The 225,900-nt window shown below is 60.0% G+C and carries 222 protein-coding genes, 11 tRNA genes, 1 pseudogene and 1 riboswitch (2 of these 235 only partly in view); of the genes and pseudogenes, 75 read left to right on the forward strand and 159 right to left on the reverse strand.

Annotated elements, in window-relative coordinates:
• Positions 1–108, forward strand: the final stretch of a protein-coding gene (locus tag NH234_RS21775) for a YheU family protein (protein ID WP_003192759.1). 120 nt of this gene lie to the left of the window's left edge; only the last 108 of its 228 coding nucleotides appear in the window; the start codon falls outside the window, past its left edge; it ends in the stop codon at positions 106–108.
• Between the two features lie 5 nt (positions 109–113).
• On the opposite strand, the gene csrA (NH234_RS21780) is transcribed toward NH234_RS21775, so the two are convergent.
• The 3 genes from csrA (NH234_RS21780) to NH234_RS21790 form a co-directional block, all read right to left on the reverse strand.
• A complete protein-coding gene (gene csrA / locus NH234_RS21780; protein ID WP_085710894.1) occupies positions 114–299 on the reverse strand; it encodes a carbon storage regulator CsrA in 186 nt (61 codons plus the stop codon).
• Between the two features lie 135 nt (positions 300–434).
• Entirely contained in the window at positions 435–767 is a 333-nt protein-coding gene (locus tag NH234_RS21785) for a YnfA family protein (RefSeq protein ID WP_085710895.1), read from the reverse strand.
• 63 nt (positions 768–830) lie between these two features.
• Entirely contained in the window at positions 831–1,646 is an 816-nt protein-coding gene (locus NH234_RS21790) for an SDR family oxidoreductase (protein ID WP_367254296.1), read from the reverse strand.
• A 256-nt stretch (positions 1,647–1,902) separates the two neighbouring features.
• Between NH234_RS21790 and NH234_RS21795 the strand changes: the two genes are divergently transcribed.
• Positions 1,903–2,061, forward strand: coding sequence for a DUF3309 family protein (locus NH234_RS21795; protein ID WP_169432680.1), 159 nt, complete (start codon positions 1,903–1,905; stop codon positions 2,059–2,061).
• Between the two features lie 60 nt (positions 2,062–2,121).
• On the opposite strand, the gene NH234_RS21800 is transcribed toward NH234_RS21795, so the two are convergent.
• From NH234_RS21800 to NH234_RS21845, 10 genes are all read right to left on the reverse strand, one after another.
• Positions 2,122–4,215 (reverse strand): LTA synthase family protein, encoded by a 2,094-nt coding sequence (locus tag NH234_RS21800; RefSeq protein ID WP_367254297.1) that lies wholly within the window; start codon positions 4,213–4,215, stop codon positions 2,122–2,124.
• A 313-nt stretch (positions 4,216–4,528) separates the two neighbouring features.
• Entirely contained in the window at positions 4,529–5,134 is a 606-nt protein-coding gene (locus NH234_RS21805; protein ID WP_367254298.1) for an START domain-containing protein, read from the reverse strand.
• 41 nt (positions 5,135–5,175) lie between these two features.
• Positions 5,176–5,430, reverse strand: coding sequence for a YkgJ family cysteine cluster protein (locus NH234_RS21810; RefSeq protein WP_085710899.1), 255 nt, complete (start codon positions 5,428–5,430; stop codon positions 5,176–5,178).
• 166 nt (positions 5,431–5,596) lie between these two features.
• Positions 5,597–6,076, reverse strand: coding sequence for a translation initiation factor 2 (locus NH234_RS21815; RefSeq protein ID WP_085730495.1), 480 nt, complete (start codon positions 6,074–6,076; stop codon positions 5,597–5,599).
• Between the two features lie 78 nt (positions 6,077–6,154).
• Positions 6,155–7,594, reverse strand: a complete 1,440-nt coding sequence (locus tag NH234_RS21820; RefSeq protein ID WP_003226969.1) for a PLP-dependent aminotransferase family protein — start codon at positions 7,592–7,594, stop codon at positions 6,155–6,157.
• Between the two features lie 200 nt (positions 7,595–7,794).
• On the reverse strand, positions 7,795–8,607 hold the full coding sequence (locus NH234_RS21825) for an OmpA family protein (RefSeq protein WP_085730494.1): 813 nt from the start codon (positions 8,605–8,607) through the stop codon (positions 7,795–7,797).
• On the reverse strand, positions 8,604–8,960 hold the full coding sequence (locus NH234_RS21830) for a DUF4398 domain-containing protein (protein WP_085730493.1): 357 nt from the start codon (positions 8,958–8,960) through the stop codon (positions 8,604–8,606). The genes NH234_RS21825 and NH234_RS21830 overlap by 4 nt, the downstream gene beginning before the upstream one ends.
• A 9-nt stretch (positions 8,961–8,969) precedes the next feature.
• Positions 8,970–9,806, reverse strand: a complete 837-nt coding sequence (locus NH234_RS21835) for an ABC transporter substrate-binding protein (protein ID WP_085730492.1) — start codon at positions 9,804–9,806, stop codon at positions 8,970–8,972.
• A gap of 79 nt (positions 9,807–9,885) precedes the next feature.
• Positions 9,886–10,815, reverse strand: coding sequence for an electron transfer flavoprotein subunit alpha/FixB family protein (locus NH234_RS21840; protein WP_367254299.1), 930 nt, complete (start codon positions 10,813–10,815; stop codon positions 9,886–9,888).
• Positions 10,816–11,565 carry an electron transfer flavoprotein subunit beta/FixA family protein gene (locus NH234_RS21845; RefSeq protein WP_007950859.1) on the reverse strand — a complete coding sequence of 250 codons (750 nt, stop codon included), beginning with the start codon at positions 11,563–11,565 and terminating at the stop codon, positions 10,816–10,818.
• A 525-nt stretch (positions 11,566–12,090) separates the two neighbouring features.
• Here NH234_RS21845 and NH234_RS21850 point away from each other — a divergent pair.
• The gene (locus NH234_RS21850) at positions 12,091–13,755 is read left to right on the forward strand and encodes an electron transfer flavoprotein-ubiquinone oxidoreductase (protein ID WP_085696964.1); all 1,665 of its coding nucleotides are present in this window, start codon (positions 12,091–12,093) and stop codon (positions 13,753–13,755) included.
• A gap of 66 nt (positions 13,756–13,821) precedes the next feature.
• Here the strand turns inward: NH234_RS21850 and NH234_RS21855 are convergent, their stop codons facing one another.
• Entirely contained in the window at positions 13,822–14,712 is an 891-nt protein-coding gene (locus tag NH234_RS21855; RefSeq protein WP_367254300.1) for an AraC family transcriptional regulator N-terminal domain-containing protein, read from the reverse strand.
• Positions 14,713–14,903: 191 nt separating this feature from the next.
• Here NH234_RS21855 and NH234_RS21860 point away from each other — a divergent pair, with 191 nt between their 5' ends.
• Positions 14,904–15,956 carry an NAD(P)-dependent alcohol dehydrogenase gene (locus NH234_RS21860; protein ID WP_085696966.1) on the forward strand — a complete coding sequence of 351 codons (1,053 nt, stop codon included), beginning with the start codon at positions 14,904–14,906 and terminating at the stop codon, positions 15,954–15,956.
• Between the two features lies 1 nt (position 15,957).
• Here the strand turns inward: NH234_RS21860 and NH234_RS21865 are convergent, their stop codons facing one another.
• The 6 genes from NH234_RS21865 to NH234_RS21890 form a co-directional block, all read right to left on the reverse strand.
• Positions 15,958–16,761 carry an IclR family transcriptional regulator gene (locus NH234_RS21865; protein ID WP_085696967.1) on the reverse strand — a complete coding sequence of 268 codons (804 nt, stop codon included), beginning with the start codon at positions 16,759–16,761 and terminating at the stop codon, positions 15,958–15,960.
• Between the two features lie 60 nt (positions 16,762–16,821).
• Positions 16,822–18,132 carry an MFS transporter gene (locus NH234_RS21870; RefSeq protein WP_085730488.1) on the reverse strand — a complete coding sequence of 437 codons (1,311 nt, stop codon included), beginning with the start codon at positions 18,130–18,132 and terminating at the stop codon, positions 16,822–16,824.
• 97 nt (positions 18,133–18,229) lie between these two features.
• Positions 18,230–19,378 (reverse strand): galactonate dehydratase, encoded by a 1,149-nt coding sequence (gene dgoD / locus NH234_RS21875; protein ID WP_007950849.1) that lies wholly within the window; start codon positions 19,376–19,378, stop codon positions 18,230–18,232.
• A 48-nt stretch (positions 19,379–19,426) separates the two neighbouring features.
• Positions 19,427–20,047, reverse strand: coding sequence for a 2-dehydro-3-deoxy-6-phosphogalactonate aldolase (locus NH234_RS21880; protein WP_085730486.1), 621 nt, complete (start codon positions 20,045–20,047; stop codon positions 19,427–19,429).
• Between the two features lie 19 nt (positions 20,048–20,066).
• Positions 20,067–21,056, reverse strand: a complete 990-nt coding sequence (locus NH234_RS21885; protein WP_367254301.1) for a 2-dehydro-3-deoxygalactonokinase — start codon at positions 21,054–21,056, stop codon at positions 20,067–20,069.
• Positions 21,057–21,249: 193 nt separating this feature from the next.
• Entirely contained in the window at positions 21,250–21,732 is a 483-nt protein-coding gene (locus tag NH234_RS21890; RefSeq protein ID WP_039770630.1) for a GNAT family N-acetyltransferase, read from the reverse strand.
• A 111-nt stretch (positions 21,733–21,843) separates the two neighbouring features.
• Here NH234_RS21890 and NH234_RS21895 point away from each other — a divergent pair, with 111 nt between their 5' ends.
• The 4 genes from NH234_RS21895 to NH234_RS21910 all read left to right on the forward strand — a co-directional run bounded on the left by NH234_RS21895 (position 21,844) and on the right by NH234_RS21910 (position 24,619).
• Complete coding sequence (locus tag NH234_RS21895) at positions 21,844–22,491, forward strand: HD domain-containing protein (protein ID WP_367254303.1); 648 nt, start codon at positions 21,844–21,846, stop codon at positions 22,489–22,491.
• A 111-nt stretch (positions 22,492–22,602) separates the two neighbouring features.
• Positions 22,603–23,799, forward strand: coding sequence for an MFS transporter (locus NH234_RS21900; protein WP_367254304.1), 1,197 nt, complete (start codon positions 22,603–22,605; stop codon positions 23,797–23,799).
• Positions 23,800–23,881: 82 nt separating this feature from the next.
• On the forward strand, positions 23,882–24,220 hold the full coding sequence (locus NH234_RS21905; RefSeq protein ID WP_085730482.1) for a hypothetical protein: 339 nt from the start codon (positions 23,882–23,884) through the stop codon (positions 24,218–24,220).
• Positions 24,221–24,238: 18 nt separating this feature from the next.
• Entirely contained in the window at positions 24,239–24,619 is a 381-nt protein-coding gene (locus NH234_RS21910; RefSeq protein WP_367254306.1) for a Rho termination factor N-terminal domain-containing protein, read from the forward strand.
• Positions 24,620–24,666: 47 nt separating this feature from the next.
• On the opposite strand, the gene NH234_RS21915 is transcribed toward NH234_RS21910, so the two are convergent.
• The 27 genes from NH234_RS21915 to NH234_RS22045 all read right to left on the reverse strand — a co-directional run bounded on the left by NH234_RS21915 (position 24,667) and on the right by NH234_RS22045 (position 49,056).
• Positions 24,667–25,596, reverse strand: coding sequence for a PfkB family carbohydrate kinase (locus tag NH234_RS21915; protein ID WP_367254307.1), 930 nt, complete (start codon positions 25,594–25,596; stop codon positions 24,667–24,669).
• Entirely contained in the window at positions 25,589–27,055 is a 1,467-nt protein-coding gene (locus NH234_RS21920) for a cytosine permease (RefSeq protein WP_085730479.1), read from the reverse strand. The genes NH234_RS21915 and NH234_RS21920 overlap by 8 nt, the downstream gene beginning before the upstream one ends.
• Positions 27,056–27,125: 70 nt before the next feature.
• Complete coding sequence (locus tag NH234_RS21925) at positions 27,126–28,124, reverse strand: ADP-ribosylglycohydrolase family protein (RefSeq protein WP_367254308.1); 999 nt, start codon at positions 28,122–28,124, stop codon at positions 27,126–27,128.
• Positions 28,121–28,834 carry a GntR family transcriptional regulator gene (locus NH234_RS21930; RefSeq protein ID WP_367254309.1) on the reverse strand — a complete coding sequence of 238 codons (714 nt, stop codon included), beginning with the start codon at positions 28,832–28,834 and terminating at the stop codon, positions 28,121–28,123. Before NH234_RS21930 ends, NH234_RS21925 begins: the two co-directional genes overlap by 4 nt.
• A 118-nt stretch (positions 28,835–28,952) precedes the next feature.
• Positions 28,953–29,921: an L-arabinose ABC transporter permease AraH gene (gene araH / locus NH234_RS21935; RefSeq protein WP_085697229.1), complete on the reverse strand. Its 969-nt coding sequence runs from the start codon at positions 29,919–29,921 to the stop codon at positions 28,953–28,955.
• 12 nt (positions 29,922–29,933) lie between these two features.
• Complete coding sequence (gene araG, locus NH234_RS21940; RefSeq protein WP_085730476.1) at positions 29,934–31,478, reverse strand: L-arabinose ABC transporter ATP-binding protein AraG; 1,545 nt, start codon at positions 31,476–31,478, stop codon at positions 29,934–29,936.
• A gap of 56 nt (positions 31,479–31,534) precedes the next feature.
• Positions 31,535–32,539 carry a substrate-binding domain-containing protein gene (locus NH234_RS21945; RefSeq protein WP_085730475.1) on the reverse strand — a complete coding sequence of 335 codons (1,005 nt, stop codon included), beginning with the start codon at positions 32,537–32,539 and terminating at the stop codon, positions 31,535–31,537.
• 143 nt (positions 32,540–32,682) lie between these two features.
• Complete coding sequence (locus NH234_RS21950; protein ID WP_367254311.1) at positions 32,683–33,501, reverse strand: SDR family oxidoreductase; 819 nt, start codon at positions 33,499–33,501, stop codon at positions 32,683–32,685.
• A 270-nt stretch (positions 33,502–33,771) separates the two neighbouring features.
• Entirely contained in the window at positions 33,772–34,647 is an 876-nt protein-coding gene (locus NH234_RS21955; protein ID WP_085730473.1) for an SMP-30/gluconolactonase/LRE family protein, read from the reverse strand.
• A 25-nt stretch (positions 34,648–34,672) separates the two neighbouring features.
• A complete protein-coding gene (locus NH234_RS21960; RefSeq protein ID WP_367254312.1) occupies positions 34,673–35,389 on the reverse strand; it encodes a FadR/GntR family transcriptional regulator in 717 nt (238 codons plus the stop codon).
• Between the two features lie 101 nt (positions 35,390–35,490).
• On the reverse strand, positions 35,491–36,051 hold the full coding sequence (locus NH234_RS21965) for a DUF1285 domain-containing protein (protein WP_367254313.1): 561 nt from the start codon (positions 36,049–36,051) through the stop codon (positions 35,491–35,493).
• Between the two features lie 15 nt (positions 36,052–36,066).
• Positions 36,067–36,672, reverse strand: a complete 606-nt coding sequence (locus tag NH234_RS21970; protein WP_007950810.1) for a DUF4823 domain-containing protein — start codon at positions 36,670–36,672, stop codon at positions 36,067–36,069.
• A gap of 120 nt (positions 36,673–36,792) precedes the next feature.
• A complete protein-coding gene (locus NH234_RS21975) occupies positions 36,793–37,761 on the reverse strand; it encodes a GTP 3',8-cyclase MoaA (protein WP_085730470.1) in 969 nt (322 codons plus the stop codon).
• 138 nt (positions 37,762–37,899) lie between these two features.
• A complete protein-coding gene (locus tag NH234_RS21980) occupies positions 37,900–38,538 on the reverse strand; it encodes a TetR/AcrR family transcriptional regulator (RefSeq protein WP_007950805.1) in 639 nt (212 codons plus the stop codon).
• 341 nt (positions 38,539–38,879) lie between these two features.
• Positions 38,880–39,665 carry a TatD family hydrolase gene (locus NH234_RS21985; RefSeq protein WP_085730469.1) on the reverse strand — a complete coding sequence of 262 codons (786 nt, stop codon included), beginning with the start codon at positions 39,663–39,665 and terminating at the stop codon, positions 38,880–38,882.
• A 15-nt stretch (positions 39,666–39,680) separates the two neighbouring features.
• On the reverse strand, positions 39,681–40,037 hold the full coding sequence (locus NH234_RS21990) for a PilZ domain-containing protein (protein WP_085704734.1): 357 nt from the start codon (positions 40,035–40,037) through the stop codon (positions 39,681–39,683).
• Positions 40,038–40,079: 42 nt separating this feature from the next.
• Positions 40,080–41,063 (reverse strand): DNA polymerase III subunit delta', encoded by a 984-nt coding sequence (locus NH234_RS21995; protein WP_085730468.1) that lies wholly within the window; start codon positions 41,061–41,063, stop codon positions 40,080–40,082.
• Positions 41,056–41,688 carry a dTMP kinase gene (gene tmk, locus NH234_RS22000; protein WP_085730467.1) on the reverse strand — a complete coding sequence of 211 codons (633 nt, stop codon included), beginning with the start codon at positions 41,686–41,688 and terminating at the stop codon, positions 41,056–41,058. The genes NH234_RS21995 and tmk overlap by 8 nt, the downstream gene beginning before the upstream one ends.
• A 19-nt stretch (positions 41,689–41,707) precedes the next feature.
• Positions 41,708–42,889 carry an endolytic transglycosylase MltG gene (mltG, locus tag NH234_RS22005; protein ID WP_367254314.1) on the reverse strand — a complete coding sequence of 394 codons (1,182 nt, stop codon included), beginning with the start codon at positions 42,887–42,889 and terminating at the stop codon, positions 41,708–41,710.
• Positions 42,890–42,892: 3 nt separating this feature from the next.
• Positions 42,893–43,708: an aminodeoxychorismate lyase gene (gene pabC / locus NH234_RS22010; protein ID WP_085730465.1), complete on the reverse strand. Its 816-nt coding sequence runs from the start codon at positions 43,706–43,708 to the stop codon at positions 42,893–42,895.
• Complete coding sequence (gene fabF, locus NH234_RS22015) at positions 43,708–44,952, reverse strand: beta-ketoacyl-ACP synthase II (protein ID WP_007908259.1); 1,245 nt, start codon at positions 44,950–44,952, stop codon at positions 43,708–43,710. The genes pabC and fabF overlap by 1 nt, the downstream gene beginning before the upstream one ends.
• Positions 44,953–45,060: 108 nt before the next feature.
• Entirely contained in the window at positions 45,061–45,297 is a 237-nt protein-coding gene (gene acpP, locus NH234_RS22020; protein WP_003175607.1) for an acyl carrier protein, read from the reverse strand.
• A 196-nt stretch (positions 45,298–45,493) separates the two neighbouring features.
• Positions 45,494–46,237, reverse strand: coding sequence for a 3-oxoacyl-ACP reductase FabG (gene fabG / locus NH234_RS22025; RefSeq protein WP_007950790.1), 744 nt, complete (start codon positions 46,235–46,237; stop codon positions 45,494–45,496).
• Between the two features lie 16 nt (positions 46,238–46,253).
• Positions 46,254–47,192, reverse strand: a complete 939-nt coding sequence (gene fabD / locus NH234_RS22030) for an ACP S-malonyltransferase (protein ID WP_367254315.1) — start codon at positions 47,190–47,192, stop codon at positions 46,254–46,256.
• Positions 47,193–47,317: 125 nt separating this feature from the next.
• Positions 47,318–48,328: a phosphate acyltransferase PlsX gene (gene plsX, locus NH234_RS22035; RefSeq protein ID WP_085730463.1), complete on the reverse strand. Its 1,011-nt coding sequence runs from the start codon at positions 48,326–48,328 to the stop codon at positions 47,318–47,320.
• A gap of 4 nt (positions 48,329–48,332) precedes the next feature.
• Complete coding sequence (gene rpmF, locus NH234_RS22040; RefSeq protein WP_003179396.1) at positions 48,333–48,515, reverse strand: 50S ribosomal protein L32; 183 nt, start codon at positions 48,513–48,515, stop codon at positions 48,333–48,335.
• Positions 48,516–48,528: 13 nt separating this feature from the next.
• Positions 48,529–49,056, reverse strand: a complete 528-nt coding sequence (locus NH234_RS22045; RefSeq protein ID WP_038364482.1) for a YceD family protein — start codon at positions 49,054–49,056, stop codon at positions 48,529–48,531.
• Positions 49,057–49,162: 106 nt separating this feature from the next.
• On the opposite strand from NH234_RS22045, the gene NH234_RS22050 reads away from it, so the two are divergent.
• On the forward strand, positions 49,163–49,741 hold the full coding sequence (locus NH234_RS22050) for a nucleoside triphosphate pyrophosphatase (RefSeq protein ID WP_367254317.1): 579 nt from the start codon (positions 49,163–49,165) through the stop codon (positions 49,739–49,741).
• A 46-nt stretch (positions 49,742–49,787) separates the two neighbouring features.
• On the opposite strand, the gene sppA is transcribed toward NH234_RS22050, so the two are convergent.
• From sppA to rluC, 3 genes are read right to left on the reverse strand one after another with little or no spacing between them, the layout of a single operon-like run.
• Positions 49,788–50,777, reverse strand: coding sequence for a signal peptide peptidase SppA (gene sppA, locus NH234_RS22055; protein ID WP_085730461.1), 990 nt, complete (start codon positions 50,775–50,777; stop codon positions 49,788–49,790).
• A 24-nt stretch (positions 50,778–50,801) separates the two neighbouring features.
• A complete protein-coding gene (locus tag NH234_RS22060; RefSeq protein WP_085730460.1) occupies positions 50,802–51,464 on the reverse strand; it encodes an HAD-IA family hydrolase in 663 nt (220 codons plus the stop codon).
• Positions 51,451–52,413, reverse strand: coding sequence for a 23S rRNA pseudouridine(955/2504/2580) synthase RluC (rluC, locus tag NH234_RS22065; RefSeq protein ID WP_367254318.1), 963 nt, complete (start codon positions 52,411–52,413; stop codon positions 51,451–51,453). Before rluC ends, NH234_RS22060 begins: the two co-directional genes overlap by 14 nt.
• Before the next feature lie 697 nt (positions 52,414–53,110).
• On the opposite strand from rluC, the gene rne reads away from it, so the two are divergent.
• Positions 53,111–56,320 carry a ribonuclease E gene (gene rne / locus NH234_RS22070; RefSeq protein WP_367254319.1) on the forward strand — a complete coding sequence of 1,070 codons (3,210 nt, stop codon included), beginning with the start codon at positions 53,111–53,113 and terminating at the stop codon, positions 56,318–56,320.
• A 68-nt stretch (positions 56,321–56,388) separates the two neighbouring features.
• On the opposite strand, the gene NH234_RS22075 is transcribed toward rne, so the two are convergent.
• From NH234_RS22075 to NH234_RS22130, 12 genes and pseudogenes are all read right to left on the reverse strand, one after another.
• On the reverse strand, positions 56,389–56,985 hold the full coding sequence (locus NH234_RS22075; protein WP_367254320.1) for a nucleotidyltransferase family protein: 597 nt from the start codon (positions 56,983–56,985) through the stop codon (positions 56,389–56,391).
• Positions 56,982–57,959, reverse strand: a complete 978-nt coding sequence (locus NH234_RS22080) for an XdhC family protein (protein WP_367254321.1) — start codon at positions 57,957–57,959, stop codon at positions 56,982–56,984. The genes NH234_RS22075 and NH234_RS22080 overlap by 4 nt, the downstream gene beginning before the upstream one ends.
• The gene (locus tag NH234_RS22085) at positions 57,959–60,280 is read right to left on the reverse strand and encodes a molybdopterin cofactor-binding domain-containing protein (RefSeq protein ID WP_367254322.1); all 2,322 of its coding nucleotides are present in this window, start codon (positions 60,278–60,280) and stop codon (positions 57,959–57,961) included. The genes NH234_RS22080 and NH234_RS22085 overlap by 1 nt, the downstream gene beginning before the upstream one ends.
• Positions 60,277–60,747 (reverse strand): (2Fe-2S)-binding protein, encoded by a 471-nt coding sequence (locus tag NH234_RS22090; RefSeq protein ID WP_085710940.1) that lies wholly within the window; start codon positions 60,745–60,747, stop codon positions 60,277–60,279. The genes NH234_RS22085 and NH234_RS22090 overlap by 4 nt, the downstream gene beginning before the upstream one ends.
• Before the next feature lie 243 nt (positions 60,748–60,990).
• Positions 60,991–62,010 (reverse strand): UDP-N-acetylmuramate dehydrogenase, encoded by a 1,020-nt coding sequence (gene murB / locus NH234_RS22095; RefSeq protein ID WP_367254323.1) that lies wholly within the window; start codon positions 62,008–62,010, stop codon positions 60,991–60,993.
• Positions 62,007–62,471, reverse strand: a complete 465-nt coding sequence (locus NH234_RS22100; protein WP_367254324.1) for a low molecular weight protein-tyrosine-phosphatase — start codon at positions 62,469–62,471, stop codon at positions 62,007–62,009. Before NH234_RS22100 ends, murB begins: the two co-directional genes overlap by 4 nt.
• The gene (gene kdsB, locus NH234_RS22105) at positions 62,471–63,235 is read right to left on the reverse strand and encodes a 3-deoxy-manno-octulosonate cytidylyltransferase (RefSeq protein WP_273905044.1); all 765 of its coding nucleotides are present in this window, start codon (positions 63,233–63,235) and stop codon (positions 62,471–62,473) included. The genes NH234_RS22100 and kdsB overlap by 1 nt, the downstream gene beginning before the upstream one ends.
• Entirely contained in the window at positions 63,232–63,417 is a 186-nt protein-coding gene (locus NH234_RS22110) for a Trm112 family protein (protein ID WP_003179363.1), read from the reverse strand. The genes kdsB and NH234_RS22110 overlap by 4 nt, the downstream gene beginning before the upstream one ends.
• A 24-nt stretch (positions 63,418–63,441) precedes the next feature.
• Positions 63,442–64,452 carry a tetraacyldisaccharide 4'-kinase gene (lpxK, locus tag NH234_RS22115; RefSeq protein ID WP_367254325.1) on the reverse strand — a complete coding sequence of 337 codons (1,011 nt, stop codon included), beginning with the start codon at positions 64,450–64,452 and terminating at the stop codon, positions 63,442–63,444.
• Positions 64,452–64,880, reverse strand: coding sequence for a biopolymer transporter ExbD (locus NH234_RS22120; RefSeq protein WP_007950767.1), 429 nt, complete (start codon positions 64,878–64,880; stop codon positions 64,452–64,454). Before NH234_RS22120 ends, lpxK begins: the two co-directional genes overlap by 1 nt.
• Entirely contained in the window at positions 64,877–65,512 is a 636-nt protein-coding gene (locus NH234_RS22125) for a MotA/TolQ/ExbB proton channel family protein (RefSeq protein WP_162803506.1), read from the reverse strand. The genes NH234_RS22120 and NH234_RS22125 overlap by 4 nt, the downstream gene beginning before the upstream one ends.
• A gap of 89 nt (positions 65,513–65,601) precedes the next feature.
• A pseudogene (locus NH234_RS22130) lies at positions 65,602–67,844 on the reverse strand (DNA internalization-related competence protein ComEC/Rec2).
• 154 nt (positions 67,845–67,998) lie between these two features.
• Between NH234_RS22130 and NH234_RS22135 the strand changes: the two are divergent.
• Positions 67,999–68,517 carry a DUF2062 domain-containing protein gene (locus NH234_RS22135; protein WP_085730450.1) on the forward strand — a complete coding sequence of 173 codons (519 nt, stop codon included), beginning with the start codon at positions 67,999–68,001 and terminating at the stop codon, positions 68,515–68,517.
• A 54-nt stretch (positions 68,518–68,571) separates the two neighbouring features.
• Here the strand turns inward: NH234_RS22135 and NH234_RS22140 are convergent, their stop codons facing one another.
• The 4 genes from NH234_RS22140 to NH234_RS22155 form a co-directional block, all read right to left on the reverse strand.
• Positions 68,572–69,351 carry an ABC transporter permease gene (locus NH234_RS22140; protein ID WP_085710947.1) on the reverse strand — a complete coding sequence of 260 codons (780 nt, stop codon included), beginning with the start codon at positions 69,349–69,351 and terminating at the stop codon, positions 68,572–68,574.
• Positions 69,348–70,280: an ABC transporter ATP-binding protein gene (locus NH234_RS22145; protein WP_085710948.1), complete on the reverse strand. Its 933-nt coding sequence runs from the start codon at positions 70,278–70,280 to the stop codon at positions 69,348–69,350. Before NH234_RS22145 ends, NH234_RS22140 begins: the two co-directional genes overlap by 4 nt.
• Before the next feature lie 131 nt (positions 70,281–70,411).
• Positions 70,412–71,035: a glutathione S-transferase gene (locus tag NH234_RS22150; RefSeq protein ID WP_085730449.1), complete on the reverse strand. Its 624-nt coding sequence runs from the start codon at positions 71,033–71,035 to the stop codon at positions 70,412–70,414.
• A 43-nt stretch (positions 71,036–71,078) separates the two neighbouring features.
• Positions 71,079–71,738 (reverse strand): transglutaminase family protein, encoded by a 660-nt coding sequence (locus tag NH234_RS22155; RefSeq protein ID WP_367254326.1) that lies wholly within the window; start codon positions 71,736–71,738, stop codon positions 71,079–71,081.
• Between the two features lie 248 nt (positions 71,739–71,986).
• On the opposite strand from NH234_RS22155, the gene NH234_RS22160 reads away from it, so the two are divergent.
• Complete coding sequence (locus NH234_RS22160) at positions 71,987–74,434, forward strand: acyl-CoA dehydrogenase (protein WP_367254327.1); 2,448 nt, start codon at positions 71,987–71,989, stop codon at positions 74,432–74,434.
• Positions 74,435–74,508: 74 nt separating this feature from the next.
• Positions 74,509–74,916, forward strand: a complete 408-nt coding sequence (locus NH234_RS22165; RefSeq protein WP_007950758.1) for a PA2817 family protein — start codon at positions 74,509–74,511, stop codon at positions 74,914–74,916.
• A 58-nt stretch (positions 74,917–74,974) separates the two neighbouring features.
• Here NH234_RS22165 and NH234_RS22170 read toward each other — a convergent pair whose 3' ends face one another.
• A complete protein-coding gene (locus NH234_RS22170) occupies positions 74,975–75,970 on the reverse strand; it encodes a LysR family transcriptional regulator (protein ID WP_367254328.1) in 996 nt (331 codons plus the stop codon).
• 90 nt (positions 75,971–76,060) lie between these two features.
• Between NH234_RS22170 and NH234_RS22175 the strand changes: the two genes are divergently transcribed.
• The 4 genes from NH234_RS22175 to NH234_RS22190 all read left to right on the forward strand — a co-directional run bounded on the left by NH234_RS22175 (position 76,061) and on the right by NH234_RS22190 (position 80,123).
• A complete protein-coding gene (locus tag NH234_RS22175) occupies positions 76,061–76,687 on the forward strand; it encodes a hypothetical protein (protein WP_085730444.1) in 627 nt (208 codons plus the stop codon).
• Positions 76,688–76,777: 90 nt separating this feature from the next.
• Positions 76,778–77,548, forward strand: coding sequence for a 2OG-Fe(II) oxygenase (locus tag NH234_RS22180; RefSeq protein WP_085730443.1), 771 nt, complete (start codon positions 76,778–76,780; stop codon positions 77,546–77,548).
• A gap of 1 nt (position 77,549) precedes the next feature.
• Positions 77,550–78,188: a LysE family translocator gene (locus NH234_RS22185; RefSeq protein ID WP_085730442.1), complete on the forward strand. Its 639-nt coding sequence runs from the start codon at positions 77,550–77,552 to the stop codon at positions 78,186–78,188.
• A 195-nt stretch (positions 78,189–78,383) separates the two neighbouring features.
• On the forward strand, positions 78,384–80,123 hold the full coding sequence (locus NH234_RS22190; protein ID WP_367254329.1) for a dipeptidase: 1,740 nt from the start codon (positions 78,384–78,386) through the stop codon (positions 80,121–80,123).
• Between the two features lie 126 nt (positions 80,124–80,249).
• Here NH234_RS22190 and NH234_RS22195 read toward each other — a convergent pair.
• The 6 genes from NH234_RS22195 to NH234_RS22220 form a co-directional block, all read right to left on the reverse strand.
• Positions 80,250–80,325 (reverse strand) — tRNA-Gly (locus NH234_RS22195).
• 2 nt (positions 80,326–80,327) lie between these two features.
• Positions 80,328–80,403 (reverse strand) — tRNA-Glu (locus NH234_RS22200).
• A gap of 58 nt (positions 80,404–80,461) precedes the next feature.
• Positions 80,462–80,537 (reverse strand) — tRNA-Gly (locus tag NH234_RS22205).
• Positions 80,538–80,540: 3 nt separating this feature from the next.
• Positions 80,541–80,616 (reverse strand) — tRNA-Glu (locus NH234_RS22210).
• A gap of 104 nt (positions 80,617–80,720) precedes the next feature.
• Positions 80,721–80,796: transfer RNA gene (locus NH234_RS22215), tRNA-Gly, on the reverse strand.
• A 2-nt stretch (positions 80,797–80,798) separates the two neighbouring features.
• Positions 80,799–80,874: transfer RNA gene (locus tag NH234_RS22220), tRNA-Glu, on the reverse strand.
• Positions 80,875–81,261: 387 nt separating this feature from the next.
• Between NH234_RS22220 and NH234_RS22225 the strand changes: the two genes are divergently transcribed.
• Complete coding sequence (locus NH234_RS22225; RefSeq protein ID WP_367254330.1) at positions 81,262–82,020, forward strand: hypothetical protein; 759 nt, start codon at positions 81,262–81,264, stop codon at positions 82,018–82,020.
• Between the two features lie 633 nt (positions 82,021–82,653).
• On the opposite strand, the gene NH234_RS22230 is transcribed toward NH234_RS22225, so the two are convergent.
• The 3 genes from NH234_RS22230 to NH234_RS22240 all read right to left on the reverse strand — a co-directional run bounded on the left by NH234_RS22230 (position 82,654) and on the right by NH234_RS22240 (position 87,081).
• The gene (locus NH234_RS22230) at positions 82,654–84,615 is read right to left on the reverse strand and encodes a methyl-accepting chemotaxis protein (RefSeq protein WP_085730440.1); all 1,962 of its coding nucleotides are present in this window, start codon (positions 84,613–84,615) and stop codon (positions 82,654–82,656) included.
• A 108-nt stretch (positions 84,616–84,723) separates the two neighbouring features.
• Complete coding sequence (locus tag NH234_RS22235; protein WP_367254332.1) at positions 84,724–86,124, reverse strand: PLP-dependent aminotransferase family protein; 1,401 nt, start codon at positions 86,122–86,124, stop codon at positions 84,724–84,726.
• 195 nt (positions 86,125–86,319) lie between these two features.
• Positions 86,320–87,081 (reverse strand): SDR family oxidoreductase, encoded by a 762-nt coding sequence (locus tag NH234_RS22240; protein ID WP_085730438.1) that lies wholly within the window; start codon positions 87,079–87,081, stop codon positions 86,320–86,322.
• A gap of 225 nt (positions 87,082–87,306) precedes the next feature.
• Here NH234_RS22240 and NH234_RS22245 point away from each other — a divergent pair, with 225 nt between their 5' ends.
• Complete coding sequence (locus NH234_RS22245) at positions 87,307–88,311, forward strand: NADP-dependent oxidoreductase (RefSeq protein ID WP_085730437.1); 1,005 nt, start codon at positions 87,307–87,309, stop codon at positions 88,309–88,311.
• A 52-nt stretch (positions 88,312–88,363) separates the two neighbouring features.
• Here the strand turns inward: NH234_RS22245 and pyrF are convergent, their stop codons facing one another.
• Positions 88,364–89,062 (reverse strand): orotidine-5'-phosphate decarboxylase, encoded by a 699-nt coding sequence (gene pyrF, locus NH234_RS22250; RefSeq protein WP_065258867.1) that lies wholly within the window; start codon positions 89,060–89,062, stop codon positions 88,364–88,366.
• A gap of 295 nt (positions 89,063–89,357) precedes the next feature.
• Here pyrF and NH234_RS22255 point away from each other — a divergent pair, with 295 nt between their 5' ends.
• The 3 genes from NH234_RS22255 to xopAW all read left to right on the forward strand — a co-directional run bounded on the left by NH234_RS22255 (position 89,358) and on the right by xopAW (position 92,100).
• Positions 89,358–90,107, forward strand: coding sequence for a response regulator (locus NH234_RS22255; RefSeq protein ID WP_085730675.1), 750 nt, complete (start codon positions 89,358–89,360; stop codon positions 90,105–90,107).
• A complete protein-coding gene (locus NH234_RS22260) occupies positions 90,107–91,156 on the forward strand; it encodes an ATP-binding protein (protein WP_085730436.1) in 1,050 nt (349 codons plus the stop codon). The genes NH234_RS22255 and NH234_RS22260 overlap by 1 nt, the downstream gene beginning before the upstream one ends.
• A gap of 110 nt (positions 91,157–91,266) precedes the next feature.
• Positions 91,267–92,100 carry a XopAW family type III secretion system calcium-binding effector gene (gene xopAW, locus NH234_RS22265; protein WP_367254333.1) on the forward strand — a complete coding sequence of 278 codons (834 nt, stop codon included), beginning with the start codon at positions 91,267–91,269 and terminating at the stop codon, positions 92,098–92,100.
• Between the two features lie 350 nt (positions 92,101–92,450).
• On the opposite strand, the gene NH234_RS22270 is transcribed toward xopAW, so the two are convergent.
• The 9 genes from NH234_RS22270 to NH234_RS22310 all read right to left on the reverse strand — a co-directional run bounded on the left by NH234_RS22270 (position 92,451) and on the right by NH234_RS22310 (position 100,348).
• Complete coding sequence (locus NH234_RS22270; protein ID WP_085730434.1) at positions 92,451–93,503, reverse strand: AI-2E family transporter; 1,053 nt, start codon at positions 93,501–93,503, stop codon at positions 92,451–92,453.
• A 69-nt stretch (positions 93,504–93,572) separates the two neighbouring features.
• Positions 93,573–94,379, reverse strand: a complete 807-nt coding sequence (locus NH234_RS22275) for a DUF4892 domain-containing protein (RefSeq protein WP_085730674.1) — start codon at positions 94,377–94,379, stop codon at positions 93,573–93,575.
• 127 nt (positions 94,380–94,506) lie between these two features.
• Entirely contained in the window at positions 94,507–95,361 is an 855-nt protein-coding gene (locus tag NH234_RS22280) for an alpha/beta hydrolase (protein WP_085730433.1), read from the reverse strand.
• A complete protein-coding gene (locus NH234_RS22285; protein WP_367254334.1) occupies positions 95,358–96,164 on the reverse strand; it encodes an alpha/beta fold hydrolase in 807 nt (268 codons plus the stop codon). The genes NH234_RS22280 and NH234_RS22285 overlap by 4 nt, the downstream gene beginning before the upstream one ends.
• A gap of 116 nt (positions 96,165–96,280) precedes the next feature.
• Positions 96,281–96,724 carry a hotdog fold thioesterase gene (locus tag NH234_RS22290; RefSeq protein WP_007957810.1) on the reverse strand — a complete coding sequence of 148 codons (444 nt, stop codon included), beginning with the start codon at positions 96,722–96,724 and terminating at the stop codon, positions 96,281–96,283.
• A gap of 31 nt (positions 96,725–96,755) precedes the next feature.
• Positions 96,756–98,411 (reverse strand): AMP-binding protein, encoded by a 1,656-nt coding sequence (locus NH234_RS22295; RefSeq protein ID WP_367254335.1) that lies wholly within the window; start codon positions 98,409–98,411, stop codon positions 96,756–96,758.
• An 82-nt stretch (positions 98,412–98,493) separates the two neighbouring features.
• Positions 98,494–98,946: a phosphohistidine phosphatase SixA gene (sixA, locus tag NH234_RS22300; RefSeq protein WP_007957806.1), complete on the reverse strand. Its 453-nt coding sequence runs from the start codon at positions 98,944–98,946 to the stop codon at positions 98,494–98,496.
• Positions 98,943–99,290, reverse strand: coding sequence for a DUF4389 domain-containing protein (locus NH234_RS22305; RefSeq protein WP_102717787.1), 348 nt, complete (start codon positions 99,288–99,290; stop codon positions 98,943–98,945). Before NH234_RS22305 ends, sixA begins: the two co-directional genes overlap by 4 nt.
• Positions 99,291–99,322: 32 nt before the next feature.
• Positions 99,323–100,348, reverse strand: coding sequence for an NAD(P)H-dependent glycerol-3-phosphate dehydrogenase (locus NH234_RS22310; RefSeq protein ID WP_114884804.1), 1,026 nt, complete (start codon positions 100,346–100,348; stop codon positions 99,323–99,325).
• A gap of 196 nt (positions 100,349–100,544) precedes the next feature.
• On the opposite strand from NH234_RS22310, the gene NH234_RS22315 reads away from it, so the two are divergent.
• From NH234_RS22315 to NH234_RS22340, 6 genes are all read left to right on the forward strand, one after another.
• On the forward strand, positions 100,545–102,668 hold the full coding sequence (locus tag NH234_RS22315; RefSeq protein WP_367254336.1) for a TonB-dependent receptor plug domain-containing protein: 2,124 nt from the start codon (positions 100,545–100,547) through the stop codon (positions 102,666–102,668).
• Position 102,669: 1 nt separating this feature from the next.
• Positions 102,670–103,602: an ABC transporter substrate-binding protein gene (locus NH234_RS22320; protein WP_085730428.1), complete on the forward strand. Its 933-nt coding sequence runs from the start codon at positions 102,670–102,672 to the stop codon at positions 103,600–103,602.
• Entirely contained in the window at positions 103,599–105,500 is a 1,902-nt protein-coding gene (locus NH234_RS22325) for an ATP-binding protein (protein WP_367254337.1), read from the forward strand. The genes NH234_RS22320 and NH234_RS22325 overlap by 4 nt, the downstream gene beginning before the upstream one ends.
• Positions 105,501–105,747: 247 nt before the next feature.
• Complete coding sequence (gene fabA / locus NH234_RS22330; protein ID WP_003227150.1) at positions 105,748–106,263, forward strand: 3-hydroxyacyl-[acyl-carrier-protein] dehydratase FabA; 516 nt, start codon at positions 105,748–105,750, stop codon at positions 106,261–106,263.
• 11 nt (positions 106,264–106,274) lie between these two features.
• Entirely contained in the window at positions 106,275–107,495 is a 1,221-nt protein-coding gene (gene fabB, locus NH234_RS22335; RefSeq protein ID WP_007974551.1) for a beta-ketoacyl-ACP synthase I, read from the forward strand.
• 276 nt (positions 107,496–107,771) lie between these two features.
• Positions 107,772–107,960, forward strand: a complete 189-nt coding sequence (locus tag NH234_RS22340; protein WP_007957795.1) for a hypothetical protein — start codon at positions 107,772–107,774, stop codon at positions 107,958–107,960.
• A gap of 98 nt (positions 107,961–108,058) precedes the next feature.
• Here the strand turns inward: NH234_RS22340 and NH234_RS22345 are convergent, their stop codons facing one another.
• From NH234_RS22345 to NH234_RS22375, 7 genes are all read right to left on the reverse strand, one after another.
• A complete protein-coding gene (locus NH234_RS22345; RefSeq protein WP_011335479.1) occupies positions 108,059–108,601 on the reverse strand; it encodes a DUF2058 domain-containing protein in 543 nt (180 codons plus the stop codon).
• A gap of 26 nt (positions 108,602–108,627) precedes the next feature.
• On the reverse strand, positions 108,628–109,470 hold the full coding sequence (gene mazG / locus NH234_RS22350) for a nucleoside triphosphate pyrophosphohydrolase (protein WP_085730426.1): 843 nt from the start codon (positions 109,468–109,470) through the stop codon (positions 108,628–108,630).
• On the reverse strand, positions 109,467–111,710 hold the full coding sequence (relA, locus tag NH234_RS22355; RefSeq protein WP_085730425.1) for a GTP diphosphokinase: 2,244 nt from the start codon (positions 111,708–111,710) through the stop codon (positions 109,467–109,469). Before relA ends, mazG begins: the two co-directional genes overlap by 4 nt.
• A 124-nt stretch (positions 111,711–111,834) precedes the next feature.
• Positions 111,835–113,187, reverse strand: coding sequence for a 23S rRNA (uracil(1939)-C(5))-methyltransferase RlmD (gene rlmD, locus NH234_RS22360; protein WP_367254338.1), 1,353 nt, complete (start codon positions 113,185–113,187; stop codon positions 111,835–111,837).
• On the reverse strand, positions 113,187–114,089 hold the full coding sequence (gene cysM, locus NH234_RS22365; protein ID WP_085730423.1) for a cysteine synthase CysM: 903 nt from the start codon (positions 114,087–114,089) through the stop codon (positions 113,187–113,189). The genes rlmD and cysM overlap by 1 nt, the downstream gene beginning before the upstream one ends.
• Positions 114,090–114,259: 170 nt before the next feature.
• A complete protein-coding gene (locus tag NH234_RS22370; RefSeq protein ID WP_367254339.1) occupies positions 114,260–115,684 on the reverse strand; it encodes a histidine kinase sensor domain-containing protein in 1,425 nt (474 codons plus the stop codon).
• Complete coding sequence (locus tag NH234_RS22375) at positions 115,671–116,393, reverse strand: response regulator transcription factor (RefSeq protein ID WP_085730421.1); 723 nt, start codon at positions 116,391–116,393, stop codon at positions 115,671–115,673. Before NH234_RS22375 ends, NH234_RS22370 begins: the two co-directional genes overlap by 14 nt.
• A gap of 216 nt (positions 116,394–116,609) precedes the next feature.
• Here NH234_RS22375 and NH234_RS22380 point away from each other — a divergent pair, with 216 nt between their 5' ends.
• Together NH234_RS22380 and NH234_RS22385 are read left to right on the forward strand one after the other, a co-directional pair.
• Positions 116,610–119,363 (forward strand): response regulator, encoded by a 2,754-nt coding sequence (locus NH234_RS22380; protein WP_367254340.1) that lies wholly within the window; start codon positions 116,610–116,612, stop codon positions 119,361–119,363.
• An 83-nt stretch (positions 119,364–119,446) separates the two neighbouring features.
• Positions 119,447–120,436 carry a 2-hydroxyacid dehydrogenase gene (locus NH234_RS22385; RefSeq protein ID WP_367254341.1) on the forward strand — a complete coding sequence of 330 codons (990 nt, stop codon included), beginning with the start codon at positions 119,447–119,449 and terminating at the stop codon, positions 120,434–120,436.
• Between the two features lie 10 nt (positions 120,437–120,446).
• Here the strand turns inward: NH234_RS22385 and NH234_RS22390 are convergent, their stop codons facing one another.
• Positions 120,447–120,929, reverse strand: coding sequence for a hypothetical protein (locus NH234_RS22390; protein ID WP_367254342.1), 483 nt, complete (start codon positions 120,927–120,929; stop codon positions 120,447–120,449).
• A gap of 133 nt (positions 120,930–121,062) precedes the next feature.
• On the opposite strand from NH234_RS22390, the gene NH234_RS22395 reads away from it, so the two are divergent.
• Entirely contained in the window at positions 121,063–121,497 is a 435-nt protein-coding gene (locus NH234_RS22395) for a hypothetical protein (RefSeq protein WP_192558738.1), read from the forward strand.
• Positions 121,497–121,901 carry an META domain-containing protein gene (locus NH234_RS22400; protein WP_367254344.1) on the forward strand — a complete coding sequence of 135 codons (405 nt, stop codon included), beginning with the start codon at positions 121,497–121,499 and terminating at the stop codon, positions 121,899–121,901. Before NH234_RS22395 ends, NH234_RS22400 begins: the two co-directional genes overlap by 1 nt.
• 38 nt (positions 121,902–121,939) lie before the next feature.
• On the opposite strand, the gene NH234_RS22405 is transcribed toward NH234_RS22400, so the two are convergent.
• Positions 121,940–122,407, reverse strand: a complete 468-nt coding sequence (locus NH234_RS22405; protein ID WP_085730415.1) for a TlpA disulfide reductase family protein — start codon at positions 122,405–122,407, stop codon at positions 121,940–121,942.
• Between the two features lie 114 nt (positions 122,408–122,521).
• Between NH234_RS22405 and arsC the strand changes: the two genes are divergently transcribed.
• From arsC to NH234_RS22420, 3 genes are read left to right on the forward strand one after another with little or no spacing between them, the layout of a single operon-like run.
• Positions 122,522–122,875 (forward strand): arsenate reductase (glutaredoxin), encoded by a 354-nt coding sequence (gene arsC, locus NH234_RS22410; protein ID WP_367254345.1) that lies wholly within the window; start codon positions 122,522–122,524, stop codon positions 122,873–122,875.
• Positions 122,872–123,468, forward strand: coding sequence for an NAD(P)H:quinone oxidoreductase (gene wrbA, locus NH234_RS22415; protein ID WP_085730413.1), 597 nt, complete (start codon positions 122,872–122,874; stop codon positions 123,466–123,468). The genes arsC and wrbA overlap by 4 nt, the downstream gene beginning before the upstream one ends.
• A gap of 1 nt (position 123,469) precedes the next feature.
• Entirely contained in the window at positions 123,470–123,895 is a 426-nt protein-coding gene (locus NH234_RS22420; RefSeq protein WP_085730412.1) for a DUF2069 domain-containing protein, read from the forward strand.
• Between the two features lie 51 nt (positions 123,896–123,946).
• Here the strand turns inward: NH234_RS22420 and NH234_RS22425 are convergent, their stop codons facing one another.
• Both NH234_RS22425 and ttcA read right to left on the reverse strand, forming a co-directional pair.
• Positions 123,947–124,621: a DNA-3-methyladenine glycosylase I gene (locus tag NH234_RS22425; protein WP_085730411.1), complete on the reverse strand. Its 675-nt coding sequence runs from the start codon at positions 124,619–124,621 to the stop codon at positions 123,947–123,949.
• Positions 124,622–124,690: 69 nt separating this feature from the next.
• Positions 124,691–125,515: a tRNA 2-thiocytidine(32) synthetase TtcA gene (ttcA, locus tag NH234_RS22430; RefSeq protein ID WP_011335493.1), complete on the reverse strand. Its 825-nt coding sequence runs from the start codon at positions 125,513–125,515 to the stop codon at positions 124,691–124,693.
• 289 nt (positions 125,516–125,804) lie between these two features.
• Between ttcA and NH234_RS22435 the strand changes: the two genes are divergently transcribed.
• Both NH234_RS22435 and NH234_RS22440 read left to right on the forward strand, forming a co-directional pair.
• Positions 125,805–126,407 carry a Yip1 family protein gene (locus tag NH234_RS22435; protein ID WP_085730410.1) on the forward strand — a complete coding sequence of 201 codons (603 nt, stop codon included), beginning with the start codon at positions 125,805–125,807 and terminating at the stop codon, positions 126,405–126,407.
• Positions 126,408–126,564: 157 nt separating this feature from the next.
• Complete coding sequence (locus NH234_RS22440; protein ID WP_007957760.1) at positions 126,565–127,059, forward strand: SprT family zinc-dependent metalloprotease; 495 nt, start codon at positions 126,565–126,567, stop codon at positions 127,057–127,059.
• 1 nt (position 127,060) lies between these two features.
• Here the strand turns inward: NH234_RS22440 and NH234_RS22445 are convergent, their stop codons facing one another.
• Together NH234_RS22445 and NH234_RS22450 are read right to left on the reverse strand one after the other, a co-directional pair.
• Positions 127,061–128,242, reverse strand: coding sequence for a CaiB/BaiF CoA transferase family protein (locus tag NH234_RS22445; RefSeq protein ID WP_367254346.1), 1,182 nt, complete (start codon positions 128,240–128,242; stop codon positions 127,061–127,063).
• A gap of 145 nt (positions 128,243–128,387) precedes the next feature.
• Positions 128,388–129,722 carry a dicarboxylate/amino acid:cation symporter gene (locus NH234_RS22450; RefSeq protein WP_085730407.1) on the reverse strand — a complete coding sequence of 445 codons (1,335 nt, stop codon included), beginning with the start codon at positions 129,720–129,722 and terminating at the stop codon, positions 128,388–128,390.
• A gap of 353 nt (positions 129,723–130,075) precedes the next feature.
• Here NH234_RS22450 and NH234_RS22455 point away from each other — a divergent pair, with 353 nt between their 5' ends.
• Entirely contained in the window at positions 130,076–131,074 is a 999-nt protein-coding gene (locus NH234_RS22455; protein ID WP_367254347.1) for an AraC family transcriptional regulator, read from the forward strand.
• 4 nt (positions 131,075–131,078) lie between these two features.
• On the opposite strand, the gene NH234_RS22460 is transcribed toward NH234_RS22455, so the two are convergent.
• Both NH234_RS22460 and NH234_RS22465 read right to left on the reverse strand, forming a co-directional pair.
• Positions 131,079–132,425 carry an ATP-binding protein gene (locus NH234_RS22460; RefSeq protein ID WP_367254348.1) on the reverse strand — a complete coding sequence of 449 codons (1,347 nt, stop codon included), beginning with the start codon at positions 132,423–132,425 and terminating at the stop codon, positions 131,079–131,081.
• The gene (locus NH234_RS22465; protein ID WP_085710996.1) at positions 132,422–133,099 is read right to left on the reverse strand and encodes a response regulator transcription factor; all 678 of its coding nucleotides are present in this window, start codon (positions 133,097–133,099) and stop codon (positions 132,422–132,424) included. The genes NH234_RS22460 and NH234_RS22465 overlap by 4 nt, the downstream gene beginning before the upstream one ends.
• Positions 133,100–133,305: 206 nt before the next feature.
• On the opposite strand from NH234_RS22465, the gene NH234_RS22470 reads away from it, so the two are divergent.
• Together NH234_RS22470 and NH234_RS22475 are read left to right on the forward strand one after the other, a co-directional pair.
• Positions 133,306–134,097 (forward strand): dienelactone hydrolase family protein, encoded by a 792-nt coding sequence (locus tag NH234_RS22470; protein ID WP_367254349.1) that lies wholly within the window; start codon positions 133,306–133,308, stop codon positions 134,095–134,097.
• Between the two features lie 84 nt (positions 134,098–134,181).
• Complete coding sequence (locus NH234_RS22475) at positions 134,182–134,907, forward strand: 4'-phosphopantetheinyl transferase (RefSeq protein WP_367254350.1); 726 nt, start codon at positions 134,182–134,184, stop codon at positions 134,905–134,907.
• Positions 134,908–134,913: 6 nt separating this feature from the next.
• Here NH234_RS22475 and NH234_RS22480 read toward each other — a convergent pair whose 3' ends face one another.
• Both NH234_RS22480 and NH234_RS22485 read right to left on the reverse strand, forming a co-directional pair.
• Positions 134,914–136,524, reverse strand: a complete 1,611-nt coding sequence (locus tag NH234_RS22480) for an ATP-binding protein (protein WP_367254351.1) — start codon at positions 136,522–136,524, stop codon at positions 134,914–134,916.
• Positions 136,521–137,243, reverse strand: a complete 723-nt coding sequence (locus tag NH234_RS22485; RefSeq protein ID WP_085730401.1) for a response regulator — start codon at positions 137,241–137,243, stop codon at positions 136,521–136,523. The genes NH234_RS22480 and NH234_RS22485 overlap by 4 nt, the downstream gene beginning before the upstream one ends.
• Before the next feature lie 735 nt (positions 137,244–137,978).
• On the opposite strand from NH234_RS22485, the gene NH234_RS22490 reads away from it, so the two are divergent.
• Positions 137,979–140,873, forward strand: a complete 2,895-nt coding sequence (locus NH234_RS22490; protein WP_367254352.1) for a ribonucleoside-diphosphate reductase subunit alpha — start codon at positions 137,979–137,981, stop codon at positions 140,871–140,873.
• 695 nt (positions 140,874–141,568) lie between these two features.
• Here NH234_RS22490 and flgE read toward each other — a convergent pair.
• From flgE to NH234_RS22520, 6 genes are all read right to left on the reverse strand, one after another.
• Complete coding sequence (flgE, locus tag NH234_RS22495; protein WP_085730399.1) at positions 141,569–142,882, reverse strand: flagellar hook protein FlgE; 1,314 nt, start codon at positions 142,880–142,882, stop codon at positions 141,569–141,571.
• 30 nt (positions 142,883–142,912) lie between these two features.
• Positions 142,913–143,641, reverse strand: a complete 729-nt coding sequence (gene flgD, locus NH234_RS22500; protein WP_085711003.1) for a flagellar hook assembly protein FlgD — start codon at positions 143,639–143,641, stop codon at positions 142,913–142,915.
• A gap of 15 nt (positions 143,642–143,656) precedes the next feature.
• Positions 143,657–144,100 carry a flagellar basal body rod protein FlgC gene (flgC, locus tag NH234_RS22505; protein WP_054593596.1) on the reverse strand — a complete coding sequence of 148 codons (444 nt, stop codon included), beginning with the start codon at positions 144,098–144,100 and terminating at the stop codon, positions 143,657–143,659.
• A gap of 3 nt (positions 144,101–144,103) precedes the next feature.
• Positions 144,104–144,511 (reverse strand): flagellar basal body rod protein FlgB, encoded by a 408-nt coding sequence (flgB, locus tag NH234_RS22510; protein ID WP_025112931.1) that lies wholly within the window; start codon positions 144,509–144,511, stop codon positions 144,104–144,106.
• 238 nt (positions 144,512–144,749) lie between these two features.
• Positions 144,750–145,577: a protein-glutamate O-methyltransferase CheR gene (gene cheR, locus NH234_RS22515; RefSeq protein WP_085683589.1), complete on the reverse strand. Its 828-nt coding sequence runs from the start codon at positions 145,575–145,577 to the stop codon at positions 144,750–144,752.
• A gap of 47 nt (positions 145,578–145,624) precedes the next feature.
• Positions 145,625–146,557 (reverse strand): chemotaxis protein CheV, encoded by a 933-nt coding sequence (locus NH234_RS22520; RefSeq protein WP_007960326.1) that lies wholly within the window; start codon positions 146,555–146,557, stop codon positions 145,625–145,627.
• Between the two features lie 82 nt (positions 146,558–146,639).
• Here NH234_RS22520 and flgA point away from each other — a divergent pair, with 82 nt between their 5' ends.
• The 4 genes from flgA (at position 146,640) to NH234_RS22540 (ending at position 149,268) form a co-directional block, all read left to right on the forward strand.
• Positions 146,640–147,401 carry a flagellar basal body P-ring formation chaperone FlgA gene (gene flgA / locus NH234_RS22525; RefSeq protein ID WP_085730396.1) on the forward strand — a complete coding sequence of 254 codons (762 nt, stop codon included), beginning with the start codon at positions 146,640–146,642 and terminating at the stop codon, positions 147,399–147,401.
• 194 nt (positions 147,402–147,595) lie between these two features.
• Positions 147,596–147,922, forward strand: coding sequence for a flagellar biosynthesis anti-sigma factor FlgM (flgM, locus tag NH234_RS22530; protein WP_367254353.1), 327 nt, complete (start codon positions 147,596–147,598; stop codon positions 147,920–147,922).
• Between the two features lie 48 nt (positions 147,923–147,970).
• The gene (locus NH234_RS22535; protein WP_085730394.1) at positions 147,971–148,438 is read left to right on the forward strand and encodes a flagella synthesis protein FlgN; all 468 of its coding nucleotides are present in this window, start codon (positions 147,971–147,973) and stop codon (positions 148,436–148,438) included.
• Positions 148,439–148,533: 95 nt separating this feature from the next.
• A complete protein-coding gene (locus NH234_RS22540; protein ID WP_367254354.1) occupies positions 148,534–149,268 on the forward strand; it encodes a flagellar brake protein in 735 nt (244 codons plus the stop codon).
• Positions 149,269–149,342: 74 nt separating this feature from the next.
• Here the strand turns inward: NH234_RS22540 and NH234_RS22545 are convergent, their stop codons facing one another.
• The 4 genes from NH234_RS22545 to NH234_RS22560 all read right to left on the reverse strand — a co-directional run bounded on the left by NH234_RS22545 (position 149,343) and on the right by NH234_RS22560 (position 154,536).
• Positions 149,343–150,713, reverse strand: coding sequence for an MFS transporter (locus tag NH234_RS22545; RefSeq protein ID WP_367254355.1), 1,371 nt, complete (start codon positions 150,711–150,713; stop codon positions 149,343–149,345).
• A gap of 68 nt (positions 150,714–150,781) precedes the next feature.
• Positions 150,782–152,023, reverse strand: a complete 1,242-nt coding sequence (locus NH234_RS22550; RefSeq protein ID WP_367257224.1) for a glutamine synthetase family protein — start codon at positions 152,021–152,023, stop codon at positions 150,782–150,784.
• Positions 152,024–152,242: 219 nt separating this feature from the next.
• Entirely contained in the window at positions 152,243–152,935 is a 693-nt protein-coding gene (locus NH234_RS22555) for a sensor histidine kinase (RefSeq protein ID WP_367254356.1), read from the reverse strand.
• Entirely contained in the window at positions 152,932–154,536 is a 1,605-nt protein-coding gene (locus NH234_RS22560) for a tetratricopeptide repeat-containing response regulator (RefSeq protein ID WP_085730389.1), read from the reverse strand. The genes NH234_RS22555 and NH234_RS22560 overlap by 4 nt, the downstream gene beginning before the upstream one ends.
• Positions 154,537–154,758: 222 nt before the next feature.
• Here NH234_RS22560 and NH234_RS22565 point away from each other — a divergent pair, with 222 nt between their 5' ends.
• Positions 154,759–156,144 (forward strand): lysozyme inhibitor LprI family protein, encoded by a 1,386-nt coding sequence (locus NH234_RS22565; protein WP_367254357.1) that lies wholly within the window; start codon positions 154,759–154,761, stop codon positions 156,142–156,144.
• 72 nt (positions 156,145–156,216) lie between these two features.
• On the opposite strand, the gene NH234_RS22570 is transcribed toward NH234_RS22565, so the two are convergent.
• Positions 156,217–156,293: transfer RNA gene (locus NH234_RS22570), tRNA-Arg, on the reverse strand.
• Between the two features lie 284 nt (positions 156,294–156,577).
• On the opposite strand from NH234_RS22570, the gene NH234_RS22575 reads away from it, so the two are divergent.
• Both NH234_RS22575 and NH234_RS22580 read left to right on the forward strand, forming a co-directional pair.
• On the forward strand, positions 156,578–156,808 hold the full coding sequence (locus tag NH234_RS22575) for a hypothetical protein (RefSeq protein ID WP_085730366.1): 231 nt from the start codon (positions 156,578–156,580) through the stop codon (positions 156,806–156,808).
• 19 nt (positions 156,809–156,827) lie between these two features.
• On the forward strand, positions 156,828–157,007 hold the full coding sequence (locus NH234_RS22580) for a PA3371 family protein (protein WP_085730365.1): 180 nt from the start codon (positions 156,828–156,830) through the stop codon (positions 157,005–157,007).
• Here the strand turns inward: NH234_RS22580 and phnN are convergent.
• Positions 156,982–157,551 carry a phosphonate metabolism protein/1,5-bisphosphokinase (PRPP-forming) PhnN gene (phnN, locus tag NH234_RS22585; protein ID WP_085730364.1) on the reverse strand — a complete coding sequence of 190 codons (570 nt, stop codon included), beginning with the start codon at positions 157,549–157,551 and terminating at the stop codon, positions 156,982–156,984. The genes NH234_RS22580 and phnN overlap by 26 nt on opposite strands.
• Before the next feature lie 389 nt (positions 157,552–157,940).
• Between phnN and NH234_RS22590 the strand changes: the two genes are divergently transcribed.
• Entirely contained in the window at positions 157,941–158,267 is a 327-nt protein-coding gene (locus NH234_RS22590) for an Arc family DNA-binding protein (protein ID WP_003178899.1), read from the forward strand.
• 114 nt (positions 158,268–158,381) lie between these two features.
• On the opposite strand, the gene mgtE is transcribed toward NH234_RS22590, so the two are convergent.
• Positions 158,382–159,824, reverse strand: a complete 1,443-nt coding sequence (gene mgtE / locus NH234_RS22595; protein ID WP_085730362.1) for a magnesium transporter — start codon at positions 159,822–159,824, stop codon at positions 158,382–158,384.
• Between the two features lie 319 nt (positions 159,825–160,143).
• Here mgtE and NH234_RS22600 point away from each other — a divergent pair, with 319 nt between their 5' ends.
• Complete coding sequence (locus tag NH234_RS22600) at positions 160,144–160,662, forward strand: cell envelope protein SmpA (protein WP_085730361.1); 519 nt, start codon at positions 160,144–160,146, stop codon at positions 160,660–160,662.
• A 19-nt stretch (positions 160,663–160,681) separates the two neighbouring features.
• Here the strand turns inward: NH234_RS22600 and NH234_RS22605 are convergent.
• The 8 genes from NH234_RS22605 to ltaE all read right to left on the reverse strand — a co-directional run bounded on the left by NH234_RS22605 (position 160,682) and on the right by ltaE (position 166,800).
• Positions 160,682–160,758: transfer RNA gene (locus NH234_RS22605), tRNA-Arg, on the reverse strand.
• Positions 160,759–160,830: 72 nt separating this feature from the next.
• Positions 160,831–160,907 (reverse strand) — tRNA-Arg (locus NH234_RS22610).
• Between the two features lie 72 nt (positions 160,908–160,979).
• Positions 160,980–161,056: transfer RNA gene (locus NH234_RS22615), tRNA-Arg, on the reverse strand.
• A gap of 107 nt (positions 161,057–161,163) precedes the next feature.
• Positions 161,164–161,254, reverse strand: a tRNA-Ser gene (locus tag NH234_RS22620).
• Positions 161,255–161,316: 62 nt separating this feature from the next.
• A complete protein-coding gene (gene csrA / locus NH234_RS22625; protein WP_002554426.1) occupies positions 161,317–161,505 on the reverse strand; it encodes a carbon storage regulator CsrA in 189 nt (62 codons plus the stop codon).
• Between the two features lie 187 nt (positions 161,506–161,692).
• Complete coding sequence (locus NH234_RS22630) at positions 161,693–162,934, reverse strand: aspartate kinase (protein WP_007951048.1); 1,242 nt, start codon at positions 162,932–162,934, stop codon at positions 161,693–161,695.
• 90 nt (positions 162,935–163,024) lie between these two features.
• Entirely contained in the window at positions 163,025–165,649 is a 2,625-nt protein-coding gene (alaS, locus tag NH234_RS22635) for an alanine--tRNA ligase (protein ID WP_085730360.1), read from the reverse strand.
• 146 nt (positions 165,650–165,795) lie between these two features.
• Positions 165,796–166,800, reverse strand: coding sequence for a low-specificity L-threonine aldolase (gene ltaE / locus NH234_RS22640; protein ID WP_367254358.1), 1,005 nt, complete (start codon positions 166,798–166,800; stop codon positions 165,796–165,798).
• Between the two features lie 197 nt (positions 166,801–166,997).
• Positions 166,998–167,169, forward strand: a riboswitch (FMN riboswitch).
• A gap of 102 nt (positions 167,170–167,271) precedes the next feature.
• Between ltaE and NH234_RS22645 the strand changes: the two genes are divergently transcribed.
• Positions 167,272–167,781, forward strand: a complete 510-nt coding sequence (locus NH234_RS22645; RefSeq protein WP_011335530.1) for a 6,7-dimethyl-8-ribityllumazine synthase — start codon at positions 167,272–167,274, stop codon at positions 167,779–167,781.
• 45 nt (positions 167,782–167,826) lie between these two features.
• Here NH234_RS22645 and astE read toward each other — a convergent pair whose 3' ends face one another.
• The 14 genes from astE to acs all read right to left on the reverse strand — a co-directional run bounded on the left by astE (position 167,827) and on the right by acs (position 183,670).
• On the reverse strand, positions 167,827–168,837 hold the full coding sequence (gene astE / locus NH234_RS22650; protein WP_085730358.1) for a succinylglutamate desuccinylase: 1,011 nt from the start codon (positions 168,835–168,837) through the stop codon (positions 167,827–167,829).
• A gap of 12 nt (positions 168,838–168,849) precedes the next feature.
• Entirely contained in the window at positions 168,850–169,140 is a 291-nt protein-coding gene (locus tag NH234_RS22655; protein WP_085730357.1) for a topoisomerase II, read from the reverse strand.
• Between the two features lie 59 nt (positions 169,141–169,199).
• Positions 169,200–170,546, reverse strand: coding sequence for an N-succinylarginine dihydrolase (gene astB / locus NH234_RS22660; RefSeq protein ID WP_085709723.1), 1,347 nt, complete (start codon positions 170,544–170,546; stop codon positions 169,200–169,202).
• Positions 170,547–170,619: 73 nt separating this feature from the next.
• Positions 170,620–172,089, reverse strand: a complete 1,470-nt coding sequence (astD, locus tag NH234_RS22665; RefSeq protein WP_367257226.1) for a succinylglutamate-semialdehyde dehydrogenase — start codon at positions 172,087–172,089, stop codon at positions 170,620–170,622.
• Positions 172,086–173,111 (reverse strand): arginine N-succinyltransferase, encoded by a 1,026-nt coding sequence (gene astA / locus NH234_RS22670; RefSeq protein WP_027612638.1) that lies wholly within the window; start codon positions 173,109–173,111, stop codon positions 172,086–172,088. Before astA ends, astD begins: the two co-directional genes overlap by 4 nt.
• 51 nt (positions 173,112–173,162) lie before the next feature.
• Positions 173,163–174,182: an arginine/ornithine succinyltransferase subunit alpha gene (gene aruF, locus NH234_RS22675; protein ID WP_025112905.1), complete on the reverse strand. Its 1,020-nt coding sequence runs from the start codon at positions 174,180–174,182 to the stop codon at positions 173,163–173,165.
• Positions 174,183–174,313: 131 nt separating this feature from the next.
• Positions 174,314–175,534 carry an aspartate aminotransferase family protein gene (locus NH234_RS22680; protein WP_367254359.1) on the reverse strand — a complete coding sequence of 407 codons (1,221 nt, stop codon included), beginning with the start codon at positions 175,532–175,534 and terminating at the stop codon, positions 174,314–174,316.
• Positions 175,535–175,901: 367 nt separating this feature from the next.
• Positions 175,902–176,882 carry a transcriptional regulator ArgR gene (argR, locus tag NH234_RS22685; RefSeq protein ID WP_085730352.1) on the reverse strand — a complete coding sequence of 327 codons (981 nt, stop codon included), beginning with the start codon at positions 176,880–176,882 and terminating at the stop codon, positions 175,902–175,904.
• 111 nt (positions 176,883–176,993) lie between these two features.
• The gene (locus tag NH234_RS22690; RefSeq protein ID WP_003227281.1) at positions 176,994–177,758 is read right to left on the reverse strand and encodes an ABC transporter ATP-binding protein; all 765 of its coding nucleotides are present in this window, start codon (positions 177,756–177,758) and stop codon (positions 176,994–176,996) included.
• 23 nt (positions 177,759–177,781) lie between these two features.
• On the reverse strand, positions 177,782–178,906 hold the full coding sequence (locus tag NH234_RS22695; protein ID WP_367254360.1) for a succinylglutamate desuccinylase/aspartoacylase family protein: 1,125 nt from the start codon (positions 178,904–178,906) through the stop codon (positions 177,782–177,784).
• 1 nt (position 178,907) lies between these two features.
• The gene (locus NH234_RS22700; RefSeq protein ID WP_085709717.1) at positions 178,908–179,606 is read right to left on the reverse strand and encodes an ABC transporter permease; all 699 of its coding nucleotides are present in this window, start codon (positions 179,604–179,606) and stop codon (positions 178,908–178,910) included.
• Positions 179,603–180,292: an ABC transporter permease gene (locus NH234_RS22705; protein WP_065261785.1), complete on the reverse strand. Its 690-nt coding sequence runs from the start codon at positions 180,290–180,292 to the stop codon at positions 179,603–179,605. Before NH234_RS22705 ends, NH234_RS22700 begins: the two co-directional genes overlap by 4 nt.
• A gap of 91 nt (positions 180,293–180,383) precedes the next feature.
• Positions 180,384–181,157, reverse strand: coding sequence for an ABC transporter substrate-binding protein (locus tag NH234_RS22710; protein ID WP_065261786.1), 774 nt, complete (start codon positions 181,155–181,157; stop codon positions 180,384–180,386).
• A 557-nt stretch (positions 181,158–181,714) separates the two neighbouring features.
• Entirely contained in the window at positions 181,715–183,670 is a 1,956-nt protein-coding gene (acs, locus tag NH234_RS22715; protein WP_119427931.1) for an acetate--CoA ligase, read from the reverse strand.
• Positions 183,671–184,064: 394 nt separating this feature from the next.
• On the opposite strand from acs, the gene NH234_RS22720 reads away from it, so the two are divergent.
• The 3 genes from NH234_RS22720 (at position 184,065) to NH234_RS22730 (ending at position 187,819) form a co-directional block, all read left to right on the forward strand.
• The gene (locus NH234_RS22720) at positions 184,065–184,325 is read left to right on the forward strand and encodes a DUF2790 domain-containing protein (protein WP_007951066.1); all 261 of its coding nucleotides are present in this window, start codon (positions 184,065–184,067) and stop codon (positions 184,323–184,325) included.
• Positions 184,326–184,871: 546 nt separating this feature from the next.
• Positions 184,872–186,122, forward strand: a complete 1,251-nt coding sequence (locus NH234_RS22725; protein ID WP_007951068.1) for a ribonucleotide-diphosphate reductase subunit beta — start codon at positions 184,872–184,874, stop codon at positions 186,120–186,122.
• Positions 186,123–186,283: 161 nt separating this feature from the next.
• Positions 186,284–187,819 (forward strand): HNH endonuclease, encoded by a 1,536-nt coding sequence (locus NH234_RS22730; protein ID WP_367254361.1) that lies wholly within the window; start codon positions 186,284–186,286, stop codon positions 187,817–187,819.
• A gap of 39 nt (positions 187,820–187,858) precedes the next feature.
• Here the strand turns inward: NH234_RS22730 and NH234_RS22735 are convergent, their stop codons facing one another.
• The 3 genes from NH234_RS22735 to dcm all read right to left on the reverse strand — a co-directional run bounded on the left by NH234_RS22735 (position 187,859) and on the right by dcm (position 191,193).
• Positions 187,859–189,208, reverse strand: coding sequence for a type II restriction endonuclease (locus tag NH234_RS22735; RefSeq protein ID WP_367254362.1), 1,350 nt, complete (start codon positions 189,206–189,208; stop codon positions 187,859–187,861).
• 3 nt (positions 189,209–189,211) lie between these two features.
• The gene (locus NH234_RS22740; RefSeq protein ID WP_367254363.1) at positions 189,212–189,664 is read right to left on the reverse strand and encodes a very short patch repair endonuclease; all 453 of its coding nucleotides are present in this window, start codon (positions 189,662–189,664) and stop codon (positions 189,212–189,214) included.
• Positions 189,665–189,756: 92 nt separating this feature from the next.
• Positions 189,757–191,193 (reverse strand): DNA (cytosine-5-)-methyltransferase, encoded by a 1,437-nt coding sequence (dcm, locus tag NH234_RS22745; protein WP_367254364.1) that lies wholly within the window; start codon positions 191,191–191,193, stop codon positions 189,757–189,759.
• Positions 191,194–191,767: 574 nt separating this feature from the next.
• On the opposite strand from dcm, the gene NH234_RS22750 reads away from it, so the two are divergent.
• Together NH234_RS22750 and NH234_RS22755 are read left to right on the forward strand one after the other, a co-directional pair.
• Complete coding sequence (locus NH234_RS22750; protein ID WP_367254365.1) at positions 191,768–192,277, forward strand: Bro-N domain-containing protein; 510 nt, start codon at positions 191,768–191,770, stop codon at positions 192,275–192,277.
• Positions 192,278–192,448: 171 nt separating this feature from the next.
• A complete protein-coding gene (locus NH234_RS22755; protein WP_367254366.1) occupies positions 192,449–193,453 on the forward strand; it encodes a hypothetical protein in 1,005 nt (334 codons plus the stop codon).
• A gap of 3 nt (positions 193,454–193,456) precedes the next feature.
• On the opposite strand, the gene NH234_RS22760 is transcribed toward NH234_RS22755, so the two are convergent.
• Both NH234_RS22760 and NH234_RS22765 read right to left on the reverse strand, forming a co-directional pair.
• The gene (locus NH234_RS22760) at positions 193,457–194,647 is read right to left on the reverse strand and encodes a hypothetical protein (RefSeq protein WP_367254367.1); all 1,191 of its coding nucleotides are present in this window, start codon (positions 194,645–194,647) and stop codon (positions 193,457–193,459) included.
• 63 nt (positions 194,648–194,710) lie between these two features.
• Positions 194,711–195,526, reverse strand: a complete 816-nt coding sequence (locus tag NH234_RS22765; RefSeq protein WP_367254368.1) for a sulfite exporter TauE/SafE family protein — start codon at positions 195,524–195,526, stop codon at positions 194,711–194,713.
• Between the two features lie 112 nt (positions 195,527–195,638).
• Here NH234_RS22765 and NH234_RS22770 point away from each other — a divergent pair, with 112 nt between their 5' ends.
• From NH234_RS22770 to NH234_RS22780, 3 genes are all read left to right on the forward strand, one after another.
• A complete protein-coding gene (locus NH234_RS22770; RefSeq protein ID WP_367254369.1) occupies positions 195,639–196,406 on the forward strand; it encodes a helix-turn-helix transcriptional regulator in 768 nt (255 codons plus the stop codon).
• Between the two features lie 93 nt (positions 196,407–196,499).
• Complete coding sequence (locus NH234_RS22775) at positions 196,500–196,817, forward strand: XRE family transcriptional regulator (protein ID WP_367254370.1); 318 nt, start codon at positions 196,500–196,502, stop codon at positions 196,815–196,817.
• Positions 196,818–196,837: 20 nt separating this feature from the next.
• The gene (locus tag NH234_RS22780) at positions 196,838–197,089 is read left to right on the forward strand and encodes an XRE family transcriptional regulator (RefSeq protein ID WP_367257228.1); all 252 of its coding nucleotides are present in this window, start codon (positions 196,838–196,840) and stop codon (positions 197,087–197,089) included.
• Positions 197,090–197,131: 42 nt separating this feature from the next.
• Here NH234_RS22780 and NH234_RS22785 read toward each other — a convergent pair whose 3' ends face one another.
• Positions 197,132–198,184: an MBL fold metallo-hydrolase gene (locus NH234_RS22785; RefSeq protein WP_367254371.1), complete on the reverse strand. Its 1,053-nt coding sequence runs from the start codon at positions 198,182–198,184 to the stop codon at positions 197,132–197,134.
• A 213-nt stretch (positions 198,185–198,397) separates the two neighbouring features.
• Between NH234_RS22785 and NH234_RS22790 the strand changes: the two genes are divergently transcribed.
• From NH234_RS22790 to NH234_RS22805, 4 genes are all read left to right on the forward strand, one after another.
• Positions 198,398–199,006, forward strand: coding sequence for a TetR/AcrR family transcriptional regulator (locus NH234_RS22790; protein ID WP_367254372.1), 609 nt, complete (start codon positions 198,398–198,400; stop codon positions 199,004–199,006).
• A gap of 146 nt (positions 199,007–199,152) precedes the next feature.
• A complete protein-coding gene (locus NH234_RS22795) occupies positions 199,153–200,205 on the forward strand; it encodes a diguanylate cyclase (RefSeq protein ID WP_367257229.1) in 1,053 nt (350 codons plus the stop codon).
• A gap of 175 nt (positions 200,206–200,380) precedes the next feature.
• The gene (locus NH234_RS22800; protein WP_367254373.1) at positions 200,381–201,700 is read left to right on the forward strand and encodes a methyl-accepting chemotaxis protein; all 1,320 of its coding nucleotides are present in this window, start codon (positions 200,381–200,383) and stop codon (positions 201,698–201,700) included.
• A gap of 125 nt (positions 201,701–201,825) precedes the next feature.
• A complete protein-coding gene (locus tag NH234_RS22805) occupies positions 201,826–202,368 on the forward strand; it encodes a DUF1003 domain-containing protein (protein WP_227233269.1) in 543 nt (180 codons plus the stop codon).
• A gap of 7 nt (positions 202,369–202,375) precedes the next feature.
• Here the strand turns inward: NH234_RS22805 and NH234_RS22810 are convergent, their stop codons facing one another.
• On the reverse strand, positions 202,376–203,317 hold the full coding sequence (locus NH234_RS22810; RefSeq protein ID WP_367257231.1) for a LysR family transcriptional regulator: 942 nt from the start codon (positions 203,315–203,317) through the stop codon (positions 202,376–202,378).
• 15 nt (positions 203,318–203,332) lie between these two features.
• Here NH234_RS22810 and NH234_RS22815 point away from each other — a divergent pair, with 15 nt between their 5' ends.
• Together NH234_RS22815 and NH234_RS22820 are read left to right on the forward strand one after the other, a co-directional pair.
• Positions 203,333–204,037, forward strand: a complete 705-nt coding sequence (locus NH234_RS22815) for a CTP synthase (protein WP_367254374.1) — start codon at positions 203,333–203,335, stop codon at positions 204,035–204,037.
• Positions 204,037–204,351 carry an antibiotic biosynthesis monooxygenase gene (locus NH234_RS22820; protein WP_367254375.1) on the forward strand — a complete coding sequence of 105 codons (315 nt, stop codon included), beginning with the start codon at positions 204,037–204,039 and terminating at the stop codon, positions 204,349–204,351. The genes NH234_RS22815 and NH234_RS22820 overlap by 1 nt, the downstream gene beginning before the upstream one ends.
• Positions 204,352–204,498: 147 nt before the next feature.
• Here NH234_RS22820 and NH234_RS22825 read toward each other — a convergent pair whose 3' ends face one another.
• Positions 204,499–204,825: a DUF2025 family protein gene (locus NH234_RS22825; RefSeq protein WP_007951085.1), complete on the reverse strand. Its 327-nt coding sequence runs from the start codon at positions 204,823–204,825 to the stop codon at positions 204,499–204,501.
• A gap of 217 nt (positions 204,826–205,042) precedes the next feature.
• Between NH234_RS22825 and NH234_RS22830 the strand changes: the two genes are divergently transcribed.
• Together NH234_RS22830 and NH234_RS22835 are read left to right on the forward strand one after the other, a co-directional pair.
• Entirely contained in the window at positions 205,043–206,170 is a 1,128-nt protein-coding gene (locus NH234_RS22830; RefSeq protein ID WP_367254377.1) for a glycerophosphodiester phosphodiesterase, read from the forward strand.
• 138 nt (positions 206,171–206,308) lie between these two features.
• Positions 206,309–206,614 (forward strand): PepSY domain-containing protein, encoded by a 306-nt coding sequence (locus NH234_RS22835; protein WP_065259299.1) that lies wholly within the window; start codon positions 206,309–206,311, stop codon positions 206,612–206,614.
• A 60-nt stretch (positions 206,615–206,674) separates the two neighbouring features.
• Here the strand turns inward: NH234_RS22835 and NH234_RS22840 are convergent, their stop codons facing one another.
• Complete coding sequence (locus tag NH234_RS22840; protein ID WP_367254378.1) at positions 206,675–207,118, reverse strand: hypothetical protein; 444 nt, start codon at positions 207,116–207,118, stop codon at positions 206,675–206,677.
• A gap of 112 nt (positions 207,119–207,230) precedes the next feature.
• Positions 207,231–208,853, reverse strand: coding sequence for a methyl-accepting chemotaxis protein (locus NH234_RS22845; RefSeq protein ID WP_367254379.1), 1,623 nt, complete (start codon positions 208,851–208,853; stop codon positions 207,231–207,233).
• A gap of 275 nt (positions 208,854–209,128) precedes the next feature.
• Here NH234_RS22845 and NH234_RS22850 point away from each other — a divergent pair, with 275 nt between their 5' ends.
• Positions 209,129–210,145 (forward strand): transporter, encoded by a 1,017-nt coding sequence (locus NH234_RS22850; RefSeq protein ID WP_085730332.1) that lies wholly within the window; start codon positions 209,129–209,131, stop codon positions 210,143–210,145.
• Positions 210,146–210,289: 144 nt separating this feature from the next.
• Entirely contained in the window at positions 210,290–211,903 is a 1,614-nt protein-coding gene (locus tag NH234_RS22855) for an inorganic phosphate transporter (RefSeq protein WP_085730331.1), read from the forward strand.
• Between the two features lie 53 nt (positions 211,904–211,956).
• Here NH234_RS22855 and NH234_RS22860 read toward each other — a convergent pair whose 3' ends face one another.
• Complete coding sequence (locus NH234_RS22860; RefSeq protein ID WP_367254380.1) at positions 211,957–212,853, reverse strand: LysR family transcriptional regulator; 897 nt, start codon at positions 212,851–212,853, stop codon at positions 211,957–211,959.
• A gap of 120 nt (positions 212,854–212,973) precedes the next feature.
• Here NH234_RS22860 and NH234_RS22865 point away from each other — a divergent pair, with 120 nt between their 5' ends.
• The gene (locus NH234_RS22865; protein ID WP_085730329.1) at positions 212,974–213,729 is read left to right on the forward strand and encodes an SDR family oxidoreductase; all 756 of its coding nucleotides are present in this window, start codon (positions 212,974–212,976) and stop codon (positions 213,727–213,729) included.
• Between the two features lie 59 nt (positions 213,730–213,788).
• Here the strand turns inward: NH234_RS22865 and NH234_RS22870 are convergent, their stop codons facing one another.
• A complete protein-coding gene (locus NH234_RS22870) occupies positions 213,789–214,226 on the reverse strand; it encodes a multidrug/biocide efflux PACE transporter (RefSeq protein ID WP_367254381.1) in 438 nt (145 codons plus the stop codon).
• Between the two features lie 88 nt (positions 214,227–214,314).
• Between NH234_RS22870 and NH234_RS22875 the strand changes: the two genes are divergently transcribed.
• Positions 214,315–215,169, forward strand: coding sequence for a LysR family transcriptional regulator (locus NH234_RS22875; RefSeq protein ID WP_367254382.1), 855 nt, complete (start codon positions 214,315–214,317; stop codon positions 215,167–215,169).
• A gap of 1 nt (position 215,170) precedes the next feature.
• Here the strand turns inward: NH234_RS22875 and NH234_RS22880 are convergent, their stop codons facing one another.
• Positions 215,171–216,007 (reverse strand): LysR family transcriptional regulator, encoded by an 837-nt coding sequence (locus NH234_RS22880; protein WP_367254383.1) that lies wholly within the window; start codon positions 216,005–216,007, stop codon positions 215,171–215,173.
• A gap of 111 nt (positions 216,008–216,118) precedes the next feature.
• Between NH234_RS22880 and NH234_RS22885 the strand changes: the two genes are divergently transcribed.
• Positions 216,119–216,844: an SDR family oxidoreductase gene (locus tag NH234_RS22885; RefSeq protein ID WP_367254384.1), complete on the forward strand. Its 726-nt coding sequence runs from the start codon at positions 216,119–216,121 to the stop codon at positions 216,842–216,844.
• 10 nt (positions 216,845–216,854) lie between these two features.
• Here the strand turns inward: NH234_RS22885 and NH234_RS22890 are convergent, their stop codons facing one another.
• From NH234_RS22890 to NH234_RS22900, 3 genes are read right to left on the reverse strand one after another with little or no spacing between them, the layout of a single operon-like run.
• Entirely contained in the window at positions 216,855–218,099 is a 1,245-nt protein-coding gene (locus NH234_RS22890; RefSeq protein WP_085730324.1) for an RNA polymerase sigma factor, read from the reverse strand.
• On the reverse strand, positions 218,092–218,436 hold the full coding sequence (locus tag NH234_RS22895; protein ID WP_007951101.1) for a YciI family protein: 345 nt from the start codon (positions 218,434–218,436) through the stop codon (positions 218,092–218,094). Before NH234_RS22895 ends, NH234_RS22890 begins: the two co-directional genes overlap by 8 nt.
• A gap of 40 nt (positions 218,437–218,476) precedes the next feature.
• The gene (locus tag NH234_RS22900; RefSeq protein ID WP_367254385.1) at positions 218,477–218,902 is read right to left on the reverse strand and encodes a nuclear transport factor 2 family protein; all 426 of its coding nucleotides are present in this window, start codon (positions 218,900–218,902) and stop codon (positions 218,477–218,479) included.
• 142 nt (positions 218,903–219,044) lie between these two features.
• Here NH234_RS22900 and NH234_RS22905 point away from each other — a divergent pair, with 142 nt between their 5' ends.
• Positions 219,045–219,530 (forward strand): N-acetyltransferase, encoded by a 486-nt coding sequence (locus tag NH234_RS22905; RefSeq protein ID WP_085730322.1) that lies wholly within the window; start codon positions 219,045–219,047, stop codon positions 219,528–219,530.
• 115 nt (positions 219,531–219,645) lie between these two features.
• Here the strand turns inward: NH234_RS22905 and NH234_RS22910 are convergent, their stop codons facing one another.
• The 3 genes from NH234_RS22910 to NH234_RS22920 form a co-directional block, all read right to left on the reverse strand.
• The gene (locus NH234_RS22910) at positions 219,646–220,134 is read right to left on the reverse strand and encodes a GNAT family N-acetyltransferase (protein ID WP_085730321.1); all 489 of its coding nucleotides are present in this window, start codon (positions 220,132–220,134) and stop codon (positions 219,646–219,648) included.
• A 318-nt stretch (positions 220,135–220,452) separates the two neighbouring features.
• Entirely contained in the window at positions 220,453–220,947 is a 495-nt protein-coding gene (locus tag NH234_RS22915; protein WP_367254386.1) for a GyrI-like domain-containing protein, read from the reverse strand.
• Between the two features lie 68 nt (positions 220,948–221,015).
• On the reverse strand, positions 221,016–221,678 hold the full coding sequence (locus tag NH234_RS22920) for a LysE family translocator (protein ID WP_367254387.1): 663 nt from the start codon (positions 221,676–221,678) through the stop codon (positions 221,016–221,018).
• Positions 221,679–221,817: 139 nt separating this feature from the next.
• Here NH234_RS22920 and alaC point away from each other — a divergent pair, with 139 nt between their 5' ends.
• Positions 221,818–223,026 carry an alanine transaminase gene (gene alaC / locus NH234_RS22925; protein ID WP_085730318.1) on the forward strand — a complete coding sequence of 403 codons (1,209 nt, stop codon included), beginning with the start codon at positions 221,818–221,820 and terminating at the stop codon, positions 223,024–223,026.
• A 63-nt stretch (positions 223,027–223,089) separates the two neighbouring features.
• Here the strand turns inward: alaC and NH234_RS22930 are convergent, their stop codons facing one another.
• Complete coding sequence (locus NH234_RS22930) at positions 223,090–224,442, reverse strand: GntP family permease (protein ID WP_085730317.1); 1,353 nt, start codon at positions 224,440–224,442, stop codon at positions 223,090–223,092.
• 82 nt (positions 224,443–224,524) lie between these two features.
• On the reverse strand, positions 224,525–225,058 hold the full coding sequence (locus tag NH234_RS22935) for a gluconokinase (protein WP_085730316.1): 534 nt from the start codon (positions 225,056–225,058) through the stop codon (positions 224,525–224,527).
• Between the two features lie 216 nt (positions 225,059–225,274).
• Here NH234_RS22935 and NH234_RS22940 point away from each other — a divergent pair, with 216 nt between their 5' ends.
• A protein-coding gene (locus NH234_RS22940; RefSeq protein ID WP_085730315.1) for a LacI family DNA-binding transcriptional regulator crosses the window boundary here: on the forward strand, positions 225,275–225,900 show its 5' portion. 406 nt of this gene lie beyond the right edge of the window; only the first 626 of its 1,032 coding nucleotides appear in the window; its start codon is at positions 225,275–225,277; the stop codon falls past the right edge of the window.

Raw genomic sequence — 225,900 nt, forward strand, 5'->3', positions numbered from 1 at the left:
GTTCGCCAGGCCCTGACCAAAGGCCAGGCGCTGATCGTCTTCGATCCGGAAAGCGAGCAGTGCCAGTTGATGCTCAAGCACGACGTGCCCAAGCACCTGTTCGACTGAAACGGTCAGCGGCCCTTGCCGTTGACCTGTTTGCGCTGGATCCGCTCGTAGACTTCGGCACGGTGCACGTTGACCTGCTTTGGCGCCTCGACGCCGAATCGCACGCTGGAGCCATTGACCGCCAGAACGCGCAAAGTGATGTTGTCGCCGATGGAAATCAGTTCACCGACAACACGGCTGAGTACAAGCATGGGGGTGTCCTTCAAGGTTTTCGAGCCTTGAAGATGCGCGGCTTTCGAGCGCCCTACAATGCGCTGCGGGCAAATCAGTCAAACCCTACACCCTCAGGCGCTTCAGCCTTCAGACGTTTCCTTCAAGTCGGTGCTTCAGGTCGCCGAAAACCGTGGCCCGAACAGAATCACGCTGGCCCCGATCACGCACAAGGCAACTCCGATCCAGTCCGAACCCAGCGGACGGATGCGCTCGACCACGGCCAGCCAGCCAATCGAGGCAATGATGTAGATGCCACCGTAAGCGGCATAGGCGCGACCGGCGTAGGTCGCTTCAACACGCGTCAACAACAGTGCAAACAAGGTCAGGCTGAGCAGCGCCGGGATCACCCACAAGGCGCTCTTGCCCTGGCGCAACCACATCCAGAAGGCGAAACAGCCGGCGATTTCGAACAACGCGGCGAGGAAAAACCACAAGTAGTTGAGCATGCAGATGACTCGTCAGGGTGACTGTGGCGGTCACCCTAACGACGGGGCTCTGGCGGTGCAAGTTCAGCCGTTGTTCTGTCTGGCCTTGGCGCGCATCTTTTCGGCCATCGCGGTCATTTCGTTGTACAGCAGCTGTGGGTTCTTCTGCTTGATCGCCCAGGCCATGCGGCCCTGTTCGTGGGGCAGGATCATGAACTCGCCGGCGGCGACCTGCTTGTAGATGTAGTCGGCGATATCGGCGGCGGTAATCGGCGAACTTTCCAGCAGCTTGCCGACCTGAGCTTTCATGGCCGGGGTCGGACCGCGGAACGAGTCCAGCAGATTGGTCTGGAAGAACGACGGGCAAACCACATGGACACCGACTTCCTGCTGTGCCAGTTCGATCAGCAGACTTTCGGACAATGCTACGACGCCAGCCTTGGCCACGTTGTAGTTGCTCATCGCCGGACCTTGCATCAGTGCCGCCATCGAGGCGATGTTGATGATCTTGCCCTTGCTCTGTTCCAGCAGCGGCAGGAACGCCTTGCAGCCCTTGACCACGCCCATCAGGTTGATCGCGATCTGCCAGTCCCAGTCTTCCAGCGACAGCTCGCTGAAGAATCCGCCCGAGGCCACACCGGCATTGTTGACGATGATGTCGATGCCGCCGAACTTCACTTCGCAGGCCTGGGCGAACGCGGTGAGCTGGCTGTAATCGCGCACGTCGCAGCGCTGGATGAAGCCATCGCCACCGGTCTCGCGAACCAGTTTGAGGGTTTCCTGCAGGCCCGGCTCACTGACGTCGGACAAGGCCAGTTGCCAGCCCTCACGCGCCCAGCGCAGCGCGATTTCGCGACCCAGGCCGGAGCCCGCGCCAGTGATCATCATGCGATTTTGCATAACAGACAACCTTGTTGTTCCGGGGAAGATGCGCGGAGTGTAGCGAAGGATCCGGAGCGACCCACGCTCCATCAGATTGCTGAATGGCAAGAGCAAACCGTGGCATCGAACGATATAAGACCGTGAACCAAATACGTTAAAAAAACATTGAATTTTCTTTCACGCGCGCCAGTCGGAATTTGTAAGCCGTCTGGATTTAGTTCAACTTCCAGCCGCCCTTTAACAACGAGACTCCTCAGACACTATCAACAAGGAAATCGACATGGGCACAATTCTTATCATTATCCTGATCCTGTTGCTGATCGGTGGTCTGCCGGTCTTCCCGCACTCCAGAAGTTGGGGTTACGGTCCTTCGGGCATTATCGGCGTAGTGCTGGTTGTACTGTTGGTGCTGCTGTTGCTCGGCCGCATATGACGTTTTGACCGACAAAAAAAGAGGCCCTGAAAAGGGCCTCTTTTTTATTGCGCGGAACGATCAGTCCGGCTTGCCGTTAATCACACCGGCGGTGTTGTCGAGCAGACTCTTGGTAGCCGTCTGCAGGAACGCTTCGAGCTTGAGTTTCAGCTCAGCGGTGCGCGGTGCATCCGGAATGATTTCAGCCGAAGGATTCGCGCCCAGTTGGTACTGGTAGATCTTCGGCGCCATTTCCTTCTCTTTCGGCAGCACCAGGATCTGGTCGGCCGTCACGATGGCGGTGGTCTGCTCGCTGCCCGATGGCTTGATCACACCGAAACCGGTGTCGCCTGCCGGCAGGTTGAGCAGGTCACGACCCCAGCACTGATGACGCACTTCGCCACCCAGACGCCCCATGATGGTCGGCACGATGTCGATCTGGGTACCCACGGTGTGGTCACGGGTACCGAATTTTTCCTGGATGCCCGGTGCGATCATCAGCATCGGTACGTTGAAGCGGCCCAGATCCATTTCGGTGATTTGACGCTCGTTGCCGAAGCCGTGGTCGCCGACGATGACGAACAGGGTTTCCTTGAAGTAAGGCTCTTTACGGGCCTTCTCGAAGAACTGGCCCAGTGCCCAGTCCGCGTAACGCATGGCGGTCAAGTGCTCGTTGAGCGTGCCACGGTCGGTCACGCGCTCGACCGGCAATGGCGTCGGCAAGGCGTAAGGCGTGTGGTTGGACAGGGTTTGCAGCAGCGCGTAGAACGGCTTGCCGTTTTCCCGTGCCTTCAGTTCCACCAGACCGCGGTCGAACATGTCCTGGTCGGACACACCCCAGGTCGGATCGGAGAACACCGGGTTGACGAAGTCATTGCGGCCAACGAAGTTGGTCATGCCCTGGTTGCTGAAGAACCCGGACTGGTTGTCCCAGGCGAAGTCACCGTTGTAGACGTAGACGTCGTCATACTTGCGCGCGCTGAGCAATTGCGGCAGGCCGGACAGTTTGTGGCTGCCTTCCGGGGTCTGCATCAGGTATTCGAAACCCGGCAGGTTCGGGAAGCACGCCATGGTGGCGAACATGCCCTGGTGGGTGTGCGTACCGTTGGAGAAGAAGCGGTCGAACAGCAGGCCTTCCTTCGACAGTTTGTCGAGGTACGGCGTGATGTTGCCCGGCGCGCCCAGAGCGCCCACCGAGTGACCGGCCATGCTTTCCATCAGGATCACGACGACGTTCTTGATCGGCAGGGTCTTGTCGGCTGGCGGCGTGTAGTCACGACGCACGGCGGCGATGTCGGCATCCACCAGTTTGTCGTCCGGCATGACCAGCATGTCGCGCACGACTTTCTGCGCCTGATCCTGCGGCAGCGTGGCTTTCCAGATGTTGTTGCGGTCTTCGCCCATTCGGTCCTTGGCTGCCGCGATCAGCGACAGGGTGCCATTGAGGCCGAGCTGGTTGGCGAAGTTCGATTCGGTGGTGTACACGTCCCCCCAGCGCAGCGGCGGGCCTTGACGCAGGGTGCCACGCACGGAGACCACACAGATCAGCAGGCACACCACGAACACGGCCAGACGCGCATACCATGGCGCCACCTGACGGGTGCCGACGTTGCCGCCGCTGAACGGGCCACGCGGACGGGTCAGACGGTCGGCACCCTTGAACGCCAGCGTCAGGATCACCGTGCCCACGGCCCAGGCCAGCAGGTAGCGCACCACCGGGAAACCGTACCAGAGCATGCTCATCACGGTTTTCGGGTCTTCCTTCACGTACTGGAACACCAGGCCGTTGAGGCGCTGGTGAAACTCGCGGTAGAAGTCCATCTCCATCAGGCCGAGGAACAGCGCGATGCTGGAGGTCACGGTCAGCCACAGACGGAAGAACCCGCGAGCGGCCATCGCCCGGGCACTGAACAGCGCCAGGACCATCGGAACGCAGAGGTAGACCACCAGACGCAAATCGAAGCGCAGGCCATTGGCGAAGGCTTCGAGAAAGGTCGAAGCCGGGGTGTCGAGGATCATCTCGCGGTTGTAGACCAGCAGCGCGAGGCGCAGCACGGAAAACATCACCATCATGACCAGCGCGCACAAGAGCGTGTAGGCCAGATGCGATTTGACGGTCGGTTGCAGCAGGCGACTGGAAGATCGCTGCTGATTCAGGGCGTCCGGGTTTGCCATGTCGTTTTAGGACCCATTGGAAGTTGAAGTTGCAAAAATACAGCTGCGCCCTGCCCTCTGTTGGCCATTCCAGGCCCCGGGGCTTGCGCGGTGCGCAAATGTTGCACGATCACCGGCGGCATTGCCATTGATTACTGCCCTGCTGCCGGACTCTTTCATTAAAGGCACGGCATACCCGGACAGATTCAAATTGCGCGGGCGAATTGTCTTGAAGCGTTTGTGAAAATTTCGTTCAACGCATATCCGGAAACACAATATCGCTACAAAACAAAACGCCCCGAGTTCATCGGGGCGTTTGCAGAGCACGCGCTACTTACTTCTCGGCGCGTTCTTTCAGGGCTTTCAGGGTATTGAACGGTGCGTCGACCACAAACTTGTTGGCAATCATCGACGGCACGCTGCCGCCTGGCTCAGTGTGGACCTGATAGGTCACTTCGACCTGATCGCCCTTCGGCACGAACTTCCAGAAGCCTTTGACCTGAGCTACGCGCACAAAGCCTTTTTCTTCTGGCAGGTACTTTGGCACGCCTTCGAGGTTGCGGGTCAGGCTGCCATCGGCGCCTTCAACGGTGGTGACATGCAGGATCGAATCGCGCGGGGTTACCGGCCATGGTGTGTTGAACTGGGTGTAGGTCCAGCTCTGGTCGCCTTCGTGCTTGAGCAGTTTCTGGGTCTTGCACTCGTGAATCCAGGCACAGGCACCGGGGACGTCTTCCTGCAGTGCGCGCAGTTTGGCGACGGTAGTCTTCATCAAGGTCACGCCCTGATAAGACTTGTAGTCAGAACCCGGCACTTCGCTCAGGGAGACCTTGATGCCGTCTTCGTTCTTGGCCACTTTCCAGTCTTCAGCCTGGGCAGCCGAAGTGACCAGCACGGCAGTCAAACCACACAACACAGCGATACGATGCAGCGAACCCATAGTCTTATTCCTTATTGTTGAAGTTCCGTACGTTTGACACATCACGCCGCCGTCATCTGCTCCCACCAGCCGAGCAGTCTGATCGCCTCTTCCTGACTGCTTCCGCAGACTTCGACATCGGCGCTGAACCCTGAACAGACCGCCGGACGTTCCGGTCGGCCAAAAATGCTGCACAGGTTTTCGACCGAGAGCTGAACGCAACGTTCGCCTGCAGGTTTGCCATCGGGCATACCTGGAATCGGCGAGCTGATGGAGGGGGCAATGCAACAGGCGCCACAGCCTTCACGGCATTTCATGACGACGAGCTCCTCGCGACGGGCAATGTGTTAAAGGGACGCGGAACAGGGTAACCGCTAAAACGGCTGTTTTAAATTCCCTTAAGCCGGGTTTTTACGCAGAAACGAAAGTGACTGACCAGTCTCCGACAAAGCGTCTGGTCTGCGGGTCACGGATCGATTGAATTTACTGCTTGAATTCGAAATCCAGCGCCGCGCCTTCGACTTCACGGCGCTCTTCGTTACGCAGCTGCAACTGCATTTCGTTGCTGAGCAGACGACCGTTGAGTTGGAAACCGCTGTTCTTCTCGCCAAACATCTGCGGCAGGACCCCTTCGCGCTTGGCCAATGGCACAGTACCGACCGGTTTCAACTGCTGAACCATTTCTCTGGGCAGGCTCAAGTCGAGTTTGGGGGTCGGCAGTTGGGTTTTCACCACTTCACTGGCTGGCTTCGACTTGGAAGCGATAGGTGCACGTTTCTTTGCGGGTACAGCTTTCTTCTGCTGTTTGTCTTTCGCAGGAACGGCTTTCTTGCTGGCCACCGGTTTTTTCACCGTGGAGGCTGCTGTCGGTTTTTCAGAAACGGCAGCGGCCATGACAGCTGGCGCGTGACCGATCATCAACAGACAAAGCAAAACCCAGGCAGCAGGAAAAATCGCTTTCATGGAACCTACAACGCTAACGGCAGAGGGCCATATGCTCGCCTGTTGAACGCCACATGACAAGCGCGCTGCACGGTCTGTTCAGAAACCGCCAGCGGTTTCCTGACACAGTTGCGTCGCCAGCAGGCCGAGGGTCATCAGCGCCCGTTCCGCCTCGCGATTCCACGGCGTGCCGCAGTTCAGGCGGATACAGTGGTTGAACTGCTCGGTATTACTGAAGATCAACCCGGGTGCGATGCTGATGCCCTGCTGTAACGCGCGGACATGCAATTCCTGGGTATTGACCCGCCCCGGCAGGCTCACCCACAGGATGAAACCGCCCGTAGGCCGGGTCATCTGCGTGCCTTCAGGGAAGTACTGCTGCACCGCCAGCTGGAACGCGCTGAGGTTTTTTCGGTATTCCTGGCGGATGTACCGTAAATGCCGGTCATAACCGCCATTTTCCAGATAGGCGGCAATCGCCATTTGCGTGACGCTGCAAGCCGAATGCGTGGTGAAGGTCTGCAGACGCTGGATTTCCTGCTGATACTTGCCGGCAATCATCCAGCCCACCCGCACACCCGGTGACAGGGTCTTGGAGAAACTCGAACAGTAAATGACCCGATCCAGCCGGTCGTAGGCCTTGAGCGCCTTGGTGCGACCTTGCTCGAACATCAATTCGCCGTAGATGTCGTCTTCGACGATCTGGATATCGAAGTCCGAGGCCAGACGCAGCAATTGTTTTTGCCGTTCTTCGGGCATGGTGCCGCCCAGCGGGTTGCTCAGGCGGGTCGTCAGCACCAAGGCTTTGATCGACCATTGGTTGGCCGCCAGTTGCAGGGCTTCAAGACTCATGCCGGTGGCCGGGTCGCTTGGGATTTCGATGACTTTCAGGCCGAGCAGGTCGGCCAGTTGCAGCAGTCCGTAGTAGGTCGGTGATTCGGCGGCGATCAGATCGCCCGGACGGGTCAGCACCCGCAACGACATCTGCAAGGCATCGACACAGCCGTGGGTGATCACCACTTCCGACGGATCGACCACCACACCGGCGTCGCGCATGCGGATCGCGACTTGTCGGCGCAACGGTTCGAAACCCGGGCTGAACATGTAGCTGAAGGCACGAGGGCTATGGAATCGGGTGACCTTGGCCAATTGCTGATGCAGTGCGCGCACCGGCAAATAATCAACACTGGGTACCGCTGCACCGAGCGGGAACACGCCTTCGCGGCGCGACTCGACCAACACTTGCTGAATGATGCTGGCGCGGGTGACCAGGCCAGGTCGTTCGACCCGGGCAATGTCCGGGGTCGGTGCAGTCAGCGCCGGCGTCTGGTGTACGTAGTAACCGGATTGCGGCCGTGCACGGATCAGCCCCTGATCCTCGAGATTGGCGTAAGCCTGCAACACCGTGGCATGACTGACGTTGAGCTGCGAACTCATCTTGCGCACCGAAGGCACGCGCTCGCCCGGTTGATAGACGCCACGGCGGATGTCTTCGGCCAGCTGTTGAGCAATACGTTGGTAGAGCAAGAGATTGGTCATGACGCAGCACTCGATATCACGGGCGTTTTATTTTTGTGTGAACAATACCGGAACAGTTCTGAAGTGTACTGGGACAGTTGCCATATTAGTCAACCATACAGTGCAGTGTCGGATAAATCTGTACTGCTTTGTGAGGTAATCGACAGACGTAAAAAAGCCCGGCGCTGCATGACAGGCCGGGCTTTCCAGTAACGCCACCCTCAGCGGGCGGCGCCGAGCTGGCCTTTTTCGTCTGAGAACACGATTTCCACCCGACGGTTCTGTGCCCGCCCACGCTCGGAAGCGTTGGCGTCTACCGGGTATTCATCGCCGTAACCTTCGACCTGAATGCGTTTTTCGTCGATACCCAGATCCGTCAGCACATCGGCAACCGACTGTGCGCGATCGCGGGACAGCTTTAGGTTTTCCTGCTTGCCGCCAGTGCTGTCGGTATAGCCCTCGATGCGCACCACACGCTTCGGATTGAGCTGCAGGAACTGCACGATCTTCAGGACCACGCGATTCGCCGAATTCTTCAGCTCGGCTTCGCCGGTGTCGAACAGCACGTCACCGAGGGTCATCACCAGGCCACGGTCAGTCTGGGTGGTGGCCAGTGCGACGATCTGTTCCTCCAGCCATTTGCCCTGCTGCTGCACGCTCAGCAGTTTGGACTCGCGCAGTGCCAGTTGCAGGCGTTGACGCTCAAGCTCCAGCTTCGCCGCACGCTCTTCGTTGAGCACCAGATTGGTGTGCTCGCGGGCGATCTGGCTGTAACGCTGGCTCAGGTAGGAGTAATGCGCCACGTCCGCGCCACTGCCCCAATAAGTGGAAAGACGATCGGCACGGGCCAGGGATTCACCGGCACGGATCACGTCTTTTGGCGCGATACGCAGCACATTGGAATCTTCCTTGACCTTCTGGAAGTCAGCGCTGGCTTCCTGCAAAGCGGTTTCGCTGTGTTGACCGGCGCAGCCGTAAAGGCTGGCGCAACCCACGAGGATCAGAGTGCCGAAGGCTTTTGAAGTCAGGCTCATTGGGCATCCCCCAGTTGCTTGCGCAGGCGGACGATGCGGGTGTTGAGCACGTTCAGTTGCTCCTCGCTCTTCTGGGTCAGCACCTTCGCTTCGGCCAGGCGTGCATCCAGCTCAGCCTGTTCGGCGCGCATCCGCGCGTTCTTGAAGGATTCGCCGGCCATGCTGCCCTTGGCCCGGTTGAACTTGTCTTCTGCCAGTTTCATTTCCGGCACTTCATCGGCGGTGGCGCCGACGGCCTTGGCCTGCTCCAGCGCCTGTTCAGTCAGGCGCATTTGTTCATTGGGTGCCGGATCGCTGGCGCAACCGGCCAGGACCAGAACGGCCAGGGCCGTGAAAAGAACTCGATTACTCACTAAGAATCCCTACTGTTTTGGGGCGCTGACAGGTTCTTGCGGCGGCTGTTGCTGCTGCGCCTTCCAGCGCTCGATGTTGCGTTGCAGCGCGGCTTCCGTCAGGCCGGACGCGGGCAATTCTGTCATCTTTTTGGCCAGCTGTCCGCGCAACCACGGATCGTTGCAAGCCGAGTTGTGGGAAAGCGCAAGGAACAGACCGGGCCGGTCAATCGGTTGCTCGAAGGCCAGCAGATCATTGGCCATACCCAGGGCCTGCGCGGCCGCCATCCCCGAGTAGCGGCCGGCGAGTACATATTCCACTTCACCCAGCAGAAGTTTCTGTAGGGCCAGAGTGAGGTTTGCCGTACGGGTCAGGGTCAATTGCTTCTCGGCGAAAGTACTGAATGCCTGGGTCATTCGAGACTTTTCCGACAATCCTCCTTGGTGGCCCTGGAGATCCCTGGCTTCGCTGTAGACCAGGGTCGAGCCCTTGCGGGTCCAGACCAGATAGTCGTTTTCCAACAGCGGCGGATGAATGTAGTCGAGGTTTTCCAGCTCGTTAAAGGTCATGGGCGCGTCAGCCAGCATGTCCATGCGCCCGCTGCGCACTTCGTCGAGGGCCTGTGAGCGCTTGCCGGCATACAGCAGTTCGACCTTGATGCCCAGGTCCTTCGCCACTTGCTGCAACAGGTCGGCACTCGCACCAATCAGTTGCTTTGGATTCTGCGGATCCTGCCAGAGATACGGCGGTGCATCCGGGCTGCCGGTGACGACCAGTCGCTCGCATTTGCCCGCTGCCACGGACAACCCCGGCAGCAGGCTGGAACACAGCAATAACGAGAAGCCCAACCGACGATGCAGATCCATGGCGAAACGCTCCCACTCAAATCCGAGACAAAAAAAGCCCGACCAACAGGCCGGGCTCTTTATAAGTGAAGCCGCTGGATTAGACCAGCTTCTCCAGCTCAGGTACGGCTTCGAACAGATCCGCCACCAGGCCGTAATCGGCCACCTGGAAGATCGGCGCTTCTTCGTCCTTGTTGATCGCAACGATCACTTTGGAGTCTTTCATGCCAGCCAGGTGCTGGATCGCGCCGGAGATACCGACGGCTATGTACAGCTGTGGTGCAACGATCTTGCCGGTCTGACCGACCTGCATGTCGTTCGGTACGAAACCTGCGTCGACTGCAGCGCGGGAAGCACCCACAGCGGCGCCCAGCTTGTCGGCCAGAGCGTACAGGTGTTTGAAGTTGTCGCCGTTCTGCATGCCGCGGCCGCCGGAAACGACGATCTTGGCAGCGGTCAGCTCAGGACGATCGGACTTGGCCAGCTCTTCGCTGACGAAGCTGGAAGTGCCGGCGTTGTGAGCTGCGGCAACCGATTCAATGGCAGCCGAACCACCTTCTGCTGCAACCGGGTCGAAACCGGTGGCACGCACGGTGATCACTTTGATCGCAGCAGTCGATTGCACGGTAGCGATGGCGTTACCGGCGTAGATCGGACGCTGGAAGGTGTCAGCGCTTTCTACCGAGATGATCTCGGAGATCTGGTCAACGTCCAACTGGGCAGCAACGCGCGGCAGGATGTTTTTGCCGTTGGAAGTGGCGGCAGCCAGGATGTGGCTGTAGCCCTTGCCCAGTTCGGCAACCAGCGGAGCAACGTTTTCCGGCAGCTGATGCGCGTAGGCAGCATTGTCAGCGTTCAGGACTTTGCTCACGCCAGCGATTTTCGCAGCGGCTTCAGCCACGGCGCCAGCGCCCTGGCCTGCAACCAGAACGTGGATGTCGCCACCGATTTTGGCAGCGGCAGCAACGGTGTTCAGAGTGGCCGGGGCCAGCACTTTGTTGTCGTGTTCAGCAATAACCAAGATAGTCATTTAGATTACCTTCGCTTCGTTTTTCAGTTTCTCGACCAGTTCAGCCACCGACTTGACCTTGATGCCTGCGCTGCGTGCGGCCGGCGCTTCGACTTTCAGGGTTTTGTTGGTGGAGGCGGTGGAAACGCCCAAAGCGTCCGGAGTCAGCGTCTCGAGAGGCTTCTTCTTGGCTTTCATGATGTTTGGCAGGGACGCGTAGCGCGGCTCGTTCAAACGCAGGTCGGTGGTGACGATCGCTGGCAGTTTCAGGGAAACGGTCTGCGCGCCGCCGTCGATTTCGCGGGTCACGGCAACGCTGTCGCCGGAGACTTCGACTTTCGAAGCGAAAGTGCCCTGACCGTAGCCGCTCAGTGCAGCGAGCATCTGGCCAGTCTGATTGTTGTCGCTGTCGATGGCCTGTTTGCCCAGGATCACCAGCTGAGGCTGTTCCTTGTCGACCACGGCCTTGAGCAGTTTGGCCACGGCCAGGGAAGTCAGGTCTTCAGCGGATTCGACGAGGATGGCGCGGTCGGCACCCAGAGCCAGTGCGGTACGCAGCTGTTCCTGAGCAGTGGACGGACCGATGGAGACGACGACGATTTCAGTCGCAACGCCTTTTTCTTTCAGGCGTACGGCTTCTTCCACTGCGATTTCGCAGAACGGGTTCATCGACATCTTGACGTTGGCGAGGTCTACGCCGGAATTGTCCGCCTTGACGCGAACCTTGACGTTGTAATCCACAACGCGTTTGACAGCTACAAGAACCTTCATGGATTCCTCGTTACTCTCCGGTGAAAAGAAAGTCGCCTAGGCGAACCTGGCGGTTGATGCTCATCGGGCACAAGGGCACCTCTAAAAACGCCGGCTGAGCGGGATGACCGTTCGTCAGTCGTGACCGATGAGTCATGCCGCGCCGCGGTGTGTAAACTGCGCGCCAAACCTGCGCTGCGCATCACCGGTTACCGCCTACGCCCTGTCTTTAGAGGTGCTCTTGAAACCACCATTCAGCCTACGGCGAGCGCAAAACCGCCCGTATCTTGACCGGAACGCCCATTCTGGTCAATACGCCAAAATGCCCTGTCATAAGCCGCGCTTCTTTGATTTCTCTGGGCTGGAGCCGATTCAAACAAACGTTTGTATTGGACGCTAAGAGTGGTGTAGATATAATGCGCCGCCTAGAGAGAAAGGTGGTTTGCCCATTATTAGCCTTGACGTTAACGTAAAGGCAATAACGGATACGACACCGAACCTCCAAATTAGAAAAAAAACTGTTGAGCCTTGAGTAGGAGATAGCCTGTGGAACGCGAATACATGGAATTCGACGTGGTCATCGTCGGTGCCGGCCCCGCTGGCCTGTCCGCCGCCTGCCGTCTGAAGCAGAAGGCCGCCGAAGCCGGTAAGGAAATCAGCGTCTGCGTGGTCGAAAAAGGCTCCGAAGTCGGCGCGCACATCCTGTCCGGTGCCGTATTCGAACCACGGGCCCTGAACGAACTGTTCCCGGACTGGAAAGAACTCGGCGCCCCGCTGAACACGCCAGTCACCCGCGATGACATTTTCGTGCTGAAAAACGCCGAAAGCGCGCAGAAAATTCCTGACTTCTTTGTGCCCAAGACCATGCACAACGAAGGCAACTACATCATCTCCCTCGGTAACCTGTGCCGCTGGCTCGCTCAGCAGGCCGAGAACCTGGGCGTGGAAATCTACCCGGGCTTCGCCGCTCAGGAAGCGCTGATCGATGAAAACGGTGTGGTGCGCGGGATCATCACCGGCGACCTCGGTGTCGACCGCGAAGGCCATCCGAAAGAAGGCCTGTACACCCCGGGCATGGAACTGCGTGGCAAATACACGCTGTTCGCCGAAGGCTGCCGTGGTCACATCGGCAAGCAGCTGATCAAGCGCTACAACCTCGACAGCGATGCCGACGCCCAGCACTACGGCATCGGCCTGAAAGAAATCTGGGAAATCGACCCGGCCAAGCACCAGCCAGGCCTGGTGGTGCACACTGCCGGTTGGCCGATGGACATCATGGGCACCGAGAACACCGGCGGTTCCTTCCTCTATCACCTGGAAAACAACCAGGTTGTAGTCGGCCTGATCGTCGATCTGTCCTACAGCAACACCTACTTGTCGCCGTTCGACGAATTCCAGCGCCTCAAGCATCACCCGGTGTTGAAACAATATCTGGAAGGCGGCAAGCGCATCAGCTACGGCGCACGTGCGATCTGCAAGGGCGGCCTGAACTCGCTGCCGAAAATGGTGTTCAAGGGCGGCGCGCTGATCGGTTGCGACCTCGGCACCCTGAACTTCGCCAAGATCAAAGGCAGTCACACCGCAATGAAGTCCGGCATGCTCGCCGCTGAATCCGTGGCCGACGCGCTGTTCGCTGAAAAGGATGGCACCGAAGAACTGACCACCTACGTCGACGCCTTCAAGAAGAGCTGGCTCTACGAAGAACTGTTCGCCAGCCGCAACTTCGGCCCGGCGATCCACAAGTTCGGTGCCATCGTCGGCGGCGGTTTCAACTGGCTGGACCAGAACATCTTCGGCGGCAAACTGCCGTTCACCCTGCACGACACCAAGCCGGACTACGCCTGCCTCAAGCTCGCGGCCGACTGCAAGAAGATCGACTACCCGAAACCCGACGGCAAAATCAGCTTCGACAAGCTGAGCTCGGTGTTCATCTCCGGTACCAACCATGAAGAAGAACAGCCGTGCCATCTGAAGCTGACCGACCCGACCATCCCGTTGAGCCGCAACCTGCCGATGTACGACGAACCCGCGCAGCGCTACTGCCCGGCCGGCGTATATGAAGTGATCACCAAGGAAGACGGTGAGAAGCGCTTCCAGATCAACGCCCAGAACTGCGTGCACTGCAAGACCTGTGACATCAAGGACCCTTCGCAGAACATCACCTGGGTGACGCCGGAAGGCGCTGGCGGCCCGACTTACCCGAACATGTAAGTCGATCCGCTGAACATCAAGGCTCCCTGTATGGGGGCCTTTTTGTTGCCTGCGATTTGTAAAGGATCAAGCCGCCCGCTCATCCCCCGGACTACGCTCGAAATAGCGTTTGTACTCGCGACTGAACTGCGACGTGCTCTGATACCCCACCCGGTGCGCCACCTGCGCAACCCCCAATCCCTCGGCGATCAACAACGTCTGCGCCTTCAACAAACGTAAACGCTTCAAGTATTGCACCGGCGACAACAGCGTGCTGCGTTTGAAATGCTCATGAAAGGTCGACACGCTCATGTTCGCGCAACTGGCCAATGTCTCGACGTTCAACGGTTCGGTGTAGTGCGAGTGCAAATGGCTGATCGAAGCCGCAATACGTGCAAACTGCCCCTGCTGCTCCACCAATGCCCGCAACACATCGGCCTGAGGTCCGCGCAACGCGACGAACAACAATTCACGCACCCGCGCCGACCCCAGAATCTGGCACTCCAGCGGATCGTGCAGACAACGCAGCAGGCGCTCGACGCAACCGCGCATCTCATCGTCAAGCACCACAGAGGTCATCGATTCCGGTGTCTGCGCCGGAATATGCCGCCCCGGCGCCAGCCCCATGGCCAGCACCAATTCACCTAGCAGCACCCGGTCGATCGCCACCGACACACCGAGCAACGGCGCATCCGGCAACGCATAGGTTTCGCACTCGAACGGCACCGGCAAGGCCTGGATCAGGTAATGCCCGGCGCCGTATTCCATGGTGCGAGGGCCGAGATACGCGAGCTTGCTGCCCTGAGCAATGATCAGCAGGCTCGGCTCATAAATATGCGGGCCACGGGCGACGTCGCAACTGGCGCGCAGCACCTGTACGCCCGGCAGCCCGGTCTGGCTGTAACCATCGCGCAGCGCCAGCGGTTCGATCAGCGAAACCAGGGTGGCGTTGGCATCAAGGTGACGGGTCAATTGCATCGGGTGGCTCTTCAGAAAAAATCACGGAAAAAGGGATAAAAGCATCATCGCAGATCCTTTTGCCAATGCGACCGATCAACCCCGCATGCCGGAGGATTAGGCATGACACCCGGAGGAATCGCCATGGCCGGACGACCGGACGGCGCCCAGAATGCGCCGCCTCACTTGTCACTGCTTTTGCGAGGTTTCACATGTACACCGCCATCGGCTATGCCGCTCAAACGGCCACCACGCCCCTCGCCCCGATGAAATTCGAACGCCGCAGCCCTCGGGCCGACGACGTCGCCATCGACATCCTGTACTGCGGCGTCTGCCACTCCGACATCCACCAGGCGCGCAACGAATGGGGCATCGCCGTTTACCCGTTGATGCCCGGCCATGAGATCGTCGGAAAAGTCACCGCCGTCGGTGCGAACGTCACCAAACACAAGGTAGGCGATCTGGTCGGTGTCGGCTGCATGGTCGATTCCTGCCGCACCTGCGAAGCCTGCCAGTCGAACCTCGAGCAATACTGCCTCGAAGGCCCGACCATGACCTATGCCACCCCGGACCGGGTCGACGGCAGCAACACCATGGGCGGCTATTCGGACAGCATCGTCGTCAGCGAACACTTCGTGGTGCGCATCCCCGAGAAACTGGATCTGGCAGCCGCGGCACCGATTCTCTGCGCCGGAATCACCACTTACTCGCCGCTCAAACACTACGGCGTGAAGCCCGGCGACAAGGTCGGGATTCTCGGCATGGGTGGCCTCGGTCACATGGGTATCAAGTTCGCCAAGGCCATGGGCGCCGAAGTGACGCTGTTCACCCGCTCGGCGAGCAAGGCTGAGGAAGGTCGTCGCCAGGGTGCCGATCACGTCATCGTCTCCACCGACGAAGAGCAGATGAAAGCCGCGGCCGGTCGTTTCGACTTCCTGCTCGACACCATTCCGGTGCAGCACGATCTCAACCCGTACCTCGACACCCTGCGCTTCGACGGCGTGCACATTCTGGTGGGTCTGATCGAACCGATCGATCCACCGGTCCACGCCGCCAAACTGGTATTGGGCCGTCGCGTATTGGCCGGCTCGTTGATCGGTGGCGTCGCCGAAACCCAGGAAGTGCTGGATTTTTGCGCCGAGCACAACATCAGCTGCGACATCGAAATGCTCGACATCCGCCAGATCAACGAAGCCTACGCGCGGATGATCGCCGGCGACGTGAAGTATCGTTTCGTCATCGACATGGCGACTCTGAAGCTCTGATTCAGACCTTCAAGCCAAGCTCTGCCGAAAGCCGGGCCGTGACCCCTTTGATCAGGGGAATCAGCTCGGCCATTTTTTCCAGCGGCATGTACGGCACGGTGCTGGCGATGCTGATCGCCGCGACGATGCGCTTGCTCGCGTCGCGGATCGGCGCCGCCACGCAACGGATCGACGGTTCGTTGTCTTCCAGATCGAACGCGTAGCCGCCAGCCACGTACTCGGTCATCCGCTGCTCCAGCTGTTCCCACGACTGCTGGGGATGCTGCGGCCAGAACTGACTTTTCCCACCCGCCGGAAGGCTGATGTCGTACAGACGCTGCCAGTCCTTCGGCGCGTCATCCAGCATCAGCGCCTTGCCGATCCCGGTGCGCACCAGCGGCATGCGATGGCCGACCCGCGAGCGCATTTCCGGGCCGTTGCGCCCCGGATTCTTCAACAGGTACAAGACTTCGTCGCCTTCACGGATGCCCAGGTGAACGGTGTCGCCGGTCAGTGCCGACAGCTCGTCCAGATACGGCCCGGCCAGAGTCACCAACGGCAACTCTTCGCGCGCCTGAAAACCCAGTTCGATCAGCTTCGGCCCCAGCAGATAACCGACTTGCGGTACGACGCGCAGGTAACGCTCGTCCACCAGACAACTGGCCAGACGATGCGTAGTGCTGCGGGTGGTGCCGATCAGGCGGGCAATCTCTTTGAGATCGCGGGCGCCACTGGCGACGGCTTGTACCACACCCAGCCCTCGAAGCAGGGTCTGGGTGCCGGTCGGCGCGGCGTCCTTGGCGGTTTTTGGGGCGTCTTCCTGCATATCCAGCCTTTAGCGTTGAGCGAGGGAACGGACGGCATTATGGTCGCCCGACAGGGACGACTACAACTCGATGCGCTCGACCTTGCCCACCAGCAGCACGTAGGACAAAGCACCGATCAATGCCAGAACTGCGATGTAGGTGATCGCCGGAGCGAACGAATCGCCGCTGGCCAGGAAGCCGATGACAATCGGCGTGGCAATCGCCGACAGGTTGCCGATGAAGTTGAACACCCCACCGGTCAAACCCAGCAAGCGCGCCGGCGCCAGGGTCGAGACCAGCGACCAGGTGATCGACGCCAGCCCGTTGCCGAAAAACGCCAGCGCCAGGAAGGCAATCACCAGCGGCGTCGATTCAACGAAATTGGCGCCGATGATCGAGGTGGAAATCAGCAACCCGCCAATGATCGGCAACTTGCGCGCAAACCCGACGGTGCAGCCACGGCGGATCAGGAAGTCGGAAAAGAATCCGGAACACAGCACGCCGATGAACGCGGCAAGAAATGGCAGCGACGCCAGCAGGCCTGACTTGATGAAGTCCATGCCGCGGTATTTCACCAGGTAGGTCGGGAACCACGTCAGGAAAAACCACAGCGTCGAGTTCAGGCAGAACTGGCCGAGGTAGATCCCCCACAACTTGCGTTTGCTGAGGACGATGCCGAGATCGGTCCAGCTGAATTTTGCCTTCACTTTTGCGGTTTCGGCTGCAATGTCCACCAACCCGCCGCCCTCGCGGATCAAGTCGATTTCGCCTTCGTTGGCGCCTTTGAAATCCCGTGGCTCGCGATACACCGCGTACCAGATCGCCGCCCACACGATGCCCACTGCGCCGGTCACGACAAACACCATGTGCCAGCCAAACTCGTGTTGCAGCCACGCCAGCACCGGCGTCAGGAACGCCAGCCCGACAAACTGTCCGGACGTGTAGAAACCGATGGCCGTGGCCCGCTCGCGCTCGGGGAACCAGGTTGTCACTACGCGGCTGTTGATCGGATACGCCGGCGCTTCCAGCGCACCGACCGCCATGCGCAGCACGAACAGCGCGATGAAACTGGCGGCGAAACCGAGCATCACTGTGGCCAGCGACCACAGCAGCAATGCGACGCTATAAAGGATGCGCGGCGGCACCCGATCTACCAGCCAGCCGCCAGGGATCTGCATCGCGGCGTAGGTCCAGCCGAACGCGGAAAAGATCAGCCCGACGCGCACCGGATCGATGCCCAGCTCGGAGGTGAGAGCCGGTGCAGCAATCGACAGGTTGCTGCGGTCGAGGTAGTTGATGACCACGGTGATGAACAGTAGCACCATGATGAAAAACCGCTTGCGGCTGGGCGTGACTAACGTCGCTTGCCCGGTAAGGGTTTGCGGTTGCATGGGGAGAACCTCTTCTTATGTTTATTGAGGTTGGCCTGAGGCCTTGAGTCGTTCCCGCGTTCGGCACGGGAACGATCAGATGTGCTGAGTCAGCCACTCACCACTCGGCAAAACTGCCATCGGCATGCCGCCAGATCGGGTTGCGCCAGCGGTGGCCGACAGCCGCACGTTCGATCACGTACTCCTCGTTGATCTCGATCCCCAGGCCCGGTCCGTTCGGAATCTTCACGAAGCCTTTGTCGTAGTCGAACACCCGTGGATCCTTCACATAGTCGAGCAGGTCATTGCTCTCGTTGTAATGGATGCCCAGGCTCTGTTCCTGGATAAACGCGTTGTAACAAGCAGCGTCCAATTGCAGACACGCCGCCAGCGCAATGGGCCCCAGTGGGCAATGCAGCGCCAACGCCACGTCGTAGGCTTCAGCCATGTTGGCGATCTTGCGGGTCTCGGTGATGCCGCCCGCGTGGGACGCATCCGGCTGGATGATGTCGACGTAACCTTCGCTCAACACCCGTTTAAAGTCCCACCGCGAAAACAGCCGCTCGCCGAGGGCAATCGGGGTGCTGGTCAGCGGCGCCAGTTCCTTCAGCGCTTCGTAGTTTTCGCTGAGCACCGGCTCTTCGATGAACATCAGTTTGTACGGGTCGAGTTCCTTCATCAGCACCTTGGCCATGGGCTTGTGCACCCGGCCATGGAAGTCGACGCCGATGCCGACGTTCGGACCCACCGCATCACGCACCGCGGCGACGTTGGCCAGCGCCAGGTCGACTTTCTCGAAGGTATCGAGAAATTGCAGCTCTTCGGTGCCATTCATTTTCACGGCGGTAAAACCACGGCCCACCGCCTCTTTCGCGGCTCGCGCGGTGTCCGCCGGCCGGTCGCCGCCGATCCACGAATACACGCGGATCTTGTCCCGCACCTGACCACCGAGCAGATCACTGACCGACACGCCGAGCGCCTTGCCCTTGATGTCCCACAACGCCTGGTCGATGCCGGCCAGCGCACTCATGTGGATCGCGCCGCCCCGGTAGAAGCCACCGCGATACAACACGGTCCAGATGTCCTCGATATTGCGTGGGTCTTTGCCGATCAGGTAGTCGGACAATTCCTCGACTGCAGCGGCGACGGTGTGGGCGCGACCCTCGACCACGGGCTCGCCCCAACCGGTCACACCCTCGTCGGTCTCGACTTTCAGGAAGCACCAGCGCGGCGGGACGATGAAGGTGGTGAGTTTGGTGATTTTCATCTGCTTGTCTCTCTTGTTAGATGCAGCGCACGCAGCGCCAGAAAAGTCTTAGCGAAGGGCTTTCCAGGCCGCCACGTAGGCCTTGGCATTGGCCGCCACTTGCTCAGTCGTCATGCCCGGTTTGAACAGCCCGGAGCCGAGGCCGAAGCCTTTGACGCCAGCGTCGATGAACGCCTGCATGTTGTCCGGCGTGATGCCGCCGACCGGCGCCAGAATCGTCCCGACCGGCAACACCGCCAGCCAGGCTTTCACCACCGCCGGGCCCATCTGCTCGGCCGGGAACAGCTTGAGAATGTCCGCGCCCTCCTCCAGTGCCGCAAAGGCTTCAGTCGGTGTGGCAACACCCGGCGACAGGTACAGCCCCGCCGCTTTTGCAGCCCGCAACACCTTGGCATCGCTGTGGGGCATGACAATGACCTGGCCGCCAGCCTCCTTCACTGATTCGACCTGTTCCGGGGTCAGCACCGTGCCGGCACCGATCAAGCAATCGGCGGGCAGGGTCTTGCGCAGGGTGCGAATACTTTCGTACGGCGCGGGGGAATTGAGCGGTACTTCGATGACGCGAAATCCGGCGGCATACAGGACTTCTCCGACAGCGGCGGCTTCCTGCGGATGCAGGCCACGCAGAATCGCGATCAGACCGTTTTGCGCCAGTGCTTGCTTGAGCATGTCAGGCCTCCAGTCAGGGTTAACGGGATGAGGAATCGATTAGTCCGGCGGCGAGCGCCAGTTGCCACAGACCACGCTCGGTGGCTTGCTCGGCCAGGGTCACACGGGCGAAACCGCAGGCGTCGAGCGCACGGCTGTAGCGGACGCACAACTGCGCGTTGCCGATGAGGATGATCGAAGGAAGCTGCACGCTGTTGCGACGACGCCGTTGCACGGAGGCCAACGCTGTCAGCTCGTGGCCGATCAGCAGGCCGGACAGATAGTCGGGTTGCGCGGTGGCAATGAGTTCACCGGTCAGACCCAGGCTGCGGGCGCTGAACAGGGTCGACAGCACGCCGATCTCGCCTTCTGCCGACTGCGCCACCTGCACGCCGCGATCGAATGCCTCAGCGTCGAACGTCGCGCTGTGCTGCTGGGTACGGCCGAGAATGCTGTGTTCGCTGAGCACCGCGAACACTTCGCCGGTCATGAAGGTGTCGAAACGGGTGATACAGCCGTCGGCCACTTCCACCCATTTCGAATGACTGCCCGGCAGGCCGATCAGCAGATCATTGCCCGCCTCGACCGGCAGATTCTGCAGGACGCCGAGGACCTGGGTTTCCTCGCCGCGCATCACGTTCGGCAGTGCCGAACGCTGAATCACACCCGGCACGATATGCACATCGACACCGCGAAGGCTGCGAACGGTTTGCAGGGATTTTCCGAGATCGGCGACGTTGGCCGGCGTATCGCGGTAGGACGCTTCGCGCCAGCCCTGAGCGCTGCCGACCATGCCGCAGGCAATCACCGGCAAGCCGGGCTGCGCATCGAGCCAGTCGCCGCACGCCTCGTCGAACGCCAGTTCAAAACCCTCGGCGCATTCACGACCGTTAATGACCCGCGGCGTCTTCGGCAACTGCATGATCCCGAACGACAGCGACCGCTGCGCCAGCACCTGCCCGCCCGCCCCAAGTTTGTAAGCACGTAGTGAGGTCGTCCCCCAATCGAGCGCGATCAATTGCGCCAGCATCGCTTCACCTGTTTTGTTATTGGCAGTGAGTGAGCTGGACTATAAACCCGGGCACAACAAAATCTCAATATATAAATATCATTCCCACATAATGGGATGATGGCAAAAAAATACCGCAGGCAGTAACAGCGTCTTCAGAGAAATTCAACTTCCCTGCAGGAACCGTCTCGGGCTGCGGTATTCCTGGCGCGGCTCAGTTGCCCTCGGCAAACTCGCGCAATACCTTGCCATCCATGCGGTAACGCACCCACTCTTCCTGCGGCTGGGCGCCGAGGGATTTGTAGAATTCGATGGCCGGGGTGTTCCAGTCCAGTACGCTCCATTCGAAGCGGCCGCAGTCGTTGGCGCAGGCGATTTTCGCGAGGTGGCGCAGCAGGGTTTTGCCGGCGCCGCCGCCCCGTTGCTCAGGAGTGATATAGAGGTCTTCGAGGTACAGGCAGTTGCTGCCCAGCCAGGTCGAATAACTGAAGAAGAACACCGCGAAACCGATCGGCAAGCCGTCGCGCAGGCAGATCAGGCCATGGGCGGTGGCGCCTTCGCTGAACAGGCTGCGTTCGATGTCGGCGACGCTGGCGATAACTTCGTGACGGGCCTTTTCGAAGTCTGCAAGTTCAGTGATGAACGCGAGGATTTGCGGAGCATCGCTGGGGGTCGCCGGGCGGATTTCGATCGTCATGGACGGGCCTTGTCGGAAAAAGGAAAACGCCATACTAAGGCGCCGCGCCGCGCTCGTCACATGGCAATCCACGGATTAGGCTAGTGCGGCCGGTCACTCTGAAGGATATTCATGAACGCATTCGAACCATTGGCCCCACTCGCCGCCGAACTGCTGCCCCACGCACTGGAACCGTCGGAGGACGGCGCCCATGACCTGTCGCACCTGCAACGGGTGTGGCACAACGCGCGCACCTTGCAGGCCGAGGAAGGTGGCGACCTTGAGGTGCTGCTCGCGGCGGTGTTGCTGCACGATTGCGTGGCGGTAGAAAAGAACTCGCCGCTACGTTCACAGGCATCACGCCTGGCAGCGGAAAAAGCGTCAACGGTGCTGGCAAACCTGAACTGGCCAGAAGAGAAAATCAGCGCCGTCATCCACGCCATCGAAGCCCACAGTTTTTCCGCCAACATCACCCCGCTCACCCTCGAAGCCCGACTGATGCAGGACGCCGACCGTCTCGATTCCCTGGGCATGCTCGGCGTCGCCCGCACCTTCTACACCGCAGGGCGCATGGGCAGCGCGCTATACGACCCGCACGATCCCGAGGCCCGGGAAAGGGACTACGACGACAAGCGATTCTGCCTCGATCATTTCCGGACCAAACTGCTGCACCTTGCCGACGGTTTCCAGACCGCTGCCGGACAACGTCTGGCACAGCTCCGTCATCAACGCCTGAAGGGTTTCATGGAGCAATTCAAGGAAGAGATCGGCATCGCCTGAAGGCATTACTCCGGTCAATCACGATCCTGAGATCGCCAAGCTCAGACCTAAACCACAGGACTGGCGTGTTAGATAGATGACGCTCGATTTTTCCGGTCAAGGAACCGCGTCATGCCTCAAGCAACACCTCAGGTCCCGGGCAAACTGTTCGGCCTGTTCTGCCTCGCCAGTTATCTGTTGTCGCTGTCTTATGGCGCGACGTTTCTGCTCTCGCTGCTGATCGGTTCTCGCGGTGGCAACGAGCACGACGCCGGCAGCGTGATCAGTGCGGCGATGCTCAGCACCTTCGTTGCGGTGCTGGTGTCCGGGCACCTGTCCGACTGGCTGGGTGCGGCGCGTTCGATTGCGCTGTTCGGGCTGTTGCTGGTGGCGGCGAGCCTCGGGTTTGCGATGACGCCGGGCTTCGGCCATCTGCTGCTGTTTTTCGGTTTGCTGCTTGGATTGGGCTGGGGCGTTTTCTATACGCTGGGGCCGATCATCGTCGCCAGCCTGGTGAGCCCGGCACAGCGGGCGAAATACTTTGCGCTGCTGTCCGGCAGCATGATGACCGGGATCGGCAGCGGCCCGCTGCTCGGGCGATCCGCCACTGCGCTGGGTTTGCCGGTGACGTCGGCGTTCTATCTGGCGGCTACGGCGAGCCTGGTCGGAGTGCTGCTGTTCTGGCGTCTCGGTGCTCGTTTGAACAGTACACAAGCCGCGTCAGCGGCAAAAATCAGCTGGCAGGCGACTGCTCGGGTGCTCAGTTCACGAGCCGTGTTTCCGATCATCATGGTCGGCCTCGGCGGTTGCGTGTTCGGGGGGCTGTCGAGTTTCCAGACCAGCTATGCCGCCGCCCGTTCGCTGGACTATTCGCTGTTCTTCCTGGGCTTCATGAGCGCCGCGATCAGCAGTCGAATGTTGATCGCAGGCTACGTAGTCAAACGTGATCCGCTGCGGGCATCGTGTCTGCTTTCGGGGTTGATGCTGAGCTCGATCATGTTGTTCGCGTTCGGCGCGCAAAGTGGCTTCAGCTATCTGCTGGCAGCGGTGATGCTCGGTGTCGGTTATGGCCTCACCTACTCGGTGATCAACGGACTGGCGGCAAACGAAGCACCCGCCGGCACCACGTCCCAGGCATTGTTGCTGTTCAGTCTTTCTTATTTCATCGGTGTATTCGGCTTTCCGCTACTGGCAGGAAAAATCATTGTCGAACACGACATGGCGACGCTGTTGCTGACAGTGCTGGCGGTGGCGGCGTTGAACTGGTCGATCACTGTCGGCCGTCTGCTCTGGCGACGACTCACGGTGGAAAGCGCTCTGACGAACTGAACCGTTCGTCACTCTATCGGCACCTATGCCGCGCGCGAGCAGACCAAGATCAGGTAAGGATCCCAATCACTGGAGACACACCATGATCTCGTCAAGGTTGACTGCTTTCGTGTTTGCCACCCTGCTCTGCCCCATGGCGTTCGCCGCGACCGCCACGGGCACCGGCCCCACCGATCCGGTCACGCCACCGCGCGCCCCTGCGATCAACAGCGCTCCGGGCATGAATACCGATGGCTCCGGCGTTCCGCTGATCAATCAACCGCCGGCCACAGGAACCGATCCGCGCACCCAAGGCAATGACCCGGGTCGCCAGGGTGGTATGAACACGCCGGATTCTCCCACTACCCCAGACAACTCCGGCTCCGGTATCGGTTCGAAAACCACGACCGGTGGTTCGGGCTCCGAGGGCACCGGTCAGTAATTCGACAGGAGAAGCACCATGCCTCGTGGAAGCAAAACCAAGTACACCGCCGAGCAAAAGCGCAAGGCCGAGCACATTGAAGACAGTTACGAAAAGAAAGGTGTGTCGAAGGATGAAGCCGAAGCGCGCGCCTGGGCAACGGTGAATAAACAGTCCGGCGGCGGAGAAAAGGCCGGTGGTTCCGGACGCCGGAAACCGGCCAGCGCCAAGTCCGAAGATCGCAAGGAGTCGGCACGTCGCGCGGTGGTGAGTCGTGAAGGTCAATCGCGCAACAGCAAGGCGTCGCGCGAAGGGCAGACGGTCGAGAGCCTGCGCAAGGAAGCCCGGGACCGGAAGATTCCCGGGTGCTCCTCGATGCGTAAGGACGAACTGATAGCGGCGCTGCGCAAGGCGAGTTGAATCAGGCCGGGAGGTGAGTCGTCAGGCCTGTTCGTGAAAGCAATAGATCAGTGATCGCAAGTCTCGCGGATCAGTGCATCGACTTCATCACCTCCCGGCGCAGTCGCCGGCCCCCAGCGAGTGACGGCCAACGCGGCTGCAGCGTTGGCGCGCCTCGCGGCTTCATCAGCCGCCCGACCTTGCGCCAGCCCGGCGACAAACACACCGGCATGGGCATCGCCGGCACCGTTGCTGTCCACAGCCTGCACCTTGAAACCCGACACATGCCGACGCTCGCCGTGCTGATGAATCCAGCAACCCTGCGGGCCGTCGCGCACCACCTTCAGCGCTTCCTGCGGCAGGTGCACAGCCAAGCGATCCAGTGCCGTTTCGATGTCCGCTGCGCCGGTAAAACGCAGCGCTTCAACGCTGTTGCTGGTCCACACATCAATGCGCGGCAACAAGGCCTGCATCATCGGTGAGTCCGGTGATTCCACCAGCGGGCCCGGATCGAACACCACATTGATCGTCTTCGGCAGCGCCAGCGTCCAGTCCAGCAACGCCTGCGCCTTGCCACTGTGCAGCAGGCTGTAGCCGCTGACGTAGACATAGTCCCCCGCCTCGGCGGCAACGCTATTCAACTCCGCCGCCGTCACTTCACCTTCAGCGCCGATGTAGGAAATGAAACTGCGCTCGGCCGACGCGTCGGTCAGCGCAACGCAAATGCCAGTGTCGCGTTTTGCAGGTTGTTCGATGCCGATGCGAATGCCTTCGGCGTTCATCGCCTGCCGCGCCAGATCGCCGAAACGGCCGTTGCCGTGGCGACCGAGGTAGACCACCGGCAAGCCGTTGCGCGCAGCGGCGGCCATCACATTGAAACCGCCGCCGGCTTCGAAACTGGCGGATTGCGCCAACACGTCACCGCCGATTTGCGGCAGCGCATCCACGGCCATGACCAGGTCGATTATGACCTGGCCGGTGTGCAACATCTTAGGCATGAGCATTCTCGGTTTGCGCGGCGCGGCGGTCTTTCGCCCCGCCGAGTACGAAGTAAATGCCGCCGGCCACCACAAAGGTCACGATCCAGCCGAGGCCGTTATGACCCAGCCACGAGTCGGACAGGAAGCCCTTGAACCAGACGTTCTCGGCGGTGGTGCCGATGGTGGTGAAACTGAAGCCCAGCACGATGGCAATCGCCCACGCGCCGAACGCGCGCCACTCGATGCCGCCGCTGTACCAGTAGGCGCTGCTCGGGCTGACGTCCAGCAGGTCTTTCGGGCTGTAGTAGTGACGGTGAATCAGGTCGACCACGAAGATCCCGACCCACGCAGTGATCGGCACCGCCAGCAGGGAAATGAAGGTAATGAACGGCCCGTAGAAACTGTCGGCGATCAGCATGAAGTAGATCGAACCGGCAAAGATCGCGACGATGTCGACCACCACCGCGTATACGCGTTTGACCTTCAGGCCGAGGGTCAGCGTGGTCAGGCCGGCGGAGTACACCGACAGGTTGTTCGACAGCAACAGACCGCCGAACGCAGTGATCAGGTACGGCACGGCCATCCAGGTCGGCAGCATGTCGCGGATAGCCACGATCGGGTCAGTCGCCGAGGCAAGATCGTTGTTGCCCACCGACAGCAGGCCGCCGAGGGTGATCAACAGCACCAGCGGAATCCCCGCACCAAACGCTGCCGACGCGACCAGGCGCACGGCTTTGACGCTGCGATGCTGATAGCGCGACATGTCGGCGCCGGCGTTGGCCCAGCCGATCCCGGTGCCGGCCGCCATGGTGCCGATACCGATGATCATCGCGCTCATCGGCGCCGGCGTGGCGTTGAACACCGCGCTCCAGTCGATGGTCGCGCAGAGGAAGCCGCCGACCAGAATGTTCAGCGCGCCGAACACGTAGGTCGCCCACTTCTGGATCACCAGCAAGGTGGCGTGGCCGAGGCCGGACACCGACAGAGTCAGCAGCACGAAAATCGCGATGAAAATCAGGGTCAGCACCGGCGCGCTTTTAGCTTCCACCGGCGAGCCGAACAGGATCGAGCACAACGACAACAGCACGAACGCGGCGGTGGTGGTATTGACGGTTTCCCAGCCCAGGCGCGACATCAGCGACACCAGCGTCGGGCCGATATTGCCGCGCACACCGAAGATCGCCCGAGACAAAGTCAGGCTCGGCGCACGACCGCGACGGCCGGCAATCGAGATGATCCCCACCACCGCAAAAGAACCGGCGGCGCCGAGGATTGCGACGATGATCGCCTGCCAGATCGCCAAGCCGCGAAACGCTACCAGCGTGGCGCCCAGCGGCAGGCCGAGGATGGAAATATTGGCAGCAAACCAGACCCAGAACAGTTGCAGCGGATGGCCGTTGCACTCGCCTTCCGGCACCGGTTCGATGCCGCGGGTTTCCAGTTGCCCGGCGCTTTGCCCGGCGTTCAATGAACTCATGAAAAATGCTCCTGTTGCCATTGTTGTGGTTGTCGGCAAGACAGTTGATTGACGTGTGGCGGGCGGCGTTTCAGCGCAGCGCGAGGAGTCCTTTCACCAATGGTTCCAGCTCCAGATCGTTGACGGTTTTGACGGTTTCAATCATCGGCACCGGCCAGCTCTGTAGGCCCAGACAGGCCCCGAGCATGGCGCCGAGAATCGCGGCGATGGTGTCGGTGTCGCCCCCCAGGCTCGCGGCCATGCACAGCGCCTCGAACGGCGTCATTTCACCGACCGCGACTTGCTGCGCGAGGGCGAACGACACCACCACCGATTCCTGCGACGCCACCGAAGTGCCGATCACGTCGTACAGCAGATCCGCGAGCAACACCGGGTCACTTTCGACACTGATGCTGCGTGCCCAACTGATCCGCGACGCGATGCGTCCACCGGCCACCCAGTGCCCGTGTGCTTCTGCTTGCTGGGCGATCTGTTGACCGAGGTTCAGCGCCTCACCCAGATCCACGCCGTTGATGCCGGCAGAGACCACCGCCGCCACTGCCGCCGCACTGGAAATCCCCAGCGTGGTGTTGTGAGTGACCTGACAGGCCTGCACCACTGCCGCGATGAAGCGCTCTGGGTCAGCAACATCCGCCGCAATCCCCACCGGCGTGATGCGCATCGCCGCGCCGTTGGTAGTGCCGTAGCGCCCGGCCTCTTCCGGCGAATGACCGGCGAGGATCATCTCGATGGCACGCTTGGTCGACGGGCCGAGCAAGTCCTGCGAACCCTTGGCCTGCATCTCGGCTTCCCATTCGATCAGCCGCTGCGCCAGCACCGCCGGCTCGATCCGGCCCTTGCCTTCGACCAGCAACTCGCCGACCAGAATCGCCTGCTCGGTGTCATCGGTGATCGAGCCCTTGGGCATGTTCGCGGCAATCGGTTGCAAGGGGCCGGCGTCTTGCAGATCAGTGATCTGGCCGAAGCGCTGCCTGATGGTTTCGCGGTTCAGGGATTGCGTCGGCATCCCCAGCGCATCGCCGAGGGCCAGGCCGTAAAACGCGCCCAAGGCACGGTCGGGGGCGGTCATTTCGTTTCTCCAAATTGCAGGTGCAGACGGAAATGCACCGGGTCGAGCAGGCTTTCGACCTGCTCCATGAAACGGTTCTGCCGGTCGTACGTGGTGCGCAATGCCTTGAGGAACACCGTGCCTTCCGGACGCCCGAGCAATTCGGCATCGACAGCGTTGAGCGGCTCGGCGCCGATCCACTGATCGCCGCGTTCGCCGATGTAGCCGTAGGCCGCCAGGGTAATGGTCAAGGAATTGTCGATCAGACCGACCCGCGGCAGGCTTTCCAGGCCTCCGGTGGCGGGCATCAGAGAACGTTCAAGGGACACCGCCGTGCCGTCATTGGAACGGCGACGGCGGTCAAGGGTGATGAATTGGTCGGTGCCGAAGCGCGGCAGCAGATCGGGCCGGGTCACGGCTTCCAGGCGCAACACTTCGGTGTTGATCAGTGCCCCGCTGTCAGCCAGGGCCTGGGCCCAGCCGCTGCGCTGATCGAGCACCACACCGTCGAAAGTGACGATGGAACCGACCCCGCTTTGCGTGGCGATGTAATTGCGCCGTTTCAGTTCGGCCAGCGCTTCGCGCAACGTGCCACGGCTGACGTTGAATTCCTGAGCCAACTGATGCTCGCCGGGCAACAGAAAGCCGTCCTCCATGAGGCCGCTTTCGATGCGTCGGACGAGTTCGTCGACCACCCGTTGTTTCTTGTCAAATCGTACCTGTCTAATCATGTACAAAGTGATAACCGAAACGGGTTGGGACGGGCAAGGTAATTTTTGGGAAAGGTGACAAAAGGCGCGGCACTGGAGGCACCCTCTCCCAAAGGAGAGGGTTAGCAGAATATTGATCTCAGCGCTGTTTCAGACGGTCGATCACTACAGCCAGCAGCAGAATCGAACCCCGAATCACATACTGATAAAACGTGTCGATATTCTTCAGGTTCATCGCATTCTCGATAATCGCCAGAATCAACACCCCGGCAATCACATGCCGGATCATCCCGATCCCGCCGCTCAGCGACACCCCGCCCAGCACGCAAGCCGAAATCACCGTCAGTTCAAACCCCTGCCCGATCATCGGCTGCCCGGAAGTCATCCGCGACGCCAGAATCACCCCCGCCAGCGCACCGATCACCCCATGCACGGCGAAGATGATGATCTTCGTGCGATCGACATTTACACCCGCGAGCAACGCCGCCTCCTGGTTGCCGCCGATGGCCATGGTGTTGCGCCCGTACGTCGTGTAGTTCAGCAACCAACCGAAAAACAGGAAGCAGACGATGGTGATAAGGATCGGTACCGGAACACCGAACAACTGGCCGTTGCCGAACACGAAGAACGACTCCTGCGACACGCCCACCGCTTTGCCGTTCGCAAAAATGTAGGCCAGGCCACGAACGATCTGCATGGTCGCCAGCGTCGTGATCAACGCATTGACCCGCAACTTGGCGATCACGATGCCGTTGATCAACCCGACGATCAGGCCCATCACCAGCGCCGCGCTGACACCGAGAAACACGCTGTTGGTGTCGCGCATCACCACCGCCGCAACCACCCCGGCACAGGCAATCACCGAACCCACCGACAAGTCGAAATGCCCGGACGCCAGGCAGTACAACATGGTGCACGCGGCAATCCCGGTGGTGGAAATCGCCAGGCCCAGACCGCGCATGTTCAGCGGCGAGAGGAAGTTGTCGATCAACAAGGTACAGGCGAGAAAAATGCCGACCGCCGCCAGCAACATCACCCAGTCATCAAGAAAGCGCCGCATATCCAGAGGTTTGCGCGCGGTCGGCAGGGTTTCGTTTTGGGTTGTCATCATAGTCACCTCTCAGTTCGCCACGCCGTCAGCGCGGTGGCGCGGCAAAGCCAGTTGCAGCAGGTTGGATTCATTGGCCTGGTCGCGGCTGACTTCGCCACGCAGGGCGCCCTCGCACAGCACCAGAATGCGGTCGGAAATGCCCATCACTTCCATCAGATCGCTGGACACCACGATCACCGAAATACCGTCGGCGGCCAGGTTATGGATGATCTGGTAGATCTCGGCCTTGGCACCGATGTCGATGCCACGGGTCGGCTCGTCGAGCAGCAGGACTTTCATCGGCATCGACAGCCAGCGGCCGAGAATCGCCTTCTGCTGATTGCCGCCTGAGAGAAACTTGATCTGCTGCCCGGCGTGTGGGGTTTTCACTCTCAGGGCCTTGATCTGTTTGTCGGCGTTGCCCTTTTCCCAGATCCCGCGCAGCAGGCATCCGAGCCCGGAATTGGCGCCACGCGCACTGATGTTGATGTTCTCGGCGACGCTGGCGAGCGGGATGATGCCTTCCTTCTTGCGATCCTCCGGGCACAGTAGAATCCCGGCAGCGATCGCATCACGGGGCGAGCGCAGCTTCAGTTCATGACCGCGCAATTCAAGGCGTCCGGCGGTGTTGCGCTCCAGCCCACTGAGCAACCGGAACAGCTCGGTGCGCCCTGCCCCGACCAGTCCGAACAGGCCAAGAATCTCGCCTTTGTGCGCGTCGAAACTGATCGGCTCACGCAGGCCCGGGCCGAGCAATCCATCGACTCTCAGCGCCACCGCGCCACGGGGGCGACCGCGATAATCGTAGATGTCCTGAATGTCGCGCCCGACCATGCAGGTCACCAGTTGATCGTGGGTCAACTGGCTCATGTCATCGAAAGTGCGCACGTAGCGACCGTCCTTGAACACCGTCACCGCGTCGCAGATGCGGAACACTTCTTCCATGCGATGGGAGACGTAGAGCACGACTTTGCCCTCGTCGCGCAGCCGACCGATGATCGCCATCAACCGGTCGATTTCCCGTGCCGAGAGGCTGCTGGTCGGTTCGTCAAAGGCAATCACATGGGCGCCACGGGACAGTGCCTTGGCGATTTCCACCAGTTGCCGCTGGCCGAGGGACAGGCGCCCGACCTTGGTTTGTGGGTCGATTTCGTCGGCCAGGCCTTTGAGACAAGCCAACGCCTGCTGGCGCAGCGCGCCGCGATTGATCAGGCCGAAGCTGGCCGGCAGGTGGCCGAGAAACAGGTTCTCCGCCACGGTCATTTCCGGCACCAGATGCAACTCCTGGTGAATCACCGCCACGCCGCTGCCGATGCTGTCGGCGGTGGACTTGAAGGCCATCGACCGCTCGCCGATCTGCAGTTCGCCGCTGCTCGGAATGTAGGCGCCGCCGAGGATTTTCAGCAGGGTCGATTTGCCGGCGCCGTTCTCGCCCATCAAGGCGTGAACCTGCCCGGGGTGAGCGACAAAACTGATGCCGTCCAGCGCCTTAACGCCCGGGAAGGTCTTGCCGATCCCGTTGAACCGCAGGCTACCGCTGGCGCTGTGTTGTTGTGTTTGTACTTGCGCGTGCATTTGAACCACCTCATCACACCGTTCAAGCGGCCCGGCTGCCCGGGCCGCCGCTGCCGTCAGTTCCACAGGCCGATCTTCTCCAGCTCCTGCTTGAAGTTATCGCGGGTGATCAGGGTGACGTCGTCCATCGCGGTGTACTTCGGCGGTTCTTTGCCGGTGGTGACCCACTCGTACATCATGCTCGCGGTGTTGTAGCCCTCGATGTGCGGGCTCGGCAGCATCGAACCGTAGAAGCCGCTATTGGGCTTTTTCAGCTCGCCGATCGCGTCAGTGCCATTGATGCCGATGCCGATCACGTTGGCGGCGGCAAACCCGGCGGCTTCAGTGGCGCGCACGCCGCCCAGCACGGTGTTGTCGTTCATGCCGCCGATGATCAGGTTCTTCGCTGCGCCGGGCAGCTTGACCAGCGCCGAGTTGGTGGCGTCCATGCTGCCCGGTACGTCGAGGGTTTTCAGAGCGGCGGTCAGGATGTGCTCTTTCGGCAGGCCGGCATCCAAGAGCGCCTTCATCGAGCCGTCGGTGCGCTTCTTGCCGGTGTCGAGTTCGTTGTAGGTGTTCACAACGGCGTAGGTGTCTTTCCAGTCCCAGTTACGTTTTTTCGCCTCGGCGGCCATGGCGGCGCCCTGCTTCTGGCCGACTTCGAACGCAGCCATGCCGAGGTACGGCACCTCTTCCATGAACTTGCCGTTGGCGTCGACGAAACGATCGTCGACGGCAATCACTTTCAGGTCATTGAGTTTGGCCTTGGCCATGATCGCCGGGCCGAGGGACACGTCCGGCGGACAAATCACAAAGCCTTTGGCGCCGTTGGCCGCGAGGCTATCGATGGCCGAGAGAGTTTTCTCGCCATCCGGCACGGCGATCTTGATCAGCTCGAAACCTTTGTCCTTGGCAGCTTTTTCAGCGAAAGCCCATTCGGTCTGGAACCACGGTTCTTCGGCCTGCTTGACCAGGAAACCGATCTTCACCGGATCGGCGGCCAGCAGCGAACTGCTCAGGCTGAACGCAGTGACCGCCAGCGCGGTACTGCACAGGGTACGAATCCCGAAACGACGTTTCATAAGCAGACTCCTTGTTATTTTTCTTGAGCGTTATTTGAAAAGCGTTGAAGCGGTCGAAGCATGTTTCTGTAAATCATCAGGACAATAGTCATATCGTATGATGATTGGATTTCAGACGGACCTTTCCCTCTAAAATCCGGTTTTTAGTCGTGGTACATCACCGAGCGACCACCATCGATGGTGATGCACGAAGCGTTGATGAACGGTGCTTCATCACTGGCCAGGAACACGGCGGTCATCGCCACTTCGATCGGTTGGCCGATGCGTTTTGGCGGATGTAGGTCAAAGGCGCGCTGGCGTTCAGCGTGCGGGTCGGCGAAACCGTTCCAGTAATCGACGTTGAGCTGGGTTTCGATATAGCCCGGGGCGATGGCGTTGACGCGAATGCCCTTCGGCGCGTACTCGATGCCCAGCGCGCGGGTCAGACCGAGCAAGCCGTGTTTGGCCACCGGATACGGGAAGCAACCGGGAATGATGTTCGTGGAATGGGTCGAGGCAATATTGATGATGCTGCCGATGCCCTGCTCGATCATCTGCGGCAACACGGCTTTGCAGCCATACCAGGCGCCGTCGAGGTCGATGGCGAAGCAGCGGCGCCAGTCTTCTTCGGTCATTTGCAGCGGATCGCGGAACACGTTGACCCCGGCGCAGTTGACCAGCACATCGATGCGCCCGTGCAGCTCGATGGCCAACTTGGCCATGGCGTGCAGATCCTGCTGGCGCGATACATCGGCCTTGATCGCTTGTACATCGGCGCCCTGCTCGCGCCAGTGCGCGGCGACTTTCTCGACTTTTTCAGCCTGGATATCGCTGATCACCAGTTTCGCCTGCTGGGAGGCGAAGGTCGCAACGATAGCTTCGCCGATGCCTTGGGCGGCGCCGGTCAGCAACACAACCTTGTTTTTCAGGCGCTCGCCTTTGGGTGGTTCGGGCACCGGTGGCAGGGACAGAGGTTCAGCCATGAATCAGGACTCCTGTTCGAAAGCATAAAAAAACCGGGCATCTGACGATGTCCGGTCTGGAAGGCTTTTGGAACGAAACAGGCGAGCGCCGCAGACGGCATCGGGCCGTTGCGAGACGCTGACTCCGCTAAGGAGTGCGATAGAAATTCGCTGCATCACTTCACCTGTTTTGTTCTTTTTAAGTGTGAGTGCGTGTTACTGCTGGAGCCGACTATAAACCCGACCGCCAAATAATCTCAATATATAATTTTGCATCCCACATTTTGGGACTTAATCAGCGAAACGCGTACAGAGCTTTCCGGCGACATCCACTCGCAACGACAGCACGGCGCCATCCAGCGGGTGGTTCAGAGGACTTTTGGCGCTGGTGACGTACAGGGTTTTCAGGTCTTCGCCGCCGAATACGCAACTGGTGGGGCGGCTGATCGGCAGATCGATCTTGCGGTCGATTTGGCCATCCGGCGTCAGGCGCAGCAGGCAACTGCCGTCCCAGCGGGCGTTCCAGATGTAGCCCTCGGCGTCCATCGCCGAACCGTCCGGGCCACCGTTCTGATCGGCGCCGTACCAAGGCCGGGCAGTGTCGAGGTTGCCGTCGGTGTGGATGAAATAGCGATACAACGTGCCGTCGAGGCTGTCGCCGAACAACAGCGTGGTGCCGTCATCGCTCCAGAGCAGCGTGTTGGGAATTCCCAGGCCACGCAGCAATGGCGTGACTCGTTTATCCGGATCAACCCGAAACAGGCCGCCGGAACGTCGGGTGATCGGCAGATCCTCGCCCTGCTCTCCGATGTTGTTTTGCATGGTGCCGAGCCACAACCGGCCCTGGCCATCGCAACGCGCTTCGTTGGCCCGATTGCCCGGTTGCGGGTCGGCGACGCAGAACAGCGTCAACCGTGGTTCAAGTCCGGGGGAATCCAGATCGAGTCGGTAGACGCCGCTACTCAGAGTCACCAGCGCATCGCCACTGGCGCAGGGAATGAACGCCGAGACGTGTTCCGGCATCTGCCAGATCTGCACGTTCTGCCCGATCAGCCGCAGTGCCTGCCTGCCGGCGATGTCGACCCAGTACAGCGCCTGGGTCGGCGCGTCCCAGAACGGTCCTTCGCCCAGTTGCGCCCGGTGCTCTGTCACCGCAGTCCACGTCATGCAACCTCCTGTCTTGTTGTTTTTGTCAGTTGGCTTTTTTGTCGGCCATTACCTGCGGGTAAAACCGCTTGATGGCCAGGTCGGCATTGTCGATCAGGGTCATGCAGGCCCACACCCCGCGCGCGGCATCCCGGGCGGCGATGGCGTCGGCCATGTCTTTGTGAATGGGCAGTGTGCGGCGCAATTCGTCGGGGTCGGCGGCAGACACTTCGAAGGACACAGCAAGCAGCGCGCCGAGAGCCGGCACCATCTGCTCAATGAATTGATTGTGACTGGCGGCGAGAATGCACTCGTGGAAGAACTGGTCGGCGCGGTTGTAATCGATGCCGCTGTCCACCGCCCGTTCCAGCGCGTTGTAGGCCTGCCGCACGGCTTGCACCTGTTCGACGGTCGCCCGCTCACAGGCCCAGCGCACCGCCATCGGTTCGATGGTGCGGCGTAGGTCGAGCAAGTCATCGACGAAGTTTTCCGGCAGGCCGCTGCGTGACAGCCAGCCGACGACTTGTGGATCGAACAGGTTCCAGCGCTTGATAGGCAACACCCGCGTGCCGACTTTCGGCCCGACTTCGAGCAGGCCTTTGGCGACGAGGGTCTTGATGGCTTCGCGGATCACGGTGCGACTTACACCGAGCTGTTCACCCAGCTCAGCCTCGACCTTGATCGCCTGCCCGGGTTTCACCTGGCCGGCGGCAATCCAGGCGCCCAGCCAGTCAACCGTTGATGCGTGAAAACTGCTCGACATGGACACCCCGAAGCCGTTCGCTGTGGGTGCCTACGCTAATCATCATATGATTGGGAGTCAACGACAAAAAACCGCAGCCTGCTTTCACAGACTGCGGTTTTTTAAGGTTCGAGGCCGATGGGGAAGAACTCGCCACCGCTCCAGACACCGAGCCAGCGCTGACCATCGATTTCACGGCTGACTGCCAGCTCGACCAATTGGTAGAACACGTTGCGGTGGATCAGCGCTTCGAGGTTGGTGCGTACATGCACGTAGGGGGCAGGTTCTTGAGTGGCCGGGTCGATCTCGACGCGGATCGGATGTTCCGCGCCGGCCTCGGTGGTTTCATCGACGTTGGTGGTAAAGCGCAGCACTTGCGCCTCACCCTCGCCTTCCACCTCGACGGCAATCGCCACGAAGGGCGCGTTGTCGACCTTGATCCCGACCTTCTCCACCGGCGTGATCAGGAAATAATCATCGCCATCGCGGCGGATGATGGTGGAGAACAGCTTGACCATCGGCTTGCGCCCGATCGGCGTACCCAGGTAGTACCAGGTGCCGTCGCGGGCGATACGCATGTCGATGTCGCCGCAGAAATCCGGGTTCCACAAGTGCACCGGCGGCAAGCCTTTGGTTTTGGGGATTTGCCCCAGCAGGTCATTGGCTTTTTGCGGGCCACTCATGGCGTACTCCTTGAATTACTGGTCCCCGACGCCCAGCAGGCTGCGCGCATATTGCGCAAGCGGTGGGCCGATCAGGTCTTCGGGCTTGTTGTCGTGGAACGTCAGTAAACCGCCACGACTCTTGATCCGTGCAGTATCAATCAAATACTGGGTGCTGGTCTCGATCAACATGATCTGAATCACGCCGCCGTCGATACCGAGGCGATCCACGGCTTCCTGATCCAGCCACTCATCGGAGTTGCCGATGCGGTCGTCGGCCTTGGCGAAACGGGTGTACAGCAGGTAGTGGGCACCGGCGTCGCGGGCTTCGCCCATCGCCTGGTCGAGGCCCTCCGGCGCACGGGCCCGGCGGACCATCGGGAAGTATTCGACGAAACCTTTGAAGGCCTCTTCAGCGACTACGTTGGGACGCGGGTAAGAACCACCCGGCGGTGCGAACGAACCCTGCGCGATGTAGATAAACGAATCCGGCTGAATGCGGAAATTGTTTACGCGGCGGCTGTCGCTGTGATCCAGCAGGCCCGCGTCGCTCATCTGGTAGCGAGTCCCTTCGGCCATGTCACTGACAGTCATACAGCCGCCCAGCGCCAAAACGGCCAGCAGCAAAACCAGGCTACGCATCCTAATCCTCCAGAAGCCGGTGACGGAAAACCGGCGAATGGCCGTAGGATGCAGCTTTTGCGCCAGTCCATGGAAATGTGCAGGTATCCGGTTTGAAATAGAGTTTTGGTGACGAGAGATTTAGCCGCCGATGATCTTCATGACGGTGGCGCCACCGGAGAATGCGACTTCCTGCTTGTCACCCAAGGCCTTGACCAGCAATCGTTGCAATGCCGGCAGCGCCTCGTGGCGCGGCTTGTCGAGCAAGTCACCGACATAGTGGCGGTTGCTCGATGACAAGCAGCCATGCAGCCATCCGGTCGACGACAGGCGCAGGCGCGAGCAGGTTCGGCAGAACGGTACGCTTTCGTTGGCGATCACGCCGAAATTGCCGAGACCGGGAATCGCGTAGCGAACAGCCGTGGCGTCTACCGGTGCATCGGTTTGCGCGTACTCGTAACGCTCGCCAATCAGTTCCAGCAGTTGTTGCAGGCTGACGAACTGTTGCAGGAAGGCGTTGGAGTCTTTGGCCAGGTGGCCCATGCGCATCAGCTCGATAAAACGCAGCTCGTAGCCTTGCTCAAGGCAGTAATCGAGCAATGGCATGACCTGGTCGAGGTTCTGCCCGCGCAGCGGCACCATGTTGACCTTGATCTTCATGCCCGCCGCTTTGGCTCGATCCATCCCGTCGAGCACCGTTGCCAGATCGCCCCCACGGGCAATGCTGCGGAACGCGCCGGCGTCCAGGGTATCGAGGGAAACGTTGATCCGGCGTATACCGGCATCCACCAGCAACGGCAGTTTTTTTGCGAGCAACTGGCCGTTGGTGGTCAGGCTGATGTCTTCCAGCCCCATCTTGCCGACGGCGCTCATGAAGGATTCGAGTTTGGGACTGACCAGCGGCTCACCGCCTGTGATGCGCAGGCGCTCAATGCCGGCGGCTTCGATCAGATAGGCCACGCCGCGTGCCATGGCCTCGGCCGACAGTTCATCCTGCGCAGCCACCAGCCGCTTGCCGTTGGGCACGCAGTAGGTACAAGCGTAATTGCAGGCTGAAGTCAGACTGATCCGCAAATTGCGAAAACGCCTGCCTTGACGGTCAACGATCATGAAGCACTCCGGCGATGGAAAATCGAGCGGCTAAAACTTGACTCACAATTCAAGTTTTAGCAAGCCCTATGCCTGAGTATATTCCTGCGGTACTGCGCCATGTAGCGAAAAACACGGCGCATAAGGCGACTGAATGATTCAGCTGCTTGGCGTTTCAGGGTCGCGCTTGCGCTTGTTGCCCATGCGCACGCCGATGTCCATCAGGAACTGGAAGAAACCTTCCTGATCTTCCAGCACATTGCTCCAGAACGGCGAGTGATACAGCGCCACTGCGCCGTGCACCAGCGCCCAGGATGCGCAGTAATGGAAGTATGGCGGCACGTCTTCGAGCTTGCCTTCGCTGATGCGGCCCTTGATGAGCAGGGTCAGGCGTTCGAAGTTCGAGGCGCGGATCTTGTGCAGCTCCTCGACCATCTCAGGCACCTGATTGCCCTTGACCACCTTCTCTTCCAGGCGATCGAACAGGCGATAGCGCTGCGGGTCGCGCATGCGGAATTCAAAGTAGGCACGGGACAGGGCTTCCTTGTCCTTGTCGACATCGGCCGAATGCAACAGCTCGTTCAAGTCGCGCTCGTAATCGAGCATCAAGCGCAGATAGATTTCCGCCTTGGACTTGAAGTGCTTGTAGATCGTGCCTTTGCCGATACCCACGGCATCAGCAATCATCTCGACGGTGACACTGTCTTCACCTTGTTCGAGGAACAGCTTGAGCGCGGTATCGAGAATTTCTTGCTCGCGGCGACGAAACTCACGGACCTTACGAGGTTCTTTGTGCATAAGAAAAGGTCTGTAGGGGTCAAAATTCGAAGCCGCGTATTATGCCTAACTTGCGCAAAAATGCACGGATCATCCGACCATATCTGTGTTTCTTGTTCATTTCACGAACGTTTCGGGGGCAATGAGAACATAACCGAAGCGAACGTATTCCAAATTTGTTTAAAAACCCCGACCGGCCAACTGGACTGAACGCCAGACTGATCAATACTTGAACTGTCGGGCGACATCTCCCCCAAGTGTCGCGCCGGTAAAGGTACCAAGGGACCGCGTGCCTTTGTTTTACTCCTAATGGTCTTAACCCGGATTCACCCCCCAGAACCCGGGTTTTTTTTGCCTGCGATTCAGGCTTTTACGTGCGCCAGCGGAAACAGTCGCTTGAAGTTCTCCGTGGTCTGCTCGGCAAAGCGCTCGTAATTCTCGCCTCGCAGCATCGCCAGAAACTCTGCCACTTCCCGCACGTATTGCGGCAGGTTCGGCTTGCCGCGATACGGGATCGGTGCCAGGTACGGCGAATCGGTTTCCACCAGCAGACGATCAGCCGGAACCTTGCTCGCCACGTCGCGCAGCGCATCGGCATTGCGGAAGGTGACGATACCCGACAGGGAAATGTAATAACCCATGTCCAGCGCTGCCTTGGCCATGTCCCAGTCTTCGGTGAAGCAATGCAGCACACCGGCCTGGGGCAGCGCGGCTTCGCGCAACAGTTCAAGCGTGTCCGCGCGGGCACCACGGGTGTGGATGATTACCGGTTTGCCAGTCTGTTGCGCGGCCTGCAGATGGAGACGGAACGATTCCTGCTGCAGTTCGGCGGCTTCCGGCTCGTAGTGGTAGTCCAGACCGGTTTCGCCGATCGCCACCACTTTCGGGTGATTGAGCTCGTGCAGCAGCCAGTCCAGCGCCGGCGCGGCGCCCGGCTGCACATCCAGCGGATGCACGCCAACCGAGCAATCGACGTCGTCGTAACGCTCGGCCAGGGCTTTGACGTCGGCGGCGTTATCGGCGCTGACGCCAATGCACAGGAAGTGCCCGACTCCGCGCTGGCGGGCCGCATCCAGCGCGGCATCCAGGGAACCGTCGTGAACGGCGAGGTCGAGGCGATCAAGGTGACAATGGGAATCTACGAGCATAAAAAGGACTGCAACTTACATCGTATGAGTGGGACGGTCGGACTTGAGGGCTCCGGCCAGATGAGTTTCGATGCGACTGCGCGCGGTGTTGTCGCCATCGTTGAATTGCACGCCGACGCCGGCCGCGCGGTTGCCCTGGGCGCCTTTGGGGGTGATCCAGGCGACTTTGCCGGCCACTGGAATCTTCTCCGCCTCATCCATCAGATTCAGCAACATGAACACCTCGTCGCCCAACTTGTAGCTCTTGTTGGTCGGGATGAACAGGCCACCGTTCCTGATGAACGGCATGTACGCGGCGTAAAGGACAGACTTGTCCTTGATGGTCAGGGACAAGATGCCGTTGCGCGGCCCCGGGCTGACGGGTTCATTCATGTTGACCTCCACTGCTGATGTTCAGAGTCTAGGTACACATTCTTATCTTTGGCCAGGCAATCCCGCCCATTGCACCAACAACGCTTCCAGCAGCAATGCCGCATTGAGGTTGGCCTTGCTCAGGACTTTCTGGCGCTGGGCGAGAATCCAGTCCTGGATATCGAGGACTTTGCGCTGGGCGCTTTTCTGCGCCAGATACTGCACAACCTTGCGCATGTCGGTCAGACCGAGGCCCGCTTCATCCTGGGTCAATTGATAGCGCAGGATCAGGCTCGACCAGTCGCAGAACCAGTCGAACAGACGCAGCATCGGAATGTTTTTCCACTCCTCGGCCAGTTGCGTCGGCGATTGCTGCTGTTTGAGCAGCTTCTTCACGCCTTCGACCACTTGCGCCCGCTGTTCGCGCACGCCCTGCCCCTGCAGATTGACGGCGGCCAATGGCGAACCGGCGGCCAGGGTCAACAGTTCAACACGTTCGTCTTCGGAACATTCCGGCAGCGCCTGAGCCAGCCACTGCAGACTCATGGCCTCGCTCGGCAGCGGACAGGCCTGCTGCACGCAGCGGCTCTTGATGGTCGGCAACAAGCGGCTCGGCTGGTGACTGACCAGCAACAGCACGGTATCGCCGGACGGTTCTTCGAGGCTCTTGAGCAAGGCGTTGGCGGCGTTGATGTTCATCGACTCCACCGGTTCGATCAGCACTACCTTGCGACCACCCAGTTGCGCGGTCTGCACCACGAAACTGACCAGATCTCGCACCTGGTCGACTTTGATCGCCTTGTCCGCTTCTTCCGGTTCGAGGATGTAATTGTCCGGGTGGCTGCCGGCCTTGAGCAGCAGGCAGGATTTGCACTCGCCGCAGGCCTCAGGCGTCGGACGCTGGCACAACAGGCTGGCCATCAGGCGCTCGGCCAGCGCGCGCTTGCCGATCCCGGCCGGCCCGTGCAACAGATACGCGTGGGCGTGCTGGGTGCGTCCGGCCAGTTGCTGCCAGAGACTGTCCTGCCACGGATAGGCCTCAGCCACGGCTCAGCTCCAGCAAACGCGGGAGCAAGACATCCAGCGACTGCTGGACCTGCACCAACGGCTGGCCGGCGTCGATCCGCACGTAACGCGCCGGATCCGCCTCGGCACGCTTGAGGAACGCGCTGCGCACCGCCTCGAAAAACGCCCGACCTTCCAGCTCGAAGCGATCCAGACGCCCCCGGGCGCTGGCCCGGGCCAAACCGATTTCCACCGGCAGATCGAAAATCAGCGTCAGGTCAGGGCGCAGATCACCCTGAACAAAAGTCTCCAGCGCCGCAATGCGCTCCAGCGACAAGCCGCGGCCACCGCCCTGGTAGGCATAAGTCGAATCAGTAAAACGATCACACAGCACCACCGCGCCACGGGCCAGTGCCGGGCGGATGACTTCAGCCAGATGCTGGGCACGGGCGGCGAACACCAGCAGCAACTCGGTGTCCGGGTTCATCACTTCATCGACCGGGGCCAGCAACACCTCACGAATGCGCTCGGCCAGCGGCGTACCGCCGGGTTCGCGGGTCAGCACCACTTCTATACCGGCGGCGCGCAGGCGCTCGGCGAGGTATTCGCGATTGGTGCTCTTGCCGGCGCCTTCCGGGCCTTCCAGGGTAATAAACAAGCCAGTCACAGGCAGTCCTTAATCAAAGTCATTGCGCAGTTTGCGGTGCGGCCGCTTCTGTTTCCGGAATCGGCGCGGGCTCTTGGGCAGGAACCGGCGGCAACGACTCTGGTGCAGTGTCGGGTGATGCGGCAGGAACCGCTTCCCCGGTTGTCGGAGCGGCTTCGGACGTCGAAGCCGGCGCCGGACTCGAACGGTAATCCGCGCGCCGCTTGAGCTGGTACTCACGCACCGCACTGTTGTGTGCATCGAGGTCATCGGAGAACACGTGGCTGCCATCGCCCCGGGCGACAAAGTAGAGGCTGGTGCCTTCCACCGGGTTCAACGCGGCGTGAATCGCCTCGCGGCCAACCATCGCAATCGGCGTCGGCGGCAGCCCCGGAATCACATAAGTGTTGTACGGCGTGGCTTCCTTGAGATGAGCACGAGTCAGCTTGCCGTTGTAGCGATCACCCAGACCGTAGATCACCGTCGGGTCGGTCTGCAGCTGCATGCCCAGCGCCATGCGACGCACGAACACGCCGGCAATCTGGCCACGCTCTTGGGGAACGCCGGTTTCCTTCTCAACCAGTGACGCCATGATCAGCGCCTGGTAAGGCTCGGTGTAGGGCACATCGGTGGCGCGGGTTTCCCATTCCTTGGCCAGCACTTCATCGAGGCGGTCGAACGCCTTTTTCAGCAGCTCGGTATCGGAGGCCCCGCGTACGAAACGGTAGGTATCTGGGAAGAATCGACCTTCGGGAAACACGCCCTTGTGGCCGATTTTGCTCATCACATCGCTGTCGCTCAGACCGGTCAGGGTCTGCTCGATCTTTTCATCTTTCGCCAGTGCGGCGCGTACCTGATGGAAATTCCAGCCTTCAACGAGTGTCAGGCTGTACTGAACCACTTCGCCACGCTTCCACAGATCGATCAGGCCTTTGACGGTCATGCCCGGCTGCATGCGGTACTCGCCCTTATGGATCGGAGTGCCTGCAAGGTTGTAGCGCCAGTAAATGCGTAGCCAGAAAGCGTCCTTGATCACGCCATCGGCTTCAAGTCCAAGAATAGTGCGGGTCGGCGTGGATCCCTTGGGCACATCCAGCAGTTCTTCCTGCGTGATGTTCAGGGGCTGTTCCAGCGCCGAATGAATCTTCCAGGCGCTGGCGCCCAGCAACAGCCCTGCCAGAACCAGTCCGGTTTCCAGCAGCAGCAAAAGTTTACGTCTCACGAATCAGGCATCCAGTAGCGTGCGGGCAATGGTTTGCAGTTTACGGGTGAGCGGCCCAACCGGCCAGCTCAGTGCAGCGTACGCGCGTACCGGCCAGACGCCATACACGCTGTTGCAGACAAAGACTTCATCAGCCCATTGCAGCTGATCGAGGCTGATATCGGTGATTTGCACGGGGATACCCGATGACGCTGCCTGAAACAATAATTCGGCGCGCATCACACCGGCCACGCCGCAGCGTTTCAGATCCGCCGTGACCAGCACGCCATCACGTACCAGAAACAGGTTGCTGAACACGCCTTCGATCACACGGCCTGCCTGGTCGAGCATCAAGCCTTCGGCGTGCTCGCTGTCTTGCCATTCGGCGCGAGCGAGGACTTGTTCCAGACGATTGAGGTGCTTGAGACCTGCCAGCAAGGGCTGGACAGATAAACGCGTCGTACATGGAAACAGGCGAACGCCTTGCTCGCCATGAACGGCAGGATAAGCAGCGGGAGGATTGCCTTGCAGAATGCGTCGGCCAGGCGCCGAAGGATCCGGCGCATAACCGCGCAAACCGTCGCCACGGGTGAGGATGAGCTTGAGCACACCCTCGCCCATGGCCGCTGCATAGGCTTGCAGCTCGCTACGGATCAGCTCGATATCCACCGCGATGGCCAGGCGTGAACAACCTTCGGCCAGTCGCGTCAGGTGTCGCTCCAGCAGCAAAGGCTGGCCGTTACGCACGGCAATGGTCTCGAACAGACCGTCGCCGTAAGCCAGGCCGCGATCTTTCAGCGACAGAGTGTCAGCCGGTTGACCGTCGACCCAGCAGTCCATCAGCCGGCGAACCGACGGAACGCCAACGTGCCGTTGGTGCCGCCAAACCCGAACGAGTTGGACAGTACGACATCGATGTCCATGTTGCGCGCGGTGTGCGGTACGAAGTCGAGGTCGCAACCTTCGTCCGGCTCGTCGAGGTTGATGGTCGGCGGTGCCACCTGGCTGTTGATCGCCAGCACGCTGAAGATCGCCTCCACCGCGCCCGCTGCACCCAACAGGTGACCGGTCATGGACTTGGTGGAGCTGACCGCCAGTTTGTAGGCGTGATCACCGAACACCGACTTGATCGCATTGGCTTCGGCGAGGTCACCGGCCGGCGTCGAAGTGCCGTGGGCGTTGATGTATTGCACTTGATCAACATTGATCTTCGCATCGCGCAGCGCATTGGTGATGCAGCGTGCAGCACCGGCGCCGTCGGCAGGTGGCGACGTCATGTGGAACGCATCGCCACTGGTGCCGAAACCGATCAACTCGGCGTAAATGGTCGCGCCACGGGCCTTGGCGTGCTCGAGTTCTTCGAGCACCAGGGCGCCAGCGCCGTCGGACAGTACGAAGCCGTCACGGCCCTTGTCCCATGGACGGCTGGCGCGGGTCGGTTCGTCGTTGCGGGTCGACAGTGCGCGGGAGGCGCCGAAGCCGCCCATGCCCAGACCGCAAGCAGCCATCTCGGCACCGCCGGCAATCATCACGTCGGCTTCGTCGTACATGATGTTGCGCGCCGCCATGCCGATGCAGTGCGTACCGGTGGTACACGCTGTGGCGATGGCGTAGTTAGGCCCCTGTGCACCCAGGTGGATGGACAGGAAACCGGAAATCATATTGATGATCGAGCCAGGCACAAAGAACGGAGAAATCCGGCGCGGACCGGTCTCGTGCAGGGTGCGGCTGGTTTCTTCGATGTTGGTCAGACCGCCGATACCTGAACCCATGGCCACGCCAATGCGTTCACGGTTGGCATCGGTGACTTCCAGACCGGCATTGCGCACAGCTTGAAAGCCTGCCGCCAGACCGTACTGAATGAACAGGTCAAGCTTGCGCGCTTCCTTGACCGACAGGTATTCCTCGACATTGAAGCCCTTTACCGAGCCGCCAAAGCGGGTGGAATAGGCAGAAAGGTCGGTGTGTTCGATCAGACCAATGCCACTGCGGCCAGCCAGAATGCCCTGCCAACTGCTCGGCACATCCGTGCCCAGTGGCGACAACATACCCATACCGGTGACTACGACGCGTCTACGCGACACAGCACTCTCCTTTTTCAAATGACGACTTTGCATCAGGCCTAAAGAAAAAACCGCACGCCATGATGGCAGTGCGGTTTTTCCATGACAGCAAGCAACGATTACAAACTATTACGCCTGGTGGCTAGTAACGTAGTCGATTGCAGCTTGTACAGTAGTGATCTTCTCAGCTTCTTCGTCAGGGATTTCGGTCTCGAATTCCTCTTCCAGAGCCATCACCAGCTCAACGGTGTCAAGGGAGTCGGCACCCAGGTCTTCTACGAAGGAAGCAGTGTTGACCACTTCTTCTTCTTTAACACCCAGTTGCTCGGCAACGATTTTCTTGACGCGCTCTTCGATGGTGCTCATACCTTGTTTTCACTCCTAATGGACAAATTCAGGCAGCTGGCCAGTGGGTAAGTGTATAGAAAGACTTTTCAGCTTTTCAACTGAAAGCTTCACTCCTCAAACCCTGCGACCCTCTGCCTATAAATAGATTGCAGCTTTATAACGGATTTTAGACAGCTCGTATGACATTTTTTTGAAGCAATCCGTCACATTTGAATTACATGTACATCCCGCCGTTAACCGGGATTGTAGCCCCGGTCACGTATGCCGCACCGTCGGAAGCAAGAAAAGCGACCACGGAAGCGATCTCTTGAGCTTGTCCCAGACGGCCCAGCGGAATCTGCGTCTGCAAGGCTTCACGCTGTGCTTCAGGCAGCTCGCGAGTCATATCGGTGTCGATGAACCCTGGGGTTACCGAGTTGACCGTAATCGAACGCGAACCGACTTCACGCGCCATGGCACGGCTGAAACCTTCCAGACCGGCCTTGGCGGCTGCATAGTTTACTTGGCCAGCGTTACCCATGGCACCCACCACCGAGCCAATACTGATAATTCGACCCCAACGCGCCTTGGTCATGCCGCGCAGAACGCCCTTGGACAGGCGATACAGACTGTTCAGGTTGGTATCGATCACGTCATACCACTCGTCGTCTTTCATGCGCATCATCAGATTATCGCGGGTGATGCCGGCATTGTTGACCAGGATCGCTACCGGAGCACCGAACTGCTCCTGGATGCTCGCGAGCACTTTGGTGACCGATTCGTCGCTGGTGACGTTCAGTTCGAAACCTGCACCCTGAATGCCATTCTCTTTCAGGGTCGCAGCAATGCGCTCGGCGCCTGAAGCGGAAGTCGCGGTGCCGACAACAATGGCGCCCTGACGACCCAGTTCCAGTGCGATAGCCTGGCCGATACCACGGCTTGCGCCGGTGACCAGTGCAACTTTACCTTGCAGACTCATGCAAGTTTCTCCTGATTCAGACAGCCGCTGCGCGAGCAGCAGCGAAAGCGTCTGGGGTATTGAGGTTGGAAGTCGATACGCCTTCGGCGCAACGTTTGTTCAGACCGGCCAGCACTTTGCCGGGGCCGCACTCGACCAGATTGGTCGCGCCTTTCGCTGCCAGAGTCTGTACGGACTCGACCCAGCGAACCGGCTTGTAGAGTTGCTCCAGCAGGTCACGCTTGAGGGTTTCCAGATCCGCCGGCACCTGAGCGCTGACGTTCTGTACCACAGGGATCTGCGGCGCCTGCCAGTCGATGGCAGCAATGGACTCGGCGAAACGCTCGGCAGCCGGACGCATCAGTTCGCAGTGCGACGGCACGCTGACTGGCAGCGGCATGGCACGCTTGGCGCCACGAGCCTTGCAGCCTTCGATGGCGCGCTCCACAGCAGCCTTGGCACCAGCGATCACCACCTGGCCCGGGGAGTTGAAGTTCACCGCGCTGACCACTTCGCCTTGCGCCGCTTCGGCACAGGCCGCCAGCACATCGGCGTCTTCCAGACCGAGGATGGCAGCCATGCCGCCCTGCCCGGCCGGAACAGCCTCCTGCATAAGCTGGCCACGGCGCTCGACGAGTTTTACCGCGTCCGCCAGGCTCAGGCTGCCGGCAGCAACCAGTGCGCTGTATTCACCCAGGCTGTGACCGGCAACAAATGCCGGGCGCGCACCACCTTCAGCCAGCCACAGGCGCCACAGGGCGATCGAAGCGGCCAGAATGGCCGGTTGGGTTTTGTCGGTTTGGTTGAGCAGCTCCTCCGGGCCCTGCTGGGTCAGCGCCCACAGGTCGTAGCCCAGAGCTTCGGATGCTTCTTTGAAAGTTTCGAGGATCAGCGGATGTTGCGCGCCCAGCTCGGCCAGCATGCCGAGGGACTGCGAACCCTGTCCTGGAAAGACGAATGCGAGGGAAGCAGACATGTAACAAGCCCCTAATGATCTTGTCGTCGGAAAAATGGCATCCCGCTAGAGGGACGCAAGAAACTGACAGTTGGATGGCCCTTTGAACCGGGCGGTCACATTTAAGCATTGTCCGACGAAAACGCCTAAGACAACAAATCCTCCAGACGGCCGTGCAGGCGCTCAGGAAGATTCTCCTGAATCTCGATCAGTGCTCGCTGAATGGCGCTCTGAAACCCCTGAACCCCGGCCGAACCGTGACTTTTCACCACAATCCCCTGCAAACCGAGGAAGCTTGCGCCGTTGTGTCGCGCAGGCGCCAGATCAGCCTGAAGGCGCTTCATCAATGGCAGCGCCAGAGCGCCGACAACACGGGAAGCGAGATTTTTTTTGAACAGCGCCTCGATGCGCGCGGCGATCATTGTCGCCAGGCCTTCACTGGATTTCAGCAGGATATTGCCGACGAAACCGTCACAAACCACCACATCCGCCTCGCCGCGATACAAGCCGTCGCCCTCGATAAAACCGATGTAATTGATGCCTCTGGCGGCCTGCAACAAAGTCGCAGCAAGCTTGACCTGCTGATTGCCCTTGATGTCCTCGGTGCCGATATTCAGCAGCGCAACCCGCGGACGGGCAATGCCCAGCGTTTGTGCCGCCACAGACCCCATCACAGCAAACTGCAATAAATGCTCGGCACTGCAATCAACGTTGGCGCCCAGATCGAGCAACTGGCAGTAGCCCTTCTGCGTAGGAATCGCGGCAACCATGGCCGGACGATCAATCCCCGGCAGGGTCTTGAGCACAAATCGCGATAGCGCCATCAACGCACCGGTATTCCCGGCACTGACACAGGCCTGGACCTTGCCATCACGCAGCAATTCGAGAGCGACACGCATCGACGAATCCGGCTTGCCACGCAAAGCCTGGGCAGGCTTTTCGTCCATGGTGATGACTTCGGACGCAGGAACGATCGTCAGGCGCGCGCGATCGGCAGCCGACTGGCCGGTGATCAGTTCTTCAAGAAGGGAGGGTTGACCGACAAGGGTCAGGTGCAGCGAGGGCGTAGCAGAAAGGCAAGCAAGGCTGGCCTGAACAATGCTGCGGGGACCGAAGTCCCCGCCCATTGCGTCAATCGCGATGACTTGAGCGGACAAGTGATTACTCGTCAGCGCCCTTGTCGATCACTTTACGGCCACGGTATACGCCTTCTGGCGATACGTGGTGACGCAGGTGAACTTCACCAGTGGTTTTTTCTACAGACAGGGTGCTAGCCTCGAGAGCGTCGTGCGAACGGCGCATGTCACGGGCAGAGCGGGATTTTTTGTTCTGCTGAACAGCCATAATTGATTAACTCCTAAACGTTTGGGTCACGCTTTAACTGCGCCAATACACTGAACGGGTTGGACCGCGTTACCTCGTCCTCGCTCGGTTCGGGCTCATCTGCTCCCGCCGGCTGCTGGCATTCTTCCGGATGATGAGCAGGCACAATAGGCAAGGCGAGCAGAAGCTCTTCCTCGACCAGTGACTGCAGATCCAAAGGATCTTCGCCCAGTTCCAGCACGTCATAACCTTTCGGTAACGACTGGGTATTCGCACCCTCCTTCACTACAGCGTAACTGCATTCGCTGTGGATCGGCAGGGTGACCAGCTCAAGACAACGCTGGCAAACCATTTTGACTTCGGTGTCGATAAAGCTGTGAATCACCACAGATTTACGTTCATCTCGTTCAAAAACGAATTTAGCCTGCACCGTACCGACATCGTCGGAAAGCGGGTCGCAGAGTCTCTTCAAATCGGCCAGCAGCAGTTCACCTTGAAGGGTGGTGCCACGGTCAGCCAATTTGCGCGGGTCAACGTGAGGTGGAATCGGGTCATTCAACATAGGCGCAGCATTATAGGGATGCACCCACCCATGTCAAAGGAAATTGTGCCCTGTCCGTCACTTGCGCGGCTCCGCTAGAATCTGTCGCCTGCCTCTGGAGATGCGAATGCTGCCTTTATTACTCGCTTCAAGCTCGACCTATCGTCGAAAATTGCTCAGCCGCCTGCGCCTGCCGTTCGTCTGCAGCTCACCGGATATCGATGAAAGCCATCGCCCGAACGAGTCCGCAATCGAGCTGGTCAAACGCCTCGCCGAACAGAAAGCCCGGGCACTGGCCGACAGCCACCCCGCCCATCTGATCATCGGCTCCGACCAGGTTGCCGTACTCGGCGAGCGAATCATCGGCAAGCCGCACACCTTTGAAAACGCCCGCGAACAACTGATGGCCGCCAGCGGCGCCAGCGTGACTTTCCTCACCGGCGTGGCCCTGCTCAACAGCCAGACAGGCCGCTGCCAGGTCGACTGCGTGCCTTTCACCGTGCACATGCGCGTACTGGATCAGATCCGCGTCGAGCGCTACCTGCACGCAGAGCAGCCCTACGACTGTGCTGGCAGCTTCAAGGCCGAAGGACTGGGCGTAAGCCTGTTCCAATCCACCGAGGGGTCCGACGCCACCAGCCTGATTGGCCTGCCACTGATTCGCCTGATCGACATGCTGCTGGCCGAAGGCGTACAGATTCCATGACCCACAAAAAACCGGCCCTCGGGCCGGTTTTTCTTGCAGCATTCGATCAGCGCAACGACGGGCCGTTGAAACCCATCCACATTGCCAGTTTCTCGGCAACGCTGGCGCCGAGCTTCTTCGAGAAGCGGTCGAACGGCGATTCCTGAACGGTGAAGTCCACCAGTTCCTTTTCGCCAATCACGTCACGCGCCACCGAACTGGCATTGCCCAGCCCATCGATCAGCCCCAGCGGCAGCGCCTGCTCGCCAGACCAGACCAGCCCGGAGAACAACTCCGGATGCTCTTTATCCTTCAGGCGATCACCACGCCCCTGCTTCACGCTGTTGATGAACTGCTTGTGCGTGGTATCCAGCACACTTTGCCAGAACGCCGTCTCTTCCGGCTTCTGCGGCTGGAACGGATCGAGGAACGACTTGTGCTCGCCGGAAGTGTAGGTGCGACGCTCGACGCCCAGCTTCTCCATGGTGCCGACAAAGCCGTAACCGGCTGCTGTCACACCAATAGAACCGACCAGGCTCGCCTTGTCGGCGTAGATCTGATCCGCAGCACTGGCAATGTAATAGGCACCGGAGGCACCGAGATCGGAAATCACCGCATACACCTTGGTATCCGGATGCAGGCCGCGCAGGCGCTTGATCTCGTCATACACATAACCCGACTGCACCGGACTGCCACCCGGGCTATTGATACGCAGGATCACGCCCTTGACCTTTTTGTCTTCGAACGCCGCCCGCAGACTGCCGACGATGTTGTCGGCACTGGCCGGCTCCTTGTCGGCAATCATGCCGGTGACGTCGATCAACGCGGTGTAGTTCGGACCACGCGTGGCGCTTTTTTCCATGTCCATCAACGGCGTGAACAGGATCAGCGCAACAAACAGATAAACAAACGTCAGCAGTTTGAAGAAGATTCCCCAACGCCTGGAGCGACGCTGCTCTTGCACACCGGCCAGCAGAGTCTTTTCCAGTAGCTTCCAGCTTTTCGCGTCACCGTCGTCGGCAGTTGCCTTGGCCGGTGCTTTCCATTCGTCGGTCATGCCATCCACCCCAGCAAAAACGTATTAAGCCCGCTGAGCCAGCCAGGCATGCAATTCAGAAAACCGGTCAATCGACAGTCGCGGTTCAAACTGCTGCAGCGACTCGATCGATTGCGCACCGTAACTGACCGCCACCGAGTCCATCCCTGCATTGCGCGCCATCAACAGATCGAAGGATGAATCGCCGACCATCAGCGCCTGTTCAGCACGCACACCGCAATGCGCAAGGATCTGCTCCAGCATCAGAGGGTGTGGCTTGCTCGCCGTTTCATCGGCAGCACGGGTGATATCGAAATAATCTTCCCAGTCATTGGCCTTAAGCACCCGATCCAGCCCGCGGCGATTCTTGCCGGTCGCGACCGCCAAGTGGTAACCCTGCTCGCGAAAGGACGCCATCGACTCCACTACGCCTTCGAACAACGGCGAAGGCACGGCTTCCGCGGCGATGTAGTGATCCGCGTAATACTCGCGAAACAAGGTCATTTCGGCATCGCTGATGTCCGGATACAAGGTGCGGATCGCTTCGGGCAAGCCCAGACCGATGATGCCTTTGACGGCAAAATCATCACGCAACTCGAAACCTGATCGCTCGGATGCCGAGTGCATCGCCTCGACAATCCGATGAATGGAATCGGCCAGCGTACCGTCCCAATCAAAAATCAGCAGCTTGTAATCAGATGGGCGCACTCAATCGCTCCACAGTCTTGGCCCACATTTCATCGACCGGCGCCTGCAACTTGAGTTCACCGCCATCGGGCAACGGCACGGTCAGCATGTAGGCGTGCAGGAACAGGCGCTTGCCGCCCAGATCACGGATTTCCTTACTGAAACTGTCATCACCGTATTTGGTGTCACCGGCAATGCAGTGCCCGGCGTGCAACGTATGGACGCGGATCTGGTGCGTACGACCGGTGATCGGCTTGGCTTCGATTAGAGTGGCAAAATCGCCAAAGCGACGCAGGACCTTGAACACGGTTACAGACTCCTTGCCCTCGTCCTCGTCGACCTCAACCATGCGCTCGCCGGAGCGCAGATTGCTCTTGCCGAGCGCCGCACGGACTTGCTTGATCGAGGTCGCCCAGTTGCCGCGAACCAGTGCCATGTAGCGCTTATCGACACCGTCACCACGCAACGCGGCATGCAAGTGACGCAACATGCTGCGCTTCTTGGCGATCATCAGCAGGCCGGAGGTGTCACGATCGAGACGGTGAACCAGCTCGAGCTCCTTGGCATCGGGGCGCAACTGACGAAAGGCTTCGATAACGCCGTAATTCAAGCCACTGCCACCGTGAACCGCAATGCCGGCGGGCTTGTTGATCACGATCAGGGCTTTGTCTTCGTAGACAATCGAGGCCTCCAGGCGCTGCAACAGCCCCTGGGCAAGCGGCACTGGCTCATCGCGTTCAGGCACGCGCACCGGCGGCACGCGCACGATATCGCCGGCCTGCAGCTTGTATTCGGGCTTGATCCGACCCTTGTTAACTCGCACTTCGCCTTTGCGCAAAATGCGGTAAATCAAGGTCTTGGGCACGCCTTTGAGCCGGGCGAGGAGGAAATTGTCGATTCGTTGGCCGGCATATTCCGGCGAGACCTCAAGCAATTGAACGCCTGGAGTCGAAGGGGCAGTAGTCGTCATGACGCGGATGATAACAATTTTTATGGAATTGAAGCACTTAATCATTGCTGCTATAGTCGCGAACGCCGCCAAAAGCGGCCTGGACAGCGGAACCACGGTCAAAAACCGGCCCTGACCAACGCAATTCACCAGGACGCGAGGCCGTCCTACGGGGCTTTCGCTACGTAACGGTGGAGTTTGCAGCTGTAACAAGCGCAGGTGACATGAGGCCTGAATCACGCCGCAAAGCAGAGTTCTGACTCGCCACGCGAGCCATATTCACGGCCAGTTCACAAAGTGCAGTCAGCCGCGGATGACCCCGAGCGAAAGCGCCGGAAACACCGCCTGAATTAGCCATGATGCGTGACCTCCCCTTTCGGAGCTCACGGTAAATGCCAACCCGCTGCGGATTCTGCGCGCGGCAGCACCCGAATTATCAGGGATACGTGTAGGGTGGAGATGCACAACCGCTGGACTGTGTAGCAACAGGCTTTATCAAGACGCTTCATCTCGTCCACAGCCACGGTTGATTCCTCCTCCTGACTGAGTGCTTAAGTAGCCACAGCAAGCAGGACGCGTACGTCGCGATAACGGCCCAATTGGCCGGACATCGCTGGACACGGGAATGGCCAACCACTCCCGACGCACCTGACACCGACCGTGAGAAATCGTGTGTGCCGAACGCCGTTTCCGGCAGCCCGGAAACCGACGGTACTACATGAAAAGAATGCTGATTAACGCAACTCAACCCGAAGAGTTGCGTGTTGCACTGGTAGATGGCCAGCGCCTCTACGACCTGGACATCGAATCCGGTGCACGCGAGCAGAAAAAGGCCAACATCTATAAAGGCCGCATCACTCGCATCGAACCAAGCCTTGAGGCTGCCTTTGTCGATTTCGGCTCCGAGCGCCACGGCTTCCTGCCCCTCAAAGAAATCTCCCGCGAATACTTCAAGAAAGCCCCCGAAGGCCGCGTCAACATCAAGGACGTCCTGAGCGAAGGCCAGGAAGTCATCGTTCAGGTCGAAAAAGAAGAACGTGGCAACAAGGGTGCAGCCCTGACCACCTTCATCAGCCTGGCCGGTCGTTACCTCGTTCTGATGCCGAACAACCCGCGTGCCGGCGGCATCTCCCGTCGCATCGAAGGCGAAGAGCGCAACGAACTGCGCGAAGCGCTGAACGGCCTGGTCGCTCCAGCCGACATGGGTCTGATCGTGCGCACTGCCGGCCTGGGCCGCAGCAGCGAAGAAATGCAGTGGGACCTCGATTACCTGCTGCAACTCTGGACCGCTATCAAGGAAGCCTCCCTGGATCGTTCCGCGCCGTTCCTGATCTACCAGGAAAGCAACGTCATCATCCGCGCCATCCGCGATTACCTGCGCCAGGACATCGGCGAAGTGCTGATCGACAGCGTTGAAGCCCAGGACGAAGCCCTGACCTTCATCCGCCAGGTGATGCCGCAGTACGCCAGCAAGATCAAGCTGTACGAAGACAGCGTTCCGCTGTTCAACCGTTTCCAGATCGAAAGCCAGATCGAAACCGCTTTCCAGCGCGTCGTCGAACTGCCTTCCGGCGGCTCCATCGTCATCGATCCGACCGAAGCCCTGGTGTCCATCGACATCAACTCGGCGCGCGCCACCAAAGGCAGCGACATCGAAGAAACCGCCCTGCAGACCAACCTTGAAGCGGCCGAAGAAATCGCCCGTCAGTTGCGCCTGCGCGACATCGGCGGCCTGATCGTCATCGACTTCATCGACATGACCCCTGCCAAGAACCAGCGCGCCGTGGAAGAGAAAGTCCGCGAATGCCTGGAAGCCGACCGCGCCCGCGTGCAGATCGGCCGCATCTCGCGCTTCGGCCTGCTGGAAATGTCCCGTCAGCGCCTGCGTCCTTCGCTCGGCGAAAGCAGCGGCATCGTCTGCCCGCGCTGCAGCGGCACCGGCATCATCCGTGACGTCGAATCGCTGTCCCTGGCGATCCTGCGCCTGATCGAAGAAGAAGCCCTGAAGGACCGCACCGCCGAAGTTCGCGCACAAGTGCCGATCCCGGTGGCCGCGTTCCTGCTCAACGAAAAACGCAACTCGATCACCAAGATCGAACTGCGCACCCGCGCCCGCATCGTCATCCTGCCGAACGACCACCTCGAAACCCCGCATTTCGAAGTTCAGCGTCTGCGTGACGACAGCCCGGAAGCCGCGACCAACCAGTCCAGCTACGAAATCGCTGCCGCTGCTGCCGAAGTCGAAGACGTCCAGCCAGCCGCCGCGACCCGCACCCTGGTTCGCCAGGAAGCTGCGGTCAAGACCGCTCCGGCCCGCGCCAACGCTCCGGTTCCGACCGAAGTTGCCGCACCGGCGCCAGCGCCTGCTCCGGTTGCCGCGCCAGAACCAAGCCTGTTCAAAGGCCTGGTGAAGTCGCTGGTCAGCCTGTTCGCCACCAAAGAAGAGCCTGTTGCTCCGGTTGTGGTTGAAAAACCTGCCGCCGAGCGTCCGGCCCGCAACGAAGAGCGTCGCAACGGTCGTCAGCAGAGCCGCAACCGTAACGGTCGCCGCGATGAAGAACGCAAGCCGCGTGAAGAGCGTGCTCCACGTGAGGAACGCGCACCGCGTGAGCCACGTGAAGAGCGCCAGCCTCGTGAAGCCCGTGAACTGCGCGAGCCACGCGAGTCCCGTGACGAAGCACCGGCAGCCCGCGAAGAACGCGCACCACGCGCCCCTCGTGAAGAACGTGCTCCACGTGCTCCACGTGAAGATCGCAAGCCGCGTGGCGAGCGTGAAGAACGCGTACGCGAACTGCGTGAACCTCTGGATGCTGCGCCAGCCGCTGCTACCGCCGTTGCCGCCACCGCTGAAGAGCGCCCAGCCCGTCAGCCGCGTGAAGAACGCGCGCCACGCCCACCGCGTGAAGAGCGTCAACCGCGTGCCGAGCAAGCCGCTGCTGCCGTGGCTGAAGAAGAAATCACCACCAGCGAAGAGCAACTGCCGGAAGACGGTTCGGAGAACGCCGAGGGCGATCGTCCACGCCGCCGCTCCCGTGGTCAGCGTCGTCGCAGCAACCGTCGCGAGCGTCAGCGCGATGCCAACGGCAACGTGATCGAAGGTTCGGAAGAGTCCACCGAGAACGCTGGAGCCGCCGAGCCAAGCACTGCCGATCTGGCTGCCGGCCTGGCCGTTACTGCCGCTGTTGCCAGCACCGTGATCAGCGCTCCGGCCGAAGCTCAGGCCCACGAGCAAGCTGAACGCGCTACCGCTGCAACGCTGGAAACCGCTCCAGTTGAAGCGCCGGTGGTTGAAGCCACCACTCCGGTAGAAGTGGTGGCTGCTCCGGAAGTCGAAGTGGCGCCGGTTCGCGAAGCTCAGCCTAAGGTTGAAGTCGCTGCCGAACCTGCTTTCGTCGCCCCCGAGCCTGTTGCAGTGGCAGAGCCGGTTGTCGAGACCGTCGCTGAAACCGTGACCGAAACCGTGCGTGAAGTTCGCGAAGAACAGACCGCCTTCAACTGGGTCGCCGAGCCGGCCGTCGCTGAAACACCAGCGCCAGTGGTTGAAGCGCCTGTCGTGGAAGAAGCCAAGGCCGCTGAACCAGTGGTTGTCGCTGAACCGGCACCTGCCGTTGAAGCGCCGGTCGTGGAAGCGCCAGTCGCTGCGCCTGCTCCGGTCAGCGCCCTGACGCCAAGTGGCCGCGCCCCGAACGACCCGCGCGAAGTGCGTCGTCGCAAGCGTGAAGAAGAGCGTCTGCAGAAGGAAGCCGAACTGGCTGCCGCTGCCGCCGCTGCTCCAGCCGTTGCCGAAGTGGTCGAGGCAGCCCCTGCCCCGGTCGCGGAAGAAGCTGCCGTAGAAGTGATTGCCGAAGCACCGCGCTCCGTACAGGAAGCGGTCGAGCACCATGAACAGGCCCAGGAAAAAGAACACGAACCTAAACCTCTCGTCTGATTCCGACCGCCAATAAAAAGCCCCGCCTGGTGATCCAGGCGGGGCTTTTTTATACCTCGAGGTTTGTATCAGGCCGGCGGAAAAACCAACGCCTGGGGCACATCGATATCCCACAGCACACCGGGATCATCAACCGCCACTTCCACTACCCGCCCCTGCTTGAACAAAGGTCTGGCCCCGCGATCACCGGACAATGCCATCAACCCCGGCCCAAACGAGCGACCAAATCCGACCGGATGCCCAAACTCGCCACCCTGCACCGGCACACTGACCGCATCGTCGGCAATCGCCGCCACCACCCGCTCAATACTCGACGGCAGGATGAACGGCATATCGCCCAGCACAATCAACCAGCCATCCAGATCCGGGCAAGCGGCAACGCCCGCCGCAATGCTGTCGCCCATCCCCGTGGACTCGATCGAGACAATGTCACACCCGTAAGCCTGCGCCATACGCATCGCCTGCGGCCGCACCTCGGTCGTCACCAGCACTCGCTTGTCGAGACTCACCGGCAGGTTCACCAACGTCTGCTCGATCACCGAGCGCGCAGCCCCGTCGCGCCCCGTGCAATCGGCCAACAACTTGTCCTTGTCGGCGCCAGCCACTTCGCGAAAGCGGCTGCCCTCGCCTGCCGCCAGCACAATCACGCCAATGGATCGACTCATGCGCGCTCTGCCTTCTTCTGCTTCAACTCGACACCATTCTTGATCGCGACGATTTCCGCCAGCAATGACAACGCGATTTCCGCCGGGGAATGACTGCCGATGGGCAGACCGATCGGCCCGTGCAATCGAGCGATGGCCGCTTGCGACAAGCCTAGCTCAGCCAGGTATTCCCGGCGCTTGAGACTGTTGACGCGCGAGCCCAGGGCGCCGACGTAAAAGGCCCTGGAATCCAGCGCCGTCAGCAGCGCCATGTCGTCCAGACGCGGATCGTGAGTCAAGGCAACGATGGCGGTGCGTTCGTCGGTCTGAATGTTCAGCACCGCCTCATCCGGCATGCCCGGGACAAAGCGGCCATGCTGCTCTTCCCAGTCATACACGAATTCGGTGCGGGGATCGCAGATCAGCACTTCGAAATCCAGCAATCGCGCCATCTCGGCCACGTAGCGCGACAACTGTCCTGCACCGATCAGCAGCAGACGCCAGCGCGGGCCGTAGATGGCGCGCAAGGTCTTGCCGTCGAAAACCAATGCATCCGTTTTGCTCGCCGGCGAAAGAATCACTTCACCGCTTTCGAGGTTCAGCTCACGAGCAACGATTTCGTGAGCCTCACAACGAGCCAACAACTCGGCGACCCATGCCGTGTCGCCGACACGCTCTTCGGTGAGGCGTAAAGTGCCGCCGCAAGGCAGGCCGAACCGCGCCGCCTCATCCCGCGTCACGCCATAGGTGATCAACTGTACTGGCGGCCCGTCGGCGGGAATCCGTCCGTCATGCAGCCGGGCGATCAGATCGTCCTCGACACAGCCGCCGGACACCGAACCGATCACCACACCATCCTCGCGCAACGCCAGCATCGCGCCGGGGGCCCGGGGCGCAGTGCCCCAGGTCTGCACCACACTGAACAGCACCACCCGCTGCCCGGCGCGGCGCCATTCCAGGACGCTGCGCAGGACATTGAGATCGGCGCTGTCCATCACGCTTGCGCCTTTTGCCAGCCCTGCAACTGGTAACGCACCGGCAGGCTGCGGATGCGCTGGCCGGTCGCAGCGAAGATCGCATTGCACAGCGCTGGCGCAATCGGCGGCACGCCCGGCTCACCGACGCCGCCCAGCGGCACCTCGCCCGGCGGCGTCACCAGATGCACCGCGACTTCCTTCGGCGCCAGCGACATGCGCGCCACTTCATACATATGGAAGTTGTCCTGCTGCACCTTGCCGTCCTTGAAGCTGATCTCGCCCCAGACGGCATTGCCCAGGCCCATCACACACGCACCTTCGAACTGCGAACGAATGCGCTCCGGGTTGATCTGCGGCCCGCAATCCACGGCGATATCGGCCTTGTGCACGATCAGCGTGCCGTCGTCCTTGACCTCGACTTCGATCACCGCCGCCACATAAGTGACGAAGCTGTAATGCACTGCCAGGCCGAGACCACGGCCCTTGGGCAACTGGCGCCCCCAACCCGCAGCCTTGGCCGCGGTTTCCAGCACGGTACGCATGCGTCCGGTGTCGATTGGATAACGCTCGGGGGATTCGCCGTAGTTCCACTCTTCGCTGAGCGTGCGCGGGTCGATCTGTCGATCCGGGCCGAGCAATTTGATCTGGTACTTGAGCGGGTCTTCCTTGGCCTTGTGCGCCAGTTCGTCGACAAAGCTCTGAATCGCGAAGCCATGGGGAATGTTCGACACCGAGCGATACCAGCCGACCCGCGTGTGTACCGTGGCTTCTGGGTTTTCCAGACGTACGTTGGGAATCGCGTAGGCCATGTTGGTGAAGCCCATGCCCAGCTCGAACGCGGCTTCGTGATTCATGTTGGGCGCAAAGAGCGCGGTGATGCTCGGCGCCACCGTGCGATGCAGCCAGGCAGACGGCAAACCGTCCTTGCCCACGCCGGCCTTGAGGTACTCGGCCGATACTGTGTGGAAATACGAATTGTGGATGTCGTCTTCGCGCGTCCATTGGACCCGCACAGCCTTGCCGGGAAACTCTTTGGCGAGAATGGCAGCTTCGACAACAAAATCCGGTTTGGACTTGCGACCGAAACCTCCGCCGAGCAGGGTCACGTTGAAGGTCACATTATCGAACGGCAGACCGAGGCGTTCGGCGATCCGCTCACGGGTGACCTGCGGTGCCTGACTCGGCGCCCAAGCCTCGCACACACCCTCTTTATAGCGTGCGATGGCCACCATCGGCTCCATCGGCGCCTGTGCCAGATGCGGCAAATAGTAAGAGGCCTCCAGGGTGCTGGCAGCGCTGCCGATGGCCTTTTCGATGTCGCCGGTGTTGCGCACGACCTTGCCCGGTTTCAGCGAAGCGGCTTCCAGTTCCTTGCGGTAGGCGATCGAGTCGTAACTGGCGTTCAGGCCATCGTCCCACTCGATTTTCAGCGCCTCGCGGCCCTTGAGCGCCGCCCATGTGTTGCTGGCCACCACGGCAACGCCACCCAGCGGCTGGAATTCCGAAGGCAATGGCCGGGGTTCGATCTGGATGACTTTCAGCACGCCCGGCACCTTCAGCGCGGCGCTGTCGTCCACTGACTTGACCTTGCCGCCGTACACCGCAGGGCGAGCGATCACGGCGTACAGCATGCCGTCGAAATGCACATCGGCCCCATACACGGCGCGTCCATTGACGATGTCATTGCCATCGATGGCCTTGGTGCCTTCCTTGCCGATGTAGCGGAATTCCGACGGCTGCTTGAGCCGCAGGCTGTCACGCCCCGGAACCGGCAACGCACTGGCTGCAGCGGCGAGCTCGCCGTATCCCAGCTCACGCCCGGAAGGCTGGTGAATGACTTTGTGCAGTTGCGCGCGGCACTCGCCGACCGGCACCTTCCACTGTGCGGCGGCTGCCTGCTCCAGCATCGTCCGGGCAGCGGCGCCGCAACGACGCATCGGCTCGTACCAGTGACGCATGCTGCGCGAGCCGTCGGTGTCCTGGTTGCCGAAACGCACTTCATCGCCCGGCGCCTGTTGCACTTTGACGTGAGCCCAATCGGCCTCAAGTTCATCGGCGACCACCATGGTCAGACTGGTGCGCACGCCCTGGCCCATTTCCGAGCGGTTGCAGACCACGGTCACCGTGCCGTCGGCGGCAATACTGACGTAAACCTTCGGATCATCGATCCAGCCGTTGGGCATGCCATCGGCACCGAATTTCTTCGGCTTGTCTTCGGCCAATGCATCCTGCCAGCCCCAACTCGCGGCCAGCACCAGCGCGCCGGTTGCGCCGACACCCTTGAGGAAGCCCCGGCGGCTCAGATTGCTCAGAGCGAAATCGTTCGGTAGACGGCTCATGCCTTGGCCTCCTTCAAGTGGGTGGAGGCCTGGCGGATGGCGGTCTTGATTCGGTTGTAGGTGCCGCAGCGGCAGATGTTGCCGACCATCGCCTCTTCGATCTGCTCGTCGCTCGGGTTAGGGTTGGTCTTGAGCAACGCGGTGGCGGACATGATCTGCCCGCCCTGACAGAAACCGCACTGAGCCACGGCGGTGTCGAGCCAGGCTTGTTGGACGATCTGGCCAATCGGATCGGCGTGCAGGTTGTCGATGGTCGTTACATTCTGCCCGGCCACCGAACCGATCGGCGTGATGCAGCTACGCACCGGCAATCCGTCGATATGAATGGTGCAGGCGCCGCACAGGCCCATGCCGCAGCCGAATTTGGTGCCGTTGTAACCGGCGACGTCACGGATTGCCCACAACAGAGGCATGTCCTCGGTGACATCGAGTGGATGGTCTTGGCCATTGAGTTTCAGGGTAATCATGGGCACGCCCGCATATTCATGGAGGTTATGGGGTCGAGCAATCTGCCGCCGGAAATCAGCGGTGGGTTCACGCAGATCGACTCAGGCTAATGAGGCTCTCTTGTGCCGACGAAAACGTCTGCACCGGCCTTTGGTGGAGCAAAGGGTTTATCGTTAGCTGGCTAAGTTAACCCGGGATTAACAAAAAAGCCCTGCACTTTTTAAATAGTGCAGGGCTTTGGATTGCGCCTTGAAAGCGTAGCCTCAATAACGGTTAGGCTCCATTTCTAGCTCGACATTGAAACGTTCTGCAATGTCTTTCTGGATACGTTGGGCCAGATCGAGCAGTTGTAGCCCGGTTGCCGCGCCGTAATTGACCAGCACCAGCGCCTGCAATTTATGCACGCCGGCATCGGCCTCACGGAAACCTTTCCAGCCCGCTCGCTCGATCAACCAACCCGCCGCCAGCTTCATCTGCCCGTCCGGTTGAGCATAGGCCACCAGATCCGGGTGCTGCGCCTTGATCTGCGCAACCACCGCCGCTGACACCAACGGGTTTTTGAAGAAGCTGCCGGCATTGCCCAGCACGGCCGGGTCCGGCAGTTTCTCGCTGCGGATGCTGCAAATCGCGTGGCTGACATCCGTCGGCGTTGGCTGCTCGATGCCCTGTTCGGTCAGGCGCTGACGCACCGGGCCGTATTCCAGTTGCAGATGCGCGACACGATCAAGCTTGAAGCGCACTCGCAGAATCAACCAACGACCCGGTTGCTGCTTGAACACGCTGTCGCGGTAGGCGAAGTTGCACTCTTCCAGGCTGAAGTCGCGCAACTCGCCGGTCTGGCGATCCAGCGCCGTCAGGCCGGCAAACACGTCCTTGATCTCGACGCCGTAGGCACCAATGTTCTGCATCGGCGCGGCGCCGACGGTGCCGGGGATCAGGCTGAGGTTTTCCAGCCCCGAAAAACCCAGTGCCAGCGTGTGCTGGACGAACGGGTGCCACGGCTCGCCAGCTTCTGCTTCGATCACCACGCGGTCGCCGTCATCGCTGATGACACGAATGCCACGACTGGCCATGCGCAGCACCAGTGCCGAAATGTCCGCTGTCAGCAACAGATTGCTGCCGCCACCGATAACCAGCAATGGCACATCGTGGGCGGTCGCATAAGCCAGGGCTTCGCGCACATCACCGTCGTTGTGGGCTTCGGCAAACAGTTGCGCGCGAACGTCGACGCCAAAGGTGTTGAACGGTTTCAGGGAAACCTGAGGGTGTACCTGCAAACTCATAACCGGCTCTTCACTTCGATCAGCAACCGGTCGCAGGCGCGCTCGATCAGATCCAGCACCTGCTCGAAACCCTGATCGCCGTCGTAATACGGATCCGGCACTTCATCGACTTCGCCTTCATAGCGACGCAGGAACAAATCCAGCTCGGCCTTGCCGGTGGACGGTTGCAAGGCCTTGAGGTTGCGCAGGTTGCTGTTGTCCATGGCGAGGATCAGGTCGTAACTGGCGAAATCAGCGCGGCTGACCTGCTGGGCGCGTTGCGCCGACAGATCATAACCGCGCAGCTTGGCCGCTGCCTGACTGCGCTTGTCCGGCGGATTGCCGACGTGCCAGTCGCCGGTGCCGGCGGAAGCCACCTCAACCTGTTCCGCCAGCCCCGCTTCTCGCAACTTGGCGCGCATCACGCCTTCGGCAGTGGGCGAACGGCAGATGTTGCCCAGGCACACGAACAGAACGCGCATCAGGCCTCCAGCAGGCGACGGACGCGCTCGAGGTCTTCGGCGGTGTCGACTCCGGTTGGCGGCGCGATCAATGCGTCAGCCACGTGAATCCGCACGCCGTGCCACAGGGCACGCAATTGCTCGAGGGATTCGGTGTTTTCCAGCCAGCACGGGCCCCAGCTCACGAAGTCCTGAAGGAAACCGGCGCGGTAGGCATAGATGCCGATGTGGCGGCGATACGGCACGCCTTCTGGCAGCACGTCGCGGCTCTTGGCGAACGCATCGCGGGCCCATGGCAGGGTCGCGCGACTGAAAGTCAGCGCCAGACCGTTGAGGTCGCTGACAACCTTGACCACGTTCGGGTTGAACAGGGTTTCCACGTCCTCGATCGGCTCGGCCAGGGTGGCCATGCGCGCTTCGGTGTGGGCCGCAAGGTTGGCGGCGACCTGGTCGATCACGCTTGGCGGGATCAGCGGTTCGTCACCCTGCACGTTGACCACGATGGCATCCGACTCAAGGCCCAGCTTCGCGGCGACTTCGGCCAGACGGTCGGTGCCGGAGTTGTGATCTTCACGGGTCAGCACCACTTCGGCGCCGAAAGCCTTGCAGGCTTCGACGATGCGCGCATCGTCGGTAGCCACGACCACGCGACTGGCGCTGCTTTTGCTCGCCTGCTCCCAGACGTGCTGGATCATCGGCTTGCCGGCGATATCCAGCAGCGGTTTACCCGGCAGGCGGGTCGAGGCGTAGCGCGACGGGATGACAACGGTGAAGGCGGTGGTCATTTATCCAGACGCTCGTCGGTGGTCAGGGTGCGGGCTTCGCTTTCCAGCATGACCGGGATGCCGTCACGGATCGGGTACGCCAGGCCGGCGCCCTTGCTGATCAGTTCGGTCTTGTCGGCGCTGAGCTTGAGCGGGCCTTTGCAGACCGGGCAGGCGAGGATGTCGAGCAATTTGGTGTCCATGAACATTCCCTGGATAAAAACGGTTTAAGGCAAAAGACGATCCGGCAACAGGCGCATCAGCTGCGTGTCGAACCAGGCCACGAAGGCCGGCGACGGCACGGCATCGACTGCTAGGTACCACCAGTCGGCGGCAGCGAAGGCGCGGCACTTCACCGCGTCCTTTTCAGTCATCACCACTGGCAATGACGGCGTGAAACTCAAGGCCTGCACGCTATATTCGGCGTGGTCGGCAAACGCGTGGGGCACAGGTCGCCAGTCTAGCGCTTCGAGGGTATTGAAGAAACGTTGCGGATTGCCGATCCCGGCCACCGCGTGCACGGCCTGACCGGACGAAAAATGATCGAGCGGACGGCGTTCGCCGCTGCGCAGATTGACCAGCGCCGACGGTTTGAGGCGGAAAGCGAATCCGCCGTCGCGATCCTCAAGGGCGCCGTTGAACAGCACCCCGTCAACGCTTTGCAGGCGCTCGGCCGGTTCGCGCAGGGGGCCGGCGGGCAGGCAACGCTGGTTGCCAAGGCCACGGGCGGCGTCGATCAGCACCAGTTCCAGATCCCGCGCGAGGCGATAATGCTGCATGCCGTCGTCGGACAGGATCAGGTCCAGCGGCTCGCTGTCCAGCAGGGCTCTGACGGCGGCACTGCGATCGGGATCGATCATTAGCGGTACGCCGGTGCGCTGCACGATCAGCAAAGGTTCGTCGCCGGCGATGTCGGCAGTCTGATCAGACTCGACTCGCCATGGCAGCTGCACCGGTTTGGCGCCGTAGCCGCGACTGACCACACCGACCCGCAGCCCGTGGCGTCGGCAGTGCTCGATCAGCCACAGGATCATCGGGGTCTTGCCGGTACCGCCAACGGTGATATTGCCGACCACGATCACCGGCACCGGCGACTGATAAATCTCACCTTCGCCGTCGAGAAAACGCTGGCGCTTGCCGGCCACGACGCAACGGTACAGCCACTCCAGCGGCCGCAACAGCGTCAGGGCCGGATGCCCCTGATACCAAGCGGCGAGCAGACGATCGGACATGGCCATCAGGATTTGGGCGCCGCCTCGACCGTGGTCATGCGCAAATGGCTGAAACCGAGCTTGCCGGCCGCGTCCATGGCGGTGATCACGGATTGATGCTGGGTCTTGCCATCGGCACTGATCGACAACGGCATGTTGGTGTCACCGTTGGCTTCCTTCTGCATGGCTTCCATCAGGGTCGCCAGGTCGTTCTTCGGCAAAATCTTGTTGTTCACCGAGAACACACCTTCAGCGCTGATGGCAACGTCCAGTTGCTTGACCTGCTGATCCTCGGCCGGCGAACCGCTGACTGCTTCCGGCAGATCGACGCGCAACTGGGTTTCGCGGGTGAAGGTGGTGGTCACGACGAAAAACAGCAGCAGAATGAACACCACGTCGATCAGCGACGCGAGGTTGATATCGATGGTTTCCCGGGGCTTGCGACGGAATTTCACGCTTTGCCCCCGGCCAGATCGACGTCACGGTCGCCCTGCACCACTTCCACCAGTTTGATTGCTTCCTGCTCCATGCCGACCACCAGTTCATCGATGCGGCGTTGCAGGAAACGGTGGAAGAACACGGACGGGATACCGACCATCAAGCCCGCCGCAGTGGTGATCAGCGCCTTGGAGATACCACCGGCGAGCACCGAGGCGTTGGTGGTCATGCCGGAACCGGTGAAAGCGCTGAAAATATCGATCATGCCCAGTACCGTACCCAGCAGCCCCAGCAACGGCGACATGGCGGCGATGGTGCCCAGCGCATTGACGTAGCGTTCCAGCTCGTGGATGACCCGGGCGGCGGCTTCTTCAATGCACTCTTTCATGATCTCGCGACCATGCTTGGAGTTGGCCAGGCCCGCGGCGAGGATTTCACCCAGCGGCGAATTGGCGCGCAATTCCTTGAGTTTTTCCTTGTTGAGCTGCTTGTCCTTGATCCAGACCCAGACCTGACCCAGCAGATGCTCGGGGGTGACGCGACTGGCGCGCAGCGTCCACAGGCGCTCGGCGACGATCGCCATGGCGGCAATGGAACTCAGAATGATCGGCAACATCATCCAGCCGCCGGATTTGACCAATTCCCACACAGTGACAGCCCCCTCGAAAAAGTGCGCCACTTTACCATACCGGTTCGCGATAAAGACCCGTCGCCCCGACGACCGTGCGCTGCCTGTGCTCAACGGTACTCTGCCCCCGGCAGCGGCGGGTCGCGCCAGAACCGACGCTGCTGACGCATCGACCGGGCCGGCTGGAATCTGCCCAGTTGCAGATGAATGGCCCCCTGCTCGGCGCTGTCATGAATGCGCAAACCCAACTTGCGGTAACGGGCGATGACCGTCGGATGCGGATGCCCGAACGAGTTGCCCTGCCCCCGGGAGACCAGCACGTCTCGGGGCTGCAAAACCTTGAGCAACGCCATTGAGGAAGAACTGCGGCTGCCATGGTGCGGGGCTTGTAGCCACTGGGTCGGGACCGCCAGGGCGCTGTTGAGCAAATCCCGTTCGGCAGCGGTGTCGATATCGCCGGTCAGCAGCAACCGCTCGCCGTTGGCTTCGACCTGCAGGACACAGGAACGCTGGTTGCTGTCGTGGGCATCGGCCCATTGCCATAGATGAAAGGCAACGCCGTCCCACTGCCATTGCCGACCACTTTCACAGGTTTCTGCGTTCAGCGCTTCGGGGAGACCCGGCGGATCGCCGCTGATCACCCGGCTGACCGGCAAGCCGTTTGCCACCGCCAAGGCGCCACCGGCGTGGTCGGCGTCAGCATGGCTGAGCAGCATCAGGTCGAGTCGCTCCACACCCAGTTTGTACAAGGCCGGCAACACCACCCGCTCACCCACATCGAAGTCACCGAAACGCGGGCCGCTGTCGTACAGCAATGTGTGATGGCGGGTGCGGATCAAAATCGCCAGCCCTTGGCCGACGTCGAGTTGCCAGACATCCGCCACGCCTTCGGCCTGCCGCTCCCGGGGCGCAAATGCCAGCACCAGCAACAACGGCCAGCCCAAGGGACGCAACGGAACGCCTCGGGGCAGCAATATCAGCACAGCACCGATGCAGCCCAGCGCCAGTACCCAACCCGGCATCGATGCCGCAACCCACGCCGGCCAGTGCCCGGCAATCAGGGCCAGAGCCCGGAACAATCCATCGACCAACCCGCCGGCAATCCACAACAGCCCTTCGCCGACATAGGGAATCGGCAACAACAAAGTGCCCAGCAATGCCGGCGGCAGCACCGCAAAACTGATCCACGGCACCGCCAACAGATTGGCCAATGGCCCGCTGAGGCTGATCGGCAACCCCAGAATCAGCAACACCGGGCACAAACCGATCGCGATCAGCCATTGCGCTCGCGTCCAGGTCTGCCACCAGCGCCAAGGCCCCAGACGACTACCGAACGTGAAAATCAGCACCGCCACCGCCGTGAAAGACAACCAAAATCCCGGGCGTAGACTGGCCAGCGGGTCCATCAGCAGCACACCATTGAAAGCCAGCAACAACGGCCACCAGGCACCGAGATGGCGAAAGCGCAATCGCCACAGCAACACCAGCGCAACCATCACGCAGGCCCGCCGCACCGGCACATCGAACCCGGCCAGCAGGCCATAACCCAACGCCGCAGCGAACGCCAGACCACAGGCCCACGGCAGCCATGGCCAACGCAATGGCCACACACCGAATCGCGCCAGCCCGGCGATCAGTCCATACATCACCGCCGCCAGCAGACCGATGTGCTGCCCGGAAATCACCAGCAGGTGCACGGTGCCGGTGTCCTGCAGGATCTGCCAGTCCTCGCGACTGAGCCCCGAGCCATCACCCAGCACCAGTGCCGCCAGCGCTGCGCCCCGTCCCTGAGTGTCCACATCCAGCAGACGCTGACGGATGCTGTCGCGCCATGCCCATTGCGCCGCCGCCAGCCGGTCGCCATCCTTCACCGTACCGTTGGCACCGATGCGTTGCGCCAACAACCAGGCCTCGTAATCGAAGGCATCGGGATTGAGCAGCCCGCCGGGACGTTTGAGTTTGACCGCCAGCCGCCAGCGCTCACCGCTGTTGACCGGCGGCCCGGAGTACCAGGCCAGACGCATCAGCGACGGCAGTTTCTCGTGCCGCGAACGTGCATCGGCCAGTTCGAAGCGTACAACTCCATCACCATTCTGCGGCAGGCCAACCACCTGCCCTTCGACCCAGCGCGTCTCGCCGTCCAGCTTCGATGGCAATCGATCATCCAGCGCCCACTGTGCGCCGATGCACGACCACGCGAAGCCGAACAGCAAGAATGCCAGCGGGTAACTGCGAAACGGCAGCAGCATCAGCGCCCCGACCGGCAGCAAAACCATCCACCCGACCGGCGGCAACGCCGGCAAAAAACCGGAACCAGCAGACCGACCGCCAGCGCGATCATCCCTGTGCGCATACGCTCGTCCTTGATTACGACTTTCCAGAAAAGTCTCCCCTCTCAAGGCATAGCGGGTGTTGGTCGCGGCCGCCGTTATCAATTGTCACAAAGTCTGAATGGGCGGTTTGTAGAATCCAGACATACTTGCCGCCTTAACCGACCGAGAAGCCTTATGCCCCGGCGCTTATTCAAACGTTACATGCCCGATCCGACGAGCATCAGGGAACACAAATCCTTACGCTTTCTCGGCACGTTGCTGCATGACCCGAACCTCTGGCATCTCAACCGTCACTCGGTTGCCCGGGCCATGGCCGTTGGCCTGTTCGCGGCGTTTCTACCGATTCCGGCACAAATGCTGGTGGCGGCGGCATTGGCGGTCACAGTGCGCGGCAACATGCCGATTGCCGTCAGCCTGGTCTGGCTGACCAATCCGATCACCATGCCGGCCGTGTTCTTCTGCACCTATCAAGCGGGGGCGTGGTTGATGGATGTTCCCGCACGCACGCTCCCCGACGAATTGACCTGGGAATGGATCAGCGGTGAACTCTCGACCTTGTGGCAACCCTTCCTGCTGGGTTCGGTTGTGGTCGGACTGGCGCTGGGCGCTCTCGCCTACTGCGTGGTGATGATGTACTGGCGCTGGTGGGTGGCCCGGCAATGGGCTCGGCGCAAGAAAAGTCGCCAGTCGTGAATGCAAAACGGCCGCCACTGTGGGAGGCCGTTTTGCATTGCAGCACAGGGCGAATCAGGTACGCATGCCGCGGCCGCTCACCAGCAACCGCGCACAACCGAAGTACAGCACTACGGTCGCCACCAGCATGAAGGTGATCGCGATACCGATGCGAATGTCCGAAACGCCCAGGATCCCGTAACGGAAGGCGTTGACCATGTGCAGCACCGGGTTGGCAAGCGACACGGTCTGCCAGAACGGCGGCAGCAAGGTGATCGAGTAGAACACGCCACCGAGGTAAGTCAGCGGGGTCAGCACGAACGTCGGGATGATCGAAATATCATCGAAGTTGCGTGCAAACACGGCGTTGATGAAGCCCAGCAACGAGAAAATCGTCGCCGTCAGCACCACCACCAGAACGGTGACGCCCAGGTGATGCACCTGCAGGCTGGTGAAGAACAACGACAGAATCGTCACGATCACACCCACCATAAGGCCTCGCAGGACGCCACCGAGGGTATAGCCGATAAGGATCGTGTGCGGCGACACCGGCGACACCATCAGCTCTTCGATGGAGCGCTGGAACTTGCTGCCAAAGAAACTCGACACCACGTTGCCGTAGGAGTTGGTGATCACCGACATCATGATCAGCCCCGGCACGATGTACTCCATGTAACTGAAGCCACCCATGCCGCCGATCTGCTTGCCGATCAGGTTGCCGAAGATCACGAAGTACAGAACCATGGTGATCGCCGGCGGCAGCAGGGTCTGCGGCCAGATCCGCGTGAAGCGCCGGACTTCGCGGTAAACGATGGTATTGAGGGCGACGAGGTTGGGGCGCAGCTCGGAACTCATACCGCCACCTTCGACAGATTTTTCTCCACCAGGGACACGAACAGCTCCTCGAGGCGATTGGTTTTATTGCGCAGGCTCAGCACTTCGATGTTCTGCAGGGCCAGTTGGCCGAACAGCGCAGTGATGCCCATGGACTTGTCGACCTGGACTTCCAGGGTATGCGCATCCACCAGACGGGCCGGGTAGCCGGCCAGTTGCGGTGCAACCGCCAGATCGTTCTTCAGGTCGAGCAGGAAGGTTTCCACATGCAGTTGCCCGAGCAACTGACGCATGCTGGTGTTCTCGACGATGGTGCCGTGGTCAATGATGCCGATGTTGCGGCACAGCTGCTCAGCCTCTTCCAGGTAATGCGTGGTGAGGATGATGGTGATGCCTTTCTGGTTCAGTTCGGTGAGGAACGTCCACATCGAGCGACGCAGCTCGATATCCACGCCGGCCGTCGGTTCGTCGAGGATCAGCAGACGTGGCTCGTGCACTAGCGCCCGAGCGATCATCAAGCGACGCTTCATGCCGCCGGACAACGAACGCGACGGCACATCGCGCTTGTCCCACAGGCCGAGCTGGGTCAGGTACTGCTCGGCGCGTTCCTTGGCGATTTTCGCCGGAATACCGTAGTACCCGGCCTGGGTTACGACGATGTCGAAGGTCTTTTCGAACTGGTTGAAGTTGAATTCCTGGGGCACCACGCCGATCGAGCGCTTGAGCGCCGCCGGGTTCTTGTCCAGGTCGTGGCCGAAGATATTCACCGTGCCACTGGTCTTGTTGACCAGGGTCGAGAGAATGCCGATGGTCGTGGATTTGCCGGCGCCGTTGGGGCCGAGCAAGGCGAAGAAGTCACCTTCAGCGACGTCCAGATCGATACCACTCAAGGCCTGGAACCCGTTGCCGTAGGTTTTGGTTAGCTGCCGGATGGACAGAGCGGAACTCATATCGGATTACGCACCAAGAAGAGAAAAAGGACTGAATGACGGCGGGCGGCGAGGGAGACAACCGCGGCGCACAAGCGCAATGGTGCTTGCCGCCGCCGCACAAGTACAGTCAAGTGTGTCGATAGTAGGTATTAAGTCAACGCGGTCATGACGGCTTTGCGATACGCCGGACGCTGCTTCAGTCGCGCGTACCAGGCCTCCAGATGCGGCATCGGCGCGCGCTCGATCGGCATCTCGAACCAGGCATAAATGAAACTGCCAAGCGGAATGTCGCCCATGCCGATTTCACTGCCGGACAGGTACGGCTGGTTTTTCAGGGCCTGATCGGCCATCGCCAGCAAGCCCTCGCATTCCTTGATCGCGGCATGGATCGCCGGCCAGTCCTGCTTGTCCGCCGGGGTGCGCAGAACGCCCCAGAACACCGTGCGGAAAGGGCCTGCAAAACTGGAAGTCGTCCAGTCCATCCACTTGTCAGCGGTGGCGCGGGTCTGCGGATCCGCCGGGTACCACGCGGTATCGGCCGCATGTTTTGCCAGCAGGTAACGCACGATGACATTGGATTCCCACAGCACAAAACCGTCGTCCTGTATCACCGGCACCCGCCCGTTCGGGTTCATTGCCCGGTACTCCGGTGTGTCGACCACACCAAACGCACCACCGGCATCAATGGCCTCGTAGGCCAGCCCGAGCTCTTCGGCAGCCCACAACGGTTTTCTGACATTCGACGAATTCTTGCGACCCCAGATCTTCAGCATGACCGCCTCTTTTCCAGTAAATGGGCAGGCAGCATACGCCGGATCAGAGGCTGCCGACATCACCGCGCATGTCACTGGACAACGGTTTCTGCTGATCGTTGAACAGGTGCGGATAACATTTCTGCAGATGTTCGAAGAAAAAGGATTCCGGTACATCGGCGAACTGACCGTGATCGACCAGGTACTCCATCAGCAGCGCGCCATCACTGTTGTAAGGGTGAAAAACGCTGTCGTTCATGCCGTCGAATTCCAGCGGTGCAACGTTGAACATTTCGCAGAGCTTCTGGTTGAACGCGGGTGTGGCTTTCACCCAGCGATCATTGAGAAACAGCTCGGTATAACCATGCATGGCGAACACCTCGCTTCTCAGCAGCTCAAGCAGACGCGGCGTCGACAGATGATTTTTCACATCCGCCAAACCAATTCGTGCGGGGATCCCGCAATGGCGCGCGCAAGCGGCGAGCAGCGTGGCCTTGGGCACGCAATAACTCTCACCCGCCGCCAGCGCGTAACTGCCGCGCAAGGTCTGCGGGTCGCGGCTGAAGGTGTACATGTTGTAACGCACCGCCTCGCGCACGGCGTAATAAAGACTGATCGCCTGCGCGCGCAGGTCGCGACTGGCACCACGGTGCTGCTCGGCGAACTCCACCACCGAGGGGTGGTCACTATCGATGAAGCGGCCGGGGCTCAGATACTCGTGCATGACGACATTCTCCTGATTGAGCCTCGAGTCTAGCGAGAGGTTCAGCACAGAGATAACGACGTTTCGGCCAAACATGCACGCAAAGACGCGGAAGCTGCGAACGATTTCCCACGCGTGTTGCCCACCGAACCTACAAAAGACATCCGGGGTTTCCCACGATTTCAATCACCTTGCTCTGACCGCCCCGTTTTGCAGATGCCGTCTAAGCTCTGGAGGGTCGGTTCGCCTTGGTTCACGGAGGATTAAATATGCTGTTGTTGTGGATACTGGTTCTGATCGTCGGCGTGGCGTATCTGGCCCACCGGCGCATCACCCCGCTGCCTGCACTGGGCATCATTGCCGCTTACCTGTTGGCGATGGGGATTTTCAGCCACGCGCCGGGCTGGCTGCTGCTGATTTTCTGGGTCGTGCTGGCCCTGGTGGCCGCCCCGCTGCTGTTGCCTGACCTGCGCCGCAAACACTTCACCGCGCCGCTGTTCAGTTGGTTCCAGAAAACCCTGCCACCGATGTCGCAGACCGAACGCGACGCGATCGATGCCGGCACGGTGTGGTGGGACGGCGAACTATTCAGCGGGCGCCCGGACTGGGACAAGCTGCTGTCCTATCCAAAAGCGCAACTGAGCGACGAAGAACAAGCGTTCATCGACGGCCCGACCGAAGAGCTCTGCGCCATGGTCACCGACTGGCAGATCGGCCAGTCGATGGACCTGCCGCCAGAAGCCTGGACGCACATCAAGGAACACGGTTTCTTCGCCCTGATCATTCCCAAGGAGTTCGGCGGCAAGGGTTTCTCCGCCTACGCTCACTCCCAGGTGGCGATGAAACTGGCGACCCGCAGCGGCGACCTCGCCTCCACCGTGATGGTGCCCAACTCCCTCGGCCCGGCCGAACTGCTGCTGCACTACGGCACCGACGAACAGCGCAATCATTACTTGCCACGACTGGCCCGGGGTGACGATATTCCATGCTTCGCGTTGACCGGCCCGCTCGCTGGTTCCGACGCCGGCGCCATGCCCGACACCGGGATCATCTGCAAGGGTGAATGGGAAGGCCAGGAAACCCTCGGCCTGCGCCTGAACTGGGAAAAACGCTACATCACCCTCGGTCCCGTTGCGACCTTGCTCGGTCTCGCCTTCAAGGCCTATGACCCGGATCACCTGCTCGGCGATAAAGAAGACCTGGGCATCAGTCTGGCGCTGATCCCGACCGACACCCCCGGCGTGGAAATCGGCCGTCGCCACCTGCCACTGGGCGCAGCGTTCATGAACGGCCCCAACTCCGGCAAGGACGTGTTCATCCCGCTGGACTTCCTCATCGGCGGCCAGGACATGCTCGGCAAGGGATGGATGATGCTGATGAATTGCCTGTCGGTCGGGCGTTCTATCTCGCTGCCGGCGGTAGGTACCGGTGCGGCCAAGTTCACCAGTCTGGTGACCGGGCAATACGCGCAGATCCGTGAGCAGTTCAATGTTCCGCTGTCGGCGTTCGAAGGCATTCAGGAAGCCATGGCACGCATCGGCGGCAACGCGTGGATGATGGACGCCGCCCGGATGCTGACCGCCAACGCGGTGGATCTGGGCGAGAAGCCCTCGGTGCTGTCGGCGATCCTCAAGTACCACCTCACCGAACGCGGCCGCGAGTGCATCAGCCACGCCATGGATGTGCATGGCGGCAAGGCGATCATCATGGGCCCGAACAACTATCTGGGCCGCAGCTGGAACGGCGCGCCGATCTTCATCACCGTGGAAGGCGCGAACATTCTTTCGCGCAACCTGATGATCTTCGGCCAGGGCGCGATCCGCTGCCATCCGTTCGTGCTCAAGGAAATGGCTCTCGCCGGTCGCGAGGACAAGGATCAGGCACTCAAGGAGTTCGATGGCCTGCTGCTCAAACACATCGGATTTGCCGTGAGCAACGCCGCCAGCACGCTGGTGCTGAACCTTGGTTTCGGCCACTTCGAACACGCGCCGGGAGACAAGCTCAGCCAGGGTTATTTCCGCGCGCTCAACCGTCAGGCTGCCGCGTTTGCCATGCTCGCCGACCTGAGCATGATGTTGCTGGGCGGAGAACTGAAACGACGCGAGCGGCTGTCGGCCCGTCTGGGCGATGTGCTGAGCAACCTGTATCTCGCCTCGGCGGCGCTCAAGCGTTATCACGACCTCGATTCCCCGGCGTACATGGAGCCGCTGTTCAGATGGGCGATGGAAGAAAGCCTCGGCCAGTCGGAAAAGGCCCTGGATGAACTGCTGACCAACTTCCCGAACCGGGTTTTCGGCTGCCTGTTGCGGGTGATCGTGTTCCCGTTCGGTCGTCGTCACAAAGGCCCGTCGGACAGACTCGGTGCCGAAGTGGCTGGCGTCATCGGTCGGGCCAAGGGCGATCCGGCGCTGGAAGAACTGCTCGCCGGCTGCTATCGCCCGCAATCGGCGGACGATGCGGTCGGTGCACTGCAACACGCCTGCGATCAGTTGAACGCTGCGCAACCGTTGCACAAAAAGCTGCATTCATCGCTCAAGAGCGGCCAGGTCAAACCGGTCGCCGGCGAACACGCCATCGATGCAGCACTTGAAGCCGGGGTGTTGCAGGCGGTGGAAGCCCAGACCCTGCGTAATGCCGAAGCGGCGCGGCGTAAGGTGATCGATGTCGATGACTTCGACAAAGAGGAACTGAAACCGGCGGAAGGGAAAGTCCGCTGATCCCTTCAATCAGTGAAAAACGGGCGCAGGGGCTTTATACTCCCGCGCCCGTTTTGCTCTTGAGGACTTATCTCGTGTCCAACGTCGTTGCCGATCATCTGGTTTTGCTCGACCACCTGCGCAGTATCCTGGTCGCCGTAGGTGAGGCCGATCAGGTTCCCGAAGAAAGCCATGCCCTGTTCCTGGAGCGTTTCGACGAACTGCTGGCGTCACTGCCGATCGAGCCGATCGAAAGCCAATACCTGGGCCAGGACATCCTGACTCAAGTGATTACCCGCTATCCGCAAATTGCCCACCTGATCCCGCGGGATCTGCTGTGGTTCTTCGCAGGCGACTGCCTGCACTACCTGTCCGATGAAGAAATCGACATGTATCAGGCACTGGAAGAACGCCGTTACGAAGCCGAACAGAACGACGAGCCGTTCGACTGGAATCAGGAAAAACAGCTGCTGGCGATGTCCGCCCAGGACAGCAAGCACTGATTTTCGCCCGGTAAAGAAAAGGCCCGCATGGTGATCCATGCGGGCCTTTTTCATGCGGTTAAAGCAGCCCTTCACTCTCGGGCAATTCGTACTCGGCCAAGGCTTTTGAACCGGTGGGTTTTCCGGGCCTGCTCAATGTCGGCTCTTTCTCCAGGCACTCCACCAGATAGTCGATGAACACCCGCAGCTTCGGTGGCAGGTAGCGCGTTGGTGAATGCAGCAACCACAATCCGCCATGGTAGGACGCCAGGAATGTCCAGTCCGGCAGAACCTGCACGACCAGCCCCTGTTCCAGGGCATAGCGAGCCGTGAAATACGGCAGGCTGCCGATTCCGATGTGCTGCAACACAGCGCCCAGACGCACGCCGGTGTGATTGGCGGCATACCGGCCACGCACGCCGACCGTCACTGCCTTACTGCCCTTCTTGAATTTCCAGCGCGCATCGCTCGGGGTTTCGCCCAGGTAGATGCAGCTGTGATTGAGCAAGTCATGGGGATGAGTCGGTGCGCCATGTTCGGCCAGATACTGCGGCGTCGCGCAGAGCAAATGGTCGATGGTCAACAACTGCCGTCCAACCAACCCCGCCGGCGGCCGCTCAGTGATACGAATCGCCAGATCGACATGATCGTCGATCAGATCCACCTGGCGGTCTTCCAGCAGCAACTCCACATCGACCTTCGGATAACGGCGTAGAAATTCCGGCATATGCGGATGAATCACGAAGCGTCCGACCGCTTTCGGCACACTGACCCGCACCAGTCCTTCGGCTTCGTGGGTGAACTGGCCGCTGATCTCCATCACTGACCTTGCGGCGCTGACCATCTCCTGGCAGCGCTTGAATACCTCTTCACCGCCATCGCTCAAGCGCAATTTGCGCGTGGTGCGTTGCAGCAGCCGCGTGGCCAATGCCTTTTCCAGCCGGGAAATACTGCGGCTGACCGCCGAGGGCGACGAACCCAATTGACGAGCGGCCTCGGAAAAGCTGCCGGTCTCCACGACCTTGACGAAAATCGCCATTTCACCGAGCAACGGCAGAGGAAGATTTATGCTCACAGCGCAACAGTCCTTTGATGTTTGAACGGATTATCACGTTATTGCACGATTCATATAATTAAAAAAGAAACTTTAATAAGGGCATGGAATATGACGCTTCGCCTCTTTTTCCATAGTGATGACCTCAAGGCCAATGTGGAAGTCCTCGACTGCACGCCCCACGAGAACGAATTCGCTGTTGTGTTGCGAGCCACGCTTTTTCATCCTCAGGGCGGCGGCCAGCCCTGCGACACTGGTTGGATCGGCGATAGCCAGGTTCTGCGCGTCGTACAGGATCCAGACCGAATTGTTCACTACGTCAGCCAGCCGGTACCACTGGGCATGACCCAGATTCGCGTCGATGAAGAACGTCGCCGCTTCAATACCCGCATGCACTCTGCCGGGCATTTGATTGGTCACTTTGTCCAGGCCATGGGCTGGATGCCGATCAAGGCACACCACTGGCCGGACGAAGGTCGGGTGCAATTCAAGCCAGGGGAATCGGCGCAGGAAGTCGATGCGCATACCGTTCAATACGGCATCGGGCAATGGATCGAACACGATCTGCCCCGCCTGACGTCCCTGCGCGAAGGCGCGCGGGAAATCGGCTTCGGTGAACTGCCAGCCTACGGTTGCGGTGGCACCCATGTACGCAGCCTGAAGGATCTGGGCACAGTCACGATCGCGTCCCTTTCGCAGAAGAAAGGCACGTTGTCCGTCCACTACAGCGTGGATTGAGGATTTCGGGCGCTGCCAGATGCAGCGTCCGACGCCGGGGGAACCGCGCTCGCCGGTTCCGTTGACTACTCGTTAGATGGACCTGAAACCATGATGCTTGACGTCGAGCGTCTCGATGAGACGTGCATAAAAAAACTGGCCAACGAAGAAGTCCTCGCCATCCGCGTCAAAGGCTTTTTGCCTGAAGACCAGGCGATCCGGATTGGCGACAAGATCCTCGAGCCCGGCTTCGAGGGTTATATCAACGCGCCCAGCATTGGCCGCATCGGCATGGCGTTCTATGAGGCGGAAAACCAGCCGTTGCTGATCGAGGATTACTTCGAACGCGCCACCAGCAACATCGCCGAACTGCGCAACCGCTGCGCACCCTACTCGTCGCCGGTCGACACCCTGCGCTGCATGCTCGACGAATCCTGGCCGGCGGGTGCCCATCTGGAAAACCTCTACGGTCGCAAGATGTATGTCGGTCTGTCACGGGTGGTCAAACCCGGCGTCTGCTTCCTGGCCCACCACGACATCTTCGCCAAGGACGCGCCGGAGAGTTTCCAGGCTCACAGCCTGGAGGCGCAATTCGCCTGCAACGTCTATCTGAACATGCCGACCGAGGGTGGCGCGTTGCAGATGTGGGAAGACGACATTTCACCGGACCGGTTCGACGAGATGCGCGGCGACAGCTACGGCATCGATCCGGCGCTGCTCGGCCCGCCAGCCCTCGAAGTACGCCCGGAACCGGGGGATTTCATCATGTTCAATTCGCGTCGTATGCACTCGGTAACGCCGGGTGTGGCCGATCCGCGCTTGAGCCTTTCGTTTTTTGTCGGCTATCGCGGCAACGCTTCACCCCTGACTTTCTGGAGCTGAAATGACATCGAATTACCTGGGCGAGTTTCTGGCGCTGGCCACCATCCACTTTCTGGCCGTGGTTGCTCCCGGCCCGGACTTTGCCGTGACCATCCGCCAGAGTGTGCGATTCGGTCGACTGGTCGGCATCTGCACGGCACTGGGCATCGGCGCGGGGATTTCCGTACACGTGCTGTACACCCTGCTGGGCGTCGGTGCCTTGATGCACACCACGCCCTGGCTACTGACAGTGGCCAAGGTCGTGGGCGGCGCCTACATCTTTTACCTGGGCATCAGCCTGATCCGCAGCAAACCCAAGACAACGCTGGAAGGTGAAAAGACCAGCGACGAGCCACTGGTCGAACAATCGCTGTTCAAGGCGTTTACCACCGGTTTCCTGACCAACGCCACCAATCCCAAGGCCACGCTGTTTTTCCTGGCGATCTTCACCACGATCATCAGCGCCAGCACGCCGCTGGAAATTCAGGCCCTGTACGGACTGTGGATGTGCGGAGTCAATGCATTGTGGTTTGTGATCGTTGCGCTGTTCTTTTCAAGCAGCAAAGTGCGGCTGCTGTTCATGCGCATGGGGCACTGGTTCGAGCGCAGCATGGGGGTGATTTTGATCCTGTTTGCCGGGCGACTGGTGCTGTCGATGTAAGCATGCGGATCGGAGAAGCCCGGCCCAGACAGATTGGACGGGCTTTTTCGATTCTGCGCCGCTTTTGCGTTTCTGTGCGACGCGTCCCACTTCGGGGGCTCCCCTATCGCTTGCTTGTGGTGTTAGTTTGCGAAACCGTCTGACGCATCGATCAGACACTTCCTACTCACTGCCTGCAAAGGAATGCCCTTAGCAATGGACTTTTCACTCAAGCAACTGGCCGCATCAACCCTGATTCTGGCCAGCCTTTCGTCCGTGACACTGCCCGCCCACGCCAACATCACACCGCAGCAAAGCGCGACCATCCTCAAGACATTCAGCGATGCAAAGGTCAGTGATTTCCGTCAGTTCCTCGGCGAAGTGGCCAAGAGCGACCTGAGCAAGACCGACGACCTGCGCCCGTCCATCAGTGCGTTTCTCGACAACAAGACACTGACCGCTGAACAGCAAAACGAGATCTATCGCCTGCTGGGCCTCTACACCCGGGCGAAATACGGCAAGGCCGCTCTCGAAACCCTGCGCGAACTGGTCGAGATCCCGACTGATCGCAAAGAGGGTGTCGCCCAGCACGAGAATCCTGAATTCATCAAGATCGCCGCCAAGATCAAGGACCTGGCCGAGTCCTTTGGTTTGAACTACCGAAACGTCGACAACCGCGTTTACGAAATCTCCCTCGACGGCAGCGGCAAGGAAGTCGTGGGCATTCACGCGCACGCCGACGTGGTGCCAGTGACACCGGAAAACTGGGTGCTGAAGGACGGTACCAAACTCGACCCGTTCAAGGTCACATTGATCGGCGACCGCATGTATGGCCGTGGCACCGAGGACGACAAGAACGGGATCGTGGTGACGCTGTATGCCATGAAGGTAATCAAGGAAGAAAAGCTGCCGCTGGCCCGCAATTTCAAACTACTGGTGGACACCACCGAAGAAACCACCGGCGACGCGATTCCTTACTACTTCGAGCGCAACCCGACGCCGGAGTACAACCTGGCGCTGGATGGCGGCTACCCGGTTGTGATCGCCGAGAAAGGCTACGGCACGGTCATGGCCAAATTTGCCAAGCGCAAGGCCGAGGGCAAAGGTGCGGAACTGATCTCGATGACCGGCGGCATGGCGACCAACCAGATTCCATCGGTTTCGCTCGTCACTCTGGTGACAGACAAGCCTGCCGAGCTGGCCGCCAGTCTGCAAAAGGCCGGTAACGAATACGCCAAACAACATGGCGGCGACTTCGAAGTGAATGCCAAGGTCGATGGCAAGGACGTGAAACTCAGCGTTACCGGCGTTTCCGCGCACTCTTCAGAGCCTGAGTCCGGCGTCAACCCGGTCGCCCGCATGCTGGACTTCATCCACAGTGTGGATGGCAAGATCGCGCTCAAACACAACCACATCACCGATGCCGCCCGTTACGCCGCCGACAACTGGGGCCTGGACTACAAGGGTGGCAAGCTGGGCGTCGGTTTCGCCGATGACTTCATGGGCCCGCTGACCACCTCGCTGACCTATGTCGGGATGGATGACAAAACCTTCAAACTCGCGGTCAACCTGCGTGTGCCGAAGGGCAAGTCGCCGCAAGTGCTCAAAACCGAAATCGCCGACAAACTGGCGGCCTGGAGCAAGAAAACCCACGTCGCGGTCAACTTCGATTACTCGATCGCCGAGCCGATGTACCGCAACCCTGAAGGCGAATGGGTCAAGGCGCTACTGGCCGTGTCCACCGAAAACCTGGGCATGAAACACGAGTTCGGCACCTCTGCCGGCGCCACCTCGGTGCATGAGCTGCCCAACGGTGTGCAATTCGGTCTGGCCCGACCTGAGGTCAAATACACCGGTCACACAGACGGCGAGTTCAAGACCGTTGACCAGTTCCTGCTGGACCTGCAGATCGTTACTGAAATGATGGGCCGCATCGGGCAACTGCCGAAGCTCTGATCGCGACACTGGCCCACCACCTTGGCGGGCCAACAAAAAAAGGACCGTGAGGTCCTTTTTTGTTGCGCGACAAATAACGCACAAACAAAAACGCCGCTCATCACTGAGCGGCGTTTTTGTTGAATATGGAGCGGGAAACGAGACTCGAACTCGCGACCCCGACCTTGGCAAGGTCGTGCTCTACCAACTGAGCTATTCCCGCAATGGCGTCCCCTAGGGGACTCGAACCCCTGTTACCGCCGTGAAAGGGCGGTGTCCTAGGCCACTAGACGAAGGGGACAGGCTACAACTTTCACTAATAAAAACGCCGCTCATTGCGGAGCGGCGCTTCTTGAATTTGGAGCGGGAAACGAGACTCGAACTCGCGACCCCGACCTTGGCAAGGTCGTGCTCTACCAACTGAGCTATTCCCGCAAATGGCGTCCCCTAGGGGACTCGAACCCCTGTTACCGCCGTGAAAGGGCGGTGTCCTAGGCCACTAGACGAAGGGGACACGCTACCCGGAACACATGGTGTGTGTTTCGGTGCCCAGATCCGCATCCGAAGACTTGGTTCTGGATTCACTCAGCACCGCCCGAAGGCACTGCCGTTTAAAATTGGAGCGGGAAACGAGACTCGAACTCGCGACCCCGACCTTGGCAAGGTCGTGCTCTACCAACTGAGCTATTCCCGCATTGGCGTCCCCTAGGGGACTCGAACCCCTGTTACCGCCGTGAAAGGGCGGTGTCCTAGGCCACTAGACGAAGGGGACACACTACAACATTCACTCCCTGCCGCGTTTCGCTGTGTGCTTTACGCTGCAAGTGGCGCGCATTCTATGGATGGATTGGAAGGTCGTCAACCCCCTGATATAAATTTATTTAAATCAATGACTTCGCCCTGCTTTACGCGCCGATTCGGACTTTTCCGTCGCCCGACGATTGACGCCTATATTCCGACACTCGCCAAGGCGCTATAGTCCACGGCACAGGTGATGGCAATCTGTACCCCAAGGGCCAGCATTTATATAAGCAGGCTTGCGGCCGATACAGATGAAGCTTCGCTGATCCAACCCGTCGAGCGGCGCTAGGCTCCTATATGCCGAGCTACTACACTCGCACGCGAACCCTATAAAGAGGTCTTACCGGTGACACCACTCATGATCACCCTGCTAGTCATAGCCGGGATCGCAATCTTGATCGCCATTGGCTACATGAACCATGTGGTGGAAAACACCAAACTGGAGAAGGCCCGCACCAAGGTCGAACTCAACGACCGCCTGCGCCGTTGCGGCGAACTGACCGAAACCTTCCCCGGCCAGTTCATGACCCCTGCCCTCAAGCTGCTGATGACCCGCCTGGAACTGAACGTCTGCCAGCGTCTGCTGAATCTGGAAAAAACCAGTGCCACCACCAAGGCCCGCATCACCGAACTGAGCACCCTCGTCGCCCAGGGCGAATCGATCCCGGTCAACAATCCGCCAGCCCCGATACAGACCGAAGCCAAGGCCAAAGACGTCCGCTTCCTCCTCGAAGCCCTCCACGGCCAGATCACCCGCGCCGCCCAGGACGGTTTCCTGCCACCGAACGAAGCCAAGCACTGGATTCGCGAAGTACGCCATATTCTGGTGTTGCTGCACATCGAGTTCTTCAACAACCTCGGCCAGCACGCCCTGCAACAAAACCAGCCAGGCCAGGCCCGTCTCGCGTTTGAACGCGGCGTGCAATACCTGCGCAAACAGCAGGACCCGCAGATCTACGCCGAACAACTCCAATACCTGGAAAAACTCCTGGCCCGCGCCAACGCCCAGGTCATGGACAAGATCGCTCCGGTCGAAGGCGAAGAAAACCAGCTGACTGCCGGCCTCAAGGATGTCGAGGCAGATGCGGACTGGAAAAAGAAAGTGATTTACGACTGAGTGTAGTCAGAGAGAGAAGCCACCGAGAGGTGGCTTTTTTATTGGCTTCAAAGCAGAAGATCAAAAGCCCCCCTCACCCTAACCCTCTCCCTAAGGGAGAGGGGACTGACCGAGTTGTTTGGGAGAGGTACGCCGACGTGAAATACCGAGTTGAACTCGGGTTTTAAAACGTGTGCAACTCGACTCCTGCTGCTGCACCTTCTTCTGCTTCTTCTGCTTCTTCTGCTTCCTCTGCCCTTCTGCCCTTCTGCCCTGGCTTAGGCTTTGGCTCTACACCACTCAACACGATGAGCGTTAGCTCGAGTACCGCTTTTGACGTACCGGCCCCATCGGAAGGCTGAGTGGAGGGATTTATCCGGGGGTGGGCGCGTAGCGCCGTTTGGCGAAGCCAAACACATCGAGAGGAGGTGCAGCGAAGCAAACCGGAGGCGATGCCCCCGGATGAATCCCGGAACGAAGGAACACCGAGCCTCAGCGAGGTGCCGAACGCCGGGGCCTAGACCTTTTGGTTCCTTTTGGGGCGTTTGCCAAAAGGGACTCGCCGTAAGGGCGAAACCGCCAGCCGCAACACCCGAAAAAACGGATATTCACCCAAACCACCCCAAAACCTGGTCGGCCCCAAGGCCGCCAAGGTCAAAGCCGAAAGTGCCCCACCATCCCCCGCAACTCACTCCCCAACTGCGCCAGCTCAACACTCGAAGCCGCATTCCCGCGCATCGCAATCGAAGACTGATCTGCACTCGCCCGAATACTGGTCACACTGCGATTGATCTCCTCAGCCACCGAACTCTGCTCCTCGGCCGCTGCCGCAATCTGCTGATTCATCTGCTGAATCAACGAAACCGCCGCCGCGATACTCCCCAGCGCACTTTCGGTCTGCAACGCATCACTCACCGCCAGCTTCACCAGCTCGCCACTGCTCTGAATCTGCTGCACCGACGAATGCGCCGCCGAACGCAAGGCGCTAACCAGTCGTTCGATCTCCTCGGTCGACTGCTGCGTGCGCCGGGCCAGCGCTCGCACCTCGTCGGCAACCACCGCAAAGCCCCTGCCCTGCTCGCCCGCCCGCGCGGCTTCGATCGCGGCGTTGAGCGCCAGCAAATTAGTCTGCTCGGCAACACTCTTGATCACTTCGAGTACCGTGCCGATGTTCTGGATTTCTGCGCTCAGGCTTTCGATGCTCGAACTGGCCGACGTCGCCGAATCCGCCAGTTGCTCGATCCGCGCCATGCTCTGGCGCACCACCTGCTGGCCACTCTCGACCTTGTCGTCGGCAGTCTGCGCTGCGAGCGCGGCTTCTTCGGCATTGCGCGCCACGTCATGAACGGTGGCGGTCATCTGGTTCATGGCCGTGGCAACCTGCTCGGTTTCCTCTTTCTGGCTGCTGACTTCAAGGTTGGTCTGCTCGGTCACCGCCGACAGCGATTGCGCGGAACTGGCCAACTGTTCAATGCCCGCCTGCAATCCGCTGACGATGGTGCTGAGGCCCGCGCCCATCTGCCGCATGGATTGCATCAATTGACCGATCTCGTCATGACGGGTCACCTCCACTGTTGCGCTCAAGTCACCGGCAGCAATCCGCTGAGCAACCTGCATCACGCTGCGCAACGGGGCGACGATCAACCGGGTGATCACCCACGCCGCAACCAGCCCAACCAACAGCGCCAACGCTGACGAGCCGATGATCAGCACCGAGTTCTTCTTCAGCTCCCCCTGCATCGCGACGTCCTGGGCGACATAGGCCTGATCGACCCGTTCCACCACTTGTGCGGCTCGCTGATGCAGTTGCTCGTAGACGGTTTTTTCCTGAGCCAGAAGCCCGGTGTACTCGGCGAGCTTGTCATTGAAACCGGCGATGTGGCCTGAGACCTCATTGAGAACCGTCAGATAACCTTCGTCCTTGACCGTGGATTTCAGTTGTTCGGCTTGCGCCTGAGCCTGCGCGGCCTGTTCGATGTTGCCTTTGGCGCTGTCGTCACCCTTGCGGCTCTGATCCAGCCGCACCCGCGCTTCGTTCATGGCTTGCAGCATCAAGCGCGAGACCTGGCTGACCTGACTGGCCTGTTCGATGAACTGCGCCCCATCCTTGCCCTCGCTGTCTTTCAGCGTGTATGCGCCGTCATCGGCAAGCCCGGCCTGCAGGACGTCGAGGTTGTTGGCAACGCTGGACACCGACCAACTGGCCATTTCCAGCGCCAGATCCTTGGCCTGGGTCAGCGACACGAACTCATCGAACGCCTTGCGGTAAGCACCAAGGGACTGCTGGACATCGTTCATGACCGACTCATTGCCCGGCGATTGAGCCTTGAGCTGATCGGCCATGGCGATCAGGCCCTCCACGCCCTCGTGCAAGGCATCAGCGGTTTTCGAGTTGCCGTGCAAGGCGTAGTCCTGTTCCAGCAGACGCACTTTCAGCAAGCCGCTGTTGAGCGAGGACATCTGCTTGAGCCCGTCGAAGCGCTGACTGATGGTCTGCAGGGACCAGACGCCGATGGCCGCCACCAGCGCGGTCAACAGCAGGACCAGCACAAACCCGATACCCAGTTTTTTCGCCATACCGAGGTTGGCAAAACGTCCTTGCACGGCCGAAATCATTGCGCGTAGTCCCCTGCCAAAGTCTGTTGCCGAAGAGTCGCAACGGCCATGAACCAGCACAAGTCTCTGGCGTCGGAATAATGGCAAAAAGCTACGCGCGCGTCGTTTTCAGAACACTTGAGGTCGATCCACAGCCGTACTGCGAAAAAACTGTCGCGCCCGCGGATCGCAGGCGTAAGCCACATTGATGCGCTGCCAGTCACTCGTTTCCCCGCTGGGACTGAACGACGTCGCACAGGACAGTTGCACGCCATGGCGCAAGGCTTGTCTGCGCAAACGTCCCTCGTCCGACAGCGGCGAACGCGCCCAGATGAACAGCCCGCCCGTCGGCTTGCCAAACACCTCCCAATCGGCATCTTCCAGCGCCTGCAAGGCCGCCGCACGATCGGTATTGAGCCGCTGGCGCTGGCGCTGCACCAGTTTGCGATAGGCACCACTGGCCAGCAGTGCCGCAAGAACCGCCTCACTGAACCTTGAAGTGCCCATGCAACTGATCATCTTGACCCGCGCCAGTTGCTCGATCACCTCGGGACTGGCCATCACGAAACCTGCCCGTAACGAGCTGCTCAGCGTCTTGGAAAAACTGCCGATGTAAATCACCCGCCTGTCTTCATCCAGTGCCGCCAGGCGCGTGCCGCTGCCGTTATGCATGTCGGCGTAGACGTCATCTTCGATCAGTTGCAAATCGTAGGTTTTGCTCAACTCCAGAATGCGTCGAGCCACTGCCGGCGCCAGACAGCTACCCGTAGGGTTGTGGTGGTGGCTGTTGATAAACAGCGCCGCCGGCCGAAATTGCCGCAGCAGTGCCTCGAGCGCCTCAAGGTCCGGTCCGCCTGGGGTACGGCGAACCTCCAGCATACGCACGCCATGCAGCCGCAAGAGATCGAACAGCGGCGCATATCCCGGCGTTTCCACCACCACACAATCACCGGCCCGAAACAGCGTACGCACGATCAGGTCCAGCCCATGGCTGGCACCGGCCGTGGTCAACACACCGTCCTCATCGGCGACGATATCGAGCAGCCTGAGTCGTTTGACGATTTGCTCGCGCAGCGCGGGGAGCCCTAGAGGCGTGTTGTAGTTGAACAGGCTGGCCATGTCGGTGCGGGCCACCTGACGGATCGCGTAGCTGAGATCATCGGGTTCTCGCCAACTCTCCGGCAGAACGCCGTCGCCCAGTTTCAACCCGCCGCGCCGTTGCGGATCCGTATCACAGCCGTGGTGCTCGCCTTCGAAAGCCGGGCTGTCGAGGGCCTTGCAACACTTCGGCAATGTGGCCGCGACCATGAACCCGGCCCCTTGCCGCGAGGCCAGAACGCCCTGTGCCACCAGACGCTCGCAAGCTTCCATGACGCTCGACTGGCTGAGCAGGTTCAACCGCGCGATTTCTCGCACGGAAGGCAGGCGCGTGGATGGTGGCACCTCTCCCTGCACGACCCATTCGATCAATCCATCAACAATCTGCTGTACAACCGGCACCATTGCCTGTCGGTCAATTCTCAATTCCATGAGTACCCAAACTCCTGTCCGTTTTGCCCGCAGCAGTAAATCACAGCCGCGCCGGTCAGGCTGTGCGACAACGCCGTCAAAAGCCATCGTTCTAACTATTTGAAACACATTGTTTATCAATGACATGGAACCGAGCGCAGGCGAAAAAAAACCCGCTGGCAGGCGGGTCTTTTTCCTGCAACAGCAGATGCTTTTTCAGAACGCGGTCACGCCACCGTCCACAGCCAGTGAATGACCGGTGGTGAACGCTGCACCATCGCTGCACAGGTAAAGTACGGCGCTGGCAATCTCCTCGACCTTGCCGATACGACCCAACGGGTGCATGGCGTTGGCAAATTCGCCTTTCTTCGGGTCTGCCTCATAGGCGCGACGGAACATGTCGGTGTCGATCACCGCCGGGCAAACCGCGTTGACGCGGATTTTCTTCTTGGCGTACTCGATGGCGGCAGACTTGGTCAGACCGATCACCGCATGCTTGGAGGCGGCGTAGATGCTCATCTTCGGCGCGGCGCCCAATCCGGCCACCGACGCGGTGTTGACGATCGCCCCGCCGCCCTGGGCCAGCAGCAACGGCAACTGGTACTTCATGCACAGCCAGACACCTTTGACGTTGACGCCCATGATCGCGTCGAACTCATCCATCGAGCCTTCGGCCAGTTTGCCTTTCTCGATTTCGATGCCGGCGTTGTTGAAGGCATAGTCGAGACGGCCGTAGGTCTTGATCACCTCGTCCATCAGATTTTTCACTTCGCTTTCGACGGTAACGTTGCATCGCACGAAGGTCGCTTCGCCGCCGGCGGTACGAATCAGCCCCACCGTCCCCTCGCCCCCGGCAGCATCCAGATCGGCCACCACCACTTTCAGACCTTCAGCGGCGAACGCCTGGGCGGTCGCGCGGCCAATACCATTGGCGGCGCCCGTGACGACGGCAACCTGACCGGAAAACGTCATGCTCATTGTTATGTCCTCAAATGCGGGGGATTGATGAGCAGCATAGCCACAGGGGCCTGAGTGACGTCAGCACTATCAAAAGGCCGGTTAGGCTTTCATGAATCACAGTGATGAAACCCCGCCGGGGACTATCACCGTACTGGATCAGCCTGCATTCGCCCCGTGAGCCAACCTTGCGGCATCGCCCCTGAAGGTCTATCAACAAGGCTTAATTCAATTCGAGTGCCTGTCATGACCAACCAGACCAATCGCCAGTTCCTGCTCGCCAAACGCCCGGTGGGCGCCGCCACCCGCGAGACCTTCACCTATCAGGAAGTACCGGTCGGCGAGCCGGCGGCGGGGCAGATTCTGGTCAAGAACGAATACCTGTCCCTCGATCCGGCCATGCGCGGCTGGATGAACGAAGGCAAGTCCTACATCCCGCCGGTGGGTCTGGGCGAAGTCATGCGCGCATTGGGCGTAGGCAAAGTCGTCGCGTCAAACAATCCGGGGTTTGCCGTCGGGGACTACGTCAACGGTGCCATTGGCGTGCAGGATTATTTCCTCGGCGAGCCAAGAGGTTTCTACAAGGTCGATCCGAAACTGGCACCGCTGCCGGTTTATCTGTCCGCACTGGGCATGACCGGCATGACCGCCTACTTCGCCCTGCTTGATGTCGGCGCACCGAAAGCCGGCGACACCGTGGTGCTGTCCGGCGCAGCGGGCGCGGTCGGCAGCATCGCCGGGCAGATTGCCAAGATCAAAGGCTGCCGGGTCATAGGCATCGCTGGCGGCGCTGACAAGTGCAAGTTCCTGATCGATGAACTGGGTTTCGACGGCGCCATCGACTACAAGAGCGAAGACGTACTGGCAGGCCTTAAACGTGAATGCCCGAAAGGCGTAGACGTGTATTTCGACAACGTCGGCGGCGACATCCTCGACGCGGTGTTGAGTCGTCTGAACTTCAAGGCACGCGTGGTGATCTGCGGCGCCATCAGCCAGTACAACAACAAGGAAGCGGTCAAAGGCCCGGCCAACTACCTGTCGCTGCTGGTCAATCGCGCGCGGATGGAAGGTTTCGTGGTAATGGATTACGCGGCGCAGTACGCCAGTGCCGCACAGGAAATGGCCGGCTGGATGGCCAAGGGTCAGCTCAAAAGCAAGGAAGACATCGTCGAAGGCCTGGAAACATTCCCGGAGACATTGGGCAAACTGTTCAGCGGCGAGAACTTCGGCAAGCTGGTGTTGAAGGTCTGAAAACAACGAAGGGAGCCATCAGGCTCCCTTCGTTGAATCTTCAGCTGTTCGATCAGGCCAGTTCGGCAACCACCGAGGCCAGTGCCTTGGCCGGATCCGCCGCCTGGCTGATCGGACGGCCGATCACCAGATAGTCGGAACCGGCATCCAGCGCCTGACGCGGGGTCAGGATGCGACGCTGGTCGTCCTGTGCGCTGCCGGCAGGACGAATCCCCGGCGTCACCAGTTGCAGCGACGGGTGCGCGGTTTTCAGCGCAGTGGCTTCCAGCGCCGAGCACACCAGACCGTCCATCCCGGCCTTTTCGGCCAGCGCTGCCAGGCGCAGAACCTGCTCCTGCGGTTCGATATCCAGACCGATACCCGCCAGATCCTCACGCTCCATGCTGGTCAGCACGGTCACGCCAATCAGCAACGGCTGCGGGCCGCTGCGTTTGTCCAGTTCTTCACGGCAGGCCGCCATCATGCGCAGGCCACCGGAGCAGTGAACGTTGACCATCCACACGCCCATCTCGGCGGCAGCCTTGACCGCCATCGCAGTGGTGTTGGGAATGTCGTGAAATTTCAGGTCGAGGAACACTTCAAAACCCTTGTCACGCAGGGTGCCGACGATTTCCGAGGCACAGCTGGTGAACAGTTCCTTGCCCACTTTGACCCGGCACAGTTTCGGGTCCAACTGGTCGGCCAGCTTCAGTGCGGCGTCACGGGTGGGGAAATCCAGGGCGACGATGATAGGAGTCTGGCAGGCGGACATGGATGGGCTCTCAGGCAAGTCGAAATCGGCGCGCATTGTAGCGGAACCGGCGGCGGCGCGGCACCCGATGATCGGTAAATCGTCGCGCCGGACGTGATCAGCATAGCCTTGCAGGGTATTGTGTCGAAGCCGATACACAACCGACACGCCGACAACATGCGCCCGCGCTAGCCTCGCCAGCCGCAACATGTCCTTACAGCAGCCCTTCCCGCCTCACGGCCGGACGCCTATGCTGAAACCACAACCTCGCAGCCTATCTTTGTGGTTGGCGGCTTACTGGCAGATGAACAGCCTCATGCACAACTCCCTAGTCTCCGTGAATGAAGAGCAGAAAGACGACAAGCGCTGGAGCATCCGGGCACTGATCGTCGACGATGACGTGCCGATCCGCGAACTGATGATCGACTACCTGGCCCGTTTCAACATTCACGCCAGCGGCGTCACCGACGGAGCGGCCATGCGCCAGGCGATGCAGGCCGAACATTTCGACGTGGTGGTACTCGACCTGATGCTGCCCGGCGAAGACGGCCTGTCGCTGTGCCGCTGGCTGCGCGCCGAATCCGACATCCCGATCCTGATGCTCACCGCACGTTGCGAACCCACCGACCGGATCATCGGCCTGGAACTGGGTGCCGATGACTACATGGCCAAACCGTTCGAACCTCGGGAACTGGTGGCGCGAATCCAGACGATTCTGCGTCGGGTGCGCGACGACCGCACCGAACAGCGTGCGAACATTCGCTTCGACAACTGGCGCCTGAACAGCGTCCTGCGTCAGTTGATCGCCGACGACGGCCTGGTGGTGCCGCTGTCCAACGCCGAATTCCGCCTGCTCTGGGTGTTCATCGAACGTCCGCGCCGGGTGCTCAGCCGCGAACAGTTGCTGGACGCCGCCCGTGGTCGCTCAATTGAAGCATTCGATCGCAGTATCGACCTGCTGGTCTCGCGCCTGCGGCAAAAACTCGGCGACGACCCGAAAGCCCCACAGCTGATCAAAACCGTACGCGGTGAGGGTTATTTGTTCGACGCACGGGACATCGGCTGATGCGGTTGCGCTTCGACACGCTGTTCGGCCGCCTGTTTGGTGTGCTGTTCGTGGCGATCGTCCTGGCGCACCTGTTGGCTTTCGCTTGGTTCCACCATTACGGCCCGCCACCACCGCCTCCACCACCCGAGTTTTCTGAAGGAATGGACGGCCAACGGCCGCCGCCAGATCCGCGCTTCGCACGTCGTCCCCCGCGCCCATGGTTTGGCGGACCGCTGGTGCCGCTGACCTTTCAGTTCATCTCATTGATGATCGCGGCGTGGTACGGCGCCAAACTGCTGAGCCGGCCGATCCAGCGCCTGAGCGATGCTGCCGAACGCCTCAGTGAAAACCTCGACAGCCCGCCGCTGGACGAGTCCGGCCCGCGCGAAGCCCGCCAGGCGGCGCACACTTTCAACCTGATGCAGCAGCGAATTCGCGAACAGGTGCAGCAACGCGCGCGCATGCTAGGCGCCGTCTCCCACGACCTGCGCACACCGCTGTCGCGGTTGAAACTGCGCCTGGAAAAGATCGACGATGACAAACTGCAGGGCCAGATGCGTCAGGACCTGGACGACATGATCGGCATGCTCGACGCCACCCTCACCTACCTGCACGAACAACGCACCAGCGAAGCGCTGCAACTGATGGACGTGCAGGCGTTGGTCGAATCCCTGTGCGAGAACGCCCAGGACCAGGGCGCCGACGTGCAGGTCAGCGGCCACTGCGCGCCCTTGCAGGTGCAGCCGATGGCTTTGCGTTCCTGCATCAACAACCTGATGGACAACGCCTTGCGCTACGCCGGGCAGGCACGCATCGAACTGCAGGATCAGCGCGAACAACTGCTGATCCGCGTCATCGACCACGGCCCGGGCATCGCCGTCGACAAACGCGAAGCCGTTTTCGAACCGTTCTTTCGTCTGGAAGGCTCACGCAACCGCAACTCCGGCGGCGTCGGCCTGGGCATGACCATCGCCCGGGAAGCCGCGCAACGCCAGGGCGGACAGTTGAACCTCGAAGAAACCCCAGGCGGCGGCCTCACTGCCGTGATTCGCTTGCCCCGCCACTGAAGCCGACTGTGTACCGCCCGGTACAAAATCCATATACCCACGACACCTCCCGCCTTGACGCTGCGTAAACCGGTACACAAACCGGTTTTCCAGCCCAAGGAGAGAGCCTGATGATCGGTAGCGTGAGCAACTACACGAGCTACACCAGCACCAGCACCACGACGCAAAACACCCGCAGCCAGCAACTGCAAAAGGAACTGTTCGCCAAACTCGACAGCAACGGTGACGGCGCGGTGGATCAGGACGAACTGAACAGCGCCCTGTCGCAAAAATCCAGTGACGGTTTGCTGGTCAACCTGAGCAAACAATTCGGCGATCTGGACAGCGACAGCAGCGGCAGCCTCAGCGCCGAAGAAATGGCCGCCATGGCGCCACCGCCGCCACCCGACCACGTACAAGCCCCCAACACTGACCTGGCCGACGCCCTGATCAAAGCCCTGGACACCGACGGCGACGAACTGAGCAGCGGCCTGACCAGCGCCGGCAGCACCGCCGACAGCAGCAAAATTTTCTCCGCCCTGGACAAGAACAAGGACGGCGTCGTCAGCCAGGACGAACTCACTGCCAGCCTCACCCCGCCACCGCCACCACCTCGGGTTTCCGGTGACGAACTGTTCAGTCAGCTCGATGCGGACGGCGACAGCAATGTGACGGCGACCGAACTGAGCAGTGCGCTGCAGGCCAGCGACAGCACCTCGTCCTCCAACAGCGACACCAGCGCGGTGCTGCTCAAAGTGCTGGATAGCGACAGCAGTGGTGGCGTGAGCAGTGATGAATTGAAGGCCGAGTTACAGGCGGGACGCCAGCGTCCGAGCGATGAACAGACTGCCAGTACCACTCAAACCACGACCGAAGCGTTGAACCGGATGATTGCCAATCTAAGCAAGCAGTATTCGCTCGATAGTACGGCGTCGGTGGGCAAGTATTTGAATGTGGCGACGTGAGGTAATCCAAAAACAGGATGAGCGTTAGCTCGACAACGCTTTTGTTCTTGATCCACCCGCCCCTTCGGAAGGCTGAGTGGAGGTGTTCATCCGGGGATTGGCACGTAGTGCCGTGCGGCAAAGCCGAACTCATCGACGAAGTCGATGCCCCCGGAGGAACACCGGAGCGAAGGAACCCGAGCCTGCGAGGGCCGAACGCCGGGGCGAGCGTTTTTTGCTTACTTTTTCAGGCGCTTGTAAAAAAGTGAGTCGCCGTAAGGGCGAAACCATAAGCCGCCGTTACCGAAGAAACGGATATGTACACAATTAACCCAGAGCCTGGCCGGCCCCAAGGCCGCCAAGCCCCACCGTCAACGCCGATCCTCAACCCGCCCCTGACTCTTGCTCCAATCCGTCAACAAACTATAAGCCACCGCCAAAAGCGTAGGCCCGATAAACAACCCGATAAACCCGAACGCAATCAACCCGCCAAACACCCCGAGCAACACAATCACCAACGGCAGATTCCCGCCACGGCTGATCAGATACGGCTTGAGCACGTTGTCCACGCCACTGATGATGAACGTCCCCCAGATCCCGAGAAACACCGCCATCCCGTACTCGCCCTTCCAGGCCAGCCAGGCCGTGGCCGGAATCCACACCAGCGGCGGCCCCATCGGAATCAGGCTGAGCAGGAACGTCACGATCCCCAGCACCAAAGCCCCCGGCACTCCGGCAATCAGGAACCCGATCAGCGCCAGGATCGCCTGCGCCGCCGCCGTACCGATCACCCCGTTCACCACCCGCTGCACCGTACCGGCCACCAGTTCGATGTAATACCCGGCACGGTCGCCGATCAAGCGCTCCAGCAGGCTGTGCACGAACGCCGCCAGCCGCGGCCCGTCACGGTAGAAAAAGAACACGAAGACAATGCTCAGGGTCAGCTCGAGAATCCCGCCGCCAATCTGCGCACTGCGCGCCAGCAGCCAGTTGCCCACCTGCCCCAGATAAGGCTTGAGCGACACCATCAGCGCCGCCCCCTGCTGATCGACACTGTTCCAGAAACCGACCAGCCGTTCTCCCACCAACGGAATCGTGCCGAGCCATGCCGGTGCTTCCGGCAGCCCGTCGACCTGCACATCCTTGATGAACACCGTGGCATCGCGCACGTGATCGGCCAGATTGAAACCCAGCCATACCAGCGGTGCCGCCACCAGCAGCATCCAGCCCAAGGTCAGGATACCTGCTGCCAGAGACTCGCGACCGCCGAGCCAGCGCGTCAGCAGACGCATCAATGGCCAACTGGCGAATGCCAGCACCGCGCCCCAGAACAGCGCCGACCAGAATGGCGCCATCACCCAGAAACTGGCGCCGAACAACACCAGCAACAGGATCTGCACCAGCAGACGATCATTATTGGGCATGTGAAATCTCGAAAAAGTCAGTCAGGCAAAGAGTAGGCGTACACGCCGCGCGTGTCCGCCAGAGACACCTTATCGCAACAGATCGATGCGCAGGCCGGCACCTTCGACATTGCCGGTTTCCATCCGTGCCGCGCGCACACCCTGCGCGATCAGCGCCTGACGCCAGGCCTCGGCCTTGGGCCCGGAGACCGTCACCCGCAACGTAGTGTCGAGGTTCAGGCCACGGGACAGCAGACGCAGCCAGGTGTCGTCGGGATCGCCGGCCAGTTTCGGCAACTTCAGCTCACCGGTGTCTTTCAACTGACGCAACAGGGTCGCGGACGTCGGCAGCAGCTCCCCCAACGGCGTGGCGGCCTCGAACTGCTCGACATGCAGATAGGCTTTGCGATTGCCGCGAGTGATGCTGTACAGCGCCACCAGCGTGTTGTCGCGAGGTGCCGCAAGTCTCAGCAACAGATAGGCCTGCTGCTCGTCGGCGCCGTACAGCTTGGCATTGCCGAACACTTCATTGGCCCACAGGCTGCTTTCGCCACAATCCCTGGCCTGACACCAGAACAACAGTTCGGCGTCCTGTTTTTGCAGGGCCTCGCGGGCGACGGTGAAGGCTTCATTGGCAGAATGTTCGGGCGGCAATTCGTAGGTGACCGAGGTGGTCTGCCCCCGGGCACCGACCTGACCGTCGAAACGCAACTGGCCACTGATCTTGCGGATCGAGCCCATCGGGTAAATCCGCTCCAGCGTCACGGCCGGGCGATAGTCAACGATCTGCGCATCGGCCAGACGCGGCACGATCGGCAGATCCTGACTGCCCGGCAGGTCAGCAGCGAGCAACACGGGACTGAAACAGCACAGCGCCAGCAGACTGAAAGATCGCATGGACAGGCTCATCGGATCGGCATGGCCGGGGCGCCTTTCTGGCTATTCGGGTTCGCAGCGGTGTAGAAATCCATTGTGGTTGTCTCCCATTTCAACCCGCCCAGCCTCGACAGTTGCCCGGGGCAAGTCAAGGAATGGCGAAGAACCGATTGAAACAGTCTGCGACAAGAACCGCACCCGACTCGTCATTCAGATGCAGATGGTGCCCGCCCGGCAGCTGTTCCCGGCTAAAGGGTAGACGCTCCAGCAGCTCGGGATGTTTGGCCAGCATGCCATCGGCCGCCACCACCAATTGTGCAGGACAGGCAATGCGCTGGATGAAAGCCATCGCCTGCTCCTGAGTCAGACGCAGTGGCGATGGCAGGGTGAGACGGTTGTCGGTGCGCCAGGTGTAACCGCCGGGCACCGGCATCAGGCCGCGTTGCGCCAGCAGTTCGGCGGCCTCACGACTGACCGCCACCAGGCCTTTCATGCGCACTTCGATGGCCCGGTCGAGGGAGGCGTAGACCGGTTTGCGTTTTTCACGCAAATCAAGCTGTGCCTGAAGGGCCATGCCCATGCGTTCGGCGGCGTTTTCGCCTTTATCTGTAGGAGGAATCACCCCGTCGATCAATGCCAGATGGGTGATGCGCTCCGGCAACGACCCCGCCAGCACCAGCGAAACAATTGCCCCCAGCGAATGCCCGAGCAGACCGAAGCGCTGCCAGCCCAGTTGTTCGGCGACTTGCAGCACGTCATGGGCGTAGTCCCACAGCGCGTAACCTGCGCCGACCGGGCGATGCCCCGAATGACCATGACCGGCCATGTCCAGCGCAACAATGCGCAAGCCTTTAAGCTTCGGCGCCAGGCGAGCGAAGCTGTTGGCATTATCCAGCCAGCCATGCAGGGCAATCACCGGCAACCCGTCTTCCGGGCCGAAAATGTGCGCTGCCAGTTCGATATGCGGCAGGCTCAGGCGCACTTCTTCGACCGACGGGCTCATGCGCAATCCTTGTGCTGGCGATTTTCCCAGCGAGAGAACAGGTTCTTCAGCAGCTGCGCAGTATCCTGCGGCCGCTCAAGGGGAAACATGTGACCGCCAGGCACGGTCAGCGACTCGCCCTGAGGCAGACGCCCGACGAACCGGGTGTGATGGTTCATCACCACGCGACTCTTGTGCCCGCGCACCACCGCCAGAGGCACCTGAAGCTGTCGGGCTCGTCCGGGGCTGGTGTGCGGCACACCGCGATAGATGCTGATCTCGGTGGCCGGATCGAAGCGCAGGCGCAGCTTGTCGCCGACCTTGTGCAAGCCGTGTTGCAGGTAGGCGTCGAAGCACTCAGGATCGAAGCTTCGGAACAGCGTCTTGCCGGCAAAGTAGCTGCGGGCACTGTCGAGGTCGGCGAATTCTTCTCGTCGTCCCAAGGTGCGACCGGCCGGGGTGAGCTTATCGATGAAGCCAAAACGCTTGGCGGCACGGATCACCCATCGGTCGGTGCGCGTCAGCACCGGAGAATCGAGCATCACCACCCCGCGATACAGTTCTGGGCAACGTAGCGCAGCGTGCAGGTGCAGCATTCCGCCGAAGGAATGGCCAACGCCCCATACCGGCTCGTCCTGCTGTTGCAGGTGATGGATCAGCTCGTCCACCAGGTGGTACCAGTTGTCACCCGCCGGGAAACGCGGATCGTGGGCATGCTGCTCCAGATGCGTCACCCGGAACTCGGGCGCCAGCGCCGAGAACAGCTTGCCGTAGGTGCCGGAAGGGAAACCGTTGGCGTGGGCGAAGAAGATCGGTTGCGACATACGGGTAAATCCATGGGCGGTAAACGTGGCGTTGATTGTCCGTAAGACCGCGCTTCACAGCAATGACCGTAACTGCCAGGAATGATGACAGTCCGGTCAGGGCTATGACGGATCGGTCAGCGCGCCGGCGGTTGCTCGCCCAGCGGCACCACGGCCATGGTCAGCCGCGACACGCAACTGGCCTTGCCTTCATCGCTGGTCAGGCGGATGTCCCAGACGTGGGTCGTGCGGCCGATGTGGATCGGTTTGGCCACCGCCGTCACCCGTCCGCTGCGCAGGCCGCGCAGATGGTTGGCGTTGATCTCCAGACCCACGCAATAAAACTTGCTGGCATCAATGCACAGATAGCTGGCCATCGAGCCGACGGTCTCGGCCAGCACCACCGAGGCGCCGCCGTGCAACAGGCCGTAAGGCTGGTGGGTGCGGTGGTCGATCACCATGCTGGCGGTCAGAGACTCTTCGTCGAAGGACTCGAAACGGATATCCAGCACTTCGCCGATGGTGTTTTTCTGGATGGCGTTCAACTGCTCGATGTTGGGGGTGGTGCGCCACAAGGTCATCGCAGGCTTCCTTTGTTGTTTTGATCGTCGCTCAATCCTGCCACAGCACCGCCTCGCTGCGCTCGCTCCATTCTTCGAAGCGCGCGCCGTAGGTGTCTTCGATGACGTTGCGCTTGATCTTCAGGGTCGGCGTCAGGAAGCCGTTCTCCACCGCCCAACTGTCCTTGACCACCACCAGACGGCGCAGCCGTTCGTGCTTGTCGAGGACCGCGTTGACCTCCTCCAGCAGCTTTTCCAGGCTCGAATGCAGTTGCGGTCGTGCGTCTTCATGCCCGGCTGCCGAGATCACACACAGGCCCAGCGGTGCGCTCAGACCATCGCCGACCACGCAGACCTGCTCGATCCGGGTATGCACGGCGAGGCGGTTTTCAATCGGTGCCGGAGCGACGTACTTGCCTTTACTGGTCTTGAAGATTTCCTTGAGTCGCCCGGTCAGGCGCAAGCGACCCTCGGCGTCCTGTTCGCCCTTGTCGCCGGTGCGCAGGAAGCCGTCGACGGTCAGGGTCTCGGCGGTTTTCTGCGGTTCCTTGAAATAGCCCAGCATGTTGGCCTGGCTACGCACCTGCACTTCGCCGGACTCGTCGATTCGCACCTCGACGTCAGGACACGGCCGGCCGATCCAGCCCTCCTTGTATTGCCCCGGCAGGCAGATGTGCGAATAGCCGCAACTCTCGGTCATGCCGTAGACCTCCAGCACGTCGAGCCCGAGTTTCTGATACCAGCGCAACAAGGTCAGCGGCACCGGCGCCGCACCGGACAGCGCCACGCGCAGGGCATCCAGCCCTAACCCGGCCAGCACCTTGTGGCCGATCCGTTTGCCTATAAAGGGCAGACCGAGGAGAAAATCCAGGCGTTTCGCCGGGATCTTGCTGTAGACGCCCATCTGGAATTTGGTCCAGATCCTCGGCACGCCAAACATCGCCGTCGGCCGCGCCCGTCTCAGATCGTCGAGAAAAGTATCGAGACTCTCGGCAAAGAAAACGGTTTGCCCGGTATAGATCGACGCCAGCTCGACGAACATCCGTTCGGCCACATGACACAGCGGCAGATAGGACAGCAGCCGATCGTTTTCATTGAGGCCGAACAATTGCGTGCCGCGAGTCGTTGCGAATCCGAGGTTGGCAAAACTGTGCATCACGCCTTTGGGCAGGCCAGTGGTGCCGGAAGTGTAAATGATGGTCGCCAGTTGCTCGGCGGCAGGTCGCGGGTCGTCCTGGATCGGTGAATAACGTTGCAGGTCGCCCCAGTTGAAATCGAACTCGCCCGGTGGGTGCAGTGGCAGGCTGATGGTTGGCAGATCCGCCGGCACCCCGACCGACATCCCCGGCCAGTCATCCAGTTTGCCGATGAACGCCAGCACGCTTTCCGAATGAGTGAGGACCTGATTGACCGAGTCGGCTGTGAGATTGGGATAGAGCGGCACCGAAACATGGCCGGCCATCCAGATCGCCAGGTCGACGATGATCCAGTGGGCGCAGTTTTTCGAGATCAGCGCGATGTGGCTGCCCTGGGGCAACTCCCGGGAGCGCAGCCAGTGCGCGGCGCAGCGGGCCTGATGGCCGACGTCGGCCCAGGTCAGCGTCTCGACCTGCCCACCGCCGACGGGTTGCACCAGAAAGCGTTGGCGCGGGTGCCGGGCCTCGCGTTCGTAGAACACGTCCAGCGGTAATCGAAAAGCAGCAGACATGCGACTCGCTCCTTTCTTTTAGGGTTGGAGCAAGCGTAGCCAACCAAGCAAGTGCTTGGTTGACTATTTCATACAAAAAATTTCACGGATGCTTGAGGCTGTTGAGCGTCATCGAGCCGATCAGCAACTCGCTGTGCTCAAGCTCGGCAAGCCCGGCGGTGCTGACTTTTTCCGGCGGATAGCCGGCACCGTGTTGCAGGTAGCTGAGCAGATTTCCCACCAGCGGATTGTGACTGACCAGCAGCACATTGCTCACCGACACCAGTTGTTCGGCGACGCGGTCCGGATCGACTTCCGGGGTCAACCATTCGACTGTGCGGATCTCCGGTTCGAACCCCAGCGCCTCGCGCACCAGTTGCGCAGTCTGCTGTGCCCGCAGGTATGGGCTGGCGTAGATCGCCGTCAGTGGCTGGCCCATCAAGCGGGCCGCGCTGCTGAGCACTTCCTTGCGGCCATGAGCGGTCAGCTCCCGCTCGGAATCGGGGCGCGAGCCATAGGGCTCGGCCTCGCCGTGACGCAATACCCAGAGTTTCATAGCTTGGGTTCCTCATCCCGGGCCGGATGCGGTGCCGGCGCGACGACGTGTGGCGCTTCACCTTCCGGGGTACGCGGCGCCGGCCAGTCGGCGAACGGCCAGGGTTTCTGGTCGCTGTGGAAACTGCCGAACCGGCCGATCTGGGCCAGGAACTGGCTCAGGCTGTCGCCGAAATTCATCAGGCTGGCGCTCGGGGCGCCATAGATCAAACGATAGATCAGTTGCACCAGTACCACCGCGCCGAGGATGAACTGCGCCACCTGCCAGACCAGGATGTAGACGATCATCCACAACACCCGCAGCAGGATGGATTCGTACTTGGCTTCGGTTTTCGGATCGTTCATGTCTAGCTCCCCTGCCCTGAAATAAAAGGCAATCAGTTGAAACCACTGGTGGAAATGAAGTCGACGTCAGTCTTCGGCTCGGCGCGCATCAACAGGCCGATCACCTGTTCCAGCGTGCGCCCTTCGAACAGGATCGCGTGCAGCCCGGCGACCAGCGGCATGTACACGCCAACCTCCTGGGCCTTGGCCTTGAGCACTTTCAGGGTATTGACCCCTTCGGCCACTTCACCAAGACGCGAGACTGCTTCATCGAGGCTCAAACCCTGACCGAGTGCAAAACCGACCTGATAGTTGCGGCTCTTCGGCGACGAGCAAGTGACGATCAGGTCGCCGACCCCGGCCAGACCGAGGAAGGTCATCGGGTTGGCGCCCTGATTCACCGCAAACCGGGTCATCTCGGCCAGGGCGCGAGTGATCAGCATGCTCTTGGTGTTCTCGCCCATCTCCAGCGCCACAGCCATGCCGGCGATGATCGCGTAGACGTTTTTCAGTGCACCGCCCAGCTCCACGCCGAAGCGGTCGGCACTGGCATAGACACGGAAAGTGCGACCATGCAGCGCGGCCTGCACTTCTTTGCACAGTTCTTCGTCCTCACTGGCGACCACCGTGGCGGTCAGCGCGTGCTCGGCGATTTCCCGCGCCAGGTTCGGCCCGGACAGCACGCCGATGCGCGCCTGCGGGGCGATTTCTTCGAGGATCTGGCTCATCAGTTTGAAGGTGTGGGCTTCGATGCCCTTGGTCAGGCTGACCAGCATCTTGCCGCTCAGACGCTCGGCATGCGCCGCCAATACCGTGCGCAGTGCGCTCGATGGCAACGCGACGAAGCACAACTCGCAGGCATCGAGGGTTTCCTGCAGGTCGGTGACGGCCGTCACGCCCGGCAGAATCTTGATGCCCTTGAGATAACGCGGGTTCTCGCGATTGACCCGGATGGCCTCGGCCTGTTCGGGGTCACGCATCCACTGCCGGACTTGATGGCCGTTCTCGGCCAACAGATTGGCCACGGCGGTACCGAAACTTCCGCCTCCCAGGACCGCAATCGGGCGCTGTTCAGTCATATGTAATCCGTTAATCCATACCAGTGGCGATGCGGGCATTATACGGAGCGGCCCCTTCTCGGACAGCCCCGGCGTCAATTACCCGCACTTGTAGGAAGAAGACCAATAAAACCGAGGAAAATGCCCGCAACGTGACTGGAAAAGTCACTGTCCTCGGTTAACATGCGCGCCAATTCTTTGCTATCAAGGCCGCGTCGTGTTTTCTGGCACTCCCTCCCCGCGTTCGTCCCTGCTGCTGGCGCTGCTGTTCAGCCCGATGTTGCTGGCGGACGACCTGTTTCTCGACAGCGAGGCCTTGCCCCAGATCCTCACGGCCACGCGCCTGAAACAGTCGCCGGCGGAAGTCCCCGGCAGCATGACCGTGATCGACAGCGAACTGATCAACGCCAGCGGTGCCCGGGACATCAGCGAACTGCTGCGCCTGGTGCCCGGCATGATGGTCGGCAACATCAGCGGCAATCAGGCGGTGGTGAACTATCACGGCACCAACGCCACCGAAGCGCGGCGCATGCAAGTGCTGATCGATGGCCGCTCGGTGTACCGCGCCGGCCTGGCCACGGTGGACTGGAGCGACATCCCGGTGGCCATGGAAGACATCGAACGCATCGAAGTTTTTCGCGGCCCGAACACCGTCAGTTACGGCGCCAACGCGCTGATGGCGGTGGTCAACATCATCACCCGCAACCCGGCCGACAGCCACGGCACACGGCTGAAAATCACCCGTGGCCAACGGGGCATCAACGACTTCTATGCCAGCCAGGGAACGGGTTGGAATGGCGGAGACCTGCGCCTGTCGCTGTCCGGCCAGGAAGATGACGGCTTTGACAGCGACCGCACCGGCGCCGATTACCGCGACAGCCGACGCTTGAACCGCTTCAGCCTTGCCGTGAGCCAGGCCCTCAGCGATAACCAGAGCGTGGACTGGCAGCTCAACGCCAAAGACGGAACCAACCAGCGACCTTACACCTACCGTCCGGTGTTCTCCGGGATTACCGCTGCCGGGAACAATTCCGACGTGATCGCCAAGGATTACGCCGGCTCGGTGCGCTGGAACCTGGACATCAACCCCGATCACAGCCTTTATGTACAAGGCTCGGCGCAACACTGGGATCGCCAGCAGACCTGGCGCGCCTGCGATGCTGAAGTGTCCTTCAGTCCGCAACTCACAGAGCTGTGGCAACTCAATCCGAACTACACCGAACAACTGGCGCGCAACATCACCCGCTACACCGGACCCGGTGCTGCGCCCGGCACGCCAACGGAAATGGCCCTGGCCAATCAGGTGCTCGATCAATGGCGCAATGGCGCCAGCCGGACCCTGTGCGGCGATATCGACCAGAGTGCCCGGGAATCGCGCTATGACCTGGAATTGCAGGACACCCTCAGCCTGTCCGACAGTCTGCGTCTGGTCAGCGGCCTGAACTATCGTTACGACCGGGCCGATTCTGAGACCTATTTCAACGGAACGCTGGACGACACCACGTGGCGCGCCTTTGGCCAACTGGAATGGCGCGCCAGCGAACACTGGTTGTTGCAGGGCGGCGCCATGTTTGAAAACACTCAACTGATCGGCAGTTCGCTGACGCCCAGGTTTGCCGTCAATTACCTGATCAGCCCGCGCCACAGCCTGCGCGCGGTGTACTCGGAAGCGATTCGCTCGCCGGACATGTTCGAGAACAACGTCAACTGGAGTTATCAGGTGACCAACCTGCGCCCCTCCGCCTATGGCCAGTCTTCGGCCCGTTACTTCGTCAAGACCCGGGGCCCCGGCGATCTGGACCAGGAGCACATGCGCTCGCGGGAACTCGGCTACAACGGCTTTTTCCCCGAGTGGGGCCTGGCGCTCGACGTGAAGCTGTTCTATGACGAAATCACCGGGATGATCAGCGAGCCGCTGCGCAACAATCAGTACATCGCCAGCAACGCCAACGACTCGCGCTTTCGCGGCACCGAAACCCAGCTGGACTGGCGCCTGAGTGCGGCCGATCGGCTGCGCCTGACTTACGCCTACGTCGATGCCGAGGCGAGCAACCCGCTGGACCAGAAGTTCACCGCGCGCAACAGCGGCTCGGCCGGCTGGCTGCGCGACTGGGGTCAGGGCTGGAACAGCGCCCTCTTCTATTACGGTGACAACGCACTCAACGGCTATCGCTTCGAGCGGGTCGACACGCGCATCGCCAAACGCATCCCGCTGGGCAAGGCTCAACTGCAACTGGCCGGGGTGCTGCAACAGCGTCTGGACAATGAGCCGACCACGTTCGTCGACAACAATTACGACGAACGCCGAGTGATGTATTTCAGCGCCGAACTGGAGTTCTAGGATGCGCTACGCCCTGTCACGGAAGATGCCAACCGCCGGCCAATGGCTGGTCGGGTTGTGCCTGTTCCTGACAGCCTGGCTGCACGGCGTGGCGGTGCAGGCGGCCGATATTCTGCTGACTGGCGCCGAGGAAAGCCCCGGCGTGCAATCGTTCGTGCAGGCCCTGAGCGAGCTGCGCCCCACCGACCGCGTACATTTCCAGCCACTGGCGAGCCTGCCGGCGCCGGGCAAGTTGCCGTCCAGCCTGCGCCTGATTCTTCTGGACCTGCCGAGCCTCGACTGGCGCATGCAGGAATCCCAGGGGCCGGCGACGCTGGTCCTGCGCATCAGCCGCTTGCAGGCCCGACAGCGCTTCGGCACCGCCCAACCGCCCCACTTGAGTCTGCTGTGGAGCGATCCGCCGCTGAGTCGCCAGTTGCAGTTGATCCGGCGGATCCTGCCTCAGGCTCAGCGAGTCGGCGTGCTGTTCGATCAGCACAGCGAGTTCCTGCTCAAGGAGCTGCAATCGGCCGCCCGGCCGCTGAATCTGCAAATCGTCCCGCAGCGCTGGGATAACACCCATGACAGCCGCCCCTTGCAGACCGTGCTGAAAAACAGCGATGTGCTGCTGGGCCTTGACGACCCCGACCTGTACAACCCGAAAACCGCGAAAAACCTGCTGCTCAGCAGCTATTCGCGACAACTGGCGCTGATCGGTCCGAACGTTTCGTTCGTGCGCGCCGGCAGCCTCGCCAGCACTTACAGCGACCAGAGCGATTGGCTGGCGGTGCTCGACGAATTGCTCGACCGACCACCGACCACCTGGCCGAGAGAGCTCTATCCCGAGCGCTTTAAAGTATCAAGCAATGCGCAGGTGGCTCGTTCATTAGGAATAGAACCGATGAACGAAGCGTCTGTTGCCGAAGAGTTGGCCCAAGGAGAGCGCCGCCCATGATTTTCCGCCGTTGGGACATCAATACCCGCACCCAGTTGATCAGCCTGGGCCCTGCGCTGTTGCTGACCTTGCTGCTGATCAGTTTTTTCACCTTCGTGCGCATCCAGGATTTGCGTCAGGAGCTGAATCACACCGGCCAACTGATCGCCAACCAGCTCGCGCCAGCTACCGAGTACGGTGTGATTTCCGGCAACAACGAGGTGTTGGAAAGCCTGCTGAAAGCCACACTGGCCACGCCGAATGTGCGGTTCCTGGAAATCCAGGACAGCGCCAACCGGATTCTGGCGTATGTGGAACAACCGTCGGACATCCATAAGCGCCCGCATCAGGTCGAAGTGTTCCAGTCACCGGTGCGGCTGCAACGGATTGCCTTGCACAATGATTTCTTTCAGGACGGCAAGACCAATAACGGCGGTGCCAGCGAGGATTATCTGGGGCGGGTGATCGTCGGTCTGTCCAACGATGCATTCAGTCAGCGCCAACAGGAGATCCTGCTCAAGGCCGGGATCCTGGCGCTGTTCGCCCTGCTCTTCACCTTCGTTCTGGCGCGGCGCCTGGCCGGCAGCCTGTCGCAGCCGATCCGCGATATTGGCGATGCGGTCAAGGCGATTCAGGACGGTGACTACAAGACTCCATTGCCGATTGTCGATGACACCGAGCTGGGGGCTTTGTCGCAGCACATCAACAACCTTGCCCAGGCACTGGAACAGGCCAGTCGCGAACAGCACCAGGCCATGGCGCAACTGATCCAGACACGCGAAGAGGCGGAAAAGGCCAACAACGCCAAGTCGGACTTCCTGGCCATGATGAGCCATGAACTGCGCACTCCGATGAATGGTGTCCTGGGCATGCTGCAATTGCTGGAAACCACCGACATGACCGAGGAGCAGGTCGAGTACGCGGCGCTGGCTTCCGAGTCCACCGAGCATTTGCTCAAGGTGATCAACGACATTCTGGATTTCTCGCGCATCGAGCGTTCGGAACTGGAACTGGAGCACATCCCGTTCAACCTCGCCGACTTGATCGGCGCGTGTGCGCAGTCGTTCCAGCACAGCGCGGCGCAACGTGGCCTGGAGTTGCAACTGCGGATTCCTGAAGACTTGCGCGGCTTGCAGGTACAGGGCGATCCGACGCGGATCCGGCAGATTCTGGTCAATCTGGTGGGCAATGCACTGAAGTTCACCGAACAGGGGCGCGTCAGCATCGAGGCGCAGTGGCAATCGCTGGATCACGAATTGCTGTGGTTCACCTGCTCGGTGCGCGACAGCGGCATCGGGATTTCTTCCGAAAGCCTGGAATTGATGTTCAACGCGTTCCAGCAGGCCGACAGCTCGATTTCGCGTCGTTATGGCGGGACCGGTCTGGGCTTGCCGATTGCCCGCACGCTGGCCGAACGCATGGGCGGCACCTTGCGCGCGCAAAGCGAAGAAGGTCGCGGCTCGGTGTTTACCCTGGAAATTCCGCTGGCTCTATATAAGCAGGCATTGCCGATGCTGGCAGCGCCGCGGGCAATCGATGGCAATGCACACGGCGAAGGCCGCAATGTCCTGCTGGTGGAGGACAACCCGGTTAACCAGACGGTGATCGAAGCCATGCTGCGCAGCCTGGGCTTCACTGTCAGCGTCGCCACCGATGGCATGCAGGCTGTTCGCAGTGCCGGTGGCAGTCGTTACGAAGCGATCCTGATGGATTGCCGTTTGCCGATCATCGATGGTTACGAAGCGACCCGACAGATCCGCCGCCTGCCCGGCTGCGGCCATGTTCCGATCATCGCCCTGACGGCCAACGCGTTGCAGGGCGACCGGGAAAACTGCCTGTCGGCGGGGATGAATGATTACCTGGCCAAGCCGTTCAAACGTAATGACCTGCAGCAGATTCTGCAGCGCTGGGTGCAGTAGGGAGGCCCTTTCGAGCATCTGCGACTGGCGTGAAAAGCGAAAGTGCGGCAGTCTTAGGCACCCGAACGAGCCTCAAAAGGGGCTTGAATAAAAATTTCAGTGCACAAGTGTACATTCATGTCCTTGGTGCTGTGACTTTCACCACAACGCAATAGTCTATGAGTAGGCTGCCGGTTCGAGGCATGAACGCGTCGATCGGTCGGGAAGATTTGCCCCACCTGCCGCATGGGATTATTGAGGAGCTCGCATGACCAAACAAAACGCCTTTACTCGGGAAGACCTGCTGCGCTGCAGTCGCGGTGAGCTGTTCGGCCCAGGTAACGCGCAACTGCCCGCCCCGAACATGCTGATGGTGGATCGCATCACCCTGATCAGCGAAGAAGGCGGCAAGTACGGCAAAGGTGAATTGGTCGCCGAGCTGGATATCAACCCTGACCTGTGGTTCTTCGCTTGCCACTTCGAGGGTGATCCGGTGATGCCGGGCTGCCTGGGTCTGGACGCCATGTGGCAACTGGTCGGTTTCTTCCTGGGCTGGCAAGGCCTGCCGGGCCGCGGCCGTGCGCTGGGTTCGGGCGAAGTGAAGTTCTTCGGACAGGTCCTGCCGACCGCCAAGAAAGTCACCTACAACATTCATATCAAGCGCGTCCTCAAAGGCAAGCTGAACCTGGCCATCGCCGACGGTTCGGTGACTGTCGACGGTCGCGAAATCTACACCGCCGAAGGCCTTCGCGTCGGCGTGTTCACCTCCACTGACAACTTCTAAGGGTTATTCGCATGCGCCGCGTCGTTATCACTGGTCTGGGCATTGTTTCGTGCCTGGGCAATGACAAAGAGACCGTCTCCGCTAACCTGCGTGCAAGCCGCCCTGGCATCCGGTTCAACCCGGAATACGCCGAAATGGGTCTGCGTAGCCAGGTTTCCGGCTCCATCGACCTCAACCTTGAAGAACTGATCGATCGCAAGATCTATCGCTTCGTCGGCCACGCAGCGGCTTACGCCTACCTGGCCATGAAAGACGCCATCACCGATTCCGGTCTGACCGAAGAGCAGGTATCCAACCCGCGTACCGGCCTGATCGCAGGTTCCGGCGGCGCTTCGACCCTGAACCAGATGGAAGCGCTGGACATCCTGCGCGAGAAAGGCGTCAAGCGCGTCGGCCCATACCGCGTAACGCGGACCATGAGCAGCACCGTTTCGGCGTGCCTGGCCACTCCGTTCAAGATCAAGGGCCTGAACTACTCCATCGCGTCTGCCTGCGCCACCAGTGCTCACTGCATCGGTACCGCCATGGAACAGATCCAGATGGGCAAGCAGGACATCGTGTTCGCCGGTGGCGGTGAAGAGGAGCACTGGAGCCAGTCGTTCCTGTTCGACGCAATGGGCGCCCTGTCCAGCAAGCGCAACGACACCCCGGAAAAAGCCTCCCGTGCCTACGATGCCGACCGTGACGGTTTCGTCATCGCCGGTGGTGGCGGCATGGTCGTGGTCGAGGAGCTGGAACACGCTCTGGCCCGTGGCGCGAAGATCTACGCGGAAATCGTTGGCTACGGCGCGACGTCCGACGGCTACGACATGGTGGCTCCAAGCGGCGAAGGCGCCATCCGCTGCATGCAGCAGGCGCTGTCCACCGTCGATACCCCGATCGACTACCTGAACACCCACGGTACTTCGACTCCGGTCGGCGACGTCGCAGAAATGAAAGGTGTGCGTGAAGTGTTCGGCGACAAGGCCCCGGCCATCAGCTCCACCAAGAGCCTGTCGGGTCACTCCCTGGGCGCCGCCGGCGTGCACGAAGCGATTTACTGCATGCTGATGATGGAAGGCAACTTCATCGCCGGTTCCGCCAACATCGACGAACTGGACCCAGAAGTGGCCGATCTGCCGGTGCTGACCAAGACCCGCGAGAACGCCACCATCAACACCGTGATGAGCAACAGCTTCGGCTTCGGTGGCACCAATGCCACCCTCGTCCTGAAGCGCTGGGAAGGCAAGTAATTCCCTTGCGCTGAGCCGCACACGAAAACGCCCCGACTGGTTCGGGGCGTTTTTTTTCGCCTGGAGAAAGGCATTTTCAGCGGCGCCAAGATGAAACGTTTGTCATGCAACTTACCGTCCTGCGACTGAATGTCGCGGTTTATGCGGGCTCCAGCGCTGTTGCAGATTTCGCAAGAATAGATTGCACAAATCAGGCGTTTACTTAGCAGGCTAACAAATTCTATAAAAGAGGCCTGCACACGCCTTGCTGCAGATAACAGAGATTGGAGCTAGCAGATGACTGTAAAAGTAACTGAACGCGACGATTCACACATGTCCCATGAAGGCGTAGCCGCCGGCGTACGGATCTGGGATGTGCATCAACAAGACTTGCTGGTCGGCATGTTCCACAACGAGATCGACGCCCACAACTACAAGGCCGAACTGGAACTGCAAGAACGCCAGCGGGATCTGAAATCCGCCTGAATCAAAAACCACAGCATTGAAAACGACAAACCCCGCGATGAGCGGGGTTTGTCGTTGTTGGGTGCTTCAAGGGCGCTTCGCAGCCCGGTGAAACCCGCTTACCACATCAGATCATCCGGGATCACATAGGCCGCGTACGGATCGTCCTCGGCATTGACCTCTTCGACCTTCTCGTTGAGCTGCACGATGCGCTGTGGATCGCGCTCCTGAATCTTCAGGGCCGCCTCACGAGGAATCACTTCGTAGCCGCCGGCATGGTGCACGATCGCCAGCGAACCGCTGCTGAGCTTGTTGCGCATCAGCGTGTTGACGGAAATGCGCTTGACCTTCTTGTCGTCGACGAAGTTGTAGTAGTCCTCGGTGGTCAGCTTCGGCAGACGCGAGACTTCGATCAACTGCTTGACCTGCGCCGCACGAGCCTTGGCTTCAGCCTTCTCCTGCTGCTGACGGTTCAGCTCCTGGTCGCGCTTGACCTTCTCGGCCATGGCTTCCTGGGCAGCACGCTGCTGGGAGTCGTCCAGTTCGATCTGGCCTTTGTGGGCCAGACGCTGCTGTTTCTGTTTGTCTTTGCTGACCTGTTTGGCCTGCTTTTGGTTGACCAGTCCTGCCTTGAGCAACTGATCGCGAAGGGAAAGGCTCATTGATGCTTACTCACTTGGGCAACGGCTCAGCCGCAGCTGGGCAAATTCTTTTCCTGACGTTTGGCTTCGCCCCACAGGGCGTCCAACTCTTCGAGGGTGCAATCTTCCATGGGTCGGTGGGTGTCGCGCAATGCCTGTTCGATAAAACGGAAACGTCGCTCGAACTTGGCGTTGGCGCCACGCAATGCGGTTTCCGGATCGACCTTCAGATGCCGGGCCAGATTGACCACGGAAAACAGCAGGTCACCGATCTCGTCGGCCACCGCTTGCGGGTCATTCTCAGACATGGCTTCGAGCACTTCATCAAGCTCTTCACGGACCTTGTCCAGCACCGGCAACGCATCCGGCCAATCGAAACCGACCTGCCCTGCGCGCTTCTGCAACTTGGCCGAGCGGGACAGTGCCGGCAATGCGGCGGGAACATCGTCGAGCAGCGACAGTTGCTGCGGCTCGGCGGATTTCTCGGCACGCTCTTCGGCCTTGATCTCCTCCCAGCGCTGCTTGACCTGCTCTTCGTTCAGGCGCGGCACGTCCAGCGGCGCATACAGATCGCCGGTGGGGAATACATGCGGATGACGACGAATCAGCTTGCGGGTAATGCTGTCGACCACGCCGGCAAATTCGAACCGCCCCTCTTCCCGCGCCAGCTGGCTGTAATACACCACCTGAAACAGCAGATCGCCCAACTCGCCCTGCAAGTGGTCGAAGTCGCCGCGCTCGATGGCGTCAGCGACTTCGTAGGCCTCTTCAAGGGTGTGCGGGACGATGGTCGCGTAAGTCTGCTTGATGTCCCACGGGCAACCGTACTGCGGATCCCGCAGACGGTTCATCAGGTGCAACAGGTCTTCAAGGCTATAGGTCGGTTTCATGGAGTCCGGTTACGCCGCGTCTCGATGATGTTCGGCAATTGGGAAATCCGCCCCAGCAACCGGCCCAGTGCGTCCAGTCCCGGGATCTCGATGGTCAGGGACATCAGTGCGGTGTTGTCCTCCTTGTTCGAGCGGGTGTTGACCGCCAGCACGTTGATCCGCTCGTTGAGCAGCACCTGCGAGACGTCACGCAGCAGACCGGAACGGTCGTAGGCGCGGATGACGATGTCCACCGGGTAGGTGAGCACCGGCACCGGGCCCCAGCTGACCTGGATGATCCGCTCCGGCTCGCGCCCGGCCAGTTGCAGTACCGAGGCACAGTCCTGACGGTGAATGCTCACGCCACGGCCCTGGGTGATGTAACCGACGATCGCATCGCCCGGCAACGGTTGGCAGCAGCCGGCCATCTGGGTCATCAGGTTGCCGACGCCCTGGATCTGGATGTCGCCGCGCTTGCCCGGCTTGTAGCCAGTGGCCTTGCGTGGAATCAGCTCCAGCTGTTCGTTGCCGCGCTCCGGCTCGACCAGTTGCTGCGCCAGGTTGACCAGTTGCGCCAGACGCAGGTCGCCGGCCCCGAGGGCGGCGAACATGTCTTCGGCGGTTTTCATGTTGGCCTTGTCGGCCAGCTTGTCGAAATCCACCGCCGGCAGACCGAGGCGAGTGAGTTCACGCTCGATCAGGGTCTTGCCCGCCGCGACGTTCTGGTCGCGAGCCTGCAGCTTGAACCAGTGAACGATCTTCGCCCGCGCCCGCGATGTGGTGACGTAACCGAGGTTCGAGTTCAGCCAGTCACGGCTCGGCGTGCCGTGCTTGCTGGTGATGATCTCGACCTGCTCGCCGGTCTGCAGGCTGTAGTTGAGCGGTACGATACGCCCGTTGATCTTCGCACCACGGCAGTTGTGACCGATTTCGGTGTGCACCCGGTAGGCGAAGTCCAGCGGCGTCGCGCCCTTCGGCAAGTCGATGGCGTGACCGTCCGGGGTGAAGATGTAGACCCGGTCCGGTTCGATATCGACCCGCAGCTGTTCAGCGAGGCCACCGATGTCGCCCAGCTCTTCGTGCCACTCGAGCACCTGACGCAGCCAGGAGATTTTCTCTTCGTAGTGATTGGAGCCGGATTTGACGTCGGTGCCCTTGTAGCGCCAGTGCGCGCAGACGCCGAGCTCGGCTTCTTCGTGCATCGAATGCGTACGAATCTGGACTTCCAGCACCTTGCCTTCCGGCCCGATCACCGCCGTGTGCAGCGAGCGGTAGCCGTTCTCTTTCGGGTTGGCGATGTAGTCGTCGAACTCTTTCGGGATGTGCCGCCACAGGGTGTGGACAATGCCGAGCGCGGTGTAGCAGTCGCGCATTTCCGGCACCAGCACCCGCACCGCACGAACGTCGTAGATCTGGCTGAACTCCAGACCCTTGCGCTGCATTTTGCGCCAGATCGAATAGATATGTTTGGCCCGGCCGCTGATGTCGGCGTCGACGCCGGTGGCCTGCAATTCGTCCTTGAGCTGGGTCATCACGTCAGCGATGAAACGCTCACGGTCGAGCCGCCGCTCGTGCAGCAACTTGGCAATCTGTTTGTATTGGTCGGGTTCCAGGTAACGGAAGGACAAGTCCTCCAATTCCCACTTGATATGGCCAATGCCGAGTCGGTGGGCGAGCGGTGCATAGATGTCGAAGACTTCCCGCGCAACCCGGTTGCGCTTTTCGTCGTCGGCGGTTTTCACCGCGCGGATCGCACAGGTACGTTCGGCGAGTTTGATCAGCGCGACGCGTACGTCGTCGACCATCGCCACCAGCATCTTGCGCAGGTTTTCCACCTGGCCCTGGGTACCCATCACCATCGACTGGCGCGGGCTGAGGCTGGCGCTGATCGCGGCCATGCGCTGCACGCCATCAATCAGTTTGGCGACCACCGGGCCGAAGCGCTGGCTGACCGCTGACAGTTCGATCTGGCCTTCGCGCACGCCACGGTAAAGCACCGCCGCGACCAGCGAATCCTGATCGAGCTTGAGGTCGGCGAGAATCTCCGCGATCTCGAGGCCGGTGCTGAAGCTGCCGCTGCCTTCGGACCAGAGATTCTTCGCCGCGTTGGACTGTTGCTCGGCCTGTCGAGCGTACTCACAGGCCTCCTTCAAGGCTTCGCGATCCAGTGCCAGATCGACACTGACCGCATGATCGAGCCAAGCCTCGAGATTGATACTGCCGTCGGTGTTGATCGGCTGGTGTGCTCTCACCTGTACCATCTTGCTTTACCTTCCCTACGACGCAGACTCAATGCGTCAAATCACTGACCTTGATTGCCCGTCCGCACTCGCGGGGCTAAGACGAGTGCTGCACGGACCGATCAGTCGGATCAGACGAGCCATCCTAGCTCGCTTCAAATAACGCCATGGCCTCGACATGTGCCGTCTGAGGAAACATATCGAGAATCCCGGCACGTTTTAACCGGTAGCCCTGCTTGATCAATTCGACCGTATCGCGCGCCAGAGTTGCAGGGTTGCACGACACATACACCAACCGCTCGGCACCCAGGGTCGCGAGCTTGCGCACTACCTCGAAAGCACCGTCACGCGGTGGGTCCAAGAGTACCGCAGAAAAGCCGTTTCCGATCCATTCGGCATCGGTCAAAGGCTGGGATAAATCGGCCTGAAAAAACTTTGTGTTATGCAAATTGTTACTGGCAGCGTTGGCGGCGGCGCGATCGACCATGGTCTGCACGCCTTCGACCGCCACCACTTCGCGCACGGTTTTGGCCAGCGGCAAGGCAAAGTTGCCGAGACCACAGAACAGGTCGAGCACGCGCTCATCGGCGGTCGGTTTCAACCAGTCCAGCGCCTGGGCGACCATGGCCTCGTTGACCCTGGCATTGACCTGAATGAAATCCCCCGGCCGCCAGGCCAGCTCCAGACCCCACTGTTCCAGGCGATAGCCCAGCGACTGCGTAGTATCGACCGGTTGCGGCCCGTCTTCGCCGTGCAGCCACAACTGCGCCTGATGGAATGCGCAAAAATCCGTGAGGATCATCAGGTCGGCCTCGGACAGCGGCGCCATGTGACGCAGCAGAACGGCCAGGGACGAGCCACTGAATAATTCCACATGACCCAGCGCCTGAGGTTTGCTCAGGCGACGGAGCATCTCCGGCAAACGGGTCATGATCGGTTGCAAGGGCTGTACCAGCACCGGGCATTCGCTGATTGCCACAATGTCCTGGCTGCCAGCAGCGCGGAAACCGACTTCGAGCGTTTTGGCCTTGCTGTCCCAGCGCACGGCAATCCGGGCACGGCGACGGTAGCCGAACTCCGGGCCGGTCAACGGTGCAGCCCACTCTTCAGGCTCGACACCGGCAACTCGTGACAGCTGCTCGGCAAGCATGCGCTGTTTCAGGGCAAGCTGTTCGTCGTGGGGCAAATGCTGGACGCTGCAACCGCCGCAGCGACCGGCGTGCTGACAAGCTGCGGGGCGGCGTAATTCGCTGGCGGTGAACACACGCTCGGTGCGCGCCTCGACCACTTTGCCGTGGGCGCCAAGCACCCGCGCCTCGACCTCTTCACCGGCAAGGGCGCCGAGGACGAACCAGGTCTTGCCTTCAAAAAACGCGATACCGCGACCGTCATTGGCCAGGCGCTCGATCTTCAAGCGCTGCTTTTTGCCGGTCGGGAGTTGCGGGGCCTTGCTGCCGCCGGTGGGCTGGAAGCGCAGGCCTCTCTCGTGCTTGGCCATCAGTTGGGCGCGTCGAAAATGCCGGTCGACAGGTATCGGTCGCCACGGTCACAGATGATCGCAACGATCACCGCGTTTTCAACTTCTTTGGACAGGCGCAGCATCGCTGCCACCGCACCGCCCGAGGACACGCCGCAGAATATGCCTTCTTCGCGGGCCAGACGGCGGGTGACGTCTTCGGCTTCGCTTTGTGCCATGTCGACGATGCGGTCGACGCGGTCGGCCTGATAAATCTTTGGCAGGTATTCCTGCGGCCAGCGGCGGATGCCAGGAATAGCCGAGCCTTCCATCGGTTGCAGGCCGATGATCTGCACGTTGTCGTTCTGCTCCTTGAGGTAACGCGACACACCCATGATGGTGCCGGTGGTGCCCATGGAGCTGACGAAATGGGTGATGGAGCCCTGGGTCTGACGCCAGATTTCCGGACCGGTGGTGGTGTAGTGCGCTTCAGGGTTGTCGCCGTTGGCGAACTGATCCAGCACCTTGCCACGGCCTTCGGCTTCCATCCTCTGGGCGAGATCGCGAGCGCCTTCCATGCCCTCTTCCTGGCTGACCAGAATCAGCTCCGCGCCATAGGCAGTCATCGCCGCTTTACGCTCGGCGCTGGAGTTGTCCGGCATGATCAGGATCATCTTGTAACCCTTGATCGCGGCAGCCATCGCCAGGGCGATCCCGGTGTTGCCCGAGGTCGCTTCGATCAGCGTATCGCCGGCGTGGATCTGCCCGCGCAACTCGGCACGGGTGATCATCGACAGCGCCGGACGATCCTTCACCGAACCCGCAGGGTTGTTCCCTTCGAGCTTGAGCAATAGGGTGTTGCTGGTGACACCGGGCAGGCGCTGCAAACGCACCAGCGGCGTGTTGCCGACGCAATCGGCGATGGTTGGGTACTGCAAGGTCATGGCGTTTTTCACAATCCGGACAGCGGGGGGGCCTATCATACCGGCAAACCTGCGCGGCCCATATCACGCAAAGTGTGGTGCTTATGGTTTCTTGGAATAAGCAGTAAAAGTCGCGCCAGTGGTGCGACTTTTAAACGAGTGTCAGCAGCGCTGACACTTTCTTGTGCTATTCACACAACCTGCGGGCGACACATATCCCCGGCAGTAACTGGCTTGCCAGCGAAGGCGTCGGGAGTGACGGCACTGTCATCCGCCACTAACCGCAAATTCAATCGCAATCCCGACTGGCCGTTCTCGGCCCACAGGGTCCCGCCCTGCCGCTGCACCGCATTCCTCGCAATGCTCAGCCCCAGACCGAATCCACCATCCCCCGGACGCGAACCGTCGAGTCGGGTGAACGGCGAGAAGATTCGCTCCAGATTCGCCTCGGCCACGCCACCGCCCTCGTCTTCCAGCCATAGATGCCAGTAGTCCCCGTCACGTCGGCCATCCAGTCGCACGATGCCGCCCGGTGGCGAATGACGGATTGCGTTGCGCAGGATGTTTTCCAGCGCCTGGGCCAAGGTGTTGAGATTGCCGCGCACCCAGCACGATGCGTCCACCGCACATTGCAATTTCCCTTCCGGACAGCAACTTTCGTAACAGGCGTTTTCCGTGAGCATCTCCCACAAGGCCTGGATCTGGATCGCCTCGTCCGGCAATGGTGCACGTTCAGTTTCGAGCCAGGCCAGTTGCAGGGTGTCTTCGACCAGCCGCTGCATGCCATCGACTTCGCGGCCAATGCGTTCGCGCAATGGCAACAGACCCTGTTCGCTTTCGCTGGCCACCCGCAGGCGACTCAAGGGGGTGCGCAGTTCGTGGGACAGGTCGCGCAACAATTGCTGTTGCAGGGCGATGGTCGATTGCAGGCGTTCGGACATCGAGTCAAAGGCACGGGCCAGTTCGCCGAGTTCGTCCGGGCGCTGGGTAATGCCACTCGACAGGCGCACATTCAATTGATCGGCACGCCACGCATTGGCCTGCTCGCGCAGGTTGTTGAGCGGCACCACCAGCAAGCGATACAGGCCAACACACAGCAACAGGGTGAACAGGCCGGGAATCACCCCGTTGGTGATCACCCGCCAGAACACTCGATATTTGCCCGGCAGAAACCTCTCGGGCAACTCGATGACCAGGCTGCCAGCGGCCGGCTCTGTCGGGAACGGAACACGCAGCCATGGCCGGCCCTTTTTATGAATCGGCCAATCAAGTCCACGCAAAAAAGTCAGGTGCTGGATTTCCTTTTCGTTCAGCGAATCGCTGCTCAGCGACTGCAAGTTGCCGTCGATCACACCGACCCAACCGGCTTCGCGCAATTCCATGCTCTGCAACCAACGGTCCACGCCATCACGTCGATCGCGCCGCCATGCTTCTTCGGCTTCGGTGGCATAACGGGTGAGCGTGCCGCGAGCCTCGTCGGAGAGGAACTGATTGCGTTCCTCCATATAACGGCCCCAGGACCAACTCAGCCAGATCATCAGCAGACAGAAGGCCACCAGCAGGCAGGCCAGCTTCCAGAACAGTGAATGCCGGCCCGGCAGGTCAGACACCTTCATCGACGGCGCTCAGTACGTAACCCTTTCCCCACACCGTGCGCACTTCCCGCTCGGTGTAGCCGATCGATTTGAGTTTGCGGCGGATCTGGCTGATGTGCATGTCGAGGCTGCGGTCGTGGGCCGCGTAGCCGCGCTGAAGCACGTGCTGATAAAGGAAGGCCTTGCTCAGCACCTCTTCATCATTGCGATTGAGGGTTTCGAGCAAGCGGTATTCGCTGCGGGTCAGGCCGGCGGGTTGATTGCGGTAGGACACTTCGCACTGCTCATCGTCGAAATGCAGACCGCCCGCGGCCACCGGCTCAACGCTGACGGCCGGGCGCCGGTCGAGGGCGACCCGACGCAGGATCGCTTCGATCCGCACATGCAACTCGGCCATGCTGAACGGCTTGGGCAGATAGTCGTCGGCCCCCAAACGAAAACCGCTGATGCGATCAGCCTCGGCCCCCAGCGCCGACATCAACAGCACCGGCGTGGAATGACTCTGACGCAGTTGCGTCAGCACATTCAGACCATCAAGGCCCGGCAACAGAATGTCCATCAGCACCACATCGAATGGCTGGTGCCGGGCGATGCTCAGGCCTTCGCTGCCGCTCTGGCACCAGGTGACCTGGAAGCCGCTGCGCCCCAACTGTTCGTGAACATAGGCGCCGAGAACGGGATCGTCCTCGATGGAAAGAATGCGTGGCTGACCAACAGAGACAGGATTCATGACTATCTGCAAATAATTCTCAGTTGGGCGATTATTCAAGATTGCCCGCCGCCCGGCAACCCAAGGTTGACCTGTCGGACAAATGACCGGCGCCGAAACGACGGATCACGACATGATTTTTCCCGGGAATGCCCGCAAGCAAATCGCTACACTGCGCCCATGCCGCGTGCCGGAAGCACGCAAGAGTCAACGATCAGCGGGATGCAGGAGATAGGCGTGCTCAAGAAACTGGGAATCAAAGGTCGCGTGTTGTTGCTGACCCTGTTGCCGACCAGCCTGATGGCGCTGGTGCTGGGCGGCTATTTCACCTGGACGCAGCAGTCCGACCTGCAGGCCCAATTGATGCAGCGCGGCGAAATGATCGCCGAGCAACTCGCTCCGCTGGTGGCGCCGGCCATGGGTCACGGCGATTCCGATCTGCTCGAGCGCATCGCCACCCAATCCCTTGAACAACCGGACGTGCGCGCGGTGACGTTCCTCGCCCCCGACCGTTCGCCACTGGCCCACGCCGGCCCGACCATGCTCAACCAGGCCCCCAGCGGCGACAGCACGCAACTGCTGCGGCGCAGCGGCAACGACGCCACCCGCTATCTGCTGCCAGTGTTCGGCAAACACCGCAATCTCGCTGGCGAACTGATCCCTCAAGAGTCCGATCGCCTGCTCGGCTGGGTCGAACTGGAGCTGTCGCACAACGGCATGTTGCTGCGTGGTTATCGAAGCCTGTTCGCCAGCCTGTTGCTAATTGCTGCAGGACTCGCCGGCGCCGCACTGCTGGCCCTGCGCATGGGCCGCACGATCAATCGCCCGATCAGCCAGATCAAACAGGCAGTCGCGCAACTCAAGGACGGTCATCTGGAAACCCGCCTGCCGCCCCTCGGCAGTCAGGAACTGGATGAACTGGCGTCCGGCATCAACCGCATGGCCGGCACCCTGCAAAATGCCCGGGAAGAATTGCAGCACAGTGTCGATCAGGCCACCGAAGACGTGCGTCAAAACCTGGAAACTATCGAGATCCAGAACATCGAGCTGGACCTGGCCCGCAAGGAGGCCCTGGAAGCGAGCCGGATCAAGTCCGAGTTCCTCGCCAACATGAGTCACGAAATCCGTACGCCGCTCAACGGCATTCTCGGTTTCACCCACCTGCTGCAGAAAAGCGAGCTGACCCCGCGCCAGCTCGACTACCTGGGCACCATCGAAAAGTCCGCCGACAGTCTGCTGGGGATCATCAACGAAATCCTCGACTTCTCGAAGATCGAGGCCGGCAAACTGGTGCTCGACCACATCCCGTTCAACTTGCGCGACCTGTTGCAGGACACCCTGACCATCCTCGCCCCTGCTGCCCATGCCAAGCAGCTGGAACTGGTGAGCCTGGTCTATCGCGACACGCCGCTGTCGCTGGTTGGTGATCCGCTGCGGCTCAAGCAGATCCTCACCAACCTTGTGAGCAACGCGATCAAGTTCACCCGCGAGGGCACCATCGTCGCCCGCGCCATGCTCGAAGAAGAACACGAAGACAGCGTGCAACTGCGCATCAGCATTCAGGACACCGGCATCGGCCTGTCGAACCAGGACGTGCGCGCCTTGTTCCAGGCCTTCAGCCAGGCTGACAACTCGCTGTCGCGTCAGCCCGGCGGCACCGGTCTGGGGCTGGTGATTTCCAAGCGTCTGATCGAACAGATGGGCGGCGAGATCGGCGTCGACAGCACCCCGGGCGAAGGCTCGGAGTTCTGGATCAGCCTGAGCCTGCCCAAGACTCGCGACGACGCCGAAGACCTGCCCGCCGCGCCATTGCTCGGCCGTCGGGTGGCGGTGCTGGAAAACCACGAACTGGCGCGTCAGGCGTTGCAGCATCAACTGGAAGATTGCGGGCTCGACGTCACACCGTTCAATACCCTCGAAAGTCTGACCAATGGTGTCACTGGTGCCCATCAGACCGATCAGGCCATCGATCTGGCGGTGCTCGGCATCACCAGCAACGACATGCCGCCGGAACGCCTCAACCAGCACATCTGGGATCTCGAACACCTCGGCTGTCGGGTACTGGTGTTGTGCCCGACCACCGAACTGACGCTGTTCCATCTCTCGGTGCCCAACCCGCACAGCCAGCTCCAGTCCAAACCGGCCTGCACCCGCAAGCTGCGCCGGGCGTTGTCGGACATGGTCAACCCGCGCCAGACACGCAGCGAACCCGGCGAACCGCTGTCGAGCCGTGCGCCGAAAGTGCTGTGTGTCGACGACAACCCTGCCAACCTGTTGCTGGTGCAGACATTGCTCGAAGACATGGGCGCCAAGGTGCTCGCCGTCGAAAGCGGCTATGCGGCGGTCAAGGCTGTGCAGAGCGAAACCTTCGACCTGGTGCTGATGGACGTGCAGATGCCGGGCATGGACGGACGCCAGAGCACCGAGACCATCCGTCAGTGGGAAAGCGAACGCCATTGCACGCCGCTGCCGATCGTCGCCCTCACCGCCCACGCCATGGCCAACGAAAAACGCGCACTGTTGCAAAGCGGCATGGACGACTACCTGACCAAACCGATCAGCGAACGGCAACTGGCCCAAGTGGTTCTGAAGTGGACAGGACTGGCGCTGCGCAATCAGGCACCGGACCGTGGCGGTGAAAGCCTCGTGGGGCATCAGGACCTGCCGGTACTGGATCACGAAGAAGGCTTGCGCCTGGCCGCCGGCAAGGCGGATCTGGCGGCGGACATGCTGGCCATGTTGCTGGCTTCGCTCGAGGCTGATCGCGAAGCCATTCGCACGGCCCGCGACAATCAGGATCAGAACGGTCTGCTCGAACGGGTGCATCGCCTGCACGGTGCCACCCGCTACTGCGGCGTTCCACAATTGCGCGCGGCCTGCCAGCGCAGCGAAACCCTGCTCAAACAGGAAGACCCCAAGGCCTCAACCGCACTGGATGAACTGGAGCGGGCGATCAATCGTCTGGCGGCGCAGGCGAAGATCAGCGCCTGATCCACGGCAATGCCGGTCAACGCCGACGCGGCTACAGTTGTCGCGGGTGATTTACGCCCGCGTCGATGCTTCAGGAGGATTTCATGCGCACGATCGTTTTCAGCAGCCAGACCTACGACCGCGACAGTTTCCTCGCCGCCGACTGCCCGGCCGACATCGAGCTGCACTTTCAACCGGCCCGACTGAGTCTCGACACGGCGCCCCTGGCCGACCGGTACGAAGTGGTCTGTGCCTTCATCAACGATGACCTCAGCGCTCCCGTGCTGGAGCGCCTGGCGGCCGGCGGAACCCGACTGATCGCCCTGCGTTCGGCGGGTTACAACCATGTCGACCTGAGCGCCGCCAAACGCCTGGGACTGGTCGTCACGCGCGTACCGGCCTACTCGCCCCACGCGGTGGCCGAGCATGCGGTGGCGCTGATTCTTGCACTCAATCGCCGACTGCACCGGGCCTATAACCGCACCCGCGAAGGCGACTTCAGCCTGCACGGGCTGACCGGTTTCGATCTGGTCGGCAAGACCGTCGGCATTGTCGGCACCGGTCAGATCGGCGCAACGTTTGCGAAAATCATGCACGGTTTCGGCTGTGAGCTGCTGGCCTTCGACCCGTATCCGAACCCGGCCGTCGAAGCCTTGGGGGCGCGCTATCTCAGTCTGCCGCAACTGCTGGAGCAATCGCAGATCATCAGCCTGCATTGCCCGCTCAACGAGCAGAGCAAGCACCTGATCAACCGTGATTCGCTGGCGCACATGCAACCCGGTGCGATGCTGATCAATACCGGGCGCGGTGGCCTTGTAGACACACCGGCGCTGATCGACGCTCTGAAGGACGGCCAACTGGGGTATCTGGGGCTGGATGTTTACGAAGAAGAGGCGCAACTGTTTTTCGAAGACCGCTCCGACCTGCCTTTACAGGACGACGTGCTCGCGCGGTTGCTGACATTCCCCAACGTGATCATTACTGCGCATCAGGCGTTTCTGACCCACGAGGCGCTGGGTGCGATTGCCGCCACCACCCTGCACAACATCGCGACCTGGGCGGCAGGAACGCCGCAGAACCAGGTCGAAGGCTGACAATCGATCGTCAGACCGGAGGCGGCGTCGGGGCAATCGCCACGCAAAAAATCAGCAACGCCAGCCAGCCGAAGCCAAACAGTCGCTGCTTGAGGGAGTGGCCCCGACGCAGCAGAAACCAGACAAACATCATCGGCATCAGAAACGCCATGACCTTCAGCCAGCCCTCTACCGGGCGCACACCATCGACATACGACTGTTGCTCGACCGCTTGCTCGGCTGCCTGTTCGGCCTGCTGCCGGCGGCGGCGCCCAGCGGCGGCGGGCATGACTTTGGGTTCCAGGGCAGACGCAGGAGCGGCTTCTGCGACGAAAGCGTCGGTAACTGCCTTGTTCCGGGGCAGACTGCCAAAGGAAATCGTTGATGTCGCGGTGGCCGGCCGGGAAACCTGCAGTGGTGCGTGTTTACCCGTCATCGGAGCCCCGCAATGAATGCACGTCATCGCTTCGGGGCTGATGCTCCGCTTGCATTCATAACATTCGATCAGCGCCATGTTCCGTTCCTTAGAGATGAAGGCGGCAGTTTGCCACGACTGTGGTGTCGATTTGAACCGGATCGAAGGTCGCAAGCGCGCGTTATTCTGCAATCAAGCCCGTGCTAGCATGTCGCGCATATTTGGAGGACCCATGGTCGAACACGATTTCCGCTACACCCTGATGAACCCGCAACACACCCTCACCGAATGCCGCGCCCTCGTACCGGGCCGTTATCAGGTCACCGGCAACGGTGGTTCGATCCGTATCGGTGACGTGCTGGTCGTGACCCTCAAAGGCAGCAAGGACTTGTCCATGCGCCTGACCGTCGACACCGTCCGCCACCTGATCAACCCGCCGGGTCAATGGACCGCGATGACCACCGGCCCGGTGTTCGGCGAACTGGCGATCCATACCTGGCAGGTCAACTGTGACAGCTGCGCCAAGGAACTGAGCTTCGAATTCGCGGTAGACGCCAAGCTCGGCAAACCGGCAGAAAAACCAGCCGCTACGGCACGTATCGCCGAGCTCGGCTGGAAAGCCGTCGATGACAAGCACCTGTGTCCGAAATGCCAGGAGCCGGCGTGATGAAACACCTGGCCCTGACCGCCGCTTTCGGCGCCGGCCTGATGGGTTGCGCCGCGGAGCCTGTGCAACTGCAACAGAACCGCAGCTACATTCTGGAGTGGATCGGCGAGCGGCCACTGATGGACTACAGCCACCTGACTGTGACCCTCGGCGATGATGGCCGGGCGTATGGCAACGGCGGCTGCAACCATTGGTTCGCGCCCTACACTCTGGAAGGCGACAAACTCAGCTTCGGCAAGGTCGGCAAGACCCGCAAACTGTGTGCTCCGGCGTTGATGGAGCAGGAACAGCGTTTCCTCCAGGCCCTGGAGAAAGTCGAGCGCTGGGACGTTTCGCCCATCGAGCAGATGCGTTTCTGGCCTGCCGAGGGCAAGCCATTGCGCTGGTGGCTGGAAGAGGGCTGACCTTCCAATCGTTCCCACGCAGAGCGTGGGAACGATCCTCAATTGCTCGCCTTCAATGCCTCCAGCTTCGCCATCACCCCCGCCGCCGTCTGCTCGCCCATCAACTGTTCCCGCACCTTGCCCTTGTTGTCGATGATGTAGGTCACCGGCAAGGCCTCACTGCGCGGCAGTTCGAACAGATCCGCCGGATCCTGCGCCAGCACGGTGAACTTGATGCCGAGTTTCTCGCTGGCACCTTTCAGCTCTTCACCCTGCACGTTGTCGAAGTTGACCCCGAACACACCGATCTTCTTGCCCTTGAGCTCGTCGGCCAGATGATTGAGTTCCGGGATTTCCGTGCGGCACGGACCGCACCATTCGGCCCAGTAATTGAGTACGACCCATTGTTTGTCCAGGCGCTCGGACGCGACCTTCTGCCCGTTCTGGTCAATGCCGTAGTCGTTACCGCAGCCGCCCAGCATCAACGCCCCGATGATCGTCAATGCCGCTGCCAGTCGCCGTGTCATGTCATGTTCCTTGTGAAAAATTGAATGCGCCTGCGACCCATCGCCTCCCAAGGTTCTGGATTGCGCGCTGCACAGTTAGAATAGCCGCCACTCTACGCAAGAAGCGACCCGCCCATGACCGATCTGACGCTTTATCACAACCCGCGCTGCTCGAAATCCCGCGGTGCGCTCGAACTGCTCGAAGCCCGTGGCCTGACGCCGAACGTGGTGCGCTACCTCGAAACGCCGCTGGACGCCGCGCAAATCAAGGCATTGCTCGGCAAGCTGGGGATCAGCGCCCGGCAACTGCTGCGCACCGGCGAAGACGAATACAAGACCCTGAACCTGGCGGATGTCAGTCTCACCGAGAAACAATTGATCGAAGCCATTGCGGCGCATCCGAAGTTGATGGAGCGCCCGATCCTCGAAACTGGCGACAAAGCCGTCATCGGCCGTCCACCGGAGCAGATCCTGGAGCTGTTGCCGTGAGTGCGCCGTACATTCTGGTCCTGTATTACAGCCGCAGCGGTTCGACCAACGAGATGGCCCGGCAGATCGCCCGTGGCGTCGAACAGGGCGGCCTCGAAGCGCGCCTGCGCACCGTGCCGGCGATCTCCACCGAGTGCGAAGCCGTGTCGCCGGACATTCCGGATGAAGGCGCGCTGTACGCCACGCTGGATGACCTGAAGAACTGCGCCGGCCTGGCCCTCGGCAGTCCGACCCGTTTCGGCAACATGGCCGCGCCGCTCAAGTACTTTCTGGATGGCACCAGCAACCTGTGGCTGACCGGCGCGCTGGTCGGCAAACCGGCCGGCGTGTTCACGTCCACCGCCAGCCTGCACGGCGGTCAGGAGACCACCCTGCTGTCGATGATGCTGCCGCTGCTGCACCACGGCATGTTGATCACCGGCCTGCCCTACAGCGAATCGGCGCTGCTGGAAACCCAGGGCGGCGGCACGCCGTACGGCGCCAGCCATCACGCCGGGGCTGACGGCAAAAGCGGCCTCGATCAGCACGAAGTGGCGCTGTGCCGCGCACTGGGCGCACGTCTGGCCAGGACGGCCCAGAAGCTGGGGAACTGAGATGGCCAGAAAGCCGAAAGTCCTGCCCGCCGTCGAATGGCTGGAGCCACGGGTGCGGGCGATGCGGGTGATCAGTCTGCTGTGCTTTTTCGGTCTGGCCGGACTGCTCGCTGCGTATTACCTTGTGTTCGCCGACCTCCACGGCGCGCGGCCGTGGGTGATTCTGCTGATTGAGCTGATCCCGTGGCTGGTGCTGGCACCGGGCATGATCATGGGCAGCGCCCGCGGGCATTCGTGGATGTGCTTTGTGGTGAACCTGTATTTCATCAAGGGCGCACTGGCGGCGTATGACCCGAGCCGCCAGTTGTTCGGCGTGCTGGAGATGATCGCCAGTCTGGCGGTGTTCTGCTCGGCGCTGCTGTATGTGCGCTGGCGGTATCAGTTGAACCGCAAGCTGGCCGGCGAAGGCGAAATCTCCGTCGCCTGACAGCTCTCCCGGTATCGTTCCTACGTTCTGCGTGGGAACGATCACTCGGTCTCAATGGTTGACGGTGTATGCCAGCATCATCGAAATCTGGCTCATCGGCCGTCCGCCACTTTCTTCATGCCACTGGTTGAACGCGTTCTGCACCGTGGCCAGATCCCGCAGACTGCTCGGTGCCTTGTCGACGATCTTCTGTGCATTCAACGCCGCGACCACATCGTAGCTCGGCACGAACGTGTCCTTGCCAACCATGCGCAGGAAGCGTGGCGCCGACAGCCCGCCCAATTGATGACCGTGCTTTTTCAGGTAGGTCCACAGGCCGACGATATCGGTCACCGGCCAGTCCGCCAGCAATGCGCCGAAACTGCCCTTTTCTTTCTCGACGTCCAGAATGAACTGCGCATTGCGCGGCACGCTTTTCAGTTTGCCCAGGTGACGGATGATCCGCGCGTCCTGCATCAACCGCTCAAGGTGTTCGGCGCTCATCAGTACGACCTTTTCCGGATCGAACTTGAAGAACACTTCTTCGAAAGCTGGCCACTTGGCGTCCACCAGGCTGTGCTTGAGCCCGGCACGGAAGACCCTCAGGGCCATGGTCGAGAGATAACGGTCGTCGCTGATCTGGCGCAATTGCGCCGGGGTCTTGGGAACAGGCAGATGGGCTTCCAGTTCAGCCGCCGAACCGAATCGGTTCAGACAGTATTCGTGCAGCCACTTGTAATCGCGCATGCCCTCTCCTAGAAAACGAATTGAAAACGGCGCCCGCGAGCGCCGTTTTTTTTCAAGCGATCGGATCGCTTACAGGTTCACCACGTTAACGAAACGCGAAGCCGCGGTTTCATCAATCTTCAGGCTGGTGAAGTCGAACAGGTTACGGTCAGCCAGTTGCGACGGGATCACGTTCTGCAGGCTGCGGAAAATGCTCTCGGTACGGCCCGGGGTCTTGCGCTCCCAGTCCTGGAGCATTTCCTTGACCACCTGACGTTGCAGGTTTTCCTGGGAACCGCAGAGGTTGCACGGAATGATCGGGAATTGCTTGAAGTCCGAGTAGGCCTGGATGTCTTTCTCGTTGCAGTAGGCCAACGGGCGGATCACCACGTTGCGTCCGTCGTCGGCGCGCAGCTTCGGCGGCATTGCCTTTAGGCTGCCGTTGAAGAACATGTTGAGGAAGAACGTCTCGACGATGTCGTCGCGGTGATGACCGAGGGCCATTTTGGTCGCACCGATTTCGTCGGCGAAGGTGTACAGCGTGCCGCGACGCAGACGCGAGCACAGCGAGCAGGTGGTCTTGCCTTCCGGGATCAGTTCCTTGACCACCGAGTACGTGTCTTTCTCGACGATGTGGTACTCGATGCCCAGCTCTTTCAGGTAGGCCGGCAGCACGTGCTCAGGGAAGCCCGGCTGCTTCTGGTCCATATTCACGGCGACGATCTCGAACTTGATCGGTGCAACCTTCTGCAGGTGCATCAGCACGTCGAGCATGGTGTAGCTGTCCTTGCCCCCGGACAGGCAGACCATGACCTTGTCGCCGTCTTCGATCATGTTGAAGTCGGTGACTGCTTCGCCGGCCAGGCGGCGCAGGCGCTTTTGCAGTTTGTTCTGGTTGACCGTAAGAGTGCCCATGACGCGAAATCCGTGAGGTGTGACGAAAGGCGGGCATTTTACGCAAAAACACCGGGGTTGTGGCCACAGGTTGTCGCCCCCTCGATTGCCCGTTTGCACAGACCCCGACGCGATTACCCCGCCGGTTTACAGCGCGATTTGCTCTAAGACCCTATTACCTGTGCGGTTAAGACCTTTCTATACTGCGACATAAGGTCGCACGCAATCTGAAGACCTGTATTTGCTCGGCCACATTGGCCCGTAGGCGCTCCGCTGGGGGGCGATGGCAATAAAAAGAGGAGTGACTGGCATGATCCATCACGTAGTGGGACTTTTTACCCACCCCGATCAGGAATGGAAGGAAATCCGTGGCGACCAAGAGGAAAGCATCAGCCACATGTACCTGACACACACGCTGATTCTGGCGGCGATCCCCGCCATTTCGGCGTTTATCGGCACGACGCAGGTCGGCTGGGTCATCGGCAGCCGCGCACCGGTGATGCTCACCGTCGAAAGCGCGTTGTGGATGACCATCATGTCGTACCTGGCGATGCTCGGCGGGGTCGCGGTCATGGGTGCTTTCGTGCACTGGATGGCCCGCACCTATGACGCCAACCCGAGCCTGGCCCGCTGCGTGGCGTTTGCCACCTACACCGCGACACCATTGTTCGTCGGCGGGCTGGCGGCGTTGTATCCACATATGTGGCTGGGGATGATCGTCGGTACGGCGGCCATCTGCTACACGGTGTACCTGTTGTATGTGGGGTTGCCGACCTTCATGAACATTCCGTCTGACGAGGGTTTTCTGTTTTCCAGCTCGGTACTGGCGGTAGGTCTGGTGGTGCTGGTGGCCATCATGGCGTTTACCGTGATTGTCTGGGGACTGGGCGTGGGGCCCGTCTACACGAATTAGGTGGCTGCAACGCCGAGAAGAACAAGATCCGCCAACACAGGCCGCCGCAAGGCGGCCTTCTCATGCCTGAAAGAGACGTCGCGACCATTCGGCAGTTTGGCGATACGCAACGCCGAAAGGTTGCGGCATACTCCGAACCTCTGGAGATCCATCAAGCATGCCCGAGCAACTCAATACCCGCGTCGAAGACTGTTTCCAACTCGCTGAATCCTTTTTCAAACGTCCCTTCAAACGCCCCGTCGTGAGCCTCAAGCTGCGCGGGCAAAAAGCCGGGGTCGCGCATCTGCACGAGAACCTGCTGCGCTTCAACCCGCAGCTGTACCGGGAAAACACCGAACACTTCCTCAAGCAGACCGTGGCCCACGAAGTCGCGCACCTGATCGCCCATCAACTGTTCGGCGACCGCATCCAGCCCCATGGCGAGGAGTGGCAACTGATCATGCGCGGGGTCTATGAGCTGCCGCCGGATCGCTGCCATACCTACGAAGTCAAACGGCGCAGCGTGACCCGCTACATCTATAAATGCCCCTGTGCCGACAGTGATTTCCCGTTTTCGGCCCAGCGCCATAGTCTGGTGCGGCAAGGCCGGCGGTATTTGTGCCGCCGATGCCGGAATACGCTGGTGTTCAGTGGCGAGATGCGGGTCGAGTGAGTCAGGCGATCACCTTGGCTCGCCGCAATTCGGCAATGCGCTCAACACTCAAGCCCAACTCCCCCAACACCTGATCCGTATGCTGCCCCAGCGCCGCGCCGATATGTCGCGGCGACGGCAACCCTTCGGAAAACTTCAGCGGGCAAGCGATCTGCGCCTGCGTCGAGCCATCCCCACGCGGCACCTGAGTCACCAGCTCCCGCGCCTGCAACTGCGGATGCTGCACCGCCTCGCCCAGGTTCAGAACCGGTTCGACACAGGCATCAATCCCGGCGAACAACTCGCACAGTTCAGCAAAGTCATGCTTCTCGAACTCGACCTTCAAGGCGTCCTTGAGCGCCCGTTGTTGCTCGGGTTTGGGTGATAAACCCTGAGCCGCCAGTTCCGGCCGACCCAACGCGGCGCACAGTTGCTGCATGAACGCCGGCTCCAGACTGCCCACCGACATCCAGCGCCCATCCCGGGAGCGGTAGTAATCGTAGAAGCTGCCGCCATTGAGCATCTGATCCTCCCAGCCCGGCTCCTCGTCACAGGCGAGATACCCGGCACCGGCCATGGCGTTCAGGCTGAACGAACAGTCAGTCATGCTCACGTCCAGATGCGTGCCCTGCCCGGTCTGCTGCCGTGATATCACCGCAGCCAACAGGCCGATCACCCCATGCAGCGAGCCACCCGCGACATCCGCCACCTGCATGCCCAACGGCAACGGCCCGCTGTCCGCGCGCCCGGTGTAGCTGGAGAGCCCGGCCAGTGCCAGATAGTTGATGTCATGCCCGGCGCGATCCTTGTAAGGCCCGGTCTGGCCGTAACCGGTGATCGACACATAAATCAGCTTCGGATTGATCGCCTTCAGCGCCTCGTAACCCAGCCCCAGCCGCTCCATCACGCCGGGGCGAAACTGCTCCAGCACGATGTCGTAGTTCGCCAGCAACTGCCTCACCAGCTCCAGCGCCTCAGGCTGCTTGAGGTCCAGCGCCAGACTGCGTTTATTGCGATTCAGGTAGGCGTGGCTGGCCGAAGTCCCGTGATCGTGAGGCGGCAACACCCGCAGCAGATCAAGGCGGGTCGGCGATTCGATGCGCAGCACCTCGGCGCCCATGTCAGCCAGCAACAGCGAGGCGAACGGCCCCGGCAGCAGGGTCGAGAAATCCAGAATCTTTAGTGAGGCCAGCGGTGCAGACATGGGCGATCTCCTTCAACGATGCATGCAGCCTAGGCAGCCGTCGGCGCTGGGGCAATTACCGGATGCATCAGTTGCGCTGACCGTTGCGCTCAAATCGCAGGCAAGAAAAAACCCGCCGCAGCGGGTTTTTCCATTCAAGCGATGCTTACTTCACATTGCTCGGGGTCGGGCCTTCGGCCACACCCAGGTCGTCTTCGTGACGCTGGTCGACGATACCGCGACCGCCCGAGGCCAGCTCGGCGTCCAGTACGTCGGTGTCCAGTTCCTTGACCCACTTGGCCACAACGATGGTGGCAACGGCGTTGCCGACCAGGTTGGTCAGGGCGCGGGCTTCGGACATGAAACGGTCGATACCCAGGATCAGTGCCAGACCGGCCACTGGCAGGTGACCTACGGCCGACAGGGTGGCTGCCAGTACGATGAAGCCCGAACCGGTCACACCGGCGGCGCCTTTGGAGGACAGCAGCAACACCACCAGCAGGGTGATCTGGTGAGTGATGTCCATGTGGGTGTCGGTCGCCTGAGCGATGAACACGGCCGCCATGGTCAGGTAGATCGCGGTACCGTCAAGGTTGAAGGAGTAACCGGTCGGGATCACCAGACCCACTACCGATTTCTTCGCGCCCAGACGCTCCATCTTGATCAGCATGCGTGGCAGTACCGATTCCGACGAGGAAGTACCGAGCACGATCAGCAGCTCTTCACGGATGTAGCGGATCATCTTCAGCACGCTGAAGCCGTGCATGCGGGCGATGGCACCCAGCACGATCAGGATGAACGCCAGGCAAGTGATGTAGAAGCACGCCATCAGTTGACCCAGCTGCACCAGCGAGCCGACACCGTAGGCGCCGATGGTGAAGGCCATCGCACCGAAGGCACCGATCGGCGCGAGCTTCATGATCATGTTGATGATGTTGAACATCACGTGGGCGAAGCGATCGATGAAGTCCAGGATCGGCTTGCCGTAGGCACCCAGGCGATGCAGGGCGAAACCGAAGATCACCGAGAACATCAGTACTTGCAGAATGTCACCGGTGGCGAACGCGCCGACGATGGTGGTCGGGATCACGTTGAGCAGGAAGCCGACAACGCTCTGGTCAGCGCCCTGTGCTACGTAGGTAGCGACTTTCGAGGCGTCGAGGGTGGCGACGTCGATGTGCATGCCGTTGCCCGGCTGCACGATGTTGACCACGATCAGGCCCACCAGCAGGGCGATGGTCGAAACGATTTCGAAGTACAGGAGCGCGTAACCGCCGGTCTTGCCGACCGACTTCATGTTCTGCATGCCGGCGATGCCGCTGACCACGGTGCAGAAGATGATTGGCGCGATGATCATTTTGATCAGTTTGATGAACCCGTCACCCAGCGGCTTTACGGCCACGCCGAACTGCGGGTAGTAGTGGCCGAGCGCAATACCGATACAGATTGCGACGATCACCTGGAAATACAGGGATTTGTACAGTGGCTGACGAGTCGTCATTGCAAAGTTCCTCAAGAGTCCCGCGTAGCAACATCCATCTGTTGAACGCGACACTTGAATTGCGAACCCTCCTGCACTGGAGGGATTTGTTGTGTCGAGCGACGCTTTTCCGGACCGGCTCGGCGCACGCTTCTGTCGCTTTTATCGCAAACCTCGTGCCACTTTGGTGCAATTCGCTGCAAGCCTTTTGATATCAGGGGATGCAGGTTTTTCTGTGTCACCATTCGGTTACCCAAGCGTGGCGGATTTCCGCCAACGCACCCGGTCTCGTCCTACAATTTGGCGGAAATCCGCCTTGTTGCCGATCAGAGCCGCCGGCTACCATCGGTCGCCAGAGGAAGGATTTGCCGTTTATGCGCGAACGCACCATTGCCAGTCACTTCGCCCGTGCCGCCCTCGTCGGCGCGCGCCGTCGCGGGTTCGATCATTCGGGTCTGCTGCTACAACTGGGTATCAGTCCCGAACTGCTCGACGAGCCCCGTGCGCGGATCGCCCCGGAACAATTCACCCGACTGATCCAGAACCTGTGGCTGGCCCTGGACGACGAATGCCTGGGCTTAGGCAACGCGCCCAGCAAGACCGGCACTTTCGCCATGATGTGCCACGCCATCATCCATTGCCGCAGCCTGGAAAAGGCTCTGCAACGCGGCTTATTGTTTTATAGCCTATTCCCAGAGGCCCCGCGCCTGAGCCTGACCCATGAAGATGAATGGGTGCGTCTGAGCCTCGACGATTCGCAATGGTGGGATCCGGATCACTTTCTCTCCGAGAGCCTGCTGGTGATCTGGCATCGCCTCGGCAGCTGGCTGATCGGCCAGCGAATTCGCCTGGAACAGGCAAGTTTCAGCTACCCGAAACCGGCGCACGGGGCGGAGTACGATTTGCTGTTCTCGTGTCCGCTGGAGTTTTCGGCACCGCAAAGCAGTCTGGTGTTTCACAGTCGCTATCTGCACATGCCGCTGTTGCAGGACGAGCGCACGCTCAAGCACTTTCTCGAACGCTCTCCCGCCGACCTGCTGTCTCGCCCGGACGACGGCAACAGCCTCAGCAGCCGATTGCGCCGCCTGCTCAGTCATGACAGCGCGCGCTGGCCGGACCTGGAAGCCGTCGCGGCGCATCTGCACATCAGCCCGCAGACCCTGCGTCGGCATTTGCGCGAGGAAGGCACCAGTTTTCAGGAGTTGAAGGATCAGTTGCGCCGGGACATTGCGATTTATCACCTGGGGCGGGCCGATCTGTCGTTGCAACAGATCGCCGAACAGCTCGGGTTTTCCGAGCCGTCGGCGTTTCATCGAGCGTTCAAGAAGTGGACGGGGCTGACGCCGGGGGCTTATCGGGCGCAGGAGCAGTAGGCGATCACACCGCCGGGAAATGAATCCTGAACGCCGCCCCGCCCATTGGTGAGTCGCCCAACGTCAGCTTGGCGTTGTAGCTCTCGATAATGTCCTTGACCACCGCCAGCCCGATCCCCTGCCCCGGGTGCTGGCGATCCAGGCGTTCACCGCGTTCAAGAATCCGCGCGCGCTGATGCTGCGGAACACCCGGGCCATCGTCTTCGATGCACAACTCGATGCCGGCTAGGCTTTCGCGCACGCTGATGCGCACTTCGCCGAGGCACAGGCGATAGGCGTTTTCCAGCAGGTTGCCCAGCATTTCCAGCAAGGCGCCCTGCTCGATCGGCAGGTAGCAGTGTTCCGGCAGGTCGAATGCCACCCGCACGCGTTTGTCGCGGTAGACCTTGTCCAGGGTGTCGCACAGGCTTTTGAGCACCGGACGCAGGCGCACCTGATGGCGCACCAGACCGCTTTTACGCAGGCTGGCGCGCTGCAGTTGATAGCTGATCTGCTGACTCATGCGCTCGATCTGGGCTTGCAGCACCCAGGCCTGATCGCGATCTTCGGGACGCTGGGCCATGTCTTCGCTGACGCCCTGCAACACCGCCAGCGGGGTTTTCAGGCTGTGGGCCAGATCATCAAGGGAGTCACGGTAACGGCTGCGTTGCTGACGCTCGCTGTGCAGCAAGCGGTTGAGCGAGCCGGTCAGACGCAACAGTTCACGGGGGTGCTGTTCGGTGAGGCTTTCGCGGGTGCCGCTTTCGATTTCGTCCAGTTCCTGGCTGAGCCGGCGCAAGGCTTTCAGGCCCCAGGTCAGGCCGATCCACAGCAGCGAGAGCAGCACCAGCAACGCAGCGCCGAAGCCGAGGTAGAGGTTTTCCCGCAGGCCTTCGAGGGTGGTTTCGTATTCACGCACCGGTTGCAGCGCAACGATGCTGAACGCCGCATTCTTGCCGCCGAGCAGTTTGACTTCGACGTCGTAGACGAAGAATTCCTGACCGCTGGCTTCGCGAATCCGCGCAAACTCGCTGCCCATCCCGTCGTAACGCGGTTTGTAGTTGATCTGCTCTTCCTGGGTCGCTTTCGAGCGCCAGACCAGATGACCTTCGCGGTCGTAGATGTAGCCGAGCAGACGGAAGTCGGCGAGGTTGAAACGCTCGTCCGGCAACTGCATCGGCATCACCAGACGACCGTTTTCAATCCGAGCCGCAGAAATCAGTGTGGTGACATCCGAAGCCAGGCGCTGCTCGATGGAATCCTGCAGCGCCAGGCTGAACGCCCCTTGCATCGCCGGAAGCAAGGCGAGCATGAACAACACCGCCAGCGTCGTGGCGGCCAACATCAAACGAACACGAAGCGAACGGATCAAGTGCAGCGCTCATTGAACAGATAGCCGAGCCCGCGCACCGTGTCGATCGGCTTGAATCCGGCCGGGCCTTCGAGCTTGCGCCGCAGACGCCCGACCAGCACTTCGATCACATTCGGATCACGCTCGTCGTCGTCCGGGTACAGCTGTTCCATCAGGCGATCCTTGGGCACCACTTGCTGATGGTGGCGCATCAGGTATTCGAGGATCCGGTATTCGTAGGCGGTCAGCGCCAGAGGCTGTTCATCGAGGGTCGCCTGCTTGCGATTGAGGTCGAGCAACAACGGCCCGGCGACGATGGACGACTGAGTGAAACCGCTGGAGCGGCGCAGCAGGGCATTGAGCCGCGCTTCGAGTTCTTCGAACTGGAACGGTTTGACCAGGTAATCGTCGGCGCCGGCGGCCAGGCCTTCGACCTTGTCCTGCCAGTTGCCGCGAGCGGTGAGGATCAGGATCGGGAAGCTCTTGCCGTCCTGGCGCAACTGGCGGATCAGGTCGAGCCCGCCCATGCCCGGCAGGCCGAGGTCGATCACCGCCAGGTCAAAGTTGAATTGCCCGGTCTGGTACAGCGCCTCTTCGGCATTGGCCACGGACTCGACCACGTGACCGCTTTCCGTCAGGCGGGTTTGCAGGTGATGACGCAACAGCGCTTCATCTTCGACGACCAACAGTTTCATGACGCTCTCCCGGGCAAATCAGCATCTCCAACAGCATACCTGCGACAACGGTGTACTGCCGCTTTTGAGGGGCCTGTACATTACATCCCTCGCACGTGGTTCAAGATTACTGAACCCGGCCTGTACCTGCCCTGAACGCATCCTGAACCCGGGCGCAATCAAATGAACTAGGCTGTCTTGACCTTTTATTGTCAGGAGACCCGATCATGCGCCTGTTCCTTGCCCTCACCCTGCTCGCCTTCAGCAGCCTCAGCGCGGCTGCAATCAAAACTGAGGAAATACCTTATCAGAGCGCCGATGGCACGAAACTGATCGGTTATTACGCCTATGACGACGCGATCAAGGGACCTCGCCCCGGCGTGGTGGTGGTCCATGAATGGTGGGGCCTGAACGACTACGCCAAGCGCCGCGCCCGGGATCTCGCCGGGCTCGGCTACAGCGCCCTGGCCATCGACATGTACGGTGAAGGCAAGAACACCGAGCACCCGAAAGACGCGATGGCGTTCATGCAGGCTGCCACGCAGAACGCCGATGCCGCCAGCAAACGCTTCGAGGCCGGCCTCGATCTGCTGAAAAAACAGCCACAGACCGACACCGGCAAACTGGCCGCCATCGGTTACTGTTTCGGTGGTGGCGTGGTGTTGAATGCGGCGCGTCAGGGTGTGCCACTGGCCGGCGTGGTAAGTTTCCACGGCGCACTCGCCACCAAGACCCCGGCGACGCCCGGCAGCGTCAAGGCGAAGATCCTCGTCGAGCACGGCGCGCTGGACAGCATGGTCACCGCCGACAACGTCACGGCGTTCAAGTCTGAAATGGACAAGGCCGGCGCCGACTATAAATTCGTCAGCCTCGACGGCGCCAAGCATGGTTTCACCAACCCCGATGCGGATCGTCTGAGCCACGGCGATCACGGTGGCCCGGACATCGGCTACAACAAGGCTGCGGATGAAAAATCCTGGGCGGACATGCAGGCCTTCTTCAAGAAAATCTTTGGCTGAGCCCACTGGTTCCCGCGCCCTGCGCGGGAACGTTCCACACCCGCGCACTATCCAGCCTCAAAGCAACCCGGCAAAATGCCCGCCATGAATTCCAGCCCCCTCCTCCCAGCTTGCTGCACCCCGCTCGATGCCCATTGGCCATTGCCGATCGTGCTGCCGGACACCGTGCTGCTGAGCACCCATTTCGACCCGTCGCAGTTGCTCGGCGATGATTTCCGCCGCAGCGCCATCGAGCCGCCGCCGAGCATCCAGCGCTCGGTGGCCAAGCGTCAGGCGGAGTTTCTCGCCGGGCGTATCTGCGCCCGGGCCGCACTGCAAAAACTGGAAGGTTCAAACAGTGTCCCGGCGATTGGCGAGGATCGCGCACCGGTATGGCCGGCACATATTTGCGGCTCGATCACCCACAGCACCGGCCGGGCAGCCGCGATTGTCGCCAACAAGCAACACTGGCGCGGGCTGGGCATGGATATGGAAAACCTGCTCAACGCCGAACGGGCCGAGCGCCTGGCCGGGGAAATCCTCACACCAGCGGAAATGCAGCGCATGGCCGCCGGCGCCCGCGATCAACTGGCGCTCTGGGTGACGCTGACGTTTTCGGTGAAGGAAAGCCTGTTCAAGGCGCTGTACCCGATCGTCCAGAAACGTTTCTATTTCGAGCACGCCGAAATGCTCGAATGGACCGAGCAAGGTCATGTGAGGCTGCGCCTGCTGACGGACCTGTCCAGCGAATGGCGCAACGGGACCGAGCTGGATGCACAGTTCGGGGTACACGACGGGCAGTTGTTGAGCCTGGTCAGCATTCAGGTTTGAGCGGTTTCAACGCCGCTCCTGATTCCGCGGCCAGCTCAGACTGAAACACGCCCCGCCCAGACTCTTGCTCTTGCCGATCAGCGCCCGGCCGTCATGCCAATGAATGATCCGCCGCACAATCGACAATCCCAAGCCGTGTCCGCCAGACGCCCGCGTACGGCTGTCGTCCAGCCGCAGAAAGGGCGTGAAGATTTTCTCCCAGGCACTTTCCGGCACACCGGGACCGTCGTCCTCGACATCCACCCGGCAACGCATCTGCCCGACCTGATAACTGACCGTGACCTTCGAGCGCGCATGGCGCATGGCGTTGCCCACGAGATTCTGCAAGGCCCGATGCAGGTAACGCGGCTCGGCCTCGACCCAGGCATCGTCGCAATCAGCCGCCGACAGGCACAAGCCGCGTTGCACCGTGACGTCGGCACGCAGTGGCGCCAGTTCTTCGATCACCTGATTGACCAGTGCGTCGAGATCGATGCGCTGGAAGGTCAGCGCCGGCGAGCCCTGCTCCAGCCGTGCATAGGTGAGCATTTCGTCCACCAGCTTATCGAGGTCCTCGATGTCGTGGTCCATGCCCTCGCGGTACTTTTCCAGTGCTTGCGGGGTGGTGGCCGAGCCGATCATTTCCAGACCGAAGCGCAGGCGCGCCACCGGCGTTCGCAGCTCGTGAGATACCGCGCGCACCAGCTCACGCTGGATCGCCAGCAACTGCTGCAGATGCTCGGCCATGCCGTTGAACGCCGCCGCCAGTCTGCCCACCGAGTCGGCCCCTCGCGCCGGCACCCGGGTTTCCAGACTGCCTTTGGCAATGCGGGTAGCGGCGGCTTCGAGACCGCGCAAACGCCGTTCCAGCTGACGCACCAATAAATAGACGATGAGACCGATCAGGGTCAGACCCAATGCGGCAATCAGCACCAGCCATTGCGGCGGGTACGGATTCATCTGATAGAGCGGACCGATTTCCAGCACCCACGGCGTGCCGACCATCCCGGCGAACACCCGGATCGAATCACCGCCCTTGCCCAGTGCCATCACCGTATCGCCCTCCGACACGCGACGGCTCTGGTCTTCATCCATGTCGGCCTCGTTCACAGTGACCAGCCGCAGATCGAAGCCGAACCCCTTCTCTTCCTTTAGTTGCGCGAGGCGTTTGGGCTGCTCGCCCACCGGCACCCGCACCAGTTCATCGGCCAACAGGTAGATGGTCGCCCGGGCCAGTTGCTCGCTGATCTGCTGCACCTCGCCCACCAGCACAAGCTGTTCCTTGTCGCTGACCAAACGGTAGACCTTTGCCGCATGCGGCCCGGTCTGCTCGACCAAGGCCTGGCCGCGCTGCACGCGGGTGCGCTGGGTCAGATCGAGATCGGTCTGGTTGAACTTCTTCAACGTCAGCGGAATCCCCAGCAATCGTTCCCATACCAGCAAGGCGCGGTGGCGCTCGGTATCGTTCATCGGTTGCAGGTTGTCGGCCATCAGGGAAAACGTGCCGTGGGCCAGGCGCTCGCGGTATTGCTCGCTGCGCACCTGATTGAGCAAGTGCAACGCCAGCACACCGAGCACCGCCACCAGAATCAGTGCCGCACACATGCCGCCGTAGATGCGCAGAAAGATCGAATTCACAGCGGCAGTTCTACGCAGGCTTCAGGCACGAACAGATAACCCTTGCTGCGCACGGTCTTGATCAGGCGCGGATGATCAGGGTCATCGCCAATCTTCGGACGGATGCGCGAGATGCGTACATCGATCGAACGGTCCTGGCCGTCGTAGCCGATGCCGCGCAACGCGGTGAAGATTTCTTCCCGGGACAGGATGCGTCCGGCGTTGGACACCAGCAGCCACAGCAGATCGAATTCGGCGCTGGTCAACTCGATGCCGCTGTCGCTCAGCCAGGCTTCGCGCAAGGCGTTGTCGACCACCAGCGGGCCGAATTGCAGACGGCGCGGTTTGCCCGACGCCGGCTCCGGTGCATCACTGCGTCTCAACAATGCCTGGATGCGCGCCAGCAACAGTCGCGGGCGAACCGGTTTGCACACGTAATCATCGGCACCGATGTCGAGGCCGAGGATCTGGTCGGCGTCGTCGGTGCGCGCGGTCAGCATGAGGATCGGCCCGTCGTACTGGTCGCGCACCTTGCGGCAGATGCTCAGGCCATCTTCACCGGGGAGCATCAGGTCGAGGATCACCAGATCCGGCTGCTCCTTGATGATCCGCGCCGCCGCCAGCGCCCCGTTGCCTTCGATCTCCACCTGCAATCCATTGGCTTGCAGGTATTCGCGGGTCAGTTCGGCCAGACGCTGGTCGTCCTCGACTATCAATACCTGCCAGGCTTCTTGCTCCACGGGTGACCTCTGTTTGCCGATGCTGCGAATAAAGGAAGGATCCTCCCGTCTTTTTGTCATCTTTAAGGAGGATAAGAATGCGTGTGTCAGGGCCGATTGTATAAACGGCGTACAACGAGAACACAAGTCGGTAAATGCGTTCGGACAAGGCTGTTTTCTGTGATAGGGTTCGCGCCCTTAAAAATCCGCTGAAGCGTTTTTCCCGGCGAAAAAACAGTGACAAACGGTCTAGCTCAGCAGGTTCACGGCCTACAAAGGCTTTCCCTGTTTCGCACACAATTTACGCACAGGGTTATCCACAGGCTTTGCGTTGCAATCGCCCCCCAAAACGCATTATCTTGTAGCCCGCGCCAAAAAAAACCCTACATGTAGGGGTTCGCGCCAAAAACCAAACACAAACCGGACAGTGAATTCAAGGCTTTTTATTGCCATTGTCAGGTTGAACCAAACGTATTTTCAGAAGCCCAAACCGCGCCTGCGGATGGCTACCGTTTTTCAGCCGATCACGGCGTAAACGGTACGGGTGTTGCAGTGGCGAAACTGCTCCCCGAAAGGAATGCGGTTTCACGCGTATCGCGCGAACCGAAGACTTCGGCATGGAAGCGGCGCCCACAAGGCCCACTTCCTGAACTGTCCCGAAGTCGTTACCCGGCGCTGGCCGGTCGTAGTGCTTCAGGACGGAACGGTGGGCACCGTGATGGTGCCCAAACAAACATAGAGAACGTGGAGACACCCATGCAAACCGACACAACTCGCGAGAACCCGCAGGGCACCTTGCCGCAGGCCGCCGATTCGAATTCGGATCTGGCTGCCACCGCGCCTGGTCAACTGCGTGTGATCAAGCGTAATGGCACTGTCGTTCCTTACACCGATGACAAGATCACCGTCGCTATCACCAAAGCGTTTCTCGCAGTTGAGGGCGGCACCGCTGCCGCTTCGTCGCGAATCCACGACACCGTTGCCCGCCTGACCGAACAGGTCACCGCGACCTTCAAGCGTCGCATGCCATCGGGCGGCACCATCCACATCGAAGAAATCCAGGACCAGGTTGAACTGGCCCTGATGCGTGCCGGCGAGCAGAAAGTGGCTCGCGATTACGTGATCTACCGCGACGCCCGCTCCAAGGAACGCGCCACCCGCACCACCGCCGATGCTCCGGTTCAGGCGCACCCGTCGATCCGCATCACACGCGCCGACGGCAGCCTCGCGCCGCTGGACATGGGACGTCTGAACACCATCGTCACCGAAGCCTGCGAAGGTCTGGCCGAAGTCGACGGCGACCTGATCCAGCGCGAAACCCTGAAGAACCTGTACGACGGCGTGGCCCTGAACGACGTCAACACCGCACTGGTAATGACCGCGCGTACCCTGGTCGAGCGTGAGCCGAACTACTCGTTCGTGACCGCCCGCCTGCTGATGGACACCCTGCGTGCCGAAGGCCTGGGCTTCCTGGGCGTCGCCGAGAGCGCGACCCACCACGAGATGGCCGACCTGTACGCCAAGGCACTGCCGGCCTACGTCGCCAAAGGTATCGAGTTCGAACTGCTGAACCCTGTGCTGGCCTCCTTCGACCTGGAAAAACTGGGCAAGGCGATCAACCACGAGCGCGACCAGCAATTTACCTACCTGGGCCTGCAGACCCTGTACGACCGCTACTTCATCCACAAGGATGGCGTGCGTTTCGAACTGCCACAGATCTTCTTCATGCGCGTGGCCATGGGCCTGGCGATCGAAGAGAAGCAGAAAGAAGACCGTGCGATCGAGTTCTACAACCTGCTGTCCTCGTTCGACTACATGGCTTCGACCCCGACCCTGTTCAACGCCGGTACCCTGCGTCCACAGCTGTCGAGCTGCTACCTGACCACCGTTCCGGATGACCTGTCGGGCATCTACCACGCGATCCACGACAACGCCATGCTGTCGAAATTCGCCGGCGGCCTGGGCAACGACTGGACGCCGGTGCGTGCACTGGGTTCGTACATCAAGGGCACCAACGGCAAGTCCCAGGGCGTTGTTCCGTTCCTGAAAGTCGTGAACGACACCGCCGTTGCCGTTAACCAGGGTGGCAAGCGCAAAGGCGCTGTGTGTGCCTACCTGGAAACCTGGCACATGGACATCGAAGAGTTCATCGAGCTGCGCAAGAACACCGGTGATGACCGTCGTCGTACCCACGACATGAACACCGCCAACTGGATCCCCGACCTGTTCATGAAGCGTGTCTTCGATGACGGCAAGTGGACCCTGTTCTCGCCGTCCGAAGTACCGGACCTGCACGACCTGACCGGCAAGGCCTTCGAAGAGCGCTACGAGTACTACGAAGCCCTGACCGAGTACCCGGGCAAGATCAAGCTATTCAAGACCATCCAGGCCAAAGACCTGTGGCGCAAGATGCTGTCGATGCTGTTCGAAACCGGCCACCCATGGCTGACTTTCAAAGACCCGTGCAACCTGCGTAGCCCGCAGCAGCACGTCGGCGTGGTTCACAGCTCGAACCTGTGCACCGAGATCACCTTGAACACCAACAAGGACGAAATCGCGGTCTGCAACCTGGGCTCGATCAACCTGCCGAACCACATCATCGACGGCAAGCTGGACACCGCCAAGCTCAAGCGCACCATCGACGTAGCCGTTCGCATGCTCGACAACGTGATCGACATCAACTACTACTCGGTACCGCAGGCGAAGAACTCCAACTTCCGTCACCGTCCGGTCGGCCTGGGCATCATGGGCTTCCAGGACGCGCTGTACCTGCAGCACATCCCTTACGGTTCCGACGCTGCCGTCGAGTTCGCCGACAAGTCCATGGAAGCGGTCAGCTACTACGCGATCCAGGCTTCCTGCGACCTGGCCGACGAGCGCGGCTCGTACGAGACGTTCCAGGGTTCGCTGTGGTCCAAAGGCGTACTGCCACTGGATTCGCAACAGATCCTGATCGAAGCACGTGGCCAGAAGTACATCGACGTCGACCTGACCGAGTCCCTGGACTGGGCACCGGTTCGCGCCCGTGTACAGAAAGGCATCCGTAACTCGAACATCATGGCCATCGCACCGACCGCGACCATCGCCAACATCACCGGCGTATCGCAGTCGATCGAACCGACCTACCAGAACCTGTACGTGAAATCGAACCTGTCGGGCGAATTCACCGTGATCAACCCGTACCTGGTTCGCGACCTGAAGGCTCGTGGTCTGTGGGACTCGGTCATGATCAACGATCTGAAGTACTACGACGGTTCGGTTCAGCAGATCGAGCGCATCCCGCAAGAACTCAAAGAGCTCTACGCGACCGCGTTCGAAGTGGACACCAAGTGGATCGTTGACGCCGCCAGCCGTCGTCAGAAGTGGATCGACCAGGCCCAGTCGCTGAACCTGTACATCGCCGGCGCATCGGGCAAGAAGCTGGACGTGACCTACCGCATGGCCTGGTACCGTGGTCTGAAAACCACCTACTACCTCCGTGCCCTGGCTGCGACCAGCACCGAGAAGTCGACCATCAACACCGGCAAGCTGAACGCTGTTTCCAGCGGCGGCAACCACGGTGACGATTCGGTCCTGGCAGCGCCAGCCGGCCCTGCTCCGGTACCGAAGGCCTGCGCCATCGACGAGCCGGATTGCGAAGCTTGCCAATAAGCTGAGCTGAATCGGGCGTTGCGAGACGCCTGATCCGAGAACCCCCGACAGACTTCTGGTTTGTCGGGGGTTTTCTTTTGGCCGCGAAAAAAAATCAAAAGCCCCCCCCACCCTAACCCTCTCCCGAAGGGAGAGGGGACTGACCGAGGTGTTTGGTAGAGGTACGCCGACGTGAAATACCGAGGTGAACTCGGGGTTTAAAACACATGCCATGCAACTCAGCTTCTTCTGCCTCCACTCCTACTCCTGCCTCGGCTTTGGCTTTGGCTTTGGCTTTGGCTTTCGCTCTCCACCACTCAACACGATGAGCGTTAGCTCGAGTACAGCTTTTGACGTGCCGGCCCCTTCGGCAGGCTGAGTGGAGGGATTTATCCGGGGGTGGGCGCGCAGCGCCGTTCGACGGAGTCGAACACATCGAGAGGAGGTGTAGCGAAGCAAACCGGAGGCGATGCCCCCGGATGAATCCCGGAACGAAGGAACACCGAGCCTAGGCGAGGTGCCGAACGCCGGGGCCCAGCGTTTTGCTTACTTTTGGGCGTCTGCAAAAGTGAGTCGCTGTAAGAGCGAAACCGCCAGCGGCAGCACCCAAAGCAACGGATATTCACCCAATCAACCAAAGCATGGTCGTCTCCAAGGACGCCACGCCAAACAAAAAAAAGCCCCTCAAAAAGAGGGGCTCCTTGAACAACCAAAAATCAGGTCATCTGAATGATGGTCTGCATGATGGTGCTCTGGGTCGAGATGGTCTTGGCGTTCGCCTGATAGTTGCTCTGGCCCTTGATCAGATCCACCAGCTCGTTGGTCAGGTTAACGTTCGACTCTTCCAGCGAGTTGGATACGACCGAACCCAGGGTACCGGTTTCCGGCGCATCGTAGCCCGGGATACCCGAAGCGAAAGTCTCTTTCCAACTGGTCCCGCCAATCGGTTGCAGGCCCTGCTCGTTGGTGAAGCTGGCCAGCGCAACCTGGCCGATGGCCTTGCTCTGGTTGTTGCTGAAGTTGGCGAACAGGGTACCGGTACCGTCGATGGTCAGGTTGGTGATCTGGCCGGTGGCGTAACCATCCTGGGTCGGAATCGAACGCGCGGTATCGGCGTTGTACTGAGTGGTCTTGGCCATGGAGATGGTAATGCCGGCCGGGTTCGCCGAAGCACCGTTGGCAGACCAGACACCATTGGTCACAGTCCCGGGCACCCAGCCAGTGAGCTTCAGGTCACTGCTGATCGTGGCTGGCGGAGTGCTGACCTGAGTCAGTTTGCCAGTGGAGTCGAAGGTCATGGTGGAAGCCACTGGTGCGGTGACCTTAGGATCACTGCCGGTAGCATCCGGGTTACGACCGTCCACCAGGGTGTAGACCTTCCAGGTGTTGGCGCCGGTCTTGACCATGTATTGATCCATGGTGTGCTGGTTGCCCTGGCTGTCATAGATCGGAGTACTGAACGACTTGGTGTAGGTCGCCGTGTTGGTCGGGTCGAATTTGCCGGCCGCCACAGTATCGTCGATCACCGGAGCGGTCGAGTTCAGGTTGATGGTCGAAGTGACCAGCGAGGTGGACTTCGGCGCCAGGTTCGAGGTATCGATCTTCAGGTCGGTCAACACGCCGTTGATGATCTTGCCGTTGGAATCCACACCGTAACCCTGCAGACGCGAGGTGTAGTCGGTGTTGGTGATGTAGCCGTCCTTGTCGACCTTGAACGTACCGGCACGGGTGTAGGACACCGAACCGTTGTTGCTCAGGGTGAAGAAGCCGGAACCGTTGATCCCCATGTCCAGCACGTTGCCGGTGTTGTTGATGTCACCCTGGGTGAACTGCTGGGAAACGTTAGCCAGGCGCACGCCGTTGCCGATGACCTTGCTGCCGCTGCCCAGGCGAGTCGCCGAGTAGACGTCTTCGAATTCCGCGCGGGACGATTTGAAACCGGCTGTCGCGACGTTGGCGATGTTGTTGCCGGTCACGTCCAGTTGCTTGTTGGCTGCATAGAGACCGCTAAGGCCGATATTGAAAGACATATTCCACTCCTTTGTGCCGGTTAGTCGGCTCTATATACCAATGGTTTGTACTTTGGACAGAGCAACGGTGCCCTTGCCGGACAGGTTGAGCATCAGCTCGCCGCCGGTCTGGCTGATCGTCACGCTGGTGACGGTGGCCGGCAGGTAGGTCGCCATATCGGTCGAGGTGCCATTGATCGAGGCGTTGGCCTTGACGGTATAAGTACCGGTCTTCACCAGGTTGCCGTCCTTGTCCTTGCCGTCCCAGGTAAAGCTCGCATTGCCGGCGGCGCGACTGCCCAGATCGATGGTGCGAACGACCGTGCCGCTGCTGTCGGTGATGCTGACGGTGCCGCCGGCAATCGACGACGGAACGGTGACCGAACCGGTCATGCCTTTGCTCGGATCGTCGAGCTGGACCGAGTTGGTCTGCACGATCACGTTGCGGCCAACCAGCGACGAAGCCTGCAAGGCTTGCGACGAGTTGTAGTTGCCGGCCAGCGAACTCACGGTGCTGTTGAGGGTGGTGATCCCCTCGAGGCTGCTGAACTGCGCCAGCTGGGCAACGAATGCACTGTTGTCCTGCGGGTCGAGCGGGTTCTGGTTTTTCAGCTGGGTCACCAGCAACTGCAGGAACGCATCCTTGCCCAGGGCCTGGCCGCCGGTGGCGCTGTTGGTAGCCGAAGCGATGCCGCCGGTGGTCGTGCTACTGGTCTTCTTCGAAGAGTTGGCCAGTATGTCGTTCATCGTCAGGCTGCTGGTGGTATCGGTAACACTCATGACAGTCGCCCCTTATTACTGACCGAGGGTCAGTACCTTCTGCATCATGGTTTTGGCGGTGTTCATCATTTCGGCGTTGGTCTGGAAGGACCGGCTCGCGGAAATCATGTCGGCCATTTCTTCCACCACGTTGACGTTCGGGTAGTAGACGTAGCCCTTGGCGTCGGCGGCCGGATGATTCGGCTCGTAGCGCGCTTCGAGGTTGCTCTGGTCTTCGACCACGCCGAGTACCTGCACGCCCTGGCCTGCGGCGTCCTGGTTCTGGAACAGCGAATTGCTGCCGCCGCTCTGGCCGCCCTGAAACATGGTGGCGAACACCGGGTGACGGGCGCGATAGGTCTGGTCGATGCTCGACGAGACGGTTTCGGCGTTGGCGATGTTCGAAGCCACGGTGTTCAAACGCGTGGTCTGGGCGCTCATGCCGCTGCCGGCAATGTTGAAAACGCTGGACAGGGACATGGATTACTCTCCGCGCAGGGCTGACACCAGCCCTTTGAATTTGCTGTTGAGCAGGGTGAAGCTGGCCTGGAAGCCGACGGCGTTTTCCGCGTAGTTCGACTGTTCCAGCTGAGCGTCAACGGTGTTCTGGTCGATCGATGGCTGCATCGGCGTGCGATACATCAGCGACTCGTCGCCATTGCCCAGACCTTCAGCTTCGATGTGACGGCTGTTGGTCATGTTCAGGGCGATGGTGCCGTTGGCGTTCTTCTGGCTCTGTGCTTCGAGCACTTTGGAGAAATCCAGATCCCGAGCCTTGTAGTTCGGGGTGTCGGCGTTGGCGATGTTGTTGGCCAGGACTTCGGCACGCTGGGCGCGGAAGCCCAGGGCTTTTTCGTGAATTCCGAGCGCTTTATCGAAGCTGATGCTCATGTCGGGAACCTTCAGGTGACCGGGTTTTTCGTAACAGGGTTATAGCAAGCGTCGTGCCAGTTTTAAAAAGCCCCGTATTCCGGGGCTTTGCAGGGGATCGGCAAAGCGGCAATGCCAGAAAAGCGGCAACGGGTTTCCGCCGGATGCCGCTTTTCTGCCGCTTGCCGCCCGCAAAAAACCTCAGGCATAAAAAACGGGAGTCCCTGAGGACTCCCGTTTTTTGTGTTGCCGGTGACAGTCACTTCGCCTGGTAAATGATCCCCGGGCTGCACTGGACCATCTGGTAATGATCCGGCAGACCGTTCAGCGCTTCGGAAGCGCCGAGGAACAGATAACCGCCCGGCTTCAGTGTGCTGTGAATACGCAACAGGATGTCCTTCTTCACCTCGGCGGAGAAGTAGATCAGCACGTTGCGGCAGAACACGATGTCGAACTTGCCAAGGCTTGCGTAGCTGTCGAGCAAGTTGAACGAGCGAAATTCCACCCGGTTCTTGATCGGCGCCTTGATCACCCAGCGTCCCGGCCCTTTCGGGTCGAAGTAGCGCTGCAGACGATCGGCGGAAAGACCACGACCGATCGCCAGGCTGTCGTATTCGCCGGTCTTGCAGTTGGTCAGCATGCTGCCGGACAGATCCGTGGCGACAATCTGCACGCCCATCTTCAACTGACCGATGTTGGTCCGCTCGAACTCGTCGATCGACATCGACAGCGAATAGGGTTCCTGACCCGACGAGCAGGCCGCCGACCAGATCCGCAGACGCTGGTTGGGGCTGGCCTTGATCGCCTCGGGCAGCACCTTGTTCTTCAAGACTTCAAACGGATAGGTGTCGCGAAACCACAGGGTTTCGTTGGTCGTCATGGCATCGACCACCTGCTCGCGCAAACCGCTGCGCGGCTGGGTCTGGATGCGCTGTACCAGCTCACCCAGGGACTTGATGCCTTGCTGCTCCATCAGTTTGTTGAGACGGCTCGAGACCAGGTACTGCTTGTTTTCACCGAGCAAAATGCCACAGGCTTTTTCCAGGAAGACCCGGAACTGTTCGAAATCCAAATTACCCGTAGACAAATGATGCCGCCTCTTAAATCGTGTTGACCGCCAGGGACGGAAAGTCCCTAGCTGATATCTGCTGCTTTGATCCGGTCGACTACCCGGGATGCCAGGTCATCAGGACGGAATTTGGCCAGGAAGTCATCGGCACCGACCTTCTTGACCATCGCCTGGTTGAACACACCCGACAACGAAGTATGCAGGATGATATGAAGCTTTTGCATGCGAGGGTCGCTGCGGATTTCGGCCGTCAGGGTGTACCCGTCCATCTCCGGCATTTCGATGTCGGAGATCATCATCAGGAACTCTTCTTCCGGCTTCTTGCCCTCATCGACCAGCTTGCGCAGGTAATCCAGCGCCTGTTTGCCGTCGTTCAGCGCCACCACTTCGACACCGACCGTCTGCAGGCAACGTGTCACCTGCTTGCGCGCCACCGACGAGTCATCGACCGTCAGCACCCGCAACGACAATGCCTTGCTCTGGGTCTCGACATCCACCACGCCGACCGAAATCGCTTCCGGTGTCGGTGCGACTTCCGCCAGCACCTTCTCGACGTCGATGATTTCGACTAACTGATTGTCCACCCGAGTCACAGCGGTCAGGTAATGATCGCGACCGGTCCCCTTGGGTGGCGGATGGATCTCTTCCCAGTTCATGTTGACGATACGTTCCACCGAGCGCACCAGGAAACCCTGGGTCTTGGTGTTGTATTCCGTGATGATCACGAACGGACTGTTCTTGTCTTTCAACGCCCCGGAGCCGGTCGCCATTGCCAGATCAAGGATCGGAATGGTCGCCCCCCGGATATTCGCCACCCCGCACACGACAGGACTGGACTTGGGCATCAGCGTCAGTTGCGGGCACTGCAGCACTTCCCGAACCTTGAACACGTTGATCCCGTAGAGCTGTTGACCGTCGAGACGGAACAACAACAGCTCCAGGCGATTCTGCCCCACCAGTTGCGTGCGCTGGTTCACCGAATCCATTACACCAGCCATGCCCAGACTCCTACACCAACGCCAAGTGTTGTTGCGACGCACATTCATTGCTAAACGGCACGGCGCTTGCTTTTTAACTCTTATGAACACTCAAACGACATTTTTCCGACGCCTGACATCCCCCCTTCGCAGAGGACTTTGCGCGGTGTCCGCCGCTTGCCTGTTTTTCGCGGGCAGCCCTGCCATTGCTGATGCGGTTACCTTGCCTGACATGCTTATCGGCGTCACTCAGGGCTTTCTTGAATTCACCGTAGAAGACTATCTGGCTACCAGTCAAACAGAAGGGCGTTATGAAATCGAGGTCAAGCAGCTCGATCCGCGCATGCGCATGCCTATGTGCGACAAGGAATTGACAGCGTCCCTGGAGAGTCCGGGGCGTCCTTTGGGTCGTGTGACCGTCAAGGTCCGCTGTGAAGGCGCCTCCCCCTGGACCGTGTTCGTACCCGCTCAAGTCCGCCTGTTTCGCGAGGTTGTGACGACCACTCGTCCCCTCAAGCGCGCAGGAATAATCGAACCTCAGGACGTGACTCTGCGTGAACATGACGTCAGCCAGATCAATCAGGGTTTCCTGACGTCGGTGGATGAGGCGATCGGGCAAAAATTGACCCGACCAACGGTCGCCGACCAAGTGATTACCCTTGTGCACCTGGAACAGGCGGAAGTCGTTCGCAAAGGGGATCAAGTGGTAATTACGGCTCGCAGCGGCACACTCGCCGTACGCATGCCGGGCGAGGCCCTGTCCAACGGCGGCCTGAAAGAGCAGATTCGAGTGAAAAACCTCAATTCTCAACGGGTCATCAAGGCGCAGGTCATGGCGCCGGGCCAAGTGGAAGTGGCAATGTGAGCAACGATTGGAGCGATGACAGGAAAGCCTCGTGAGTGGTCGCGCAGAAAACTGGCGCCAACCTGAGCGGTTCCCTAAACTGTGCCGCAGCAGGACCTGCGCGGCGCATGCAGGCTCATTGGTAAAAGAGCCTAAAGTTTTCCAGGGGATGGCCGAGAACATGGCAAGCGTCCAAATTCCCAGAGGTTTTTAACATGGTCATCGATTTCAGCCGTTTGAACAGCTCCTCGTCACTTACGGGCAGTACACGTACCAGCGCGCCCAAGGAAACCGCCGAAACCGGCACTTCCACGCCGCTGAATACCCCGGCCGAACAGGCCAGTACCGCAAAAAGCGGGGAATCGGTACACCTCAGCAATGAGGCTCAACAGTTGCAGAAGGTCACTGACAAGCTGCGCGATCAGCCTGCCGTCGACAAAGCCCGTGTGGCCGAGTTGAAAGCAGCGATTGCCGATGGCAGCTATAAAGTCGACAGCAACCGTGTAGCCAGCAAACTGCTCAACTTCGAAGCCCAGCGCTAGGCCTCGGCCTGCGCCAGGCTTTTGGACGCTTAAAACCCAAGGCCAGCCATGCACGACACTACTTTATTGCAACTGATCACCGACGACTTTGCTCCAGCTCAACAATTGCTGGAGTTACTGCAATCCGAGTCCCTCGCCTTGCATGGTCGCGACATGCCACTGCTGGAAGAAATTCTGGCGCGCAAACAGGCATTGATCATTCTGCTCGAGCAGCATGGCCGCAAGCGCAGCGAAATCCTCGCCAGCCTCAATCTGTCGCTCGACCGTAAAGGTCTGGAGCAACTCGCCAGCCAGTCGAGCATCGGCGATCAGTTGCTGAGTCAGAGCGACGTTCTGACCGATCTGATCGCCCAGTGCCAGGCGGCCAACGTCAAGAATGGCCAGTCGATCGTGATACAGCAGGCCGCCACGGCCAACCAGCTGAAAATCCTTACCGGCGGCGAGCCTCCCGCGCTCTATGACGCCAGTGGCACCTTCTCCAAACTGCAGAAACCGCGCGCGCTCAGCCAGGCGTGATGCTTTCTTCCATGCTTGCGCCCTATCAACGCGCGATACATGCTGGCAAAATAATGGCCAGCCGTAGTCAAATTTTGTCTGGAGATTGATTAAACGTGTCCAATGATGACGCTCCGCAGCCCCCAAAGGTGCTTACCACGCCCCTGGAGATCTCCAGCAATCTGCGCCAGCTGCAAGAGAGCCACGATCCGCTGATCATCACCTTTCACGAACGCAGCCAGCGCTTCCAGAGCTACCTGATCAAGGTCGACCGGGAAACCACCACCATTGCCCTGGACGAAATGATCCCGCGCGATGGCGAGCGCTTCCTGCTGGCTGGCGAATCCTTCAAGGTCGAAGGCTTCCACGAAGGCGTGCGCATCGCCTGGGAATACAACGGCACGCTGGACATCAAGGAATCCGACGGTGACCGCTTCTATGTCGGCGAGATGCCCAGCGAAGTGGTCTATCACCAGCGCCGCAATGCCTTCCGCGCGGCCCTGAAGCTGACCGATCTGGTCAGCGTCGAACTGGGTGGCGAAAAGCTCAAGTCGCCGATTGGTGGCAAGCTGCTGGATATTTCCGCTACCGGCTGCAAGCTGCGCTTTGAAGGTGATATCACCAACCGCCTGCAACTGGGCCAGGTCTACGATCGCCTGATCGCACCGCCACTGTTCGGCAATCAACCAATATCGGTCGAACTGCGTTACCTGCACTTCGAGGAAAAACTCAACATCACCTTCGCCGGCCTGCGCTTTCACAACATCAGCGGCCCGGCAGCGCGCAACGTCGAGCGTTTCGTCTATCAGTTGCAACGTGAAGCACGGCGCTTCGACAAAGACGACCTCTGATTCGTACGCACCATGAAAAACGGGCAGTCCCTTGCGGTGACTGCCCGTTTTTTATGCCTGGTGTTTTTTCAGGATCAAGGCCTGGCGCCACTGATGTCCGGTGCAGGATTGTCGTTGCCGGCATCCGGCTCAACAGGTGATTCAGGTTCAGTGGCGGGCTCGGGTGCCGGTTCAGGTGCAACCGTGGTCTGCATCTGCTCCTGCACCACTTGCTCGTCGACCCGTGGATCGAGCGCCGCCACCAGAGGTGAACTGGACATGCTGTCCGGCATCGCCACGTGATGCAGCGGTGCGTCGTCGACCTGGTGCAGATTGGTCACGGCTTTCGGCCGGATGCGCCACACCAGCACCAGCGCGAAAAAGGTGAAGAACGCATACAGGCTCTGACTGCCGAACATTTTCATCAACACACCGGCCAGCAACGGCCCGATGCTGGCGCCGACCCCATAGGTCACCAGCAACATCGCGGTGAGCGATACCCGCCGATCGCCTTCGACATGGTCGTTGGAGAACGCCACGGCCAGTGGATACAGGCAGAACTGCACCAGCGAACACAGGAAGCCGACGACGAATAAAATCTCCAGCGGCACCTGCGGCATGATCGCCAGTGGCAAGGCAGCTATCGCCAGAAACCCGGCAAAGCAACGGATCAACAAGGCTCGGTCATAACGATCAGACAACCAGCCCAGCGGCCACTGCACCAGCAGCCCGGCAAAAATGCAGGTACCCATGAACAGACCGACCTGTTCGGTGGACAGTCCCTGCTGCGACGCATAGAGCGGCGCCAGACCGTAGAACGAACCGATGATCAAACCGGCACTGAGCACCGTACTCAATGACTGCGGCACGCGTTTGATGAAAAAGCGCGGCTCCATCGGCGCCGGATGCAGCGGCGCCGGGTGAATCCGTCGAGTCAGCGCCACTGGCACCAGACACAACGCAAAACACAGGGCGACCAGCATCAGCAGTTCCAGGCCCAACCCCGGGTGCATGACCAGAATCAGCTGACCGAGCACCAGCCCCAGATACGAAGCGATCATGTAGCCGCTGAACACCACGCCGCGTTGATTGGCGTCGGCCTGCTCGTTCAGCCAGCTCTCGATCACCATGTACTGGCACATCATGCCGAGACCGACAATCGTCCGCAGCACCAGCCAGGCCGGCAACCAGTCCACCAGACCATGGCCGAGCACCGCCGCGCCGACGATGCCGGCACACGCCGAGTAAGCGCGGATGTGCCCGACCCGGGCAATCAGGCGGTGACCGATCTTGCCGCCCAGCACCAGACCAAAATAGTTGGCCGCCATCAACGCACCAACCCACAGTCCATCGACATGGTCGGCCGCCAGACGCAACGCCAGATAAGTAGAAAGAAGGCCCGAGCCGATCAACATCATCAGCGAGGCGAAATACAGCGCTCGAAAGGATTTCCAGATTTGGCGCATCGGCGTTCCGAGCGGCTCCTTGCAGTGAGTATCGGGCTATCGAACGATAGCCCGATGGCGACAGTTCGTCAGGCCTGGGCAGCTAGAACACGCCGTTCCCAGGGAGTGATTTCATCAAAGAAACTGGTCAACTCCATGGTTTTCGAAGCGATGTAGCCTTCGATGAACTCCTTGCCGAACAGTTCCTTGGCCAACTGGCTGCGTTTCAGACGTTCGAGCGCAGCGTGCATCGTGCACGGCAGCGAAAGATTGTCCGGCACTTCGAACTCACCCTGGATCGGCGCGCTCGGTTCCAGTTCATGCTCGATGCCATGCAGACCGGCCGCCAGACTCGCGGCAATCGCCAGATAAGGGTTGGCATCGGCGCCCGGCAAACGGTTTTCGACCCGACGGGCGACCGCCGAACTGGCCGGAATCCGTAGGCCCGCTGCGCGGTTGTCGTGAGACCAGCAAGCATTGTTCGGCGACGCAAACGGATGACACAGGCGCTGATAGGAATTGACGTTCGGTGCAAACAGCGCGGTGAAATCGGCCATGCCCGCCTGCTGCCCGCCGATGAAGTGGCGGAACATCGCGGTCGGCTGACCGTTCTCATCGCTGAACACATTCTTGCCGCTGCCGATCTCGACGATGCTCTGGTGAATGTGCATCGAACTGCCGGGCGTTTGCGCCAGCGGCTTGGCCATGCAGACCACGGTCAGGCCATGCTTGAGCGCGACTTCCTTGAGCAGGTGCTTGAACAGGAAGGTCTGGTCGGCCAGCAACAGCGGATCACCGTGCAACAGGTTGATCTCGAACTGGCTGACGCCCATTTCGTGCATGAAGGTATCGCGCGGCAGGCCCAGGGCCGCCATGCATTTATAGACTTCACTGAAGAACGGGCGCAGACCGTTGTTGGAGCTGACGCTGAACGCCGAGTGACCGTCCTCGCGACGACCGTCGAGACCGATTGGCGGCTGGAACGGTTGAGTCGGATCGGTGTTCGCAGCGAACACAAAGAATTCGAGTTCGGTCGCCACCACCGGCGCCAGGCCGAGGGCTGCGTAGCGGGCAATGACTTTCTTGAGCTGGCCACGGGTCGACAGGTTGGAGCTTTCGCCGGTCAGCTCGTCGGCATCACAGATGGCCAGCGCGCGCGGCTCCTGACTCCACGGCAGAGGATGGATTTGCGCAGGGTCGGCCACCAGCGCCAGGTCGCCATCATCGCTGCCGTAGAACCGCGCAGCGGGATAGCCCCCCATGATGCATTGGAGCAGCACCCCCCGAGCCATCTGCAAACGCCGCCCTTCGAGGAAACCCTCGGCGGTCATTACCTTGCCTCGTGGTACGCCGTTCAAATCCGGCGTGACACATTCAATCTCATCAATGCCCGTCAATCGCTGCGCGAGTGAACGCTGGCCATCGGTTGTCATGACGCAATCCTTGTTATTGTGCGAGCCGCGAACGGCGACCCGGACAAAATAGGCTTCAGCTGTTCGGAATATCAAGCAGCGGCCAACAAAAAGACTTCGAGTCGATGAATCCGTGATTCAGGGCAGGTAAATACTGAACACACCACCACCCAATGGCCCGCCATTGCGGATCTCGGTCCGACCGCCGACACCGTTGCGCTGATGCAGCGCCGCGATGCGTCCGGCGAAGTACAGACCCAGGCCGGTACTGCCGCTGCTGTGATTGATGCCCTGCACATAATCGGCCTGACGTTCGAGCATCTCGACCGGGTAGCCGTCGCCGTCATCGTTGATGCTCAACACCAGTTGCCCGGCCTCGTCGCTGACAGTGATCAGCAGCGATTCACGGGCGTAGCGGATCGCGTTGTTGATGCAGTTGCCGAGCACCGAGGCGATCAGTTCACGGTCGAAGAAACCCAGGGGACTCAGAGGGTCGACTTCGTAAGTGGCAATGATTCCACGACTGGCGAAAACCTCTTGATGAGCCGCCAGTTGCGCCTCGATGAAATCGTCCAACTCGTGATACGCCGGCTGCAACGGCATCTGGTTGACCCCGAGCTTGTACAGCCCGAGCAACTGCACCAGCATGCCGTTGAGGTGGGCGAACTCGAAATCGATCACGCCCTGCTCCGGCACCTTGCGCTGAGCCTCGGGCAGGCGCGCCAGCCATTGGCTGTGGGCCTGCATGAGCATGGCCAGAGAGTTCTTCATGTCGTGCACGGTGGAGGCAATCACCGTGGAAAAATCCAGTGCCTGCTCGTCTTGGTTCATTCGCCAAACGCCTTGCTTTTCAGCTTCTGATAACGCGAATAACGCGCGTCGGTGTCGGGCATCATGCCCACCAGTTTCAGGCAGGCCCGACATTCTTCCAGCTCCGCCGACGGCACACTGGTGTCGGTGCCATGCAGCAGCGACTGCGCCATGTTCAGCGCAATACTGATGTTCTTCGGTTGCATCTTCAGCGCCTTGCGGAACACCTCCCGGGCCTCCACCAGGTTGCCGGTCTTGTACACGCGCACGCCCTGACGGTTGAGGTCGGCAGCCGCGTTACTGGAACTGAGAATAGTCGGGTCGTCGGTGAGCTTGGCGATGTCCTTCATCACCGTCGGGTCATCGCCGTAGATTTCCGCGCAGCTCTTGAGCATCGACGTGCCCGCCTCGGCCTGGCCGAGCATCTGCAATTGCTTGGCGACCAACAACGCCGCTTCAGGGCTCATGAACTGCTCCATGCCGTCAAGACGCATCAGCGCTTGTTCGGTGAGTTTCTCGGCGGTCTCGGCGTCATTGAGCAGCAGACTGGTGGCCTTCATCAGTCGCGCACGAATCTGCAGGCCAGGGTCGGTCGGGTTCTCCTTGGCCACGGCACTGAGGGTGGTGTTGATCTCCAGCCGCGTGCGGGTATCGAGTCCTTTCTCGCTGCCCTTGCTGATCAGCGCATGGGCCAGGCCCAGATTGCTCTCCGGGTCCTTGAAGCGCGACTGCGCACCTTGGGATACGGCCTGACGGTAGGCCCGCGACGCCGTGTCGAAATCCTCGTTGGCCATCGCCAGCTTGCCGAGCAACGCTTGTCGACGTACCGCCAGCGGCGACAGACGGATCGCCTCTTCCAACACCTGTTGCGCGCCCTTGGTATCGCCTTCGGCCACCAGGACATCCGCCATGCCGTCGTACAGTGCCGGCATCATCGGGAACACCTTCAGGGCTTTTTCATACACGCCTTTGGCCTGCGCAATCTGACCGCGCTTGAACAACAACTTGCCCAGACCGGCAAATGCCCACGGCAGCGGCCGGTCAGCGATGATGCTGTCATACAGCCGCTCGAGCGCTTCGTTCTGATTCATGTCGCGCAAGGCATCGGCGCGGTAACGCAGGCACAGCGGCGAATAGCGGATGTCCTGTTTGCACAGGGCGATACAGGCGTTGAGTACCTCGACCGGTTTGCCACGGTCGAGGGCCTGAAGAATCGGTTTGAGCAGGGTCTTGCGCTGCTCCAGTCGTTCCAGGCGCTGGGCCAGCCCGATGCGGTTGAACGGCTTGGTCAGGTACGCATCCGGTTCGTGTTCCAAAGCACTGAGCACCATCGCCTGACTGGTCTCGGCGGTGACCATCACAAACACCGCTTCGTGACTGATCAGCTTGTCCACCATCAGGTCTTCCAGCACCTGCTGACCGTTTTTCTTGCCGTCACCGAGGTGAAAATCCTGGAGGATGAAGTGATAGGACTTCTGCGCGCACATTTTCAGCGCCTGCTCACCGGTGTCGGCGGTGTCCACGTCCTTGACGCCCAGCTCGCGCAACATCGAGCGCACGGAACTGCGGAAATCCGAGAAATCATCGACGATCAGAAAACTCTTTTGGTGATACGACAGCATCGAGGATTTCCAGGCAATTGAAGAGGATGGACCGAGGGCATATTTCAGGCGCGCAGATGATAGCTGCCGGCCAAATGCTATCAAGCGATTTCGTGCGACTCTGAAGTCACCGAATGGGTTATCGGCCGGATCAACGGTTCTCTTGAAGCGGGGCTTCAAGATTCATTGCACAGCGATTACCCTGCGCGCCTGCTCTCACCCTCCTACTTCAGGGTTTTCATCGTGTACATCAAAGGACGCTACATCGTATCGGCCTGTGCGCTGCTGTTTTTCCAGCAGGTACAGGCCAGCGGAATGGACTGCACAAAGGCTGTGAGTGTTGTGGAGAATGCAATTTGCGCGGAGAAGCCGCTGTATGAGCTGGATGCGCAGATGGGGGCGGTTTATCGCAAGTTGATGAATGCGGCGCCGCAGATGCGGGCCGAACTGAAGAATACCCAGCGTCGGTGGCTGAGCGAACGTAATGAGTGCGCTGACAATATCGACTGCCTGAGCCAGCACTATCGGGATCGCTTGCAGGTATTGCACGCGCAGTGGATCGAGGCCGTTGCCTATAGACCCGACGACGTTGACAGGCAGGTCATGGAGGATCTGCAACTGCGAGTTCGGGAGATGAGCAAGGAGAATCCGGAGTTTGCGCTGGAGCGGGCTCTTGGCTCTCTCACCAGCGAAAATGGCGAAACCTCATTCTCCGGCGATCCAAATGACGACCCTGCCGAGGATCAGACAGTCTTCCCCAAAAGAATACCCAAGGGCGTCACCCAGGATGAATGGAAAGCGCTTAACACTTCCGGCCTCGATGCTGATGCCGAGCAAGGTCAGGCGAATTACACATTGATAGACCTGGACGGCGACGGCCAACGGGACCTGTTCGTTTCAACCTATACCGGTGGTACCAGCCTGTTCAGTTTCCATGAAACCTTCCGTCGAGATGGAGAGCGCTTTACGAGAAGGTTGGTCCCGTATGATCCGGAAGCCAGCGCCGGCAGCTCGTTGTTCTCCACCAGTGATCGCGGTGCCAACCAGTCGGCAGGCTGGATCAAATCTCACGGAAGGATGTATCTCGCCTTCCGCAACGGTTCATACGGCGCGGATGATTTGTACTTGCTCAATCCCCTTAAGATCAACAGCCAGATACCGACGGTCACGGTCCGGTACGACTACAAACTGACTGTACCTCGCAGTCAGCACCGTGACGCAGATGACACCGCCTACAAAATTGCGGCCGGTTTGCAAAAGACGCTCACCCAGGCTCTGATCAAATCGAATGCCGGCAAACCTCTGCTAACGAACCCGCAGGAAGGTCCCATCTGCCCCGTTCCTGCATCAGAAGAAGACCCTGATAGCTACAACAGCTATGGCGCCAGTTATTACGTAGTAGAACCGGTCACAGACATGTCGGTGACCATCGCTAACGAGTGTTACATCGCGAGGCTGATCAATTGGTACGGGAGTTATAACGAGGAAAACGGACTACCCGCATTACTGATGCTGCGTAAACCTGGGCCAGAAGGTACCGAGCTGAGTTACTCGGTCAACGGACGCCGACATGTCACGCAGGTCAGCTCCACTATTGGCAAAGCCGAAGATGGGGCAGAGATCTTTTAGGCCATTGTTTGGCGTTGCAGACAACCACAAAAAAGCCCCGCCAGATCACTCTGCGCGGGGCTTTTGAATGTGTGGTGTCCCAGGGCAGGTTCGAACTGCCAACCTTCCCCTTAGGAGGGGGATGCTCTATCCAATTGAGCTACTGAGACACAGGACTGTCGGTGCGACAGACGGCGTGCATGTTAACGGCCGGGCCCTGATTTGTCATGTCGTCCGCAGGGCTTTTTAAGTGTAGGCAGGCGCCCTGCAATGCAGTCGGACGTTTTATCGTGCAATTTGCATCCCTCCAAAAAGCCATCATTGCAGAATGCAATCCACTCCATGCTAAAAACCCTGCTAAATGCTTGTTTTTAAAGGACTTGCCAGCGGTTAGACTAGTGGCACGACGGATGCTTCAGTGATTCTCATAAAAGAACAACTGGAGAACCGTCTCATGAACCGCGTCCTCTTGCTCGCCAACGCAATCGCCCTGACGGTTCTGGTAGGATTTCAATTAATTCCCCAGCACAACGAAGCAGTGGCCCAGCGCATGCCGCATTATCTGCAAGTGCAAAAGGCGCCGCAGTGGGCGGTGCTGAGTGATCAGCGCGGCGTACTTGCGCAAGACGTCAGCGAGTCAAATCAGGCACAGACGACACCGATGTCCGAACGCTTGGTGTTTTGAATCATTTCCGGAGTACAGCATGTCCAAATCCGCCCTGGGGTTGTTGATCCTCGCTTTCTTGAGCGGTGTTCTGCATTTCTCGCTGTTCGAAGAGACCGAAATATCTTTGCCCCTGATTGGCTGCGGCGTTTTCTCTGTGCTGTTTGCGCTGGCCCTGGTTGCCGGGCGCAAGATCAAGTTTGATCCGGTACTGCGTTAAGCATGACCAGCTCCAACAGGTGACCAACGGCATCGGCCAGGTCGCCCGAGTTGTCGATCAGATGCACAGCCATATCGGTTGAGCGCCTTTCCTTGAACAGTGTATTGCGGGCAAGCCTCGCATCGATCTGCTCAAGCGTCTCCCGACCACGCCGGAGCAGGCGGTCACGCAACACATCATCGCGAACTGTCAGCAACACTGGCACCAGTGTCGGATAGGCTTCCAGCGCTTGTCGAAGGTTCGCCCGAGAGCCGTTGACCAGCACATGTTTCCCGGCTTTTAACCATTGTTCCATTTCCACCGGAATTCCGTAGGAGAGGCCGTTGGCTTGCCATGCCAGAGAAAAATCCCCGGCGCGCTGACGCTCTTCGAACTCTTGCGGCGTCACACCGATCGCATCCTCACCCACGGATTCGGCCGAACGGGTAATCACCCGACGTATGACTTCGCAGTTCAACGAACGCAACGGGGCACGCGCAGCCTCGATCAGACTGTCCTTGCCGGAACCGGATGGCCCCATGAGATAAATCAGCCTGCCATCCATCCTGAAAACGCCCTCCGGCGGGCATTTGCCCCTAGTAAATCGGCCATTCGCCACTATCCTGTACAAGGTAAGGAACAAGGATTCTAGCCGCATAGCATGCACGGTCTGATGCCTTCGAGCATCTGTTCGTGCGCTTCAGGACGCGGTCAGCGATACGGGCCGACGCATTCTTTTCAAACCAGTCCGCATTTCTGATAATTGGTGCTGGCATTACGCCTTTACCCGGATCAATATTTGTCACAGAATTGACGCCAATGATCTGGCAATTTTGAGGCATGATGCGAGCCTCTTAACAATTCAGGTTGAACCATTTGGCGCGGATGCTTGTCCTACGACTCATCCTGCGGCCAATCCCGAGAACCGCTCCCCTGAACTAACCGGTTAAATATATGCGCCCATTGAAACAGGCAATTTATTCCAGCCGTACGGCTGACAAGTTCGTCGTACGTCTGCCAGACGGAATGCGTGAACGCATTGCCGAGGTGGCTCGCAATCATCATCGCAGCATGAACTCCGAGATCATTGCGCGCCTTGAGCAGAGTCTTATTCAGGAAGGTGCACTGGGCGAAGAGCTGAGCATGCGCCTCGACAGCCCGGAGCTTTCGCTGCACGAACGCGAGTTGTTGCAACGCTTCCGTCAACTCTCCCATCGCCAGCAGAACGCGCTGGTTTCTCTGATCGCCCACGACGCCGAAATGGCCGCAGACGCATCCTGAGTCAAACCGAACATCTCAAGCCAGCATGAGTGCTGGCTTTTTTTTGCCCGCAATTCAGGCTTTTCACAGGCGAAAAAAAGCCCGCCAATTGGCGGGCCTTTTCAATTCAGGCGATCAGAGCAGGAAAATCGTCGCCAACCCCAGGAAGATGAAGAAGCCACCACTGTCGGTCATGGCTGTGATCATCACACTTGCTCCCATTGCCGGATCGCGCCCCATCTTGGCGAGGGTCATCGGGATCAACACCCCCATCAGTGCCGCCAACAGCAGATTCAGCGTCATGGCAGCCGTCATCACCACGCCCAGTGACCAACTGCCATAAAGCAAATAAGCCACCACACCAATCACACCACCCCAGACCAGGCCGTTGATCAGCGCTACAGCGAGCTCTTTGCGCATCAGGCGCGAAGTATTGCCGGTGCTGACCTGATCGAGCGCCATGGCACGAACGATCATGGTGATCGTCTGGTTGCCGGAGTTGCCGCCAATGCCCGCGACAATCGGCATCAGGGCTGCCAGTGCCACCAGCTTCTCGATCGAGCCTTCGAACAGGCCGATCACCCGCGACGCGACGAATGCCGTGATCAGGTTGATCGCCAGCCACGCCCAACGGTTGCGCAGGGATTTCCAGACCGAAGCGAAAATATCTTCCTCTTCACGCAGACCCGCCATGTTGAGGACTTCACTTTCGCTCTCCTCACGAATCAGGTCGACCATTTCGTCGATGGTCAGACGGCCGATCAGCTTGCCGTTCTTGTCGACCACCGGGGCCGAGATCAAGTCGTAACGTTCGAACGCCTGAGCGGCGTCGTAGGCGTCTTCGTCCGGGTGGAAACTCACGGGATCGCTGGCCATCACCTCGGAAACCTGTTTCTCCGGATCATTGACCAGCAAGCGCTTGATTGGCAGCACGCCCTTGAGCACGCCGTCGTAATCGACCACGAACAGTTTGTCGGTATGGCCCGGCAGCTCTTTCAGGCGGCGCAGGTAACGCAGAACCACTTCGAGACTGACATCCTCACGGATGGTCACCATCTCGAAGTCCATCAGCGCACCGACCTGCTCCTCGTCATAGGAGAGGGCCGAACGCACGCGCTCACGCTGCTGCTGATCCAGGGTCTCCATCAGCTCATGGACGACATCTCGCGGCAGCTCGGAGGCCAGATCAGCAAGTTCGTCGGCATCCATGTCCTTGGCGGCAGCCAGGAGCTCGTGATCGTCCATGTCGGCGATCAGCGTTTCACGGACGGAGTCGGATACTTCGAGAAGAATGTCGCCGTCGCGATCAGCCTTGACCAACTGCCAGAGCGTCAGACGATCGTCCAGCGGCAGGGCTTCAAGAATGTAGGCAACGTCGGCGGAGTGCAGATCATCGAGCTTGCGTTGCAGCTCGACGAGGTTTTGCCGGTGGACCAGGTTCTCGACCCGGTCATGATGTGCGCCTTCCTGGCGATGAGTCAGGTCTTCGACGACCCGTTGGCGCTGCAGCAGCTCAACGACCTGAGCCAGGCGATCCTGCAGGCTTTCCTGTGTTTTCTTTACTTCGATTTCGGACATAGGCGAACTCCACTCCCAGCAGCGGGGCACGCCGGAAGGATCAATCAGTCAATTCATGATTGGTAAAACGGGGTACTGAGTAACTACTGGGTAAGTCCATGGAGGTTTTCCATAAGCCCCGGCGGGGCTGACGGGCGCAATGATACACCGCCTGACGGTTTTAAACGTTAAAAATCTAGGCCGAAACAAGCGCTTGCGAGACAAACCTGAGCGCCGTCCTGACTCTTCAGAGTGCGACGACTTATCCTGAAAAGAAAACACACCAGCGATGAAAAAACTGCCGACTACGCTTGAGGAGGATCGTCATGGAGGACGCCAAATGCCATCGAAAACATCCTGTTTCATGCTGACCACCCTGCTCTGCCTCCCACACATGGGGAACGCAACAACACTTCATCGCTGTGAAGCCCCTGACGGCAGCATCACCTTCACGACACTGAGCTGCGCGAGCGATGAGCACCTTTCACTTCAGGAAGTACGCCCCTACTCGCCTGGCTCGACGGTGGCACTGATGCCCGAAGCCCGGCATGAAGAAATATCCGATATGAATATCAGAAAGCGAGAAATGGCCGTTGTAGGGCGCACTCAGGACAAATGCGGAGATCTGATCGACGCGCGACAGAAGCGCGAAGCAATCATCAATCAACGAATAATCGCCGGCATGAGCCAACAGGATGTTGAAAGCGCCTTGGGTAAACCCGACAAGGTCAGCATTCGCAATTCGGCAACGAGCTATCGTTACGACCTCAAGCGAGGCCGCAGTGCTCAAGTCGATTTTGATGAGAAAGGATGCGTGACGGGAAAAGCCAAATCCCGGACAACAAAAAGCCCGCGTTAAACGCGGGCTTTTCGGTATATGGTGCACTCGACAGGATTCGAACCTGTGACCGCTCGGTTCGTAGCCGAGTACTCTATCCAGCTGAGCTACGAGTGCAATTTGTGTTTTTAGACCAGACCACAACTGGCTGTAACCAAGTCATCTGCATTGCTGCAACTAACTCTTAAATGGTGCACTCGACAGGATTCGAACCTGTGACCGCTCGGTTCGTAGCCGAGTACTCTATCCAGCTGAGCTACGAGTGCATTTGTGTTTGTTAGACCAGATCACACCTGGTTGAAGCCGAGTCATTTACATTGCTGCAACTGACTCTTAAATGGTGCACTCGACAGGATTCGAACCTGTGACCGCTCGGTTCGTAGCCGAGTACTCTATCCAGCTGAGCTACGAGTGCATTTGTTGCGCCGCATTATAGCCCGTCTAATCTCTATTCCAACCACTTTTTCTATTAATTTCAACAACTTACAGAAAAAGCCAGATTACAACGTACTAAGCAAATAATGGCGGAGAACGGGGGATTCGAACCCCCGACACCCTTGTGAGGTGTACTCCCTTAGCAGGGGAGCGCCTTCGGCCACTCGGCCAGCTCTCCGCAACACGGGGCGTATCTTAACCAACCTTTTCCCCGTTTGCAAACATAAAAATCAATAAAAATTAATGACTTGGTTCTTCGTCCTTCTCTTTCTTTATACGCAGGTAGATTTCCTCACGGTGCACGGCGACCTCTTTCGGGGCATTGACGCCGATACGCACTTGATTTCCTTTGACGCCGAGCACGGTCACGGTGATTTCGCCATCACCGATAATCAGGCTTTCTGCGCACCGACGAGTCAGAATCAGCATACCTTTCTCCTCACGCGAATCATTTCAGGGACAACAGTCTGCAAAAAAAAGGCACCCGACCTACAACCGGAGCGATCGTAGCCCTACATGCCTGAGTATTGACCAGCGCGAGCAAAAGAACAGTTCAGGGCTCGCGCCATTCAAAAAATAAAGGGCGCGGTCAGACCGCGCCCCTCATTGACCAGGATTACTCGCCCTGACGGGCCGGAGCGTCCAGTTCGAAAGCCGTGTGCAGGGCGCGCACGGCCAGTTCCAGGTACTTCTCTTCGATCACGACGGAAACCTTGATTTCCGACGTCGAGATCATCTGGATGTTGATGCTTTCCTTCGCCAGGGATTCGAACATGCGGCTGGCCACGCCTGCGTGGGAACGCATGCCGACGCCGACGATCGAGACCTTGGCGATCTTGGTGTCGCCAACCACTTCACGGGCACCGATCTCGCGAGCGGTGTTTTCCAGCACGGTCTGCGCGGACTGGTAGTCGTTGCGGTGCACGGTAAAGGTAAAGTCGGTGGTGTTATCGTGCGCGACGTTCTGCACGATCATGTCGACTTCGATGTTCGCGGCACTGATCGGGCCGAGAATCTTGAACGCCACGCCCGGGGTGTCTGGCACGCCACGGATGGTCAGCTTGGCTTCATCGCGGTTGAAAGCGATGCCGGAAATGATCGGCTGTTCCATGGTTTCCTCTTCATCAATAGTAATGAGGGTGCCCGGACCCTCCTTGAAGCTGTGCAGTACGCGCAGCGGAACGTTGTACTTGCCGGCGAATTCCACGGCACGGATCTGCAGCACCTTGGAACCGAGGCTGGCCATTTCCAGCATCTCTTCGAAGGTGATCTTGTCCAGACGCTGAGCAACCGATACCACACGCGGGTCGGTGGTGTAGACACCGTCGACATCCGTGTAGATCTGGCACTCATCAGCCTTCAACGCAGCGGCCAGCGCCACGCCGGTGGTGTCGGAACCGCCACGCCCCAGGGTCGTGATGTTGCCGTGCTCGTCGACGCCCTGGAAACCGGCGACCACAACCACGCGACCGGCTTTCAGGTCACCACGAATCTTCTGGTCATCAATCTGCAAGATACGCGCTTTATTGTGCGCACTGTCCGTCAGGATCCGCACCTGGTTGCCGGTGTACGACACCGCCGGCACACCGCGCTTGATCAGCGCCATGGCCAACAGGGCAATCGTCACCTGCTCACCGGTGGACACGATCACGTCCAGTTCACGGGGAACCGGTTGATCTTCGCCACTGATTTGCTTGGCCAGATCGATCAGACGGTTGGTCTCGCCGCTCATTGCAGACAGCACAACCACCAGGTCATCGCCGGCATCGCGGAATTTCTTAACCTTGTCGGCGACCTGCTCGATTCTCTCGACAGTGCCGACCGAGGTGCCTCCAAATTTCTGTACGATCAAAGCCATTTCAAAGCCGCCTCTGCCCATGAAGGGCGCCCAATAATCACTCGAACAGCCGCCGGGCCCGCCACTAGACTGCGGGCCAGACAGACCGTCTTATAAACCCTGCTCGACGAATGGAACGGTCAGCGCCAGTGCGCTGTCCAGTGCGCCGGCGTCGACACCGCCGCCCTGCGCCATGTCCGGACGACCACCGCCCTTCCCGCCCACTGCCGCAGCAGCCTGTTTCATCAAATCACCGGCTTTGAGTTGGCCAGTCAGGTCCTTGGTCACGCCCGCAACCAGTACGACCTTTTCCTCATGGACACTGCCGAGCAGGATCACTGCGCGGCCGAGTTTGTTTTTCAGCTGATCGACCAGCGCCAGCAGCGCCTTGCCGTCCTGACCGTCCAGACGCACGGCCAGAACCTTCACGCCTTTGACGTCCACAGCCGAAGCCGACAGATCGTCGCCGGCGGCGGCAGCGGCCTTGGCCTGCAACTGCTCGAGCTGCTTCTCCAGCGCGCGGTTGCGCTCCAGTACGGCCGACAGCTTGTCGATCAGGTTTTCGCGGCTGCCCTTGACCAGGCTGGCCGCTTCCTTGAGTTGTTCTTCAGCAGCGTTCAAGTAAGCCAGCGCCGCAGCGCCGGTGACTGCTTCGATACGACGCACGCCCGATGCCACACCGCCTTCGCTGATGATTTTCAGCAGGCCGATGTCGCCGGTACGGTTGGCGTGGATACCGCCACACAGCTCGACGGAGAAATCGCCGCCCATGCTCAGCACGCGCACGTTGTCGCCGTACTTCTCGCCGAACAGCGCCATCGCGCCTTTTTGCTTGGCGGTTTCGATATCGGTTTCTTCGGTTTCAACGGCGGAGTTTTTGCGGATCTCGGCGTTGACGATGTCTTCCAGCGCCTTCAGTTGCTCAGGCTTGATCGCTTCAAAGTGGCTGAAGTCGAAGCGCAGGCGCTGACTGTCGACCAACGAACCTTTCTGTTGAACGTGATCGCCCAGCACTTTGCGCAACGCAGCGTGCAGCAAGTGAGTGGCCGAGTGGTTCAGCGAAGTGGCGTGACGCACGTCAGCTTCGACGTGGGTTTCCACCGGTGCGCCAACGATCAGGCTGCCCGACGCCAGCACGCCGTGGTGCAGGAACGCGCCGCCGGTCTTGGTGGTGTCGCGCACGTCGAAACGGCTGTTGCCGGCCTGCAGGTAACCGCAGTCGCCAACCTGGCCGCCGGATTCTGCATAGAACGGCGTCTTGTTCAAAACAACAACGCCTTCCTGCCCTTCACTCAAGACGTCCACGGACTGGCCATCTTTATAAAGAGCAACGACTTTCGCCGAGCCGCTGGTGGCGTGGTAGCCGGTGAATTCGGTATCGACATCAACCTTGACCAGGCTGTTGTAGTCCAGGCCGAAGGAGCTGGCGGAACGCGCACGGACGCGCTGGGCCTCCATCTCACGCTCGAAACCGGCTTCATCGATGGTCAGGCTGCGCTCGCGGGCGATGTCCGCGGTCAGGTCCATCGGGAAACCGTAGGTGTCGTAGAGTTTGAACACTACGTCGCCCGGAACCACGTCGCCTTTGAGCTCGGCCAGATCCTGCTCGAGGATCTTCAGGCCCTGCTCCAGGGTCTTGGCGAATTGCTCTTCTTCGGCTTTCAGTACGCGCTCGATGTGCGCCTGTTGGGATTTCAGCTCAGGGAAGGCATCGCCCATCTCGGCCACGAGAGCGGCAACGATTTGATAGAAGAAGCTGCCTTTAGCGCCCAGTTTGTTGCCGTGACGGCAGGCGCGACGAATGATCCGGCGCAGCACGTAACCACGGCCTTCGTTGGACGGCAGCACGCCGTCGGCAATCAGGAAGCCGCAGGAACGGATGTGGTCAGCCACGACTTTCAGCGACGCCTGATTATCGTTGCTGCAACCGATGGCCTTGGCCGAAGCGGCCAGCAGGCTCTGGAACAGGTCGATTTCATAGTTCGAGTGAACGTGCTGCAGCACGGCACTGATCCGCTCCAGGCCCATGCCGGTATCCACCGACGGTGCTGGCAGCGGGTGCAACACGCCATCGGCGGTGCGGTTGAACTGCATGAACACGTTGTTCCAGATTTCGATGTAACGGTCGCCGTCCTCTTCCGGCGAGCCCGGTGGGCCACCCCAGATGTCGGCGCCGTGATCGTAGAAAATCTCGGTGCAAGGACCGCACGGGCCGGTATCGCCCATGGTCCAGAAGTTGTCGGAGGCGTATGGCGCGCCCTTGTTGTCGCCGATACGCACCATGCGCTCGGCCGGCACACCGATTTCCTTGGTCCAGATGTCGTAGGCCTCGTCATCGCTGGCGTAGACGGTGACCCACAGCTTTTCCTTCGGCAGGTTCAGCCACTTCTCGGAAGTCAGGAAGTTCCAGGCGTAGGTGATGGCATCACGCTTGAAGTAATCGCCGAAGCTGAAGTTACCCAGCATTTCGAAAAAGGTGTGGTGACGGGCGGTGTAACCGACGTTTTCCAGGTCGTTGTGCTTGCCGCCGGCGCGCACGCATTTCTGGCTGGAAACGGCGCGGGTGTATGCGCGCTTTTCCTGGCCCAGGAAGCAGTCCTTGAACTGGTTCATCCCCGCGTTGGTGAACAGCAGGGTTGGGTCGTTGCCCGGAATCAAAGAGCTGGAGGCTACACGGGTGTGGCCTTGCTCTTCGAAGAAGCGAAGGAAGGCTTCACGGATTTCTGCGCTTTTCATTAGGTTCTTCCACGGAGGCTGCGGCCAAAGGCCTGTACGAAACGTCAACAGACGAAACGACGGCAAAGGGCCGCATTATATCGGCCCTGCGCGCGGGGTACAGCGTGTTTATACGATAGAAACGGTCAATTGGGTGGCTAACGCTGTCACTTGCGCGAAAACTCGACGAATGTCGCGATCACTTGCTCGATTTGCGAGCGATCGACGTCCATGTGCGTGACCATCCGCAGCCGGGCGGCAGCGCTCAATTTGATCCCGCGCTCGGCAGCGAATGCCTTGATCGCATCGGCACGATCACCCATCTGCACGTAAACCATGTTGGTCTGCACCGGCTCGACACTGAAACCGGCCTCGCGCAGGCCTTCGGCCAGCAACTGCGCGTTGGCATGATCATCCGCCAGACGCTCGACGTTGTGATCCAGCGCATACAGCCCCGCCGCCGCCAACAATCCGGCCTGACGCATGCCGCCGCCGACCATCTTGCGCAGGCGCCGCGCCTTTGCAATCAACGCCGACGAACCGCACAGCACCGAACCGACCGGCGCGCCGAGTCCTTTGGACAGGCACACTGACACCGAATCGAAGTGTTGCGTGATTTCCCGGGCATCAACCCCGAGCTTGACGGCGGCGTTGTACAGACGCGCACCGTCCAGATGCAGCTGCAGGCCATTGTCTCGAGTGAACTGACGTGCCCGGGCCAGATACTCCATCGGCAACACCTTGCCCTGCATGGTGTTTTCCAGCGCCAGCAGACGGGTGCGGGCAAAGTGGAAGTCGTCGGGCTTGATCGCCGCTGCCACCTGATCCAGGTCCAGCGAGCCATCGGCCTGCACTTCCAGCGGCTGCGGCTGGATCGAGCCGAGCACCGCTGCGCCGCCGCCCTCGTACTTATAGGTGTGCGCCTGTTGACCGACGATGTATTCGTCGCCGCGCTCGCAGTGCGCCATCAACCCCAGCAGGTTGCTCATGGTGCCGGTCGGGACGAACAGCGCCGCAGCAAAACCCAGCCGTTTTGCCATTTCGGCTTCCAGACGATTGACCGTCGGATCTTCGCCATACACATCATCACCGGTGGCCGCAGCGGTCATCGCGTCGAGCATGGCGGGGGTCGGTTGGGTGACGGTGTCGCTGCGAAGATCGATAACGCTCATGTACCTGGCCTCAAGTCAGCAGGGGAAATCCCTTTACGAAGGGGAATTACTGCGGGCATGGCGCGGATTAATCAACCCTCGCGCAAGGAAAAGTCGTTTCCACGCTTCGAAAAATCCGATGGCAATCATCACAAAGGCGCAATGCACGGCCCCGCAATCTGTGATAAAAACGCTGCGCCGCCCGATAAAGGGTGGCGAAACGTTCTCAGGGCGGGGTGCAATTCCCCACCGGCGGTAATTGCGCGCAATGCGCATAGCCCGCGAGCGCTTGGTGACGGGCACGGCAAAAACCGTGAACGGCGGCAAGGTCAGCAGACCCGGTGTGATTCCGGGGCCGACGGTCACAGTCCGGATGAAGAGAGAACGGGATTGACGCCAAAGGGCCGTCCGCCGTGTTCGCGCGAGCGTGCGTACCCTTGAATCCCTTTCGATTCATAAAGCCCTGTTTTTCACACAAACAGGAGTCAGAACATGCAACCCACCGCTATCGACAGCAAAAGCAAACACACCCACGGCGAGCGCGTCGCGTTCATTCAGGCCTGCTGGCACAAGGAAATCGTCGACCAGAGCCGTAAAGGTTTCCTCGCCGAAATGATCGCTCAGGGCTATCAGGAATCAGACATCGATTTCTTCGAAGTCGGCGGCGCCTTTGAAATGCCCCTGCACGCCAAACTGCTGGCCAAGACCGGTCGTTATGCCGGCATCGTTGCCGCCGCCCTGGTGGTGGACGGCGGAATCTACCGTCACGAGTTCGTTGCCCAGTCGGTCGTCAGCGGCCTGATGCAGGTTCAGCTGGAAACCGAAGTACCGGTGTTCTCGGTATCGCTGACCCCGCACCACTTCCACGCTGGCGAAGAACACCAGAAGTTCTTCTTCGAGCATTTCGTGCACAAGGGTCAGGAAGCGGCGAAGACTTGCGCGGATACGCTGCAGAAAGTGCGTGCGTTGCGCCGCACCGAGCCGCGCGCCGTAGCGGTCTGATGCAATAACGATCTCCCCCGTGCGCTGCGCGGGGGAGACTCAGTGTCAGGCCAACTGCTCGTCAGTGGTCGGCACGATCAGAATGCCCGCCCGCAGGCCGTTCTTGACCTTGGGATTGGGGAAAATGATCCGCGCGCCCTGCTCTTCGATGATCCAGCGGGTATTGGCCAGGTCTTCGGCCAGCACATATCCCACATCCAGCTCCGAAAAGTTTTCGATGTCCGCCGGCAGGTTCAGGCGGAACGAGTCGCTGTGCTTGATGATTTCCCGCGCCACGCTGAACAGTTGCAGACCGTCCAGGCCCTGCTCGGCCATCTCCGGCTCAGTGCCTTCGATGATCTGCTTCAGGCGGGTTTCCAGCAGCGACACATTGACCCCGGCGTTCTGCCCGAATGGCCGCGCCTTGCCCAGTTCCAGGGTGAAAGACTCGGCCCCGAGCTTGTCGTAAGTGTAGGAGCTGAACACGATCGACGGTTTGTTCTGCAACAGCACCGCTTCCATACCGGCGGCGCGCAGACGGGCTAATTCAAGACGGGAATGCTGGCGACCTTCCTTCCACGGATACAGGGCGAACTGCTCGATCTTCGAACCGCGAATCGCCGTGTGCAGGTCATAGTGCAGGCGCTGACGATCCGGCACGCTGAAGAAGCTCGCTGCCAGGCGCTCCAGCTCGCAGGCGCGCAGAGCTTCGGACCCGCTGCTTTGTTCGTGACGGCCGTTGAACAACCGATTGACGTCCTGCTCGATGAAACGCTCGCCCTTGCGAATCGCTTCCGGGTTGCCGAACAGGAACAGAATGCGTGCGCGCGGCTTCAAGTCGCCGCGAGCGATGTCATGCAGCAGCCGGTCGAGCAATTCGATCGGTGCCGTTTCGTTGCCGTGGATCCCTGCCGACAGCAGCAGGTCCAGGCCATTGTCGCGCGCTTCGGGTGGCCGGACTTCCAGCGCACCCTCGCTCAACCAGCGCATACGCACGCCTTCGACAGTCAGTTGAGTCTTCTCCGCCGGTTCGCGGCCGGCGAGGGTCAGTTCAAGCAGTTTGCCGAGGGCGAGCATAGAGCGGTTTCCTTAGTGGTCGTGGTTGCAATCCGGGCCGTGCACGTGGCCGTCATCGTCGCCGAGGTCAGCCGGTTCCATCTCCAGTTGCAGACTTACCAGATTAGTCGCCAATGGGCGCAACAGCAGGTTGGCGTACTCGGCATCGCCTTCTTCGACGTCCACGCCGATCAGCAGCTGGCCGCGGCCGTCCTGCTGGATCCACAGCTCTTTGCCTTGCCACATGACCGCGACGCGGGTGCAGGAAGTTTGCAGTTGCGTGCCGTCAGTGTCTTCAAGGATCAGTTGCAGGGAATCGCTCATGTTTTACGCTCTCTTGGGGAGATGGAACCGTACGCCGCGACAAAGCGGCGCACCAGTCATCAATTGATCTGGAATGGATAAACCGCGCCCAGTTTAAGGATTTGCGTCAGTTCATCCAGTGCCGTCCGGCATTCAAGCAGCAATTGCGGGTCCGCCAGATCGCTTTCGCTCAGGCGGTCGCGGTAGTGCTTTTCAACCCATGCGGTCAACGAACCGTACAACGGGGCGGTCATGATAACCCCTGGGTTGACGGCCGCCAGCTCGGTTTCGTTGAGCGCGACGCGCAGTCGCAGGCACGCCGGCCCACCGCCGTTCTGCATGCTTTGCTTGAGGTCGAAAACCTTCACTTCACGGATCAGGCCGCCGGAGCTGGTCAGGCCTTGCAGGTAATTCCACACGCGCTCGTTGCCACGGCACTCTTCCGGCACGATCAGCAGCATCGAACCGTCAGGGCGCGACAGCAGCTGGCTGTTGAACAGGTAGGAACGCACAGCGTCGTCCACGGTGACCGCCGAACGCGGCACGCAGACCGACTGGAACTTGCCGCCGACCTTGGCCAGTTTGGCTTGCAGCTCTGCCAGCATGTTCTCGGTGTCGAGGAACGCATCCTCGTGATAGAACAGCACCTCGCCGTTGCCCACCGCGATCACGTCGTTATGGAACACGCCCTGATCGATCACGGCCGGGTTCTGCTGTGCGTAGACCACGCCGTCATCACGCAGACCGTGCAGACGGGCGACCGCTTGCGACGCCTCAAGAGTCTGACGCGCCGGGTATTTCTGCGGTGCCGGATAACGGGTGTCGAACGCACTGCGACCGAACACGAAGAACTCGACACCAGCCTCGCCGTACTCACGGCAGAAACGCGTGTGGTTGGCCGCACCTTCGTCGCCGAACTGTGCCACTGCCGGCAACGCGGCGTGGTGAGCGAAGTGCTGTTGATCGGCGAACATCGCACCCAGCACGCGGCTGGTGGTCGGGTGCTCGATGCTGCGGTGATATTTGCAATTCAGGTTGGCGGCGGTGAAATGCACGCGACCGTCAGCGGTGTCGGCACTCGGGCTGACCGTGGCGGCGTTGGCCACCCACATGCTCGACGCCGAGCAGCTGGCAACCAGCAGCGGCATCGCGTCTTTCGCGGCGCGCTCGATGACCTGCGCGTCGGTACCGCTGAAGCCCAGACGGCGCAAGGCAGCCACGTCCGGACGCTCTTGTGGTGCGAGGACGCCCTGCTGAAAGCCCATTTCCATCAGCGCTTTCATTTTTGCCAGACCTTGCAGCGCTGCTTCCTTCGGGTTCGAGGATTGCTGGCTGTTGCTCTGGGACGCAACGTTGCCGTAGGACAGACCACCGTAGTTATGGGTCGGCCCCACTAGACCGTCAAAATTGACTTCAAAGGATTTCATCAGCGAGGCTCCACGAGAATCTGTTTTTATAGGCATCAAATAACAATCGAGTGCAATCGAGGCTCGACGCGCCTCACGCCATCTTCACGCCTGGCGTCAGGGCCGCCGGCATCACCAGGCTCGGAGTTTCCAGCGAGGCCACCGGGTACGCGCAGTAATCCGCCGCGTAGTAAGCGCTGGCGCGATGGTTGCCCGAAGCGCCGACACCGCCGAACGGTGCGCTGCTCGCAGCCCCCGTCAGTTGTTTGTTCCAGTTGACGATCCCGGCACGGCTTTCCAGCCAGAACTGCTGATAGCGCTCTTCGGAATCCGACAGCAAGCCGGCGGCCAGACCAAATGCGGTGTCGTTGGCTTCGGCAATCGCCGCCGCGAAATCGGCGTAGCGGATCACTTGCAGCAACGGGCCGAACAATTCTTCATCGGAACGCTCGGCAACCGCCGTCACATCAACGATGCCCGGGGTCAGCAGCGCCGACTGAGCCTGTGGCTGAGTCATTGCCAGCAGCGACACTGCGCCATTGGCCAGCAGATGCGCCTGGGCATCCATCAACGCTTTCGCTGCGCCGAGGGAAACCACCGAGCCCATGAATGGCGCCGGTTGCTGATCGAAAGCACCGACCACGATGGTCGAGCTGACTTCCACCAGACGCTTGAGCAGGCTGTCGCCCCACGCGCCTTGCGGCACCAGCAGACGGCGTGCACAGGTGCAACGCTGACCGGCGGAAATGAATGCAGATTGAATGATCGTGTACACCGCTGCATCAAGATCAGCGACCTGATCGACCACCAGCGGGTTATTGCCGCCCATTTCCAGCGCGAGGATCTTGTCCGGGCGACCAGCGAACTGCTGGTGCAGGTGATTGCCGGTACGGCTTGAGCCGGTGAAGAACAGACCGTCGATGCCCGGGTTCGCCGCCAGTGCGATACCGGTTTCGCGGGCACCTTGCAGCAGGTTCAGCACGCCTGCCGGCAGACCGGCTTCGATCCAGCACTTGACCGTCAGTTCGGCGACTTTCGGGGTCAGCTCGCTTGGCTTGAACAGCACGCTGTTACCGGCCAGCAGCGCCGGCACGATATGGCCGTTCGGCAAATGACCGGGGAAGTTGTAAGGGCCGAACACAGCGACCACTCCGTGCGGCTTGTGGCGCAACACGGCGGTGGCGTCGCCCAACGGGCCGCTCTTCTCGCCGGTACGTTCACGGTAGCTCTGCACCGAGATCGCGATCTTGTTGACCATGCTGGTGACTTCGGTCGCAGCTTCCCACAGCGGTTTGCCGGTTTCCTCACCAATGGTGCGGGCCAGTTCGTCAGCGTGGTTTTTCAGTGCGGCAGCGAACGCTTCGAGCACGCTGATGCGATCTTCCAGGGAACGACGGGCCCACCCCGGGAACGCCTGGCGCGCAGCCTGCACGGCGGACTCGACCTGAGCGGCGGTGGCGCCCTCCCCCGACCACAGCACTTGCTGGGTCACCGGGTTCAGCGATTGAAAGGCTTCACCCTGACCGGCCAGCCACTCACCTGCGATGTATAGCGAATTCATTATTTCGACTCCCGGGCAGCGGACAACGCCACGGCGCGTACCTGATCGCCAGCGTTGAGTTGAAGACGTTTGGCGGTCAGCGGATCGACCACCAGCGTGCCGGCGGCCAGACGGGCTGGCGCAGCCGTGATGCGGCAGTCTTCGCGTTTGCGGTTATGGATGATGAACGGCGTGGCGTCGTCGCCCGGCGTGCCGATGGCCAGCACCAGCGCCTCGCTGTCACGCACCGCGCGGATCTTGCTGGTCTCGCATTCGATGGCTGGACCGGCATCGAAGATGTCGACGTAACCCTGATAGCTGAAGCCTTCGCTCTTGAGCATCGCCAGCGCAGGCTCGGTGTCCGGGTGAACCTGGCCGATGACATTGCGCGCGTCCGGCGACAGAAAGCAGGTGTACAGCGGGAATTTCGGCATCAGTTCAGCGATGAACGCCTTGTTGCCGACGCCGGTCAGGTAATCGGCCTGGCTGAATTCCATCTTGAAGAAGTGACGGCCCAGGCTTTCCCAGAACGGCGAACGGCCGGCTTCATCAGATACGCCGCGCATCTCGGCAATGATCTTGTTACCGAACAGTTCCGGGAATTCAGCGATGAACAGCATCCGCGCCTTGGACAGCATGCGACCGTTGAGGCCGGTGCGGTAATCGGCGTGCAGGAACAGCGAGCACAGCTCGGAGTTGCCGGTCAGGTCGTTGGCCAGGAACAGCGTCGGGATCTCGCGATAGATGTTCAGCTCCTGCGAGGCGCTGACGGTCAGGCCGACGCGGAAGTTGTACCAAGGCTCACGCAGACCGACGGCGCCGGCGATGGCGGAAATCCCCACCACGCGACCGTTGTCGTCTTCGAGCACGAACAGGTAGTCCGCGTCGCCACGGCCGGCTTCACCGCGAAAGGTCTTCTCGGCCCAGCCAACCCGGTGGGTCAGGCGCTCTTCGTTGGCCGGCAAAGTGGTCAGGCCGGTGCCGGTACTGCGGGCCAGGTCGATCAGAGCGGACAAATCGCTGCTGCGTACGGGACGAACAATCATGCTATCTCCTCAAACGGGCCGCCGTGGCCACCCGTGAAACTCGCTAAGGCGTTAAACCGCCACCAGGCGCACGCTGGCACCTTCACCGACGCCCAGGGCTTCGGCCGCTTCCAGATCCAGGGTCACCGGTTTGCCCGGTGCGTAATCCAGTTCCAGCAGTACCGCGCGGTAATCCTGCAACTGGGCATTGGCCACCAGATACTGGCGTCCGGCACCTTTGACCGGCTCACCGATCTTCACCGGTACCACACGGCTCTGGGCGATCGAACGGATCCCCGAGACGCGCGCATGCAGGGTCGGGCCGCCGTCGAAAATGTCGATGTAGTGATCGGTCTCGAAGCCTTCGCGCATCAGGATGTCGAAGGTGATCTGCGCACGCGGGTGCACCTGGCCCATCGCTTCTTGAGCGGAGTCCGGCAGCAGCGGCACGTAGATCGGGTAGTGCGGCATCAGTTCAGCGAGGAACGTACGGCTTTTCAAGCCACACAGACGCTCGGCCTCGGCGTAGTTCAGGTCGAAGAAGTTGCGACCGATGGCATCCCAGAACGGCGAGTCGCCGTTCTCGTCGCTGTAACCGACGATCTCGGTCACCACCGAATCGGCGAAACGCTCCGGATGGCTGGCAACGAACAGCAGACGGCCACGGGAGTTGAGTTCGGCCCAAGGCGAACCCACCAGCTCGCGCTGCACGTAGAAACTGGTCAGCAAGCTGTTGCCGGTCAGGTCGTGGCATTGCGAGAGCACGTGGATCTTGTTGTGGATCTTCAGCTCGCGGGAAGCGTGCACGAAGGTCTCGTTGCGAAAGCTGTAGAACGGCTCGGAGTAACCGGCCGACGCAACGATCGCCGAGCAGCCCACCAGTTTGCCGGTGGCGGTGTCTTCGAGGACGAAGAAATAACTCTCCTCGCCGTTGAAGCTCACTTCGGCGGCAAACGAGGCTTCGCTCGCAGCGATCTTGTCGCTCAGGCGTTCAACGTCATCCGGCAAGGAAGTGACACCAATCGGGCTGTCCGCAGCCAGACGCTGTACCTCGCCCAGATCAGCCATTTGCGCGGGGCGCATCACCAGCATGGTGTCACTCCTTTCTCTACTTCAGGTCGGCGAAAGCGCCGACTCGGGAAAAAAATGCCGGGCAGGCCCGGCACAGGAAAATGGTCCCGGCACCTGTCGATGACGACAGACGCCGGGCGGTCTTGCATGAATCAGGCTTGGGTCAGTTTCGCTGCAGCACGCTCGAAGCGATCCAGACCGGCGTCGATATCCGCGTCTTCAACCACTAGGCTCGGGGCGAAACGGATCACGTCCGGGCCGGCCTGCAGAATCATCAGGCCTTCTTTTTCAGCGGCGTTGAAGATGTCATTGGCCTTGCCTTTCCAGGCATCGCTCAGCACGCAACCAATCAGCAGACCGAGACCGCGCACCTGGGTGAACAGGCCGTACTTCTCGCCAATCTGTTGCAGGCGGGTCTTGAACTTGTCGTGCTTGGCGTTAACGCCATTCAACACCTCAGGGGTGTTGATCACGTCGATCACCGCTTCGGCCACGGCGCACGCCAGCGGGTTGCCGCCGTAAGTGGTGCCGTGAGTGCCGACGACCAAGTGCTTGGCCAGCGCTTCGGTGGTCAGCATCGCGGCGATCGGGAAACCGCCGCCCAGGCTCTTGGCGCTGGTCAGGATGTCCGGAACCACACCGAAATGCTGGTAGGCGAACAGGTTGCCGGTACGGCCCATGCCGGTCTGCACTTCGTCGAACACCAGCAGCGCGTTGTTAGCGTCGCACAGCTCACGGGCGCCTTGCAGGTACGCCTGCTCGGCCGGCAGTACGCCGCCTTCGCCCTGGATCGGTTCCAGAACGACCGCGCAGGTCTTGTCCGAAACAGCGGCTTTCAGCGCCGCCAGATCGTTGTACGGCACGTGGGTGATGCCGGTGATTTTCGGGCCGAAACCGTCGGAATACTTCGACTGGCCACCGACGTTCACGGTGAACAGGGTGCGGCCGTGGAAGCTGTTGAGCGCGGCGATGATTTCGTACTTCTCGGTGCCGAACCGGTCGAACGCGACGCGACGGGCCAGCTTGAAGGCGGCCTCGTTGGCTTCGGCGCCGGAGTTGCAGAAGAACACGCGCTCGGCGAACGTGGCGTCGATCAGCTTGTGCGCCAGACGCAGGGCCGGTTCGTTGGTGAACACGTTGGACACGTGCCACAGCTTGTTAGCCTGCTCGGTCAAGGCACCGACCAGCGCCGGATGCGCGTGGCCCAACACGTTGACGGCGATGCCGCCGGCAAAGTCGATCAGCTCGCGGCCGGCCTGATCCCAGACGCGGGAACCGGCGCCACGCACCGGAATGAAAGCGGCGGGCGCGTAGTTGGGAACCATAACCTGGTCGAAATCGGCGCGTTGTACCGCAGCGTGCTCAACGGACATCGGAGTCTCCTGATGAGGGCCACCCGCCTGAAACTGGCGAGCGATGGGGGGATTGTAAGGACAGTTTTCAGCCCGGCCTTGTCGCCAAGCGACAACTTCTTATAGCGCAAACCCCGGATTTTCCCGGGTTTACGGCAATGCGACATATAGCGTCGCAAAGGCGCAGTTTAAACTGTCGACGCCAATTGCAGCACGCCTTGCGAGCATATCAACGGGAAAGGTTTTGCCTGCGATATCCATGTACCGCACACCCTCGACGGACAACTGACAAGAGCACACGCAAACCACTACAAAAAAGCATTTCTCCAACGTAAAAAAAAAAGCGCCATGGAAATCTGTTCCATGACGCTTTTTTAAGGCTTGCGCCCTAACCCCGCTCGGGCGGTACCGACGACAATTCGAACGGGCTGCTACTGCGCCGCTGGTTGCGGTCTTCTCGCGGGGTGGCGCCGAAGAAGTTGCGATAGGCGCTGGAAAAGTGCGGCCCCGAGGAGAAACCGCAGGACAGGCCGATCTGGATGATCGACTTGCTGGTTTGCATCAACATCTGCCGAGCCTTGTTCAGGCGCAGTTCCAGGTAGTACTGGCTCGGCACGCGGTTAAGGTATTGCTTGAAGATCCGCTCCAACTGGCGACGGGACACGCACACGTGCTGGGCGATTTCGTCGGTGGTCAGCGGCTCTTCGATGTTGGCTTCCATCAGCAGCACCGCCTGGGTGAGCTTCGGATGGCTGGAGCCGAGGCGGTTCTGCAACGGAATGCGCTGACGCTCACCACCCTCACGGATGCGCTCGACCACGAGCTCTTCGGAGACCGCACCGGCCAGTTCAGCACCGTGATCACGGGCCAGCACCGCCAGCAGCAAATCGAGTACCGACATGCCGCCGCACGCGGTCAGGCGATCGCGATCCCAATCGAACAGATGACTGGTGGCGATGACTTTCGGGAAGCGTTCGGCGAAATCGTCCTGCCAGCGCCAGTGCACCGCCGCCCGGTAACCGTCGAGCAGGCCGAGTTGCGCCAACGGATACACACCCGCCGACAGACCGCCGATCACACAACCGGCGCGCACCAACTGCTTGAGTGAACTGCTGAGTGCCGGCGCCAACGTGGTCGGTGGCTCATCGGCGAGCAGGAACAGTTTCTGGAAGTTTTCGAGTTTGCCGGCCCAGGGTTCGCCGGGCAGTTGCCATTCACCTTCGGTCGGTGCTTCGGCCTGCAGGAACGACAACTCGTAAACCACGTCCGGATGCACACGCTGGGCAACACGCAAGGCCTCCTCTGCCAGCGCCAAAGTCAGAGCTTTAGTGCTGGGCCAAATCAGGAAACCAATTCGATGGGCAGTCATGGCGGGCGATCCGAAACGTAAACAGAGGGAAAAACCGAAATCGGCTGCAACCAAATTAGACCATCTGGCGCGCTGCGCAGCATGACCTAATTTGGTGCATAACGGGAGCGATTACTTGAGGCTGCCCGAGAGGAATTGTTGCAAACGTTCCGACTGCGGATTGACCAGCACTTCACGCGGGTTGCCGCTTTCTTCGACGACGCCTTTGTGCAGGAACACCAACTGGTTCGACACTTCACGGGCGAAGCCCATTTCGTGAGTCACCACCACCATGGTGCGGCCTTCCTGAGCGAGGGCCTGCATGACTTTCAGCACGTCGCCGACCAGTTCCGGGTCGAGGGCCGAAGTCGGTTCGTCGAACAGCATCACTTCCGGTTCCATCGCCAGCGCACGGGCAATCGCCACACGCTGCTGCTCGCCACCGGACATGTGTCCAGGGAACGCGTCTTTACGATGAGCCACGCCGACCTTGTTCAGGTAGTGCTCGGCTTTCTCGCGGGCTTCGGCCTTGGACACGCCCAGCACGTGAACCGGGGCTTCCATGATGTTTTCCAGCGCGGTCATGTGCGACCACAGGTTGAAGTGCTGGAACACCATCGACAGGCGCGAACGCATACGTTGCAGCTGTTTCGGATCAGCGGCTTTCAGCGCGCCATCCTTGTTCGCCACCAGCTTCAACTCTTCGTTGTTAAGCAGGATCTTGCCCGCGTGCGGCTGCTCGAGCAGGTTGATGCAGCGCAGGAAAGTACTTTTGCCGGAGCCACTGGAGCCGATGATGCTGATCACATCGCCGGCGGCCGCTTTCAGGGAAACGCCCTTGAGCACTTCGTGACTGCCATAGCGTTTATGCAGGTCTTGGACTTCAAGTTTGTACATGCGGTCGGTTCTCACAAAAACAGTCAGTCGTTGAGCAAAGGGCCGTCGCGTAGCGCATCGCGCCCCGCCACTTTGGCCAGCCAGAAACCGGGTTGGGCGTAACGCAGCCGCTCAATGGCAAACAGCACCCCGGACGTACCAGCACACACCGTGCTGACCCGATCCGACAGCGGATCGATCACTTCGAAAATCTTGTCACCGGCTTCAACCCACTCGCCGGGCTTGCGCAGAAAACTCACCACGCCAGGATGCGGTGGCAGGAGCAGTTCAGTGCCCTCGAACGGCATGCCTTCGCACGGTTCGTGCGCCGCACTCGGCCACTCGCCACGGATCAGGCCCTGCTCGGCGAGAAACGCCAGAATGCCTTCGGCCCAGGCTTCGGCCTGCGCTGGTGTGGTGTCAGCCTGACCGCCGAGTTCAACGGTGGTCGCCAGGCACGCCAGTGGAATCTGCGCGTCCGGGAACAGCCGCGACAGACGCAGCCACGGCAACGAGCAAGCCTCGTCGAACGAGCTGCCGCCGGAATCTTCCGCCAGCAGGCCGACCTTCACATCCAGGTGCGCGGCGAGCGAGCGCCACTGCGGCCAGTGCTGCGGCAAGGCATACATGTGCAGCGCGGCTTCACAGTCGCAATGCAGATCCAGCACCACGTCAGCGGTGGCGGCATGTTGCAGCAGGATGCGCTGCATGCCTTGCAACTGGCTGCTGGCCTCGGGCAATGCAGCCAGGTGATCGGCCATCGCCTGACGGATCAAACGAATGTTGGCGTGCGGATCATCACCGAGTTGTCCTTGAAGCTTCGCGGCCACCGGGGCGCTGAGCTCGACGAAATCACGGTTGAAGTTCTTGCCGCTGCCGGCCTCGAAACGCCCCTGGTGATTGCCTTGCAGCAACTGGCCAAGCCCCAGCGGGTTGGCCACGGGCACCAGTTCGATGACGCCGTTGAGCAGGCCCTTGGCTTCGAGTTCGCCGAGGCGTTTTTTCAGTTCCCAGGCAGTGCGCATGCCGGGCAATTCGTCGGCGTGGAGGCTGGCCTGGATGTAGGCCTTGCGCCCACCACTACGCTCTCTATTTCCAAAGCTGAAGACCGAAATCCGGCGCTCGCTGCCCAGGTGGCTCCACGGCAGAACGTGGTCGATGCGTTCCATATCAGTGCTTCCTCGGGGCCAGGTAGCTCAGCCAGCGACGCTCGGCCAGCTTGAACAGGCGCACCAGAATGAAGGTCAGGCACAGGTAGAACACGCCAGCGGTAATGTACGCCTCGAACGGCAGGTAGAACTGCGCGTTGACGGTACGGGCCGCGCCGGTGATGTCGATCAGAGTCACGATGGACGCCAGACTGGTGGTCTGCAGCATCATGATCACTTCGTTGCTGTACTGCGGCAGCGCACGGCGCAGGGCCGACGGCAACAGAATGCGCTTGTACATCTTGACCCGCGACATGCCCATGGCCTTGGCCGCTTCGATCTCACCATTCGGCGTGGCCTTCAGGCTGCCGGCGATGATTTCGGCGGTGTAGGCGCTGGTGTTGATCGCGAACGCCAGGCACGCACAGAAAGTTGCGCTGGACAGCCACGGCCAGAGGAAGCTTTCACGCACCGCTTCGAACTGGGCCAGACCGTAGTAGATCAGGAACAGTTGAACCAGCATCGGCGTGCCGCGAATCACGTAGGTGTAGAGCCACGCCGCGCCGTTGACCACGGCGTTCTTGGAGACGCGCATCAGACCCAGCGGCAACGCCGCCAGCAGACCGAAGAACAGCGACAGCGCGAGCAACTTGAGGGTGGTCACCAGGCCGCCGAGGTACAGCGGCAGCGACTCCCAAATGACGTTGTAGTCGAAGATCATAGATCAGCCGCCCTTACGCCTACCGAGTAGCGCTTCTCAAGGTGACGCAGCGCCAGCAACGAGACACTGGTGATCACCAGGTACATCGCCGCCACTGCGAGGAAGAAGGTGAAAGGCTCGCGGGTGGCGTCGGCCGCCTGCTTGGCCTTGAACATCATGTCTTGCAGACCGACCACGGAAATCAGCGCGGTGGCCTTGGTCAACACCAGCCAGTTGTTGGTGAAGCCCGGAATCGCCAGCCGGATCATCTGCGGCACCAGCACCCGGAAGAACACCTGGAAGCTGCTCATGCCGTACGCCATACCGGCTTCGGCCTGACCTTTGGGGATCGCCATGAACGCACCACGGAAGGTTTCCGACAGGTACGCACCGAAGATGAAACCGAGGGTGCCGATACCGGCGGCCAGCGGGTTCAGGTCGATGTACTCGTCATAGCCGAGCATCGGGGCGACGCGGTTGAGCAGGTCCTGACCGCCGTAGAAGATCAGCAGGATCAGCACCAGGTCGGGAATCCCGCGGATCACCGTGGAATACAGATCGCCCAGCCAGGCCAGCCAGCGCACTGGCGACAGGCGCAAGGCGACACCGATCAGCCCGAGAACGATGGCCAGGGCCATGGACGACAAGGCGAGCTGAAGCGTCAGCCAAGCGCCATCGAGGATGACAGCCCCGTAGCCTTTCAACATGATTCAGGTCCTCGAAAGTTGGGATGAAAAAATGGCGCAAACCGCAGAGATCCTGTTGCTTGCGCCATTTCGGACGGGTCGAGCGACGTCTTTACTTGCCGTAAATGTCGAAGTCGAAGTACTTGTCCTGGATTTGCTTGTACTTGCCGTTTTCGCGGATGGCCGCGATGGCAGTATTGATCTTGTCTTTCAGGGCGTCGCCCTTGCGTACTGCGATACCTACGCCGTCGCCGAAGTATTTTTCATCGGTGAACTGCGGGCCGACGAACGCAAAGCCTTTGCCGGCGTCGGTTTTCAGGAAGCCGTCGTTCAGCAGAGTAGCGTCCGCCACGGTGCCGTCGAGGCGACCGGCGGCCACGTCGAGGTAGATTTCGTTCTGCGAGCCGTACGGCTTGATCTCGGCACCCAGCGGCGCCAGGACTTCACGGGCGAAACGTTCGTGGATCGAACCACGCTGCACGCCGATGTTCTTGCCCTTGAGTTCGGTCAGCTTGTCGCTGACCACGGTGCCTTCCTTCATGACCAGGCGGGCCGGGGTGTTGTAGTACTTGTTGGTGAAGTCCACGGACTTCTTGCGGTCTTCAGTGATCGACATGGACGAGAGGATCGCGTCGATCTTGCGCACTTTCAGTGCCGGGATCAGACCGTCGAACTCTTGCTCGACCCACTGGCACTTGACCTTCATTTCTTCGCACAGTGCGTTGCCGATGTCGTAGTCGAAACCGACGATGCTGCCGTCCGGGGCTTTGGATGCGAATGGAGGGTAAGCCGCTTCGATACCGATTTTCAGAGGCTTTTCATCGGCGAATGTCGGCAGGGACAGCACGGACAGTGCCAGGGCGCCAAGCAGCACAAGTTTCTTCATCTTGGGACTCCATCGGTAAAGGGCAAAACGGCAGAGTGAGCGACAGCCCAATATGCGAATGGGTGAAACGAAATCGGTTGCTACGTGCGTAGGACATTTCTGGTCAAAACCGCGAAGGCTTCAACGCAAGCCACGACGAGCGAGTGATCGGCATTCTAACGACAGGCCCGAAGCCGATATTTCTTCAATGCGACAACTAATTACAGATGCACCGAGAAACGCGCTTGAGCACATTGACAGCTCCGCAATTTCATGCAAGAGCGAAAGACAGTGAACCGATCTATGCTGCAAATTGCGGGCCTATTATTCGCAAACCCTTCTAATCCGGCAAGCGTGGGGTTGTGTCTTATTTTTCACCGGGGGTTTTGAGGCCCGAAAACGGGGCGATGCGTTTCCGGACGCCCCGTTGCGGAGCGGGCGGTTACACATTCAGTTACTTGAAGGCGAACGGGTAACAGTGGGAAGAGCCTGACGGATGAAACCGATAATTATTGAAAAACAAAAAGCCCCGCCCGACGCGATGCCGGACGGGGCTTTTCAGCCTTCAGACCCGCCGCTTACGCGACGTTCATGGTCTTGTGCGTATCGATCAGATGCTGCACCACACCCGGATCGGCCAGGGTGGAGATGTCGCCCAGACCTTCGTACTCGGCGGTGGCGATCTTGCGCAGGATGCGACGCATGATCTTGCCCGAACGAGTCTTCGGCAGCCCCGGCGCCCACTGGATCACGTCCGGCGAAGCGATCGGGCCGATCTCCTTGCGCACCCAGTTCTTCAGTTCCAGGCGCAGTTGCTCGCTCGGCTCTTCGCCATTCTTCAGGGTGACGTAGACATAAATGCCCTGCCCCTTGATGTCGTGCGGCACACCGACCACCGCCGCTTCGGCGACTTTCGGGTGAGCGACCATCGCACTTTCGATCTCGGCAGTACCCATGCGGTGGCCGGACACGTTGAGCACGTCGTCCACGCGACCGGTGATCCAGTAGTAACCATCGGCATCGCGACGGGCGCCGTCACCGGTGAAGTACATGCCACGGAAGGTCTTGAAGTAGGTGTCGACGAAACGGTCGTGGTCGCCGTACAGGGTGCGCGCCTGACCCGGCCACGAATCGAGAATCACCAGATTGCCTTCGGCCTCGCCCTCGATGATGTTGCCGAGGTTGTCCACCAGCGCCGGCACCACGCCGAAGAACGGACGTGCCGCCGAACCTGGCTTCAGGGTATGAGCGCCCGGCAGCGGGCTCATCATGTTGCCGCCGGTTTCGGTCTGCCACCAGGTGTCGACGATCGGGCAACGGGACTTGCCGACGTTCTTGTAGTACCAGTCCCAGGCTTCCGGGTTGATCGGCTCGCCCACCGAACCCAGCAGGCGCAGGCTGCTGCCGTCCGCGCCTTCAACAGCGGCGGTGCCGGAGGCCATCATCGCGCGGATCGCGGTCGGCGCGGTGTAAAGGATGTTGACCTTGTGCTTGTCGACGATCTTCGCCACCCGGGTGATGTCCGGATAGTTCGGCACGCCTTCGAACAACAGCGTGGTCGCGCCGTTGGCCAGCGGGCCGTAGACGATGTAGGAGTGACCGGTAACCCAGCCCACGTCGGCGGTGCACCAGTAGATTTCGCCCGGACGGTAGTCGAACACGCGCTCGTGGGTCATGGCCGCGTACAACAGATAGCCACCAGTGGTGTGCTGAACGCCCTTCGGCTTGCCGGTGGAACCGGAGGTATAAAGGATGAACAGCGCTTCTTCGGCGCCCATCTCTTTCGGCGCGCAGACAGTGCCCGCCACTTTCATCAGGTCTTCGTACCAGATGTCGCGATGCTGGTTCCACTTGATGTCGCCACCGGTGCGCTTGCACACGATGACTTTCTGGATGCTGTTGGTTTCCGGGTTGGTCAGGGCGTCATCGACGTTGGCCTTGAGGGAAATCTTCTTGCCGGCACGGATGCCTTCGTCAGCGGTGATCACCACTTTCGAGCGGCAGTCGATGATGCGACCGGCCAGGGCTTCCGGCGAGAAGCCGCCGAACACCACCGAGTGAATCGCGCCGATCCGGGTGCAGGCCAGCATGGCGACCACGGCTTCGGGAATCATCGGCATATAAATGGTCACCACGTCGCCGCGGTGCACGTCCTGACCACGCAGGGCGTTGGCGAACTTGCAGACTTGTTCGTGCAGTTCGCGGTAGGTGATGTTGCGGCTTTCGGAAGGATCGTCGCCTTCCCAGATGATGGCGACCTGATCGCCGCGCTCGGCCAGATGACGGTCGAGGCAGTTGTAGGAAACGTTCAGGGTGCCGTCGGCAAACCACTTGATGTCGACGTGGTGATCGTCGAACGAAGTCTGTTTCACCGTGGTGAAAGGCTTGATCCAGTCGAGGCGCTTGGCTTGTTCGCGCCAGAAGCCGTCAGGGTTGACGACCGACTGTTGGTACATGGCTTTGTAGGTCGCCTCGTCGGTCAGCGTATTGGCCAGAACCTCGGGACGAACGGGATACAGGGAAGCCGCACTCATCTTTCCTACCTCGGTGTAATAGTTGTTTTTGTATGACCCTGTTGTAGCCGGGGCGACCGTATAGAACCATTCGACGATGGTAGTAACAAGCCCCTACAGATCGTAGCGATAATCCCGATGCTCGCCACCGACGACCTCGCAGGCCTTGAATCTACTGGCCTGGCAGCGATTGTTACCAAATCTGCCAAAGGTGTTTATCAAAACCACATCTGTTTACGCCCACCCCGCTTCCCTAAAATCTGCCTCGCCGACAAGGCAAAGTGATTAACAACGTTACAGCCCCCACGAAGGCCGTTAATCCAGCTCTGAAGTAACAAACCAAAACGATGAAGTTCCACACGCAACCCCAAAAAGGTTGCGTGACCCCACTCGACCTCAAGAAGGTAAATTTCAAATGAAAGCTTTATTGGTTCTGGCCCTCAGCAGTCTGTGCGCAACCGCCATGGCAGACGAGGTCCCGACTGATGTCGCACAGCAACAACCGGCCATCGAGGAATACACTTACTCCACTCACCTGGACATCGCCAAAGTTGTATCGATGAGCGAAGTTCCAAATGTCTGCGAAGTGGTACCGATGAAAATGGAGTACGACGACTCCACCGGCCAGCGTCACATCCTGCGTTACAGCATCATGGGCAACGGCTGCACCAATTGATGTTTTGAGACTGCACCGAATCGGATCGCTCAGCGCAACATTGAGGGTCGATTCCAGCCCGGCTTCGGTCGGGCTCAGTTGTGTCTGGCAATGGCAAAAACGGGTTGCAAAACACAAGATGTAGTGAAAACAGCGCTTTTTTGCTCATTTCTTGAGCAATTCCACATTTGCGAAAAAAAACCAAAAAAAAATCTATCCCCGGCAAAGCCCCATAAACCCTCGCTCTGACCGAAAAACCGGCCCTCCCGACCGTTCCATGCGCGGATTCGTCCCACCACGCCCGGAAAAATTTCCCTATAATGCCGCCCTATAACGGGCCTGCAATATTCCCTTACAGGGATCAATAGCCAGTCTGAAGCCCCGCAGCAGCGTCCAACGTTGCCTGCGCCCATCAGAGGCTCTCGGAACCCCGTAAAAATTTTCTGTTTATTGCCTGCGTAGCACCGCTGCAAAAAACGACATCCAACGCGGCCTGTACGGCCGTGTGAAAAACCAACCAATCAGTTTTCACACGGGCACAGGCCCTCACGCAGGAGACGACACGTCATGCTGAGCTGGGACGAATTCGACAAAGAAGACAGTGAAGTAGCAGCAGTGAAAGGCGCCAACGCCGGCCACGCTAGCGAAGCCAACATGGACCGCCTCGACAGCGCCGGCGGTGCCGCTGCTCTCGAAGCCCGCGCCGTGACCGCCGAAGACTCGGCCGCCGTGGCCCGCGCCAAGGCTGCACTGGATTCCCTCGACGTCGCCGAAGGCCTCGCCGAGCTCGAAGGCTCCGCCGCCCGTGTCGCCGTTGACGAAAAGCGCATGATCAACTGCCGCGCCGACCTCAACCAGCTCGTGCCATTCAAGTACGACTGGGCCTGGCAGAAATACCTGGACGGCTGCGCAAACCACTGGATGCCGCAAGAAGTCAACATGACCGCCGACATCGCCCTCTGGAAAAACCCGGAAGGCCTGACCGACGACGAGCGCCGCATCGTGATGCGCAACCTTGGCTTCTTCTCCACCGCCGACTCCCTGGTAGCCAACAACCTGGCCCTGGCCGTGTACCGCCTGATCACCAACCCGGAATGCCGCCAGTACATCCTGCGCCAGGCGTTCGAAGAGGCGATCCACACCCACGCCTACCAGTACTGCATCGAATCGCTGGGCATGGATGAAGGCGAGATCTTCAACATGTACCACGAGATCCCGTCGGTCGCGAAAAAAGCCGCCTGGGGCCTGAAATACACCCGCGCCATCTCCGACCCGGAATTCAACACCGGCACCGTCGAAACCGACAAAGAACTGCTGCGCAACCTGATCGCCTACTACTGCGTTCTGGAAGGCATCTTCTTCTACTGCGGCTTCACCCAGATCCTCTCCATGGGCCGCCGCAACAAAATGACCGGCGTCGCCGAGCAGTTCCAGTACATCCTGCGCGACGAATCCATGCACCTGAACTTCGGTATCGACGTGATCAACCAGATCAAAATCGAAAACCCACACCTGTGGGACGCCGAAATGAAGGAAGAAGCTTCGCAGATGATTCTGCAGGGCACCCAGCTGGAAATCGAATACGCCCGCGACACCATGCCTCGCGGCGTACTGGGCATGAACGCAGCGATGATGGAGGACTACCTGAAGTTCATCGCTAACCGTCGCCTGTCGCAGATCGGTTTGAAGGAAGAGTACCCAGGGACGACTAACCCGTTCCCTTGGATGAGCGAGATTATGGACTTGAAGAAAGAGAAGAATTTCTTTGAGACTCGTGTGATCGAATACCAGACTGGTGGTGCGTTGAGCTGGGATTGATTTCTAGCTAGACATACTGCTATAGAAGAGGTCACCGAGAGGTGGCCTTTTTTTTGCAACATGTTTTTTCAGGAGTCTGGCACACGCAAAGTTACAACACCCATAAAGCACTTTATTTTTTTCGCGTAAACTCAGCTCCCTCTAACATTAAGGTACAAAAAATGCCGATCGTAATTTCTACAGCGTTGAAGAAAAAGCTTCCAGATGCAGAGCGTGCCGGAATTGAAACTGCATTACTTGATAAGTCTGGTGGAGTTTGTTTTCTTTGCGGACAAAAAAATATCGAAGCGACGGAAAAATTAGTAGCCGATCACGACATTCCTGAATTCGAGGGAGGGCCAACTCAATTAGCGAATTTAAATCTTGTACACGACCATTGCAACTCGTTTAAACGCAACCACCCTACGGTTGACGTCCGCCCCTACTTAAAGCTCACGGAGAAAATTCGTGCAAAAGGAGGATTTCTAAAGTATGACGAAGCAGTTGCACTACTCGATATAAACCCTACGCCCGTCGACATAACCATCAAGGGCAAAGTAGTTGAAATCACGACAGCAGATGGCGTAACACAAAAACACCAAATATTCACAGAATCGAATAAAGAAGGTAATCACAAATTTTGTTTCGCAGAACTCCCTGCCAATGCGATCTACAATGATGACGAATGCCAACCCCGCACAGTAAAAATAAATCATCTATGGCAGATTTATAATGACATTAATAGAAATCCACTACATGAAGCACCCGCATGCCGACTTCGAAAAGTAGATTCGAGCCAACAGTCATATAAACTCTCACTCTTCGACGGGCAGCATAAAGCCTTATCATTCTGGGTCGCCAACCGCAACGCTGTCGTTGTTAAAATTTATCTAGATCTAACTAAGGATCAAGCTGTACGTTTGGTAAACTCCGTGCAGTCAAAGATAAAAAAACTACCTCTCTCCCCATTCGAACTTGCATCAAAAATGGCAGAAGAGTGGCAGGAGCGAGTTTCAAAATACGAAGAGCACGTAGGAACTTTTGACGCTAGCGAAGCTGGATTTCTTAAATGGGTGGAAAAGGATGAACGCGCGCGCGCCAAATCTGCACTTGAAGAGGCCATACTTGAGGATATTGCCCAGGACCCTAATTTCAATCTAACAAAATTAGTATCAAGAGCAGGCGGAAGCTCTCAATCCGCCCCGCTTACTGAAGCTGTATTTAGAAACAAAGTCTTGAAACCACTAGTCCACATTCCTCCTCTTAGCGAAAACTTTATAGAATCACAAAAATGCAGAGAGAGAGAACACAATAACGTTGTAAAAATACTCAATATCTTATATTCAAAAGTTTTTGATATTACTCAGCCGAGCCCGCAAGATGAGATTCGCGCCAAGCGACTAACGTATCAGTCGGCAATTAACTTCACAGCCACCACTCTTCGTCACCTACTAGGCCATCGCCTAGTTTCCTCAGCACCGAGAGAGTTACTTGACAAAGAGCCGGACGCAGAACTCTGGACTGTCATCGAGAGCGATATAACTCGATTCTTGTCCCATCCGGTTTGGACGGCTTCATTTGAAAAAAATCCTAAAATGAAAGCTATCCAAGATGCTCTTTCAAAAAACCAAGATATTGGAAAGTCATTTGGAGCTGTAGGACTTAAGCTTGGATACATTGTAGGAGTCGATCAACTAGGAAAAGACTGGGACGTTTAACAGAAAAAGGGGTAAGCTCTTAAGAGCTCACCCCTCATTTCAAACCGACCAATAAAGAAATCCCGGACGTTTATTCAATATTTCCTCATCAAAAAATTCGCGAAATGTAAGGACATTGCCCTTTTTCTGATAACACGTACCGTCCGAACTCTTGAGCATCTCTGGAACCACAAGAAAAATGCCCTTTTTATTCATATCATCAATTGCTTCTGATGAAACGCGGTCGTCTACAGTCGCTAGAAATAGTCCGCAGTTAAATTTCTCGAGTGCAACCTGTTTCCAGCGCTCACGAAGAGTTGTTTTCGCAGAAAGAACGAGCGCCCCGTCGTAACTTCTTGCCAGAGAATTTAGAGCCTCTCCATCCGGGAGAACAAAATCGGGACGCCGACCACTCGTAATATATTGCTCCTGAAAACTCACCCCTCCGTCTTTCAACAGTCTAGATATATGCTGTTCAAAAGATCTTCCAGCACGAGTTTTTCGATGCTGACTTGCGCTCAAGAAGGATGAATTAAGACTTGGAAAGCCATGAACAACTGACCGCACCAAGTCCGTTCCTCCCTCGCTTATTATTCTAACTACATCAGCTGCACGATGGCGGCGTTCCGCTCGCTTATAAAGAGAAAACTCAATATCACGACTAATCCGCATCACAGCATCGCCAGGACAGGAGATGTCATACGGGTTCAATCCTTTCAGGCCATTAGCTGAAATATATAAGCTCTGGGCTTCTTTAGCTAACACCTCTGGTCTCGGCAGTTTCGATACAGAGGTAACAAACTCTGAGAGCCGTCCCATAGAAATTGCCAAACTGATTTCTTCGATTAGTTTTTCGCTTTCAGTGTCTGCTGCTTGTAAAATCTTTAATGGATCGAAAATTTCACATTCAAAATCAACACCAAGCTCAAATATCGTTTCGACTATTTCCGCATCATCTGAAGCAGAGTCCACAACAACAAACCAATACCATATCTCCCCCCGCAAAGGCTCATTCAAGATACCACCAACAAGCAGTGAAGCAGGAGTAAGACATGAAAACTCTTTTTTCGGAACTCTAGTCATATGACACTCAGCCCCTTTATTGGAGAAGTGTTTGACGCTCGAAAACTTCACCTCCCCCTCAGCGGCTGGCCATACGGTATAAAACTCGGCTTCGAAAATATGCGGCTTCGAATCTTTCGGAATGAGCGAAGGAAAAAACCGAGACTCTCTTATCTCTTCAGGTATATATACACCATTTTGATGCTTACTAGAATCATCTGCCCAACTACAATCATTTCTTGCAAGCTTTTTTACAAGAACGCTAGAACTTTTACCAATCCATTCTCGAAGTAAATCCCAACGTTCGATTGTTCGCCCCATACCCCCCCCGAAAATTAAATTACTCATAAACTAGGCTTTTTTTGGAGGACTCGGTGGCCAGATCATCCACCTATCCTTACCTTTTATCAAATTTAGCAAAGACTCAAAATCTACCAAAGAATGTTTAACTCCACACTCCCAAACAATAAGAACTCTCCAGCCAGAATGCAAAAGCTCATCAATTTGGCGCTTATCTCTTTCAACATTTTTTGAAAACTTCTCCTCCCAAAACTTGATTCGGGAAGATGGCATCGTTTTATATGCGCATCCTTCATGTCGATGCCAAAAACATCCATGAACAAAAATCACCAATCGATACTTATTAAGAGTTAAATCAGGGCAACCCACCATACTTTTTTTGTGCAATCTGAATCTAAACCCAGCAGCATGCAGGTAGCGCCTTATAGATATTTCCGGCTTCGTGTTTTTCCCCTTTATGCCAGACATCATCTGAGAGCGTTTTACACTATCAACTACGTCCACCACTGATCTCCTCGAAAAAACCGCACTCAGAAAATCTATAATTAACGCAAAAAAATCACTTTGCACTACCCTTAGAGCTCGATCTCTAGAACTTAACCAGCCAATGAAATTTCCAACTGCTGTTGATCCTTGTTGGAAGCTTTTTCTTTGGCAACTAAAATTCGATCCTTCATCAACCGAGCCACCGCCTCGAAAACAGGAACTGCCACTGAGTTACCAAACTGACGATAAGCTTGGGTATCAGACACAGGAATCACAAATTTGCTTTCCCCTGGCTTGTCGAAACCCATCAGGCGCGAGCACTCATGCGGAGTCAGTCGGCGCGGGCGATTGAGCTGATTCAACTCACTGTTGAAGTCCAAGGTGTCCACGAACCCACGATCAACCAGGATTTCCGAACCATCCTTGTGATATCTCGCCGAAAGCGTACGAGCAACGTCGTTTGGACGAGTCAGACCAAAGCCAAAACCATTGCCTTTCTCACGATGCTTCTCTGCATACCGATAGAGGTAATCCCAGAGCTTTGGAGTAAGGATGTATTTTTCATCCACATCCTTATCGAGTAAATCACCGAAGCTAGGTCGCTGTTTTGGTATGTGCTTGCTGATGTCACGCAGCGTGAAACCTTGGTGAACATTCAAGTCACGACGGAAACCGACCAGCACAATTCGCTCACGATGCTGAGGGACAAAGTGCTTGGCATCGATGATCTTCGGGTCTGAGCCTTTCGGTGCATTCACGTCTGCAACCTCATAACCCAGTTCATCCAGCGCTTCGCAAATGATCCGGAACGTATTGCCCTTGTCATGGCTTTTCAGGTTTTTGACGTTCTCAAGCAAGAATGCAGCTGGGCGTTTAGCAGCGATAATCCGCGCCACGTCAAAGAACAGAGTGCCCTGGGTCTCACACTCGAAACCGTGCTTGCGTCCCAGAGAGTTCTTCTTGGACACACCTGCAAGCGAGAACGGCTGACACGGGAAACCTGCCAACAGGACATCGTGATCAGGAATTTCGCGATCAATGTTCTTGTAGGCTTCTTCGTCGCTGATTTCGGGCTTGTCTGAAAGAGTGACCGAACGGATGTCGAGATTGAAGCGGTGGCGAGCCGGATCGCAATAGTGGTTGGCCTTGTAGGTCTTGACCGCGTACTTGTTCCATTCGGACGTGAACAGGCACTCGCCACCGATAGCCTCAAACCCTTTTCTGATACCGCCAATACCGGCGAAGAGATCGATAAAGGTAAATGAAGGTTTGTGGTTCAAACGCTTGGGCAGCAGATCCTTTAGGCGGGTGAACTCAATGTGGGAGAGCTTCGGCGAAGCCTTGCCCTTGATCCATCGATTGATGGTTTCACGGCACCAGTGGCTCGGGCTCACATCGTTGAGAATTTCGGCCAACTGCCCTTGGTCGTAGATCTCCAGCAGCTTGTGCAGTAACGCAAGGTCGGTAACAGGATGGGTATCAGGCTCATAAGAATCCGAGGTCGTTTCGCTCAAGGATTCAAAAGATGCTGTTTCAAAAAGATTCATGAGCCGGAAATTCCTCTGGGTCAAAGCTGTGACGAATGGTCACCATTCTAGCCCTGAAAACTTCAAAGTAAATGAAATTTCCCGTAATCCGTGAGATCAGTCATGGTGACACGGGCTGGAAGAATTGGAAGAACAGTGGCGACCAAACACTGGATATAAACACAGCATAATTTACTCCACGCCATTGTCCAGATTTCGTTTTGCCTCACGAGCAGTAGGAAAAGTCGCTGGTTGACGACCATCCCTGATCCCCCTACCCTCAGCTCCGAGCCTAAGAAACTCTACAAACCAGAGCGGTCCTCCGCACCCGACAGTCATGCGGCTTTTTTTTCGTCTGCGGTTTCTCTACGCCTGCGAAAAGTCCCGTTATGTCGGGAGTGGGCGAATACAAGACCCGAAAGGGGAATATGTCCGGCCCGTCTCTGGTGGGTTTCTTAGCTCCCGACACCCTAACGAATGCCCTAAGAAAGCAGCCAGAGGTAAATGGAAATGCCTGACTACTCAGCCTTCATGATGAAGGCGAATCGCTGTACCCGCCGTTTGAATCCCGTTCTTCCGACTCGGGAGGCACGCCATGTCTGAACCACTGCTTCCGACTCGTTTTAACCGCAACAAAACCCACCTGCATGCTCTTCTGGTGGAGAACCAGGCCTGGTTCTGCGTTCATGAACTGGGGCGACTGATGGGCAAATATCTGGATGAGCGACAGCTGCGCAAACTCGATGCCGATCAGCGGCAGATGATGCGCGTTGAGACCTATGGCGAAGCCGGAGAACACTTGATGGTCAGCGAGTCAGGCGTATATGCGCTGCTGATCTATCACTACTGCCCCGAGTATCGGCAGCTTCGTGAATGGGTGACGCATCAGGTTGTGCCTGCGCTGCGAGATGCCCGTCCGATGCGCTCGGTTGAGCGCCCGACGCTGAGCGTTTTGAGTTGGCCGAAAATGTCGTTGAGCACACTGCACTGGCAGGATGAGCCATGGATTCGCTTGCGGGACATGCCGTGTTTGCTGGCGGAGGATCCGTTCAATCGACATGAGTCCTGGTGGCGTAAAGCTTCACGAATGCTGCGTAGTTACTGACATCAAAAAACCGCTGCTTGAGTTTTCAAGCAGCGGTTTTTTATGGCCCGGAGTTCTTGGGAGGACAATCGTCAGCAGACTGGTTCTGCATCATTCTGAAAACAATCAGTGCAACCCACCCAACCACCCGCTATTAATACCCCTCCCCCACTCAAGGACCCGAGCCCCACCATGAAATTCGACCTCGCCTACTGCCTCAGCCTCGACGACAAGTTGTCGATCTATGACGTTCGCGATCTCAATTTCGATGAGACGGTGGCGTTCGATTCTGCGAAGGAACACTTCCAGTGCCCCAACGACGCCTGTCGTTCGGCGTTCGATGCTTCCAACGAGTTGGGCACGTTCAACGCCAAGAACGTGAATTACGTGCGCACGCCGCACTTCAAGAATCTGCCCGGTACGCAGCATGTGGCGGGTTGTCCGTATGTGAGTTTGAAGACGTCGGCGTCGGGGGTTGAGGCGGCGGATGGGGAAACGGATGACGGGCGTGAGGAGCATTTCCCGTCGGAGTTGTTGCTGACGCGTCGTGAGTATGTGCGCAAGCCTGCTGCGCCAGCGGGGGCGGCGGGGGCGGCGGGGGCGGCGGATGTGTTGCGGGATGATCCGGTGCGGGTGGCGACTGCCCCCTCGAAAGAATCGCCGAGTCGTGAGGCGGCGCCGGACAAGACCAGTGTCTTCGCTCACCCCGTGGAGTGTTTTGTGTCGAACTTCGCGGACAAGGATTTGCTCAAGCGCATGCCGTTGAAGATTGGCGAGCATACGGCGCCGTACAGTTCGTTCTTCAAGAAGATCGAGTATTTGATGGACAACAAGGGGCTGATTTATTGGGGCCGGATCAAGAAGATCGAGGACTTCCACAGCGCCAGTTTCCGGATCGATTTCGAGGACAAGGTCTGGTTCAAGAAGCCGGATGACAGCAAGAAGAAGCCTTATCCGGTCAGTGTCTATCTCAACAAAAAGCTGATCGACAACTACCGCAAGCGCAAGGCGTTTCTGGAAGAGATCAAGCACGCCATCGACAGTGACAAGGAGTTGTTCTGCTTCTTTTATGGCGTGACGCCGGAGTTGAAGCAGGTGCCGGGCAAGAAGAACCCCGAAAAGCCTTTCGAGGTCTTCAATGCCAATATCGAGAACCTGGATCACTTCATCATTCGTGAAGCGCCGGGTTTGGCGTGATGGTCAGCCCTGGGGCAGTTGCAGTTGGACGGCGCCGGGGTGTTGTTTGACGAGGGAGTACGGCAGGATCGACCAGTCTGGTCTGTCGCAAGAACGTTGTACGCGGGCGAAGTAGGCGCCCAGGTACAGACCTTTCGCAGTGAAATACCACGGCGAGGAACCCCAAACGCTTTCTTCCGTGAAGTCGCAATCGTCATCTTGCGTCGGTTTCTTCATTTCTGCGGGGTACAGGGCGATGAATTGCTTGATCAGCCAAGGCACCAGCTCTTTGTGTTCATACTGATAACGCGCGTCACTTTCAGTTTGGCTCAAGGGTTTGTCACCCAGACTGTCTCGTTCGGCATGCAGGAGTGGCTTGCCCTCACCGACCCACAACACATCTTCGAGTGACAACGGATGGCCTGTGCTTACATCAATGTTGAGGGGGGAATCACCGAAGTCCGGATGCGCGCCACCACAGTAATAACTGGTCGAGATGTTCAGACTGACCACGGCTGGAGAAATCATTTTGGGTTCTGCGTCCTGCATGAACTCGACGTATTCCCCGCCCCGCAGTTGGCAACCGTGATAGCGGATGACTTCATTCCACAATCGCCCAAGCAACTGCTGGTTAACCCGTTGCAGATCATCTTTTGGCAGACCGGACTCTACGCTGAACAGCGAAATCTTCGACTCCGGTTCTGTCCACCATTGCAGGGTGTAGCCCATGAAGTCTTGCTTCTTCAGCGGTTTGAGCTTGAGTCCCTGTAGTCGCAAATATTCATACGGCTCGCCGTTTGGCAGCGCGGCGATGAAGGGCAGCGTAGAAGTTGTCGGCGCTGGAAGCCTGGCCTCGGAAAGTTGCACTGAGAGCTTCTTGCCCTTCGGACTTTGCCACTCGCCCTGCCAGCCAGTGGCAGTTTCTTCAAGTTTCAACGTTGGCAGCGGCTTGTCATCGCCGTAGCGATTGTTGCCCTCGACCAACGTCAATGTGGTGTCCTGCAACGAGCCACTGAGGGCCAAATCGCGGTGATACTTCTCGTAGAAGTAACGACCGGTCACTTCATCCGGGTTCTGGGTATTGAGTTCGACCACGATCGGCGTCTTGCCCAACGTGCCGGTGAGAACACGCCGGCCATCTTCGGCCTGGGCAGTAGAAGTCAGTGTGAAAAGCGCCACAGCATATGGCGCCAGGCGCAACAGTCCCTTGAGCATGAATCGATCCCTGAGTGAATAAGGCTGCGGAGTATGAAGAGGATGCGCGCAGGAATCGAGGTGCTACTTCAGTGTCATGCCCAGCATCACGACGATGAGTAACGCGATATACACCCACGCATGCACCCGATCCGGAATCCGCCCGATCCACTGCGTGGCCAGTCGAATCCCCAGCATCGAGCCCAGCGTCAGCACCGCAAACGCGAGCAGATCCACATACCCGATAAACCATGGCCCGAGTTTTGTCTCGCTGAGTCCCGCCATCGCCATGTACGTCAGGGTTCCCGCCAATGCCACAGGCACGCTCAATGGATTGGCCATCGAAGTCGCCTGGGACATGCTCAACCCACAACGCCGCAATAACGGCACGGTCATGACACTTCCTCCTACACCGAGAAAGGTTGCGATGGCGCCAATGCCTACACCGCCGCCGGACGTTTCCACTGTTTCCAATCGCCGTGGGATGACGCCTTCGGACTGTGTGAGAAAGCCGCGTCGCAGCAGGCAATCGACAATCGTCACGCCGAGGTAGGCGATGAAGGCATAACGGATGATTTCGCCGCTGACCCAAACCGCTGCGACTGCGCCGACGACTGCTCCCAATCCTATGAACCCGCCCAAGGGCCACAGGTAATCCCGGATCAGGTTGCCGGCGCGGCGGTGTTTGTCGGTGGCGACCAAAGCGTTGACGATCATCACGCAGGTCGAGGTGGCGACGGCGATGTGCATGGCGGATTGGCTGATCGGGTCGTCGGCGCCGTGGCTCGCGGTGAGCATGCGGTACAGCAGCGGCACGACGACGAAGCCGCCGCCGAATCCGAAGAGCACGGCGGTGACGCCGGTCAGGCAGCCAAAGAGTGTCAGCAGGAGGTAGAACATGGCGCGTCGTCCGTTGTTTGGGAGCGGTCGACGATAGAGCGGCGGCGCTTGGCCTGCTTCAGCAAGTCAGCCAATAATGTTTGCGTTTACGCCAACTGCCGAGTGCCGCTTGATGCGCAATGTTTCGATCAATCTGCTGGATGACACGCCGCGCCCGGTGGTGGCGATCGGTACGGATTATTCCCACGGCTATCTGTTGCCACGTCATACGCATCGGCGGGCGCAATTGTTGTACGGCGCGACCGGGGTGATGCAGGTCAGCACGCATGATGGCAACTGGGTGGTGCCGCCGCAGCGGGCAGTGTGGATTCCGCCGGGGGTGGCGCATGAGGTGTTGATGCTGGGGGTCAGCACTCGCAGTTTGTATATCGAACCGGGGGCGGTGGATCTGGGTGAGCGTTGTCAGGTGATCAGTGTGTCGCCGTTGATGCGGCACTTGCTGATGGAAGCCGTGGAGCTGCCGTTGACCTATGACCTTGCCGGGCGTGACGGCGTGCTGATCGATCTGTTGCTGCATGAATTGGTGCGCAGCGCACCGTTGCCGCTGCATATCCCGCTGCCGCCTGACGGAAGACTGCTCGAACTGTGTCAGACCTTTCTGCATCAGCCGAATGCCCACCAATCACCCCAGCATTGGGCCGATCAGTTGCACGTAAGCTTACGCACCTTCAACAGACTGTTTCGTCAGCAGACCGGCCTGAGTTTCAGCCAATGGCGCCAGCGCGCCTGCGTGGTATTGGCGCTGGCACGGCTGGCGGCGGGTGAAGCAGTGACACGGATTGCCCTGGATTTCGGTTATGACAGCCCGGCGGCGTTCTCGACGATGTTCCGCCGGATCCTCGGTCAGGCACCGTCCGTCTGGTTGGAGGCGGCGAACTAGGGCAAATCAAAAAATGCGTTTGATCCCGGCCGAAAACAACTGTACAAAAACACAGTACATTTTCCATCAGCACTCTCGAGCCCGGAGCACACCATGGCCTCTTCAGCGATGAACCTCATCCTCGAACGTATCGCCCTCTTCCAGTTCACCCCGACGCATTGCGCCCAGGCCCGAGGGATGTTGGGCTGGAGCGTGGAACAACTGTCGCGGGAATCCGGGGTTTCGGTTGACGACATCCAGCGGTTCGAAGCGCAACAGGAAGTGTCGGATTCGGCGCGGCTGGCGTTGACGTATCGGTTCGAGGCACAAGGGTTGGTGTTCTTTCCGGGGTTTGCGCCGGGGCGTTCGACAAGCATCAAAGGGACCACGGCCGAGTCAGTGGAACGTGGGAATTATGCGATGGCAGACTGAGGACTCAGGACTTGATCGAAATGGAAGAAAGCACAGGTAACGTTTATCAAGACCTAGGCGTTGGTGATGCATTCGAGATGCAGACCAAATCTGAAGCGGTGATGAAGTTGGCTGCACTGATGGAAACTGCGCAGTTAAGCGGAAGTGAAGCGGCGGACAAACTTGAGATATCGCTGGAGAAACTAGAGGGCATGTTCCGAGGACGATTCCGCGATATACCATCCGCCACAATTTCAAAGTACCTGAATCAGATTTCGGTAAACGAAGCCTGAAAGAGCGGTTCGCTCCGATGGGGAGCGAACCTGAGAAACTCGTCAGGCCCCCTGCACCACCGCCTCACTCTCCCCTTCAACCGCCAGCCACCACGCATCCCCGCGTTGCGGTTGTGCCAGGTTGAACGCCTCGCCCATTTGCGGGGTGGTGATGGAAACACTGCGCTCCCAGGCCAGTGCAAGAATGCGATCAAAGGGTTCGTGCCAGGCATGCATCGCCAGATCGAACGTGCCGTTGTGGATCGGGAACAGCCAGCGGCCCTTGAGGTCGATGTGGGCCTGCAACGTTTCTTCAGGTTGCATGTGCACGTAAGGCCATTCGACGTTGTAGGCACCAGTCTCCATCAGGGTCAGATCGAAGGGGCCGTACTGTTCGCCGATGCGTTTAAAACCGTCGAAATAACCGCTGTCACCGCTGAAGAAAATCCGCGTGTCGCCATCGATGATCACCCACGAAGCCCACAGGGTCTGGTTGCCATCGAACAGGCCCCGGCCGGAGAAGTGCTGCGACGGGGTGGCGATAAAGCGGATGCCGGCGACTTCGGTGCCCTGCCACCAGTCGAACTGGTGGATCTTGTCGGCATCGATGCCCCATTTGATCAGGGTGTCGCCGACGCCCAGCGGGGTCAGAAAGACGTTGACCTTGTCGGCCAGTTTCAACACCGCTTCGTAGTCGAGGTGGTCGTAGTGGTTGTGCGACAGGATCACCGCTTCGATCGGCGGCAATTCGTCGATGCTGATCGGTGGTTGGTGAAAGCGTTTCGGCCCGGCCCATTGCACCGGCGAGGCACGCTCGGCGAACACCGGGTCGGTGATCCAGAATTTGTCTTGCAGTTTGAGCAGCAGGGTCGAGTGACCGAGGCGATAAACGCTGTGGTTGGGCGCCGCGGTCAGGTCCGCGCGGGTCAGTGGCTGCACCGGAATGGCCGCGGCCGGCCGGGTGTTGCGCGGTTTGTGGAAGATCATGTTCCACATGATTCGTAGCATCTTGCGCACACCTTCACGCTGCACCGGCGCATGGTTGCGGAATACGCCTTCGGCTTGACGCGAAGGTTCAGGAGTTTGACTGCCCGCAGAAGCAATGGATTTGGCCATGACTGAATGACTCCGGAAACACCGCGCAATTCACGGATTCCCACGGTGGGACGATAATGGCCAAGGCACGCACGCATCAGCCGGACATCTGGTTTTAGGTTGCACCGATTAACGCAGCATTACACTGATCGGTGTACTTTCTAGGTTGCATCAATCCTAGTGACAAGTAAACTGCCGAGTGTAATTTCTCCCTTTTCCTGCCGAATCGAATTTATGACAGCCCCCCAGCGCCTCACCGACCGTAAACGCGAAGCCATCATCCAGGCTGCGATCACCGAATTCCGTACCAACGGTTTCGAGGTCACCAGCATGGACAAGATTGCGGCCACTGCCGGGGTGTCGAAGCGCACGGTGTACAACCATTTTCCCAGCAAGGAAGAGCTGTTCGCCGAAATTCTCAACCAGTTGTGGGCACGGATCAGCACCGAACAAGCCGTGGCGTACCAGCCCGACCAGCCATTGCGCGATCAATTGCGAACGATGCTGCTGGCCAAACTGCAGACGATGGCAGACGACAACTTCATGAACCTGGCCCGGGTCGCCATCGCCGCCGCGATCCACTCCCCCGAGCGCGCGCAGAACATGGTGGCGCGCATGGGCGAACGTGAGGAAAGCGTGACCATGTGGATTCGCGCGGCTCAGGCGGACGGTCGGTTGAAACCGGTCGATCCGGAGTTCGCCGCACATCAGGTACAGGGGCTGCTCAAATCCTTCGCCTTCTGGCCACAGATTTCCATGGGCCAGCCCTCCCTCGACAGCACTACGCAAAATGCCGTGGTCGATTCTGCGCTCGACATGTTCCTGGCCTGCTATCAGCTCTAGACAAGGCCTGCGCCACGGTAAATGGCTCACAAGGACACTGAATTTTCCCGCTGGAATAAATGACAATGTCTGTCATTGACCGATGAACGGTCGCTCTGAAGAATTACACTGCAAAGTGTTTCAGAATGAATCTGGCGCAGAACATCATGGAAAACCAACGCGGCAAAGGCTTGTCATTCGCCAGGCGCATTTACTTGCCACGGGCCATCGGCTTGGGCGTCGGTTTCTTCAGTGTCGGTGCCGCGCTGTATCCGTTGAACATGCCGGGCTGGCTGTGGGCACTGTTGCTGTTCAACGGTTTTCTCTGGCCGCACGTGGCCTATCAATGGTCGACCCGATCGGCTTTCCCCTATCGCGCCGAACGCCGCAACCTGCTTTATGACTCAGTTTGCGGCGGCTTCTGGACCGCGTGCTTCCAGTTCAATCCGCTGACCACAGTAACCATTCTGTCGATGATGACCATGAACAACGTGGCCGCCGGCGGCCAGCGCCTGTTCCTGCTCGGCGCCCTCGCTCAGGTGATCGGCGTGCTGCTGGGCTGGTCGGTGTTCGGCGTCCATTTCACCCTGACGGCCACGCCGATTCAGGTTTGGGCCTGCCTGCCAATGCTGACCCTTTATCCGTTGGCGCTGGGCATGGTCTGTTACCGGTTGGCGATCAAACTCGCCGAACACAAACGCACCCTGAGCGCCCGAAGCCGCACCGACAGCCTGACCGGCCTGCTCAACCACGGCGCCTGGAAAGACCTGCTGCATCTCAAGTTCCAGCAGTGCCGACAACACAATTCCCAAGCCATTCTGGCGCTGATCGACATCGATCATTTCAAGTCGATCAACGACAGTTACGGGCACATCGTCGGCGATGCGGTGCTGCGGCAATTGAGTCGCGAGCTGAAATTCGTGCTCGACGAAAGCGAGCTGGCCGGGCGTTACGGCGGCGATGAATTCTGCGTGATCTTGCCCAACCTGCCACTGAACAAGGCCGAAGCACTCATGGAGCAATTGCGTCAGGGAATGGATCGTTATCGCCACCCCGACGTCGCCGAACTGCGCGTCAGCCTGAGCATCGGCCTCGCCCGCTATCAGACCTTCTACGCCGACGCCCTTGAGTGGTTCGACGATGCCGACAAGGCGCTATACACCGCCAAGCACGCGGGACGTAATACGATCAGCGTAGCGTTGAGCCGATCCAGCGCCTGAAAAAACTTGTACAAAATTGAAAAAAATCGATTTCTTGTACAAGTTTATAAAGTTTTGTATAAGTGAACCCGCCAGCCTGGATGCTGGCACACTGCTGCCAGCCATCGACATGTCTGGCTGACTGACGCGGAAACAGGGAACCCACTATCAGCCCTATTTCCAGAGTGCCTCCAGCATGTTTTTCAATCGCCACAAGACCGTCCTCGCCGATCTCCAAAACACCATTACCGAACAGTCCAGTCTGCTGGAAGCGATCAACCGCTCCATGGCGGTGATCGAATTCGATCTCGACGGCGTCGTGCTCAGTGCCAACGACAATTTCCTGAAAACCATGGGCTACACGGCTGAACAGGCGATCGGCCAGCCCCATCGCCGCTTCTGCCCGCCAGCGTTTGCCAATGGCCATCAATACACCGAGTTGTGGTCGCGATTGAAAAGCGGCCAGTTCCAGTCCGGCACCTTTGAACGAATCGACAGCCAAGGCCGACCGATCTGGCTCGAGGCCAGCTACAACCCGATCAAGGATGCCTCGGGCCGGGTAGTGAAAGTGGTCAAATACGCCATGGACGTCACCACCAAAGTCCAGCAGGAAAGTGAAGCCAACGCCAAGTTGCAGGCCATTGATCGCGCCATGGCGGTGATCGAATTCGATCTCGACGGCAATATTCTCACTGCCAATCAGAATTTTCTGACGCGCATGGGTTACACACTCGCCGAGTTGAAGGGCAAGCATCATCGACTGTTCTGCCCGGCGGACCTGGTCAACAGCAGCGACTATCAGGACTTCTGGCGCCGGTTGAACCAGGGCGAGTTGTTCCAGGGTCAGTTCGAGCGCGTTGATAAACGCGGCCAAACGGTTTGGCTCGAAGCCAACTACAACCCGGTCTACGATGCCGCCGGCCGCTTGTGCAAAGTCGTAAAATTCGCGTCCGACGTAACCGCCCGGGTCGAGCAGCATGAGCAGGATGCACGCAGCGCCAGTGCCGCTTATCACATCTCCGTCGCCACCCGAAAAGTCGCCGAGCAAGGCACGCAAGTCATCCAGCAAGCGGCCAGTGAAATGCGCGAAATCGCCGACGACATTGCCGAGTCATCCACACTGATTGCGCAACTGGGCGAGCGCTCCGAACAGATCACCGCCATCGTCAACACCATCCGCGCGATTGCCGACCAGACCAACCTTTTGGCCCTGAACGCCGCAATCGAAGCCGCCCGTGCGGGCGAGCAGGGCCGCGGCTTTGCGGTGGTGGCCGATGAAGTGCGGCAGTTGGCGGCGCGCACCAGCGGCTCGACGGCAGAGATTTCCAATATGATCGGCCTGATCCAGAGTGAAACCCGTCAGGCGATCAAGAGCATGGACGGCACCCGGGGTCGCGCAGCACAGGGTGTTGAACTGGCGGATCAGGCCGGCACGGTAATCCTGCAGATTCGTGACGGCGCCAGCGAGGCGGTGGAAGCCGTGAGCATGTTCGCCAATGAGCGGGCGCGAGGATGAAATCCGCAACCATCGTCTAGCCCCCGGCGCTGGCATCTCTTTCGGGAGCCAGCTGCCAGCGCTGAGCACAAGCTCCACGGTGCGGGACTATAGTGTCTTCAGTCCCAAGCGTCACCGAGCCCATCATGACGACCAAACATCCCGAATCGCCTTCCCCTGCCGCCGCCGATCACCTGCGCTTTCACCGCCCCCACGCCCACCTCAACACGACGTTCGGCAACGACAAGTTCGCCTTGCGCGCCGAGGCGTTCGCGCGATTCTTCGGCACGCCGACCTTTCTCGGCGCACAGACTCTGATTGTGGTGCTCTGGATGGGGCTCAACGTCAGCGGCGTAACCGGGTTCGACGCTTACCCGTTCATCCTGTTGAATCTGGCGTTCAGTCTGCAGGCCGCCTATGCCGCCCCGCTGATTCTGCTGGCCCAGACCCGTCAGGCCGCACGGGACAAAGCGCAATCAGAGGCCGACGCACAGCACCGTGAGGCGCTGGCAGTGGCCAACAGCGAACGCCAAGCGGAGGCGGCGAAGAACACTGCGCAACTGCTCGAATTACTGCAGCAGAACACACACCTGACCGAGATGACCAAGGACCTGACCGAGCGCATCGAAATCCTCACACGCGAAGTTCATCAGCACATCCTGCAACAGGAACAACGCCCTTCGTCATGATTCCTCTTCAGGCCAGACGCAACGCCCGCCCCAATTCATTAAACAGCGTGACCACCGAGCGCAATGCGCGGCAGTCCGGGCGGGTCAGCAACCACAGCGCGGTGTCATAACCGTGCAAGGGTTCGCTCAGGGCTTGCAGCCCTTCGTTGATGAGAAAGTCCGGCAACGCCGCCACGCCCAGCCCCGCACGCACCAACTCCGTCACGGACAGCATGCTGTTGCAGCGATAACTCGGCGTCACACCCGGCAACTGCTGACGGCGCCAGGCGACGGTCGGGTGATCGGGCAGAAAGTCGTCCGGGGCGATCCAGGTCAGCGCTGCCAGATCGGCCGCTTCAACCTTTTGTAGATAGCGCGGACTGGCGCAGACCCGGTAGGAAATCTTCGCCAGCTCCCGTCCGACCAGATGCTCCGGCGGTGTACGCGTCAGGCGCAGGGCGATGTCGGCATCGCGGCGGCTGAGGTTGGCGAAGTCGTTGGAGGTGCTCAGCTCGATGGTCAGCGCCGGGTAGTTCGGCATGAACTGCGCCAGCGCCGGCAGCAGCAGACCTTGCAGCACCGAGTCGGTACAAGTCAGACGCACCGTGCCGCTGATTACTTCTCCGCCCTGCTCCACACCAATACGCGCTGCTTCGAGTGCCTGCTCGGCACGTTCGGCCTGCTCGGCAAGGGTCTGCGCAAGGCTGGTGGGCAAATAACCGGCGCGGCTTTTTTCGAACAGTTGCTGACCGAGTGACGCTTCCAGTCGGCGCACGGCGCGAAACACCGTCGACACATCGACCTTCAACAGCTGCGCCGCCCGGGCCAGAGAGCCGCCGCGCACCAAAGCGAGGATCAAGGCCAGATCCGGAAAGTCGAGTCGATATTGCGTAGCTGCATTGATCACTTGGGAAAACGCCAATTTAGAGTGCGTGAACGCCAATCTATAGTGAGCGTCATCCCTCAACAAGCACAGCGAGTACTCATGGAATCCAGAGCCCTGCGCATCGCCCTGATCGGTGATTTCGATCCGCAAGTCACCGCCCACCAGGCCATCCCGGTTGCCCTCGGACTGGCGGCGGAACACCTTCGCCGTCCGGTCGAATTCGAATGGTTGGCCACCGACCGAATCCTGCCCGAGACGCCGCTGCAAACATTCGACGGTTTCTGGTGTGTGCCGGCCAGCCCCTATAAAAGCGAAGACGGTGCCCTGCGGGCCATCCGCTTTGCCCGCGAGCAGCAGCGCCCTTTCCTCGGCACCTGCGGCGGTTTTCAGCATGCGGTGCTGGAGTTCTCCCGCAACGTGCTGGGTTGGGCCGACGCCGAACATGGCGAAACTTCGCCCGACTCCAATCGCGCGGTGCTCTCGCCGTTGACGTGTTCATTGGTAGAAGCCGTGGACAGCATCCATCTGGTGCCCGGTTCGTTGATCGCCAAGGCGTACGAAACATCGGAGATTCACGAAGGCTATCGCTGCCGCTACGGTGTGAATCCGCAGTTCGAACGGGAGTTGCTGACCCATGACCTAAACGCCGTGGGTCACGATTCGGCAGGCGATCTGCGCGCCATCGAGCTGAAAAACCATGCGTTCTTTGTCGCCACACTGTTCCAGCCGGAACGCGCAGCGCTCAAGGGGCAATTGCCGCCATTGGTGCGAGCGTTTGTCGAAGCCTGCTCGGAGCAACCTTGATGAAACCGAACACTGAATGTTTCGCCGTGATCTTCACCTCGACCCGCACCGAGGGCGACAACGGCTATGCCGAGGCCTCCGAGCGCATGATGCAATTGGTGACCGAGCAACCGGGTTTTCTGGGCATCGATTCGATCCGGGGGGCGGACGGGGTGGGGATTACGGTTTCGTACTGGGAGAGCGAAGCGGCGATTCTCGCCTGGCGCGAGCATCCGGAGCACCGGGTGATTCAGGCGCGCGGGCGGGCCGAGTGGTATTCGGCGTTTCATACGCGGGTGTGTCGGGTGGAGCGGGAGTATCGGTTCGGCCAGTGAGTACTAAGGTGTATTCACTGGCCCCTTCGCGGGCAAGCCCGCTCCCACAGGGTACTGCGTTGTTCTCAAGATCACGCGGGACCTGTGGGAGCGGGCTTGCCCCGGGCGGCGTTCCGACGATGAGGCCGGAACAGTCACGACCAGACTTCAGCCCTTCACCAGACTACGCACCGCCTCAATCTCCGGCACTTCCCGTTTATTCATATAAACGCGCAACGGCTCGGTAATGTTGATCCGGTCATCGATGTTCTGGTCCAGCAGCAACTGGATCAGTTCGCGCTTGAGGGTCATGGTCTGTTCGGTGGTCGGTGCCCAGACGAATTCGCTGCAAGGAATGATGCCGTCATCGGCCACGTCCATGCCGAACGAGTCCTCACTGAAGCGCACGATGTACTGGCCGGTCTTGCGGTTGAGGCCGACGAAGCCCTTGAGGTCGTCGGCGGCCTGGCAGATGAGTTGCGATGTGATGCGCATGGTAAACCTCACGAAAAGGATCGATGGTCTACACGCAGGGCAATGAGTGGCACGCCCTCTGCCGGGGCGATTGCCATGGCCAAGCGTACTGCAAACGAACGCACAAAAGTGCGGAAATATTCGCTTTCAGTACGTTTATGTCGGTCTCGCGATAGCACGTTTTCGTTTGAGTTGCTAAAAGGTACATCTTCGAAAATACCTGCGAAAGGACCTCGACATGCCCGCCACGTTTACCAAAAGCGCACTGCTGCTGAGCCTGATGCTCGGCCTCGGTCAGGCTCACGCTGCCAGCCAGCCAACCCCTGTTGCGCTCGCTGCCTCCGAGGGCATTCCGCACCCGGCGGTGATCGCCCACCGTGGAGCGTCCTTCGATGCCCCGGAATCCACCGCCGCCTCCTACAAACTGGCCCGTGACCTGGGCGCCGATTACCTGGAAATGGACTTGCAGCGCAGCAAGGACGGCGTGCTGTTCGCCCTGCACGACGACAACCTGCAGCGCACCACCGACGTCGCCACCAAGTTCCCGGAGCGCAAGGACAGCCCGGCCAATGCCTTCACCATGGCCGAACTGAAAACCCTCGACGCCGGCAGCTGGTACAACGCCAAGTACCCGGATCGCGCGCGTCCGTCCTACGTCGGTCTGAAGATTCTGACCCTCGACGAAATCATCGACATCGCCCAGGCCAACCCGCAGCACAAGCCGGGCCTGTACATCGAGACCAAGGAACCGCAACTGTTCCCCGGCATCGAGCATGACCTGAAGGAAAAACTCCAGGCTCGCGGTTTGCTGATCCCGGCCGGTGCCAAGCAGCCTAAAGATGCCACCAGCGTCGGCGCAGGCAACGGTAAAGTGATCCTGCAGACCTTCGAGAAAAACAGCCTCGAACTGCTGCAAAAGGAGATGCCGCAGGTGCCGAAGATCCTGTTGCTGTGGGTCGGCGAAGGCAGCATCGAGCCAAAATCGAAAGTGACCTTTGCCGAATCCGGCGAGAAGGACAAGAACGTTTTCTACGGCAAGCAAGAGCCGAAATCCGAAGCTGAATTCAAGCAGTGGATCGACTACGCCAAGGCTCAGGGCGCCATCGGTACAGGCCCTTCGGCCAAGCTGACCCACGGCGGCGATCAGAGCTATTCGGACCTCGTGCAGCCATGGATGAACAAGTACACCCACGACAAGGGCTTGCTGGTGCACGTCTACACCGTCGATGAGCCAGTGGACTATGAGAAAGTCATGGCCGCCGGCGTCGACGGCATCTTCACCAACCGCGCCAGCGAACTGCTGAAGTTCTACAAACGCCCGGCCGCCGCCAGTGTGGATCAGGTGTTGAAGAACAACGGTTTCTGATCTGTAAATCGGGCGTCAGTATTCGCGAGCAGGCCCACTCCCATTGGGAGTCCGGCCTGCTCGCTGTGTATTAAGGGTGAATTAAGTTGAGGTCGTTAACCTGAGCCCACTTGAACGAATCACCCAAAGGAATAACCGATGAAAACCCTGACTGCCCTGTTTACCGCTGCTGCCCTGACCCTCACCGCGGGCCTGGCCCAGGCTGACGTTCGTGTCGATCAGATCCCTGAGCTGGTCAAGTCCGGCAAGATCAAGCCACTGGAAGAGCTGAACAAGATTGCCCTGGCCCTGCACCCGGGCGCGACCATCGTCGACACCGACCTGGACAACCATTTCAACGGCTATGAGTACGAAGTCGAACTGCGTACTGCCGATGGCAAGGAATGGGATGTTGACCTGGATGCGGCCACCGGCAAGGTTCTGAGCAACAAGCAAGATCACTGATTACCTCGCAAGACAAAGCCGCACGATTTTCGGATCGTGCGGCTTTTTTGTGTCTGCGACTTATGCAGAAGTACTGACCAACGCCCCCGACGTACTCGAATCAGACTCCTGCAACGCCGCCAGCAACGCCGCCGTCGCCGTCTGCAACGAAGCCGACGTCGTCGCGATCTGCGACTGCGCAGCGGCAACATCCGCCGCCTTGGCATCCTGACTTTCCTGATTCGCCTGAGCCGCTTGCAGCGCCTGTTGCTGTTCCTGCAATTGCTTTTGCAGCTCGGCGATCTGCTTGCGCAGTTCTTTCACGGTATCCGATTCATCATTGCCGGAGCTGCTGTCACCGGTCGGTGCTGCACCACCGCCCGCCGCAACTTTGCTGGTGTCAGCCTTCACACCGGTGCCGGCCGCCGCTGTGGTCGAGGTGTCGTCGACCGGGTCGGCAATCGATGTTTTGCTGGTAGGTGTGGTGACGGTCTGATTGATCGAAACAGACGTGATGCTGACCATGGGAAATCTCCAATGACGGTTATGAATAACCGGCCATCGGCGATGCGCACGTGAAATTGAGATCGACTGTGTACCGACTCGGTAACCGGGCCGGTACACAATCAGTGGCGGGTCAGACGCTCAGGCGAGCAGTGACGTCGTTGAGTTGGCCGGACAGGCCATGCAGGTTCTGGCTGGCGCTTTCAGTGCGCTGCACGTTGTCGAGGTTGGTGCTGGCGATCGAGGTGATCTCGGTCAGGTTGCGCGAGATGTCTTCGGCCACTGAAGTCTGTTCTTCAGCCGCCGTGGCGATCTGGCGGTTCATGTCGCGGATCGCTTCGACCGCGTGGGTGATGCGCTCGAGCATGGCGCCGGCCTGGGTCACTTGCTCGACGCTTTCATCGCTGCGGGTCTGGCCGCTGTCGATGGCGTGGGCCGCATCCACCGCGCCGGTCTGCACGCTGTGGATGATCTGATTAATCTCGATGATCGACTCCGCCGTGCGCTGCGCGAGGTTGCGCACTTCGTCGGCGACCACCGCAAAACCACGCCCGGCTTCCCCTGCTCGGGCCGCTTCGATGGCGGCGTTGAGCGCCAGCAGGTTGGTCTGCTCGGCGATGCCGCGAATCACTTCCAGCACCTTGCCGATGCGGCCGCTGTCGGCTTCCAGACGACGGATCACCGTGGCGGTGTTGGCGATTTCGCCGCGCATCTGGGTGATGCTGTGGATGGTGCTCTGCATGACCTTCTCGCCCTGCTGGGCGGACTGGTCGGCATCGTCGGCAGCGCGCGCTGCATCAGCCGCATGGCGGGCGACTTCCTGGGCAGTGGCAGACATTTCGTTCATCGCCGTGGCCACCTGATCGGTGCGGTTGAACTGCTCGTTGGTGCCGCCGGCCATGACGGTGGCGATGGCGTTCAATTCGCCGCTGGCGCTGTCCAGATCCTTGGCGCTGCGCTGCAGATGGTTGAAAGTTTCGGCGAGGAAATCGCGCAGAGTGTTGGCCGCAGCAGCCAGGTTGCCCAGTTCGTCCTGACGGTCGCTGGCCACACGCTCGACCAGACGCCCCTTGCTCAACTGGGTGACGTAGTCGATGAGCTTGCGGATCGGCTCGACCAGATTGCGGTTGACCAGCCACAGGCTCAGTAAACCGATCAGCAGGCCCGACGCGAGCATCACCAGTAGCCCCAGCCAAACGGTGCGATCGGCACTGGCGCTGATCTGCGCCGATTGCTCGGTGCCCTGCTTGCGCAGCTCGGCCACCAGCTCGCTCATCTGGTCGCTGGCGGCACGGTCAACACCTTTGACCGCCACGTCGCCAGCGGTCGGATCGGCACCGGCGGCGACGTAGGCATCGCGGCCCTTCTGATACGCAGCACCCAGCAGTCGATGTTCTTCGCGCAGGCGTTCGATGCGGGTTTTCAGCGCAGGCTCGAGGCCTTTCTGGTTGGCCAGCTCACCGAGGATGTCCTGCACATCGCGCTGACGGTCTTCGAACTGGCCCCAGTACTTGGCCAGGTCCGCTGGCTGCTTGCCGCGCAGCAGGACGTTTTTCCACTCCTGCACTTGCACCTTGAATTGCAGGTTGGCTTCGTCGATCAGTTGCGAGGCGTGCAAGGGGCCGGCGATCAACTGGCTGTAACTCTGCACGCCGTTGGACAGGAAGTGAAAGCAGGCCAGCGCGATCAACAGCATCGCCAGCAGGCTGCCGCTCAGCAGGGCAAGAATTTGCGCTCTCAGGGATTTTTGCAACATTGCAGGTACTCGGGACAGGGATGAGGCACGTCCGGTAAGACGTGAATTGTGGCCGGACATCCGTGTCGGCGGACCTTGGCTCATGGCCGAAGGCGCGCAACCTAACTCATGCGTGATCGGCGTGCCAGAGAGCTTCTTGAGAAATATCCGACCGCCGGTAACACGTTGATTTGACATCATTTTGCTGTCACAAAAGCGTCATGTGACATTGCGATGATGCGGCTCAGCTGAATCTGCAAATCCCGCGACAGACGCCCTCTTCCCAGCGAGACTTCATGAACCACAGCCTCGATATCAGCCATCGCGATCCAGACCTGTTCGGCTTGCTCTACGGTTTTCGTTTTCGCCCCGGTGAGCGTGGTCGCGAGGTCGACTCGGCGACTGCATTGCGCTGCCTGCAAGACGACGGCGATGAGTTTCTCTGGCTGCATCTGAACCTGGCCCACGCCGCGTGCGAGCGCTGGATGAAAAGCCACCTGCAATTGCCCGAAGAGTTTTTTGAAGCGTTGCACGAAGGTTCGCGCTCGACGCGCATCGAGCATGTCGATTCGGCATTGCTGGCGGTGGTCAACGACGTGGTGTTCAACCTCAGCAGCATGGTTTCTTCAGACGTATCGACGCTGTGGGTCTGCGTACGCAGCAAACTGATTGTCAGTGCGCGCCTGCAACCGTTGCACTCGGTGGACAAACTGCGTTCGTCGGTGAAGGCCGGCGAGTGCTTTCGCTCGCCGTCGGAATTGCTCGTGCACTTGCTGCGCGACCAGGGCGAAGTGCTGACCCAGATCGTGCGCAAGACCAGCATGAGCGTCGATCAGGTCGAGGACGAATTGCTGTCCTCGCGACTGTCGACCAACCGCGCCGAACTCGGCGCCAACCGTCGGGTGCTGGTGCGCCTGCAACGACTGCTGGCGCTGGAGCCAGGTTCGCTGCTGCGCCTGCTCAACCGGCCGCCGTCCTGGTTGCAGAAGGAAGACGTGAAGGAGCTGCGCAAGTCCACCGAGGAGTTCGCGCTGATCATCAACGACCTCACCGCCCTCGGCGAGCGGATCAAGCTGTTGCAGGAAGAGATCGCTGCCAACCTCAACGAACAGAGCAACCGCACGCTGTTCACCCTGACCGTGGTGACGGTGCTGGCGCTGCCGATCAACATCATTGCCGGTTTCTTCGGCATGAACGTCGGCGGCGTGCCGCTGGCCACTGATCCGGAAGGGTTCTGGATTCTGGTGGCGCTGGTGGTGACGTTTACCGTGATCGCCGGGCGCTGGGCGTTTCGCAAGCGGCGGGATTACTGACTTCCGACAGAGCGTGGAAATGATCACCAGTCAGAAGACCAACGGTGCGATTAATCCGCCAAACACTGATCTATCGCAGACTCTCTGTAATATTTAGCAACGATCATGGGCAACACTCCTTCCCCCGCTCAGGATTGTCCGCCCATGGCTACTCCCTCCCTGACCGCCAGCCCGGCCTCCGCTGCCAGTGGCAGGCCGGCCCTCGACAAGAAAACCGGCCCGTTCACCTACGTGGTGTTTTTTGCGGTGCTGGCGATGGGGCTGCTGTTCACCGCCTACAGCCTGATGCACGACATGCACCAACTGGGCACGGTGGTCACCACGTGGACCCCGTTCCTGCTGCTCGGCGTGGCGCTGTTGATTGCGCTGGGCTTCGAGTTCGTCAACGGTTTCCACGACACCGCCAACGCCGTGGCCACGGTGATTTACACCCATTCGATGCCGCCGTATTTCGCGGTGGTCTGGTCGGGGTTCTTCAACTTCCTCGGCGTGTTGCTGTCGAGCGGCGCGGTGGCGTTCGGCATCATCGCGCTGCTGCCGGTGGAGCTGATTCTGCAAGTCGGCTCGTCCGCCGGTTTCGCGATGATCTTCGCCCTGCTGATCGCGGCGATTCTGTGGAACCTCGGCACCTGGTGGCTGGGTCTGCCGGCCTCGTCGTCGCACACGCTGATCGGTTCAATCATCGGCGTCGGCGTGGCCAACGCGTTAATGCATGGCCGCGACGGCACCAGCGGTGTGGACTGGGCTCAGGCGACCAAGATCGGTTATGCACTGCTGCTGTCGCCGCTGGTGGGTTTCGGTTGTGCGGCGCTGTTGCTGCTGGCGCTGCGCGCGTTCGTGAAGAACCGTTCACTGTACAAGGCCCCCGAAGGCAACACCCCGCCGCCGTGGTGGATTCGTGGTCTGCTGATCGCCACTTGCACCGGCGTGTCCTTCGCCCACGGTTCCAACGACGGCCAGAAAGGCATGGGTCTGATCATGCTGATTCTGGTCGGTACCCTGCCGATGGCCTACGCGCTGAACCGCACCATGCCTGCCGATCAAACGTTGCAGTTTGCGGCAGTAGCCGAAGTCACCCAGCAGGCGCTGGTGAAAAGCGCCCCGCTGCCGGCCCCGGCCGATCCGCGTCCGGTGCTCTCGGATTACGTGCGCAGCAAGCAAGCCACGCCGCAACTGGTCCCGGCCCTCGCCGCGCTGACCGGTCACATCGGTGAAGAAGTGAAAGGCTACGGTTCGCTGTCGAAAGTCCCGGCCGAAGCCATGGGCAACGTGCGTAACGACATGTACCTGGCCAGCGAAACCATTCGCCTGATGGACAAGAACAAGGTCGGCACCTTCGACGCCGACACCACCAACAAACTGCAACTGTTCAAGCAGCAGATCGACAATGCCACACGATTTATTCCGCTGTGGGTGAAGATCGCCGTGGCGATCGCGTTGGGGCTGGGCACCATGGTCGGCTGGAAGCGGATCGTGGTCACCGTCGGCGAGAAGATCGGCAAGACCCACCTGACCTACGCCCAAGGCGCCTCGGCAGAAACGGTTGCGATGCTGACCATCGGCGCCGCCGATATGTTCGGTCTGCCGGTGTCGACCACTCATGTGTTGTCCTCGGGCGTGGCCGGGACCATGGTCGCCAACGGTGGCGGCCTGCAGATGAAGACCATCCGCAATCTGCTGATGGCGTGGGTGCTGACGTTGCCGGCGGCGATTCTGCTGTCGGGCAGTCTGTATTGGCTGTTTACGCAGATCTTCTGATCGACCCGAATCCCTGTGAGAGCCTTTGCTCCCACAGGGGGTTGCGGCAGGAATCAAAGCGTCGAGCGAATCAAATCCCCCAGCCAATCCATGAACACCCGCACCCGCAACGGCAGATGCCGCTGCCTCGCATACAGCAGTGAAATGCCCATCGCCGGCGCGGCGTATTGCGGCAGCACGGTGACGATCTCGCCGCTGTCCAGATAGGTGTTCATGCCGGTGCGCGGCACCTGAATCAGACCGAATCCTCCCAGACACGCCGACTCGTAGGCATCGGTGCTGTTGACCGTCACGCTGCCGGCCATCGGCACGCGATGAACCTGGCCATCCTGCTCGTAGACAAACCCTTCCGAACGCGAACCGAGCACACCGACGTAGTGCACCAGCCGATGCTGCGCCAAGTCTTCAAGGGTCTGCGGCACGCCGTAACGCTCCAGATATGCAGGGCTGGCGCAGTTGATCATGCTGAAATCCCCCAGATGCCGCGCCACCACCGATTGATCCGGCTGCGCGCCGACGCGCAGCACGCAATCGAAACCTTCGGCGAGCAGGTCGACCCGGCGATCGGTGCTGCTGATTTCCAGTTCCAGGTTCGGATGACGGGCCATGAACTCCGGCAACTTCGGCATGATCAGCCGCCGCGACAGAATGTTCGGCATATCGACCCGAATCCGCCCGGTCAGCGACGCCTCGTCCTGACGAAACAGGTTCTCGATTTCGTCCATGTGCGACAGCAGATCCTTGCTGCGCTCGTACAGCGCCAGCCCGTCCTGAGTCGCCTGCACCCGGCGCGTGGTGCGTTGCAGCAGGCGCGTGCCGAGCAGGCTCTCCAGCGCCTGCACCTGCTCGGACACCGTCGAGCGCGGCAGCCCCAGACTCTCTCCCGCCATCGTGAAACTCGACAATTCGCTGACCCGGACGAAGGTGCGCAGCAGTTCCAGTTTGTTCATGGGCCACCTGTTGATTGTTCGGAATGACCGACCAGTGATTCCGGTTTAAGTCTGTTTATCACCCCAAAGCGGATAAATAAACTTTGCTGCATCAACCGTCACTGCTCTCGAGGAAGACCCATGAACCGCAAAATCGCATTGATCACCGGTGCCAGCCGTGGCCTCGGCAAGAACGCCGCCCTGCACCTCGCCGCGCAAGGCGTGGACATCATCGGCACCTACAACAGCCGCGCCGATGAAGCACAATCGCTGGTCGAGGAGTTGAAAACACTCGGCGCCAACGCCGTGATGCTGCAACTGGATGTCGGTCGCAGCGAAGGTTTTGCCGATTTCGCTTTGCGGGTCGAGCAGGCGCTGCAACAGCTTGAACGCCCGCGCTTCGATTTCCTGATCAACAACGCCGGAATTGGCGTGCATGCGTCCTTCGCCGACACCACGCCGGAGCAGTTCGACCTGCTGATGAACGTGCAGTTGAAAGGGCCGTTCTTCCTGACTCAGCAACTGCTGCCGCTGATCAACGATGGCGGGCGGATCATCAACATCTCCAGTGGTCTGGCCCGTTTCACCCTGCCGGGTTATGCCGCTTACGCGGCGATGAAAGGCGCGATGGAAGTGCTGACCCGCTATCAGGCCAAGGAGCTGGGTGCGCGGCAGATCGCCGTGAATATCCTTGCACCGGGCGCCATCGAAACCGACTTCGGCGGCGGCGCGGTGCGCGACAATTCGGCGCTGAACGCGATGGTCGCCAGCAACACCGCGCTGGGCCGTGCCGGGCAGCCGGATGACATTGGCGGCGCACTCGCGCTGCTGCTGTCGCCGGGGGCGCAGTGGATCAACGGTCAGCGGATTGAAGCGTCGGGCGGGATGTTTCTTTAAGCCCGAAAAAAGTCCGGACAAAAAAAATCGCAGCCCTCACCGGCTGCGATTTTTTGTTTTCAGCTCTGGCAGACGCTGCGCATCACCAGCCGCTCACGCACCACGTCATAACCCCAGTGGTAGATGTAGGTGTATGGCAGGAAGAACAGCAGCACGCCGATGTCGAGCAGGAACGCCTGCCACAGGTTGACCGACAGCCACCAGGCAATCAGCGGCACGCCCATCACGATCAACCCGCCCTCGAACAGCAGCGCATGCGCCACCCGCACCCAAGCGTTGCGGGCGATGTTCCAGCGCTTGAGCATCCGGTCGAAGAAGCCGTTGAACACCACGTTCCAGCCCAGGGCCAGCAACGCGATGGCAATGGTGACGGCGCCCATTTCCACCAGCGGTTTGCCCATGATCCACGCCAGCAGCGGCGTACAGATCAGGATCGCCAGCAGTTCGAAACCGATGGCCTGGAAGATACGTTCAGTGATGGATTTGTTGGCAGTCATGGCCGAAGTCCTCTGTGAAGATGGTTGCCATGATCCAGCACCGAACCGATACTTCATAACCAATAACCATCGATCAAGGCGATAGTTCATGGCCTCTCAGGAAGTGTTGCTGGCATTTGTTCAGGCGGCGACTCAAGGCTCGTTTTCAGCGGCAGCGCGCAAACTCGGGCGCAGTCAGTCGACAGTGAGTGCGGCGGTGGCGAGTCTTGAGATCGATCTGGACCTGGTACTGTTCGACCGCAGCAGCCGCAAGCCGACGCTGACCCCGGCCGGTCACGTGATGCTGCAACGGGCCGAGGCGATTCTGGCGGCCACCAGCCGTCTGGAAATGACCGCCCGGCAATTGGCCCAGGGTGTCGAGCCGAAACTTACGGTGGCGATTTCCGACACTTATCAGTCCGACCGTTTCGAGGCGGCGCTGGTGGGTTTCGAGCAGCGCTATCCGGATCTGGAACTGGAATGCCTGATTGCCGAGTGCGATGACCTGATCGAACTGGTGCAGCGCGGTCGAGCGCACCTGGCATTCGCGGAGATGCAGGACAACTACCCGCCAGACCTGGCGACCGCGACCGTCGCCGAGCGTACGGAAATCGCCTTGTTTGTGGGTCGCGACCATCCGCTGGCGACGCAAGAATCCATCGATCAAACGGTTCTTGAGCAGCATCGTGAGCTGCGTCTGGCCACCATCGTCAATCCCTATGACAGTCGCGGCAAAGGCCGGGTGTGGTCGGCGCCGAGTTATCTGATGCTGCTGGAAATGGCTGAAAAAGATTTCGGCTGGGCGCCACTGCCGCGCTGGCTGGTGGAGCGTTTCGGCAATGACTTGCTGGTTGAACTGAAGGTGCGCGGTTGGCCGAAACCGGTGTTCGTCGATGCACTGTGGTCGCGGCTGTACCCGCCAGGGCCGGCGGGGAGCTGGTTGCTCAGCAAGATGCTGGAATAGCTCAGGCCGCTTCGATGGCGACCGGGCGATTGACCTGAAAATATTCGTGCAACCCACGCATCGTCGGCAACTCCAGCGCCTGCGCCGCATAACACAACCCCACCCGTCGGGTCGGCGCCGGCAGGTGCAGCGCGCGCACGACAATGCGCTCATGCCCGCTGACCAGCGACTGCGGCAACATCGCCACACCGACACCCGCCGCAACCATGTGCAATGCCTGTTGCAGTGAACCGGCATGCCCCGCCACCGCTTCCGGCGAACGCCCGTAAAGCGCCATCAACCGCTGATGGGACGGATGTTGCGGACAGGTGATCCAGTCCTCGATCGGCGCCCAGCCTGCCTGCGCGTTGGCCATCGGATGATCGAGGGGCAGCGCCATCACATAGGACTCCTCCCACAGCGGAAGGAACAGTTCGTCCTCGCAGCACATTTCCTCGACCGCCAACCGACCATCGCCGTGACAGCCTTCCTCCAGGGTCAGCAGCAGATAGGGCAACGCCTGATGAGCCATGCGCACGAAAGCTTCGATGTGGCTGGCGGCAATGTCGCCCTCGATGCCGAGGGTCAGCGGCGCGCGGTTTTCGCGGCCGCGAAACATCCGGCTCAGTGCCTCGGACTCGGTCACCATCCGCCGTGCCTGCGGGTACAGCAGACGCGCTTCGTCGCTGACTTCCACGCCACGGGGCTGACGCACGAACAGCGTCGCGCCGAGTTCTTCTTCCAGTTGTTTGATGGTCACCGACAACGTGGGCTGGCTGATGAACAGCCGTTGCGCAGCGGCGGTGATGTTGCGTTCCTCGAACACCGCGAGGAAGGCTTTGAGATGGCGGATATCCATAGGAGATTCCGATGGCAGACAGAGGAATAAGGCATTTTTCAGCCTCCAGCGGGCTAAATATACTGCGTCGCGAATCTGGTTATTTGTTTTTCTTATCTCAGGAGTTCAATCATGAGCAAGCCATTGATCATCATCACCGGCGCCAGCTCGGGCATTGGCGAAGCCACCGCTCGGCGCTTGAGCGCTGCCGGCCATCCACTGTTGTTGCTGGCCCGGCGCATCGAACGCCTTGAAGCACTGGCCCTGCCGAACACCCTCAGCCGGCGCGTCGACATCACCGACCGCGCCGCGTTGCTGGCCGCTGTGGCCGAGGCTGAAGCGCGGTTCGGCCCGGCCGATGCACTGATCAATAACGCCGGGGTGATGCTGCTGGGCGAGATGAGCAAACAGGATCCGGCGCAGTGGGACCAGATGCTCGACGTCAACGTGAAAGGCCTGCTCAACGGCGTGCATGCGGTGGTCGCCGGAATGATCGAGCGCAAGCACGGCACGATCATCAACGTCAGCTCGGTGGCCGGGCGCAAGACGTTCCCGAACCATGTGGCGTACGTCGGCACCAAGTTCGCGGTGCACGGGTTGTCGGAAAACCTGCGTGAAGAGTTGTCGCCGCATAACGTGCGGGTGACCACGATTGCACCGGGGGCGGTGGAAACCGAGTTGTTGAGCCACACCACGGATGAGGCGATCAAGACTGGCTATCAGGCGTGGAAGCAGGACATGGGCGGCACAGTGTTGAGCGCCGAGGATGTGGCGACGGCGATTGCTTATGCGTATGGGCAGCCGCAGGGGGTTTGTATCCGCGAGATTGTGATGGCGGCTACTCGGCAGCAGGCCTGAGCCATCTTTTCTAAAGGCGATTGCTCGGCGCCAGTTCCTGCAATCGCCCTTCAATAAACCTGCGCTCCGGCTCCTGCCGAGTCAGTTCCAAGGCTCGCCGGTAACCGACCCGAGCCTCCTCAACCCGCCCCAACTGCCGACAAAACTCCGCCCGCGCCGAATGTGCCAAGTGGTAGTCCTGCAACTCCCCACGGTCCAGAATCCCTTCGATCAAGGTCAACCCGGCCAACGCCCCGTCACGCTTGGCCACCGCCACCGCCCGGTTCAACTCGATCACCGGTGACGGCAGCGCCCGCAACAACACGTCATACAGCCCGACGATCTGTTCCCAGTCGGTCTCCCCCGCCGTCGGCGCTTCGGCGTGCACCGCCGCAATCGCCGCTTGCAGGCAGTAAGGCCCGAACCGTCCGGTGGTCAGCGCCTTTTCCACCAGATCGCAGCCTTCGGCGATCAGTTCGGTGTTCCACAATCCGCGATCCTGATCATCCAGCAGAATCAACTCACCATCGGGCGAAGAGCGCGCCGAGCGCCGCGACTCATGCAGCAGCATCAACGCCAGCAACCCCATGACCTCTGGGTCCGGCAACAACTCCAGCAGCAACCGTCCCAAACGAATCGCCTCACGGGTCAAATCCTCGCGGGTCACCTGGGCGCCGCCGGACGCCGAGTAGCCCTCGTTGAACACCAGATAAATCACCCGCAACACGCTGTCGAGGCGCTCGGGCAATTCGCTCAGGCTCGGGACTTGATAAGGGATTTTCGCATCGCGAATCTTCGCCTTGGCGCGCACGATGCGCTGGGCAATCGCCGCCGGGGCCGAGAGAAATGCGCGGGCGATTTCCTCGGTGGTGAGATCGCAAACTTCGCGCAGGGTCAGCGGCACTTGCGCGTCCGCCGCCAGTGCCGGGTGGCAGCAGGTAAAGATCAGGCGCAGGCGATCATCTTCCACGTCTTCAACGTCCCATTCGGACTTTTCCAGCTCTTCCAGTTGCGCCAGCAACAATGGCCGTGAAGCCTTGAACCGTGCGCGACGACGCAACACGTCGATCGCCTTGAAGCGCCCGGTGGATACCAGCCACGCCCGCGGATTGTCCGGCACGCCGTCGCGTTGCCAACGCTCGACCGCGACGAAGAACGCCTCGTGCAAGGCTTCTTCGGCGAGGTCGAAATCGCCGATCAGACGGATCAGGGTCGCGAGGATCCGCCGCGAATCTTCGCGGTAGACCTGCGCGACCCGGGCCGCGACCTCAGACATTCAACTGCCGCACGGGACGCACTTCGACGCTGCCGACCCGGGCCGCCGGAATGTTGCCGGCGACCTGAATCGCTTCGTTGAGGTCCCGCGCGTCGATCAGGTAGAAACCGGCCAACTGCTCTTTGGTCTCAGCGAACGGGCCGTCGGTGATCGACAACTTGCCGTTGCGCATGCGCACCGTGGTGGCGGTCTGCACCGATTCCAGCGCTTCGGCGGCAACCATCCGGCCGCTGCCCTGGATCGACTCGGCGTAGGCCCAGCACTCGGCGTCTTCCGGACTGTCGGGCGACGAATGCAGCAGGCGCTCATCGCTGTAGACCAAGCATAAATACTTCATGGCGTTCTCCTGAATCGGACGGATCAACTATGGCTGAAGATCAGGGTTTCGCATCGAACAGCGTCGAGCCAGTCATCGGATCGAACGGTGCCGACCAGTGTTCATGGGCAATTTTCCACGCACCGCCGACCAGCCGGTAGCAGGCGGTGGCGCGCATCCAGCAGCTCTGGGTTTCACCCTTGTCATTGGTGCCACCGCAGTTGGCGACCCAGTGGGCGAAGGCGATGTTTTCCCCGGTCTCGATGGCGATTTCGTGGAACTCGAAAATGTGCGGGCCGGGGCACATTTCCATGCAGGCGATCCAGTGGGCGCGGTAGGCCTCCTTGCCCTTGAATTGCAGGGCCTTGATCGCATCGAACGAGAGGATGTCGTCGGCGTACAGGGTCATGACCTTGTCCACGTCCTTGGTCATGACGGCCTGACGGTAGGTGTCGATGATGGCTTGAATCTGCGCTTGCGTACTCATGGGGTTTCTCCCTGGTTTTTGTTGTGAAGACACCCTTTGTCGTTCGGCGATTGGCCGGATCGACAGTTGAAACAAAAAAATTCCGAAGAGAACAAAATCGCTAGAATCCGGGACTCATCTTTGTAGGAAAAAGGAAATTCCCTTGTCAGCCCGACTCGTGCCTTACGAAAGCCTGAACGCCACCCAACGCCAGCAGGTCGAGGCCATTGAAATCCATGCCGAGCAGATCAAATATTCCGGCGACATCCACGGCGCCCTGCACACGCTACTGTCGAAACCCGGCCCCGGCGTGAAAGGTTTTGCCCTGCTCGCCGAGGAAGTACCGGTGGCATTCCTGCTGCTCAAGCGCCCGCCGGTGTTGCCGGAATGGGCCGATGAGCACAGCGCAACCCTGCATGCCTTGCAGGTCGATCACCGTGCCCAAGGCAAGGGCTACGGCAAGGCTTGCCTGCTGGCGCTACCGGACGTTGCGCGCCAGGCCTGGCCGGAGATCAAAGGGCTGGAACTGTCGGTGGACGCCGACAACGACGCCGCGATTGCGCTGTACGCCAAGTACGGTTTCGTCGACAGCGGCGAAGCGTACAAGGGTCGCATCGGTTACGAGCGGCGGATGGGGTTGTTCTTCTAATCGTCGGGGGAGCAACGATGATCGAGCACAAGGCACGGGTGCGCGACATACTCTACCGACCCACCCATTGATCGTTCCCGCGCTGCGTGAGAACGATCAGGTCAGGGGCTGTTCCTCAGAGGGTCAGGATCATCTCGTGCCACGCCATCCCGCCGTGGTCGGACTCGGACGGTTTGATGTAGGCAAAGCCGAACCCGGCGTACAGCGGGATGTGCCGTTCCTTGCACATCAGGTGAATCGTCGCCTTGCCCTGGGCGCGCATGCGCTCGATGAATTCGCCCAGCAGGCGCTTGGCCAGACCCAGGCCCTGATAGTCCGGGTGCACCACCACCGACATGATCACCACGTTCGGCCCGGCCGGGTCGTGGCCGATCAGTTCCTTGAACGCCTCGTCGGACATCTGCACCTCGAACGCTGCACCGGAGTTGATGAACCCGGCCACTTGCCCGTCGACTTCGGCGACGATGAAACCGTCCGGCCAGGTGGCGATGCGCGTGGCGATCTTTTCGCGGGTCGCGGCTTCGTCGCCTTCATAGGCGAGGGTTTCGATGGCGTAGCAGCGATCCAGATCGGCAGCGGTGACGTGGCGGATGACGGTGTTCATGGCGGCTCGAAATCAGTGAAGACAAGGACGCCAAGGATAAAGGAATAAGGTGTTCATATCGATCCGCACGGGCAGCGTAAAGCCTGCGTATAAGCGCTTTTCTTCGGAATCGGGACGGTCTATTCCTGAGCACTGTCTCTGATCACCCGAAGGGGGAAACAGCTTATGAGCAGTGTGGAAATCGGTTTGTTGATGGTGTTGGGCATCAGCTTCTTCGGCTTCATCACCCTGGGCATCGACCTGTTGCGGGCGCGACGGATCAAGGGCAAATAGGGCTCGAACGGCAGCGCGAAACAGGTTCGCGCTGCCGGTTGCCCATCAGGTTTTCTTTTCGACCGGGACGCAGATTTCCAGCTTGCCGGTTTTGAGCTTCGGATTGAAATCGGCGCTGTAGCGTTCCAGCTCCGGGGCGTTGAGGCCCCTGTATTCGGAGGCCGGCAGCCAGGTTTTGTAGATGTACTCGATGGTCTGCGGCAGCTGATCCAGCGAACCCTTGTGTTCGAATACCGCGTACTGGCGCGGGAGGATTTCGATCCACGGATACTTTTCCTGCGGGAAGTCATCCAGCTTCCTGATTTCGACCCCGGCCATGTAATCGAAACCGCCGTTGCCGTCGAAATTGCTGCAGACACCGTAGGTCACTTCGCCCTTCTGCCCCGGAATATTTCCGATGTGCGGGATCAGTTTTTCCCACAGCGCAGGGATGTCCTGGACGGTCTCTTTGGTAAAGCGATCGCGAAAACCTGCAATCAGCAGGAAGTGTCCATGTTCGAAGCGAGGTTCAGCCACTTCGACGCGTTTTTGCTCATCCATGACGCGACTCCTTGAACGAAAAAAGTGGGTTCGGCTGGGAGTATAGAAGCCAAACCCGATTCGCACATTTACAGCGTATGCAGGGCCTCGGCGGCGCCGGAGCCGATGAATTCGTTATAGCCGGATACGATCACGTAGACCGCGAAATAGCAGAAGATCGCTGCAGATGCCATGTAGGAATAGCGCAGCAGCTTGTCGCCCAGCAGTTTGCCGCCGTGGCTCGCGGCGAAGCACAGGCCCGCTGACCACAGCAACCCGGCACACAGAAAACCGCCAAGGAACAGCGCCGAACTCAAAGGGCCACCGCCACCGGAACGGGCGATCAAGGTGCCGCCCACTGCCGCGAACCAGAGGATGGCGCTTGGCGACGACATGGCGAGAAAAATCCCGCGGAAGAATTCCTTGCGATGGGAGTTATGGCCGACTTCGGCCGTCGCCGCCAATTGCTCCTCGTGATGGATCGCCGAATAGATCATCTTCGCCGCGAAGTAGATCAGCAGCGCCGAACCGCCAATCCACAGCACCCAGCGCACGGTTTCGTATTGCAGCAGAACGGTCATCCCGGCCAGCGCCAGGACGGCGTAGATCAGGTCGCCGACGCAGGTACCGAGACCCAGCGCGAAGCCCTGAAAATAGCCGCGCTGCATGGCCAACGTGATCATCGCGATGTTGGCCACGCCGATGTCCAGGCACAGCGAAAGGCTCAGCAAGAAGCCGCTGGTGAATTCCATTAACCGTTTTCCTTGGGAAAAAATTGTTGTCGTGCACGCTGGACAGTCTGCCATCGCTGCCCTTATCTTCCGCCACAGGTCACCGCAGTGACCAGCGTCGCTCGGACGGTTCCGGGCGCTTACGTTATCCGAGGCAACAATGGCTGAACAAGGTTCGCCGCGCCGCTTTGCGCGCATTGATCGACTCCCCCCTTACGTTTTCAACATCACCGCCGAGCTGAAGATGGCCGCCCGACGTCGTGGCGAAGACATCATCGACTTGAGCATGGGCAACCCCGACGGCGCCACGCCGCCGCACATCGTTGAAAAACTGGTGCAGGTTGCACAACGCGAAGACACCCACGGCTACTCCACGTCCAAGGGCATTCCGCGCCTGCGTCGGGCGATTTCCAACTGGTACAAGGAACGCTACGAGGTCGATATCGACCCTGAAAGCGAAGCCATCGTCACCATCGGTTCCAAGGAAGGCCTGGCTCACCTGATGCTGGCGACCCTGGATCAGGGCGACACCGTGCTGGTGCCGAACCCGAGCTACCCGATTCACATCTACGGTGCCGTGATTGCCGGCGCCCAGGTGCGGTCGGTGCCGCTGGTGCCAGGTGTGGATTTCTTCGACGAGCTGGAACGGGCGATTCGCGGCTCGATCCCGAAACCGAAGATGATGATTCTGGGCTTCCCGTCCAACCCTACCGCGCAGTGCGTGGAGCTGGATTTCTTCGAACGCGTGATCGCCCTCGCCAAACAGTACGACGTGCTGGTGGTGCACGATCTGGCCTACGCCGACATCGTCTATGACGGCTGGAAAGCCCCGTCGATCATGCAGGTGCCGGGCGCCAAGGACATCGCGGTGGAGTTTTTCACCCTGTCCAAGAGCTACAACATGGCGGGCTGGCGGATCGGTTTCATGGTCGGCAACCCGGAACTGGTCAGCGCCCTGGCGCGAATCAAGAGCTACCACGACTACGGCACGTTCACCCCGCTGCAGGTGGCCGCGATTGCTGCGCTGGAAGGCGATCAGCAATGCGTGCGCGACATCGCCGAGCAGTATCGTCAGCGCCGTAACGTGCTGGTCAAAGGCCTGCATGAACTGGGCTGGATGGTCGAAAACCCGAAAGCCTCGATGTACGTCTGGGCGAAGATTCCCGACGCCTACGCGCACCTCGGCTCGCTGGAGTTCGCCAAGAAGCTGCTGGCCGAGGCCAAGGTCTGCGTCTCGCCGGGTGTCGGCTTTGGTGAGTACGGCGACGATCACGTGCGCTTCGCGCTGATCGAGAACCAGGACAGGATTCGTCAGGCGGTACGCGGGATTCGCGGGATGTTCCGGGCGGATGGCCTGGGCACCAAGTAACTCGCGAATTGCACCCACAAAAAAACCGCATCGCTGCGGTTTTTTTGTGCCTGCGATTCGCCGTTAGACGAACAGCGACAGCAACAGAATGAAGCCCAGACCCACCACCGACAGGATGGTTTCCATCGCCGTCCAGGTCTTGAAGGTCTCGGCCACGGTCATGTTGAAGTACTGCTTCACCAGCCAGAAACCGGCGTCGTTGACGTGGGACAGGATCAGCGAGCCGGCACCGGTGGCCAGCACCAGCAGCTCACGGTTCACGCCCGGAATCATCCCCACCACCGGCACCACGATGCCCGCGCCAGTAATGGTCGCGACGGTCGCCGAACCGGTGGCGATGCGGATCACCGCCGCCACCAGCCATGCCAACAGGATCGGCGAGATCTGTGCGCTGACCGCCATGTGGCCGATCACGTCGCCCACGCCGCTGGTCACCAGCATCTGCTTGAAGCCGCCGCCGGCACCGATGATCAGGATGATCGCGGCAGTCGGCGCCAGGCTCGCATCCAGCCACTTGAGCATCTGCTGAGAACCGATGCCCTGCTTGGCGCCGAAGGTGTACAGCGACAGCAGCAAGGCCAGCAACAACGCCGAGATCGGGTGACCGATCATGTCCATCCAGGTGCGGAAGAAATGACCGTCCGGAAGCGCCACGTCGGCGAAGGTTTTCAGCAGCATCAGGAACACCGGCAGCAGCACGGTGACCAGGGTGATGCCGAAGCTTGGCAGCTTGGCCGAATCGGTTTCACGGGCCAGTTGATCGACCAGTTCCTGATTCGGATGACCCGGGATGTGCTTGGCGATGAACGTACCGAAGATCGGGCCGGCAATGATGGCGGTCGGCAGCGCAACGATCAGACCGTAGAGAATGGTCTTGCCGATGTCGGCACCGAACACGCCGATGGCCAGCAGCGGGCCCGGGTGCGGTGGCACCAGACCATGCACGGCGGACAGGCCGGCGAGCAGCGGGATACCGATCTTGATGATCGACACGCCAGTGCGACGAGCAACGATGAACACCAGCGGAATCAGCAGCACGAAGCCGATTTCGAAGAACAGCGGAATGCCCACCAGGAACGCGGCGAACATCATCGCCCACTGCACTTTGTCCTTGCCGAAGGCGCGGATCAGGGTCTGGGCGATCTGATCGGCACCGCCGGATTCGGCCATCATTTTGCCGAGCATGGTGCCCAGCGCGAGGATGATGCCGACGAAACCGAGCACGCCACCGAAGCCGTCCTGGAACGCCTTGATGATGGTGCCGATCGGCATGCCGGACGTCAGGCCGAGGAACGCGGCGGCGATGGTCAGCGCAATAAAGGGATGGATCTTGAACTTGGTGATCAGGACGATAAGCCCGATCACCGTGACTACTGCATCAAGCAGCAGGTAGGCGTCATGGGACATGCCAAACATTGGGGGTGTCTCCTGGTTTGTTGTTGTTATTAAAGCGGGTTAATCAGAAGCCGAAAGGACAGCGCTATCTTCACAATCACACTCATACCGCCTGTTTCAGGCCATGAGCCTGCCACCAGACATGGGCTTGCGACGCGAGTTCTTCAACGCTGTGGATCGAAGCATTCAGGGCAAGGGTCAACGGCTCGCCTACCGGCGATTCGAGGGTGGCGAACTGACTTTCGATCAGCGTCGCCGGCATGAAGTGGCCCGGGCGATGGGACACGCGGTCGGCGGCGACTTCAGGCGTCAATTCGAGGAACACAAAGCCCAGGCCCGGCAAGGCGCTGCGCAGACGTTCGCGGTAAATGTGCTTGAGGGCCGAGCAGGTCAGCACCGGGCGTTCGCCCAGAGCGTCAACACGACGCAGCTCATCGCACAGGCTGTCGAGCCAGCCGGCACGGTCTTCGTCGTTCAGGGGGATCCCCGCGCTCATCTTTTCGATGTTCGCGGCCGGATGGAAAGTATCGCCTTCAATGGCAGTGGCGCCGCTCAATTGGCACAGAGCCTCGCTGACGCACGTCTTGCCGCAACCGGCAACGCCCATGATGACCAGGGCGGTGATGGGATGATTCATGTAACACCTCAGCGCGCAGACAGCGCTACCTTTGCTAGCTATGACTCTAGTGCACAGGCAGAAGTTGCCGACGCCTTCTTGTCGTTTTTTTGGGTTGCAGCAGGTTTTGTCCCAACGCCAAAAAGCGAGGATCAGGCAGGACCTCGCTCACGCATTTGCAGCTGCATAAGGACAGCGCTACCTTAGTGCCTTGATTTTTGTTTGGCAAGCCGCCCGATGACCACCCCTAAAAACGATAAAAACACCCGCACCACCGGCCGTCCCACCCTCAATGAAGTTGCCCGGCTGGCTGGCGTCAGCCCGATTACCGCTTCTCGCGCATTGCGCGGGGTCAGCACCGTCGCCACCGAACTGGTGGAAAAAGTCCAGAAAGCCGCGCTGGAACTCAACTACGTGGTCAACCCCGCCGCCCGCGCCCTGGCCTCGGCCCAGAGCCATTCGGTGGTAGTGCTGGTGCCTTCGCTGGCCAACCTGTTGTTCATCGACACCCTGGAAGCCATTCATCGGGTGCTCACGCCCAAAGGCTTCGAAGTGCTGATCGGCAACTTCCACTATTCCCGCGATGAAGAAGAGAACCTGCTGCGCAACTACATGGCCTATCAGCCACGCGGCCTCCTGCTGACCGGCTTCGACCGCACCGAAACCTCGCGGCGGATGATCGAGGCCAGCAATATTCCCTGCGTGTACATGATGGAACTGGACAGCGCCGCCGGGGTGAACTGCGTCGGTTTCTCCCAGCTCAGCGCCGGTGAAACCGCTGCAGAACATTTGCTGTCCCGTGGCCGCAAGCGCCTGGCGTACATCGGCGCGCAGCTTGATCAACGCACCCTGCTGCGCGGTGA

This window comes from Pseudomonas sp. stari2, from assembly GCF_040760005.1.
GTDB lineage: Bacteria > Pseudomonadota > Gammaproteobacteria > Pseudomonadales > Pseudomonadaceae > Aquipseudomonas.

Coding starts and splice junctions, on each gene's coding strand:
- NH234_RS22310 (WP_114884804.1), bottom strand. CDS start 100,348: ATGACTGAACAGCGCCCGATTGCGGTCCTGGGAGGCGGAAGTTTCGGT.
- NH234_RS22880 (WP_367254383.1), bottom strand. CDS start 216,007: ATGGATATCCGCCATCTCAAAGCCTTCCTCGCGGTGTTCGAGGAACGC.
- NH234_RS22075 (WP_367254320.1), bottom strand. CDS start 56,985: ATGAGTCGATCCATTGGCGTGATTGTGCTGGCGGCAGGCGAGGGCAGC.
- NH234_RS22150 (WP_085730449.1), bottom strand. CDS start 71,035: ATGCTGAAGATCTGGGGTCGCAAGAATTCGTCGAATGTCAGAAAACCG.
- NH234_RS22435 (WP_085730410.1), top strand. CDS start 125,805: ATGATCCATCACGTAGTGGGACTTTTTACCCACCCCGATCAGGAATGG.
- NH234_RS22820 (WP_367254375.1), top strand. CDS start 204,037: ATGAAACCGAACACTGAATGTTTCGCCGTGATCTTCACCTCGACCCGC.
- NH234_RS21885 (WP_367254301.1), bottom strand. CDS start 21,056: ATGCTGGCGCAATTGATCGCGCTCGATTGGGGGACGACCTCACTACGT.
- alaC (WP_085730318.1), top strand. CDS start 221,818: ATGGCTGAACAAGGTTCGCCGCGCCGCTTTGCGCGCATTGATCGACTC.
- flgD (WP_085711003.1), bottom strand. CDS start 143,641: ATGAGTGTTACCGATACCACCAGCAGCCTGACGATGAACGACATACTG.
- NH234_RS22245 (WP_085730437.1), top strand. CDS start 87,307: ATGACCAACCAGACCAATCGCCAGTTCCTGCTCGCCAAACGCCCGGTG.
- NH234_RS22795 (WP_367257229.1), top strand. CDS start 199,153: ATGGAAAACCAACGCGGCAAAGGCTTGTCATTCGCCAGGCGCATTTAC.
- NH234_RS22850 (WP_085730332.1), top strand. CDS start 209,129: ATGAACCACAGCCTCGATATCAGCCATCGCGATCCAGACCTGTTCGGC.
- NH234_RS22755 (WP_367254366.1), top strand. CDS start 192,449: ATGAAATTCGACCTCGCCTACTGCCTCAGCCTCGACGACAAGTTGTCG.
- mazG (WP_085730426.1), bottom strand. CDS start 109,470: ATGAAACCGACCTATAGCCTTGAAGACCTGTTGCACCTGATGAACCGT.
- NH234_RS21790 (WP_367254296.1), bottom strand. CDS start 1,646: ATGCAAAATCGCATGATGATCACTGGCGCGGGCTCCGGCCTGGGTCGC.
- NH234_RS22535 (WP_085730394.1), top strand. CDS start 147,971: ATGCACGACACTACTTTATTGCAACTGATCACCGACGACTTTGCTCCA.
- NH234_RS22760 (WP_367254367.1), bottom strand. CDS start 194,647: ATGCTCAAGGGACTGTTGCGCCTGGCGCCATATGCTGTGGCGCTTTTC.
- pabC (WP_085730465.1), bottom strand. CDS start 43,708: ATGGACTGCTGGGTCGACGGTCAACCGGCTGACACTCTGTCGCTGAAA.
- NH234_RS21915 (WP_367254307.1), bottom strand. CDS start 25,596: ATGCCTAAGATGTTGCACACCGGCCAGGTCATAATCGACCTGGTCATG.
- NH234_RS22340 (WP_007957795.1), top strand. CDS start 107,772: ATGACTGTAAAAGTAACTGAACGCGACGATTCACACATGTCCCATGAA.
- NH234_RS22240 (WP_085730438.1), bottom strand. CDS start 87,081: ATGAGCATGACGTTTTCCGGTCAGGTTGCCGTCGTCACGGGCGCCGCC.
- NH234_RS21895 (WP_367254303.1), top strand. CDS start 21,844: ATGAACGCATTCGAACCATTGGCCCCACTCGCCGCCGAACTGCTGCCC.
- lpxK (WP_367254325.1), bottom strand. CDS start 64,452: ATGGCCATGTCCGATCGTCTGCTCGCCGCTTGGTATCAGGGGCATCCG.
- NH234_RS21880 (WP_085730486.1), bottom strand. CDS start 20,047: ATGCTCAAGCAAGCACTGGCGCAAAACGGTCTGATCGCGATTCTGCGT.
- NH234_RS21985 (WP_085730469.1), bottom strand. CDS start 39,665: ATGCTCGTAGATTCCCATTGTCACCTTGATCGCCTCGACCTCGCCGTT.
- NH234_RS22140 (WP_085710947.1), bottom strand. CDS start 69,351: ATGAGTTCCGAGCTGCGCCCCAACCTCGTCGCCCTCAATACCATCGTT.
- NH234_RS22725 (WP_007951068.1), top strand. CDS start 184,872: ATGCTGAGCTGGGACGAATTCGACAAAGAAGACAGTGAAGTAGCAGCA.
- NH234_RS22395 (WP_192558738.1), top strand. CDS start 121,063: ATGGTCGAACACGATTTCCGCTACACCCTGATGAACCCGCAACACACC.
- pyrF (WP_065258867.1), bottom strand. CDS start 89,062: ATGTCCGCCTGCCAGACTCCTATCATCGTCGCCCTGGATTTCCCCACC.
- NH234_RS22750 (WP_367254365.1), top strand. CDS start 191,768: ATGTCTGAACCACTGCTTCCGACTCGTTTTAACCGCAACAAAACCCAC.
- NH234_RS21800 (WP_367254297.1), bottom strand. CDS start 4,215: ATGGCAAACCCGGACGCCCTGAATCAGCAGCGATCTTCCAGTCGCCTG.
- NH234_RS22235 (WP_367254332.1), bottom strand. CDS start 86,124: ATGGAATTGAGAATTGACCGACAGGCAATGGTGCCGGTTGTACAGCAG.
- phnN (WP_085730364.1), bottom strand. CDS start 157,551: ATGGATGGCAGGCTGATTTATCTCATGGGGCCATCCGGTTCCGGCAAG.
- NH234_RS21970 (WP_007950810.1), bottom strand. CDS start 36,672: ATGCGTAGCCTGGTTTTGCTGCTGGCCGTTTTGGCGCTGGGCGGCTGT.
- NH234_RS22145 (WP_085710948.1), bottom strand. CDS start 70,280: ATGAGTTCCGCTCTGTCCATCCGGCAGCTAACCAAAACCTACGGCAAC.
- NH234_RS22285 (WP_367254334.1), bottom strand. CDS start 96,164: ATGTCGCAACCGATCTTCTTCGCCCACGCCAACGGTTTCCCTTCCGGC.
- NH234_RS22730 (WP_367254361.1), top strand. CDS start 186,284: ATGCCGATCGTAATTTCTACAGCGTTGAAGAAAAAGCTTCCAGATGCA.
- NH234_RS22600 (WP_085730361.1), top strand. CDS start 160,144: ATGCCATCGAAAACATCCTGTTTCATGCTGACCACCCTGCTCTGCCTC.
- NH234_RS22830 (WP_367254377.1), top strand. CDS start 205,043: ATGCCCGCCACGTTTACCAAAAGCGCACTGCTGCTGAGCCTGATGCTC.
- csrA (WP_002554426.1), bottom strand. CDS start 161,505: ATGCTGATTCTGACTCGTCGGTGCGCAGAAAGCCTGATTATCGGTGAT.
- xopAW (WP_367254333.1), top strand. CDS start 91,267: ATGATCGGTAGCGTGAGCAACTACACGAGCTACACCAGCACCAGCACC.
- NH234_RS22475 (WP_367254350.1), top strand. CDS start 134,182: ATGAATTCCAGCCCCCTCCTCCCAGCTTGCTGCACCCCGCTCGATGCC.
- NH234_RS22135 (WP_085730450.1), top strand. CDS start 67,999: ATGCCCCGGCGCTTATTCAAACGTTACATGCCCGATCCGACGAGCATC.
- NH234_RS22790 (WP_367254372.1), top strand. CDS start 198,398: ATGACAGCCCCCCAGCGCCTCACCGACCGTAAACGCGAAGCCATCATC.
- NH234_RS22870 (WP_367254381.1), bottom strand. CDS start 214,226: ATGACTGCCAACAAATCCATCACTGAACGTATCTTCCAGGCCATCGGT.
- NH234_RS22470 (WP_367254349.1), top strand. CDS start 133,306: ATGCGCCTGTTCCTTGCCCTCACCCTGCTCGCCTTCAGCAGCCTCAGC.
- NH234_RS22785 (WP_367254371.1), bottom strand. CDS start 198,184: ATGGCCAAATCCATTGCTTCTGCGGGCAGTCAAACTCCTGAACCTTCG.
- flgB (WP_025112931.1), bottom strand. CDS start 144,511: ATGAGCATCAGCTTCGATAAAGCGCTCGGAATTCACGAAAAAGCCCTG.
- NH234_RS22465 (WP_085710996.1), bottom strand. CDS start 133,099: ATGAAACTGTTGGTCGTCGAAGATGAAGCGCTGTTGCGTCATCACCTG.
- NH234_RS21815 (WP_085730495.1), bottom strand. CDS start 6,076: ATGAAAGCGATTTTTCCTGCTGCCTGGGTTTTGCTTTGTCTGTTGATG.
- NH234_RS22450 (WP_085730407.1), bottom strand. CDS start 129,722: ATGACGACTCGTCAGCCACTGTACAAATCCCTGTATTTCCAGGTGATC.
- NH234_RS21955 (WP_085730473.1), bottom strand. CDS start 34,647: ATGACGTGGACTGCGGTGACAGAGCACCGGGCGCAACTGGGCGAAGGA.
- csrA (WP_085710894.1), bottom strand. CDS start 299: ATGCTTGTACTCAGCCGTGTTGTCGGTGAACTGATTTCCATCGGCGAC.
- NH234_RS22935 (WP_085730316.1), bottom strand. CDS start 225,058: ATGAATCATCCCATCACCGCCCTGGTCATCATGGGCGTTGCCGGTTGC.
- relA (WP_085730425.1), bottom strand. CDS start 111,710: ATGGTACAGGTGAGAGCACACCAGCCGATCAACACCGACGGCAGTATC.
- NH234_RS22180 (WP_085730443.1), top strand. CDS start 76,778: ATGATGCTTGACGTCGAGCGTCTCGATGAGACGTGCATAAAAAAACTG.
- NH234_RS22390 (WP_367254342.1), bottom strand. CDS start 120,929: ATGGCGCTGATCGAATGTTATGAATGCAAGCGGAGCATCAGCCCCGAA.
- NH234_RS22825 (WP_007951085.1), bottom strand. CDS start 204,825: ATGCGCATCACATCGCAACTCATCTGCCAGGCCGCCGACGACCTCAAG.
- NH234_RS21990 (WP_085704734.1), bottom strand. CDS start 40,037: ATGAATGAACCCGTCAGCCCGGGGCCGCGCAACGGCATCTTGTCCCTG.
- araH (WP_085697229.1), bottom strand. CDS start 29,921: ATGACAACCCAAAACGAAACCCTGCCGACCGCGCGCAAACCTCTGGAT.
- astE (WP_085730358.1), bottom strand. CDS start 168,837: ATGCTCGCCCTCGGCAAACTGCTTGAACTGACCCTCGCCGGCCGCGAA.
- NH234_RS22425 (WP_085730411.1), bottom strand. CDS start 124,621: ATGCGCGATTACAAGTGGCTGCACGAATACTGTCTGAACCGATTCGGT.
- NH234_RS22305 (WP_102717787.1), bottom strand. CDS start 99,290: ATGAACGATCCGAAAACCGAAGCCAAGTACGAATCCATCCTGCTGCGG.
- NH234_RS22490 (WP_367254352.1), top strand. CDS start 137,979: ATGCAAACCGACACAACTCGCGAGAACCCGCAGGGCACCTTGCCGCAG.
- NH234_RS21910 (WP_367254306.1), top strand. CDS start 24,239: ATGCCTCGTGGAAGCAAAACCAAGTACACCGCCGAGCAAAAGCGCAAG.
- fabA (WP_003227150.1), top strand. CDS start 105,748: ATGACCAAACAAAACGCCTTTACTCGGGAAGACCTGCTGCGCTGCAGT.
- astA (WP_027612638.1), bottom strand. CDS start 173,111: ATGATTGTTCGTCCCGTACGCAGCAGCGATTTGTCCGCTCTGATCGAC.
- NH234_RS22100 (WP_367254324.1), bottom strand. CDS start 62,471: ATGCGCGTTCTGTTCGTGTGCCTGGGCAACATCTGCCGTTCGCCCACT.
- NH234_RS22110 (WP_003179363.1), bottom strand. CDS start 63,417: ATGGACACCAAATTGCTCGACATCCTCGCCTGCCCGGTCTGCAAAGGC.
- NH234_RS22590 (WP_003178899.1), top strand. CDS start 157,941: ATGCGCCCATTGAAACAGGCAATTTATTCCAGCCGTACGGCTGACAAG.
- NH234_RS22735 (WP_367254362.1), bottom strand. CDS start 189,208: ATGAGTAATTTAATTTTCGGGGGGGGTATGGGGCGAACAATCGAACGT.
- NH234_RS22630 (WP_007951048.1), bottom strand. CDS start 162,934: ATGGCTTTGATCGTACAGAAATTTGGAGGCACCTCGGTCGGCACTGTC.
- NH234_RS22295 (WP_367254335.1), bottom strand. CDS start 98,411: ATGTCTGCTGCTTTTCGATTACCGCTGGACGTGTTCTACGAACGCGAG.
- NH234_RS22225 (WP_367254330.1), top strand. CDS start 81,262: ATGATCACCCTGCTAGTCATAGCCGGGATCGCAATCTTGATCGCCATT.
- NH234_RS22690 (WP_003227281.1), bottom strand. CDS start 177,758: ATGTACAAACTTGAAGTCCAAGACCTGCATAAACGCTATGGCAGTCAC.
- NH234_RS22545 (WP_367254355.1), bottom strand. CDS start 150,713: ATGCGCCAAATCTGGAAATCCTTTCGAGCGCTGTATTTCGCCTCGCTG.
- NH234_RS22400 (WP_367254344.1), top strand. CDS start 121,497: ATGAAACACCTGGCCCTGACCGCCGCTTTCGGCGCCGGCCTGATGGGT.
- NH234_RS22260 (WP_085730436.1), top strand. CDS start 90,107: ATGCGGTTGCGCTTCGACACGCTGTTCGGCCGCCTGTTTGGTGTGCTG.
- NH234_RS22405 (WP_085730415.1), bottom strand. CDS start 122,407: ATGACACGGCGACTGGCAGCGGCATTGACGATCATCGGGGCGTTGATG.
- NH234_RS21820 (WP_003226969.1), bottom strand. CDS start 7,594: ATGACCAATCTCTTGCTCTACCAACGTATTGCTCAACAGCTGGCCGAA.
- acpP (WP_003175607.1), bottom strand. CDS start 45,297: ATGAGCACCATCGAAGAGCGCGTCAAGAAAATCGTTGCCGAGCAACTG.
- NH234_RS21905 (WP_085730482.1), top strand. CDS start 23,882: ATGATCTCGTCAAGGTTGACTGCTTTCGTGTTTGCCACCCTGCTCTGC.
- NH234_RS21855 (WP_367254300.1), bottom strand. CDS start 14,712: ATGCAATTGACCCGTCACCTTGATGCCAACGCCACCCTGGTTTCGCTG.
- NH234_RS22050 (WP_367254317.1), top strand. CDS start 49,163: ATGCTGCCTTTATTACTCGCTTCAAGCTCGACCTATCGTCGAAAATTG.
- NH234_RS21870 (WP_085730488.1), bottom strand. CDS start 18,132: ATGCAACCGCAAACCCTTACCGGGCAAGCGACGTTAGTCACGCCCAGC.
- NH234_RS22805 (WP_227233269.1), top strand. CDS start 201,826: ATGACGACCAAACATCCCGAATCGCCTTCCCCTGCCGCCGCCGATCAC.
- araG (WP_085730476.1), bottom strand. CDS start 31,478: ATGCACGCGCAAGTACAAACACAACAACACAGCGCCAGCGGTAGCCTG.
- NH234_RS22645 (WP_011335530.1), top strand. CDS start 167,272: ATGCAACCCACCGCTATCGACAGCAAAAGCAAACACACCCACGGCGAG.
- flgE (WP_085730399.1), bottom strand. CDS start 142,882: ATGTCTTTCAATATCGGCCTTAGCGGTCTCTATGCAGCCAACAAGCAA.
- NH234_RS22275 (WP_085730674.1), bottom strand. CDS start 94,379: ATGCGATCTTTCAGTCTGCTGGCGCTGTGCTGTTTCAGTCCCGTGTTG.
- NH234_RS22855 (WP_085730331.1), top strand. CDS start 210,290: ATGGCTACTCCCTCCCTGACCGCCAGCCCGGCCTCCGCTGCCAGTGGC.
- cysM (WP_085730423.1), bottom strand. CDS start 114,089: ATGACCTTGCAGTACCCAACCATCGCCGATTGCGTCGGCAACACGCCG.
- NH234_RS21945 (WP_085730475.1), bottom strand. CDS start 32,539: ATGAAACGTCGTTTCGGGATTCGTACCCTGTGCAGTACCGCGCTGGCG.
- NH234_RS22255 (WP_085730675.1), top strand. CDS start 89,358: ATGCACAACTCCCTAGTCTCCGTGAATGAAGAGCAGAAAGACGACAAG.
- NH234_RS22875 (WP_367254382.1), top strand. CDS start 214,315: ATGGCCTCTCAGGAAGTGTTGCTGGCATTTGTTCAGGCGGCGACTCAA.
- NH234_RS22700 (WP_085709717.1), bottom strand. CDS start 179,606: ATGATCTTCGACTACAACGTCATTTGGGAGTCGCTGCCGCTGTACCTC.
- NH234_RS22580 (WP_085730365.1), top strand. CDS start 156,828: ATGTCCAAATCCGCCCTGGGGTTGTTGATCCTCGCTTTCTTGAGCGGT.
- NH234_RS22915 (WP_367254386.1), bottom strand. CDS start 220,947: ATGGATGAGCAAAAACGCGTCGAAGTGGCTGAACCTCGCTTCGAACAT.
- aruF (WP_025112905.1), bottom strand. CDS start 174,182: ATGCTGGTGATGCGCCCCGCGCAAATGGCTGATCTGGGCGAGGTACAG.
- arsC (WP_367254345.1), top strand. CDS start 122,522: ATGACCGATCTGACGCTTTATCACAACCCGCGCTGCTCGAAATCCCGC.
- ttcA (WP_011335493.1), bottom strand. CDS start 125,515: ATGGGCACTCTTACGGTCAACCAGAACAAACTGCAAAAGCGCCTGCGC.
- rne (WP_367254319.1), top strand. CDS start 53,111: ATGAAAAGAATGCTGATTAACGCAACTCAACCCGAAGAGTTGCGTGTT.
- NH234_RS21860 (WP_085696966.1), top strand. CDS start 14,904: ATGTACACCGCCATCGGCTATGCCGCTCAAACGGCCACCACGCCCCTC.
- NH234_RS22445 (WP_367254346.1), bottom strand. CDS start 128,242: ATGTCTGCACCGCTGGCCTCACTAAAGATTCTGGATTTCTCGACCCTG.
- NH234_RS22085 (WP_367254322.1), bottom strand. CDS start 60,280: ATGAGCCGTCTACCGAACGATTTCGCTCTGAGCAATCTGAGCCGCCGG.
- NH234_RS21840 (WP_367254299.1), bottom strand. CDS start 10,815: ATGACTATCTTGGTTATTGCTGAACACGACAACAAAGTGCTGGCCCCG.
- NH234_RS21890 (WP_039770630.1), bottom strand. CDS start 21,732: ATGACGATCGAAATCCGCCCGGCGACCCCCAGCGATGCTCCGCAAATC.
- rlmD (WP_367254338.1), bottom strand. CDS start 113,187: ATGGCCAAGCACGAGAGAGGCCTGCGCTTCCAGCCCACCGGCGGCAGC.
- NH234_RS22155 (WP_367254326.1), bottom strand. CDS start 71,738: ATGCACGAGTATCTGAGCCCCGGCCGCTTCATCGATAGTGACCACCCC.
- NH234_RS22845 (WP_367254379.1), bottom strand. CDS start 208,853: ATGTTGCAAAAATCCCTGAGAGCGCAAATTCTTGCCCTGCTGAGCGGC.
- NH234_RS22440 (WP_007957760.1), top strand. CDS start 126,565: ATGCCCGAGCAACTCAATACCCGCGTCGAAGACTGTTTCCAACTCGCT.
- NH234_RS22555 (WP_367254356.1), bottom strand. CDS start 152,935: ATGAACCAAGACGAGCAGGCACTGGATTTTTCCACGGTGATTGCCTCC.
- NH234_RS21810 (WP_085710899.1), bottom strand. CDS start 5,430: ATGAAATGCCGTGAAGGCTGTGGCGCCTGTTGCATTGCCCCCTCCATC.
- rluC (WP_367254318.1), bottom strand. CDS start 52,413: ATGACGACTACTGCCCCTTCGACTCCAGGCGTTCAATTGCTTGAGGTC.
- NH234_RS22385 (WP_367254341.1), top strand. CDS start 119,447: ATGCGCACGATCGTTTTCAGCAGCCAGACCTACGACCGCGACAGTTTC.
- NH234_RS21930 (WP_367254309.1), bottom strand. CDS start 28,834: ATGATTAGACAGGTACGATTTGACAAGAAACAACGGGTGGTCGACGAA.
- NH234_RS22375 (WP_085730421.1), bottom strand. CDS start 116,393: ATGAATCCTGTCTCTGTTGGTCAGCCACGCATTCTTTCCATCGAGGAC.
- NH234_RS22345 (WP_011335479.1), bottom strand. CDS start 108,601: ATGAGCCTTTCCCTTCGCGATCAGTTGCTCAAGGCAGGACTGGTCAAC.
- NH234_RS22080 (WP_367254321.1), bottom strand. CDS start 57,959: ATGGACAGCGCCGATCTCAATGTCCTGCGCAGCGTCCTGGAATGGCGC.
- NH234_RS22680 (WP_367254359.1), bottom strand. CDS start 175,534: ATGTCCGTTGAGCACGCTGCGGTACAACGCGCCGATTTCGACCAGGTT.
- NH234_RS22860 (WP_367254380.1), bottom strand. CDS start 212,853: ATGAACAAACTGGAACTGCTGCGCACCTTCGTCCGGGTCAGCGAATTG.
- NH234_RS22370 (WP_367254339.1), bottom strand. CDS start 115,684: ATGAAGGTGTCTGACCTGCCGGGCCGGCATTCACTGTTCTGGAAGCTG.
- NH234_RS22280 (WP_085730433.1), bottom strand. CDS start 95,361: ATGAGCCCGTCGGTCGAAGAAGTGCGCCTGAGCCTGCCGCATATCGAA.
- NH234_RS21950 (WP_367254311.1), bottom strand. CDS start 33,501: ATGGCTGAACCTCTGTCCCTGCCACCGGTGCCCGAACCACCCAAAGGC.
- NH234_RS22920 (WP_367254387.1), bottom strand. CDS start 221,678: ATGGAATTCACCAGCGGCTTCTTGCTGAGCCTTTCGCTGTGCCTGGAC.
- flgM (WP_367254353.1), top strand. CDS start 147,596: ATGGTCATCGATTTCAGCCGTTTGAACAGCTCCTCGTCACTTACGGGC.
- NH234_RS22910 (WP_085730321.1), bottom strand. CDS start 220,134: ATGAACACCGTCATCCGCCACGTCACCGCTGCCGATCTGGATCGCTGC.
- kdsB (WP_273905044.1), bottom strand. CDS start 63,235: ATGACCACCGCCTTCACCGTTGTCATCCCGTCGCGCTACGCCTCGACC.
- NH234_RS22230 (WP_085730440.1), bottom strand. CDS start 84,615: ATGATTTCGGCCGTGCAAGGACGTTTTGCCAACCTCGGTATGGCGAAA.
- NH234_RS21980 (WP_007950805.1), bottom strand. CDS start 38,538: ATGCACAAAGAACCTCGTAAGGTCCGTGAGTTTCGTCGCCGCGAGCAA.
- NH234_RS21975 (WP_085730470.1), bottom strand. CDS start 37,761: ATGATCGTTGACCGTCAAGGCAGGCGTTTTCGCAATTTGCGGATCAGT.
- argR (WP_085730352.1), bottom strand. CDS start 176,882: ATGACTGCCCATCGAATTGGTTTCCTGATTTGGCCCAGCACTAAAGCT.
- acs (WP_119427931.1), bottom strand. CDS start 183,670: ATGAGTGCGGCTTCCCTGTATCCCGTTCGTCCCGAGGTTCTGGCCAAT.
- mgtE (WP_085730362.1), bottom strand. CDS start 159,824: ATGTCCGAAATCGAAGTAAAGAAAACACAGGAAAGCCTGCAGGATCGC.
- flgC (WP_054593596.1), bottom strand. CDS start 144,100: ATGTCCCTGTCCAGCGTTTTCAACATTGCCGGCAGCGGCATGAGCGCC.
- NH234_RS22770 (WP_367254369.1), top strand. CDS start 195,639: ATGCGCAATGTTTCGATCAATCTGCTGGATGACACGCCGCGCCCGGTG.
- NH234_RS21900 (WP_367254304.1), top strand. CDS start 22,603: ATGCCTCAAGCAACACCTCAGGTCCCGGGCAAACTGTTCGGCCTGTTC.
- sixA (WP_007957806.1), bottom strand. CDS start 98,946: ATGAAACTCTGGGTATTGCGTCACGGCGAGGCCGAGCCCTATGGCTCG.
- alaS (WP_085730360.1), bottom strand. CDS start 165,649: ATGAAAAGCGCAGAAATCCGTGAAGCCTTCCTTCGCTTCTTCGAAGAG.
- NH234_RS22320 (WP_085730428.1), top strand. CDS start 102,670: ATGCGCTACGCCCTGTCACGGAAGATGCCAACCGCCGGCCAATGGCTG.
- NH234_RS22720 (WP_007951066.1), top strand. CDS start 184,065: ATGAAAGCTTTATTGGTTCTGGCCCTCAGCAGTCTGTGCGCAACCGCC.
- NH234_RS21825 (WP_085730494.1), bottom strand. CDS start 8,607: ATGAGCCTGACTTCAAAAGCCTTCGGCACTCTGATCCTCGTGGGTTGC.
- NH234_RS21785 (WP_085710895.1), bottom strand. CDS start 767: ATGCTCAACTACTTGTGGTTTTTCCTCGCCGCGTTGTTCGAAATCGCC.
- NH234_RS22705 (WP_065261785.1), bottom strand. CDS start 180,292: ATGTTGAAAGGCTACGGGGCTGTCATCCTCGATGGCGCTTGGCTGACG.
- NH234_RS22550 (WP_367257224.1), bottom strand. CDS start 152,023: ATGACCGCCGAGGGTTTCCTCGAAGGGCGGCGTTTGCAGATGGCTCGG.
- NH234_RS22780 (WP_367257228.1), top strand. CDS start 196,838: ATGGAAGAAAGCACAGGTAACGTTTATCAAGACCTAGGCGTTGGTGAT.
- fabG (WP_007950790.1), bottom strand. CDS start 46,237: ATGAGTCTGCAAGGTAAAGTTGCACTGGTCACCGGCGCAAGCCGTGGT.
- fabB (WP_007974551.1), top strand. CDS start 106,275: ATGCGCCGCGTCGTTATCACTGGTCTGGGCATTGTTTCGTGCCTGGGC.
- NH234_RS22325 (WP_367254337.1), top strand. CDS start 103,599: ATGATTTTCCGCCGTTGGGACATCAATACCCGCACCCAGTTGATCAGC.
- NH234_RS22840 (WP_367254378.1), bottom strand. CDS start 207,118: ATGGTCAGCATCACGTCTGTTTCGATCAATCAGACCGTCACCACACCT.
- ltaE (WP_367254358.1), bottom strand. CDS start 166,800: ATGAGCGTTATCGATCTTCGCAGCGACACCGTCACCCAACCGACCCCC.
- dcm (WP_367254364.1), bottom strand. CDS start 191,193: ATGAATCTTTTTGAAACAGCATCTTTTGAATCCTTGAGCGAAACGACC.
- NH234_RS22185 (WP_085730442.1), top strand. CDS start 77,550: ATGACATCGAATTACCTGGGCGAGTTTCTGGCGCTGGCCACCATCCAC.
- NH234_RS21920 (WP_085730479.1), bottom strand. CDS start 27,055: ATGAGTTCATTGAACGCCGGGCAAAGCGCCGGGCAACTGGAAACCCGC.
- NH234_RS22890 (WP_085730324.1), bottom strand. CDS start 218,099: ATGTCTGAGGTCGCGGCCCGGGTCGCGCAGGTCTACCGCGAAGATTCG.
- NH234_RS22930 (WP_085730317.1), bottom strand. CDS start 224,442: ATGTTTGGCATGTCCCATGACGCCTACCTGCTGCTTGATGCAGTAGTC.
- NH234_RS21835 (WP_085730492.1), bottom strand. CDS start 9,806: ATGGATCTGCATCGTCGGTTGGGCTTCTCGTTATTGCTGTGTTCCAGC.
- NH234_RS22090 (WP_085710940.1), bottom strand. CDS start 60,747: ATGATTACCCTGAAACTCAATGGCCAAGACCATCCACTCGATGTCACC.
- NH234_RS22175 (WP_085730444.1), top strand. CDS start 76,061: ATGACGCTTCGCCTCTTTTTCCATAGTGATGACCTCAAGGCCAATGTG.
- NH234_RS22885 (WP_367254384.1), top strand. CDS start 216,119: ATGAGCAAGCCATTGATCATCATCACCGGCGCCAGCTCGGGCATTGGC.
- NH234_RS21925 (WP_367254308.1), bottom strand. CDS start 28,124: ATGACCGCCCCCGACCGTGCCTTGGGCGCGTTTTACGGCCTGGCCCTC.
- NH234_RS22835 (WP_065259299.1), top strand. CDS start 206,309: ATGAAAACCCTGACTGCCCTGTTTACCGCTGCTGCCCTGACCCTCACC.
- NH234_RS22895 (WP_007951101.1), bottom strand. CDS start 218,436: ATGAAGTATTTATGCTTGGTCTACAGCGATGAGCGCCTGCTGCATTCG.
- NH234_RS21865 (WP_085696967.1), bottom strand. CDS start 16,761: ATGCAGGAAGACGCCCCAAAAACCGCCAAGGACGCCGCGCCGACCGGC.
- NH234_RS22560 (WP_085730389.1), bottom strand. CDS start 154,536: ATGCTGTCGTATCACCAAAAGAGTTTTCTGATCGTCGATGATTTCTCG.
- NH234_RS22655 (WP_085730357.1), bottom strand. CDS start 169,140: ATGAGCGATTCCCTGCAACTGATCCTTGAAGACACTGACGGCACGCAA.
- NH234_RS22045 (WP_038364482.1), bottom strand. CDS start 49,056: ATGTTGAATGACCCGATTCCACCTCACGTTGACCCGCGCAAATTGGCT.
- NH234_RS21960 (WP_367254312.1), bottom strand. CDS start 35,389: ATGTCGAGCAGTTTTCACGCATCAACGGTTGACTGGCTGGGCGCCTGG.
- NH234_RS22865 (WP_085730329.1), top strand. CDS start 212,974: ATGAACCGCAAAATCGCATTGATCACCGGTGCCAGCCGTGGCCTCGGC.
- fabD (WP_367254315.1), bottom strand. CDS start 47,192: ATGTCTGCTTCCCTCGCATTCGTCTTTCCAGGACAGGGTTCGCAGTCC.
- NH234_RS22270 (WP_085730434.1), bottom strand. CDS start 93,503: ATGCCCAATAATGATCGTCTGCTGGTGCAGATCCTGTTGCTGGTGTTG.
- NH234_RS21845 (WP_007950859.1), bottom strand. CDS start 11,565: ATGAAGGTTCTTGTAGCTGTCAAACGCGTTGTGGATTACAACGTCAAG.
- NH234_RS22190 (WP_367254329.1), top strand. CDS start 78,384: ATGGACTTTTCACTCAAGCAACTGGCCGCATCAACCCTGATTCTGGCC.
- flgA (WP_085730396.1), top strand. CDS start 146,640: ATGAACACTCAAACGACATTTTTCCGACGCCTGACATCCCCCCTTCGC.
- NH234_RS22800 (WP_367254373.1), top strand. CDS start 200,381: ATGTTTTTCAATCGCCACAAGACCGTCCTCGCCGATCTCCAAAACACC.
- NH234_RS21965 (WP_367254313.1), bottom strand. CDS start 36,051: ATGAGTGGCCCGCAAAAAGCCAATGACCTGCTGGGGCAAATCCCCAAA.
- NH234_RS22575 (WP_085730366.1), top strand. CDS start 156,578: ATGAACCGCGTCCTCTTGCTCGCCAACGCAATCGCCCTGACGGTTCTG.
- NH234_RS22695 (WP_367254360.1), bottom strand. CDS start 178,906: ATGGAACGCATCGACCACGTTCTGCCGTGGAGCCACCTGGGCAGCGAG.
- NH234_RS22290 (WP_007957810.1), bottom strand. CDS start 96,724: ATGACCTTGTGGCGCACCACCCCCAACATCGAGCAGTTGAACGCCATC.
- sppA (WP_085730461.1), bottom strand. CDS start 50,777: ATGACCGACGAATGGAAAGCACCGGCCAAGGCAACTGCCGACGACGGT.
- NH234_RS22710 (WP_065261786.1), bottom strand. CDS start 181,157: ATGAAGAAACTTGTGCTGCTTGGCGCCCTGGCACTGTCCGTGCTGTCC.
- murB (WP_367254323.1), bottom strand. CDS start 62,010: ATGAGTTTGCAGGTACACCCTCAGGTTTCCCTGAAACCGTTCAACACC.
- dgoD (WP_007950849.1), bottom strand. CDS start 19,378: ATGAAAATCACCAAACTCACCACCTTCATCGTCCCGCCGCGCTGGTGC.
- rpmF (WP_003179396.1), bottom strand. CDS start 48,515: ATGGCTGTTCAGCAGAACAAAAAATCCCGCTCTGCCCGTGACATGCGC.
- NH234_RS22815 (WP_367254374.1), top strand. CDS start 203,333: ATGGAATCCAGAGCCCTGCGCATCGCCCTGATCGGTGATTTCGATCCG.
- NH234_RS22765 (WP_367254368.1), bottom strand. CDS start 195,526: ATGTTCTACCTCCTGCTGACACTCTTTGGCTGCCTGACCGGCGTCACC.
- NH234_RS22900 (WP_367254385.1), bottom strand. CDS start 218,902: ATGAGTACGCAAGCGCAGATTCAAGCCATCATCGACACCTACCGTCAG.
- NH234_RS21805 (WP_367254298.1), bottom strand. CDS start 5,134: ATGGGTTCGCTGCATCGTATCGCTGTGTTGTGTGGTTTGACTGCCGTG.
- astB (WP_085709723.1), bottom strand. CDS start 170,546: ATGAAATCCTTTGAAGTCAATTTTGACGGTCTAGTGGGGCCGACCCAT.
- NH234_RS22455 (WP_367254347.1), top strand. CDS start 130,076: ATGCGCGAACGCACCATTGCCAGTCACTTCGCCCGTGCCGCCCTCGTC.
- NH234_RS22160 (WP_367254327.1), top strand. CDS start 71,987: ATGCTGTTGTTGTGGATACTGGTTCTGATCGTCGGCGTGGCGTATCTG.
- NH234_RS22775 (WP_367254370.1), top strand. CDS start 196,500: ATGGCCTCTTCAGCGATGAACCTCATCCTCGAACGTATCGCCCTCTTC.
- NH234_RS22520 (WP_007960326.1), bottom strand. CDS start 146,557: ATGGCTGGTGTAATGGATTCGGTGAACCAGCGCACGCAACTGGTGGGG.
- NH234_RS22420 (WP_085730412.1), top strand. CDS start 123,470: ATGGCCAGAAAGCCGAAAGTCCTGCCCGCCGTCGAATGGCTGGAGCCA.